The organism is Hydrogenophaga sp. Root209 (assembly GCF_001428625.1).
GTDB lineage: Bacteria > Pseudomonadota > Gammaproteobacteria > Burkholderiales > Burkholderiaceae_C > Hydrogenophaga.
The window spans coordinates 331266-552083 of sequence record NZ_LMIE01000001.1; the positions used below are offsets into that span (position 1 = coordinate 331266).

Consider the following 220818-nt stretch of genomic DNA (forward strand, 5'->3'; position numbering starts at 1 on the left):
GGTCGGCCTGGCGCTGCATGTCCATCTTGAAGTCGATCGCGCTCATGATGCCGTCGCCGAACTCTTCGTGGATGAGTTCCTTGAAGGTGGTGCCGTACACGCTCACGAGTTCGTAGAAGCGGTAGATCAGCGGATCGGTCGGCACCGAGGTGGGCAGCGAACCCTTGTACGGCACGACCATCAGCCACTTCTGCTCGTCGCTGGAGAGGCCGAAGATCTTGCCCAGCACCTTGGCCTGGGCGGGCGTGGCGGTCATCTGGCCCAGGCACAGCGCGGTGGTCCATTCCTTGGACTGGCCCACCTTCTTGGCCACGTCGGCCCAGCTCAGGCCCTTGGTGACTTTGGTGGTGATGATTTTTTCGGTGACGTCGAGTCGACTCATGGTGTTGCCTCGTTGCTGATGTTGAAGAAAAGGAAGGGGGAAACCGTCAGTGCGCTTTTGCGCGCGAAACCAGGAAGTCCACGATGTGGTTTCTGAGGTCGTAGTAACCATCGAGGTGGTGCAGCTGCGCGCGTGTGCGGCTGCGCGGCAGCGGGTTGACCACCACCTCGGCCATGCCGCCGGGCTTGTAGCCGTCGGGCGTCTCGGTTCCGTTGCTCATGAGCAGGATGCGGTCGGCCAGCAGGATGGCTTCGTCGACGTCGTGCGTGATCATGAAAACGGTCTGCTGCGTCTCGCGCACGATGCCCATCAGCTCGTCCTGGATGGTGCCGCGCGTGAGCGCATCGAGCGCGCCAAAGGGCTCGTCGAGCAGCAGCATCTTGGGCTGGATGGCGAAGGCCCGCGCAATGCCCACGCGCTGCTTCATGCCGCCCGAGAGCTGGCTGGGCTTCTTGTCGATGGCCGGGCTCAGACCCACCAGCGCCACGAATTTTTCGACGTGCGCATTGATCTGCGCACGGCTCCAGTCGGGCCAGCGCGACTTGACGGCAAACGCGATGTTCTGCCGCACGGTGAGCCAGGGCATGAGCGCGTGGCTCTGGAACACCACGCCGCGCTCCAGGCTCGGGCCGGCGATCTCGCGGCCGTCCATGAAGCAATGGCCCGAGGTGGCGGTGTCGAGCCCGGCGAGCACGTTGAGGATGGTGGTCTTGCCGCAGCCGCTGTGGCCGATGATGCAGACGAACTCGCCCTTGTCGATGGCGAAGGACACGTCGGCGAACACCGGCTTGTCGGCCTGGTAGGCCTTGGCGAGGTTTTCAACCTGGAGGAAACCGGTCATCTTGGGCGCTTTCGTTGGGGCCGGTACAGAGGCTTGGGACAGGGTGGCGGTTTCGCGCACGCTGGTGTCACTCCACATAGGTCACCGCCTTCTGCAGCTGGGCGAACATGAGGTCGAGCAGCATGCCGACCACGCCGATGAGCAGCACGGCAAAGATCACGTTGGTCAGCGAGAGGTTGTTCCACTCGTTCCACACGAAGTAGCCCACGCCGGTGCCGCCCACCAGCATCTCGGCGGCCACGATCACCAGCCAGGCGATGCCCATGCTGATGCGCATGCCCGTGAGGATGGTCGGCGCGGCGGCGGGCAGGATCACCTGGAAGGCCTTGCGGATAGTGTTCACCTCCAGCGTGCTGGCCACGTTGAGCCACTCGCGCTTGACGGCGGACACGCCGAACGCGGTGTTGATCAGCATCGGCCAGACCGAGCAGATGAAGATGACGAAGATGCCGCTCACGTCCGAGTCTTTCAGCGTGTAGAGCGCCAGCGGCATCCAGGCCAGCGGGCTGATGGGCTTCAAGACCTGCACGAAAGGATCAAACGCCTTGTGCATCAGCGGCGACATGCCGATGAGAAAACCCAGCGGAATGGCCACCGCCATGGCCAGCAGAAAGCCCAGGCCCACGCGGCCCAATGAGTGCGCAAGCTGGATGCCGATGCCCTTGTCGTTCGGCCCCTTGTCGTAGAACGGATCGGACAGATGCCCCCAGCTGGCCTTGGCCACTTCCATCGGCGGCGGGAAGCCGGTGCTCTTTTCGGCACCGGGGTCCTTGCCCATCATCTTGGCGTACTCGATCTCCTCGGCCGTCATGCCGCTCGACGAGCCGCCGATCGACGGCCCCGAGGTGGACAGCTGCCAGGCCCCGATGAAGAGGCAGAAGATGATCAGCGAGACCAGGGCTGCGCGCAGGTTGAGGGAGGCCGTCTTCATCTTCAGGCCGCCTTGCTGATGGCGAAGCTCTTCAGGTATTCAGCCGGCTTGGCCGCGTCGAACACCTTGCCCATGATGGTGTGCTTGGTGTAGCCACCGCCCGCGGCGAACGGTTGACCCAGGTCCTTCATGTGCTTGCGCGCGTCGGTGATGAGGAACACCTTCTCGGCCACGGCCTTGTAGTCCACGTCACCCTTGACGTAGCCCCAGCGCTGCATCTGCGTGAGCATCCACACGGCCATGCTCTGCCATGGCATCGGATCGAAGTCGGCGCGCTCGGGCACGTTCTGGATCTTGCCCAGGCCGTCGGCAAAGCGGCCGGTGAGCACCTGCGTGAGCACGGCCTCGGGCTGGTTGAGGTACTGGCTGGGCGCGATCACCTTGGCAATCAGCTCGCGGTTCTTCGGGTCGCGCGCCATGGCGGCCGAGGTGAGCACCGCGCGGTAGAGCGCTGCGAAAGTGTTGGGGTTCTTCTGGATGAACTCGGTGCTGGTGCCGAAGGCGCAGCAGGGGTGGCCGTTCCAGAGGTCGCGGGTGAGCACGTGGATGAAGCCGACCTCATCGAACACCGCGCGCTGGTTGAACGGATCGGGGCCGAGGAAGCCGTCGATGTTGCCGGCGCGCAGGTTAGCCACCATCTCGGCCGGCGGGATCACGCGCAGCTGCACGTCGGTGTCGGGGTTCAGGCCGTTCTCGGCCAGGTAGTAGCGCAACAGGAAGTTGTGCATCGAGTAGTCGAACGGAATGCCGAACTTGAAGCCCTTCCAGTTCTTCGGGTCGCGGTTGTTCTTGTGCTTGAGCGCCAGCGTGATGGCCTGGCCGTTGATGTTCTGGATGGTCGCCACGTTCATCGGCACGGCGTTGCTGCCCAGGCCCAGGCTGATGGCCAGCGGCATGGGCGAGAGAAAGTGGGTGGCGTCGTATTCCTTGTTGATCATCTTGTCGCGCACCAGCGCCCAGCCCGCCGTCTTGGTGACTTCGACGTTGAGGCCTTGCTTCTGGTAGAAGCCCAGCGGCGCGGCCATGATCAGCGGCGTGGCGCAGGTGATCGGGATGAAGCCGATCTTCAGGTTGGTCTTCTCCAGCGACCCCTGTTTCTCTTGCGCCATGGCCTGCAGGCTGGCCACAGGCAACACGCTCGCAATGGCGGCCATGGCCGTGCCCTTGCCGACCGCGCGCAGGAAGCGGCGGCGCACCTCGTCGTGCGGGAACAGCGCCTTGACCAGCGTGGCCTCGATGAACTCGTTGCTGTAGGCCTCGAACTCGGCGGTCTCGCTGCGCCGGCGCAACTCAATGGCCGCACCATCGGCGGCCACCTCGGCGTGGTGGTCGGCTACTGAGTGGTCGCGCCCGCAGCTGCACTTGAGCATGAGCGGGCGGTCGGCGTTGTAGGGATCGAAGAATTCGGACATGGCGCGCACCTCGTGTGTTGATGAACGAGGTGGTCATTGCAAGCACCGGGCCAGATGCCGTGCCGGCGGCGTCTGTGGCCGCAGGGCTGCGCAAGTCGCGGGGCGCTGACCGACGCTGTGTAGGGCCAGCCCTACACAGCGTCGGCCTTCAGGTGGGCATTCAGGCGGATTTGGGCGCGCGCGCGTGGCGTTCGGCGTAGAGCGCGAGCTCCACGTCGTTCTTCGCGCCGGTCTTGTCCAGCACGCGTGCACGGTAAGTGCTCACCGTGTTGGCCGCCAGGCCGAGTTGCGCACCAATTTCGCTCACGGTGCGGCCCTGGGTGAGCAGGCGGTAGACCTGGTACTCGCGGTGCGAGAGCGCCTCGGGTCCGGTCTGCGCACCCGCGCTGCCCACCGCGGCGGCGAGCGCTTCGGCCGTGGCCTGGCTCACGAACACCGCGCCGCCCGCGGCCTTGCGCACCGCCGCAATCATGTCGTCGGGGTCGGCGCTCTTGTTGAGGTAGCCACACGCACCCAGGCGGATGCAGCGCACCGCGTACTGTTTTTCGGGGTAGGTGCTGAGCATGAGCACCGGCAGGCGCGGGTGCTCGCGCTTGATGGCCTGCAGCACGTCCAGCCCGTCGAGCCCGGGCATGGCGATGTCGAGCAGCACGAGATCGAGTCCCTCGCTGCCGTGGAAGGCCCTCACCACGTCGAGCACCTCGGGACCGGTCTGCGCCTCGGCCACCACCTGAACGTCGGGCGCGTCTGCCAGGATCTGCTTGAGCCCCTCGCGCACGATGCGGTGGTCGTCACCGATCAGCACGCGGATGGTTTCGGTCATCAGGTCGAATTGCGTGTTCAAACCAGGTCTCCAGGGGGCAGTGTCACCGTCAGGCCCATGCGCGTGCCCTGTCCTGGTGCGCTGTCGATGTGAATGTCGCCGCCAAAATGCCGCGCCCGCTCGCGCATGCCCATCACGCCATAGGCATCGGCCGCCTCAAACGCCTGGGCCGGCGCGCCCACGCCATTGTCTTGCACGGTGAGTCGCAGCGAAGTCCCCTTCACGACGATGTGCACGCCCAGGCGGTCGGCGCGCGAGTGGCGCCCCACGTTGCTCAGCATCTCCTGGAAGATGCGGAACACACCCATGGCCAGCGGCTCGGGCGGGTCCGGCACGTCGTCCACCTCCATGCACCAGTTCAGGGACATCTCGGCCGACTGCACGAATTCCTGCGCCTGCCATTCGAGCGCGGCCCACAGGCCCTGGTGGTCCAGGATGCTGGGGCGCAGGTCGGTGATGATGCGACCCACGTTGTCCACCGCGTTCTCGATCAGGCGGCTCATGTTCTGGCACTTGCAGCGCATGCGCTCGCGCATGTCGCCGGCGGCCTCCAGCGTGCGCTGCTCCTGCTCGGAGAGGCGCTTGTCCAGCCAGTTCACGTCCATCTTGAGCGCCACCAGCAGGCTGCCGAGCTCGTCGTGCACCTCGCGCGCAATGCGCGTGCGCTCTTCCTCGCGCACGGCTTCCGAGCGTGCAGCCAGTTCACGCACCTGCTTGAGCGCTGTGGCCAGCGCAAGCGTGCGCTCACCTACGCGCTCCTCCAACTCGTCTTTGGCGCGCTGCAGGGCGTCGGCCGCGCGCTTGCGGTCGGTGATGTCGACGAAGGTGACCACCGCGCCGCGCACGGCGCCGCCGTCGACGATGGGGTGGCTGGAGTACTCGACCGGGAAGCCTGAGCCGTCGCGGCGCCAGAACACCTCGGTGTCGATGCGGCAGGGCAGGCCTTCCAGAAACGCCTTGAAGATCGGGCAGTCTTCCACCGGGTAGTGCGCGCCGTCGGCGTGCGAGTGGTGGGTAAGGTCGTGCATGTTGCGGCCCAGCAATTCGTCGGGCTCAAAGCCGATCATGCGGGCGCCGGCGTGGTTGATGAACACGCACAAGCCGTCCAGATCAATGCCGAACACGCCTTCGCCGGTGGAGGCCAGCAACAGCGCCAGCGGATCGCCCCAGGCACGGGTGGGCGGGGTGGGGGCGTCGATCTGCATGTGGCGGTGGCACGCAATGAATGTGCCAAAGCGGTGCGTGGTGCGGTGGGCGCCCGGGGTGACAATGCGCAGCACAACCCCCCGCAGCACACCGGTATCTCCCATGGCCCTGTTCGACAAACTCTTCGGCGAGCGCTACACCGCCGCCCGGGCGCGCCAGCGCCGCCACAGCCGCGTGACTGTCTCCACCACCGCCCACCGGGCCGCCGAGTTGCTGCGTTCGACCAACGCACTGATCCAGCTCAGCGCGGCCGAGGCGCTGACGGTGGTGGGCTACATGGCGTTGCGGCGCTGCGCCGAGGGCGAAGCCATCATCCGCCAGGGCCACAGTGGCGGGGAAGACGGCTTCATGGCGCTGGTGATCGAGGGTGAGGTCACGGTGGAGGCGGTGACGGTGAGCCGCACCGAGCCCCACACGGTGAACGTGCTCGGGCCGGGCCACCTCATGGGCGAGATGTCGCTGATGGACGGCGAAGCCCGCTCGGCCACCTGCACCGCCAGCACCGAGGTGCGCTGCGCCGTGCTCACCCGGGCCGCCCTGCAGACCCTGATCGACGAAGAGCCCACCACCGCCGCCAAGCTGCTCAGCGCCGTGGCCCAGCGCCTGAGCCAGCGGCTGCGCGAGAACGACACCAAGCTGCAGTTGTACGGTCAGCTCGTGCTGTCGATGCAGCAGGAGATTGACCGCTTGATTCCCGAACAGTCTTAGGTGTTCGGGGCAGTCTTCGCGCTCCAGATCATGGTGATGGCCAGGATCGACAGGACGACGCCCAGCGACACCGCCACCGGAATCTTGAACACATCGATCAACAGCATCTTGCTGCCGATGAAGACCAGGATCACGGCCAGGCCGTAGTTCAGCAGGTGGAAGCGGCTGGCCGCGGCTTGCAGCAGGAAAAACATGGCGCGCAGACCCAGGATGGCGAACACGTTGCTGGTGAGCACGATGAACGGGTCCTTGGTGATGGCAAAGATGGCGGGGATGGAGTCGACCGCGAAGATCACGTCGGTCAACCCCACCAGGCAGATCACCATGAGCAACGGCGTGGCGATGCGTTTGCCGTTCTCCACCGTCCAGAATTTCTCGCCGTCGAACGATTTGCTCACGGGCAGCAGCTTGCGCAGCAGCTTGAGCGCGGGGTTGTCGTCCAGGCTGGGCTCCTGGCCCGCGGCCCACCACATCTTCACGCCGGTGAGCAGCAGGAAGGCGCCGAACACATAGAGGATCCAGTGGAACTGCGCCAGCAGCCAGCCGCCCACCAGGATCATCACGGTGCGCAGCACGATGGCGCCCACGATGCCGATCATGAGCACGCGCTTCTGGTAGGCCGCGGGCACGGCGAAGTAGGTGAAGATGAGCAGGAAGACGAAGATGTTGTCGACCGCCAGGCTCTTCTCGATCAGGTAGCCCGTGAGGAATTCGAGCGACTTCTCGTTGGCGATCGCACTCGAACCGGTGCTGTCCTTCACGGCCCACCAGAACAGGGCGTTGAAGACAAAACTCAAGCCCACCCAGAGCAGCGACCAGTTGACCGCCTGCCTGACGCCCACCTCGTGCGCGCCCTGCTTCTTGAGCACGACAAAATCGACAAACAGGGCCGCCACGACGAACACGACGAAGACGACCCACAGCCACAACGGGGCAATGCTTTCCATGAAAAACCTCAGCTTGGTGTTGAAAGAACACCCCAAGGTCTTGCCACGGCCGCGCATGGTGCGGTTGGGAGTTTCCGGCGGCCGACAGGTCGCGTATTGACGAAAACCCCACCCACCGAGCCCGGCTTGGCGCCGGGTGGCAGGTTGACTACTCCCCTTGAAGGGAAGCGCGATTGTCAGCGGGAAACGCGGGCCCCGCAAACTGAAAGACCTTCAGGTTTTTCCTGAAGGTCTTGTCATGATCAGGCCGCTTCCCTGTAAAAGACATCGCGCTTGAGGCTGCGCGGCGCCAGCGGCTCCACGCTCTGGTGGATGGCCGCGATGTGCTCGGGCGTGGTGCCGCAGCAGCCGCCCACGATGTTGACCAGGCCCTCGGCCGCGAACTCGCGCAGCAGGCGGCTGGTGTCCTCGGGGGTTTCATCAAAACCGGTATCGCTCATGGGGTTGGGCAGGCCCGCGTTGGGGTAGCAGCTGATGAAGGTATCGCCCGCGACCTTGGCCAGCTCCTGGATATAGGGGCGCATGAGCGCAGCACCCAGCGCGCAGTTCAGGCCCACGGCCAGCGGCTGCAGATGGCGCACGCTGGCCCAGAAGGCGCTCACCGTCTGGCCGCTGAGGATGCGGCCGGAGGCGTCGGTGACGGTGCCGCTGATGATCACGGGCAGGCGCTCGCCACTCTTCTCAAAAAACTCGTCGATCGCGAACAGCGCGGCCTTGGCGTTGAGCGTGTCGAAGATGGTCTCCACCAGCAACACGTCGGCACCGCCCTCGACCAGCGCCTCGATCTGCTCCAGGTAGGCCGCGCGCAGCTGCTCGAAAGTCACGTTGCGCGCGCCGGCGTCGTTCACCTCGGGGCTGATGCTCGCGGTCTTGGGCGTGGGGCCGAGAGCCCCGGCCACGAAGCGCGGCTTGTCGGGCGTGCTGAACTTGTCGCAGGCCGCACGGGCGATGCGCGCCGAGGCCAGGTTCATCTCGCGCGCGAGGTGCCCCATGTCGTAGTCGTCCTGCGCGATGGTGGTCGCGCCAAAGGTGTTGGTCTCGATCAGGTCGGCACCGGCCGCCAGATACCCCTCGTGGATGTCCTGGATCACGTCGGGGCGCGTGAGGCTGAGCAGCTCATTGTTGCCCTTCACGTCCTTGTGGAAGTCCTTGAAGCGCTCGCCGCGGTACTGCGCCTCGCCCAGCTTGAAGCGCTGGATCATGGTGCCCATCGCGCCATCGAGGATGGCGATGCGGTGTTTCAGGATCTCGGGCAGCGCCTGGGCGCGGGTGTAAGCGGGGGAAGTCATGCCGGGATTGTAAGAAGCGACACGGGTCCGGGCCCGCCGGCAGACGGGTGGCCTCAGGCTTTCCCCGACAATAGGCGCCATGAAACACCTCACGCCCCAGCAGGCCTGGGCCTGGCTGCAGGCCGAACGCGAGCGCCGCGAAGCCATTGGCGAAGTCGCTCCGCTGTTTGTGGACGTGCGCATGGAAATCGAATCGCTCTACGTGGGCCGCCCGCCCGGCGTGGAGAACATCCCCTGGTACGAATACCCCGACCTCACGCCCGACCCGGCGCGTTTCGCGAAAGCCGTCGAGCAGGAAGCGGGCGACAAGCAGCGCCCGGTGCTGCTGATCTGCCGCAGCGGCAAACGCACACTGGACGCCGGCCAGGCGCTGGAGGCCGCCGGCTTCACCGAGGTGGCGCACGTGGTACACGGCTTCGAGGGCGAACTCAACGAAGATTTCAAACGCTCCAGTCTGAACGGCTGGCGGCATGACGGTCTGCCATGGGAGCAGATGTGATCGACATCGCGCCCGAGAGCGAGATCCTGGAAGCCAGCGTCGGCGTTCTGCAGGAGGTCTTCGGCTTCGACGCTTTTCGTGGCCCACAGGCCGAGATCGTGGCGCACGTGGGTGGCGGTGGCGACGCGCTGGTGCTCATGCCCACGGGTGGCGGCAAGTCGCTGTGTTATCAGGTGCCGGCCATCGTGCGCGAGCGCAGCGGCCAGGGCCTCACCGTGGTGGTCTCGCCGCTGATCGCGCTGATGCACGATCAGGTGGGCGCCTTGCTCGAAGCGGGCGTGGCCGCGGCCTTCCTCAACTCCAGCCTCTCCAGCGAAGACGCGCAGCGGGTGGAAAAAGAGATGCTGCGCGGCGACCTCACCCTGCTGTACGCAGCGCCCGAGCGCCTGACCACGCCACGTTTCCTGGCCTTGCTCGACTCGCTCCGTGAGCGCGGCAAGCTCGCCCTGTTTGCGATTGACGAGGCGCACTGCGTGAGCCAGTGGGGCCACGATTTCCGCCCCGAGTACCGTGGTCTGGCCGTGCTGCACGAGCGCTTTGCCGGCGTGCCGCGCGTGGCCCTCACCGCCACCGCCGACGACCTCACGCGCGCCGACATCGTCGAGCGCCTGCAACTGCAGGAAGCCCGCACCTTCATCAGCAGCTTCGACCGACCCAACATCCGCTACCAGCTGGTGGAAAAGAAGGACGCCACCACCCAGCTGTTGCGCTTCATCCGCGACGAACACACCAGCGGCGACGAGCACGACGCGGGCATCGTGTACTGCCAGTCGCGCCGTCGGGTGGAAGAGGTGGCCGCCATGCTGTGCGAAGCCGGCCTGCATGCCCTGCCGTACCACGCCGGCCTGGACGCCGCCGTGCGCCAGCGCCACCAGGACCGCTTCCTGCGCGAGGAAGGCCTGATCATGGTCGCCACCATCGCCTTCGGCATGGGCATCGACAAGCCCGATGTGCGCTTCGTCGCGCACCTGGACATGCCCAAGAACATCGAGGGCTACTACCAGGAGACCGGGCGCGCCGGGCGCGACGGCGAGCCCGCCAACGCCTGGATGGCCTACGGCCTGCAGGACGTGGTGAACCAGCGCCGCATGATCGACGAAAGCCCGGCGGCCGACGAGTTCAAACAGGTGCTGCGCGGCAAGCTCGACGCATTGTTGACGCTGGCAGAAGCGAGTGATTGCCGGCGCGTGCGGCTGCTGTCCTACTTTGGTGAACACAGCGAACCCTGCGGCAACTGCGACAACTGCCTGCACCCGCCGCAGCTCTTTGACGCCACCGAGTCGGCGCGCAAACTGCTCTCGTGCATCTACCGCGTGCAGCAGTCCAGCGGCATGGCGTTTGGCGCCGGCCACATCATGGACATCCTGCGCGGCAAGGTCACCGAGAAGGTGACGCAACACGGGCACGACAAGCTGTCCACCTTCGGCATCGGCGCCGACCTGTCCGAGACGCAGTGGCGTGCGCTCTTGCGCCAGCTCATCGCCCGCGAAGCGGTGCAGGTGGACGCGGCGCACTACAACACCCTGCACCTGCAGGATGCAGCACGCGAGATCCTCAAGGGGCAGAGCCCCGTGTGGCTCAAGTCGCTGGCCGAGAAGGCCGCCGGCTCCGGGCGCACCAGCCGCCAGCGCAGTGCCCGCGCCACCGTGGCCGACGACGGCCAGCCGCTGACCCTGGCGGCACGCGACAGCCTGGATGCGCTCAAGGCCTGGCGCGCCGGCGTGGCCAAGGAACACAACCTGCCGGCATTCGTGATCTTTCACGATGCCACCCTGCGCGCGATTGCCGCGCGCCAACCCCGCACGCTGGCCGATCTGGACGGCATCGCCGGCCTGGGCGTGAAAAAACGCGAGGCTTACGGCGAAGAGGTGCTGCGGGTGGTGAGTGCTTTCGGGTGATCGCCTGACCGGACTTGACGCCCCGACCACCACCATCGGCTGACACGCCCGACCGCTCATCGCAACAGGGCTTTCAGGCCCCTGTCGTTGCTCAAGAATGCCGCCCATCTGACGATGCTTGAGGTGTACCCGGGGACTTCCCCCAACACCCCGAACATCTCGAACGGAGCACTGCATGTTTTCCTGGCTGCCCTGGATTGGCAAAAGCAAAAGGGTTCAGTACCACGACACGCAGGTGCTCGAGCTGGACTTTCTGGTGGACGAGTTTCACGCCGCGATGGCCGACATCCAGGACCCGATCCGCGTGCGCATCCACGCCGCGCTCCTGTCCTGCCAAAGCCCCAAGGATCTCTGGTTCCTGCGCAGCAAGCTGTTCGGCCTGATCTCCAAACACCACTGCGAGAGCGTGGCCAACACCCGCATCGGCCGACTCGACCAGAAGCTGCGCTTCTTCGTGAACAACCACCCGGACTATTCGGCCGACGAACTGCCCAGCAAACCCATGCTGCTCGTGCATTAGAAGGCACCCCCGCGCCGCCTGCGGCGTCACCCCCTCAAGGGGGCGGTGCCAGCGGCCCGGCAAAGCCGGTTCCGCGGCACCTCTGGAAATGCAAAGGCCACCTCGCGGTGGCCTTTTGCATGGAGAGCGCGTGGGCTCAGTGCACGAAGCCCATGCCGCGTGCCTCGCGCACCTCGGGTTTGATGCGGTGCTCGGCCTCCAGCTGGGCGATGAATTCATCGGGCTCCAGCGCTTCGGCGAGGATCTCGACCTGCCGCTTCACCGCGGCAAAGTCGCCCGGGCAGAGCTGGTCGAGCTTGGTCAGCCGAGCGGCGTGCGCCGCGCTCAGCCGCGTGGCGTCGCCACCCAACGCCTCCACCACGAACATGGTCTCGCGCTGCGCGGCCGTGAGCGGCTTGAAGCGGATCTTGAAGGTGAAGCGACGCAGCGCCGCCTGGTCGATGCTGTCCATCAGGTTGGTGGTGCAGATGAAGATGCCGGAAAACCGCTCCATGCCCTGCAGCATCTCGTTGACCTCGGTCACTTCGTAGGTGCGTTGCGCGCCGCGCCGGTCCTGCAGAAAGCTGTCGGCCTCATCCAGCAGGAGCACGGCCTTCTCGGCTTCGGCCTCGCGGAACATCGCCGCCATCTGCTGCTCGGTCTCACCCACGAACTTGCTCACCAGGTCGCTGGCACGGCGGATCATGAGCGGGCGCTCCAGCTGCTGCGCCAGGTGTTCGGCCAGCGCGGTCTTGCCGGTGCCGGGCGCGCCATGGAAACACAGGCAGCCGTGGCCGCGCGCCTTCAGCGCGGCAATCACGCGCGGCAGTTCGTAGCGCGACTCGACGTTGAGCATGTCCAGGCTGTACTGCGTGACGCTGGGGCGCTGCACCAGGTCGGGCTTGCGACCCAGGGCCAGGTCGGCGTTCTTCAGTTGTCGTTCGATCAGGTCGTCGAGCACCGGTGCCGCTGCGCCGCGCGCCTTGGCGCTGCGCCGCGCTGCGGGCTTGGCCGGGCTGGCCGCGAGTTGGGCGAAACGCAAGGCCGTGCGGATCTGCGCCGGCGTGAGGCCCTTGCGCTCGGTCAGGCGCGCCACCAGCGCGTCGGACACCGGCGCGTCCTCCAGCGTCTTGCGCACCAGCTGCTCGCGCGCGCCGGGCGGCGGGCTCTTGAGCTCAAGGTGGTAGGCGAAACGGCGGCGGAACGCCGGGTCGATCTGCTCGATGCGGTTGGTCACCCACAGCGTGGGCACGGCGTTGGTCTCCAGGATCTGGTTGACCCAGGCCTTGCCGCTGACGCTGCCGGTGTGCGAGGCCGCCACGTGTTCGGCGCGCGCCATGATCTGCGCGGCCTCGCTGGAGATCGGCGGGAACACGTCTTCCACCTCGTCGAACAGCAAGGCCGAGTGCGCCGTGCCTTTCAGGAACACCTGGGCGATCTGCAGCGAGCGGTAGCGGTCGCGGCCCGAGAGCGCGTTGCCGTCGCGGTCGGCGTATTCCACCTCGAACAGCTCCAGGCCGGCGGCCTGCGCGACCACGCGCGCCAACTCGGTCTTGCCGGTGCCGGGCGGGCCGTACATGAGTACGTTCACGCCAGGCTCCTTGCGCGCCACGGCTTCGCGCAGCAGGCCGCAGAGCAGGCGCACGTCTTCGCCCACGTAGTCGAAGTCTTTCGGGCTCAGCATGGAACGGGCCGCCGGGCGGGTGAACACCGCCATCAGCTCGCTTTGCGTGCGGTACTCGCGCATCAGCACCGGCGGCAGTTTTTCGCTGACCTTCATGAGGTCGGCCAGGTCGGTGATGTTGTGCTCGGAGATGAGGTTTTCCACCATGCCGATGCGCTCCAGCCGCGAGCCGGCGCGCAGCGCCTCGCCGACCTCGCTGGCTTTCACGCCGGCCACGTCGGCGATCGCCGCGTAGGCCTCGGGCGCGTTGTTCACCTTGAACTCGACCAGGATGGAGCGCAGGTCGCGCTGGTAGCGCGCGAGCGTTCCGTAAAGCAACAGGGCGCGTTCGGCGCGGTTGAGCTGCAGCAGACCGGCGAGCGCATCGATGTTCTTCTCGACCAGCGTGGACTGCTTCTTCAGCGAGTGGCTCAGCCATTCACCCGTGACGGCCAGCACCGAGAGCAGGTCCTTGGGCGATTCCTTGGCGTATTCGTCCAGGTAGAAGAACAGCGTACCTTCTTCGTACGGACCGCGCCAGACACCGTAGCGCTCCATGAAGGCGTTGGTGGTGAGACCGTCGTGGCCGCTCCAGAGTTCGTTGTCCTTGCAGCGGCGCTGCAGGAATTCGCGCAGGCGCAACAACACGGTGTGCGGCCACACGAGGTGGCGACCGGCCAGCGAGAGCAGGGTGTTGAGGTCGCGCCGCACGTTGAAGCGCGGGCCCTGGCGCGCGGCCAGGGTGAGCACGAAGTGAGAGCACATGAGGTCGAGCACCGGCGCCTGGCGAAGGCCGTGCGGCACGAACACGCGCCCTTCGCCCAAGAAGGCGGTGCGGCCCTCTCGCGGGTCGGTCGGGGTGCGGACCGCAGGGATTGCGGACTGCACGGAACGCTTGCTCATCCAGACACCTCCAGAACGTGCTTCCAGTGACGCCGTACCGGGACATCCGGCATTCAAATGGACCATAACCCAGCTTGATGAATCATGGAAGAGAGTGATGAACCGTGTTTGTGGGATTTGTCCGGCTTTAAGGTGGCGCGCGGTCCGGCCCGCCAGTTCACAATCGCGCGATGCTGGAACTCAAAGACATTCAAGCCGCCGCCGCCCGCCTGGCCGGGCAGGTGCTGGACACCCCCTTCGTCGAATCGCGCACCATCTCGCAGCTCACCGGCTGCCAGGTGTTCCTGAAATTCGAGAACCTGCAGTACACCGCCTCGTTCAAGGAGCGCGGTGCCTGCAACAAGCTCGCGCAGCTGAGCGCCGACGAACGGGCGAGCGGCGTGATCGCCATGAGCGCGGGCAACCACGCGCAGGGCGTGGCCTACCACGCGCACCGCCTGGGGATTCGCGCCGTGATCGTCATGCCGCGCTTCACGCCCGGGGTGAAGGTGGAGCGCACGCGCGGCTTCGGTGCCGAGGTTGTGCTGCACGGCGACACGCTGGACGAGTCGCGCACCCACGCCCGCGAGTTGGCAAAGCAGCAAGGGCTGGTGTTCGTGCACCCGTACGACGACGAAGCCATCGTGGCCGGACAGGGCACAGTGGCGCTGGAGATGCTGCGCGAGCAGCCGGACCTGGACACGCTGGTGGTGGCCATCGGTGGCGGTGGCCTGATCGCCGGCATGGCCACCGCGGCCAAGGCGATCCGCCCGGACATCGAGATCATCGGCGTGCAGACCGAGCGCTTCCCCGCCATGGTCAACGCCATCAAGGGCACCCACCTGCCGCAGGGCACGAGCACCATCGCCGAGGGCATCGCCGTGGGCACGCCGGGCGTGATCACCGAGGCCATCGTGCGCCAGAAGGTGGACGACCTGCTGCTGGTCGACGAGGGCGACATCGAGCAGGCCATCGTGATGCTGCTGGAGATTGAAAAGACGCTGGTGGAGGGCGCGGGCGCGGCCGGTCTGGCCGCGCTGATCAAACACCCGGAGCGCTTTGCCGGCAAACGCGTGGGCCTGGTGCTGTGCGGCGGCAACATCGACCCGATGCTGCTGGCTTCCATCATCGAACGTGGCATGGTGCGCGCCGGTCGGCTGGCGCGCATCCAGGTCAACGCGCGCGACGTGCCGGGCAACCTGGCCCGCATCACCGCCACCGTGGCCGACGCCGGCGCCAACATCGACGAGGTGCACCACCAGCGCGCCTTCACGCTGCTGGCCGCGCAGAACGTGGCGATCGAACTCGTGCTGCAGACGCGCGGGCGCGAGCACATCGCGCAGGTGATCGAACGCTTGCAGCAAGCGGGCTTCGACACGGCACTGTTGTGAACTCCGGTGCCAGCCGCGGTTGACGCTGGCCGAGGCGCTCTGCATCATGGCCCCGTCCTGAAACACCAACCAGAGGAACGCCATGAACACCAATGCCCTGTGGGATTCGCTGCAAAACAACCTGGGCACCCACATTCCGCAGTTGCTCGGCGCGTTGGCCATCTTCATCCTGGGCTGGCTGATCGCGGTGGTCGTGCGGGCGGCCACACGCAAGAGCCTGGGCTTCATCGGCGTCAACCACCGCTTCGGCAAGCTCACCGGCACGGGCGTGGACATCGAGGGCGCCGTGGCACTCGGCCTGTTCTGGGTGGTGATCCTGCTCACGCTCATGGCGGTGTTCAACTCGCTGGACCTGGCCATCGTCTCCGGTCCGTTCTCGGCTTTCGCCACGCAACTGTTTGAATACGCACCGCGCCTGCTCGGCGGCCTGGTGCTGGCGCTGGTGGGCTGGCTGGTGGCCAGCGTGGTGCGAGCCCTCACGCAGAAACTGCTGGACAAGACCACGCTGGACGACAAGCTCTCGCAACACGCCGACATGGCGCCCATGAGCGAAGGCCTGGCAGGCGCGTTGTTCTGGCTGGTGATCCTGCTGTTCGTGCCGGCCATTCTGGGCGCGCTGCAGCTCGAAGGCCTGCTGGATCCCCTGCGCAACATGGTGACCAAGACCTTGGACATGCTGCCCAACGTCGTGGCGGCCTTCGTGATCGGCAGCGTGGGCTGGATCGTGGCCACCGTGCTGCGCAAGCTCAGCACGCACCTCAGCCGAACGGCGGGCATCGACAAGCTGGGCGCCCGCGCAGGCCTGGTCGAGACCGTTCGCGTGTCCAGCGCGATCGGCATGCTGGTCTTCATCGCGGTGTTCCTGCCCTCGCTCATCGCCGCGCTGGACGCCCTGAAAATCGAAGCCATTTCGCGCCCAGCGACCGACATGCTGGGCACCCTGATGCAGGCCGTGCCCAACATCATCGGCGCAGGCCTGATCCTGGTGATCACCTGGCTGGTCGCCAGCTTTGCCAGCCAGTTGCTGGCCAGCCTGCTGGCCACGCTGGGCTTTGACACCTTGCCTGCACGCGTTGGGCTGGCCCACGCGTTCGAGAAGACCAGCGCCTCCCGGGTGGTCGGGCGCGTGGTGCTGTTTTTTGCCATGCTGTTCGCCACGGTGGAGGCGGCCGCGCAACTGGGCTTCGCCCAGGTCAGCGACCTCGTGACCAGCTTCATCCGCTTCGGCGGTGACATCCTGCTGGGTTCGGCCATCCTGGTGATCGGCTTCTGGCTGGCCAACCTGGCCCATGACGCCATCGACCGCGCCAGCGGCGCGCGCACCCAGGGGCTCGCACGCATCGGCCGCTACGCCATCCTGGCGTTGGTGATCGCGATGGGCCTGCGCGCCATGGGGATCGCCGACGACATCGTCCACCTCGCCTTCGGTCTCACGCTGGGCGCGGTGGCGGTGGCGGTGGCGCTGTCGTTCGGTCTGGGCGGACGCGAGGCAGCTGGCAAACTGATGGACCACTGGCTCGCCCGTTTCCGCAAAGAGGACTGAATGACCCATGCTCCGTCGCCCCCCATCTCCGTTGAATCGCTGCAAGGCCTGCTGTCCGCGTGGTTTGCGCCCTGGATCCAGGCGCTGGGCTTGGAGGTCGAGTCGTTTGCCGACGGCGAAGTGACGCTGCGTCTTCCGCAGAACGATCAACTCTCGCGCGTGGGCGGCATGCTGTGCGGCCAGGCCATGATGTCGGCCGCGGACACCGCCATGGTGCTGGCCATCGTGACCCAGCTGGGGGATCAGCGCCCCATGACCACGGTGCAGCTCAACACCAGCTTTCTCAAACCGCTCTCCGGCCAGGACGCCCGCATCACCGCGCGTGTGATCCGGGCCGGCAAGAGCCTGGTGTTCGGTGAAATCGACATCGCTGGCGCCACCGACGGGCGCAGCGTGTGCCGCGCCAGCACCACCTACGCTTTGCTCTGAAGCGTCTGCCTTAAAATCGCTGGAGTTTTGAACCACCTTGCGGAGAGCCCATGTCCCAGCACAACCACGACACCCCCAGCGACCAGCCCCAAGACGTGGTGGAGTCCATCGTTCCCCTGATGCCCATCGTGCTGCCCATCGCCGGCGCCGTGCTGATGTTCCTGCTGGCCTTCATCGCCGTTTTCATGGCCTGAGCCAGCGTGCTCCGGTTGCACGGCCGAACGCCCGCAGGGGCGTTCGGCCGTTTTGTTTGGCGGCGCGGGTCCTCTCCGCTGACTGTTTAATGCATCACGTTATGCAGGTTTTGCATGTAACCGATTCGTAACCCGCCGCCCACTTTCATAAAATCGGGGCAAGGACGACACACGGACCGAGCCGCGGGCACACCAACCCGCCCCTTGTCCCTCTTGCTGCCGGGCGCCAACCGCTCCACAGCCACCAGCGCCGACCGCCCCTTTCAAGCACAGGGGACCCTGACAGCCGCCCAGCTGCACCTTCTGCAGCCCGCGGCTGTCGGCGTCTCTGGTGCGCACCGGTTATCAACTTCTGGAGCCTTTTCCATGAACTCTCCCGTGATGCAGGGCCTGACCCTCAACACCCCGTCCTACGTAAAGAATGCCCGGCTGATCGCCTGGGTGGCCGACATGGCCGCCTTGTGCAAGCCCGACACCGTGGTCTGGTGCGATGGCAGCAACGAGGAATACGCGCGCCTGTGCGAGCAGTTGGTGAGCGCCGGCACGATGAAGCGGCTCAACCCGATCAAACGCCCCAACAGCTTCTTGGCCTGCTCCGACCCGTCGGACGTGGCCCGCGTGGAAGACCGCACCTTCATCTGCAGCGAACTGCAGGAAGACGCCGGCCCGACCAACAACTGGATGGCACCGGCCGAGATGCGCGCCACCCTGCAACCGCTGTTTGATGGCTGTATGCGCGGGCGCACCATGTACGTGGTGCCGTTCAGCATGGGCCCGCTGGGCAGCCCGATCGCCCACATCGGCATCGAGCTCACCGACAGCGCCTATGTGGCCGTCAACATGAAGCTCATGACCCGCATGGGCAAGCCCGTGTTCGACGTGCTCGGCACCGACGGCGAATTCGTGCCCTGCGTGCACACCGTGGGCGCGCCACTGGAAGCGGGCAAAACCGACCAGACCGGCTGGCCGTGCAACCCGACCACCAAGTACATCGTCCACTACCCCGAGACGCGCGAGATCTGGAGCTACGGCTCGGGTTACGGCGGCAACGCGCTGCTGGGCAAGAAGTGCTTTGCGCTGCGCATCGCCTCCACCATGGGCAAGCAGCAGGGCTGGCTGGCCGAGCACATGCTCATCCTGGGCGTGACCAACCCCCAAGGGAAGAAGTACCACGTGGCCGCCGCCTTCCCCAGTGCCTGCGGCAAGACCAACTTCGCCATGCTGATCCCGCCCAAGGGCTTCGAGGGCTGGACCGTCACCACCATCGGTGACGACATCGCCTGGATCAAGCCGCACGCCGATGGCCGCCTCTACGCGATCAACCCGGAAGCAGGCTATTTCGGTGTGGCCCCGGGCACCAACACCATGACCAACCCCAATTGCATGGCCAGCCTGGACCGCGACGTGATCTTCACCAACGTGGCCCTGACCGATGATGGCGACGTGTGGTGGGAGGGCATGAGCGACGCCCCCGCCCACGCCATCGACTGGCAAGGCAAGGACTGGACGCCTCAGATGGCCAAGGAAACCGGCGCCAAGGCCGCCCATCCCAACGCCCGATTCACTGTGGCCGCCACCAACAACCCGGCGCTCGACCCGGCCTGGGACGATCCGGCCGGCGTGCCGATCGACGCCTTCATCTTTGGTGGCCGCCGCTCCACCACGGTTCCGCTGGTGACCGAGGCCCGCAACTGGACCGAAGGCGTGTACATGGCCGCCACCATGGGGTCGGAAACCACCGCCGCCGCCTTTGGCGCGCAGGGTGTTGTGCGCCGCGATCCGTTCGCGATGCTGCCGTTCACCGGCTACAACATGAGCGACTATTTCCAGCACTGGCTGGACATGGGCAACCAGCTCACCAACCAGGGCGCCAAGCTGCCCGGCATCTTCTGCGTGAACTGGTTCCGCAAGGACGAGGCTGGCAAGTTTGTCTGGCCCGGTTTTGGCGAAAACATGCGCGTGCTCAATTGGATGATCGATCGCCTGGAAGGCCGCGGCCAGGGCACCGAGCACGCCTTCGGCGTGAGCCCGCGCTATGAAGACATCCACTGGGATGGCCTGAATTTCTCGGCCGACCAGTACAAGACCGTCACCCGCATCGACAGCGCCGCCTGGATGAAGGAACTCGAACTGCACAGCGAGCTGTTCACCCAACTGGCGCACCACCTGCCACGGGAACTCGAGGAGACAAAAGCGAAGATCGAGAAGCGCCTGGCCGCATGAGGCCACAGCCCCGACTGGGTGCGCTGCACGATCTGCGGCGCACCTGAAGCCTCCCGGGTCAAGAAGCCCGGGCGAAAAAAAAGCCACCGGACCCGGTGGCTTTTTTGTGGGCGCGAGCCCGGGGCGCGTTGGCGCTCAGAGGTAGCGATTGTGCAGGTGGCGTGCAGCGCGTGCTTGGCCCAGACGTTCCCAGTACGACCCCGCGGGCGCTGCGGCTTCAGCCCGCACGGGCAGACCCAGCGGTGCCAGTGCAGCATCGAACGTTTCGACAGGCTCATCCAGCTCGGCGCGGTTGCGGGCCAGGGTCAGCTCGCTCATCAGGCGGGGGTCGAGGCGGGCCATTTCCCACAGGCGGGTTTCCGCACGGGCTTCGGCCATCGACTGCGACCAGCTGTCGAGCAGCACGATGCCGCGGCGAGCAAGGCGGCGGGCCGAGTCGGCAAACAACGCCATGCCGGCAAACACGACCACCCACAGGAACACCCAGGCGAGCAAGAGATGGCCATCGGCCCAGGTGCTGACCACGCGATCGGCCAGGATGACCATGGCGGCGACCACGGCGGCCAGCAACAGGGCAGCCAGGCTGCGCGAGCTGTCGGTGTGGCGAGGGGCCTGCCTGGCCGACGGTGCGCGGCCGAGGCCCAGTGAAACGGAAGAAGGGGTGGATGCGAGGGTGCTCATGGCGAACTCCTAAGGAGGGGTAAATGTCTTTTGGACAACGCAATACTAGGGTTAACCCGCAGTTATTGCCAATTTATCTTTGTGATGCTTTACATTCATCATGGTGATGAATAGCCTGAACTTCCGCACCCTCGATCTGAACCTGCTTCGGGTGTTCGACGAGGTGATGACCGAGCGCAACCTCACCCGCGCAGCGCACAACCTGGCCATGACGCAGCCCGCAGTGAGCAACGCGTTGCGGCGGTTGCGCGAGGTGGTGGGCGACGATCTGGTGCGCCGCTCCGGCTACGGCGTGGAACCCACGCCGCTGGCGCTGAGCCTGTGGCCGTCGGTGCGAGACGCCCTGCACTTGCTGCGCGAATCCCTGGCGCCGGGCACCTTCGACCCTGTGAGTGCGCACAACGCATTCGTGCTGGCCATGGCCGATGCCACGGCGGCCAAGCTGGTGCCCGGCCTCATGGACATCTTCGAGACCGAAGCCCCCGGGGTGAACCTGCGGGTCGTGCCGTTGACCACCCGCGACCCACGCGATCTGCTGGAAAACGGCTCGGCCGATCTGGCTATCGGGCATTTTCCGGGCGCGCTGGCTGAGCTCGGAGCCCTGCATCTGCAGGAGAACAACCCGCAGTTCCTGCACCAGCGCCTGTACGACGGCGAGTACGTGGTGGTGATGCGCAAGGGCCACCCCCTGGCCGGACAGCCGTTGAGCCTGGACGCCTACTGCAACGCGCGCCACCTGCTGGTGAGTTTCTCGGGGCGCCCTTTCGGCTTCGTGGATGAATCCCTGGCCGCGCTCTCCCGCCAGCGGCGCGTGGTGCTCACGGTCAACCAGTTCTTCACGGCCGGGCGCGTGGTGGCCACCACCGATTTGCTCACGGTGCTGCCGCGGCACTTTGTCGGCGCCACCGGCATCGAGCACGAGCTCGCCCTGGTCGACCTGCCCTTGCAGGTGCCGGCCGTGCATGTGGACGCGCTGTGGCACCGACAGGCCACCCACAACAGCGCGCATCGCTGGCTGCGGCAAGCGGTTGAGCGGGCGTCTGCGGTCGGCTTCCGCAATGTCAAGGCAGTGCCGGAGCACACGGGGACGCGCAAGGTCAAAAATGGGGGTTGACGGTCTCTGGCCGACAATGACCGCATGAACATCCAGTTGCTCAGCGACCTGCACCTCGAAGCCAACCCCGCCTTTGAGCCGGTGCCCGCGGGAGACGCCGATCTGCTCGTGCTGGCCGGCGACATCGGCTCATACCAGGTGCGGCGCGATGGCAGCGTGATGGGCGAGCCGGACTGGGGTCTGCAGCGCTTTTCTCCCCTGCCCCAATACGCGGGCTGGCCCGCGCCGGTGGTGTACGTGCCCGGCAACCACGAGTACGACGCGCTGGACCTGGACAAGGCGCATGCCGAACTGCGCAAGGTCTGTGACCGGCTAGGCATCCAGTGGCTGGAGCGTGAAACCCTGCAGATGCAGGGCGTGCGCCTGATCGGCACCACGCTCTGGAGCGACTACGACGCACTGGGTGACCATGCCCCGACTCCGACGCCCGCTCGACACGGCCGGGCCGCTGCGGTGCCACCGAAGCGGGCGCCCGATCCGCTGACCCACCGTCTCCAGCAGCGCGAAAAGGCCTTCCGTGCCGCCAACCACTACCTGGTGAAGATGGGGGGCCAACGTCATGGCCGCCTGTTCGACGCCGAGGCGATGCGTGCGCTGGGGCTGGACTGTCAGGCCTGGCTGCGCGATGCGCTGGCCCAGCCGTTCGACGGCCCGACAGTGGTCATCACCCACTTCGCACCCACGCTGCACAGCATGGACCCGCGCTACGGCAGAAGCCCCGGCACGGCGGGCTTCTGCAACGGCCTGGACGAACTGCTGCCGCTGGCCGACTTGTGGCTGCACGGCCACCTGCATTGCCCGACCGATGTGCAGGTGGGGCGTTGTCGCATCGTGGCCAACCCGCTGGGCTACCAAGACAAGAACGAACAGGCCGGCTTCATCCCCGCGTTCTGCATCCGCGTGAGCGCGAGCGCAGCGCCGCACAGCCAGGTGCAGGCTGTTTGAGGCAGCGCAAATCGCAGCCCTGCGAAAACCCTACACTCGCTCATTCACACCCTGACCCAACAAGGAGAACCTCATGAAGATCCTGCTCGCAGTCGACGGCAGCGCGTACACCAAAAAGATGCTGGCCTACCTGGCGACCCACGACGAGATGTTCGGCAGCAGCAACGCGGTGACCCTCATCACGGTGCAAGCCCCGCTGCCTCCACGGGCGCGCGCTGCGGTCGGCGCCGAAGTGGCCAACGGTTACTACGCCGATGAAGCCGCCAAGATCACCGCACCGGTGGTGAAATTCCTCAAGCGCCATGGCATGGACGCCACCGTCGTGGCGAAGGTGGGGTCCCCTGGCGAAGTCATCGCCAAGACCGCTGACAGCGGCAAGTTCGACCTGCTGGTGATGGGCTCACACGGCCACAGCGCACTGGGCAATCTGGTGATGGGCTCGGTGGCCACCAATGTGCTGGCCCATTGCGGCGTGCCGGTGCTGTTGGTTCGCTGACCTCACCTGTGCTCCATGAAAAAGGCCGCAGATGCGGCCTTTTTTTTGTTGGCGAATGGATCGAAATCAGCGCGACTTCAGTCCGTCGAAGCAGGTGCTGAGCACCATCTCGATGATCTCTTCATTGCTGTGTTGCCCCGAACCCTTGAGAAAGCCCAGCACCGGATCGCAAGCCCGTGCGTACAGCGTGTAGAGCACCGCGATGGCGGGCAAGTTGCTGTTCAGGCTGCCGTCGGCCTGGGCCTGGGTGATCCAGCCACCCAGGCGCTCGCTCACGTCCATGAGGCCGTCCACATAGGCCTTGTTGTTTGTCAGGGAGGCACGCAGGCTGGAGTTGGCGCTGGGCAATGAAGGCATTTCACCAGCGAGCTGCACCTCCATCGTCCAGCGGGCCACGGCCCGGAGCTGTTCGATCGGCTGGCTGCCGGGGCGGCCCTCAAGGCTGTCGAGGAATGCTCGCGCACGGTCCATGACCCGCACCATGGCAGCAGCGGCCAGATCTTCCTTGCTGGGAAAGTGCTTGTAGAGACTGGCCTTGGCGATGCCGACTTCGGCTGCCACCTCGTCCACCGTCATGGCATCAAACCCCTTTTCAGCCAGCAGGCGGTTCACCGCCGAGACGATGGCGTCTTCCCGGACCAGATGCATCTGCTGGCGAAAGCTGCGTTTTTGAGGGGCTTCGGGAGGTGATTTGTGAACTGCGCTGGTCATGGAAAACCTTTGGATGGCCCTGGAATTTTGCTTCACTTTGACGAATCCGTCGATATCACTACCGAAAAGTAGTGTTTAAGACCCGTCAGTCACTGCTTGGGCAGTTTGGCGTCGGTGCCAGTGCGCAGGTTGAGCGCTGCCGCGGTGCGCAAGGCCATGCTCAGGGCGTCCAGCACGTCGGAGCTCAGGTTCCAGCAATGCCAGTACAGCGCCACCCCCAGGTGGTGGCGTGGCGCCAGATTGATCAGTTCGCCCGATGCGATCAGGTCGCGCACACGCAGCGCGGGCAGCACGCTCACCCCCCAGCCAGCCTGCACGGCGCGAACCTGGCCCTCGCTGGAGGGCACGAAGAGCTGCTTGAGCATCACCCGTGGCAGGCCGAAAGCCTTCATCACGAAGCCATGTTGCAGGTTGTCCTTGCGGTTGAAAGCCACGAACGGGACCTTGTGGAAGTTGTGCGCGTTCAGGCCCTTGGGCAGGTGCTGCGCAGCGAAATCGGCCCGCGCCACGGCCACGTAGTCCATGGTGCCGAGCGCCTCCATCTTGCAACCCCGCAGCGCTTGCCCGAGCGAGGTGACGCAGCCCAGTACCTGACCTTCACGCAACCACTCGTGGGTGAACTCCTGGTCGTCGGTGATGATTTCGATCGGCAGGCCGTTTTGCGCCAACGCATCCAGCGCGGGCAGCGCCCAGGTGGCGATGCTGTCGGCGTTGATGGCCACCGAGATGCGCTCCTCTTCGCGACCGCTGCCGGTGGAGCTGGGCGCGAGTTCCTTGAGGTCCTTTTCCAGATCGGCACGCAGCAGCCGCATCATCTTGGCGTGCTTGAGCATGAGCTGGCCGGCCGGCGTCGGCTTGAGCGGCCGGCTGCGCACGATCAGCACGGTGCCGACCTGCGCCTCCAAGGCCCGCAACCGCTGCGACACGGCCGACTGCGTGATGGACAGGCGCTGAGCGGCGCGCTCGAAGCCGCCCTCCTCAATGATGGCGGCCAGGCATTCAAGGGCGTCTGGATCGAAAGTGCTCATGAGGTATATAAGCTGATCTGATGCCCAAAATTTTAGTTTAATTTCGCTTCACTTCGAAGCGCCTTCTTTCGATACTGCCTACCAGTTTCATCGTTTGAAGGAGTGAGTCATGCAAGTCACCGTTCTGGGCGCGGGCATCATCGGCGTGAGCACGGCTTGGCACCTGCTGCAGCGCGGGCACGAGGTCACCCTGGTCGACCGGCAAACCGACGCGGCGCTGGAGACCAGCTTCGCCAACGCGGCACAGATCTCGGTGAGCTACTGCGAGCCTTGGGCCAACAAGGACGCGCCGCTCAAAACGTTGAAGTGGATGTTCTCCGACGAATCGCCGCTGCTGTTCCGTCCGCAGCTCGACTGGGCGCAATGGCGTTGGGGACTGCAGTTTCTGGCGCAATGCAACGACGCGGCCTTCGAGCGCAACGTGGCACAACTCGTCGCGCTCGGCTCATACAGCCACGCCGCGCTGAAGGCGGTGGTGGCCGACACCGGCATCGAATACCACCGGTTGGAGCGCGGCATCGCCCACTACTACACCGATCAGAAATCCTTTGACGGCGCCGCCGAAGCCGCCGCCGTGATGCAGCGCTTTGGCGTCAAGCGCCGGGTGGTGTCGCGCAGCGAGCTGCTCACCATCGAGCCCGCACTGCGGGCCTTTGCCGATCGCATTGTGGGCGGCACCTACACCCAGAGCGACGAGTCGGGCGACGCGCGCACGTTCACGCAGAAGCTGGCCTCCTTGTGCGGCCAGCGCGGCGCGCGGCTGATGTTCGGTCACGACATCGAGCGTCTGGACAGCGATGGCCGCGAAATCCGCGAGGTGCGCGTGCGTGACCGCCACAGCGGCCAGGCGCGCGCGCTCAAGGCGGACGCCTTCGTGGTCGCCTGCGGCTCGTACAGCACACCGCTCTTGAAGTCGGTCGGCGTGGACGTGCCGATCTACCCGGGCAAAGGCTACAGCGCGACGCTGCCCTTGCTCAAGCCCGAGCAGGCGCCCAGCGTGAGCATGATCGACGACCAGCTCAAGATCGCGGTTTCGCGCCTGGGCAACCAGCTGCGCGTGGCGGGCACCATCGAACTCGGCGGCTTTGACCTTTCGCTGGACACGCCACTGGCGAAGAAGCGCTGCGAGATGCTGGTGCGCCGCATCGAACAGGTGTTCCCCGGCGTGGCCGACACCCGCACACCCGAGCAAGGCGGCGACCCGCAGTTCTGGTGCGGCCTGCGCCCGGCCACGCCGACCAACATTCCCCTGATCGGTCGCACGAAGCTGCGCAAGCTGTGGATCAACGCCGGCCACGGCACGCTGGGCTGGACCCACGGCGCGGGCTCCGGCAAGGCCCTGGCCGAGTTGATTCACGGCGAGCAGCCGGCCATGGACTTCGGCTTTTACGGCATGCCGTCCGCCGCGCAGACTGCGCCGGTCTCGACGCGATTGCGGGTTGCCCAGCCGCCCGGCCAGGCCTGAGCAGGCTTCAAGGACGCAAGCGCTCCACCATCCAGCGCTGCAGATCCATCCACATCTGCCGCATTTCGCTCTCCAGCGGCGCTCGAAAGGCGTTGGGCAATTCGATCGTGACCACCGGCATGCCGCGGTGCACGCCGCCGTAATTGCCCAGGCTGCCCGGAAAGATGCCCACCTGGTCCAGGTAGAGGCGTCCGAGCTTGGGCGGTGGCGCGCCCGGGCCGTCGAAATCGAGCACACCGTAGGGCGCGTGGATGCTCACGATCAGGTGCGGCTGGAAGCGCGCCATCTCGTCGTGCAGAAAGCGCGACTCGGGCTCCGACAGCGGGCTCGGACCGGGCCAGCGGCGCGGGTCCTTGCGGGTGCGCTGCTCCCAGTACACCGGTGCGTCGCGCTCCCAGTTGGGCGTGGGGAAGTTGCGATTGAGGTCCACACCGCGCGCGTTCACGCGGCTGGCGGGCCGCGCGAGCAGGCCATCGGGGTTGAGCACCGGAATGAAACGCCAATGGGTGTCGGCAGTCTCTTTCAGCGCGTGCTGGATCCAGTGCAGCGCCACCGAAGCGGACGACATCTCGTCGCCGTGCATGGCGCCCACCACCAGCACGCGCAAGCGCACCTGCGGCGCGACCACGTCGCGCGCGTACAGCGTGCGGCCCTGCGTTGAACGGCCCTCGGTGGGAACAAGACCGGCGGCATCGCACAGCGCGCGCCCCATGTGCGGCAGGCGGGCCGACAGTTGCACACAGGGTGCGGCGGCGGCTGGCACGGTGGTGCGGTGGTGCGGTGGTCCGCGCAGCGGCGAAATGGCCTGCACGCTCGTGGTCAACACCAGCCCGACGACCAGCGCGAGCACCCGCGACAACGGTGGACGAGGCTTCGCGCGAAACAATGGGCGGCGTGACATCACGGCATTCTAGGGACGGCACCGTGCAAAGACAGCGATCGCCGAGAATCAAGCCTTCATCGCCGCACGCTCTGGATCCACGTTCACCATGTCTTCTGCCCGCCCTCCTGTCCTGCAGGCCCGCGCGCCCGATTTTTCGGCGCGAGAGTTCCGCGCCTCGCTGGGCATGTTCGCCACCGGCGTGACCATCGTCACCGCGCGCACCGACAGCGGTGAACTGGTCGGGTTGACGGCCAACTCATTCAACTCGGTGTCGCTGAATCCACCGCTGGTGCTCTGGAGCCTGGGCAAGGCGGCGGGCTCCATGGCCGCGTTCTCCAACGGCCGGCACTACGCCATCAACGTGCTGGCCGCCGACCAGCAGGCACTGGCCGAACAGTTCGCCGCCAAGGACACCGACCGCTGGGCCGGGGTGGCGTTTCGCGAAGGCGGCAACGGTGCGCCATTGCTCAACGGCGCGGCCGCCTCCTTCGAATGCTTCAACCGCAGCCAGTACGCCGAAGGCGACCACGTGATCTTCGTGGGCGAAGTGGAGCGCTGCAGCCACCGCGCCGAGGCCTCACCGCTGCTGTTCCACGGTGGGCGGTTCTACACCGAACATCCGCTGTGAGATGAGCCCCACCACCGTCCGAAAAACCCACCTCGACTCGCTCGCCATCACCCTGCTCGTGGTGTGCTGTGCCTTCTGGGGTTTCCAGCAGATCCTGATCAAGGACACGGTGGCCGAAGTGCCGCCGCTGTGGCAGGCGTCGCTGCGCTTCTGGGGTGCGGCCGTGCTGATCTGGCTGTGGTGCGCGGCGCGGGGCGTGCGCCTCTTCGAACGCGACGGCACACTCAAGGCCGGCCTGCTCGCGGGCTCGCTGTTCGCGGGTGAGTTCGCCTTCATCTACCTCGGCTTGCTGCACACGACCGCGTCACGGCTCACGGTGTTCCTCTACACGAGTCCGTTCGTGGTGGCGCTGCTGCTGCCGCGGGTGGTGCCGGGTGAAAAACTGCGGCGCATCCAGTGGATCGGTTTGACGATCGCATTCGCCGCGGTCGCGGTGGCGTTCGGCGAAGGCTTCATGCAAGGCTCACCGGTGGCGGGCCAGTGGCTGGGCGACGCCATGGCGCTGGCCGCGGGCACGCTCTGGGGCCTGACCACGTTGACCATCCGCGCCACCAAGCTGTCCACCGCCAGCGCGGAAAAAACGCTGTTCTATCAAGTGGCGGTGACGGCGGCGGTGGCGCCTTTCATCTCGCTCGCGCTGGGCGAGGCGTGGTCGCTCGACTACTCGGCGCGCGCCTGGGGTTCGCTGGGCATCCAGACCGTGGTGGGCGCCTTCGCCAGCTACCTCACCTGGATGTGGATGCTGCGCGTGTACCCCGCCACCCACATGTCGACCTTCACCTTCCTCACGCCGGTGTTCGCGCTGGTGTTCGGCGTGGTGCTGCTGAGCGAGCCGCTCACGCTGCAGCTGGTGCTGGCTTTGATGGGTGTGGCGGTGGGGATCGTATTGGTGAGCAAACGCTAGAGTTGCCCGCGAGCCCTTCGACAGGCTCAGGCGAACGGAGGGCAGGCACACCCACAACTCCGTCGGGCTGAGCTTGTCGAAGCCTTCAGCGCTTCAGTTCTTCTTGCTCAATCCCAGGCGCTCGATCGTGTTCTTCTCCGCCGCAAACGTGCGCGCCGCGTAGGCCGTGTAATCGGCGGTGTTCATGTAGATCGTAGGCTGGTAGAACTTGTCGAAGGTGGCCTTGACCTCGGGGTCGTCCAGCGTGGTCTTGAACGCGTCGTGCAGCACCTTCACCACGGCCGGGTCCATGCCCTTGGGGCCGCCGATGCCAAAGGGCGACTCGGTGATGGTGTCCCAGCCGCTTTCTTTCACCGTGGGCACGTCGGGAAACGCCTTGTTGCGCTCCCGGCCGAGCGTGGCCAGCAGCCGCAGCTTGCCGCTCTGAACATGCGGCGCGAACTCCGTGGTGCCGCTCATCATGCGGATGTGGCCCCCCAGGATGGCGGTCATGATTTCCGCCGAGCCTTTGAAAGGAATCGGGTTGAGCTGGATGCCCGCTTTCTCGCTGAATTCCTCGATGGCCAGGTGCGGTGTGGTGCCGGTGCCGGTGTGGCCGTACTCCAGCTTGCCCGGATTGGCCTTGGCGTAGGCCACCATCTCCTTGAGCGTCTTGAACGGCGCATCCGCCGTGCAGGCGATGCCGAAGGTGTAGCCGGTGAGGCAGACGATGTGGGTGATGTCGGTCACCGGGTTGAAGGGCATGGCCTGCATGTGCGGCAGACGGTAGATGCCCAGCGGCAACTGCGTGAGGGTGTAACCGTCGGGCCTGGCCTGCACCATGGCGCTGGCGCCCAGCGTGCCACCCACACCCGGCTTGTTCTCGATCACCACCGGCACGCCCAGCGCCTTGCTCGCACTCTGGGCGAGCGCGCGCATCACGCCGTCGCTGCTGCCGCCAGCGGGCCAGGGCGCGATCAGCGTGATGGGGCGCGAGGGAAACCTGTCCTGGGCCCGCAGGCCCACGGGCAGCAGCGCGGGGGCTGCAACGGCGGCGGCAGCGCTCAGCACCTGGCGGCGGCTCAAGGAACGGTCGGTGAGGCGCATGCGGGTCTCCTGTGGGTGGACGGTCCCGCAACGTAAACAATGCGCGCGCCAGTGAACAGCGGGCAGTCCCGGGGTGGATGGGCTGTTCAGTCGCGCACGCGACTGCCACCGGGATGGGTGGCAAAGTGCGCCTGCAGCGCCGCCAGCGTGTGGCGCACCTTGGCCGGCAGTTCGTCGCGCGTTGGCGTGACGGCAAACACCGGCACCGGCCCCAGGGTCCAGCCCGGCAGCACGGGAACCAGCGTACCGTGCGCCATGGCTTGGCGCGCATCTTCGGCCACCGCCACCTGGATCCCCCAGCCTGCCTCGGCCATGGCCTGCAGGGCCAGCACCTGGCTGGCCAGCACGCGGGCCTGCAGTCGCACCGTCTCGCGCTCGCCCTGCGGCCCCGCCAGCTCCAGCACCTCAACGCTGCCCTGGCGCGGCGGCAGGCCCAGCCAGTCGTGTTGAGCGAGGTCGCGCGGGTGCTGCGGCCAGCCCCGCTCGGCCAGGTAACGCGGGGCGGCGCACAGCTGGCGGGGCAGGCTGCCGAGCGAGCGGGCCACCAGGGACGAGTCGGGCATCTGGCCGGCGCGCAGCGCCAGGTCCACCCGCTCGGCAATCAGGTCGATCGGGGTGTCGTCGAGCAGCAGGTGCAGCCGCAACCTGGGGTGGCGGCGCAGCGGCTCCAGCGCGGTGGCCAGCAGCTCGCCGAAGCCGATGGGCGCGGCCAGGCGCAGTTCGCCCTCGGGCTCGTCGCGCAGGCGCTCGAGCGCGCTGTCGGCGCTGCGGGCCTGGGCCACCATGGCGGCGCAGGCCGGGTAGTAGCGCTCGCCAGCCTCGGTGAGGGTGATGCGGCGGGTGGAACGGTGCAGCAGCACCAGCCCGAGCGATTGCTCGAGCAGCCGCAGCTGCTGGCTCAGGGCCGAAGGCGTGCTGCCGACGCGGCGCGCGGCGGCGCTGATCGAGCCGCTGTCGACGATCTCGGCGAACAAGGCCATGCGCTTGAGCTTGTCGCTCCAGCTGGCGGCGTCACTCATTCATTAGATTTTCTACAAGAAGAATGCCGAAATGGCCATCTATTGCGCATTTTATGCAGCAGAGACACTAAATGCCATCTGCAACCCCCCTTGAAAGGACCTCGTCATGAAGATCGCCCTCATCGGTGGCACCGGCTTTGTCGGCAGCGCCGTGCTCACCGAACTGCTCTCGCGCGGCCACGCCGTGACCGCGCTGGCGCGCCACCCTGAAAAACTGGTCGCACAAGCCGGGCTGGAGGTGGTGAAGGCCGATGTGGCCGACGCGGCCCAGGTGGCGCGCGCTGTCGCCGGCCACGACGCCGTGGTCAGCGCCTACAACCCCGGCTGGGGCGAGGCCGAGATCCACCGACTGTTCGGCCTGGGTTACGACGGCATCCTCGCCGGCACGAAACAGGCCGGCGTGAAACGCGTGCTGGCGGTGGGCGGCGCGGGCAGCCTGGAGGTGGCGCCCGGCCTGCAGCTGGTGGACACGCCCGAATTCCCGGCCGAATGGAAACAGGGCGCGCTGGCCGCGCGCGACCTGCTCACGCGCCTGCGCGGCGAGACCGCGCTGGACTGGACCTTCGTGTCGCCCCCGATCACGCTGGCGCCCGGCGAGCGCACCGGCCGCTACCGCGTGGGTGGCGACCAGTTGCTGCCCGGCACGGGTGAGGCGCCTGCCGGCATTTCGGTGGCCGATCTGGCGGTGGCGATCGTGGACGAAATCGAAAAACCTGCACACATCCGCAAGCGCTTCACCGTCGCGCACTGAAGTTCAAGCGGCGGCGCGAGTCGCCGCGAACTTCACATACCAGTCCAGGCAGCCGGGGTTGGCCATCGCTTCCTTGTTGATCACCTTCTCCAGCGGCTGGCCGAGCAGCAGCTTCTTGATCGGCAGTTCCTGCTTCTTGCCCGAGAGCGTGCGCGGGATTTCGGGCACCTGGAACACCTCGTTGGGCACGAAGCGCGGCGAGAGTGCGGTGCGGATGCTCTCGTTGATGCGCGCGCGCACCGCCTCGTCCAGCGCCACGCCTTCGCGCAGCACCACGAACAGCGGCATGTAGCTCTCGCGCCCCAGGTACTCGAGGTCGACCACCATCGAATCCATCACCTCGGGCAGCGCCTCGACCGCGCTGTAGAGCTCGCTGGTGCCCATGCGCAGGCCGTGGCGGTTGATGGTGGCGTCCGAGCGGCCGTAGATCACGCAGGAGCCGTCGGGGTGGATGCGCAGCCAGTCGCCGTGGCGCCAGACGGCGCCGGCGCTGGCATCCAGATCACCACCATCCGGTTTGCGGCCGTGGCCAGGTGGGTACATGTCGAAGTAGCTGCCGAGCAGGCGCTTGTTGTCGGTGTCGCCCACGAAGTACAACGGCATCGACGGAATGGGCTGTGTGCACACCAGTTCACCCACCTCGTCGGCCACCGGCAGGCCCTGCTCGTTCCAGGCCTCCACCGCGCAGCCCATCAGACGGCACTGCATGCGCCCGGGCGTCTGCGGCAAGTCGCGATTGCCGCCAATGAAGGCGCCGGCGAAGTCGGTGCCACCGGAAATGTTGCACCACCAGATGCCTTGTTCCTGCTCCGGCTGAGCCACCCCCCGTTCGGGCTGAGCCTGTCGAAGCCCCGCGTGGGTGAGCCCTTCGACAGGCTCAGGGCGAACGGATTTGGCTTGGCACTCTCGCAATATCCGAAACTGCTCCGTCCCCCAGTTCTGCGCGTCTTCCGACAACGGGGAGCCCGTGGTCCCCAACGCCCGCACCGCCGACAGGTCCCCGCAGGTAGAGAGGTCCACACCGGCCTTGAGGCAGTTCGCAAAAAACGCCGCGCCCGCGCCGAAGAAGGTCACGCCCTGTTCGGCCGCGAAGCGCCACAGCGTGGTCCAGTCGGGCTTGTCGCGGGAGCCGCCGGGATTGCCATCAAAGATCACACAGGTGGTGCCGCCCAGCAGGCCACCGGTCTGCGCGTTCCACATCACCCAGCCGGTGGAGCTGTACCAGTGGTAGCGCTCGCCCCAGCTGTTGGGCTCGTAGCTGCAGCCAATGTCGTTGTGCAGGATCTTGAGCGCCAGCGCCACGATGGTGGCGCCGCCGTGGCCATGCACGATGGGCTTGGGCAGGCCGGTGGTGCCGCTTGAATACACGATCCACAGCGGGTGGTCGAAGGGCAGCCAGAGCGGTTCGAACTGCGCCACGGCGGCGTCCATGCGCGCCGTGGCCTCGGCAAACGAGGTGCAGGGTGCAGCGGCCTGCAGCGCGCGGTCTGCGGCAGCGGCGGCATCTTCGGCGTCGGCGGCCAGGTTGGTGTGCAGCACCACGTGGCGCACCGTGGGCAAGGCCGCGCGCAGCTCGGCCACCACGGCCAGGCGGTCAAAGTCGCGCGCGCCGTAGGTCACGCCATCGCACGCAATCAGCGCCACCGGTTCGATCTGGCGCAAGCGGTCGAGCACGGCGCTGGTGCCCATGTCGGGCGCGCAGATGCTCCACACGCCGCCGATGCTCACCGTGGCCAGGAAGGCCACCATCGCCTCGGGAATGTTGGGCAGGTAAGCGGCCACACGGTCGCCGGGCTGCACGCCCTGGGCCTGCAGGTGCAGCGCGAGCGAGGCCACCTGGCGGCGCAACTCGGGCCAGCTCATCTCGACATGGCGACCCTTCTCGTTGCGGCTCACGATGGCCATGAAACCGGCCTCGTGCGCGGGCTGCACGTGGCGAAACACCTGCTGCGCGTAGTTCACCTGCGCGCCCGGGAACCACTTGGCGCCGGGCATCACGTTGCGCTCCAGCACGGCGGTGTGCGGCGTGGGCGAGCGCATGTCGAAGTAGTCCCAGATGCTTTGCCAGAACGCTTCGAGCTCGGTGGTGGACCAGCGCCAGAGTGCGTCGTAGCTGTCGAAATGCAGGCCCCGCTGCTCGGCCAGCCATTGCTGGTAGAGCCGGATCTGCGGGGTGAAGGGGGGTGGGTTTGTCTCGTTCACGTTGTTGTCCTTTTTGGCCACAGATTAACAGCGCAGGCCAACTCCAACGACCGGTTTTGCACAGGGTTTGTACGCATGTTCAATTTTCTTGTACAACCGTTCAATACCGCCATGCCCCGCAGCTCAAGCCCGCCCACAGACGCCCCCAGCGCGCGCAAGCGCGCAGCGACGCCCCGCGGTGCCCAGCGCCCCGACCGCCAGCACGCCATCCTGCTGGCGGCCGAGAAGCTGTTTGCACAACGCGGCTACCACGCGGTCACTCTCCGCGAAATTGCCGAAGAAGCTTCGGTGCCACTGGCCTTGGTCGGCTACTACTTCGGTCCCAAGCACGAGCTGTTTCACGCCATCTTCGTGCACTGGCAAGCCACCGCCGAGCAGCGGCTGGCGCTGTTGCACGAGGCCACGCAATCACCGAGCAAGCGCGACCGCCTGCGCCAGGTGGTTGAAGCCTTTGTGCTGCCGGTGCTGGAGCAGCGCGCCAGCGCCGAAGGCGAGTACTACGCGCAACTGGTGGCCCGCGAACTGGCGCACCAGACGCCGGAGACCCAGCGTGTGCTCAGCGAGTTCTTCGACCCCTTGGCGCACCGCTTCATCGACGCGCTGCACGCAGCAAGGCCTGGCAATGACCGGGCGATGGCCGCCTGGGCCTACCAGTTCGCCCTGGGCGCGCTGCTGCACCACATCAGCGATCACCGCATGCCCGAGCTTTCGCTCGGGTGCAACCAGGACAACGACCCGGCCGCAGGCGCCCTGCTGATCAACTTCATCGCAGCCGGCGTGTCCGCGCTGCTGCCCGTTTCCCGCACCCCGCGCCGCAGAGCGCCCACTTCTTCCACCCCCAGGAGACAACCATGAACCGTCGAATCTTTCAGACCACGCTGCTCGCTGCCGCCCTCACGCTGGGCGGCCTGAGCGGCGCGCAGGCGCAGCAGGTGATCAAGCTCACGGCCGCAGGCGGCCACCCACCGGTGTTCCTGTGGGTCAAGCTGCTCGACGAGTTCTACATCCCCGAAGTGGACCGCCGCCTGGCCGCGGCCGGCAACGCGCACAAGGTGGAGTGGACCAAAGCCTGGGGCGGCACGCTGATCAAGATCGGCAGCGAGTCCAAGGGCATTGCCGATGGCGTGGCCGACTTCGGCTTCGTCGGCACGCTGTTCGAGGCGGCCCGGTTTCCGATGCAGAACGTGAGCTACGTGACGCCCTTCGGCACCGAGAACCTGGGTGCCGTGGGCGCCATCGTGGGCGACATGCAGAAATCCATCCCGGCCATGGGCGACACCTGGACGAAGAACGGGCTGGTGTACCTGGGGGGCACGGCGCTGGACACCTACCACCTCTGGACCAACTTCCCGGTGAAGTCGATCGACGACCTCAAGGGCAAGAAGATCAGCGCGCCCGGCCCGTCGGCCAACTGGATCCGCAACACTGGCGCGGTGGCCGTGGCCGGCTCGCTGCCCACCTATTACGAGGACATCAAGTCCGGCGTGTCCAACGGCGCCATCACCTTCAGCACGGGGGCCTGGGGCGCCAAGCTGCACGAGGTTGCCCCGTACATCACCAAGGTGAATTTCGGCTCCATGTTCGCTGGCGCCGTGGTGATGAACAAGCGCCGCTTCGACGGCTTGCCGCCCGCGGTGCAGCAGGTGTTCCGCGAGGTGGGTGTTGAGTACGACAAGCGCTTTGCCGAGGCGCAGAACGCCACCGCCAACGCGCTGCTGCAGAAGATGGGCGAGGCCGGCGCCACCATCAGCGAGCTGCCCGCTACCGAGCGCAAGCGCTGGGCCGACACCATTCCCAACGTCGCGCAGACCTGGGCCGCCGACCTGCAAGGCAAGGGCGCGCCCGGCCCGGAAGTGCTCAAGGCCTACATGGACGGGCTGAAGAAGAGCGGCGCCAACCTGCCGCGCGACTGGTCGACCAAGTAAAGCCGGAGCCTGCATGACCGTGCCCACGCCGATCCCCGGCGAGGCCGCGTCCACCCCGGACGCCACCTCGCAGGACGCCTACAACCACCCGTTGCCCTTCGGGCTGCACCGCCTGACCCAGGCGCTCAATGCCCTGGGCACGCTGATCATCATCGGGCTGATGCTGCTCATCAACGCCGACATCGTGGGACGCACCGGATTCGACGCGCCAGTGCGCGGCGTGACCGAGCTGGTGTCGCTGTCCATCGTGGGCATCGTGTTCCTGCAACTCGCCGACACGCTGCGCAGCGGACGTTTCACCCGCGCCGACATGCTGCTGGACCGGCTCAAACGCACCCGTGCGCCGCTGGCCGCGGCCTTGCAGGCGGTCTACCACCTGCTGGGCGCTGCCCTGATGCTGATCATCCTCTGGGCCGCCTGGCCTTCGCTGGTGGAGTCCATCCGCCTGCGCGAATACGTGGGCGCGCTCGGTGACTTCACCGCGCCGGTCTGGCCGGTGCGACTGATGATGCTGGTGGGCCTGTGCGTGACCGCGCTGACCTTCGTGCTGCTGGCGGCCATGGACCTGAAGCGCGCCCGGCACCTTGCCGCCCAGGCCGGGGGGGTGCCTTCATGAGCGCAACCACCGTGGCCGTGCTGTCGCTGGCGCTCATGCTGCTGCTGATCTGGGGCGGCCTGCATGTGGCGGTGGTGCTGGGCCTGGTCTCCTTCGTCGGCATCTGGATCATCCGTGATGACGTGGGCGTGGCGGCGAACCTGCTGGCCCAGGCCTCCAGCGACGCCATCGCCAGCCACATCTTCGGCGTGGTGCCGCTGTTCGTGCTGACCGGTTTTCTGGTCGCCAAGGCCGACATCGGCAAGGACGCGTTCGAGGTGGCCAACCAGTTGCTGCGCCGCCTGCGCGGCGGGCTGGGCGTGGCCACCGTGGCGTCCAACGCGGTGTTCGCCGCCATCACCGGCATCTCCATTGCCTCGGCCGCGGTGTTCACCCGCGTGGCCGTGCCGCAGATGATGCGTTTCGGCTACCAGCCCCGCTTTGCGGTGGGTGTGGTGGCCGGCTCTTCGGTGCTGGGCATGCTGATCCCACCCAGTCTGCTGATGATCCTCTACGGCTTCCTGGCCAACCAGTCGGTGGGTGACCTGTTCACCGCCGGCATCGTGCCCGGTCTGTTGCTGGCAGTTGCGTTCGCAACCGGCATCGTGCTCGCGGCGTACTTCAAACCGTCCATGGTGTACGCCGGCGGAGAAATGCCGGTGCCCGACGGCGTCGACATGGGACCCGGCACCCTGCTGCTCAAACTGGTGCCCATCGTGGTGATGATCGGCGGCGTGCTCGGTGGCCTTTACGGTGGGCTGTTCACGGCCACCGAGGCCGGGGCCGTGGGCGCTGCGCTCGCCTTGTTGATAGCCGTGCTGCGGCGCAAGCTCACCGCGCGCAGCTTCTGGGAAGTGCTGACCGAGACCGGCCACGTCACCGTGGCAGTGAGTTTCCTCATCATCTGCGCCAGCATCTACACCCGCATGCTCGCCATGTCGGGCATGCCGCAGTTCCTCATGGAGATGATCGGCCAGGCCGGCTTCGGGCCGTTCGCCTTCCTGCTGGTCTACGTGGCCGTCATCATCCTGCTGGGCACCGTGATCGACTCCTCGTCCATCCTGCTGATCGTGCTGCCGCTCATGTTGCCGATCGCCGAGCAGTTCGGCATGAACCTCATCTGGTTCGGCGTGGTCACGGTGGTGGCGGTGGAGATCGGCCTGCTCACGCCGCCGTTCGGCCTCTCGGCCTACGTGGTCAAGAGTTCGCTCAACGATCCGCGCATCACCCTGGGCGACATCTTCCGTGGCACCGCGCCGTTCACCTTGATCATGGTCGGCGTGTTGCTGCTGCTGATGGTTTTCCCGCAACTCAGCCTTGTGTTGCTGAAATGACCGCGCCCAATCCCCTGGACGGTTTCACGGTGGACTGCTCGGCCATCCGCTATGTGGGCCAGGACCTGCAGCGCCCCGAGTGCATCCTGGCCGAGCGCGACGGAACGCTGTGGGCGGCCGATGCGCGCGGCGGTGTCATGCGCATCGCGCCCGACGGCGCGCAGCAGTTCGTGGGCCAGCGCGTCGACGACCACTTTGCCACCGCAGCCGCGACAACCACGGACGCGTTCGAGGCCAAGTTCACCCAGGGCACGCTGCCCAACGGCCTGGCCTTCGACGCCCAGGGCGACATCCTGATCGCCAACTTCGGCACCGACTGTCTGGAGCTCATGGCGCGCGACGGCCGCACCCGCACACTGCACGACCGCATCGACGGTCTGCCGATCGGCAAGGTCAACTTCGTGCTGCGCGACCGCAAGAACCGCATCTGGCTCACCGTCTCGACCCGCGTGAACCCCTGGACCACCGCCGCCGCGCGGCGCGTGAAGGACGGCTACATCGCGGTGGTCGACGATCACGGCCTGCGCGTGGTCGCCGACGGCTTTCACTTCACCAACGAGGTGCGGCTGGACGCGCGCGAGGAATGGCTCTACATCGTGGAGACCACCGGCCCGCACATCACGCGCATGCGGCTCGACGAATCGGGCCCGGCCGGCGTTCGACTGGTCGATCGCGAGTTGTTCGGCCCCGCCCACCTGGGCGGCCCACCCGACGGCATCGCCTTCGACAGCTTCGGCAACCTCTGGTGCACGCTGGTGATGGTCGACCGGCTGATCGCGCTCACACCACAAGGCGACCAGCGCCTGCTGCTCGACGACAGCAACGGTGAGCCGGCGCGCACGCTGATGCAACGCATGGACGACGGCAGCGCCACCGCCGAGGACATGCAGCGCGCGCACGGCGGCATCGCACCCTGGATGGCCAGCGTCACCTTCGGCGGGCCCGACCTGCGCACGGTCTACCTCGGCAGCCTGCTGGGCAAGCGCATTCCGTACTTCCAGTCCCCGGTGGCGGGGCTGCCCATGGTGCACTGGTAGCACCCTCCCTTGATCATCCCGCTTCAGAAAGACGCCCCCATGCCACGCACCTTCGTCGACCTGTCCATCTACCTTGAAAACGACGTGCTGAGCGATCCGCCCGCGTTCGCGCCCAAGATCCAGTACTTCACGCACGAGCACACCTTCGAGCAGATCGAGCCCTTCTTCCCCGGCCTCAAAAAGGAAGACCTGCCCGACGGCGAAGGCTGGGCGGTGGAGCTGGTGCAGCTCTCCACCCACAACGGCACGCACCTGGATGCGCCCTACCACTTCCACTCCACCATGGACAAGGCGCTGGGCGAGAAGAAGCCCGCGATCGCGATCCACGACGTGCCGCTGGAGTGGTGCTTCCAGCCCGGCGTGAAGCTGGACTTCCGCCACTTCGCCGACGGCTACGTGGTGACCGCGGCCGATGTGGAGGCCGAGTTGACGCGCATCGAGCACACCATCAAGCCGCTGGAGATCGTGGTGGTGAACACGCGCGCCGGCTCGCGCTACGGCCACAACGACTACGTGTCGGCCGGCTGCGGCATGGGCTACGAGGCCACCATGTATTTGCTGGAGCGCGGCGTGCGCCTGACCGGCACCGACGCCTGGAGCTGGGACGCGCCCTTCGTGCACACCGCGCAGAAGTACGGCGAGACCAAAGACGCCTCGCTGATCTGGGAAGGCCACAAGGCCGGGCGCGACATCGGCTACTGCCACATCGAGAAGATGCACAACCTCGAAGCCCTGCCGGCCGACGGCTTCTTCATCAGTTGCTTCCCGCACAAGATCCGCGGCGCCTCGGCGGGTTGGACCCGTGCCGTGGCCATCTTCGACGACGCCCTTCAAGCAACGGCCTGAACACCATGGAACTGAACCACACCCACGACCCCGAAGCGCGCAGCTGGCTCGAATCGGCCAACGCGCCGGGCACCGATTTCCCGATCCAGAACCTCCCCTTCGGTGTCTTCCGCCGCAAGGGCTCCAGCGAGGCCTTCCGCGGTGGCGTGGCCATCGGCGACCAGGTGATCGACCTCGCCGCCATCGCCCGCGACAACGCGGTGTCGGGCCCCGCCGCACAGGCCCTGAATGCCTGCACCGGCGACGCGCTCAACGACTTCCTGGCCATGGGGCCCACGGCCTGGCGCGCGCTGCGCCATGCGCTGTTCGACCTACTCAAGACAGGGGCCAGCGGCCCCGGCATGAACGCGCTGCGCGCCAGCCTGGTGCCGCAGGCCGAGGTGGAACACCGCGTGCCCACGCGCATCGGCGACTACACCGACTTCTACACCTCCATCCACCACGCGCGCAACGTGGGCCGCGTGATCCGGCCCGACGACCCGCTCACGCCCAACTTCCAGTGGCTGCCGATCGCGTACCACGGCCGTGCCTCCAGCGTGGTGGTCAGCGGCACCGCGTTCAAGCGCCCCATGGGCCAGGCCATGCCGCCGGGCGCCGCCGCACCGGTCTACGGCCCCTGCCGTCGGCTCGACTACGAGCTGGAGATGGGCTTCTACATCGGCCCGGGCAACGCCATGGGCGAGACGATTCCGATCACGGAGGCTGAAGCGCACATCTTCGGCATGTGCCTGCTCAACGACTGGTCGGCGCGCGACCACCAGTTCTGGGAAATGGCGCCGCTCGGCCCCTTCCTGGGCAAGAACTTCTGCACCACCGTGTCACCCTGGATCGTGACGATGGAAGCGCTCGCGCCCTACCGCGCGCCCTTCGCGCACCCGGCCGACGAACCGCAACCGCTGGCCTACCTGGACAGCCCCGCCAACACCGCCAGCGGCGCGGTGGACGTGCAGCTCGAAGTGCGGCTGGAAGCGCGCGAGCACCGCGAACGCGGCATCGCCCCCGACCGCCTCTCGGCCACCAGCTTCCGCCACCAGTACTGGACCATCGCGCAGATGCTGGCGCAGCACACCGTGGGCGGCTGCAACCTGCAACCGGGCGACTTGCTGGGCACGGGCACCATCTCGGGCCCCACGGCGGCCGAGGCAGGCGCCATCGTGGAACTCAGCGTGGGCGGCACGAAGGACGTGCCGTTGCCGGGCATCGGCGCGCAGCGCCGCTTCCTGGAAGACGGCGACACCGTGATCCTGCGCGGCTGGTGCGAAAAGCCGGGTACGGCGAGGATCGGATTTGGGGAGAGCCGGGGGGAGGTGCTGCCGGCAAACGGGTGAAGTGGGCTGGCCAACCAGGTAGGGCGATGATCGCGCGTTGGCCAAGCGGCCCCGGATACACCGATGGTCAGAGGTCGTCGTTGTCCGTTCCGGGCGCTTTGGCGCGGGATTTGTCCCAGGCCTCTGCCGAGCGAGACAGCAGTTGCCACCATTCGGAACCATCGTCTCTGATGTAGCGCACCGCGCCGGCACGAACGAGAATCCGTCGAAGCTCGTCATCGTCGAAACCACCCAGGCGCTTTCTCAGAAGATCAAAGGAACGGTCGGTGTAGCCCTTGTGGCTCAGGTAGTACTGAACCGTCTTTTCCGCCATGTGTTCGGTCTTGATGGACTCCAACGCAATCTGCAGATCGGTGGATGCACGATCCTTCTGCAGCCACCAGGAAAGCAGGCCGCCGACAAGGACGCCCAACAAGCCAAAAAGTCCAGCCGTTATCTCAGGGCTCATCGATGTCTCCAATGATCTCTAACGCTTGACATGAGCGGCGGGTGGAAACGTGTGAAGCAGCTGGAAGCCGTCCGCTCGATGGATGGGTTATTCCTCAACAGCGCAAGCACTACGAGTTTGACCATGAAGAAACAACCTGCTTGTACGTGCTGTCGAGAACACCCGTGCGGTCGTTGGCACTCAGGTAGCAGATTGCCAAAGCGTTGTACTGATTTGGATATTCGGCGACCTTGCGCATGAGGCGCACAGCCTTGGACTGACTCAGAGCTCTCCCAGAGATGTGTGCCCGTATAGCAGGCTCGGCGACGCGGTAAAGCGGGTGGCGGAACCTGCGCCGAACATGCCGAACGATGGCCTGTGCCTCGACCGAAGCAAGGACCGTATCGCGCGGCGGGCGGCAAGCCTCGTGGATGACCATGAACGCCGCGTTTGGAGAAAGACGAGCTGCACATGCAGATAGACGGTGCCACTCTAACGGCTTGCCGTACGGAAACCGACAGTCGATCAGCTCAACGAACTCGGACTCGCTCATGACGCCTAACTTTGGTTTAAACGACAAAACGCAGGATACCCACAATCTCAGTCGTTGAACAAAGTCGCGGCATCGATGCGCGCGGTCGGCGGTCCGCGGTGCCGGTAGCGCCCGGCCCGCGCGCAACGGTTTTGCCGGCACAATGCCTGCCAGCCGGTGCGGCCGGCCTCGACAACCACCAAGGAGACCACCCGATGGGCCTGTTCAACTGGACAGAGAAGACATCCACCACGCTCGACAACGGCGGCGTGATCGCCCCCGACGAGCGCCTGCCCTGGCCGCAGACCACCATGATGGGTGTGCAACACGTCATCGCCATGTTTGGTGCGACGGTGCTGGCGCCGCTGCTCATGGGCTTCAACCCCAACGTGGCCATCCTCATGAGCGGCATCGGCACGCTCATCTTCTTCTTCATCACCGGCGGCAAGGTGCCGAGTTACCTCGGCTCCAGCTTCGCCTTCATCGGCGTGGTGATCGCCGCCAGCGGCTACGCCGGGCCCGGCCTCAACGCCAACCTGGGCGTGGCACTGGGCGGCATCATCATCTGCGGCCTGGTCTACACCGTCATCGGCGTCATCGTGCACGCCACCAACGTGAAGCACCACAAGACCACGCCCATGGCCGGCATGGAGGTGGACGAAGTGGACGAAGGCGCGGCGGTGCACTGGATCGAGCGCCTGATGCCCCCAGTGGTCACCGGCACCGTGGTGGCCGTGATCGGCCTGAACCTCGCGGCCATCCCGATCAAGAACATGGCGCCCACCGGGTTCGACGCCTGGATGCAGGCCATCACCTTCATCAGCGTGGCGCTGGTGGCCGTGTACGCGCGCGGCATGACGCAGCGTCTGCTGATCCTGGTCGGCCTCATCGTGGCCAGCGTGATCTACGCCGTGCTCACCAACGGCCTGGGCCTGGGCAAACCCATCGACGTCTCGGGCATCGCCAACGCCGCGTGGTTCGGCCTGCCGACGTTTGCCGCGCCGGTGTTTGAGGCGCAGGCCATCTTGCTGATCGCGCCGGTGGCGCTGATCCTGGTGGCCGAGAACCTGGGCCACATCAAGGCCGTGAGCGCCATGACCGGGCGTGACTTGAATCCCTACCTGGGCAAGGCCTTCATTGGCGACGGCGTGGCCACCATGGTCAGCGGCGCGGCGGGTGGCACGGGCGTGACCACCTACGCCGAGAACATCGGCGTGATGGCCGCCACCAAGATCTACTCCACCGCCATGTTTGTGGTGGCAGCAATCATCGCCATCGTGCTGGGCTTCAGCCCGAAGTTCGGCGCGCTGATCCAGGCGATTCCGCTGGCCGTGATGGGCGGTGTGTCCATCGTGGTGTTCGGCCTCATCGCGATCGCCGGCGCCAAGATCTGGGTCGACAACAAGGTCGACTTCTCGGACAACAAGAACCTGCTGGTGGCCGCCATCCCGATCATTCTGGGCACCGGCGAATACACGCTGAAGTTCGGCCAGTTCGGCCTGGGTGGCATCGGCACCGCCACCTTCGGCGCGATCTTTCTCTATTGGTTGCTCAACCGCGGCGCGGCGCCGCAAACCCGCCCCGCAGCCTGACGGACACAGCGCCCGCGTTCACCGCCGGGGCGGCCGGACCGGCGCGGGCTTGTCGGGTGGCTCCGGCGGCGCGTTGAGCATGCCGCCGATCTTGGCGCCCAGCACCGTGCCGATGCCCGGCAACACCGCGGTGCCGACGGCGGCGCCCGCCAGGGTGCCCCAGGCCATTTCAAACTCGGGCTTGCGGGTCGGCCCATGCAGCGAGAACGGCACCTCGAGCACCCCGCCGCCCAATTCAAGCGTGCCCTGGGCGTTGATCTGCCGGCGGTACACCGTGGCCCGGCCGGTGCCGGCGTAAGGGCCCGCCACGGCTTTGACGCCGGTGAACTCGGCCTTCAGGCCATGCTCGGTGTTCTGCGTCTCCACGACGCCGGAGAGGCTGTCCAGCGGGGTCTCTCCCTCGCGCTCCTTGCCGACGGACTTGATCGCCTTCTCCAAATCGAAGCGCAGGATCTTCGCGCGCTCCACCTGGAACACGCTGTGCGTGCGCAGGGAGCGGAACAGCTCGCTCACGGTGTCGCCTTGCGCGCGCAGCTCGGTCTGGCCGGACGCAAGTCCGCTCACGGGCGAGCGGCGATGGAAGGTCTCCAGCAGCGCACTCACCTCCACGTTGCGCGGCGCGAGTTCGCCCGTGAACACCATGCGGCCCCCGGCCGACGAGGCCAGGCGCGCCTGCCCGTTCGCCGATCCGCCGGCACCCTGCAGGCGCATCTGGTAAAGGTCTGCGCCGCTCCCGGTCTTGCCGTCGCGCGTGGCGTCCAGCGAGGCGGGCGGTTTCACGCCTGGGCGGCGCAGCTGCACCCGTTGCGGCAGGCGGTCCTCGTCAAACCGGACCTCGCCCTCATAGACCACAGGTACGCCGCTGTAATTGATGTAGGTCGTGTCCGTGAACGCCAAGGCGCGCAGGACCAGCGAGCCCAACCCGTCCTGCACTTTGTCTCGGTAGGCCGCCAGGGCACTGCGCGGCACCACGGCGCCATCGATCTGCAGGCGGGTGATGACGAAACGCTTGCGCAGCAAGGGCAGCAGTTCGGGGTAGATCGTGACGCGGCGAACGCGAATGGCTTCGGGCTGCTGCGTGCGCGCGTCCCGCACCTCGACCATGGGCAGGCCGAGCACCCGCCAGTGCACGGCGCCGACCACGAGTTTCTGGCCCAGTCGCGCCTCGAACTCCGCCTCCACGCGCCGCGCGAGCTCATCGTCGCTGGGCACGAGCGCCCACACCACCAGCCATGCGGCGGCCAGCAGCCCCACCATGGCGGCTGATGCAACGGCCCAGCGGCGTGTGCGTGTCATGGTTGGGTGTGCTCCACAGCACATCTTGGGGGCAAGCGGCGCTCCCGTCTGTCAGCATTTGCCGCATCTGCATGACGGCACCTGGCGCGCGTTCCGCGCGGGTCTCGGGCGTCTCCGTATAGTGGCGCCTACAACGACAGGAGTCCGACCTTGCCCATCTGGAAAAAACCCATCTCCATCGAAGAACTCACCACCATCCACAAGGACACCGCCGTGCAGCACCTCGGCGTGGAGTTCCTGGAGGTCGGCGACGATTTCATCCGCGCCCGCGTGCCGGTGGACACACGCACCAAACAACCCTACGGCCTGCTGCACGGCGGCGTGAGCGTGGTGCTGGCCGAAACCCTGGGCTCGTGCGGCGCGGCCTACAGCTGCCCCGAGGGCCACCGCGCCGTGGGCCTGGACATCAATGCCAACCACCTGAAGGGCGCCACCAGCGGCTGGGTGACCGGCATCACCCGCCCGGTGCACATTGGACGCACCACGCAGGTGTGGCAGATCGACATGACCAACGACGCGGGCGAGCTGACCTGCGTGTCACGGATCACGATGGCGGTGTTGGCGCCGAGGTGAGGGGCTTGAGCAAGCCCGGGGTCACACGCGAAGCAGCGCGCGAAAGCCCCGCGCCGCGTAATACGACTGGGCCCCGTTGTGGTACGTGAACACCCGGCCATAGCGTCGATCGCTGAAGAGTGCCCCGCCGAGTGAGCGGACGTCCTCGGGCGTTGCTATCCAGCTGGAGGTCTTGGTGTCGAACTCGCCCAGCTGCTGCAGCATTCGGTACTGTTCTTCCGACAGCAGTTCGACGCCCATGTCCGCGGCCATCTGGACCGCGCTGCCGGGCGGCTTGTTCTCTTTTCGCGCGTTCAACGCCTCGCCGTCGTAACAAAGACTGCGGCGCCCCAGAGGGCTCTCGGCGGCGCAATCACAGAAGATGATCTGCCCCGTGGCCTTGTCCTGACCGATCACGTCGGGCTCACCGCCCGAGGCCTCCATCCGGGCCAGCGCCTTCAACGCCGCGGCGGACGCGTCGATCCTGGCAAGCACGTTCGCCCAGGTGACCCCCTTGTGGCGATCCGCGTTCTGCTCGAAGCGACGCATGAGCAGCGCCAGCAGGTGGTCCCGTTCCTGTGCTTTCATCTTGCGCCTCCCATGAGGTTCACGAGGTCCGCTCGCACCGCCCCTGCGCCGTGGCCTGCCCCCGGAAGTCACTGCTCCAGGTCTGCGCCGCCGTGTCGATCTGGATGCGTTCGTTGTCCACCGCCGTGAGGATCAGCGTCTCCTGGATCGCGAAGGTGTAGACCGGCACGCCGTCGATCTTCACCGAGCGCACGCGCTTCTTGTCGTAGCCGATGCTCACCGTGCGGGTCCAGGTGGTGCGCGCGGGCATGTAGACCGCTTCGCAGACCAGCGTCACTTCGGTGGTCTTGGCGGCGGGTTTGACTGGCGGTTTGGTTTGCGCCGAGGCGGTGGACGACAGCGCGGCAGCCATGCAGGCCACCGTGATCAGCGCTGCTTTCATTCGGCTGCGCCCTGGGCCATGCGCTCGCTTTTCCAGTACACGTCGTCGCCGCCGTTCATGCGGTTGAGCACGCGCGCCAGCACAAACATCAAATCGCTCAGGCGGTTGAGGTACTGACGCGGTGTGTCCTTCAAGGCTTCTTCGTTGCCCAGGGCCACCACCGCGCGCTCGGCGCGGCGCGCCACGGTGCGGCACACGTGGGCCTGGCTGGCCGCGCGGGTGCCGGCGGGCAAGATGAACTCCTGCAGACGCGGCAGGGTTTCGTTGTAGGTGGCCAGGGCTTCGTCCAGCGCGAGCACGGCCTCGGGTTTGAGCAACTCAAAGCCGGGGATGGACAGCTCGCCGCCCAGGTTGAAGAGCTGGTGCTGGATCTCCACCAGCAGGGTGCGCACGTCGGGCGCCATCTCTTCGCAGAGCAGCACGCCGATGTGGGAGTTGAGTTCGTCCACGTCGCCCATGGCGTGCACGCGCAGGTGATCCTTGGAGACGCGGGTGTTGTCGCCCAGCCCGGTGGTGCCGGCGTCGCCGGTGCGGGTGGCGATCTGGGTGAGGCGGTTGCCCATGGGGGGTCCTTGAATTTGAATGGGTGTTGCTGGATTGTGCAACTTTGACCTGGCGTAACGACGTGAAGGGAAATGTGTCTGAGGCAAGCGAGTTGTCCAGCAGGCAACCGCAAGCAAAAGCGCTGGCGCCAAGCGCGGAGACGGGCGGTAATGAACCCCTGTTCCACCTCTCAGGAGACACCGATGACGCAACGCCGACAACGACTCGCCGACTTCGAAGCCCGCAGCGTGCAATTGATCGCCGCCTGCACCCTGGGGCTGGCCGGCATGGCGAGCGCGCCGCCGGCCCACGCAGCCCGCATCACCGGGCAAACCAGCAGCCAGACGGGCGCCTCGGGCAACACCACCTCCGACGGCGCCACGCGGGTCCATCGCACCCCACCGGCCCTGCTGCAGGCCGGGAAAGCCCGCAGCTGAGCACGTCCGCAAGACACCACGCCCGGGGGCTGCGGGCTTAAACTGGCCGGCTGCACAAAAACAGCCTGGAGACCGCCCATGAACGCCCCCACCGCCCACAGCCACCTGGCCCCGCAAGTCCTCCAGCGCGTGGTGCCACCCGAACTGCTCGCGGCCCTGCAGGCGCGCTTTGGCTCGCAGTATTCCACCGCCCTGGTGGTGCGCGAGCAGCACGGCCGCGACGAGTCGGTGTACGAGGTGCCGCCGCCGGCCGCGGTGGTGTTTGCCCAGAACACACAAGACGTGGCCGACGCGGTGAAGCTGGCCGCGGCGCACCGCGTACCGGTGATTCCGTTCGGCGTGGGTTCGTCGCTCGAAGGCCACCTGCTCGCGGTGCAGGGCGGCATCAGCATCGACGTGAGCCGCATGAACGAGGTGCTCGCCATCAACGCCGAAGACCTGACCGTGACGGTGCAGCCGGGCGTGACGCGCAAGGCGGTCAACGAAGCGGTGAAGAGTGAAGGCCTGTTCTTTCCGATCGACCCCGGTGCCGACGCGTCCATCGGCGGCATGGCCGCCACGCGCGCCAGCGGCACGAACGCGGTGCGCTACGGCACCATGCGCGAGAACGTGCTGGCGCTCGAGGTGGTCACCGCCAGCGGGGAAGTGATCCGCACCGGCACGCGCGCCAAGAAGAGCAGCGCGGGCTACGACCTCACGCGCCTGATGGTGGGCAGCGAAGGCACGCTGGGCGTGATCACCGAGGTCACGCTCAAGCTCTACCCGCTGCCCGAGGCGATCTCGGCCGCGACCTGCTCGTTCCCCACCATCGAGGCCGCCGTGCGCACCGTGATCCAGGTGATCCAGCTCGGCGTGCCGATTGCGCGCTGCGAGCTGATCGACCACAACACCGTGCGCATGGTCAACGCGCACAGCAAGCTCGGCCTGCGTGAAGAAAACATGCTGCTCATGGAGTTCCACGGCTCTCCCGCGAGCGTGAAGGAGCAGGCCGAGACGGTGCAGGAGATCGCGGCCGACTTCGGTGGCCAGGCCTTCGAATGGGCCGTCACCCCCGAAGAACGCACCCGCCTGTGGACCGCGCGGCACAACGCGTATTTCGCCGCCATCCAGAGCAAGCCCGGCTGCCGCGCGATCAGCACCGACACCTGTGTGCCCATCAGCCGCCTGGCCGACTGCCTGCTGGACTCGGTGACCGAGGCCGACGCGGCCGGCCTGCCCTACTTCCTGGTCGGCCACGTGGGCGACGGCAATTTTCACTTCGGCTACCTGATCGACCCGACCAAGCCGGAAGAACACACGCTGGCCGAAGAGCTCAACCACAAGCTGGTGGCGCGCGCGCTGAGCCTGGAGGGCACCTGCACCGGCGAGCACGGTGTGGGCCTGCACAAGATGGCGTTTCTGCTCACCGAAGCCGGCAGCGGCGCGGTGGACATGATGCGCACCATCAAGCGCGCCCTCGACCCGGACAACATCATGAATCCGGGGAAGATCTTCTCGATGTGAACGGGCACCGCCTGCGGTGCCGCGCCTGCGGCATCAAAGGCCGCACAGCCGCCCTGGCCTGGGTACGATGGCCCTCTCTTTTCACCACGGTACGGAGGTCACATGGCGGGTTGGTACGAAATGAAAAAGAACGACAAGGGTCAGTATTCGTTTGTCCTGAAGGCGGCGAACGGCGAGGTCGTTTTGCGCAGCGAGCTCTACGAGTCGCGCGCGGCCGCGGACAACGGGATCGCGTCGGTCCAGAAGAACAGCCCGGTTGATTCAGCCTACACGCACAGCGACGCGTCGGATGGCCGGTTCTATTTCAACCTCAAGGCCGCCAACCACCAGATCATCGGCACCAGCCAGATGTACAAAACAGCGGCCGCCCGACGCGCCGGCATGGAGTCGGTGCGCACGAATGGGCCGACCACGGCGGTCAAGAACGAGGCATGAGGGGCCGATCGGACGATTGCCCGATCGCTCAATGTCCGCCGCGCAGCTTGTCGATCAGCCCGTTGAGGGCGTCCAGCGATCCGAACTGGATGGCGATCTCGCCCATCTCTTCGATGCGGCCGTGCCGCTTGACGCGCTTTTTCACACGCACCTCCACCTCGGCCATCAGCAGGTCGGCCAGCTCTTCTTCCACGCGGCGGATGTCGCGCGACTTGTCTTTCTTGAGCTTTTGCGGCGACAGCGCGAATTCGGCGCCCAGCTTCTTCACCAGGCTCTCGGCCTCGCGCACCGACATCTTTTTCGCCGCGATCTGGTTGCCGGCGGTGATCTGGGTGGCTTTGTCCAGCGCCAGCAAGGCGCGCGCGTGGCCCATGTCCAGGTCGCCGGCCATCAGCATGGTCTGCACCGGATCGGCGAGTTGCAGCAGGCGCAACAGGTTGCTGGCGGCGCTGCGCGAGCGGCCCACAGCCTGGGCGGCTTGTTCGTGAGTGAGCCCAAACTCCTTCACCAGGCGTTGCAGGCCGTGGGCTTCCTCCAGCGGGTTCAGGTCTTCGCGCTGGATGTTCTCGATCAGGGCCATGGCCGCGGCCGACTCGTCGGGTACGTCTCGCACCAGCACCGGCACGCTGTCCAGCCCCGCCAGCTTCGACGCGCGGAAGCGGCGCTCGCCGGCAATGATCTCAAATTTGCCGGCGTTCGGGCCGGCGGCCAGCTGGCGCACCAGGATTGGCTGCATCACACCCTGGACCTTGATGCTCTCGGCCAGTTCGTACAGCGCGCCCTCGTCCATGCGGGTGCGCGGCTGGTACTGGCCCGCCACCAGCTCGGTGAGAAGCAGGCTTGACGGCAAGCTGCCGGTGTCCGCCGGCGCGCTGTCCACCACCTTGGGGCCCAGCAGGGCTTCGAGTCCACGGCCGAGGCCCTTGGGTTTTTTGGTGACCATGGGTCGTCTTTCGAAAGTCAGAGGTTCATGAGTTCGGCGAGCACCGCGTGCCCGGCAGGCCAGTCGCCCAGGCCGGACTCGGCGTTGATGTGGCCGGCCTCGCCCAGGTCCACAAAGCGCGAACCCCAAGCCATGGCCAAGGCCTGCGCACGCTCGAAACTGCAGTACGGGTCGTTGCGGCTGCCCACCAGCACGCTGGGGAACGGCAAGCGCTGCATGGGAATGGGCGACCAACTGGGCAGCACGGGGCGCATTTCCTCCCGCTCGGCGTCCCCTGGCGCGACCAGCAGCGCCGCTTTCACGCGCGCCGTGTTCTGTGAATGCGCGGCCCACGCCGCGGCGTGCAGGCAGCCCAGGCTGTGCGCCACGAGCACGGCGGGTTCGTCGCAGGTGAACAGCACTTCTTCCAGCTGGGCGATCCAGTCACCACGGCGCGGTTGCATCCAGTCGTGCTGGTCCACCCGTCGGTAACCATGGCTGTTTTCCCAAAGGCTTTGCCAGTGGTCGGGGCCGCTGTTCTGCCAGCCGGGAAGGGTAAGGACGTTCTGAGGTTTCACGTGAAACAACCTGGAGTTCAGAGCTTGCCGATGCGCGCCACCATCTCGGACGCGAAGGCCACAAAGGCCTGGCTGCCCCGGGCGGCTGGATCAAAGATGACGCCGGGGAGGCCATAGCTCGGCGCTTCGGCCAGGCGCACGTTGCGCGGGATCACGGTGTCGAACACCTTGTCTCCGAAGTGGGCCTTGAGCTGGTCGCTCACCTGTTGCTGCAGGGTGATGCGCGGGTCGAACATGACGCGCAGCAGGCCGATGATGGCCAGGTCCTTGTTCAGGTTGGCGTGCACCTGCTTGATGGTGTTGACCAGATCGGTCAGGCCCTCGAGCGCGAAGTACTCGCACTGCATGGGCACGATCACCCCGTGGGCGGCGCACAGGCCGTTGAGCGTGAGCATGCTCAAGGATGGCGGGCAATCGATCAGCACGAAGTCGTAGCTGTCCAGCACCTCGGCCAACGCGGTCTTCAGGCGCTTCTCGCGCCGCTCGACCTCCACCAGCTCGACCTCGGCGCCCGCCAGCTCGCGGTTGGCGCCGAGCACGTGGTAGCCGCACTTCTCCGAGAACACCGCCGCCTCGGCCACCGAGGCCGACTCCAGCAGCACGTCGTACACCGACAGCGCCATTTGCCGCTTGTCCACGCCCGAGCCCATGGTGGCGTTGCCCTGCGGGTCGAGGTCGACCATCAACACACGCTGGCCCACTTTGGCCAGGCCGGCGGCCAGATTCACCGTGGTGGTGGTCTTGCCGACGCCGCCCTTCTGATTCGCCACACAAAAGATCTTGGCCATGCGTGCTTACTTTGAAATGGCCAGCTTGATGCCGAAGCCGATGAGGAAGACGCCCGCGACCTTCTCCAGCACCCGGCCGATGATCGGGTTGGCGCGCATGCGCTCGGCCAGAAAGTGGGTGAGCAGGGTCACCGCCAGGCCGTAGGCGAAGGTGAGCACTGCGATGGTGGCGGCCATAGCGCCGAAGGTGACCAGACCCTGGTGGCGGGCCGGGTCCACGAACAGCGGGAAGAAGGCCATGTAGAACACGATGGCCTTGGGGTTGAGCAGGGTGATGACGAGGGCTTGCTGGAAATACTGGCGCGGGCGGATGTTGAGGATGGGTGCGCCGCCGGGCTTGGCGGTGAGCATCCTGAATCCCAACCAGGCCAGGTAGGCGGCGCCCAGCCACTGCACGGCGCTGAAGGCCGCCGGGTAGGCCGCCAGCAAGGCCGCCACACCGGCCACGGCCAGCCACATCAGCACCTGATCACCGGCGATCACGCCCAGGGTGGCAGCCAGCCCGCCTGAAATGCCGCCCTTGCCCGTGGAGGTGACCAGCGCCAGATTGCCCGGTCCGGGAATGAGCAGGAACACGACGATGGCGGCGACGAAAGCGCCGTAGTCTGCAATGCCGAACATGGAGAACCCCCGGGAAGTGGAGGGTCGAGTTTACGTGAAGGGTTTTGGAGTCACGGCGGCGATCGGCGCGCCGTGTTGCTCAGGCCACAGCCATGGGCCCTGGGCGCATCCAGACGATGCAACGCTCGGCGTCCAGCCCGGGCACCTGGAGCTGTTCCACGTGAAACACATCCACCCTCCCGGCTTCGGACGCCAGTGTGGCGAGCTCGTCGCCAGGGTGTTTTCCCTTCATGGCCATCCAGATGCCACCGGGCATGAGCGCGCCTTGTGACCAGTTGGTGAAGTCGACCAGCGAGGCGAAGGCCCGCGAGCACACGACGTCAAAGCCCTGCCCCGACAGGGCGTTGAGACTCTCCACCCGGGCGTGCAGCCCGCGCAGGTTGGGCAACTTCAGGGTGGCGGCCGCCTGCTGGATGAAGGCTGCCTTTTTGGCCACCGTGTCCACGCAGGTCACGTCCATCTGTGGGCAGGCAATGGCGATCACCACGCCGGGCAAGCCGCCGCCGGAGCCCACGTCGAGCAGCCTGACCGACCGATCGCCCACCTGTTGAAGCAAAGGCTTGATGGCCGCCAGGCTGTCCAGCAGGTGGTGGGTCATCATCTCTTCGGGCAAGCGCACGGCCGTGAGGTTGTAGACCTTGTTCCATTTCTGGAGCAGGCCCAGGTAGTCAAGCAACAGGTCGACCTGGCGCGCGTCGAGCGCGAGCTGGAGCGACTGCAGGCCGGCCTGCAGGGTGGTCCTCAAATCGCTCATGCTTCCAGATCCGCCGCCACGGGCAAGGTGGCAAAACCCTTGAAGCCACCCTTCTTCAAATGGATCAGCAGCAGAGAGATGCTCGCGGGGGTGATGCCCGAAATCCGCGAAGCCTGACCCAGCGTCTCGGGCCGGTGTTTGGCCAGCTTCTGCCGCGCCTCGAACGACAAGGCCGTCACCTGCAGATAGTCCAGATCGCTCGGCAGCTTCAAGCCCTCGAAGTGCGAGGCCCGCTCCACTTCGTTCTTCTGGCGGTCGATGTAGCCCGAGTACTTGGCCGCAATTTCCACCTGCTCCACCACCGGCTCCAGCAGATCGCCCAGTGTTTCACGTGAAACATCGGGGCCCGCGTACTTGCCGGCATCGAGCCCCACCAGCTCGGCGTAGGCCACACCGGGGCGGCGCAGCAGGTCGAACAGGTTGTGTTCGTGTTCGATGGCCTTGCCCAGCACCCGCTCCGATTCGGCCGCGGGCAAGCTGCGCGGGTTCACCCAGGTGGCTTTGAGGCGTTCTGTTTCACGTGAAACAGCATCGCGCTTGCGACAGAAGGCGTCCCACTGTGAGTCGCCCACCAGGCCCATGCGACGACCCGCTTCGGTCAGGCGCATGTCGGCGTTGTCCTCGCGCAGCTGCAGGCGGAACTCGGCCCGGCTGGTGAACATGCGGTAAGGCTCGGTCACGCCCTGGGTGATGAGGTCGTCCACCAGCACGCCGAGATAGGCCTCGTCGCGGCGCGGCAGCCAGGCGTCCTCACCCCGGCACTGCAGCGCGGCATTGATGCCGGCGAACATGCCCTGCGCCGCCGCCTCTTCGTAGCCCGTGGTGCCGTTGATCTGGCCCGCGAAGAACAGGCCCTGGATCTGTTTGGTCTCGAAGCTGCTCTTGAGCGAGCGCGGGTCGAAGTAGTCGTATTCGATGGCGTAGCCCGGACGCAGGATGTGCGCGTTCTCCAGGCCCTTCATGCTGCGCACCAGTTGGTACTGGATATCGAACGGCAGGCTGGTGGAGATGCCGTTGGGGTAGACCTCGTGGGTGGTCAGGCCTTCGGGCTCCAGAAAGATCTGGTGGCTGTCCTTGTCGGCAAAACGGTTGATCTTGTCTTCCACGCTCGGGCAATAGCGCGGGCCCACGCCCTCGATCTTGCCGGTGAACATGGGGCTGCGGTCGAAGCCGGAGCGGATGATGTCGTGCGTGCGCTCGTTGGTGTGCGTGATCCAGCACGGCACCTGCCGCGGGTGCATGGCCGTGTTGCCCATGAAGCTGAACACCGGCACGGGTTTGTCGGCATTCATGCCGCCGGGCACGCCGTCGCCGGGCTGTTCGGTGCACTGGCTGTAATCGATGCTGCGGCCGTCCAGGCGCGGCGGCGTGCCGGTTTTCAGGCGCCCCTGCGGCAGCTTGAGCTCTTTCAGGCGCGCCGAGAGCGAGACCGCGGGTGGGTCACCCGCGCGGCCGGCCGCGTAGTTGTTCAAGCCCACATGGATCTTGCCGTCGAGGAAGGTGCCGGCGGTCAGCACCACGGTGCGGCTGCGAAAGCGGATACCCACTTGCGTCACGGCGCCCACCACGCGGTCACCTTCGACCATCAGGTCGTCCACCGCCTGCTGGAACAGCCAGAGGTTGGGCTGGTTCTCCAGCATGCGGCGGATCGCGGCCTTGTAGAGCACGCGGTCGGCCTGGGCGCGGGTGGCGCGCACGGCCGGGCCCTTGGAGCTGTTCAAGATGCGGAATTGGATGCCGCCTTCGTCGGTGGCCAGCGCCATGGCGCCGCCCATGGCGTCCACCTCTTTCACCAGGTGGCCCTTGCCGATGCCGCCGATGCTGGGGTTGCAGCTCATCTGGCCCAGGGTCTCGATGTTGTGGGTCAGCAGCAGCGTCTTGCTGCCCATCCGCGCAGCCGCGAGCGCGGCTTCGGTGCCGGCGTGGCCGCCGCCAACGACGATGACGTCAAATTCCTGGGGGTACAACATGGTGGTGATCGCTTCCGGGGGTGCAGCCAGCCCGGCGCCCCGGGCAACCCGGGATTGTCCCACCGTTGCGCCTTTTCTGCCCTGCCCCGCCATCCGGTCAACGCAGGAGGTGCGTCGGCACCAGCGCGACGCCCGGATGGCGGTGACGCCAGCGAATTCCTAACCTGAACGCCAGCCCATTCCCCGGGCAGACCACAGGAAGGATTCGCATGAAAACACACTGGCTCGCGGCCTCCGCTGCGCTCGCCTGCTTCAACGCTCAAGCCGGCGCCGGCTTCATGTTCGGCATCAGCCACAACTTTGGCGGCGACACCAGCGTCACCTTCAAGATTCTGTCTTCGGACCGCCGCAACAAGCCGGTGCTGGCCGCGGGCGTGAGCTTCTTCCCCGGCGACGGCCGCCGGATCGGCCTGGACGTGGGTGTGGGCTACAGCTTGCGGCGCACCACCGTCACCTTCAGCCGCGACCTGGTCATGGAGCGTTTCCAGGTCGCTTGGGGACTGTCAAGCACCCGCTGCCCGCCCGCACCCGCCCCTTCGCCGGCCCCGGCACTGGCAGCATCCCCGTCTCCACCACCCCCTGAGCCCGAGGACGACGGATTCTTCAACAGCGTCTTCTGATCGAAGGCCACGACAATGGGCGGATGAGCACACCCCTACCTCTCCTCGTTTTCGCAGGCAGCACCCGCAGCCAATCCTTCAACCGAAAGCTGGCCACCGTCGCCGCCGACCGTGCCCAGGCCGAAGGCGCCCAGGTCACCCACATCGAACTGGCCGACTTCGATCTGCCGATCTACAACGCCGACCTGGAAGCGCGCGGCACGCCCGCGGCCGCCGTCAAGCTCAAGGAGCTCTTCCACGCCCACCCGGCCTGGATCATCGCTTCGCCCGAGTACAACGGCAGCTACACCGCGCTGCTGAAAAACACCATCGACTGGGTCTCCAGCCCCATCAAGGGCGACCCGCTCTGGTCCAGCGGCACCAAGCCGTTTACCGGCAAGGTGGTGGGCCTGCTGAGCGCCTCGCCCGGCGCCCTGGGTGGCCTGCGAAGCTTGTCGCACCTCACTCCCTTGCTCCTGAATCTGGAGTGCTGGGTGGCGCCGAAGCAGTTTGCGCTTTCTCGGGCAGGTGAAGCCTTCGACCCCGACGGCCAACTGGCCACCGAAGCTGCGCGCAACGCCGTGCACGGCGTGGTGGACCAGGTTCTGTGGGCCGGTCAGCGCCTGCGGCCCTGAGGACGCAGGCTCAAGGCGATCTGGTTCGCTGCAGGATCTGCTCGGTGAGCTTCTGGTAGATGCCGTCAAAGTGGTGGCCCCCAGCCATGGGCACCGTGGTCACGAATGCGGTGGGCACCCGCGGGCAGAGCGTTTCGCGGTCGTCGGTGCCGTAGATGCACAGCGTTCTGTCGGCCGCCATCCTCTGCAGCTCGGGCATCAGCGGCAGGCCTGCGGTGTTCGGGGTCATCCAGTTGGCCAGGCGGAACTCGAATGAGGCTTTTTCGCCCGGCCCGATGAGCACGGTGTGAGCCAGAAGCCCGCTGGCCGTGGCTGGCAGCCGGTTGACCGCAAACGGCAACACGTCGGCGCCCTGCGAATAGCCGATGAGCACGACGCGGGACTTCTTCCACTGCGCTGCAAAGCTGCGCATCACGCGGTCCAGGTCCTGCGCCAAGCCGTCGGGCGTGCGGGCCGACCAGAAATAGCGCAGCGAATCCAACCCAACCACCGGCACCCCGGCCGCCGCGAGCTTGGCAGCAAGCTGCTTGTCGATACCGGCCCAGCCCCCGTCACCCGACAGCAGCACGGCCAAGGTGTCCGACGGCACGGTGCTGGGCACGAGCACCAGCGGCAGGTCGGCCACACCGCTGTCGGGCGCCACCGGTGCCACCACCAAGTCCTTGGTGAGCTTCTGGTGCGCGGCCAGCAGTGGGGTCAGCGCGGCGGGACCCGGGGCACCGACGTGTTCCACGCCCGGCACCAGCACCAGCTCGGCACCACCCACCTGCGCCACGAACTTCTGCGCCGCCGCCGGGCTGCACACCTTGTCTTCGCTGTCCTGCAGCGCCATCCAGGGCGCGCGCAGTTTGGGCGCGGGCAGCAGCGTCAGTCCCGCACTGCCTGCGCGCTGGGTGAAGTGCACACCCTCGCCCTTGCACAGCGGCTTCTTCAGGGCCAGCTCTGGGCAGAAGCCCATGGAGATGGCGCCGGCAAAGGTGTCTTCAGGCGCCTGCGCGAGCATCGCGTAGGCCAGCGTGCCGCCCAGACCCGGGCCCACCAGCAGCGGCGGGAAATACGCCGGCAGGCGCGCATAGCCCTGCAGGAAATGCGAGAGGTTTTCCAGGTCGCCATCGGGCAGCAGGCAGTCGCCGCTTTCCTTGCCGATGCGCGCCAGCATGTTCGGCGTGTGGATGCCCGCCACCGCAGCGCCGTGCTCGGCCAGGGCCTGCGCCTGGGCGCCCAGTGCGGGCGTCCAGCCCGCGTCGCCCGAGAGGAACAGCACGAACGACGTCGCCTCGCCCTTGGGCCGGTACAGCGACACATCGGCGAAGCGGCCGTGCGAAATCTTCTCCTGCGCGAGGGCCGGCGCGGCGGCGCCGAGCGCCAGCGCTGCAATCACGAGGGTGGTGGCGATGAGGTTCATTTGGTGATCACGCGACGCAAGCCGCCGGCGATGAGCGCGGCCACATCAGCCAGGATGAAAAAGGGCGCAAAGCCGCCCGGGCAAGCCAGGTAGCGGGGCTCCCAGGTGGGGTCGAATTTTTCCTTGAAACCCCGCAGACCCTGGAAGTTGTAGAAGTTTTCGCCGTGGTTGAACAGCAGGCGGCCCAGCCGGTGCCAGTTGGGCGCCAGCGGGTGCTGCGCCATGCCCGAGAGCGGCACCATGCCCAGGTTGAAACGCTGGTAGCCCTCGGCCTTGAAGTGCAGCAGCGTCTGCGCAAACAGAAAGTCCATCGCGCTGCGCGGTGCGTCGGGCAGCTGGCGCATCAGGTCCACACAGGCCTCCTGCTTCTGGTCGGTGCACAACAGCGTGGCAAAGGCCACCAGCCGCTCGCCCTGGCGCACCACGGCGATCGGCTGGCGCAGCACGTAGTCACGGCGGAAGGCGCCCAGGGAGAACGATTTTTCGGCCGTGTTGTGGTCGCTCAGCCAGGCGCTTGAGATGGCCTGCAGATCGGCAAAGAGGCTCTCGGCCTGGCCCGGGGCCAGCATCTCGAAGCTGAGGTTTTCGCGCTGCGCGCGCGCCACGCCATGGCGCAGGTTGGCGCGGCGCTTGCCCTCCAGACTGAAGCCGGGCAGGTCCACCAGCGCACATTCGCCGAGCTTGTAGACGCGAAGGCCCGCGTCCAGGTACACCGGCAAGCCATCGGGGCGCACCTGGTAGAAGGCGGCGCGCCCGCCGGCTTCACGCGCCTGCTCCACGAAGCGCCACACCAGCTCGCTCCACTCGGCCGCCGGGCCCACCGGGTCGTACAGCGCCACCCACGAGCGCCCGCGACGTCCGAACATGATGAAGGCGCGCTGCGAGTCCGACACCATCAAGCTCTTGTCGCCCATCATCACCAGCCCGGCACCGGCCGAGCCCTGCGCGCGCACGATGCGCTCGGCCTGGTCAAGCGCGCCCGGGTCGGGCCTGACGAGCGCCGTGCGCGGGCGGCGCAGCAGCTGGCTCAAGGCCAGCATCAGCGTGATGAGCGCCACCGCCACCATGGCGCGCAGCGAGCGCGGTGCAAAGCCGTCGAACTCGAACTGCCACCACACCTGGTTCACGTACTCCACGTCGCGGTAGACAAAGAACAGCAGCGCCGTGAGCGCAACCAGCACCGCCGCCACCGCCGCCAGCCAGCCCCAGGTGAAGGCCTGGGAGAACAGCGCGGCCTTGCGGTTGAAGTGGCGGCGCGACAGCACCAGCGAAGTGCCGAGCACGATCAGCAGCACCGCTTCGGACACCGCGATGCCCTTGGGCAGGCACAACACCAGGCTCAACAGCACCAGCACCAGACCGGCCCACCACGAAGCGTCCAGCCGCAGGAACATGCCGCGCGCCACGAACAGCAGGGCCAGGCCCACGATGCTGCCCAGAAAATGCGCCGCCTCCACCACCGGCAGCGGCATGTACCGCACCAGCAGGTCGGTCGCGTCCTGCGTGGCCGGCGTCACGCCCGACACCAGCAGCGCCACACCCACCACCCAGGTGAAGGCCGAGAGCAACAACGGCGACAGGCTGGTGGCCGCCTTCACCACCGGTGTCGCCACGCCCCGGCGCAGCTCGGTGGCCGCCAGCCAGGTCATCGCCAGCGCCAGTGGCAACAGGTGGTAAACCACGCGGTACAGCACCAGCGCGCCCGCCAGTTGCTCGGCCGGCACCCGCTGGCCCAGCGCCAGCAGCATCACCGCTTCAAACACACCCAGACCGCCCGGCACATGGCTGATCACGCCCAGCGCGATGGCCAGCGCGAAAAACCCCACAAAAGCGGGAAACACCACCGCATCCGACGGCAACAGCACCCACAGCGCCGCGGCCGCGGCCACCACATCCACCGCGGACACCAGCAGTTGCTGCGCGGCAATGGACGCGCTGGGCAGGCGCAGCAACAGGCCGGGAAACACTTTCTGCTCACCGCCGCGCATGCAGATGCCCAGGAAAACGCCCGCGGCCACCATCACAGCCACGCCCGCGAACTTCAGCAAGTCGGCGGGCAGTCCCAACATGGCTTGCACCGTGGCCGAGCCCCACACCAGTGCGGCCGCGCCCACCACGGCAATACCCAGCGTGAAGCCCACCGCATTGAAGACGATGGCGCGCGAAATCAGGCCCGCCTCCAGCCCGGCTGCCCCATACAGCCGCAAGCGCACAGCGCCGCCCGTGAGCACACCCAGCCCGATGGTGTTGGACAAGGCGTAAGCGATGAACGCGGTCTTGGCAACCACCGGGTAGGGCAGGCGCGCGCCAGCGTAGGCCAGCGCAGAGCGGTCGTAAAAAGTGAGGGCCAGGTAGCTCAGCGCTGTGGCCAGCACCGAGAGCAGCAGCACCGACAGCGGCGTGGCCCGCACCGCCGCCACGATCTGGTCGTAGCTGAGCTCGGCCATGACCTTGTGCGCCGCCTCCACCACCAGCGCACCCATCAACAGCGTCAGCGCGGCATACACCCACAGACGCCACTGACTGAGCCGGGAAATCAGGGTTTCGGGAGCGGGAACATTCACTAGCGACATGGCTGGAGCGGGAGTCTGCAACCCGGCTGCGCACATGCGCAGGTCCCGGCCGCACAAAGCGGGTGCGGCAGTTTAGCGCTGGCCACTGCGCAGGCCCGACAATCGCCGGCATGCCCCAGGCCCTGCGCTCCCTTCCGCCCTTCGCATGCCGCACCGGTTGTGCGGCCTGCTGCACCGCGCCCTCCATCAGCAGCCCCTTGCCCGGCCTGCCGATGGGCAAACCCGCCGGCATGGCCTGCCCGCAGCTTGACGCCGAACTGCGTTGCCGGCTGTTCGGTCAGCCCGAGCGCCCGGCGGTGTGCAGCTCACTCGCCCCCGGGCCCGAGATGTGCGGCAACAACCGCGAACACGCCATGGCCTGGCTGAGCCGGCTGGAACGCGACACCCAACCCCACCACCCATGAACACCACCGACTGGCACAGCCTCAGCCACCTCTACCCGGCGCTCGGGTCAGCCGTGTCGGCCGCCGACGCCGAGGCCCTGGGGGTGATGGACGTGCCCGCCGGCACCACCCTGTTTCGTGAACAGGAGCGCTGCGGCGGCTTTCCGCTGCTGCTCAGCGGCGAGGTGCGGGTCTCACGCTCGGCCAGCAGCGGGCGCGAGCTGGAGCTCTACCGCGTGGTGCCGGGCGAGATGTGCCTGGTGTCCTCGTCGTGCCTGTTCGTGGACCAGCCGCTCAGCGCACACGGGGTCACGGTCAAGCCCACCCGGCTGGCGCTGCTGGCGCCCGCAGCGTTCCGCGCCGCGCTGGCCCACACCGACTTTCGGGACTTCGTGCTCGGCCTGTTCGCCGCGCGCCTGGCCGATCTCACCGGCCTGATCGAGGCCATTGCCTTCCAGCGGCTCGACAGCCGCCTGGCCGCCGCCCTGCTCGGCCACGGCACCCAGGTGCACGCCACCCACCAGGCGCTGGCCGACGAACTGGGCACGGTGCGCGAAATCGTCACCCGCCTGCTGCACCGCTTCGAGCGCGACGGCTGGGTGGAGCTCTCGCGCGAGCGCATCACCGTGCGCGACAGCGCCGCCCTGCGCGCACTCGCGGCCCTGCAACCCCGCTGACAGCCGCCCTATGTGACCCAGGTCACATACCCGGCCTGCGCCCGCGAGCCCAATGGCTGCACACCACCCCGCTGCGGGGCGGCCCAGTCAACGGAGAATCACCATGACCAAAAACGTCGGCGGCATCGACCGCGCCCTTCGCATCGCCATCGGTCTGGCCCTCATCGCCGCGGCCGCCACCGGCACCGTCGGCCTGTGGGGCTACATCGGCGTGCTGCTCCTGCTCACCGGCCTGGTGGGCTGGTGCCCGCCCTACGCCATGCTGGGCTTCAACACCTGCGCCATGAAGAAGTGAACTGTCGGGCGCTTCTGTCCTTGCTGGGACACGACAGACGCGCCCAAGCGGCATAAAGTGCAGGGCTCGCGCCCGGTCGAGGCGCGCCAGGAGACACCCCATGCACATCCCGTCCCTCAGAGAAGTCGTCAGTGCCGAAGAATGGGCGCTGCGTTGTGACCTCGCCGCCTGCTACCGGCTCGTCGCCGCCTACGGCTGGAGCGATCTGGTCTTCACCCACATCAGCGCCAAGCTGCCCGATTCGGTCACCGGCGGCGAACACCACTTCCTCATCAACCCCTATGGCCTCATGTTTGACGAGATCACGGCCAGCAGCCTGGTCAAGGTCGACATGGCGTGCAACAAGCTGCTCGACTCGCCCTTCCCGGTGAACCCGGCCGGCTTCGTGATCCACAGCGCCGTGCACGAAGCGCGGCCCGAAGCCGGCTGCGTGATGCACACCCACTCGCGCGCCGGCGTGGCCGTGAGCGCGCAGAAGGCCGGCATCCTGCCCATCAGCCAGCAAAGCACCTTCGTGCTCGCCTCGCTGGCGTATCACACGTACGAGGGCGTGGCCCTGCGAGCGGAAGAAAAGGTGCGCCTGCAGGCCGACCTGGGCAAAGCCAACCACCTCGTGCTGCGCAACCACGGCCTGCTCACCGTGGGCAAGACCATCCCCGACGCCTTCCTGGCCATGTACACGCTGGAGAACACCTGCCGCATCCAGATCGACGCCCTGGCCGGCGGGACCGAACTCACCCAGGTCGACCCCGCCATCCTGGCAGGCATGGCCGACGTGATGCGCGTGGCCACGGCCGGGTTGGGTTCGCAGCTGGCTTGGCCGGCGTTGTTGCGCAAGGTCGAGAAGCTGGATCCGGGGTACAGGACTTGAGCGTCTCTGAACGGCCAGGAGCAGCCGGTGGGGTACTTCCGAAGCGGACGTTCAACGCTTGACATGAGAGGCGGCCGAGTGCGTTAGCTCTCGGACGTCCCTCTCGATGGGAGGGTCAGGCGTTACTTTGCTTGCGCCGCAAGATTGGCTGCCTCATGAAGGACCAATCCCTTTTTGGAACCGCCTGATTCCAGATAGCGCCGTATGCCAGAGAGAGTGGCCAGGTCATTTAGCCAAGCTACTCCATCTATGAGAATCGCTTCGATGAGTGCTTGAGTTGGAACTTCGTTTGCATTTGCAGCGACAACGCATTGCTCACGCTCTGATTGCGTTACTCGTTCCAGCCGGACTTGGACGTGACACCGGTTTTCGGGTGGATTTTGTTCTTCACCAAGCGACCTGACGTAGACGCCAAGGTTCACATACATGTTGTCTCCGTATGGGCTCTTCTGCAGATTCAGAACTTGTATGACGTCAGGACAGTGGCGCCTCCAAGTCTTTGCCTTCTTCTTGAAGCCGCTGACTTTAAGAAAAGGTGCGATGGCTGTTTCTAGAGGGAGCATTAGTGACGCCTAGCGTTTGAGCTGAGCGGGTCCGCTCGAGCGAAGGGGTAGGCCGTGCCGCGCGCGTTGGGTAATTGTTTCCGGGCTACAGGGTATGTTCGAGTAGCTCATGTCGCAGCCAGTGCTGAACGGGCCAAGAGGGATTGCATGCGGATGTTCATTTCGAGCATCGTCTTCGAGAACTGTTGTACCGCGGCAAGTTTCAGAACTGGCTGTCCGGGCTCGTGAGTGAGGACAATGCCCGCATCTTCATCGTGCAACTGCTCGCCGAGCGCGAGGCTAACCGAAAGCGGGTTGTGCAAGATCTTGTTTCTCATTGGTGCGGTGGCGCGGGCTTCTTCGAGAAACACCGTCCACTCATCTGCGAGTTCGACTTCTCCTCGCGCCTTCAGGTGCTCGCAGACGAGTTCTCTGGCTTTCTCAACTCGATCCTGATAGGGGAGTTTCGCCATTTTTGCTCTGTCTTGAGGGCTCCCCAGCATTTCGACGAGCGCGTAACTCAGACCTTCTAGTTGCGCGAAGTAGCAGGCGATCCAGCCATACGCGTCAAGCCAAAAGCCACTGAGATCGTCTGTTGACACTTTGATATAGCGCTCAATCGACGGAATGGGGACTTGTGGGGTGCTCATTGCGTGGCCTAACTTAATGTACCCCGCAGAGCCTGTGGGATAAGCTGGGTGGTGCGGGATATTCTGGTCACGGGGTCTTCCAGAAAATGGCTTGAAGCCTGATTCAAGGCGATGCACCGCCTGAAAATCCAAGTATAAAAATCCTTGAAACCAGGCACGCGTGCCCTGACGCAAATATAGCTTCCGAACAGACGCAGTTCGTGACCGTCAACTGCCCATCCCTTGGACAGCAGAGCAAGCTGTACCAATGACCGGTTTGGGACGGGATGCCCACCGTCGCCTCAGGGCCCAACTCAGACTTCCGTTGCCACCAGTCCTATCGGGGGCCGCCGTCGTAAAGACGTTTCAAGCAGCCCGCCCCACGAACGCGGTCATACCCTCCAGCACTGTCCGCAACCGCATGAGCTCGCGCGAGCCGTCCAGCCGGGGTGACAACGATGCCAGCTTCGACACCCAGCCCAGGCGCGGCAGCAGGTGCGCGATGAAGCCGCGCAGGGTGGGGCCGCCGGTACCCGCGTCGGCGTAAGCCTGCAGCACCGCGCGCACCGCGTCCGGCCCCTGCGGCTGCAGGTAGCGCGCCAGTGACAACAACAGCTGCAGCGCGTCGTACACCTGCACCGTGGCCAGCGCCATGCCGGGTTGCAGGCGCTCTTCAAAGTCGAGGCGGGCGAAGTGTTCGCCGTTCCAGGTGAGGTTGCGGGTCTGGGCGCCGCCGTGCCAGTGGCCGCGGGTGTGGAAGCTGGCCAGGTCGGCGCTGGCGGCGCACATCAGCGCCAGGTGTTCACCGTCGGGCAGGCGGTGCAGCACATGGTCCAGCGTGTCGCCAATGTCGCTGGTGGTCAGTGAAAACCCGTCGAAGGCCAGCACGGTGGGCACGTGTTCGCCGGCGGCCGCCAGAGCCAGCAAGCGCTGGTGCTCAAAGGCCAGCAGCTCGGCGCCATCGGTCTGGCGCACCGCGTGCCACGGCACCGGCACACCGACGAAATGCGCGAACACCCAGATGCTGACGGACTTGCGCCAGCTGCGCAACGGCCGGTCGGCGGTCTTGGTCCAGGTCTTGGCGGACGGGGTGGGGGCGGCAGGGGCGGTGGGGGTGTTCAAGCAGCCGGATTATCCAGAAACCCGGGCACCCGCGGAACTGGCTCTGCCAGGCCGCAGGGTGCGCCCCCTTGAGGGGGTGACGCCGCAGGCGGCGCGGGGGTGCCTTCGATCAGGCTGCGTTGCCGTAACGATCCAGCTCCCAGTCGCTCACCTGCTGGCTGTAGCTGGCCCATTCAGCGTGCTTGAGCGCAAGGAATTCGGCACAGAACGCATCGCCCACGGCAGCACGCAACGGTGCGTCCTGCTCCAGCGCCTGCAGCGCGGCGAACAGGTCGCGCGGCAGGCGTTCGGGCATGGCCTCACCGCGCGCATGCACCTCGTACAGGTCGTCGGCGCAGGGCGTGGCGGCGGGCAAGGCCTGCTCGATGCCCGAGAGGCCGGCGGCCAGCGTGCCGGCGATGGCGGCGTACACGTTGCACGACGGGTCGGGCAGGCGCCACTCGATGCGCCCGGCCACGGTGCGCACGAGGCAGGTGCGGTTGTTGTCGCCCATGGCCTTCCACACCGGCGACCAGGTGGTGCCGGATGCGCTGCGGCTGGCCGCCAGGCGCTTGTAGCTGTTGACGGTGGGCGCGCACAGGGCGGCCAATGCGTCGGCGTGGTGCAGCAGGCCGGCGGCGAACTGGTGGCCGGCGGTGCTCAGGCCCAGCGCGCCGGCCGGGTCGGCCATCACCGCGTTTCCCTTGCTGTCGGTCAGGCTCAGGTGGAAATGCAGCCCGCTGCCCGGCGCGTGCGCCAGCGGCTTGGGCATGGTGGAAAACACCGCGCCGTGCTGCGCCGCCACCGCCTGCGCGGCGAGCTTGAAGAGCTGGTAACGGTCGGCGGCGGCCAGCGCGTCGTCGTGCTGGTAATTGATCTCGTATTGGCCACACGCGTCTTCGTGGTCGATCTGCTGCAACCCGAAGCCCAGCGCGGTGAGCGTCTGGCGCATCGCATCGAGAAACGCGTAGTTGCGCCCGATGGCCTGCAAGTCGTACGAGGGTTTGGCGAGGCCGTCCAACGCATCGGCCACCTGCCAGCGGCCCTGGGCGTCGCGCTTGAGCAGGAAGAACTCGGGCTCGATGCCGACCCACAGCGTCCAGCCGCGCGCGTTCAGGCGCTCGACCTGGCGCTTGAGCACCTGGCGCGAGCAGGTGTCCAGCGGCTCGCCGCCGGCAAAACCGTCGCACACCGCGTGCGCCACGCCGGGCATGAAGGGCAGCGGGCGCAGGCTCTCGGGCACCACACGGCCCATGTACTCGCTGCGCGCGCCCATGCGCGGCAGGCCGGTGCCGCTGATGCTCGGGCCAGAGAAGCCGGCACCGCTGCTCACCGCACCAGGCAGGCCTTCGAGCGGCACCAGCTTGCCCTTGGGACCGCCAGGCAGGTCGGTGAAGGTGGTGAGCACCGAGTGGATGCCCTGCGCGCGCAGGGCGTTGATACGTTCGTCTAATGACAAGCTCAAGCGAGCACCTCGGCCAGCGCGGCATCAAACGCGGCCAGGCCTTCGGCGAACACGCTGTCTTCGATGGTCAACGGAAAGAGGAAACGGATCACGTTGCCGTAGACGCCGCAGGTCAGCAGCAGCAGGCCACGCTGGAGCGCGGCGGCTTGCACCTGTTTCGTGGTGTCGGCATCGGGCGCGCCGGCGGGGTCGATGAACTCGCAGGCCACCATGGCGCCCAGGCCGCGCACGTCGCCCATGCGCTTGGGGTACATGGCGCTCTGGGCCGTCAGGTGGCCGATGAGCTGGTCACCCAGCTTCTGCGCGCGCTCGGGCAGCTTTTCTTCTGCCATCACGTCAAGCACCGCATGCGACGCCGCGATGGCCAGCGGGTTGCCGGCGTAGGTGCCGCCCAGGCCGCCCGGGGCCGGGCCGTCCATGATGGCGGCCTTGCCCGACACGGCTGACAGCGTGGTGCCGCCGGCCATGCTCTTGGCCATGGTCATGAGGTCGACCGACACGCCGAAATGCTCCATGGCAAACATCTTGCCGGTGCGCGCAAAACCGGTCTGCACCTCGTCGGCCACCAGCAGGATGCCGTGCTGGTCGCAGAGCTCGCGCAGCCACTTCACCGCTGCGGGCTGGATCACGTTGAAACCGCCCTCGCCCTGCACCGGCTCGAACACGATGGCCGCCACGCGGCTGGGTTCGATGTCGCACTTGAAGAGCTGCTCCATCGCGCGCTTCGTGTCGTCCAGCGAACTGCAATGGCAGGGAAACGGCACGTGGAAGATCTCGGACGGGAACGGGCCGAAGCCGGCCTTGTAGGGCTGCACCTTGCCGGTGAGCGCCACCGCGAACATGCTGCGGCCGTGGAACGCGCCACCGAAGGCGATGACGCCAGTGCGCCCGGTGCTGTAGCGCGCGATCTTCATCGCGTTCTCGATCGCCTCCGCGCCGGTGGAGAAAAACGCGGTCTTCACGGGGCCGTCGATCGGCACGATGGCGTTGATGCGCTCGGCCAGCGCCACGTACTCGGTGTAGGGCACGACCTGGTAGCAGCTGTGCGTGAAGCGCTGCAGCTGCGCGGCGATGGCGGCCTGCACCTTGGGGTGCACGTGCCCGGTGTTAAGCACCGCGATGCCGCCGGCGAAGTCGATGAAGCGGCGGCCCTCGATGTCCCAGAACTCGGCGTTCAACGCCCGGTCGATGAAGAAGTCGCCATACACACCCACGCCGCGCGGCGTGGCAGCCTGGCGGCGCGCGTGCCAGGCGGCGTTGGTGTTGTCGGTCTTGATGTCGTTCATGGCGTTCATGGGTGTCTCCTTATACGGGGCTGTCGATGCGAATCCACGTCGTCTTCGTCTCGGTGTACTTGTCGAACGCATGCAGCGACTTGTCGCGCCCCACGCCGCTCTGCTTGAAGCCACCAAAGGGCACGGTGATGTCGTCCTCGTCGTACGAGTTCACGTGCACCGTGCCCGCGCGCAACGCGCGCGCCACACCGTGCGCCTTGTTGATGTCGCGGGTCCACACGGCTGCCTGCAGGCCATAAATGCTGTTGTTGGCCTCGCGAACCACCTCGGCCGCGTCGGTGAAGCTCAGCACCGAGAGCACCGGGCCAAAGATCTCCTCGCGCGCGATCGTCATCTGCGGTGTCACGCCGTCGAAGATGGTGGGCAGCACGTAGTTGCCGCCAGCCACCGGCATGGCCGCCTCGCCGCCGGCCAGCAGCGTCGCGCCCTCGGACTTGCCCGACTCGATGTAACGCAGCACCGTGTCCATCTGAACCTTGTCGACGATGGCACCCATGGTGGTGGCCTTGTCCAGCGGGTTGCCGGGTTGGTAGTCGGGCACCAGCTTCAGGGCTTTTTCCAGGAAGGCGTCCTTGATCGACGCCTCGACGAACAGGCGCGAAGGCGCGTTGCAACTCTCGCCCTGGTTGAAGAAGATGCTGCTCACCGCCGCGTCCACCGCCTTGTCCAGGTTCGGGCAGTCGGCGAACACGATGTTGGGCGACTTGCCGCCCAGCTCCGTCCAGGCGCGCTTCAAATTGCTCTGTCCAGCCATCACGTGGATCTGCTTGCCCACGCGGGTGCTGCCGGTGAAGGCGATGCAGTCCACGTCCATGTGCAGGGCCAGCGGGCTGCCGGCCTCGGGGCCGTAGCCCGGCACCACGTTGAACACGCCGGGCGGGATGCCGGCGGCCAGCGCCAGCTCGGCCAGGCGCAGCGCTGTCAGCGGGCTCTTTTCGCTGGGCTTCAAGACCACCGAATTGCCGGCGGCCAGCGCGGGCGCGATCTTCCACGCCGCCATGATCAGGGGGTAATTCCAGGGCACGATCACGCCCACCACACCCACCGGCTCGCGCGTGATCAGCGCCAGCGCAGTGCGCCCCGTGGGCGCGATCTCGTCGTACACCTTGTCCACCGCCTCGCCGTACCAGCGGATGCAGTTGGCCGCGCTGTTCACGTCCACGCTCTTGGCGTACCTGATCGGCTTGCCCATGTCCAATGTCTCGGTCAGCGCCAGTTCGTCCGCGTGCGCGGCAAGCTGCTCGGCGAACTTGATCATGATGCGTTTGCGCTGCGCCGGCGCCAGGCCGCTCCAGCGGCGGTCTTCAAAGGCGGCGCGGCCGGCGGCCACGGCGGCGTCGATGTCGGCCTCGCCGCAACGCGCCACGGCGGTGAGCAAGCGGCCGTCCACGGGAGAGATGCAGTCAAAGGTCTGGCCATCGCGCGCGGCGACGCGTTCGCCGTTGATGAATGCGCGGCCGTCGAAGCTCGGTTCGGTCATGGGATGTCTCGGGAGGTTGCAAGGCGGGAATTGGCCCCATGCTACGCCCGAAACTACAACCGCTGCAAAGCCACTTTCCCCGGTGGCCAGCGATCCAGTGGGTTCAACTTTTTGCGGCCGCCGCGATCTCCCGCTCGCGTTTTTTGGTCGAATGCGCCACCCACACCGCATAGCTCACGATCACCACCGTCACCGTCACGATCAGCAGCGTGGCCGCGGCGTAGACGGTGGGGTTGATGCCCCGGCGCGCGTAACCGAAGATCACCTGCGGCAGCGTGTTCACGCCCGGGCCCGAGAGGAATTCAGCGATCACCACGTCGTCGAACGACAGCGTGAACGCCAGCAGAAAGGCCGCCAGGATGGCCTGGAAGATGTTGGGCAGCGTGATCAGGAAAAACACCTGGTGTGGCCGAGCACCCAGGTCCATGGCCGCCTCTTCGATCGAGCGGTCCATCTCCAGCAGGCGCGACTGGATCACCACCATGCCGTAGGCCATGCCCAGCAGCGTGTGGCCCAGGATGATGGTGAGCTGGCCGCGCTGCGGCCAGCCAAAGAAGTTCTGCGCGCCCACGGCCAAGAGCAGCAGCGACAGGCCGATGATCACCTCGGGCATCACCAGCGGCGCATTGACCATGCCGGAGAAGATGGTGCGGCCGATGAAGCGGCGGTAGCGCACCAGCACGAAGGCGGCGAACGTGGCCAGCACCGCCGAGAGCACCCCGGTGACCGCCGCCACCTTGAGCGAGAGCCAGAAGGCCTCGACGATCTTGGTGTCGCGGGTGAGGGCTTCGTACCAGCGCAACGAAAAGCCGGTGAAGCGCGCGTCCTGGCGTGTGCTGTTGAACGAGAACACGATCATGAACAGCAGCGGCAGGTAGAGGAAGGCGAACACCAGCGCCAGCCAGGCCTTGCCGAAGTGTTTTTCAAACAGTGGTTTCATGGTCTGGCCTTGTTCACTTGCGAGGTTCGGCGGCGTCGGCGGTATGGTGGTAGTAGAGCGCCAGCGGAATCACGATCAGCGCGATCATGATCACCGCCAGCGCGGTGGCGCGCGGCCAGTCGTTGGCGGTGAACATCTCGTCCCAAACCACGCGCCCGATCATCAGGTTCTCCGGTCCGCCCAGCAGCGAGGGAATCACGAACTCGCCCACGCAGGGGATGAACACCAGCATGAAGCCGGCCACGATGCCGGCCTTGGACAGCGGCACGGTGATCAGCCAGAAGGCCTTGAACGGTGTGGTGCCCAGGTCGTAAGCGGCCTCCAGCAGGCGGAAGTCCATCTTCACCAGGTTGGCGTAGAGCGGCAGCACCATGAAGGGCAGGTACACGTAGGTCATGCCGATGAGCATCGACACGTTGGTGTAGAGCATCTGGATGGGCTCGTCGATGATGCCGATCGACATCATGAGCCGGTTGAGCACGCCCTGGTCGGTGAGGATGCCCTTCCACGCGTAGACGCGCAGCAAGAACGAGGTCCAGAACGGCAGCATCACCATCAGCAGCAAGGCGGGCCGCACACTGGCTGGCGAGCGCGCGATGAAGTAGGCAAACGGATAGCCGATCACCAGGCAGAAGAAGGCCGTGCTCAGCGCGTACCCGATGGAGCGCAGGTAGGCGTCCACATAGAGGGTCTTGAACAGCGGCGCGCCTTCTTCCGTGCGGAAGATCGCGAGGTAGTTCTCGTATTTCAGGCGCAGAACACCGGCCACGGGGTCCCAGATCGGCTTGAACGGACTGATGTCGCCGCCCATGTCCACAAAGCTGATGTAGAGCAGGATCAGGAACGGCAGGAAGAAGAAGACGATCAGCCAGACAAAAGGCACGCCGATCACGAAGCGTTTGCCGGGGACGGGAATTGAAGATGCCATCGTTGTGCTCCAGACTGCAGTCGGCAAAAGGGCTGGTCAGTCGCGGAGGACGATGCCAGCAACGTCGCTCCACCAGAAATACACCGTGTCCTCCCAGGTGATGTCCGACAGATCCTGCCGCGAGGTGTTGGCCTCGGTGATCTTGAGCTTGCTGCCGTCGCTGGCCTGCACGATGTAGGTGTTGTAGGAGCCGAAGTACGCGATCTCCTTGACCTTGCCGGTGAACAGGTTGGTGGACACCCCGTCGGGGCGCTGCTTGCTGATCTCGATCTTTTCGGGCCGCACGGCCAGCGCCACCGGCATGTTGAGGTGGCCCGGCACGCCGTGACCCACCTGGATCTCGCCAATGCCGGTGCTCACCGCGCAGCGGTCGGGCTCGTCCACGCTGAGCTTGCCCTCGAACAGGTTCACGTTGCCGATGAAGTCGGCCACGAACCGGTTGGCCGGGTGCTCGTAGATCTCTTCGGGCGTGCCCACCTGCAGCACACGTCCCTTGCTCATGACGGCAATGCGGCTGGCCATGGTCATGGCCTCTTCCTGGTCGTGCGTGACCATCACCACCGTCACGCCCACCTTCTCGATGATGTTGACCAGCTCGAACTGGGTCTGCTCGCGCAGCTTCTTGTCGAGCGCGCCCAGCGGCTCGTCGAGCAGCAGCATCTTGGGGCGCTTGGCCAGGCTGCGCGCCAGCGCCACGCGCTGCTGCTGCCCGCCCGAGAGCTGGTGTGGCTTGCGCTGGGCGTAGGGCGTGAGCTGCACCAGGGCCAGCATTTCATCGGTGCGCTGCTTCACCTCCGCCTTGGGCAGGCCTTCGCGCTTGAGGCCAAAGGCCACGTTCTCCCAGATGGTGAGGTGGGGAAACAGCGCGTACGACTGGAACATCATGTTGACCGGCCGCTCGTAGGGCGGCATGGCCGCCACGTCCTGGCCACCCAGCAGGATGCGTCCGGAGGTCGGCTTCTCGAAGCCGGCGAGCATGCGCAGCAGGGTGGACTTGCCACAGCCCGAGCTGCCCAGCAGGGCGAAGATCTCACCCTTGCCGATCGAGAGCGACACCTCGTCCACCGCCGTGGCGTCGTCGAAGCGCTTGACCAGTTTCTCGGTCACCAGGAAACCCGTTGTGTCTGCCATCTTGAAGTCCGTTTCTTCGCTGAAACCAACAAAAAGGGCTGTTCAACCCAGGAGGATGAACAGCCCTTGGCCCGTGCAGCGGCGCTTTACTTGCCGCGTTTGAAGGCGTTGTAGGTGTCGTTGAGCGTGCTGGCAATCTCGTTGGAGTAGCCACCGGTGGCGATCAGGCGCGCCGTGTCGGCATCGCTCAGGAAGATGGTCTTGTTGTTCTTGACCTCGTCCTTGATGTCGGCCAGGGCTGCCTTGTTGCCGGTGGGGTAGTTCAGCTCGTTGGCCATGGCAGCGCCGTTGGCGGCGCGCAGGTAGAAGTCGATGAAGGCGTGCGCGTTGTTCACGTGCTTGGCGTCCTTGGGGATGGCCATGGTGTCGATGAAGACCAGACCGCCGCCGGTGGGCAGCAGCGGGATGATCTCGTCCTTGCCACCGGTTTCCTTCACACGGTCACCCGCGATGTTGATGTCGCCCGACCAGCCGATGAAGGCGCAAGCCTTGCCGCCGGCGATGTCGTCGATCATGGTGCTGGAGAACAGGCGCACGTCCTTGCGCACCTTCTTGAGCATCTCGCCGGCAAGCTTGAAGTCTTCCGGGTTCTCGCTGTAGGCGGGCTTGCCCACGTAGTTCAGCGCCACCGGCAGGATCTCGCTGGGCGAATCCAGGTAGGCGATGCCGCACGACTTGAGTTTGCTGGAGTACTCGGGTTTGAACACCAGGTCCCAGGCGTTCTCGGGCATGGGCATGCTGCCCAGCGCCTTCTCGACCTTCTGCTTGTTGATGCCCACGGTGGTGAAGCCCCAGGCCCACGGCACCAGGTGCTTGTTCTCGGGGTCCACGCCGGCGATCTTGGCCATGAACTCGGTGTCGAGGTTGGCGTAGTTGGGGATCTTGCTCTTGTCAATCGGCTGGTAGAGGCCGCCCTCGACCTGCTTCTTGGCGAAGCCGGCGGTGGGGATCACGATGTCGTAGCCGGAATTGCCCGCGACCAGCTTGGCGTGCAGGGCTTCGTTGTTCTCGAAGGTGTCGTAGTTGACCTTGATGCCGTACTCCTTCTCGAAGTCGGCCACCAGGGTTTCGGTGATGTAGTCGGGCCAGTTGTAGACGTTGAGGACCTTCTCGTCGTCCAGCACCGGGCCGGCCGGCACCGCAGGAGCGGCAGGGGCAGCAGCCACCGGAGCCGGCTCGGCCGGAGCGGCCACGGGCTCTTCCTTCTTGCCGCACGACGCCAGCAGGATCGCCGACATTGCAATAACCAAAACGTGTTTCTTCATGGTGGTGCTCGCTCCTGAGAGGGGTTGATCAATGACAACTCGAACCGAAAGGCATGGAAAAGACTGGACAACAATCTAGCAAGTTCCAGACCCGCCGCCGCCAAAAACTCACCCCATTGGCGCGTTCCGGCGTACTGCAGAGGGCATTCTATTCACGCGTGCTGGCCAGCGGCCTGCAGCTGGGCCAGGGTGGCATCCAGGCAGGTACGGATCAGCACCATCATCTCGTCGATCTGGGCGCGTGTCATCACCAGCGGCGGCGCGATGATCATGCGGTCGCCCACGGCGCGCATGATCAGGCCGTTCTTGAAGCAGTGGGCGCGGCACATCATGCCCACACCCAGGTCCGGGTCGAAGGTGGCGCGCGTGGCCTTGTCCTTCACCAGCACCAGCCCGGCCACGAAGCCGCAGGTCTCGGCCACTCCCACCAGCGGATGGTCATTGAGTTCGGCAAAACGCTCGGCGAGATACAGGCCGGTGTCGTCGCGCACCCGGCCCACCAGGTTCTCTCGCTCCATCAGTTCGATGTTGGCCAGCGCCACCGCGCAGGCCACCGGGTGGCCGCTGTAGGTGTAGCCGTGGTTGAACTCGCCGCCCTGCTCGATCAGCACCTTGGCCACGCGGTCACCCACCATCACACCGCCCAGCGGGATGTAACCGCTGGTCACGCCCTTGGCAAAGGTGATGAGGTCGGGCCGGATGCCGAACTTTTCGTAGGCGAACCAGTGCCCCAGGCGGCCGAAGGCGCAGATCACCTCGTCGCTGATGAGCAGGATGCCGTGCTTGTCCACGATGCGCTGGATCTCGGGCCAGTAGGTGGCCGGCGGGATGATCACGCCGCCAGCGCCCTGCACCGGCTCGGCGATGAAGGCGGCCACCTTGTCGGCGCCGAGTTCGAGGATCTTCTCCTCCAGCCAACCGGCCGCGCGGATGCCGAACGCGTCCTGGCTCTCACCCGGCAGCGCGTTCTCGAAGAAATAGGGCTGGCCGATGTGCGTGATGTTGGGAATCGGCAGGTCGCCCTGCGCATGCATGCCGCTCATGCCGCCCAGCGAAGCGCCGGCCATGGTGCTGCCGTGGTAAGCGTTCATGCGGCTGATGATGACCTTGCGCTGGGGCTGGCCGAGCAAGTCCCAGTAGCGGCGCACCATGCGCACGTTGGTGTCGTTGCTCTCACTGCCGCTGGAGCTGAAGAACACGTGCTCGAAACGGCGGCCGCCGACCTGGGGGGCGAGTGCCGCCAGCTTGGTCGCCAGCTGCACCGCCGGCACGTTGGTGGTGTTGAAAAAGCTGTTGTAGAACGGCAGCGTCATCATCTGCTGGTAGGCGGCGTCGGCCAGTTCCTTGCGGCCATAGCCGGCGTTCACGCACCACAGACCACTCATGGCATCGAGGATCTTGTGGCCCTCGGAATCCCACACGTAGATGTTGTCGGCCCGCGTGATCACGCGTGAGCCGCGCGTGGCGAGATCACCGTGGTCGGTGAACGGGTGGATGAAGTGCGCGCTGTCCAGCGCCTGGATGGCCTGGGTGTCGTGCTGCTCGGCGCGGCGGACCAGGGCGGGCGGGGCGATGAGGGTCGAGGTGTTCATGCGGACGTCTCTTTCAATCAAACATGCAGCAGCAGGTGTTCACGTTCCCAGGGCGATATGACTTTCATGAACTCGTCGAACTCCAGCTCCTTGATCTCGGTGTAGATGGTGATGAATTCCTTGCCCAGGACGTCGTGCAGGTCGGTCTCGCGGCGCAGCCAGTCCAGCGCTTCGCCCAGGCTGCGGGGCAGCGCGTAGGGCGAGAGGTAGGCGTCACCCTTCATCTCGGGCTTGGGCTTGATCTTGTTCTTCAGGCCCAGGTAGCCGCATGCCAGCGTCATGGCCATCGCCACATACGGATTGGCGTCGGCACCGATCACGCGGTTCTCCACGCGGCGCGCCTCGGGGCTGGAGATCGGCGAGCGGATGCCCACCGTGCGGTTGTCGTGGCCCCATTCGATGTTGATGGGTGCCGCGGTGTGGCGCGAAAGGCGGCGGTAGCTGTTCACGTACGGCGCCACCAGCACCATGGCAGCCGGGATGTAGCGTTGCAGGCCACCGATGTAGTGGTAGAAGGATTCGGACGGCGTGCCATCGTCGTTGCTGAAGATGTTCTTGCCGGTCTTCTTGTTCAGGATGCTCTGGTGCACGTGCATGGCCGAGCCGGGCTCGCCGGCGATCGGCTTGGCCATGAAGGTGGCGTACATGTCGTGGCGCAGCGCCGATTCGCGCACCGTGCGCTTGAAGAAGAACACCTCGTCGGCCAGGCCCAGCGGGTGGGCGTGGAAGAAATTGATCTCCATCTGCCCCGCGCCAGCCTCGTGGATCAGCGTGTCCACGTTGAGCTTCATCTTGTCGCAGTAGTCGTAGATCTCCTCGAACAGCGGGTCGAACTCGTTGACCGCGTCGATGCTGTACGACTGGCGCGAGGTCTCGGCACGGCCGCTGCGCCCGATCGGTGGTTTCAGCAGCGTGTTCGGGTCGGTGTTGCGCGCGGTCAGGTAGAACTCCAGCTCGGGCGCGACCACCGGGTCCAGGCCCTCGGCGTCGAACAGCTCACACACGTGGCGCAGCACGCTGCGCGGCGCGAAGGGCACCAGCTTGCCGTCGTGGTCGAAGCAGTCGTGGATCACCTGCGCGGTGGGGTCGGTGGCCCAGGGCACGATGCGCGCGGTGGTCGGGTCCGGGCGCAGCTGCATGTCGCGGTCGGTCGGCTCGATCACGTCGTAGTACGGCCCGCTGGCCGGAAACTCCCCCGTCACCCCCATCGCCACGATCGCCTGCGGCAGGCGCATGCCGCGGTCCTCGGTGAACTTCTCACGCGGCAGGATCTTGCCGCGCGCCACACCGGTCAAGTCGGGCACCAGGCACTCGACCTCGGTCACGCGGTTCTGGTTGAGCCAGTTCTCCAGATCGTTGAAGGTCATTTTTTTGTCAGTGGCTGTCATGTGCCATCTCCTGCTGTGTGTTGTGTGAAATCGATCTGGGGAAACAATCAGGCGCCCGGATGGGCGGCGCTGCGTGCGAGGTCGGCCGCCTGCAGGCGCAGGCTGTGGCGCGAGCGGCAGGCGCGCCCGAAGGCCTCGAAGATGGCGGCGTAGAACGGCGTTTCCCAGCAGCGCCATTCGGGGTGGAACTGCACCGCGTAGGCAAAGGTGCGCGCGCCGCGCACGCCAAAAGCCTCCACCACGCCGTCGGGCGCATGGGCCAGCGCCTCCAGGCTGTCGGCCAGGCGGTTGATGCCCTGGCCGTGCAACGAATTCACCTCGGTCTCGGGGCCGCCGGCCCATTCTTCGAACACGCTGCCCGGTGCGAAGCGCACGCTGTGGCGCGGCGCGTACTGCTCGTCGGGCGGCGCACCTTTGGGCTCGCGGTGGTCCCTCAGGCCGGGCACCTCCTGCACCCTCTGGTGCAGCGTGCCGCCCAGGGCCACGTTGATCTCTTGAAAGCCGCGGCAGATGCCCAGCAGCGGCACACCCTCGTGCACGCAGGCCTTTACCAGCGCCAGCGTGAGCAGGTCGCGGTCGGCGTCCAGCGGCAGGCTGGGGTCGGCCACGTCCTCGGCGAAATGGGAGGGGTGCACGTTGGAGGGCGAGCCGGTCAGCATCACGCCGTCCACCAGCGAGAGCAGGTCGCTGATCTGGTCGGTGTCGGCCAGTGGAAACATCACTGGCTGGGCCTGTGCCCCAACCTTCACCGCCCGGGCGTATTTGTCACCCAGCAGCAAAAAGGGCATCTGATGACCGTGGTCACCCATCAAGCGGTGGTCGGCGGGCAGCCAGACCATGCACGGCGGCTTGTTCATGTTCTCTCCAGGCAATGGATGGCATTGTGGCCATTGAAGTGGATCACAATCAGAGCCAGTTGAGCCCACACCGTGGTGCCAATTGAAAGCCCCCCCTGCGCCGCTTCGCGGCTTCCCCCCGCTGGGGGGACCACACCTGCGGCCTGGCAGAGCCAGTTCCGCGGTGTGTCTGGAAGGGGCACGTCGCTCCGGCTTCTGAATTGGAATCCTCTAGATGCTGTCCGAATTCCTGCTCGCCGAAATGAACCGACTGGGCACGCAAGACGCGCTGCCCTTGCACCGCCAGCTCTACGAGGCGCTGCGCCGCGCCATGCTCGACGGCAAGCTCGGCGCTGGTGAACGCCTGCCCTCCAGCCGCGACCTGGCCGAAGACCTCTCGCTCTCGCGCAACACCGTGGTGGCCGCGATCAACCAGCTCAGTGTCGAGGGCTACCTGGCCAGTCGCGTGGGCAGTGGCACCTATGTGAACGACAACGTGCCACGCGCCGCGCCCAGCCGGGGCACACGCAACAGCGGCCAGCCCGCCACCCTGCAGGCTGGGCGCCTGTCCACGCGCGGCATCGCGCTCTCGAGCACCTTTTGCGCCACCGAGCTCGAGGTGCAGCCCTTCACCCCCGGCATGGTCGACTTCAGTGCCTTTCCCGTCGCGCTGTGGCAGCGGCTGCAAAACAAGCATTGGCGCATGACCTACCCGGACATGCTCGACTACAACACCTCGGGCGGCTACGCGCCGCTGCGCCGCGCCGTGGCCGACTACCTGCGCGTGTTCCGCAGCGTTCAGCTGGAGGCCGACCAGGTCGTGATCACCAGCGGCACGCAGCAGTCGCTCGAACTCTGCGCACGCCTGCTGGCCGACCATGGCGACACCGTGTGGGTGGAAGACCCGGCCTACTGGGGGGCGGTCAAGGCCTTCATGGCCACGGGTCTGGCCATCCACCCGGTGCCGGTGGACGAGCAGGGCATCAGCCCGAGCGCGGGCGACAGCACCCACCCACCGCGGCTGATCTACGTGACGCCCTCGCACCAATACCCCACCGGCGCGGTGATGACGCTGCCGCGGCGCCACCAGCTGCTGGCCACGGCGCGCGCGCACGACGCCTGGGTGTTGGAGGACGACTACGACAGCGAATACCGCTTCAGCGGCCCTCCCATCTCCAGCCTGGAAGGCCTGGACACCGACGGCCGCGTGCTCTACATGGGCACCTTCTCCAAAGTGCTCTACCCCGGCCTGAAGCTGGGTTACCTGGTGGTGCCCAAGCCGCTGGTGGCGGCCTTCAAGCAGGCCCACTACGACCTCAACCGCCCCGGCCAGATGCCGGTGCAGGCCGCGTTGGCCGAGTTCATTGAAATGGGCCATTTCGCCAGCGCCCTGCGCCGCGCGCGGCAGAACTACGCCGAGCGTCGCCAGTGCCTGCTCGAAGCCCTCAAGCCGGTGCTCACCGCCGGAGGCCCCTACATCAGCGGCGCAGAACAAGGCCTGCACCTGTGCCTGCGCCTGCCCGGCGACATCGACGACAGGGCCCTGGCCCAGCGCGTGGCCCAGCAAGGCATGACGGTGCGTCCGCTCTCGGCCTATTGCCTGCAACGCCAGGACCTCAAGGGCCTGGTGATCGGCTACGGCTACGCGCCGCTGGCCGACATTGCGCGCTGTGGGCCGGTGCTGGCCGGCATGGTTGAACAGGCGCTGCAGGCCTGACCGAAGCGGTCGGAAATCACGCTTCCTGTATCTGTCGGGTAAAGGCCTCTCAAACCCGAGGTTTTGCAACACACGGCGGTGCGCCAACGCACAGACCGCCCCCTGGCCAGACCTCAATCTCGACGTCACCCCCCACAGGAGACGTTGACATGAAACACTTTTTCGGCCTTTTGCTCACCACCACCACCCTGGCATTCAGCACGCAAGTCGCTGCCCAGGCCACCCTCTACGCCAACGACAACTTTGGTGGACAGTCGCTGCGCATGACCAGCCAGATCCCCAGCCTGCAGCGCCACAAATTCAACGACCGCGCCTCGTCGGTCGTGGTCGTCGGCAACCGCTGGGAGCTGTGTGAGGACGACAACTTCCGCGGCCGCTGCACCGTGCTGCGCCCGGGCCGCTACACCGCGCTCTACGACATCGGCCTGGAAGACGGCATTTCTTCGGCGCGCATGATCGCCGCCAACGAGCGGGTGGCCGACCACCGCTATGCACCGCTGCCGGGCGCTACACCGGCCGCTGTGAACATCACCTTTTTCGACGACGAGCGTTTCCAGGGCCGCTCCTACACCGCCACGGGTCAGGTTCCCAACCTGCGCCGCACCGGCTTCAACGAACGCGCCTCCTCGGCCGTGGTCTCGGGTGAGCGCTGGGAGGTCTGTGAAAACAACCGCTACCGGGGCCAGTGCATGGTGCTGCGTCCGGGCCAATACCCCTCGCTGGCCGCGATGGGCCTGAACGACGAGATCACCTCGGTGCGCGTGCTGCCCCGCAACACCCGCGTGTCCGACAACCGCTACGCGCCCGCCCCCATGCCGGTCTACGACGGCCGCCGCCGCAATGGCGAACGCCTGTATGAAGCCGACATCACCTCCTCGCGCGCCGTGCTGGCCACCTCGGGCCAGCGCTGCTGGGTCGAGAGCACGCAGGTGCCGGCCGAGCGCAGCGGTGCCAACATCCCGGGCGCCGTGGTCGGCGCCTTGCTCGGCGGCATCCTGGGTCACCAGGTGGGCAACGGCTCGGGTCAGGACATCGCCACCGTCGGTGGCGTGGTGGCGGGCGGCGCCATCGGCGCGCAGTTCGGTCGCGACGGCAAGCCCACGACGCAGGACGTGCAGCGCTGTGAAAACGTGCCCGGCGGCGCACAACCCGCTTACTGGGACGTGACCTACAACTTCCGCGGCACCGACCACCGCATCCAGACGGCATCGGCGCCCGGCAACCGCATCACGGTCAACGAACGCGGCGAACCGCGCGAGCAAGACCAGCAGCGCTGAACCCGGCTCAGAGCGCGTCGCGCAAGCGGTGCCAGAGCATGCCCAGCGCCAGGCTGGGCGTGCGCAGCAGCGGCCCGCCGGGAAACCGGTGGTGCTCCAGCCGCGCAAACACATCGAAGCGGCCGGCCTGCCCGGCCACCGCCTCGGCCACCAGCTGCCCCGCCAGCCCGGTGAGCGCCACGCCGTGGCCGCTGAAGCCCTGCAGGTAGTAGACGTTGTCACCCAGCCGCCCGAAGTCGGGCGCGCGGTTCATGCTGATGTCGACAAACCCGCCCCACACGAATTCGATCGGCACCTGCGCCAGCGCCGGGAACACCTCGGCCATGCGCCGCGCCATCAAGGCCGACAGGTTCGTCGGCGTGCGCGTGGTGTAGCTCACGCGTCCGCCGAACAGCATCCGGTGATCGGCGCTGAAGCGGAAGTAGTCGAGCACGAAGTTGTTGTCGCACACCGCCGCGTTGCGCGGGATCAGGCGCGCGCAGAGCTCGGGGTCCAGCGGCGCAGTGCCCACGATGTAGGTGCCCACCGGCATGATGCGCGACGCGATCTCGGGCGCCACCGCCGGGCCGTGCTCGGCCAGCATGCAGTTGCCCGCCAGCACGCCGAAGCGCGCCCTCACCTGGCCCTGTGCGGTGCTCGCCAACAGCGTGGCACCGCGCTGCAGACTGGTCACGGGGGAGTGTTCGAAGATGCGCACACCGGCGGCCTGCGCGGCGCGCGCCAGGCCCAGTGCGTACTTCAGCGGGTGCAGGTGGCCCGAGCGCTGCTCACGCGCGGCGGCCACATAGCGCGGGCTGTTGATCAGGCGGGGCAGGTCGGCGCCTTCGGCCCAGTCCACCTCGATGCCGCGCCGCTGCAGGCCTTCCATCTCATCGAGCAAGGCCCGTTGCTTGCGCGCGGAGTCGGCCACGTACACATAGCCATTCACCCGGTCGCAGGCCATGCCGTGCTGCTGGATGCGCGCATCGATGAGATCAATCGCTTCCAGCGACATGTCCCACGCGCGCTGCGCATCGGCCGCACCGAGCTGGTCTTCAAACGGGCCCTGACCGCTGGCAAAACCGACGATGGCCTGGCCGCCATTGCGTCCGCTGGCGCCACTGCCGATGCGGTCAGCCTCCAGCACCACCACCGAGAGGCCACGCTGCGCGAGTTCGAGCGCGGCGCTCAGGCCGCTGAAGCCCGCGCCCACAACCACCACGTCCACGTTCAGCGATTCGGCCAGCGCGGGACACACCGCCGGGCGCTGCACGCTGGCTTCGTAGTAGCTCTTCTGGTTGAGCTGGGTGTCGGAGCGCACAAGCGAGGCCATGCTCAAACCCTCTTCTGTTTCGCGACTTGCCCACTCAGGTAGGTCCACACGAAGGTCGCGGCTGCGTTGCTGGTGAGTTCGGCGTGGTCGTAGGCCGGCGCCACTTCCACACAGTCCATGCCCGCCCAGTTCAGCTCGGCCAGTTCTTCCAGCAGGGTCAACACCTGCGAGCTCGTCAAACCACCGGGCTCGGGCGTGCCGGTGCCCGGGGCGAAGGCAGGGTCCAGGCAGTCGATGTCCAGCGTGAGGTAGACCGGGCGCTGGCCGATGCGCGTGCGTATCGCGTCAATGGCGGGCAGCAGGCCTGCACCATCGAGCCCACGCAAGGCGCGTGCGGTGAAGATCTGCCCGCCCTGGTCGGCCACGTACTCGCGCGCCGCCCGCTCACCGCTGGAGCGGATGCCGATCTGCACCGTGTGCGCCGCGCTCACCAGGTCTTCCTGCAAGGCTTCATACGTCCAGGTGCCGTGGCCCGAGGGCTCGCCGAAGTGGTCGGCCCAGGTGTCGCAGTGCGCATCGAAATGCACCAGCGCCAACGGCTCGCCCCCGTGCCGGGCTTTCGCCGCGCGCAACAGCGAGAGCGTCACCGAGTGGTCTCCGCCCAGAAACACACAATGGTGCCGCGCCATCAACGCAGCGGCCTGCGCCTCGATGTGGCGGCGCACCTCCGGCAACGGAGAAGCGTTGGGCAGGCGCATGTCGAGCGCGTCGCCCAGGTGGGCCAGCGGCGAGACGTTGAACACCGGGTGGATGCCGTCGCACAGCATCAGACTGGCCGAGCGGATCGCCTGCGGGCCGAAACGCGCGCCGGGCCGGTTGGTCACCACGCCATCGAATGGCACACCGGCCACCGCGAACGGCTGGTCGGCCAGCGGCGCGCAGCCCAGAAAACGGTTGCTGTTGTTGGCGTAAGCGAACTGACCCATGGCCATGGCAGGTCCTCGGTGGGGTGGGGCGAAGTGGAGCCAGAAGATACCCCCGAGGGGCCGGGCGCGTGAGTCCAATTCAGGCCAGCGACCGGCGTCCACCGAGCGCCTGACTCACTTGCCGAACAGGTCTTTCAGGCCTTGGCCCAGACGGTCACCCAGGTTGGCCCCCGCGCCCGTGCCCACACCCGGCATGAGCGCGGTGCCGATGGCCGCGCCCAGCAGGGCCGAGCGGCTCAGGCTCACCGAGGGGTCGTCCAGCGTGCCGCCCACAACCAGCGGCACACCCACCACGTCCCCGCCCGCGCCGCGCGTCACGTCCACGCGCACCCGGCCCGACAGGGCTTTGGACGGCGCCACCGTCACCTCGCCGGTGGTGGCCAGCACACCCGAGCTGGCCACCAGGTTCGTGAGTTCGATCAGCTGCCCACGCGTGCGCACCTGACCGGCCAGCGTGTCCAGCGCGGTGCTGCCGCCGCGCGACAGGCCCACCGTGGCCACCGCCCTGGCCAGGTCCACGCCGTGGAGCACCGCGTTGTTCACCGTGAAGCGGGTCTGACTGCGCAGTGCGTCGGACACGCTGGCGGTGCCGCCACGCGGGTTGATGCGGGCTGACAAGGTGGTGCTCGCGTCGAGTCGACCGGTGAGCGTGCGGCTGGGCGCGGTGAGGGCCGAGACCTCCACGCCGCGCGTTTCCAGCGAGGCGTCAAACACCAGGTCGCGCACCGGGGCCGAGGCCGCGGGGAGCTTCACCGTCAGCGGCCCCTGCAGCGTGCCGCCACCCACGTGCACCTTCAACGACCACGCGGTCTGGTTGTCCGCCCCGCGTTGGAGCACCGCCTTCGCGCCCTCCAGCGCGCCGCGGATCACCGCCACCGTGGCGTTGGCAGGCCAGCCGTCCTCGTCCAGGGTGAGCTCGGCTTGCACCGTGCTGCTGCGGCCCTGCCCGCCGATCCAGGTCACGTCGTCCAGCACCACGCGGCGCGGCAGCCAGCTCAGGTCGGCGGCCTCGTCGGTGGCGTCGGGCTCGGCGAGTTGCGTGGCCGGGTCCTGCACACGCGCGCCCAGCAGCACGATGGTGGCCTGCGGCAGCACCGCCTGGCGAACGATGAGGGTGGAGACCGCCAGCCGGCCCCGCAGCAGCGCTGACCACACCGGGCGCGCTTCCACACGCTCCAGCGTGAGGGCTGGTCGGGCCTGGATGTGCAGTCCCTCCAGCGCCACCGCCGGCAACGGATACACATCCACCGTCACGCGCGACAGGCTCACCGGTACACCGAGCGCCGCCGAGGCATCGCGCTCCAGGCGCTGGCGAAAGCCCTCGCTGCCGGTCCACTGGTGCAGGGCGACCACCACGGCCGCGCCCAGCAGCAGGAGCAAGGCGGCCAGGATGCCCAAGGGTCGAAGAAGGCGTCGCATGGCGGCATTGTGCCGACGCAGTCGATGCGCAAGGCCTGATCTGACCTTCAGAGCGCGCGCTGGCGCCATGCCAGCGCCGCGCCCACCCAGAGCGCGACGGCCGAGAACACCAGGCCGCGCGCCAGGCCCCCGGGGCCGTCGGCGATGAAGCCCACCACCGTGGGGCCGACGATCTGGCCGGCCGCGAACACGATGGTGAAGGCGCTGATCCCCGCGGCCCACTGCGCGGGCGGCAGGTTGTGCCGCACCAGCGCGGTGGTCGAGGCCACCACCGACAGGAACACGCCACCAAACAGCAGGCCCGAGGCCAGCACCAGCGGCCAGCTCGCGGTGAGCGCGGGCACGATGGCCGCCACCCCGAGCAGCGCGGTGAGCCGCGCCAGCGCCTGGCCGTCGCGGTGCCGGTCCAGCAGACCGGCCCAGATGCGCGAGGACGCGATCACCGCCAGACCCAGCAGCGCATAGAAGCCGGTGATCGCCGCCGGCGAACCGCCCTGCTCGCGCAGCAGCGCGATCACGAAGGTCATGTAGCCGATGTAGCCCACACCGAAACCGGCGTAGCCCGCCAGCGCAAAGCCGAAGTCGCGCAGCCGGAACACGCGCTCACTCCCCGCCGCCGTGCGGGTCGCCGGCGCCGGCAGCGTCGCCAGCAGCCGCGCCGGCCAGACCATGAGCGCGGTGGCCAGCAGGCACACCCCCGCCAACGCCCACCAGGCCCAGGCCCAGCCGTGCGGTTGCGCCGCCGCCGCCAGCACCGGTGGCACACCCAGCGCCGAGATCACGATGCCCAGCCCGGTGCCGCCGTAGTAGATGCCGAGCAGGAAGCCGCTGCGCTCGGGCTGGCGCGCGCCCAACCGCGCCGCCAGCAGACCGCCCGCGATGAACACCAGCGCACTGGCCACACCGGCCAGCAGGCGCTGCGCCAGCAGCGGCGCGGCGGCTGTGAAGAAGCCGCTCAGGCCCATGAACAGCGAAGCCCCCAGCGAGCCGGCGATCAACAGGCCGGTGGGCGAGAAACGGCGCATGAGCCAGGGCGTGGCCAGCGCGCCGAGCAGGTAGCCCAAGGCGTTGAACGTGTTCATGGCGCCGGCCAGCGTGTAGCTCCAGCCCAGGTCCTCGCGCATGGGCGGCAGCAGCAGGCCGTAGGCAAAACGCGTGATGCCCAGCGAGACCGCCGCGCCCAGCGACAAGGCCAGCGCGAGACGGATGTAGGGCGTGCGGTCGATCGTGGGGGCGGGTCGGTTCATGGCCGACCCATTGTCGGTGCCAATTCGGCGGGCGACGACCCAGCCACCGCACCGAGTGCGCTTCGCTGCCCGGCCGGCGGCTTAAGCTGGTGGCCATGAACGACATCGCCCCGGATCAGATCCGCGCCCTGCAGCACACCGAGCGCGAGCGCTTCATCACCAGCCATCCGAAGTCGATGGCCCTGGCGCGTGCCGCGCAACACCACTACCTCTTTGGCGTGCCGCTGCACTGGATGCGCGACTGGCCCAGCCCCGCCACGCTGTTCGTGGCGCAGGCAGAGGGCGCCACGCTCACCTGCGCCGACGGTGTTCGGTACAAAGACTTCTGCCTGGGCGACACCGGCGCCATGTTCGGCCACAGCCCGGCACCGCTGGCGCGCGCCATTTCCGAGCAGGCGGCACATGGCCTCACCTGCATGCTGCCGGCCACCAACGCGGTGGCCGTGGGCGAGGCCCTTTCAACCACCTTCGGCCTGCCGATGTGGCAGATGGCTCTGTCGGCCAGCGACGCCAACCGCTTCGTGCTGCGTTGGGCCCGTGCCATCACCGCCCGGGCGCAACTGCTGGTGTTCGACGGCTGTTACCACGGCGCGGTGGACGACACGCTGGTCGACCTCGACCTGGCCAGCGGCACCACCTTGCCGCGCGCGTCGGTGCTGGGCCAGGTGCACAACCACGCCGCGTTCACGCGCGTGGTGCCGTTCAACGACCTGCCCGCCCTGCGAGCGGCACTGGCAAGCGACGATGTGGCCTGCCTGCTGGCCGAGCCCGCCCTCACCAACTTCGGCCTGGTGCCGCCCGCGCCCGGCTTCTGGGACCAGGCGCGAGCACTGTGCCGCGAGCACGGCACGCTCTTCGTGTGCGACGAGACCCACACCATCTCCACCGCGCTGGGGGGCTACGCACGAGCCCATGGGCTCGACCCGGACTTCATGGTGGTCGGCAAGGCGGTGGCCGGTGGCCTGCCGTGCGCTGTGTATGGCTTCACGCGGGCCGTGGCCGAGCGCATGGTGCAGGCCAAGAACGCCGCCGCCGAGGGCCACAGCGGCATCGGCACCACGCTGGCCGGCAATGCGCTCACGCTGACCGCGCTGCAGGCGTCGCTGCAACACCTGCACACCGCCGCCAACTACACGCACATGCTGGGCGTGGCTGCGACCCTGGAGCGCGGTTTGCGCGAGCGCATCGAAGCCGCGGGCCGACCCTGGACCGTCACCCGTCTGGGCGCGCGCATGGAACTGCAGTTCATGCCGCACACGCCTCGCAACGCGCAGGATGTGCGCGACCACGCACAAGGTGATCTGGAAGCGCTCACCCACCTCTTCATGTTCAACCGCGGCGTGCTGCTCACGCCCTTTCACAGCATGATGCTGATCTCTCCGGCTACCACGCGGAATGACGTGGCGCACCTGCTGGAAGTGTTCGACGAACTGCTCGCTGCGCTCAAGGCTCCCCCAGCCCAACAGGCGCAGGCGCCCGCATCACGATCCGCGTGAACAGCCGATCGAACTGGGGGTCGCGCGCGCCCTTCTCGTTGAGCGGATCGCGGTGGGTCGCAAACGCCACGTTGAGCGCATGCCAGTCGGCTTCAGTGAGGCTCTTCTCGGCCTCGGGCAACAACACCGTTTCCTCCAGCCGCATGTGATCCAGATAAAACTGCACGTATCGCGTGGCCTCCGCTTCGAACGTCGCGCGCCGTGTCTCGCCCAGGTATTCCCAGGCCATCAAGAGATGCGTGAGTTCACGCACCCGCACCTCGCCGGTCATGTGATCGCTCTCCAGCCGCTCGATGGTCGCCATCACGTGCGGTGCCGCGCGTGCCAGGCGCGGAAACAGCAGGTCCGATTCCTTGGGGTGGTGCAGCTTCTCGGGGAACTCGTCGATGTAGAACAGCATGGCGCGCAACACGTCGAAGTACTGCTCGGGCGCGTGTTTTCCGTCGGCCTCCGGCCCGCGTTTGATCATCTGCAGCATCGACTGCAACATGGCGGCCAGGCTGGCGTGTTCGTCGCGGATCACGCGCAGAGCTGAATGGTGCATGGGGTGTCTCCTCGGGCCTCGTTCGGGTCACTCAAGCTTCGCTCAAGACCATGACAGGGGCATTGACCTGCATCAACAAGTGGCAGGGCGCGTTCAGCGCTGCGGGGGTTTCCAGCGCTTGAGCAGCAAGGCGTTGCTCACCACGCTGACCGAGCTCAGCGCCATGGCCGCGCCCGCCACCACGGGGCTCAGGAAGCCGAGGGCCGCCAGCGGAATGCCCGCCACGTTGTAGGCAAAGGCCCAGAACAGGTTCTGCCGGATCTTGCTGACCGTGCGGCGCGAGATGTCGAGCGCGGCCGCCACCATCAATGGATCACCCCGCATCAGCGTGATGCCGGCCGCATGCATGGCCACATCCGAGCTGCTGCCCTGGCTGTGGCTCATGGCCATGCCGACATCGGCCGCTGCAAGCGCAGGCGCATCGTTCACGCCATCCCCGACCATGGCGACCACGTGGCCACCTTCCTTCAAACGCCGCACCACCGCGGCCTTGTCGCCCGGCAACACCTCGGCAATCACTTCGCCCTCGTTTGCACGCAAACCCAGGCGCGCCGCCATGGCCATCGCGGCTCCCCGGTTGTCGCCCGACACCATGAACAGCCGCATGCCGGCCGCGCGCAATTCGGCGATGGCAGCGGCGGCTCCGGCCTTGGGCTCATCACCAAAGGCCAGCAAAGCCAACGGTGACCAACCCGGCGCGCCAGCGGCCTGGCTGACGAGCGCCGAGACGGTCGATCCTTGTTGTTGCAAGGCCTGCGCACGTTCGGACAGCGGTCCCAGATCCACACCGAGTTCGTCCATCCAGCGCAGGCTTCCCAGCGACAACAAAGCCCCTTGCACCGTGCCCTGGCTGCCCCGGCCCGACACCGCCTGCACATCACTGGCCGCGTCGGGCAGCACCACCAGCGAACGCGCCGTGGCAGCCTCGACCACCGCACGCGCCAGCGGGTGCGCGCTCTGCGCCTGCAGGGCCGCAGCAGCCTGCAGCACCGCCAGTTCGTCCACACCAGCGGCGGCTTCGATCACCAGCAGCCGCGGGTGGCCTTCGGTCAGCGTGCCGGTCTTGTCGAACGCCACCGTGTCCACCTTGTGCGCGATCTCCAGCGCCTGCGCGTCCTTGATCAGGACGCCGTGCTGCGCGGCCACGCCCGTGCCCGCCATGATGGCCGCTGGCGTGGCCAGGCCCAGCGCGCACGGGCAGGCAATCACCAGCACCGCCACCGCGTGGATCAGGGCCACTTCCATGGCCGCGCCGGTCCACAGCCAGCCCAGCATCGTGACGAACGCGATCACCAACACCACCGGCACGAACACGGCCGCCACCTGATCAACCATGCGCTGCACCGGCGCCTTGCCGGCTTGCGCGTCCTGCACCAGCGCAATGATCTGCGCCAGCACGCTCTGCGCACCGATCGCGCGCACCTTCACTTCGACCGCACCTTCGCCGTTGAGCGACCCGCCGGTCACGCCGTCACCCACCTCCTTGGGCACCGGCATGGCCTCACCCGTGAGCATGGATTCATCGGCCTGTGTGCTGCCTTGCACCACCGTGCCGTCGGCCGCAAACCGTTCCCCCGGCAACACACGAACCACATCACCCGGCAAAAGCTCGTCCACCGCCACCTCGGTGATCTCGGTGCGGCGGATGCCGTCGGGCAGCAGGTGGGCGCGCTCGGGCCGCAAGGCATGCAGCGCGCGGATGGCGGTGGTGGTCTGGCGCTTGGCGCGCGCTTCCAGCCACTTGCCCAGCAGCACCAGCGTGATCACCACCGCCGAGGCTTCGAAGTACAGGTGCAGCATCTCGCCCGGCTCCGAGCGCCACCACAGCCAGGTGGACAACGCCCAGGCCGCCGTGGTGCCGATGGACACGAGCAGCTCCATGTTGCCGGTGAACGCCTTGAGCGCATGCCAGCCCGCGCGATAAAAGCGCGCACCCAGCACAAACTGCACCGGCGTGGCCAGCACGAACTGCATCCAGGCCGACAGCATCCAGTGCTGGCCGAACAGATCGCCCACCATGGGCAACACCAGCGGTGCCGACAACACCATGCCGATGAGCACCGGCAGGAAGTCAACCGGCACACCCATCCAGCGCGCGTCGGCGACATCGTCCATGGCTTCCATCGTGCGGGGCTCATAACCCGCATCGCGCACCGCTCGCTTGATACGCGCCAGCGCCTCGGGCGTGTCGCCCCCGGCGATCAGCACCCGCGCCGATTCGGTCGCCAGGTTCACCGTGGCTTCAGACACACCGGCTTGTTTTTTCAAGGCCTTCTCGACCCGCGACACGCAGGAAGCACAGGTCATGCCGCCAATGCCCAGGTCGATCTGGGTGGGCGGAAGGGAAGCAGTGGCAGTGGTGATCGTGTTCATGGGCACAGCATAGGCTTTACCACCATGGGAAGGTCAAGCGCAAAACATCCTTGACCTTCACACCGTGTCAAGGATGACAATGGATTCTTTTCATCCATCCCACAAGGAGTTTCCATGAACGAAGTCTTCACCGTGCAGGGCATGACCTGCGGTCATTGCGAAAAATCCGTGACCACCGCCATCAAGCTGGTCGACCCGCAGGCCCAGGTCACCATCGACCGGGTTCAGAACCGTGTTGAGGTGAACAGCACACAGCCACGCGCCACATTGGCCGCGGCCATTCGCGAAGAGGGTTACCAGGTCGCTGCCTGACAGCATGGCCCAGAACACCACCAGCGACACGGACATCGACCGGCTCACCGCCTGGCCGGTGAACATAGGCAAAGCCGCCGAACTCAGCGGCATCTCGCCCAAGATGCTGCGCCACTACGAAACACTCGGGCTGCTGGGCGACGTGGTGCGCACCGACAGCAACTACCGCCAGTACAGCCTGGCCGACGTGCATTCGCTGCGCTTCATCCGCCGCGCACGCGACATGGGCTTTGGCCTGGACGCCATCGCCGAACTGGTGAGCCTGTGGCACAACCGCAAGCGCAGCAGCGCCACCGTCAAGCGCATCACCCAGAAGCACCTGGACGAACTTGCTCAGCGCATCGAGGCCTTGCAAGCCATGCAACGCACGCTGGGCGAACTGATGCACCTGTGCCCGGGCGATGGCCGGCCGGACTGCCCGATCCTGGACGACCTCGCCCACCCTGCAGCCGTGGCGAAAACCGGCACAAAACTTTACAAGCCAGCCACATCGGCCCCACCGCGCAGAAACACCCCCCGACCACACTGAAGCCATTCCACAGCCCACCGACCCAAGCTGTGGTGAATCTTCCTCAACGGTCACAAGGAGTGAACATGACATCGATTCCCAAACGCGCCCTGATGGCCGCCGCCCTGGCAGCCGCCTTCGCCGGCCTCTCGGCCACCGCCATCGCCCAAGGCACCACGGCAGCCCCCACGGCACCAACCACCACCCAGCAGGCCCAGGAAGGCGCCAAGGAAGGTCAACGCGACGCCAAACGCGCCGAGCGCATGGCCAGCATGCAAAAGCGCATGGCAGAGCGCCAGGCGGCCCTGAAAGCCGAACTGAAGATCACCGCCGAGCAAGAACCCGCCTGGAATGCCTTCGTGGCACGCACCCAGCCAGACGCTCGCCCTGCCCGCCAGGGCCCCCGCGAAGACTGGTCCAAGCTGACCACGCCCCAGCGCCTGGACAAGATGGCGGCCATGAAAGCCGAACGCGACGCCCGCATGGGCCAGCGCCATGACGCCATCAAGAGCTTCTATGCGGTTCTCAACGCCGAACAGCAGAAGGTGTTCGACGCGAAACAGATGCAGGGATTTCAGCGCGCCGGCATGAAAGGCCACGGCAAAAACCATCACCACGGGGGTGGCCACCACCGCATGGGCGGCACGATCTGATCGGCTCCCAAGCCGATGGACTTCTCTGCGTCTTGTTCTTATAGATTCTTTTAATACAAGATAGCAGTAGTAGTAGAGGGCGCTGTCCGCTGTGGACAAGCGCCCTTTCTCTTGTCCGATCAAGGACTTGCACCCGCTCAAACGCTGTGTGAAGCACCCGGGGCCCGATCGGCTGAAAAAAGGATAACTGCCCAAAATCCGCTGAGCCTGTGGATAAGTGAGGGTTTGTTCAAAAGATATACACAGAGTTGTCACGTCGGGCACGGAAACATGCTCTGACAGCTGGGCACAACCGCTTGCCGGTCGTGATGTTCCCGGCTGTTAAACTGCGCCGCTTCATGACCGACCCCGATGCCGTGCATCGCCTGCGTCGGCAGCTTTTTTTGTGAGCCTGTTTCGCCCATGTCTGTTGCCCTCGCGGGAAGCGCGCCCACCACCTTCGAAATCAAGAGCGCGCACCTGCCCCTGGTGGCGCTCATGCTCAAGTCGTCCGATCTGGACCGCCTGGCCCAGGAGCTGACCCAGCGGTTCGGCGACATGCCCGATTTCTTCGACAACGACCCGCTGGTCATCGACCTGCACCCGCTCAATGTGGCCGAGGCCAACGCCCTGCCCGATTTCGGCGCCTTGCAAACCCTCTTGCGCCAGTACCGGTTGGTGCCCCTGGCCGTGCGAGGCGGCACCATCGAACAGACCCGCCTGGCCCTGGCCGCGGGCCTCACGAATGCGCCTGACGCATCGGTGCAGCGTGCCGCTCCTGCCGTTGTGCCCACCGAGATCACCACCACCCCGGAACCCGTGGCGCCATCGGCACCCGCTCCCGCACCTGGTGCCCTCGTCATCGACAAGCCCTTGCGCTCCGGTCAGCAGGTCTATGCGCGGGGGCGTGATCTGGTCGTCATGGCCATGGTCAACCCGGGCGCCGAGGTCATTGCCGACGGTCACATCCATGTGTACGCACCGCTGCGCGGCAAGGCCATTGCCGGTGCCCGCGGCAACGCCGATGCGCGCATCTTCGCGCTCAGCATGGCGCCCGAACTGATCTCGATCGCCGGCATTTACCGCACCAGCGAAGTCGCCCTGCCCGAATCGATCCTGGGCAAGCCGGCGCAGGTGCGCCTGGTGCCCGGCCCCGACGGCGACAAGCTGGTGATCGACGCCATCGGCGCCTGATCCGCCACCATTTTCAGAACAGAAGGACCTTCACCATGACCAAAATCGTTGTCGTCACCTCCGGCAAGGGCGGTGTGGGCAAGACCACCACCAGCGCCAGCTTTGCATCGGGGCTCGCCTTGCGGGGCCACAAGACCGCCGTCATCGATTTCGACGTCGGCCTGCGCAACCTCGACCTCATCATGGGCTGCGAACGCCGCGTGGTGTACGACCTGATCAACGTGATCCAGGGCGAAGCCAACCTGAACCAGGCGCTGATCAAGGACAAGCAGTGCGACAACCTGTTCGTGCTGGCCGCCAGCCAGACGCGCGACAAGGACGCGCTGAGCCAGGAAGGCGTGCACAAGGTGCTGACCGACCTCGCCGCCATGGGCTTCGAGTACATCGTGTGCGACTCGCCCGCCGGCATCGAGACCGGTGCGCTCATGGCCATGCACTACGCCGACGAAGCGCTGATCGTGACCAACCCCGAAGTCTCCAGCGTGCGCGATTCCGACCGCATCCTGGGCATGCTGGGCAGCAAGACCCAGCGCGCCATCGACGGCAAGGACCCCATCAAGGAACACCTGCTGATCACGCGCTACAACCCCACCCGCGTGGCCGACGGCCAGATGCTGTCGCTCGAAGACATCCAGGACATCCTGCGCATCAAGCTCATCGGCGTGATTCCGGAGAGCGAAAACGTGCTGACCGCCTCCAACCAGGGCACACCGGCCATCCACCTCAAGGGCACCGACGTGGCCGAGGCCTACAGCGACGTGATCGACCGTTTCCTGGGCGCCGACAAGCCGCTGCGCTTCATCGAGGCCAAAAACGCTGGCTTCTTCAAACGCCTGTTTGGGGGGAAATGACGCATGTCGATCTTTTCCTTTCTGCTCGGCGAGAAGAAAAAAACCGCCAGCGTTGCCAAGGAGCGGCTGCAGATCATCCTGGCGCACGAGCGCAATGGCCGCAGCGCCTCCGAGCCCGATTATTTGCCTGCGCTGCAGCGTGAGCTGGTCGCCGTGATCAGCAAATACATCAAGATCAACCCGGACGACATCAAGGTCCAGCTCGACCGCCAGGACAACCTGGACGTGCTCGAAGTCAAGATCGAACTGCCCGACCGCAAGTAAGGCCCCCACGCTCCCCCGCTGCGCGTGGTCCGCTGCCCCCCAGGGGGGCTGATCCGGCTTGGGGCGGCCTTGCGCCGGATCGATTTTGCCGCCTCACTTGAGGTGGTGTTTATGATCATTGATGCTGATCGAAACGCTGGGCGCGGCCCGCGACATGGGCCGACTCAACACCATCCTGGGCGTTCTCATCCGCCATGGGTTCGGCGACAGTGTTCGCCGCCTTGGCTTGGCCGACTCGCTCGAGCGTGCCGGACACGCGCTGAAGTGGGACCACGCGGCCGATCTCGCCCGTCTGGCACCTCCGGTGCAGGTTCGTCTGGCGCTCGAAGAGCTTGGCCCTGCGTTCGTGAAACTGGGCCAGATCTTCGCGGGCCGGGCCGACCTGTTCGGTCCCGAGTGGATCGCCGAGTTCGAGAAGTTGCACAGCCGCGTGCCCGCTGTGCCGCTGGAGCTCCTGCGCCCCCAGTTGCGTGAAGACCTGGGCGGCGATCCCGAGGCGGTGTTTGCCCGCTTCGACACCGAACCGTTGGCCGCCGCTTCCATCGCGCAAGTGCACCGCGCGCAATTGCACGACGGCACGGAAGTTGTCGTCAAGATCCGCCGACCCGGCATCACCGAAACCATCGACGCCGACCTGCGCCTGCTGGCCCGCCTGGCCGCCCTGGCCGAAGTACAACTGCCCGCGCTCAAGCCCTACCGGCCGCAGCAACTGGTGCGGGAGCTCGCGCGCTCGCTCAAGCGCGAGCTCGACCTGGTCACCGAGTGCCGCAGCGCCGAGCGCATCGGCGCCAACATGGCGGCCCTGCCCTGGATCGTGGTGCCGCGCATGCACTGGGCTCACACCAGCGCCCGCGTCAACGTGCAGGATTTTGTGGCCGGCGTGCCGGGCGACGCGCTGGAACAACTGGATGAGCAAGGCCTTGACCGCCAGCTGCTGGCGCGCCGAGGTGCCCAGGCCGTGCTCAAGATGATCGTGCAGGACGGCGTCTTCCATGCCGACCCGCACCCGGGCAATGTGTTCTACCTGAGCGGCAACCGCATCGCCTTCATCGACTTCGGCATGGTCGGGCGGCTCTCGCAGCGCCGCCGCGAGGAACTGCTCCAATTGCTGCTGGGCCTCGTGGGGCACGACCCCCGGGGCGTGTCGGACGTTCTGATCGACTGGACCGGCGACGAACACGGCATCGACCTTGCCGTGCTCGAGACCGAGATCGAGGCCTTTGTGGACCAATACCAAGGCGTGCCCCTGGCGCAGCTCAGCCTGGGCCAGATGCTGGCGGACGTGACGGCGATCTTGCGCGAACACCATCTGGCGCTGCCGCCCGATCTCGCCCTGTTGATCAAGGCCTTCATCACGCTGGAGGGCATGGGCCGTGGCCTGGACCCGGACTTTCACATGGCCACCGAGGCCTTGCCCCTGCTGCGTGAGGTGGTGCGCGCGCGCTACCGGCCCAAGGCCATGGGCACCCGGGCCTGGCAGACGCTGCGCCGCACACTGAGTCTGATCGAACAGCTGCCCCACGACCTCTCGCGCCTGCTGCGCAGCGCCCGGCGCGGCCGGGTGCACGTGGGCATCGAGCTGGCCCACCTCAAGCGCGTGGGCGACCAGATCGACCGCGCCGCCAACCGCCTGGCCATGGCCCTGGTGATCTCGGCGCTCATCATCGGGGCATCCATTGTCATGACAGTCCAGGGCGGACCCACCCTGTTCGGCCTGCCCGCCTTTGGTTTCCTGGGTTTTCTGGGTGCCGTACTCGGCGGGCTCTGGCTGGTGCGCGCGATCTGGCGCAGCAGCCGGGGGCGTGATGCCGGGGATGGGCTCTAGCAACAGTGTGTTGCCCCTGAACCGCGGATTTCAGGCCCAGCAGCATTTCTCGCTCCGTGTTATCATGCGCAGTCGCCTTGAGCGACCAGCCGCGCCCGGGCCCACAGCCCAAGCGCACCGCCCCCGGCAGAGGGGCTGCTGGTCCAGCCCCTCCAAGGTGCGCCACCCCGCTTTCTCACAGCACCGTGGCCTTTCCCTCCCTGCTTTGCCTGAACCCCTGCCGTGGTTCGTGCGCCGGTCTTGGTCGTTTGCTGTGCGCAACAACCAATGGCCGGATCAAGCGGTGAGACACCCCGGCGCTGGGGCTGCCAATGGTTTTTGATTTTTGATTCGGGTCTTTCCGACGCTGCGGCGAACGCCGCGCGCCCCGGCCCACCGATGTTTTTGATGATTCACACGACTTCCACGATTCCAACCACGAATCCTTCTCCCCTCACCTTGGGCAAATACCGCATTGCGGCAACGCCTCGCCCGTTGCCGGGCGGCCAGTTCGCTGCGCAGGTGTCCATCGCCAGTGGATTTGGCAGCGCTTCCACCGCCCGCGTGATGCGTTTTGACAGTGCCTTCCCCACACACGCCGCCGCGGCCGACTACGGCCTGGCGCAGGGCATCGACTGGGTGCACGACACCACCCGTCTGGCGGCCCGCCCGAACTGACCGATACACTTCAAGCAAAGGAAACACCATGGCCAAAGAAGAACTGATCGACATGATGGGCATCGTCAACGAGGTGCTGCCCGACACGCGCTTTCGTGTGACGCTGGACAACGGTCACCAGCTGATCGCCTATTCCGCCGGCAAGATGAAGAAGAACCACATCCGCATCCTCGCGGGTGACCGTGTCTCGCTCGAGCTCTCGCCCTACGACCTGACCAAGGGCCGCATCAACTTCCGCCACATCGAAGGCCGCGGCCCGATGGTGCCGCGCAAGCCGCGCTGAGCCTTCAATAGAACAAGGCTTCGAGGTCGACGCTGCTGCGTTGGCCCACGTCGGCGTGGTGCGCCGACAGCCACGCGCTGCCGTGCTCACGGCCCAGCGCGAACAGCATCTCGAAGAAGCGCATGTTCGCCGCGGCCTTGCTCTCGGCGCTGAGCGCACCCAGCACTTCGCTGGCTTCAATCACGTGGAAATGCGTGCCGGCCAGGCGCCGGTCGAGCTCGCCGCGCTGCCACCACGAGCTGCGCGCCGCGCGCTCGCGCAGGTGGGCAAACATGCGCATCTCACGCAGGAACGTGGCGTTGAACGCCAGCTCCATCATCCGGCTCTTGATGTCCACAGCCGATTGCGGTGTGGCGGTGTGCTTCAGTGGCGCCAGCATCACCAGCATGATGTCGCGCGCGCTGCACTCGTGAAACAGCGGAAACACCGCCGGATTCGCTGCATAGCCCCCATCCCAATAAGTTTCCCCATCGATGACCACGCCGCGGTGCATGGTGGGCAGACAGGCCGAAGCCAGCACCGCGTCGGGCGTGAGTTCGGCCGCGCGAAACAGCCTGAGCTTGCCGGTGTTGACGTTGGTGGCCGCCACGAACAGTTTCACCGGGCTGTGCGTGCGAAGGCGCTCGAAATCAACCTGGCTTGAGAGGATCTTGCGCAGCGGGTTGAGGTCGAACGGGTTGAGCTGCTCGGGTGAAAAGTAGTGCGTCCATTGCAGCATCAGCTGCATCGCCGGTGCCAGCCGCATGTCCTTGCCGTCGGCCGTGGGCCGCGCCACTTCGAACGGCATGCTGGCCGCCACGGCACTCCAGAACTCGCGCAAGGCGGTGCGCGCACCCTCCCGTCCTCCCGCCATCAGGCCTTGCGCCAGCATCACGGCATTCATGGCGCCCGCGCTGGTGCCGCTCACGCCATCGAAGCGCAGGCGCCCGTCTTCCAGCAGGGCATCGAGCACGCCCCAGGTGAAGGCACCGTGCGCGCCACCGCCTTGCAGTGCGAGGTTGATGGCCGGCGGGCCGCGCCAGGGCAGGTTCATGGCGCCGGGCTGCGCAAACGCCGCGCGCGCACCGCGGCCGCCAGGCTTTGCAGCACGGGAACCGTCTGCTCGAAGGAGATGCAGGCATCGGTCACGCTCACGCCGGTGGTGAGCGGTTGGCCGGGCACGATGTCCTGCCGGCCCTCGTGCAGGTGACTCTCGATCATCACGCCGATGATGCGGCTGTCGCCCGCTGCCACCTGCGCGGCCACGTCGGCCGCCACCTCGATCTGTCTTCGGTGTTGTTTGCTGCTGTTGGCGTGTGACACGTCCACCATGACCTGCTCGCGCAGGCCTGCCTTTTTCAGCAGCGCACAGGCCGCGCTGACGTCGCCCGCGCTGTAGTTGGGCTGCGCGCCGCCGCGCAGGATCACGTGGCAGTCGTCGTTGCCGCGCGTCTCGAAGATCGCGGCCTGTCCCATCTTGGTCATCCCCATGAAGGCGTGTGAGGCGTGCGCCGCCTGGATCGCGTCGGACGCGACCTTCACCCCGCCGTCGGTACCGTTCTTGAAGCCCACCGGACACGAGAGGCCACTGGCCAGCTGGCGGTGGCTCTGGCTCTCGGTGGTGCGCGCACCGATCGCGCCCCAGCTCACCAGGTCGCTGATGAACTGCGGGCTCAGCAGATCGAGAAACTCGGTGCCCACCGGCAGGCCGAGCGCCAACACGTCGAGCAACAGCGCGCGCGCCATCTCCAGTCCTTCGTTGATCGCGAAGCTGCCGTCCAGGTGCGGGTCGTTGATATAGCCCTTCCAGCCTACGGTGGTGCGCGGCTTCTCAAAGTACACGCGCATCACCACCATCAGGTCCTCCTGCAGTGCGTCGGCCTGTTCCTTGAGCAGGCGGGCGTAGTCGATGGCCTGTGCGTGGTCGTGGATGGAGCACGGCCCGACCACGACCACCAGGCGGTCGTCCTGTCCGTGCAGCACGCGGGAGATGGTTTCACGGCTGTGCTGCACCAGGGCCTGGGCGGCATCCACGGCGGGCTGCCATTCCTGCAGCAGGGCAGGCGTGATCAGCGGGCGAACCGCACCGATGCGCAGGTCGTCGATGCGGGTGGTGTCCAGCGTGGTGGGTGGCGTGGCGTGGGTTTTCATGGGGACAGGAGGGCGGAAAAAGAGGAAGAGCGGCAAAGGCCGCAATTGCGTGGCATTGGGCCGCCATTTTGCGGCTTGCCGGATTCAAGAAGCACCCGGCGAGCACCGAAATACCAAACACGCGCTGTTGTCAGCGCAATGACGGAAAGATCGCCATGACCAAAACGCCCATCGCCTGCGCCCTCTGGGCCGTGCTCGGCTTCGCCGCACCCGCGGCCTTTGCCGAATCGACGGCCACCACACTGGATCTGGAGCCTGTGTCCAGTTCACAACTCTGGCTCAACGTGGGCGGCTTCTCGCGGCATTTCAAGCGGCAAAACGGCTACAACGAAAACAACCTCGGCTTGGGGCTCGAATACCGCACCAGCCCCGAGATCTCGTTCATGGCCGGCAGCTATTACAACAGCGTGCGCAAGAACACAACGTACGCCGCGGTCAACTGGCAACCCTGGTCCATGGGAGGATTCAAGCTCGGTGCGGCGGTGGGCTTGATGAACGGCTACCCGGCGATGAATCGAGGCGGCAATTTTTTCGCCGCTTTGCCCATGGTCACCTACGAGGGGCGGCGCTTCGGCATCAACGTCGGCCTGATCCCGTCGATCAAGAACGTGGACGGTGCCGTGATCGTGCAGTTCAAAGTGCGCATCAACTGACCGCCACAGGCGATCGCTGTGCGCTGAAGAAGCGCGGCAACTGGTTGCGCGCGCAGCGCTGCAACCCCATCAGGAAACCGTGATCCGGCCAACCCACGCCGTGCTGTGTGCGCAGGTCGTGCTGGATGCGCGCCAGCAGCTCGGCAGCCATTTCGGCATCGGCCATGGCGCGGTGGGCCTGACCCGTTCGCGGCAAGCGGAAGAAGTCCACCAGCGAGCCCAGCTTGTGGTTGGGCGCGTGCGGGTAGAGCCGGCGCGAGAGCAGCACGGTGCAGGCAAAGGCGTGCGATGCGGGCTCACCGACCAGCGCCAGCTCGGCCTGCCAGTAACGGCGATCAAACGACGCGTTGTGGGCGACCATGGGCACCTGACCCACGAACCGCGCCGCGTCGCGCATCACGTTGGCGGCCGGTGGAGCGCTGGCCACCATGTCGTTGGTGATGCCGGTGAGTTGCGTGATGAACGACGGGATGCGAACGCCCGCATTCATGAGGCTCTGAAATCGGTCCACCACCCGGCCTTGTTCGGTGATGACGATGGCCACCTCGGTGGCCCGGTCGCCCATGGCGGGCGAGATGCCGGTGGTTTCGAAATCGATGACGGCGATCGGGGAGGGCATGGACGGCGGGCTGGTCAGGTGCATCAAGGGATGCAACGAGCTTAGCTCAGCGCCGGCACCTCCGGCTCGCACGAATCCCCCTCAGTTTGCGCCCTGCAAGGCAGCTCCGCGACGATGTGCGTGCCCTGCCCGGGGCTGCTGGTGATGGTGAGGTGGCCGTTGTGCGACTCCACGCGCACCCGCATGCCGATCAGGCCATGGTGGCTGGCAGGCACGCTGTGGGTCTGAAAGCCGCAGCCGTCGTCCTTCACGCTCACCCGCACCCAGTCGCCCTTGGCCTCCATCTGCACCGTCACCTGCCGGGCTCGCGCATATTTGCTGATGTTGGTGAGCGACTCCTGCACCAGGCGGAAGACGGTGAGCTCGCACTCCTTGTCCAGGCTCACGGTCTCCAGCTGGGCGCTGACGGGAATGCCCAGGCTGCTGGCCGCTTCCTGGCACAGCACTTCCAGGGCCGAGGCCAGGCCCAGCTGGTCGAGTGATGAAGGCCGCAGGTTTTCGATGATGCGGCGCTTCACGGCAATGCCTTCGTTCAGGCGCTGCTCGATGCCGCTCATGCGCTCCAGCGCGGAGGTGGGCATGTCGGTCACGCGTCGCAGACGGGCGAGCTCGAGCTTCATGGCGGTGAACAGTCCACCGAGTTCGTCGTGCAGTTCGCGCGCCAGTCGGCCGCGTTCGTCTTCGCGGGTGTTGACCAGGTGGCCGGCCAGTTCGCGCAGCTCGGCGGTGCGCAGGGCCACCTGCGACGCAAGGTATTGGCTCTCGCGCGCCTTCTGCTCGTCGCTGTAGCGCAGCTGCCGAGTGAAGAGCACCAGGCCCAGGACCGACATCAGCACCAGCAGATGCAGCGCCACCCGGTTGATCATGATGGCGTCGGAAAGGGATCCACGCGCGCGGTCCTGCAGCGCGGCCGCGCGCCCCAGCACCAGATCGAACTCCCTGCGCAGCTCGGCGTAGCTGACGCGGCCGCGGTCGCTGCTGGCCATCAGGCGGGCCTGGGTGCGCCGGCCTTGCTCGGCCCTGTCCATCCATTCCTCCATGGCGCTCACGCGCGCCTGGATGCGCATGCGCACGGCCTCCACCGAGACGGTGCGCTGGGGGTCCACGTCGGCGATCAGCTGGAAAGCGCCGCGTTGCGCTTCGGCCAGGGCGGTGATGGATTCGCGATACGCGTCGCGGTCGGCCGTCTGACCGTTGATGAGGAAGGCGCGGGCCGCCAGTTCAGCATCGGTGAGGTTTTGCAGGACGCGCCCGGCCTGAAGACGCGCATCGGTCAGCGCAACGCCCTGCGCCAACGTGGAGCGCGAATGCTGGAAGGCGCCTTCGATGACCACGACGGCGACCACCGCCAGGGCCAGCACCACCGGCATCACGTACCGCGTGCGCGCCACGCGCTCGATCGACGACTTGATCATCCAGGCTCCCGGTGGCTGCGCGTGGCGCAGGCCATGTTGTTGTCAGTTGCTACCGCAGCTCGCCCGGCCGCGTGGCCGAGCCGTCCGACACCCGGGCGCAGTAGGCAATCAGGTCGTCGAGTTCACACGACTTGTCGAACACCCGGTCGGCCCCCAGCACGGCGCAGCGCTTGCGGATGTCGGCGGTGGCGTAGTTGGTGAGCACCACGGTCCTGGAGGGCAGGTGCGCATCTTGCGCCGCTTTGAGCACGCCCAGACCCGAGCCGGACATCAGGAATATATCGACGATCAGCAGATCAAGCGAAGCGCCCTCGCTGCGCAACCAACGCACGGCACTGTGCTCGTCGACGGCATGCCCGACCACCTCGACGGCGGTGAGCTCCTGCAGCGTGGACACCAGGTTCTCGAAGATGACTTTGTTGTCTTCGACGATGAAGGTCTTCAGCGCTGCCATGGTGTGTGTGGTGTGAAAACGAAGCCGGGGCGCCGATGCATTGCTGCGTCGTGCGCCCCGTCGAGCGTCGTTGAATATGCCCCTGGCGTCTGTAGGCGGCGTCCTACACCGCTCGAGGCGGGGGTGCTGTTCAGCGCACCACGATGTCGTTGCGCACCGCCTGCACACCCGGGGTGGACCGGGCCAGCCGCTCGGCAGCCGAGCGTTCTTCGGCAGACTTCGCGAAGCCCGAGAGCTGCACCGTGCCCTTGAGCGTTTCCACATTGATGGACATGGCGCTGACCGTCTTGTCCTCGGCCATGCGGGCCTTCACTCGGGTGGTGATGGCGGCATCATCGATGTAGGAGCCTACGGTCTGCTGATCGCGGGCGACCGCGCAGCCGGTGAGTTGAACGAGGGTGAGGGCGGCGGCTGCGGCCAACACGGCGTGTGCGAGTTTCATGATGTCCTCCAGCGTTTGAATGGTTTGGGGGTCAGCGTTTAGCTGTTCTTCTTCTCGATGGTCAGGCGGTTGTCCACCGTGACCACGCCATCGACGGCTGCGGCCAGGGTGGTGGCGCGCTGGCGTGAGGCTTCGTCGGGAGCGGTGCCGATCAACGCAACGTTGCCGGCTTCGGTGTCGACGTCGATCTTCAGCGAGCTGAGTTTGTCGTCGGCGGCCAGGGCAGCATTCACCTTGGTGGTGATCGCCATGTCGGTGGCGTTCTCGGCCACCGTGTCGGCGGCTTTCGAACCCGCGGCCTGCGCGTCGGCGGCGGCCACCTGGGCGTCGTTCTTCAGTTCGGCGCCGGCGGACTGGACCGTGGCTGCGGAGTTGTCGATTTTCTGACCAACGGTGGCATCGTCAACCTTCTCGCCGCAGGCGGCGATGAGCACGGTGGCTGCGGCGGCGGCGAACAGGGCGGAGTAGCGATGTGTGGTTTTCATGTCGATTCCTTTGAGAGGGGGCCGGACGCATCCGGCGAATGTCGGGGACTGAGCTGGTTGGCTCAGACCTTGTCGGTCGGTCGCTTCTTGGGGCTGTCGAACCAGTCGTCGCCGGCGTGGCGCTCCCAGGCGGCCACCTGGCGTTCGGCTTCGTCCTTGGCCACGCCATAGCGTTCCTGGATCTTGCCGGCGAGCTGTTCGCGGCGGCCGTCCACAACGTCGAAGTCGTCGTCAGTGAGCTTGCCCCACTGCTCGGTCACGCGGCCTTTGAGTTGCTTCCAGTTGCCTTCGATTCGGTCCCAATTCATGTGTTTCTCCTGTTGAGGTTGCTGCGGTCTGGGTCGGTGTCGTACCGTCCCCGGCTCGGTGCTGAGGTCAGCGTCAAGCCGTGTCTTCACTGTAGGTGGGGGGATGCGCCCGGGGTGTCGGGCAGCGTGCCGTCGCCGTGTAGGACAAGGCCCCACATCCAGACGGCCGTGTGTAGGCGTTGTCTGACGTTGCCCTGGGCGGGGGCCTGTTAGATTTCCGCATCTGCCCACGGGCTCAACCCACCGAAATTCCCATGATCAGAATCGGCATCGTCGACGACCACGCCATCGTGCGCACCGGCCTGCGGCAGTTTCTTGCCGAACATGTGGACCTGCGCGTCACGGGCGAAGCCAACAACGGGCGCGAAGCGCTGGAACTGGCGCGCGGCGGTGAGGTGGACGTGCTGCTGATGGACATCTCCATGCCCGAGCAGGGCGGCGTCGATGCGCTGCAGGCAATCAAGGCGCGCTTCCCCGACCTGGCGGTGCTCATCCTCAGCGGCTTCCCCGAAGCGCAGTACGCCACCACCCTGTTGCGCTATGGCGCCAGTGGTTACCTCAACAAGGATTGCGCGCCTGAAGACATCGTCAATGCCATCCGCACCGTGGCGCGCGGCCGACGCTATGTGAGCCCGGCGGTGGCCGAGTTGCTGGCCGACGGCGCGGCCGGCGCGACCGAACAGGCGCCGCACGAACTGCTGTCGGAGCGCGAGCTGCAGGTCTTCCTGCGACTGGCCCAGGGCGAGACCATCGGTCACATGGCCGAACAGATGTTCCTGAGTGTGAAGACCGTGAGCACCTACCGCTCGCGTGTGCTGGAGAAGCTCAAGCTCACCAGCAACAGCGACCTCACCTACTACGCGCTCAAGAACGGCCTGATCCAGTGACCTGGGCCTGAGCGCCTCAGAGGAAGCGCTCCATCAGCCGGCCCAGCGTTTCCATCGCGCGGTCGCTCAGGCCGCGCCGACGCCAGGCCTCCAGCGTGATGGCCCTGGAGGCTGCACGGTCGCGTTCGAACAGCGCGTTCATCTCGCCACCAAAGTCGTCGCCCAGCACGATCACGTTGAGCTCGCTGTTGGCCACGAAACTCAGCCAGTCCAGGTTGCTCGAACCCACGGTGGAGAACACGCCATCGATCACCGCCGTCTTGGCGTGCATCAGGGCGTGCTCCATTTCGTAGATGCGCACACCGGACGCCAGCAGCTGGTCGTAGTACGACCGCCCGGCGTGAAACGCCAGCGACGAGTCGCTGCGCCCGGGCAGCACCAGTTCCACCGCCACACCGCGTGTGGCGGCGTTGCGCAGGGCGTTGACGAAATCGGCGCCGGGCGCGAAATACGCCATCGTGAAACGCACGTCGACCTGGGCGGCGTCGACTGCGGCGAGCAGGGCGCTGTAGATGCGGTTTTCCTTGTCGCGAGGATCGCTGGCCATCACCTTCACCACACGCTGACCGGGCTCGTCCGCGGCCTTGTTCGCGACCTTCTGGCCGAGCGAACCCTTGCATCCCTGTTCCTGCCAGGTGGCCTCGAACACCCGGGCCAGCGCCGGCACCACCGGGCCGCGCAACTCGATCTGCGTGTCGCGCCAACCGTCGTCGAGCGCGGCGCCGGCCCGGGGCTTGCCGCTGCGGCCGAACGAGCTGGAACCATAGACGCGGCTGATGTTGATGCCACCGGTGAAGGCGACCTCCTCGTCCACCACCAGCAGCTTGCGGTGGTCGCGGTGCGTCAGGCCCCAGTAACCCGGGCGCTTGGTCGGGTTGATCGGGTTGAAGGCACAGACCGAGACGCCACCGTCGACCAGGCGCTTGAAGAAGGCATCGGGGGTGGTGATCGAGCCCACCGCGTCGTAAATCATGGCCACCGTCACGCCCTGCGCCGCGCGCGCAATGAGCAGATCGGCCACCTCGGCGGCCACACCCTGGTCTTCGACGATGTAGCTCTGCAGCAGCACGCGGCCCCTTGCCTGCGCGATGGCCGCCTTCATGGCGCCGAAGGTGGCCGGTCCGTCGATCAGCAGGCGCGTGCGGTTGCCGCGGTACAGGTCCGCGTCGCCGCTGGCGGTGAGCGTTTTCAGGTGGTGGATCAGCAGATCCTTCTTGCCCTCGTTGGCCAGACCCTGCAGCGCCTTGCGCTCGGCGACGGCCGACACTGGCCCGGCGGCGCCGCTGACGTTGACCGTGCCCGCTTGCGCGGCCGGCATGTCCTCTGTTTTCGGCGGCAGGCTGGAGCATCCCGCCGCCACCAGCAGCAACCCCGAGAGCGCAAGACCGCACAGCCGGCGCAGCCCGGTGGTCTTCGAGGAATGTGGCGAGTTCATGGCTTCAACCGGTGATGGGGAGACCCCGATGCGTGGGTATACAGGCGAGTGTGCTCGAAGCGGTCGCCCAGGTGTGTCGGCGGGGGCTCTGTGCGACTGTCGGAGACCTCTGACAGCACGCGCCATCCCGGGCGCGTTCATGGAGCGGCGGTGATGCGCTGCGCCAGGCGCCAGATGGCCAGGCGGTGGGCTGCGGCCAGCGCGTCAACCGAGCGGTCGGGCAGTTCGATCCGGATGTCCGCCATCTCCATGGTGGGGGGTGCGGTGGGGGTGGCGCTGGCGAACCACCAACGTGCCCGCAGGCGCAGGGTCTGGCGCGCCTCGTCGGCCACCAGCGTGTCGATCTCCACCCGCAGGCGGCGCGCCACGCTCACGCCCGGGGGCGCGGGCGACAACCACACCAGCCCTTCGCCGCGCAGCAGCGCGAGATCGGCCGCGAGCCGCACGGGAATGCTGTCGCGAAGCGGTTCGACCCAGCGATGACCCTCCAGTGGCAGCACACCCGCCGCACCGCTGGCGACCACCAGCGTGTCGCGCTCCAGCGGGCCGGGCAGTCGCATGCGCCCCGACAGTTCCCAGACCGCCCCGTCGCCAGCACGGGCTGCGGGCGGGGCTTCGGGCGGCGCGCTCTTGAGTTCGTACCAATGCATGGGCACCGGCGTCGACGCGCAACCCGCCAGCAGCACGGGCACCACGCCCACGAGGATCAGCGTGTCGCGGCGCTTCATGGTGTCCCCTTGCGCCCGCGCAGCACGGCGTCGGGTTGCTGCTCCAGCGTCTCGGCCAGATCGCGCATGGCGCGTGCGGCGCGCGAAAGGTCTTCCAGTGCGCGGTCGGCGCCCAGCCGCAGGCTGGAGTCGTTCGCGGTGGCCTCACGCAGCGAAGCGGCGCTGCGGGCCACCTCGTCGGCCGCCCGCTGCAGGTTCTGCACCAGCGGCGCGTCCGGTGCCAGCACGGACGACACACGATCGGAGGTGTCGTTGACCGAACCCGCCGCGCGGCTCAGGTCGTTCATTGCGGTGCGCGTTGAAGAGAGCGAGCGCTGCAGTTCGTTGGCCAGTGGGTCGATGCGTTTGTCCAGCCGCGTGGAGACGCGATTGATGGTGGCCGTGATCTCGGCCAGATCGGCCAGCGCCTGCTTGAGCTCCGGGCCCGAGACCAGGGCGCGGGCAGATGCCGCGATGGCCGAGACGTCTTCGGCGATCTTGCGGAAATCCATGCCCTCGAGCTGGTTCTTCAGGGCCTGGATGGCCGTGGCGGTGGTGGGTATTTCAGGGACGTCCCGGTAGGTGCCGCGCAGCTTGCCCGGGCGCTCGGGGCGCAGGTCCAGGTCCACGTACAGCTGGCCGGTCAGCAGGCTCTGCATGGAGAGCTGGGCACTGAGCCCGCGCTCCACCAGGGCGGGCAGCGCCAGCTCCACGCCCTCGGTCCTGCGGCCATCGAGTCCGCTGACCGCATCGCTATCGAGCGCCACCAGCACCGGGATGGAGAAGTCGTCGGACCTGCGGTCATAGAAGACCGAGATCGACTCCACGCTGCCCACGCGCACGCCGCGAAACACCACCGGCGCACCCACCTGCAGTCCATAGACCGAGCCACTGAAAAACATGACAGCTTTCTCCTTGCGGGTGAACAGGCTGTTGCCCGCCAGCGCGATGATGGTGGCTGCAATCAGCGACAGACCGACCACCACGAAGGCGCCGATCAAGGTGGGGCTGAGCTGGCGCTTCATGCCGGCTGCGTCTCAGGTTGAACCGCGCCACGGCGCAAGAAGGCCTGCACGCCGGGCGGACCGTGGTGCAACAGTTCGTCAGGTGGGCCGAGCGCGGTCATGGTCTTGGCCTGCGCGTCGAGAAACAGCACGCGGTCGGCCAGCGCGAAGATGCTGCCCAGTTCGTGGCTGACCATCACCACGGCGGTGCCCAGGTCGTCGCGGAGGTGGCGGATGAGTTCATCAAGGTGGGCGGAGGTGAGGGGGTCGAGGCCAGCCGATGGCTCGTCCAGAAACAGCAGCGGTGGGTCCAGCGCCAGCGCGCGGGCGATGGCGGCGCGCTTGCGCATGCCGCCGCTCAGGCGCGCGGGCTCGGCTTCGAAGCTCTCGCTCAGCCCCACCAGCGCGAGCTTGAAGCGCGCGGCCTGTTCGCAGGCCTCTGGGCTCAGGGCGGTGAACAGTTGCAGCGGCAGCATCACGTTCTCGCCCACCGTCATGCTGCTCCACAGCGCACCGGCCTGAAACGCCACGCCAAAGCCCTGCCGCAGCGCGCCCAGGGTGCTGGCGTCGGCGGTGTAGAGGTCTTGCGTGCCGTGCAGCACCTGGCCGGCGGCGGGCTTGTGCAGGCCGATGAGGTGGCGCAGCAAGGTGCTCTTGCCGCAGCCGCTGCCGCCCGCGATCGCCAGCACTTCACCGGGCAGGATGTCGAACGTGAGGTCGCGCTGCACGATCACCTCGCCGAAGGCCATGGTCAGGTCCTGCACGCGGATCAAAGGGGCGTTCATCGCGTCACCATTCCAGCCGTTGAAAGACCACGGTGAGCACCGACGCCGCCACCACGATCCACACGATGGCCTGCACCACGGCGGCGGTGGTGGCGTCGCCCACGGCCTGCGCGCTGCGCCCCGCCGACATGCCTTGCAGGCAACCCGACAGGGCCACCAGCACGGCGTACACCGTGCCCTTGAGCAAACCCACCAGCACGTGCGGCAGGGTCAGCGACTGGGCGCTGGCGTACACATATTCCAGCGAGGTGACGCCGTAAATGCCCACGGCCACCAGCCAGCCCACCGCCATGCCCACCAGCGCGGCGAACGCGGTGAGCAGCGGCCCCACAAACAGCAGCGCCAGCACGCGCGGCAGCACCAGGAAATCGATCGGATTCACCCCCATCGTGGCCAGCGCGTCGACTTCTTCGTTGGCCCGCATGCTGCCGATCTGCGCCGCGAAGGCCGCGCCCACGCGGCCCGCGAGCACGATGCCCACCAGCAGCGCCGCCACTTCGCGCACCACGCCCACCGTCACCAGGTCGGCAATGTAATTCTGGGCGCCGAAACGCTGCAATTGGGCTGCGCCCATGTAGGCCACGATCAGACCCACCAGAAAACTCACCAGCGCCACGATGGGCAGGCTGCGCGGGCCGGTCTGCTCGATCTGCCACGCCAGGTCGCCCCAGCGCATGCCGCTCTTGCCACGCAGCAGGCGACCCACCGACAACAGCACTTCGCCCATGAAGGTGAGCGAGCGACGCCCCTCGGACCACCAGGCCTGCGTGGACGCACCGAGTGCCGCAATGCGGCCCACGCGGGGTTGGGGCACATCGGTCGTCGGTGCGTCGGACAGCGCCAGCGAGACGATCTCGCGCAGGCCCGCGGGCAGGCCGCTCAGGTCCAGCTGCACCGGTGGGCGGGCCAGCGCGTTCAAGCGTTGCCACAAGGTGGATGCGAGCGCTGCGTCCCATGAACGCAGTGCGGCGGTGTCGAAGCGAACCTCGCCCTGACGGAGCGCGGCGGGCACGTCGGGCAGGGCGCCCCGGTATCCCCGCCACTCGCCGCCGATGCCCAGTACCCAGGCGTTGTCCTGCTGCAGCCACTGCGCGCTGGCGACTTGCGTGGACTCAGGCCGCACCATGGCATTCGATGCGATGGGAGGGGCAGCGTCGGGATGCCGGGCATGCGGGCAGCAACTCGTTCATCGCCATATCCTAGTCGCATGCACGCGATCAGGTCCGTTCGTTGTCACACACTTCGCAGGAAATATGACCTTGCAAAAAGGGGAACGCCGCGGTCGTGACAGGTTCCAATGGGGGATGAACGCAAACCCAGTCACGCCCCCTGCTTCAACCCGCTTGACGCGCCGTGCGCGCGTCGCGTTGGCGTTCGGCGGCGTGGTGGGCCTCGTGTTGCTGGGCGTGGTGTGGGGCGAGGTGAGTGGCTGGCCCGTGTTGCGCCAACCGATGGAGCGCGCCATGACGCGCAGCGCGGCCGTGCCGGTGCAGCTGGAGGGCGACGTGAAGCTGCACCTGCTGTGGCGTCCGCGACTGGAAGTCGATCATTTGCGCATCGCCTCCGACGATCGCTTCAAGGTGCCGCACCTGCTGGATGCCCGGCGCGTCTCGCTGGCGTGGACCTGGGGCGATGTCTGGCGCTGGCGCCAGGGTGAACAGTTGCGGGTGCAGGCCCTGCGCGCCGGCGAGCTCGACGCGCACCTGGTGCGCCTGGAGGATGGCGTTGCCAACTGGCAACTGGGCGCGCCCGCTGCACCGAAAGACCCGGATGCGCCGCTCGGTCTGCCGCGCTTTGGCTCGCTGGTCACGGACCAGGGACGCATCACCTGGAACGACGCGGTGCAGGACGTGGACCTGAAGGTGGCGGTGCAAGGGCGCGAAGGCGAAGCCCTGCAGGGCGCGGCGTCGGGTTATGTGGCCACTTTCAACGGTCGCTACCACGCCCTGCCGATGAAGCTGCAGGTTGAAGCCGGCAGCACCTTGCCTTTGCTGCAGGACGCCGACGCCACCGCCACGGCGCCCTGGGTGCCCATGCGCGTGCAAGGCAGCGTGGGTTCGTCGCGTCTGCTGTTCGACGGTCAGGCCGCCGCCCTGCTGGGCACGCCGCGCCTGGAAGGCAAGCTGCAGTTCAAGGGGCGTTCGCTGGCCGATGTCGGTGATCCGCTGGGCGTCACCTTGCCGCGCACGCCACCCTTCGATCTGCGCGGCACGCTGGCGCACGAGGGCGGAGCCTGGCGGCTGCAAGCCACCAGCGCTGCCATCGGCAGCAGCCGGCTCGCGGGTGACCTGCTGTTTGACCGGCGCGTGACACCGGCCAAGCTCAGCGGCCGGCTCACCGGCTCCAAGCTGGCGTTTGCCGATCTGGGTCCGGCGATCGGCACCCAGGGGTCGGCAGCCGCGGAACCGGCGACCACCCCGCCGGGACGCGTGTTGCCACAGCGCCGCTTTGACCTGCCCTCGCTCAAGGCCATGGACGCCGACGTGCAGGTGAACATCGACGAAGTGGACTTCGGCACGCCCGCGATGGCGCCCATGAAGGCCCTGCAGACCCGTCTGCAACTGGACGACGGCGTGCTGCGCCTGGGCGCGTTGCAGGCCGCGGTGTCGGGCGGGTCCATCAAAGGCTCCACCCAGCTCGACGCCAACGCCAGCCCGGCGGCCTGGGCCGCCGAGCTCGACTTCAACGGCATCGACATGGCCGGCTGGCTGCCCGGCATGCGCACCGGCGATGCGCCCGCCACCCCGCCCGCGACCAAGGGCGCGGCCACGCTCAAGCGCGAGCGCAACCAGGCCCGCCAGGGCGGCGACCAGGCGGTGCAGTCCTACCTCACAGGGCAGCTGTTCGGCCGCGTCAACGTGCGCGGCGCGGGTCGATCCACCGGCGAAATCCTGGCCAGCCTGAACGGCCCGGTGCAACTGACCCTGCGCGACGGCACGCTGTCGCACCTGGCCACCGAGGCCATGGGCCTGGACGTGGCCGAATCGCTGGGCGTGCTCATCCGGGGCGACCAGCCCCTGCCCCTGCGCTGCGCGCGCTTCGACTTGACGGCACGCGACGGCGTGCTCACACCCACGCTGGCCGTGGTCGACAGCGCCGACAGCACCATCCGCATCACGGGCCAGGTCAGCCTGCGCGACGAGTCGCTCGCGCTGCGTTTTGTCACCCGCTCCCACGACTGGTCCCCGCTGTCCTTGCGCACGCCGGTCACCGTCGCGGGCACGTTGGGTGATCCGCAAGTGGGCATCGAGGCAAAGGGCCTTGTGGGTCGAGTGCTCGGCGCCGTCGCCCTGGGCGCCGCGGTGGGCCCGGCGGCGGCTTTGCTGCCCCTGATCGAACGGGGATCGACCAGCGCGGTCGATCCCTGCACCGTGGCAGCGGCACCCGCAAAAGCCGCCACCCAGCCGGCCGCTCCGGTCGCCCCGCAGAAGCCCTGAGCGTCGGCGTTTTCCTACAATCCGTCAGGGCTTCGGCTTGCAGAAACCCCGGGTTGGCCTGCCTACATTGGAGCCATCGCAACGGCCGTCGTTGCGACCCAACCCGCCCAGGCGCCCAGCGTCCAGGCACAGCCAGGAGCCCGTCATGCTGCATTACGCCGTGGTCTTTTTCGTCATCGCCCTGATCGCCGCCGTGCTGGGCTTCGGGGGCCTGGCAGCCGGTGCGGCAGGCATCGGCAAGGTGCTCTTCGCCATCTTCATCGTCATGGCCATCGTGACCATCGTGGTCGACTTCGTGCGTCGCCGCTGAGGCCACAGCGGCGGGCCTTCGCGATCAGGCAGAGCCGCGAGGGGTCTGAGACAACAAGGCCTTGGCCGCCTCGATGCGCAGCGCCAGCGGTGCTGACGCGTCGTTCATCACCGACATCAGGAACTGCCTGGGCTCCATCGGCGCATCGCCGGTGGGCGCGGGCGGTGTCGTTTGTGTCGGCGCGCGCGTGGGCGGGGCGCCTGGAACCTTGGCCGGTATCAGGCGCTCAAGGGCATGGGTCCATTCATCGGGTTGGATGCATTTCAGCCGCGACAGCAATTCGGCTTGAGCGTCCTGGCCAGGCGCCATGTCCAGCCACGGGTCTTCTCCAAACACCGCGGGCAGGTCCGGGCTGACAAAGGCCGACCAGTTGCCCGTGGCCTCCTGCAGCGCCGGCACTGCGGGAGCGCGGTGCACGGACCCCGCCACAGCCACGTCGGATGGTGGCCACATCAGGATGCGCGAGCGCGCGACATCGGGCAGGTAACGCTGGCGCAGCTGCTCCAGGAAGCGCTGCGCCTGTTCCAGCGCCACCGGTTGCGCCAGCGAGAACCACAGCTGGTAGCTGTCGGTGCCGGAGACCGCGATGGCCGGGGCGGGCAGTTCCAGGTCGGCCTGCACGCCTTGCCAGACCGCGCGCAGCAAGGTCCAGTCGGCGGGCCGGGCCAGGCCCAGCACCAAGGCCCGCGTGTGCCCGTCGGCGGCGTCGGGATAGAGGCGCTGCTGCTCGGTGTCGAGCCGGGTCACAGGAAGCGCTCCAGGTAGCGGCGCGACACCCGGTCCAGCTGGTTGCGATCGGGGATGTCGAACACCACGCCGTGTGCGCTGGTGATCAGCAGGCGGCGCTGGCCCGGCAGGCGGCGGATGTCTTCCTCCACCTTGAGCACGAGCTCGGTGGGGCCACGGTCGGTGTCGACCTGCCAGGTGCTGGGGGTGCTGAAGGTGCTCACCTCGCGGATGCGCAGCACCACCGGCGAGAACTCACGCTCCGACATCGCCTGCGTCACCGCGGCCCGACGCGGCTCGTCGAGCGCGTCCAGCCGTGCCACGAACACCAACTCATGTCCGTCGGGGTCGACGATGGAAATGGCCTCGTCGGGCGCGCTCAGCGGGAAGGAGCGCACCAACTGCACACCCACCCGGGGCTCACCACCGGCCAGGCGGCAGACCCAGCGGCCCTGGCTGTCGCGGTGAAGATCGAAGTCGTCCATGGAGCGGGTCGTAGTGTTCATGGCGGGAGGGCACCGGTGTGCGCCGAGGGCTGCGGCAGGTGGTGGGCCAGGGCGTTGTCGATGTGGTCCGGGTCTTCGGCCGCGGCCTGGCGGGCCTGGGCCTCGTGCAGGCGCCAGTAGTGGCCCTGGCGCGCCATCAGCTCGTCGTGCGGCCCCACCTCCACCACCTCGCCGCGGTCCATCACCACCAGCCGGTCGGCCTTGCGCAGCGTGGACAGGCGGTGCGCGATCGCAATCGTCGTGCGGCCCTGCACCAGGTTGTCCAGCGCCTTCTGGATTTCCTTTTCGGTCTCGGTGTCCACGGCCGATGTGGCTTCGTCCAGGATCAGGATGCGCGGGTCGATCAGCAGCGCGCGCGCGATGCTGATGCGCTGGCGTTCCCCGCCCGAGAGGCCCTGACCGCGTTCACCCACCAGCGAGTCGTAGCCGTGCGCCAGGCGCAGGATGAAGTCGTGCGCGTGGGCCGCGCGCGCGGCGGCCACGATCTCCTCGCGCGTGGCGCCGGGCTTGCCGTAGGCGATGTTGTCGGCCACGGTGCCGAAGAACAGAAAAGGCTCCTGCAGCACCAGGCCGATGTGGCGGCGGTAGTCGGCCACGCGGAAACGCCGGATGTCGGTGCCGTCGAGTTCGATGCGGCCTTCGCTCACGTCGTAGAAGCGGCAGATCAGGTTGACCAGTGTGCTCTTGCCCGAGCCGCTGTGGCCGACCAGCCCGATCATCTCGCCGGGGCGGATGTCCAGGTTCAGGTCGCGGATCACGGAGCGGTTGCCGTAGCGGAATGCAATGCCGTGGATGCTCAGGCCGCCGCGCACCGGCACGTCCTGCACCGGCTCGGCGGGTTCGGGCACGTTGGACACGTGGTCCAGGATGTCGAAGATGCGCTTGGCCCCGGCAGCGGCCTTCTGCGTCACCGAAACGATGCGGCTCATGGAGTCGAGCCGGCCGTAAAAGCGGCCGATGTAGGCGATGAAGGCGGTGAGCACACCGACCGTGATGTCGCCCTTGGCGATCTGCCAGATGCCGAACGCCCAGACCACCAGCAGGCCCACGTCGGTGAGCAAGGTGACGGTGGGTGTGAACAGGCTCCAGGTCTTGTTGATGCGGTCGTTGACCACCAGGTTCTGGTTGTTGGCCTCGTGAAAACGGCCCGACTCGCGCCGCTCCTGCGCGAAGGCCTTGACCACGCGGATGCCGGGAATGGTGTCGGCCAGCACATTGGTCACATCGCCCCACACGCGGTCGATTTTTTCGAAGCCGGTGCGCAGGCGGTCGCGCACGCGGTGGATCATCCAGGCAATGAAAGGCAGCGGCAGCAGCGTGACCAGCGCCAGCCAGGGGTTGATGGAGAACAGGATGGCCGAGGTCATGAGCAGCATCAGCACGTCGGTGGCGAAATCGAGCGCGTGCAGCGAGAGGAAGACCGAGAGCCGGTCGGTCTCGGAGCCGATGCGGGCGATCAGGTCGCCGGTGCGCTTGGCGCCGAAGTAGTCGAGCGAGAGGCCCAGCAGGTGGTCGAAGGCGCTGGTGCGCAAATCGGCGGCGATGCGCTCGGACACCAGCGCCAGCAACCAGGTGCGCGCCCAGCCCAGCCCCCAGGCCACAAGACCCGCGCCCAGCAGGCCCGAGAGCAGCAAGGCCACATAGCCGGTGTCGATCTGCTTGCCGTTCTGGAACGGGATCAGCACGTCGTCCATGAGCGGGATCGTCAGGTAGGGCGGCACCAGCGTGGCGGCGGTGGAGGCCAGCGTGAGCAGGAAGCCCGCCAGCAGCTGCCAGCGGTAAGGCCTCGCGAAACGCCACAGGCGCAGCAGCACCCAGGTGGAGGGGATGTCGGCCAGCTGCCGCGCGCAAACTTCGCACTCCTCGCTGTCGGGGTTCAGCAGCGACTGGCACGACGGGCAGCGCAGGCCCGCTTCGGGGGCGGGTGCCGCCCCGCCCTGCAGGCGACCCATGGCCAGGTCGAACTGGCGCACCAGCCGCAGCGCGGCGGGGTTCTGAGCGAGGGTGAAGCGCCAGCGCGTGCGCAGGCCACTGTCGTCCAGCAGGTCCAGCGTGGCCACGCCGGCCAGGTCGGTGTGCTGCAGGCGCAGCGCGCGCTCCAAGGGCCAGGCCTGCCGGCTGCCGTGCGCGGGCAGCTGCACCAGTTCGGTCGGGGTGAGCAGCAACTCGCCGCTGGTGAAGTGGCCCTGCTCGTCCAGATCGAGGGTCATGCGGGCCAGCACGTCCGGTGGGGGGGTGTCGGCCGAAGACGGGCCGAGGGGGGTGGGACGGGGTGTGGCAGCGGTGGTTTGCATGAACCGGAAATTGTGCGCCAAGTCGCCAGCGTTGCTGGCGTGACATAGAGCCACAATTTGTCGTGCCCGGCTCAGTCGCACCGCCTCGGGACGGCGCAGAATGCGGGGTGCGGGTGCATCAAGCACCCGCACCGGGCGGCGCTTGAGGGCGTGCGCCCACCGTTGACAGCCGGGCCCACTGCCCGGCTTTTGTGCGTTCAATCCCGGGTTTTATGGATTCAAACCGTTTTGCGCTGACTGTGCTTCGCCACCGTTTCCTGGGTGGGCCCAACATCTGGACCTACCGTTCCGCGATGGAGGTCTGGCTGGATCTGGGGGCGCTGGAGCAGCGCCCCTCCCACACCATCGAAGGCCTGACCGAGCGGTTGCTGGTGCTGTTGCCGGGCCTGGCGGCGCACCATTGCGGCGTGGGCGAGCCCGGTGGTTTCCTGCAACGGCTGCGTGAAGGCACCTGGGCCGGCCACGTGCTGGAGCACTGCGTGATCGAGTTGCTCAACCTGTCGGGCATGCCCACCGGCTTCGGCCAGACCCGCAGCACCAGCCAGCCCGGCGTCTACCGCATGGTGTTTCGCGCCCGCAACCGCGCCACCGCCGAGGCGGCCCTAAGCCACGGGCATGCACTGTTGCAGGCGGCGATGAACAACGAAGCCTTTGACGTGGCAGCGGCGGTGAAGGCCTTGCACGATGTGGTCGACTCGACCTGGTTGGGCCCGTCCACCGCGGCCATCGTGAACGCGGCCACCGAGCGCGGCATCCCGCACCTGCGCCTGACCGATGGCAACCTCGTGCAACTCGGCCAGGGCGCGCGCCAGCGCCGCATCTGGACCGCAGAGACCGAGCTCACCAGCGCGATCGCCGAGAACATCGCCGGTGACAAGGACCTCACCAAATCGCTGCTGCTGAGCTGCGGCGTGCCGGTGCCCGAGGGCCACATCGTGGCCAACGCGCAAGAGGCCTGGGACGTGGCTCAGGACATCGGGCTGCCGGTGGTGGTCAAACCCAGCGACGCCAACCACGGGCGCGGCGTGTCGCTCGAGCTGAGCGAGCATGCCGACATCGAGCGCGCCTTCGCCATTGCCGATGCCGAAGGCAGCGACGTCATCGTCGAGCGCTACATCCTGGGCAACGAGCACCGCGTGCTGGTGGTGGGCGGGCGCGTGGTGGCGGCCAACCGGGGCGAGAGCCTGTGGGTCACCGGCGACGGCGTGGCCGACGTGAAGACCCTCATCGACCTGCAGCTCAACAGCGACCCGCGCCGCGGCGAGGCCGAAGAGTTTCCGCTCGAGACGATCCGGCTGGAGCGTGAACCGGCCATGGCCCTGCTGCTGGAGCGCCAGGGCCTGGGGCCCGACGCCGTGCCCGCCGTGGACCAGCGCGTGCTGGTGCAGCGCAACGGCAACATGGCCTACGACTGCACCGACGAGGTCCACCCCGAGGTGGCCTACATGGCCAGCCTGGCGGCACGCGCCGTGGGCCTGGACATCGCCGGCATCGACATGGTCACGCAGGACATCGGCCGTCCGCTGCACGAGGTGGGCGGCGCCATTGTGGAAGTGAACGCCGGCCCCGGGCTGCTCATGCACCTGCGCCCGGCCATCGGCCAGCCGCGCCCGGTGGGTGAAGCCATCGTGGCCCAGCTGTTCGACCCGGCCACACCCATGGCCGGGCGCGTGCCCCTCATCGGCGTGAGCGGCACCCGGGGCACCGCCCTGCTGGCCCGCGCCGCGGCCTTCCTGCTCGACCTGGCCGGTGCCCCGGCCGGCCTCGCATCGAGCGAAGGCATCCACATCGGGCGCCGCCGCATCGAGCGCGCCGGTGCCGACTACTGGGAGCAGTGCCAGCGCCTGCTCATGAACCGCGAGATCCAGGGCCTGGCGGTCGAGACCGCGCCCTCGCTCATCCTCGACCACGGCCTGCCCTACGACCGCTGCCTGGTGGGCGTGGTCACCGACCTCGGTGGCTGGGAAGGCCTGACGCACCACGACATCTTTGACGCCTCGGGCATGCCACGGGTGCTGCGCACCCAGGTCGACGTGGTGCTTGAGCAAGGTGCCTGCGTGCTCAACCTGGACGAGCCCGGTGTGGCCGATCTCGCGCGGCATTGCGACGGAAGCAGCCTGGGGTACGGCGCCGGCCCGGTGCCGGCCGATGTGACGATGCCGCGCACCGTGCGCTGGCAAGGCGAGGCGGTGTGCCTCATCGACAGCGGCGAGGTGATCGCCCGCGCGCCACTGACCGGCATTGCCGACGCAGCAACGGCCCACATCCTGTGCGGTGCCGCGGCAGCAGCCTGGGCCGCCGGCATGAGCCCGGTGCTGGTGGCCGCCGGCCTGCAGCGCTTTGACACCCTGCCGCGAGCCTGAAGCACCCCACCCCCGTTTCCCGACCGAACTCCAACCGAATTCCGCCCTCCGCCATGGACATTTCCCGCATCCGAGCCTTGCGTGGTCCCAACCTCTGGACCCGCCAGACCGCCATCGAAGCCATCGTCCACTGCCCGCCCGACGAGCGCTCCCTGAGCGCCCTGCCCGGCTTCGAGGTCGCGCTGCGCGAGCGCTTCCCGCAGCTTGGTCGCTGGCCGCGTCCGGCCAGCGACCTCTCGCTGGCCAATGTGCTCAAGCTGGTGGCGCTGGCCCTGCAGGCCCAGGCCGGCTGCCCGGTGAGTTTTTCACGCTGCACCGAAACCGTGGTGCAGGGCACCTACCAGGTGGTGGTGGAGTACACCGAGGAGGCCGTGGGGCGCGAGGCCCTCAAGGCGGCCGAGCAGCTCATCGCGGTGGTCCGTGGTCAGTGCGATGAGGCGTTTGATGTGCAGGCCGTCATTGCCCGCCTGCGCGAGATCGACGAAGACGTGCGCCTGGGCCCGTCCACCGGCTCCATCGTCAACGCGGCCGTGGCGCGCGGCATTCCGTTTCGCCGCCTCACGCAGGGCTCGCTGGTGCAGTTGGGCTGGGGCGCGCACCAGCGCCGCATCTGGGCCGCCGAGGTCGACACCACAAGCGCGGTGTCGGAGAGCATCGCGCAGGACAAGGACCTCACCAAGAACCTGCTGCGCGCCGCTGGCGTGCCGGTGCCCCTGGGTCGCCCGGTGGACAGCGCCGAAGAGGCCTGGGCGGTGGCGCAGTACGTCGGCCTGCCGGTGGTGGTGAAGCCGCGCGACGGCAACCAGGGCAAGGGCGTGACGGTGAACATCGTCTCGCGCGAACACCTCGAACTGGCCTACCGCGCCGCTGTTGAATACGGCCAGCCGATGGTGGAGAAGTACCTGCCCGGCAACGACTACCGACTGCTCGTGGTGGGCGATCGGCTGGTGGCCGCGGCGCGGCGCGATCCGCCGCAGGTCACGGGCGACGGCGTGCATACCGTGGCCGAGCTGGTGGAAGCGGTCAACGCCGATCCCCAGCGCGGCGACGGCCACGCCACTTCGCTCACGCGCATGCGCATCGACGAGATCGCCTTGGCCCGCCTGCAGATCCAGGGGCACACACCGGATACCGTGCCGGGCAAAGGTCAGCGCGTGGTGCTGCGCAACAACGCCAACCTGTCCACTGGCGGCACCGCCACCGACGTGACCGACGACGTGCACCCCGAGGTCGCGGCGCGCGCCGTGGCCGCAGCGCGCATGGTGGGGCTGGACGTGTGCGGCGTGGACGTGGTGTGCGAGACCGTGCTGACGCCGCTGGAAGACCAGAGCGGCGGCATCGTGGAGGTCAACGCCGCCCCCGGTCTGCGCATGCACCTGAGCCCCTCGTACGGCAAGGGCCGCGCCGTGGGCGAGGCCATCATCGACCACCTGTTTGCGCCCAGCCAGAACGGCCGCATTCCCGTGGTGGCCGTGACCGGCACCAACGGCAAGACCACCACCGCGCGCCTGATCGCGCACCTGCTGCACACCCAGGGCCTGCGCGTGGGCATGACCAACACCGACGGCGTGTACGTGAACGGTCGCCAGACCGACAGTGGCGATTGCGCCGGCCCGCGCAGCGCGCGCAACGTGCTCATGCACCCCGAGGTGGATGCCGCGGTGTTCGAGACCGCGCGCGGCGGTGTGCTGCGCGAAGGTCTGGGCTTCGACCGCTGCCAGGTGGCGGTGGTCACCAACATCGGCTCGGGCGACCACCTGGGTCTGAACTACATCACCACGGTGGAAGACATCGCGGTGCTCAAGCGCGTGGTCATCCAGAACGTGGCGCCCACCGGCTACGGCGTGCTCAATGCGGCCGATCCGCACTGCGTGCGCATGGCCGAGGTGTGCACCGGCAAGGTGATCTTCTTCTGCAGCGACGCCCACAACCCGGTGCTGGCCACGCACCGGGCGCAAGGCCGCCGTGCGGTCTGGGTGGAGGGAGAACACATCGTCGCCACCCAGGGCGAACGCCGCCACGAGGTGGCGCTGGCCGACATCCCCATGACCATGAACGGGCGCGTCGGCTTCCAGGTGGACAACGCCATGGCCGCCCTGGCCGCGGCCTGGGGCCTGGGCATCCCGTGGGCCCGCATCCGCCAGGGCCTGGCCACGTTCCAGAGCGACGCCGCCAGCGTGCCCGGCCGCTTCAACCTGATGAGCCTGCGCGGCGCCACCGTGATCGCCGACTACGGCCACAACCCGGATGCCATGCGCGCCCTGGTCGCGGCCGCCGATGCCATGCCCGCGCAGCGCCGCCTGGTGGTGATCAGCGGCGCGGGCGACCGGCGCGACGAGGACATCCGCGAGCAGACGCGCATCCTGGGCGCGGCCTTTGACGAGGTGATCCTGTACGAGGACGCCTGCCAGCGTGGCCGCACCGAAGGCGAGGTCACGGGGCTGCTGCGCCAGGGGCTCGAAGGCGCCACGCGCACCCGCCGCATCGACACCATCCAGGGCGAGTTCGTGGCCATCGACGCCGCGCTGGATCGTCTGCAGCCCGGCGACCTGTGCCTGGTGCTGATCGACCAGGTGGAGGCCGCGCTGCGCTACCTGCGCGAGCGCTGCAAGCCTGCCCCCACCACCACGGCCTGAGTCAAGTGGGCGCGGCGATCGGTCGCGCCCGGCCCAGCCGGCCCAGCTGCAACTCCACCCCGTGGTGGAAGGCCGCGCCGGCCAGGTTGCACGCCAGCCAGGCCACGCACACCCCGAGCGTCTGCACCCAGGCGTCGGGGCTGGCGTAACGCGTGAACCAGGCGTTCACCACCAGCGCCACCGGAAAGTTCAACAAGAACACCCCGTATGAGATGCGGCCCAGGTAGCCCAGCACGCGGCTGCGTGGCCAGGTGAACAGCCACCCGCTGCGGTGGGCCCAGGCCAGCGTCAGCGCCACGCCCAGCGCCAGCGCGATGCGGGTGCGCCAGTCCAGGGCGAGCGCGAGGGCGGTGAACAACACCATGCCCGCCAGCCACGCCGGCGCGCTGCGTCCCGCTTCTGCGCGGCTCGCCCAGAAGGCCAGCGCCCCCAGACCGTAGGCGCCGAAAAAGTAGATCGCCCAGTTGTCCCAGTGGCTGTCGCGGTTGAAGTGAAAGAGCGAAGCCAGCACCACGGCCACCACCAGCAGCGGCGCCAACGCGCCTGACCGCCGAGTCGCCCGTTGTTCCAGCCACAGCAGGCCGAGCAGCAGCGCGTACAGCTGCACGTCGATGGCCACATACCAGACCCCCGCCGACAGCGAATCCACCCCGAGCAGGCTGTGGATCAGCAGCGCGTGCGCCACAAACTGCCACAGCGTGGGTGGCGCGGGCAGCGAGTCGTGCGTCATCCAGTACCGGGCGATCTCGGTGCACACCATGGCCAGCAGCAGCGCCGCCATCAGCGGCAGGCTCACGCGCAAGAAGCGTTGCCACAGCAAGGCCAGCGGGCGCTCGGTGCGCAAGCGCCCGCCAGGCGCCAGGCTGCGCGCGGCCAGAAAGCCCGCCACCACCAGAAAGATCTGCACCGCCATGCGCGCGTGCTGGCTGAACCAGCCCACCAGGCCCGGGGCGAGCTGGTGCGTCCAGTCCGACATGGGGCCGTAGAACGCCAGGTGGTGCAGCACGATGAGCTGTGAACCGACGGCCTTGAGCGCGTCGATGAAGGGCATGCGCTCGCCGGTGGGCGCAGGACGGGTGGAGGTCGGCATGGTGCGGGTTCAAGAGGAGATCAGGTCGGCATCATCGCCGCTGCGCGCTCAGCTGCGTTCCGCGTTGCACGCCGCGCAGCAACGAAGGACCCGAGAAGGCCGTGGATGACACGGCAGTTCGTGTCTTGCGCGCGTTTTCAGAAGCACACACTTTGCAGCTCCTCACCCCCGAGCGCAAACTCCATGATCACCTTCGAAAAACGCAGCAGGCGCCTCAGGCCAGTGGAGCGGTTGGCGGCATCCGCCACGCCCCGTCTGAGCATCGTCGCGGCTGCGGTGATGCTGTGTGGTTCGGGACTGGCGCAGGCCCAGCAGACCATCTCTTCCAGCACCACCTCGACCGTCACCGCCACCGGCGGTGACATCGTGGTCAACGCCGGCGTCACCGTTGGCAGTGGCTCGGGCGTACCGACGCCCATCGTTGTTGACGGTGTCGATGTCGGCAACCTGACCAACCACGGCAACCTGCTCAGCAGCACGAGCGGCGGAACGGGGCTGTATTTCAACAGCACCGCCAGCCTGGCGAACATCGTCAACAACGGACAGATGACCAGCAAGGGCGGCATCCAGTTGCGTTCGGCCGCATCGATCGTCAACAACGGGTCGATTCTGGGCACCGACCGCGGCATCACGGTCCACGCCACCGCCACCGGTTCGAGCATCACCAACAACGCCTACCTCAATGCCTTCACGCAGAGCTTCTCGGCGATTGCGAATCAGGCGGGCAGCACGCTGGTCTCGGTCACCAATGGCGCCAGCGGTCTCATCAGCGGGCTGTACGCGGTGGAGAACCACGGTGTCATCACCACATTGACCAACCACGGCTCCATGTGGTCCCGGCACTGGGTGCCGCTCGCCGCCATCGGTGGTGGCGGCAGCATCACCACATTGATCAACCTCGGCAGCATGTCCGGCGCCGGCTCGGCGGCTGCCATCGACCAGACCGTGGTCAACCTGGTGAACGCGCAAGGGGGTGGCGCACCCCTGAGCATCACCATCCAGCCCACCAACTATTCCATCGTCATCCAGTCACCGACGGCCTACGGCAAGTTGTCGGTGCGCAGCGCCAACGGCGCGATGAATTTCGGCATCCACACGGGCTCGTCGGTCACCTCGGGCTACTACTACGGCGCCGTTCTCAGCGGTGTCACGGGCAGCTACCTGGCCAGCACCTCGGGCACCTACGGCAGCACCGCCTGGAACCTGAGCCTGGCCTCGGGCAGTGACAACATCTGGAACCTCTGTTTCGGCGGCGGGGCCTGCTCTTACACGCTGTCGAGCGACATCCTGGCGGGGCAGACCTTCGCGTCCTCCGGTCTGGGAACGTCGGTGAACAACAGCTTCGACGGCGGCACGCTGGAGATGTCCAGCGCCTCCACCGTCGCGGGTGATTTCACCATCAGCGCGAACGACGGCACCATCGACCAGCAGGCCCTGGACTCGACCTTCTCGGGGAATTTCTCCGACGCGACCGCAGGCGTGGCCGGCAAGCTGATCATCAGCAACAGCGGCACCGCGCGCCAGGGCTCGATCACCCTGTCCGGCGTCAACACCCACACCGGCGGCATCGAGGTGCAGGCCGGCGCGATGCTGGTGATCTCTGCGCCCTCGGCGCTGGGCACCGGCACGCTGGCCCTGGTCGGCTCGGCCACGGTGCCCGCTTCCCTGGGCACCACCCAGACCATGACCATCACCAACGCCATCACCGTGGCCGGTGACCCGGTCTTCAACGTGGCCCCTGGCACGACGCTGACCGTGAGCAGCGCCATTGCCGACGGTGCCACGCCGGGCGACATCGAGATCGAGGGCGGCGGCACGCTGCTGCTGACCGCGGCCAACACCTACACCGGCCCGACCCTCATCGACTTCGGCTCGACGCTGGCGCTCGCGGGCGCCGGATCGATCACCCCCACATCAGCCGTGAGCAACAACGGAACCTTCGACGTTTCCGCCGCCAGCCAGACGGTCAGCCTGGGTGGCAGCCTGGCCCAGTCCGCGACCGGCAACCTGGTCGTGCGGGCCGAGCCCACCAGCTTCCAGCGGATCGACGTGGCCAGCACGGCCGCGCTCGCCGGAACCCTGACACTCAACGCCGCCGCCGGCACCTACCGCATGGGCCGCTACACCCTGCTCACCGCCAACGGCGTGGGCGGCCGTTTCTCCACGCTGTCGACCAACCTGGGCTCGGTCACGCCACTGGGCTATTACCTGAGCTACGGCGCCAACGACGTGTACCTGACCCTGGCGCCCTCCGCGGCCCACACCTTGCAGGATATCGAGGCCAACGCCCGGCAGATGGCCACGCTCTACAGCCTGCAGGGCGCGGCGCTGCAGGCCGGCTTGTCGTACGACTGCAGCAGCTACGACCGACGCGGCATGTGCGTGGGCCTCGGGGGCCGCCGCAGCCAGACCACCGGCAGCCAGGCGCGCCACGGTCAGGCGGCCCAGGTCGTCGTCGCCTACCGCGCGGCCCCCGGGCTGCAGGTCGGCGCTTTCGCCGACTGGTCCACCAGCACGAACCTGTCCGACCAGATCCGCCTGCGCGGCACCAACCCCATGGTGGGCATGTTTGGTCAGTGGAACCACAGCGCCGACAGCAGCGGCTGGGCGGTGCGGGCCTCGGTCGCCTTCTCCGACAACGCGCTGGCCATTGAGCGCAGCGGCGGCGACTACAGCGAAGCCGGAGAAGGCCGCACGCGCGTCAATGCGCAGGCCTACCAGCTGATGGCGAGTTACACGCACGCACTCGCAGGCCTTGTGATGGCCTCGCCCTACCTCGGCGTGCGCCATTCCCGCATCCGCACCCGCGGCTACACCGAAGCCGTGAGCAGCGACGTCGCCAGTCCGCTGAGCTTCGACGCACAGAGCCAGCGCGCCGTCGTCGCCCTGGTGGGCGTGGGAGTGCGGGCACAGCTCGCCGAACAACTCGCCCTCAGCGTCGCGGCAGGTGTTCAACACGATCTGAGCCGATCGATGGGCAACTACGCCGGCAGCAGCGAGATCCCCGGCCTGAGCAATTTCAGCGTTGCGATGCCGCACGCGCAACGAACCCGGCTCACGGCCTCGGCCGGCCTGGCCTACCTGTTCAAGAAGAACGAGCGTCTGGGCCTGAACCTGGTCTGGCAGGAGCAACCCATCGGCCAGAGCGTGCTCACGGTCTTCACGGGCTACACCCTGGGCTTCTGAGTTCGACGCAGCCGCTCACCCGTCGAGGCTGCTGGTGATCTGCAGGCAGAGTCCTCGCAATGGAACCTACGCCTTCACCAGCCGCTGCATCCAGTCCAGCAACACGGTCGGCAGCGCGCCCGGCGTCGACAGCAAGGCGTGGTGATGGGCACCGAACACCGTGGGCAGGTAGCTGGCAGCCTGCCGGTCCACCGCCAGGCAAAACGGCGAGATGCCCTGCAGCCTGGCTTCGGTCACGGCCTGGCGGGTGTCTTCGATGCCGTAGCGGCCTTCATAGACGTCGCAATCGTTGGGTTTGCCGTCGGACAACAGCAGCAGCAGCCTGTGGGTGGCGTCTTCGCGCATGAGCGTGGCACTGGCATGGCGCAAGGCGGCGCCCGTGCGCGTGTACTGATCGGGCTCCAGCGCCGCGATGCGCAGCGCCACGGCGGGGCTGCAGGGCTCATCGAAGCGCTTGATGTCCCACAGGCTCACCGCCGCGGGCCCATTGCCGGAGAAGGCCTGCACCGCGAAGGGTTCGCCCATCGCGCCCAGGGCAATGCACACCAGCAGCAAGGCTTCGCGTTCGACGTCGATGACCCGGCGGCTGTTCGAGATCCAGCCATCGGTGGAGCCACTCACGTCGATGAGGATCAGGATGGCCATGTCGCGCCGGGATCGCTGTTGCGAGCAATACAGGTCCTGGGCCATGGGCCAACCGGCGCGCAGATTCGCAAAGCCTTCGACGCAGGCCTCCAGGTCGATGTCGTCGCCATCCGTCTGGCGGCGCCGCAGCGTGCGCTGGGGGCGCAGTGCCGCGAAGCGCTGGCGTATGACGCCGAGCAACGAGCGGTGCTCGACCAGGGTGTCGTCCACCCACTGCTGCGCACCCGTCGGTGCCGCCCGCAGCCGCACCGTGGCGCCGGGGTGGCGGTAGGCCTGGATCCGGCAATCCCACTCGGGGTAGCAGAACGCTTGCGGTGCGTCTGACGCGGCGGCGTTCGTGTGTCTGGGCCGCACGGCAGGCGGGTCGTCGGACAGCAGCACCTCCGGGGCCTGGCCCGGGGTCCAGACCAGCCGCGCCTGCGCGAGCTCGGAGACCAGGTCGGCGAACTCGTCGGCCGCCGCAGACTGGTCGCGATCGGTGGGCCGCTGCATGCCGAACGGATCCTCGGCCTGTTCGTGGGGCACGTCGGGCGGGATCATCCACGCGCCCGGCGTCTTCTCGTCTTCCTGCTCGGCGCCTTCGCGCACCTCGGGGCGGCGCGGCAGGCGTGCACTGCGCGGCGCGCGGGGGGCGGGGTCGTCGACCACGTCACTGCCTGCAAGACCCGCGCCCATGGCCGCGCCAGGCTTGCGCAAGTCACCGGTCCAGCTGTCCCGGAACAGGGGAGACGGGCCCAGGCGCCCCGCGCCGGGCAGGTCGCGCACCATGTCAGCCGCCAGACGGTGAGCGACCTGGGCCGAACTGTCTGGCGAGGCACCGTGGGGTGCGTGCGGATGCGGCTTGTCGACCGGCTGCGCCATCAGGGCGCGCACCAGAACCTCCAGCGGGCGGCGCGACGCGGCGAAGTGCGTCAAGGGCGGGCGCGCCGCGAGCGCTGCGCTGCGCAAGCTGTTCAGGGAGTGGGTCATGCCCGGCAACAGGTGCGCCAGCGCCGCATCAGCCGAGACGGCTTCCATCAAGAGGTAGATGTCGAGCACCAGCGGCGAGGCACAGCGGTCCAGGCCGGCGGCGCTGCCCCGGCTCGCTCGCAGGGCCTGCACCAGGGCCATGGTGCGAAAGCGGTCCATGGACCGCTGGGCATCGGCGAGGCCGGTATCCGATGGCAACCAGATGCACTGGCCATCGGTGGCTGGCAGCGCGACCGTCGCCCGCGGGAACGCATGGCGCTGGAACGTGTGGGCGAGCAAGGTGGGGCGTGCCGGCGCTTGCGCCGTGCGCAAGCGGTAGGAGGTGCCGAACACCGCCTCGATCAGCAGGTCCAGACGCGGCGCCACATCCGACAGCAGGGTCACCGGCCGGGCGGGCGCCTTGGCCCGATGCCGCTGCCACAGGGTTTGTGTGAACACGGTGGCGTGGCGGGCCACGTCGGTGATCACGTCCTCGGCTTCGGCCATCGGGCGGTGCCTCGGTCAAACAAAGGTGGCGTCGACCAGATCGCGCATCGCGTCCACCAGCGCTTCGTCATCCGACAGTGGCGACACCACCGCGCTCAGGCAAGCCTGCCGCATCGGAATGCCACTGACCACCAGCGCGGCCGCGGCGATCAACAAGCGGGTGCTCGGTACCTCGGCCAGTCCGCGGTCGCGCAGGGCGCGCAAGCGTTGCCCGAGCGACACCAGCGCCATGGCCGTGCCATGGTCGGCCCCGGATTCGCTCTCGATGATCGCCGCCTCACGCACGGCCGGTGGAAAGTCGAAGTCGAGCGCCACGAAGCGCTGTCGCGTGCTGGGCTTGAGGTCCTTGAGCATGCGCTGGTAGCCCGGGTTGTAGGAGATGACCAGCTGAAAACCGGGTGCGGCCACCAGCGTCTCGCCCGTCTTGTCGATCGGCAGGATGCGGCGGTGGTCGGTCAATGAATGCAACACCACCATGGTGTCTTGCCGGGCTTCGACGACTTCGTCCAGGTAGCAGATGGCGCCTTCGCGCACGGCGCGGGTGAGCGGCCCGTCCTGCCAGGCGGTGCCGTCGTGCCGGATCAGGAAACGGCCGATCAGGTCGCTGGCGCTCAGGTCGTCGTGGCAGGAGATCGTGATCAGCGGGCGCCGCAGCTTCCAGGCCATGTGCTCGACGAAACGCGTCTTGCCGCAACCGGTGGGGCCTTTGAGCATCACGGCCAGTCGCAGGGCGTGGCAGTGCTCGAAGACGGCCACCTCCGCACCCGAGGGCAGGTAATACGGCTCGCTGGCGGTCGACCGCTCCGAGCCGTCCAGCGGGCCAACGGTGTGGAGCAGCGCAGCAGCCAAGGGGGTGCTCACGAGGTGGACAAGACAGGCTCGGTGGGAGAGCGTGCCGCAGGGGTGTCCGCCTCGACATCGAAGCGAGGCGCATGGCGGAAGAAGTCGTAGATGAACAGCCCCACGCCGATCGCGAACAGCGATCCGGTGGCGATCAGCATCACGAAGTGCACCTGAATCTTCAACTGCGCATCGAGATAGCCCATGCCCATGATGCGTTCCAGGTAGACCTGCGCGATGCCGGCGGTGGCAAACGACAGCGTCATGCCGAACATGCCGCCCAGCTGCATCCAGAACGCCCAGTAGCCCAGGCTGCTGCCTTTCTCGCTGCGCCCCGGTGCCATTGCCGGCAGCGCATAGGTGATCATCGCCAGCACGATCATGGCGTAGGCCCCGTAGAAGGCCGCGTGTCCGTGCATCGCGGTGATCAGCGTGCCGTGGGTCCACTTGTTGACGTCCGGAAACGTGTGCGCCAGACCCAGCAGGCCGGCCCCGAACAGGGTGAACAGCGCGCTGCCGATGGTCCAGTGCAGGGCCAGGGTGTTGGGGTGCGAGAAGCCTGCGCGGCGCATGGCCGAATACGCGAACATCGCCATGCCCACCAGCGCCGCGGGTTCCAGCGCGCTGAAGATGCCGCCGATGGGCAACCAGTACGACGGAACGCCCACCCAGTAGTAGTGGTGCGCCGTGCCCAGGATGCCGGCGATGAAGACCAGACCCACGATCACGTACAGCCACTTCTCCATCACTTCCCGGTCGGCGCCGGACAGGCGGATCAGCAGGTAGGCCAGGAAGCCGCCCTGGATCATCACCCACACGCCCTCGACCCAGAGGTGGATCGTCCACCAGCGGTAGTAGATGGACACGGTGTAGTTCTCGTACTCCAGCAGCGCGGGCAGGTACAGCAGCGCGGCCAGGCCGAGGCCGAGCACGAGCACGCCCTCGGTGGTGGTGAAGCGTTTGGAGCGCCAGATCGTCATGCCGATGTTGTAGAGAAAGATCAACATGCAGATCACGATCACGATCTTGTGGGGCAGGGGTTGCTCCAGCAGCTTGTTGCCGGTGCCGTAGCGAAACAGATAGCCCACCACGGCGGTCACGCCCATCAAGGTCCACAGAACCAGCTGAACATAGGCGAGCTTGACGCTGTAGAGCTCGGTGCGCGATTCGTCGGGCACCATCCAGTAGGTGGCGCCCATGAAGCCGGTCAGCACCCACACGATCAGCAGGTTGGTGTGGATCACCTTGGTCACGTCGAACGGCAGGATGTTCAGCAGCGGATCGGGGCCGAGGTACTTGGTTGCCGACAGCAGCCCGAACACCAGCTGCAGCCCGAACAACACCATGGCCACGGCGAAATACCAGTAGGCAACCGATTGAGACCTGTAGCGCATGTCGAAACTCCTTCAGGGGTGGCGGCGGGGGCCCGCTGCCTGTGTGGGCTGGACGGCTTCGAAGCCCGTTACTTGAAGGTCGCCAGGTAGGCCGCGAGGTGGGCGATCTGCTCGGGCGTCAGGTCCTTTTCGTAGGTGTTCGGCATGAACGAGACCCCGTTGGCCGAGTACATGGCACCAGCGATCAGGTGAGCGCTGGGCTGGGTGATGGACTCGCGGATGTACGCCTCCAGATCTTTGGCGGAGCCCTTGTAGCCCGGAGACGCCAGGGTCTGCTGCGTGCGCGTGGCGATGCCGGCCAGCGAAGGGCCCGCCATGTCGGCGCCCGCCGTGAGCGAATGGCAGGCGGTGCAGGCGGGTGCGGCGGTCCGGAACACGCGCTCTCCCAAGGCCACCGGGTCCTTGTCGGACGCGGCTGCGGTCGATCCGGCTGCGGGAGTGGATGCTCCCGCCACAGCGGCCCCGGGAAGTGTGGCGTTACCACCCGTTGCGCCCAGGCCGGTGACCATGATGGGCCGCGGTGGCCAGCCGTGGTTGTCCACCTTGCTCACCCAGTCCAGAAACGCGATCAGGCCGTCAATGTCGGCATCGCTCAGGTTCTGCTGGGGCATCAGCCTGCGATGGCGCTGCTCGTCGTAGAACTTCGAGGGGTCCTTCAGGAAGGCCCGCAGGTAGGGCGCACCGCGCTGTTGCGCGATCTTGGTGAGATCGGGTGCGTAGTACGCACCCTCTCCGAACAGGGTGTGGCAGTTGATGCAGTTGTTCTTGTGCCAGACATTCTTGCCCAGGGTGACCGCGGGCGTGATGTTCTGTGCGTTCGTCAGTTTTGGAAACTGGCGATGGCTGTCGACGGTGAGACCCAGAAAGACCAGCGTGGCGAGCAGGGTCGAACCGATCGCGAAGTAACGTGCCTGGCGCTTGTTCATAGGTGTGCACCGGCGTCAGACGCTGATGCCCGTCCAGTAAATGACGCTGATGGCGCCTGCATAGGCGATGCCGGTGAGCATCAAACCGAGCACCACGTGGCTGAACACCTTGAGACTTCGGTACGCGGTCATGGGCAGCACCTCGACGGTTGTGTCGGCGTTTTCTCAAGAGCAAGAAAAGCAGGCAGACGGCGCATATTGATGCGTCCGCCGGTCTCGGTCCGTGCGCAAACGTACGCAGGGTGGGTGTGTCTCATCGCTTCAGCTCGCCGAGCTTCGATTCGATGTGGCTCCATTCTTCGGCGTCCGGCAGTGGCAGCTTGGTGCGGACGATGGGTTTCCATTCGCGCGCCAGCTCGGCATTCAGGGCCGTGAAATGCAGCTGATGGCCCGGCACATCCTCTTCGGCATAGATGGCATTGACGGGGCACTCCGGAACGCACACGGCGCAGTCGATGCAGTCGTCGGGATCGATGACGAGGAAGTTCGGCCCTTCGCGAAAGGCGTCGACCGGGCACACGTCGACGCAGTCGGTGTATTTGCAGCGTATGCACGCTTCAGTGACGACAAAGGTCATGGTGGCTCAGCCGTCCTTCCCGTCGAGGCGGGTGGCGACCAGCCAGGGCGCAAAGACCAGCAGGTACAGCGCGAATGCCAGGCCCCAGGCCAGGGCAGCGGCCACCAGCCAGATGGCGAGGTGCTGTGGCGCCAGCAGCGGCAGCAGGACCCGGGCGACGGCCGCGCCGGCCACCAGCAGGTAGGCGCTCACCTCAAGACGCGACACCTGCAGCGCCCGCCCGGTGTGACCGCGCGCGGTGCGGGTGATCATGCCGATGATGAGCCCGCCGGTGGCGCCCACCGCCAGGGCGTGGATGCCCGACGAAATGCCCACCACGCCGAGCTGCGACAGCGCGAGCAGCACAAGGCCGACGGGCAACCAGGCATAGGCGAGGTGCAACACCCACAGGATAGGGCGTGATCGCGTGCGAAGCGGTTTCCAACACCACAGGCGAAGCACATGCAGCAAAGCCGCAGCACCGAGCGCCGTGGCGCTGAAGATGTTGGCCGGAGCCAGCACCCACAAAGCCAGCGCGATGGCCGTCGTGCCGAGTGTGGCCTGCTCCAGCCAAGGAGGCACCTTCAACCTCACGCCTGGCAACGCCGACTGGGTGAACGCCGGGATCACCCGCCCGGCGATCACGCACTCGATCATCACGATCAGCGCCAGCCCCGCGTGCAGGGCACGGACCGGTTCGATGTTGAGGACCCCGCTCACCGCTCCGTGAAACGCAGCATTGGCCAGGGCGAGCAGCAACAGGATGGCGCCCAATGGCAAGTTTCGCCCGCCGCCCGCCCGCAAGAGCACCGCGATGAAGATGCCGGCCACCAGTGGCAACAGCAGCAGGTCCAGCAACGCGTAGACCACATACGGCGCGAACACGGCCGCGAGCCGGGCGGCCAGCCACAGCCCGGCGAGAGCGGCCAGCACGGCGCCGCGCGGTGTGTCCAGGCCGGTCCATGCCTTGCCCGCCGTCAGCAGAAAACCCACGATCACGGCCACCGTGAAGCCGAACAACATTTCATGGGCGTGCCAGAGCACGGGCGAGACCGTCAGGTTCAAGGAAACCTGCCCCAGCAGGAGCGCGATCCACAGTGGAATGGCCAGCATGCCGTAAGCGGCGGCGCCCAGGTAAAACGGACGGAAGCCGAGCCGCAGCAGTGGCCACCCCTGGGGCGATGGCACGGGGGTGGCCGCACGGGCTGCGAGCATGGCGGGTGGCGTTGTCATGGGAGGCACAGGGCTCATGAGCGATGCATATCCCAGGAGCGGGATAAACATTCATTCTGAATGCATCTTAAAGACATCCGCTCATGAAAGCAAGCTGTCGCGTGCACCTTCAGGGGGAATGCCCGCCGGCCCGGGTGAGCCGCGTGACGATCGTCAAGCTCGATCGGCCTGAAGCGGGTTGCCCGCCGTTTGATCGGCGGGTGGATCGATCGTGATCTCTGCCCGCTGGCGCGGGAGAAAGTGGACGTATTCGCGTTGCATGAAATCGAGAAGGCCTTCGCGCACCTCGCAGCGCAGATCCCAGCCCGCTGGAGCCGACGCCGATGTCACCAGGCAACGCAACTGCATCGCATGCGGGCCGGCTTCCGTCACCTGGATCATGGCCAGGCGCTTGTCCCAATGCACCGACGCCTCGCAAAGCCGTTGCAATTCGGCGCGCAAAGGCGCCAGCGGCATGCGGTAGTCCACCCAGAGAAACACCGTGCCGATGAGCTCCGAAGTGCTTCGGGTCCAGTTCTGGAACGGCTTCTCGATCCAGTACTGCAGGGGCACGATGAGGCGGCGCTGGTCCCAGATCCGCACCACCACATAGGTGCCCGTGATCTCTTCGATCACCCCCCACTCGTTTTCGACAATGACCACGTCGTCCAGGCGAATGGGCTGGCTCAGTCCGATCTGCAGCCCGGCGATCAGATTGCCCAGCACAGGGCGTGCCGCAAAGCCCGCCACGATACCGACCACCCCGGCCGACGCCAGCAGACTCGCACCGATCTGACGCGCCGCGGGAAAGGCCATCAACATCATGGCCAGCCCGATCAACACCACCAGGCCTTGAAGCGAGCGCGCAAGCACGCGCGTCTGCGTCTGGATCCGGCGCGCCTCCAGGTTGTTCGCCACACCCGTCGGATTGGCGGCAATCACGCCTTGTGCCAGGCCCCGGATGGCGTTGGACACCATCCATGTCAGGCTTGCGATCAGCAGCAACGCCATCAGACGCTGAACACCCGCCAGCCCCAGAGCGTCTTCGGGCGCACCCTGCAACACAAGGTTGACGAACAGCATCGGCAACAGCCACTTCGCGGGTGCGCGGATGCTGGATGCCACGCTGGCGGCAATGGGCGCCTCTCGTGTGGCACGGCGCACGACGCGCTCTCCCAACCGGAAAACGAGACTGGCGGCGAGCACGCCAACCAACATGCTGCCCAGCATGGGCAGCCAGGTCACGAGCGCGGGTGGAAACCAGTGGGGGTAGTCCATGCGGCAGCGTAACGCATGCACAGACAGGCGTGAGCGGGCGCGCCGCGCGCCTCAACCAACGTCGGGCGCGAGTTCGTGGACGGCCTGGTAGTGGGTGAGAAACACCCGACCGCTCAGGCCGTGCAGGAATTCCGTGTTCTTCAAGCGGTCCATCACCGGCCCCTTGACCTCGGACAGGTGCAGACGCAGGCCGGCGCCGCGCAAACGCAGGTCGATGGCTTCCAGGCTTTCCAGCGCGCTGGCATCGATGTCGTTGATGGCCGAACACTGCAGCACCACATGTTCGAGGCCGGGGCGATGGGCCACGGCGTTGTTGATGCGGTCTTCCAGCGCGCGTGAGTTGGCGAAGTACAGGCTTTCGTCGACCCGCAGGCTCAGTACCCGCGGACTCACCAGCACGGCGTGGCGCTGCACGTTGCGGAAATGCTCGGTGCCTGCGACCAGGCCCACCTCGGCCATGTGCGGGCGGCTCGTGCGGTAGAGGTACAGCGCCAGCGACACGCCCACACCCACGACCAGCCCCGTCTCCACCCCGACCGTGAGCGTGGCCACCAGCGTGGCCGCCACCGCCAGGAAGTCCGATTTCGCGTAGTTCCAGGTTTTGCGCAGGATGCTGAAGTCCACCAGCGACAGCACCGCCACCACGATGGTGGCGGCCAGCGTGGCCTGGGGCAGGTAGAACAGCGCAGGCGTGAGGAACAGCGAGGCCAGCGTGATGCCGGCGGCGGTGAACACGCCGGCCGCCGGCGTCTGGGCACCGGCGTCGAAATTGACCACCGAGCGCGCAAAACCACCGGTGACCGGGAAGCCGCCGCTGAAAGCCGCGCCCAGGTTGCTTGCGCCCAGCGCCACGAGCTCCTGGTCGGGCTCGATGCGCTGGCGCCGCTTGGCGGCCAGGGTCTGCCCGACCGACACCGACTCGACGAATCCGACCACGCTGATGAGCAGCGCCGGCACCAGCAGTTGCTGCCACAGGCCCAGGTCCCACAAGGGCAGCGTGAACGGTGGCAGGCCCTGAGGCACGGCACCCACGATCTTCACGCCCTGCGCCTGCCAGTCCAGGCCCCAGGTGAGCAGTGTGGTCACCGCGATCGCCGCCACCGGGCCGGTCTTGGCCACCATGTCGGCCGCTCGCGGCTTCATGCCGACCCGCTGCAACAGCGGCTTGAGGCCGCTGCGCACCCAGAACAGAAAGGCGACCGTGGCCGCGCCGATGGCCAGGGTGAGTGTGTGGACCTGACCGAGCTGCGAGAGCAGCGACAGGCTCAGATCGACGAAGTTGTGCCCTTCGGCTTTCACACCCATCAAGGTCTTGAGCTGGCTGGCCGCGATCAGCAGACCCGAGGCCGAGATGAAACCCGAGATCACCGGGTGGCTCAGGAAGTTGGCGAGGAAACCCAGGCGCAGCAACCCCATGGCCAGCAGCAGCAGGCCCGACAGAAAGGCCAGCGTGATGGCCACCGCCCAGTACTCGGGCGTGCCCGCCACGGCGTGCTGGCCAATGGCCGCGGCCGTCATGAGAGAAACCACCGCCACCGGCCCCACGGCCAGCACGCGGCTGGTGCCAAACACCGCATAGAGCAGCAGCGGCGCCACGCTGGCGTAAAGGCCCACCTCGGGGGGCAGACCCGCGAGCATGGCGTAGGCCAGGCTCTGGGGGATCAACATGATGGTGACGATCAGCGCCGCCACGCCGTCGCTGACCAGCGTGTCGCGGTTGTACGCGCGACCCCACTGCAACACGGGCAGGGAAGGCAACAGCTGACGCCAGTTGGACGATGGATGCATGCTGGGGGTGTTCAGGTTGCGGGCGTCACAGGGACGAAATCGGCGGGGGCGGGGCCACGCCGCTCAGGTTGAAACCGGCCTGGGCCGCGCGTTGCGCGAGCTCGGGCCAGGGTTGCGAACCCGCTTGCGACAGCGCCCACAACGTCGCCGAACGCATGCCGCTGCGGCAGTACGCCAGCGCGGGCGTGGGCAGCTGGTTCAGCAAAGCAGCGAACGCCTGACCGTCTGCCGGGGTGACCCGACCCGAGACCACCGGCAGGTAGGCCAGCGCCAAGCCGGCCTGGCTGGCCGCGGCCGCCAGATCGAGGTGGTTGAACTGGCCCGGGCTCTCGCCGTCCGGCCGGTTGCAGATGACGGACTTGAAGCCGGCGCGCGCAAGCCCGGAGAGGTCGGCGGGAGAAATCTGCCCCGCGACCGACAGCTCGTCCGACAGGGGGATCACGGTCAATGGCCGCATGTCAGGCCCCCACGCGCCGGCGCAGACCGGTGCGCTCGGCGACCTCGAAGATCACCATGCCGACGACCATGGCCGCCACGAACACCGCGGCCTTCACCTCGCCGGAGGCCATGGAAACGATGCCCGGACCCGGGCAGAAACCCGCCAGACCCCAGCCCGCGCCGAAGGTCAGGCCGCCGATCACCAGGCGCTTGTCGATCTGGCTCGACTTGGGCAGGTGCAGCGCTCCCCCCAGGAAGTTGGTGGTGCGCTTCCTGGCCAGTGCGAAGGCAAAGAAGCCCACGGCGATGGCGCCGCCCATGACGAAAGCGAGCGACGGGTCCCAGGTGCCGAACAGGTCCAGGAAACCGAGCACCTTGCCCGGGTCGGTCATGCCGGAGAGCAGCAGGCCCAGGCCAAACAGCAGGCCCACGAAGAATTCGGTGATGCGGTGCATGTGTGTGCTCCTTACAGAACGTGGCGAACCACGAAGACCATGACGAAGCCCGCGCCCATGAAGGCGAGCGTGGCAACGAGTGAGCGGGGCGACAGGCGCGAGAGCCCGCACACACCGTGCCCGCTGGTGCAGCCCGAGCCGTAGCGCGTGCCCAGGCCCACCAGCAAGCCGGCAACCACGATGGTGGCGAAGCCCGCGTCAATGCGCGGCGCCTGTGCGAAACCTTCGGGCGCCAGCAGGCCATACGCCAATGGCGCGGCCAGCATGCCCAGCAGGAACGCGATGCGCCAGCCCGCGTCGCCCGTCTTCGGGGGCAAGAGGCCACCCAGAATGCCGCTGATGCCCAGCACGCGGCCGTTCACCAGAATGAAAAATGCCGAGGCCACGCCCAGCAAGATGCCGCCGGACAACGAAGCCCACGGCGTGAAATTGACCCAATCAACCGTCATGACTCACTCCTTTTCACAGACACAAAATTGTTCGTAGAGCACCTGCATCACGGCCAGCGCCTTCGGGCTGGTCAGCGCGTAGTGGATGTTCTTGCCCTCGCGGCGCGTGCTCACCAGGTCCTCGTCGCGCAGCACGGTGAGCTGCTGAGACAAGGTGGGTTGCACGATGCCGAGCAGCTCTTCAAGCTCCCCCACGCGGCGCTCACCCTGAGAGAGCTGACACAGGATCAACAGCCGATCCGGGTTGGCCAGCACCTTCATCAGGCGGCAGGCTCGGCCTGCGGCCGACTGCATTTCTTCCAGGTCCATCAGGACGCTTTTCATCGATGTTTCCTTCCAGTTCGTTGAGGCTGCTCAGCGCTGCCTCGAAGCATGGTGAGAATATATTGACAAACATTCTATTTGTCAATATATTGTTATCAGCTTATTTAAAGGAGTCCTCCATGACATCTCTTTCGACCACCCCCGTCCAACCCCAGGTCCATGGCATGTTCGACCCCGCCACCTGGACCGTGACCTATGTGGTCCACAACGGCCCGGGCAGCGACTGCGCGATCATCGATTCGGTGCTCGACTACGACCCCAAATCGGGCCGCACGCAGCACGCGTCGGCCGACAAGGTGATCGAGTACGTGCGCGCCAATGACCTGCACGTGAAGTGGATCCTGGAGACCCACGCCCATGCCGACCACCTCTCGGCCGCGCCATACCTGCGGGCCCAACTGGGCGGAAAGATCGGCATTGGCGGCAACATCACCCGCGTGCAGAAGGTGTTCAAGGGCGTGTTCAACCTGGAGCCCGAGTTCAAGCTCGACGGCTCGCAGTTCGACCACCTGTTCCAGGAAGGTGAAGCCATCCCGTTGGGCGCCCTCGCTGGTGAAGTGATGTACGTGCCCGGCCACACGCCGGCCTGCGCGGCCTACCGCTTTGGCGACGCGGTGTTCGTGGGCGACACACTCTTCATGCCCGACGTGGGCACCGCACGCTGCGACTTCCCCGGCGGTGACGCACGCGCGCTCTACGCCTCCACCCGCAAGCTGCTGAGCCTGCCGCCTGAAACGCGGCTGTTCATGTGCCACGACTACCCACCCACCGACCGGGAAGTGGCTTTCGAGACCACCGTGGCCGAACAGCGTGCGAAGAACATCCACGTGCACGACGGCGTGAGCGAAGACGAGTTCGTGGCCATGCGCACGCAGCGCGACGCCACCCTGGAGATGCCAACACTGATCCTGCCCTCGGTCCAGGTCAACATCCGCGCGGGCGAACTGCCACCCAAGGAAGACAACGGCGTGGCCTACCTGAAGATCCCGCTCAACGCGCTCTGATCCACCAACCACCCTCGCCCAAGGCAGCACCATGACCACCGTTTCCGTATCGCTCCAGCAGCAAACCGACTACCGCTTCGAGATCAACTTCGGCGAGAACATTCCGACGCTGATCGCCGACGAGCCCGCACCGCTGGGCAAGGGCGAAGGCCCCGCCCCTGCACAGTTGCTGTGTGCTTCGGTGGGCAACTGCCTGAGCGACTCGCTGCTGTTCGCTCTGCGCAAGTTCAAGCAGGCGCCGGAACCCCTGCGCTGCGGGGTGACGGCCGAGCTGGGCCGCAACCCGCAAGGTCGGCTGCGGATCCTGGGCATCCACGCCACCATCACCCTCGGGGTGGTGGCGAGTTCGCTCGAGCACCTGGACCGGGCACTGGCGCAGTTCGAAGAGTTCTGCACGGTCACACAAAGTGTGCGCCAGGCCGTGCCCGTGCGGGTCACCGTGGTCGACGCCGATGGCCTGACGCTGCGGGATCAGACCTGAGTCGGTCCATCCCGGCAAGCGGGGCGCTGCGCGGGCCAGGTCGGACGCGCGATGACGCACGACGGGCTACACCGCCTCGCGAACCGCTGCTTCGATCAACGCGATATCGATCTTCCTCTGCTTCATCATCGCTGCCATTGCCGAGGCCGACACCTTCTTGTCGGCACTCGTCGTCAATTCCGTCAGCCGCCGAGGGAAGATTTGCCAGGACACCCCGTAGCGATCCTTCAGCCAGCCGCAGACGCTCTCCTCGCCGCCATCCGCCGTCAACGCCGCCCATAGCCGATCGGTCTCGGCCTGGTCATCCGTCGCGACCGATATCGACACCGCCTCGGTCAGCGTGAAGACCGGCCCGGCATCGAGAATCTGGTAGGGCACCCCGCCCAGCGAGAAGTCGATCACCGAGAAGGTGCCGTGCCCGGCATCGCCAGAAAAGCTCGTCTCGACCCGGCTTCCCGGGATCAGAGAACAGTAGAAATCAGCGGCCTCGCGGCCCCGCCCGTCGCGGAACCAGAGGCAGGTACGGATGGAACTGGTCATTTTGTAGCTCCTTGTTGAGTTGATTGGATGGGTTTACCGGTTTCGCCGGGAAGGCAGGTGCCTCGGAATTCGCTTGTTCGGCACCAGCTCCCGTCATCACGACGATCGGCAACGGCCGGAATCGACAGACGCAAGCGCACCGGAGTACTCCATCTCAAGCACCACCCACTCGCGACGCGACGATCCGAAGCGCTCCGCAATCTGGCACAACGTGGCGTCGAGTTGCTGCAAGGGCTTTATCGTGGCCGTGAGGGGCAGGCGTGGCAGCTCGTGGCTGGCGCGTTCCGCGACGAGCTTCATCCCGCTGCGCAGCGCGACGGAGCCCGGCGACGCTGATTCCGCGAGCACGCTCACCCGGCCGGTGCGCGACCAGGCGTCCGCGGTCAGCGCCAGGGTGATGCCGTCCATGCCCTCTTGCACATCCACGCCCCAATCCTCATGCGACCAGACGCCCACCCATCGCCTCCACGAGAGCCAGGGCAACCGGGATCGATGCCGTGATACCGGTCGTGGTCGCCACGTCCCGATCCACCAGGTAGCGCTGGTGCGGCACATGCGTCGAGCCCGGATGGCGCTGCCGACCACCAAGGTGCCGTTGCACACACCGACGATGCGCGCGCCGCATTCGGCCGGCGGGATCGGCATCATTGATCAACGCCGGCATGATCACATAGTCAGCCCCCGAGGGGTGAACACGGTCGAAACCATCGAAGTCTTGCGGCACGTCCACTTGAAGCGCAGGGAACTGCTAACGAGCTGGCACTGGCCTTGGTGGAAGACGACGTCGGGCGCGACGTGGCGATGGGCATCGCGCGCACGCTGGCATTGCCACTGCTTCGCGCTGGCCGAGCGGGCGCACCTATCGCGAACGCGCTTGAAACTTCGTTCGGGCGAGCGCCACGAGACTTGTCGAAGAACGAGCTCTGCGGTGTACTGCGGCAACGTGCGGTCGCAGCTTGCCCCTGGACATACGGATCTCACCTGTTCAGATCCGAGGGACTGCTGGCAATGGCGCCATCGCACCAGAATTCGATCAACGAAGCAGGCCGCAGCTGTTGCGGCGGGTAAGGACCTCATGCAAGTGAAACCAAAGCCATATGCGATCCAGATGCTGCCTATTGGGTGCGTGGTGGGCGGTCGACGAGAGGCCACGAAAAAAGACGGCTGGGGGAACAACCGCTGCACACTCGTACTTGACCCTACCCGCTTCGGCCCCGACGCGTTGAGTGGGCTGGCAGCACTCTCTCATCTTCAAGTGCTGTTCTATTTTCACGTGGAGGCGGAAGAACCAGAGGAGGTCGGTGCGCGCCATCCCCGCGGGCGCACCGATTGGCCTTGTGTGGGCATCTTCGCGCAACGCGGCCGCATGCGACCCAACCGCATCGGAACGTCTTATTGCCGCATTCTTGCCGTGCGTGGTACAGAAATCGATGTGGTCGGTCTCGATGCGGTTGATGGGTCTCCGCTGCTCGACCTGAAGCCAGTTTGGGAAGAGTACTTGCCTGGCGGTGAGCTGCGGCAACCGGATTGGTCGCACGAGCTGATGGCGCTCTATTGGTAGCACAGTGTGTTGACTGGCTGTTTGGGAGATAAATTTCGAACTGCACCATGCCGTGGAGATCGATGTCTGCCAAGGCTTTATCCAACCGACCCAGATCCAGGAAGCGTTTCACATGTCGATGCTCACAATTCCATCATCTGCGCCACTTCCACCACCCGTCAGGCGCGCCGACGGAAAGAACGGGCCGCCCACAAGACAGAGGGCAACGACCATGAGAGCACCCATTTTGATGGCTGTCGCAACGCTGCTGCTGGCCGCCGGCTGCGCCACAGAGACGGCTCCTGCGTCAATGCCCGCTCCCAAGAGCGGTGCCATCAGCGACATCACGGTGCGCGTGGAGCCGACCAGGCTCGCGCCGCAGGCGCAGGGACTGCCGCGGGTGGCGAAGGTGGAGGTCTCCGACATCCGCCAGAGGGTGCACAGCGAGCGCACCACGATCGGCGGTGTCTCCATGGGACGCATCGTCATCGAGCCCGATGAGCTGGAGATCGTGCGCGCGCTGGTGCAGGCGAAGGCGGATGCGGCGCTGGCACGGCTCAGGCCCCGGTCCGTGCCGACCATCTATGTCGGCGTCCGCGAGTTCGGTGTGCTGACCCCGGCCACCGTGCTTTACTGGGACGTCACGGCGAAGGTGGACCTGGTGCTGCGCGTGGGAGGGCAGGACCGTGTGGCCGCCGGAGCGAAGACCGAGCGCACCTACTGGTGGCCGAGCGAGGAGCTGGTGCAGGGCGTGACCGACGAGGCGCTGCGGCAGGTGGCGGCGCAAGCCGAGAAGGCGCTCGCCGAGCTGCTCTCCGGGGGATGAGCGTCAGCGCGGTGGCGTGCCTGGCTGCGGCGCGGGCTCGCCGAGCACGTCGCGGGCAACCTGAGCGCCGAGTTCCTGGCAAGCGGCGGTGTGGGTGTCGGCGATCAGCGGAATCGGCAACAAGAACGCCGGCACGATGGTGGTGCCCTCGGAGCGGGACTGCTCGTGGGCGACGCTCTCGCGCCGCTCCAGGTTCCACAGCGCTGCAGCGAGCGTGGTGGTCTTGTCCTGCCAGGCGAAGCCCAGGCAGCCTCCGCCCCCGTAACCCGCGCCGCACAGGATGCCGCCCTGGAACGGAGCAACGTCGGTGCCGCCGGTGAACGCCACCAGGTGCGTGAGGCCGAGGCCGCGCAGCCGCTCCTGCACGGCGGGGCGGGCGAGCAGCTCGGCGAAGGCTTGTTCGTTGGGCGGCTGGGTGGCAGGCTCCAGGCGCGGGTAGAGCGCGTCGCGGATCACGCCTTGGTGGACGACGCGCACGCCTGGCGCCCGCTCGCGAAGCGTGGTGGCAAGGCACTCCTCGGTTTCGCGGGCGAACCTGTGGCGGGGATCGGCCGGATCCGCTGGCCACCACACCAGGCCGACGACGGGCGGCTGTTCGGCAGCCGGCGCGAGCGGTGCCATCAGCACGATGAGAAGCGCGGCGAGCAGGCGCTTCATCGCGCCTCCTGCTTGCGCGCAGCCCAGCGCTTGACCTCGGGGTCGGCCTCGAACTCGAGCAGGAAGCGCGCGACCGCCTCGCGCATCACGTGGTCGGCCTGCTGGCCGATGCAGGCGCCGATGTCGGGCAGGCACTCGCCGATCTTGCGCTGGTCGGTGGATTCGGCTTCTGCGGTCCAGCATTTGACCGGCGTGGCGTCGGGCTCGTAGAGGCAGATGCGATAGCGCGCGCGGATACGGTCGGGTCGGGTGGCGTCGTTGCCGAGCGCGACGTCCATGTCGGCTTCGGCGAGCTCAATCACGCCCTCGACCGCGGGTGGCTGCGAGCGCCATGGCGGCCAGTCGGGCAGGTCGACCACCCTGGCGAACAGCGCGTCCCACGCTTGGCGCAAGCGCGCTGCGCTGGACTCGCCGACGTGGATGCGCACGATCGGTGTAGGCAGCACATAGCCGCGCGCCTTGCCGGGGAAGGATGCGCCGACGGTCACGTCGAGCTTATCCACCAGCGCCGGCTGCTCCATCCTGCCGGGCAGCTCGACAGCGCCGCCCATGCAGCCGACGAGCAGGGCGAGCAGGGCGAGCAAGGCAAGAGGGCGGATGGTGCGAGACATGGTAGGGCGGTGGGGTGGGCGCGGGGCACGGAGCCGGCCGGCAGCCGCCTCATGAGAGCCTGGTGAAAACGCCGCTTCGTGAGATCGCGTCAAGCGCTGGTCCGTGCATGGGACTGTATATCGCCATCAGCATCAATGCCCGCGGTCGGAAGGTCCAGCGACTGCTTGGTTTCAGCCAGTTTGAGTGCGCTCCCCGCTGACCAACGACAGCACTCGCTGCCAAGCGGCTCTCTGGTGGACAGCTACCAACCAGTCGGTGTGATTGAAGCGCCGTGAACTTCGAGAAACCGACATTGCGATTGGGCGCAGCGACGCTTGTCACGGCGCCTGGTTCGCACACGCACCAGTGCCCTCAACCTCTGCGCTTCCAACCCCGCAGCAGCAGCGCATTGCTCACCACGCTCACACTGCTCAATGCCATCGCAGCACCCGCCACCACCGGGTTCAGCAAACCAGCCACCGCCAGCGGGATCCCGATCACGTTGTAGGCAAAGGCCCAGAACAGGTTTTGCCGGATCTTGCGGTAGGTGCGGCGCGAGATGTCGATCGCATCGGCCACCAGCGCGGGGTCGCCCCGCATCAGGGTGATGCCCGCGGCGTGCATGGCGACGTCGGTGCCGGTGGACATGGCGATGCCCACGTCGGCCAGGGCCAACGCCGGTGCGTCGTTGATGCCGTCCCCCACCATGGCCACCGCTCGGCCACCTTCCTTGAGCCGGTTCACGATGGCTGCTTTGTCTGCGGGCAACACCTCGGCTTCGATGTGGTCAATGCCCAGAGCACTCCCGACGGCCATCGCGCTTCCCAGGTTGTCGCCAGTGACCATCACGGTGTAAATACCCAAAGCCTGCAGGCTCCGAATGGCTGTCATGGCGCTGGTCTTGGGAGCATCGCCAAAGGCCAGCATGCCCACCAGAGCAGGTGCTTGCGTCACGTCGGCGAGCCATGACACCGTGCGTCCTTCGTCTTCAAGCCGGCGCGCTGGCTCGGCCATGACCGATGTGTCCACGCCCAGCTCCTGCATGTAACGCGGGCTTCCGAGCCGCAAGGCACGACCCTGCACCTCGGCCGACATGCCGCGCCCAGGCACGGCACTCACCTTGGCGGCCGATAGCAAAACAAGACCAGCCTCTTCGGCGGCGTTCATCACGGCACGTGCCAGCGGGTGTTCGCTGCCCGCCTGAATGGCGGCGCTCCAGGACAGCAACTGGTGATCATGGCCGGGAGCAGCGACCGCCGCGACCAGCGTCGGCTTGCCTTCGGTGAGCGTTCCCGTCTTGTCAAACGCGACGGTGTTGATGCGGTGCGCGATCTCCAGCGCTTCAGCATCCTTGATCAGGATGCCCTGGCGAGCGGCCACCCCGGTGCCGGCCATGATGGCAGTGGGGGTCGCCAGGCCCAGGGCACACGGACAGGCGATGACCAGCACCGCCACCGCGTTCAGAATGGCCTGCTCCCAATGGCCGGTGGCCAGGCCCCAGCCCAGCAGGGTGAGTGCGGCGATGAGCAGGACGACCGGAACAAAGACGGCACTCACGCGGTCCACGATGCGCTGAATCGGGGCCTTCTTCGCCTGAGCCGATTCGACCATGCGCACGATGCGCGAGAGCGTGGACTCGGCGCCCACCGCCGTGGTTTCCACCAACAGCAGGCCCTCGGCATTGACGGCGCCGCCTGTGACCTTGTCGCCCGCGTGTTTGACCACGGGCAGGCTCTCACCCGTGATCAACGATTCGTCCACCTGGCTGGACCCGGTGGTGACCACGCCATCCACCGGAATGCGCTCACCCGGGCGAATCACCACGGTGTCACCCACCTTCACCTGGGCAATGGCGACGTCCACATCGCCATAGGACATGCGCACGCGCGCCACCTCGGGCTTGAGGGCATTGAGGGCTGCAATGGCGGCGGTGGTCTGGCGTTTGGCGCGCGACTCCAGCCATTTGCCCAGCAACACCAGCGTGATGATCACGGCAGAGGCTTCGAAGTACAGGTGCGGCGTGCCGTGTTCGAGGTGCTTGAACAGCAGATACACACTCAGACCGTATCCGGCGCTGGTACCCAGTGCCACCAGCAGGTCCATGTTGCCTGCGCCGGCGCGAGCCGCCTTCCAGCCCGCGCGGTAGAAGCGCGCGCCCAGCCAGAACTGCACCGGTGTGGCCAGTGCCAGCTGCAGCCAACCGTTGATTGTCCAATCGACGCCGAAGACCATGGCAAACATGGGCAGCACGAGAGGGAGCGACAGCAAAGCGGCGAGCGCGACAGGCCACCAGGGCTCGCCTTTGCTTCTTGTGGGCTGTGTGCCTTGTTCCTCACTCGGTTCTTTGCCCACGCTGTAGCCGGCCTTGTGCACCGCGGCCACCAGGCTGGCCGGCAGTGTGGAAGCAGCAGCGTTCACCGTGGCCCGTTCCGTGGCCAGGTTGACGCTGACTTCCTTCACGCCGGCAACAGCCTTCAAGGCCTTCTCGACGCGGCCAACGCACGAGGCGCAGGTCATGCCTTCGATGGGAAACTGATGCTCGATGAGCGACAAGGTGGCGGTGTTCATGAGGCACTCCAAGGGTTGAGGGTGGAGCGAATGGTTGGCCTTGCCACGGTGGCAAGCGCAACGGCAGATGCGACTTGACATTGCCACCGTGGCAATACCCACAGTGCGGGTTCCCTCAACCCTCTTACGGAGTCATCCATGCACGAATTCCACCTCCCCGACATGACCTGCGGCCACTGCGCTTCCAAGGTGAACGTCACCCTGAAACTGGTTGATCCAGCATGCGAGATACAGGTCGATCTTCCGCGACGTCTGATCACTGTGAAAAGCGGTGAAGACCGCGATGCTCTGGTCGAAGCGCTGGCTGACGCTGGCTACCCAACCCTTTGAACCCCGCTCCTCAGGGCTCTCCCGGTGAGGGCCTTGACCTTCCCACCATGACAAGCTACATCCTTCGACCGTTGGAGTCATTCAAACCCCGGAGCGCACCATGACCACTCTGATGAACATCGGCGAAGCGGCTGCCGCCGCAGGCGTTTCCGCGAAGATGATCCGCCACTATGAACAGATCGGCCTGCTGCCCGAGGCAGAACGCAGCGAGGCGGGCTACCGACTCTATGGCGATCGGGAGGTCTCGGTGTTGCGGTTCGTCCGGCAGTCGCGCCACCTGGGGTTCTCGGTGGCACAGATCGCCGAGCTCATGGGCCTGTGGAGCGATTCACAGCGCACGAGCCGCGAGGTGAAGGCCGTGGCACAACGTCACCTGGCGGACCTTGAGGAGAAGCGGCGAGAAATCGAGCAGATGATGGACGGGCTCTCGGTCTTGGTGACAGCCTGCCACGGCAACGAACAGCCGCACTGCGCGATCCTGGACAAGCTCTCGCGCGGCACCTTGACCCAGCACCAACCCCGGCAAAAGCCGCAGCTCAAAAGGTCTCGAGCTCTGACCGAGGTAGCCAGCACCGGCACTTCCGGCCCCATCGATCTCATGGCCTGGATGCGGGGGGTCCACGTTCACCACCATGGCCGCTGACCAAGCTGTTGCGACCGGTGATGATCTGCCGGGTCCATGCGATACCTTTGCACGCCAGAGTGGACGCAGGTGTGCACCAGTCGGTCAGGGCAGTGGCCCAGAGGCCAACGGGCGTGTGTCGTCGCTGCACCACTCGCTCCACGAGCCCGGGTAGAGACGGGCACCCGGGAGGCCGGCAAGTTCCATGGCAAGCAGGTTGTGGCAGGCGGTCACGCCGGAGCCACATTGCGCCACGACCTGCCCGGGCGGCTGGCCACCGGTCACGCGGTCGAAATCGGCCCGCAGCCGGGCGGCCGGATGGAAGCGGCCGCTGGCGTCCAGGTTGTCGGTGAAGGGCCGGTTGTGCGCGCCCGGGATGTGCCCCGCGCGCGGGTCCAGCGTTTCGCCCTCTCCGGCGTAGCGGCCGGCGCCTCGGGCATCGACCACCAGGAATTGCGCCTGCTCCAGGTTGGCCTGGACGTCGGCCGTGTTCACCATGTCCACCAGGGGCTCGCGGCGCTCGAAGCGCGCGGGTGTGCGGTCGACCACGTCGGTCACCAGCACACCACCCCCGGCCTCCCAGGCTGGCAGACCGCCGTCGAGCACCGCGACATCGCCGTGACCGAGCCAGCGCAGCAGCCACCACAGGCGTGCTGCGTAGGCGCCGCCTGAAGCGTCGCAGGCGACGATGACATCGCTGTCGTGCACGCCCTGGGCGCGCAGCCACTCGCAAAGTGCGTCCGGATCGGGCAGCGGATGGCGGCCGTTGCGGCCGTTCGTGGGGCCGGAGAGCACACGGTCCAGGTGGGCGTGCACCGCGCCGGGGATGTGTCCCGCGGCAAACTGCTGCGCCCCGAGTTCGGGGTTGGCCAGGTCGTGGCGGCAGTCAAACACGCGCCATTCGGGGTGGGCGGCCAGGTCGGCCGCAGACACCAGGGGGGATTTCAGTGACATGGTGGGCAGGAGGTTGACAGGGTTCAGACCACGCCGGCGGCCTGCAGGGCCTGCCAGCGGGTGTCGTCCACGCGCAGGTGCTCGCGCAGCACCGCTTCGGTGTCGGCACCCAGCGCCGGCGGCGGGCGGTGCACGACGGGCGTGCGCGAGAAGCGGAACGGGCTGTGGATGACCGGCAGCTTGCCCAGGCGCGGGTCGTCCAGTTCCACGCGCAGGCCGCGGTGGCGTACCTGCGGATGCTCGAAGGCTTGCGCCATGTCGTTCACCGGGCCGCAGGGCACACCCGCTTCGCCCAGCATCTGCGAGAGCGCCTGTTTGTCCCAGGTGCGGGTGATCTCGGCGACCGCGCCATCGACCTCGGCCTTGTGGCGCATGCGCTCGGCGTTGGTCGCGAAATGCGGGTTCTCCAGCCAGTCGGTGCGGCCCAGGCATTTGCTCAGGCGCTGCCACTGGTTGTCGTTGCCGATCTGGATCAGGATGTGCCCTTCCAGGCAGGGGAAGCAGTTGGACGGCGCGAACAGCAGGCTGCCATTGCCCGCGCGCTGCGGCACGCGCCCGGTGGACAGGTAGGTCTGGCCCAGGTGCACGCTGGCGGCCAGCGCCACGTCGAGCAGCGCGATGTCCAGGTGCTGGCCCTCGCCGGTGCGCTCGCGGTGCAGCAGGGCGGCGAGCACGGTCGATGTGGCGACCATGCCGGTCATCACGTCCACCAGCGGCAGCATGGAGCGCATGGGCCCGGCGCCGGGCTCGCCCTCGGGCAGGCCGCAGGTGCTCATGATGCCGGAGATGGCCTGGAACACCGGGTCGTAGCCGGGCAGCGCGGCCATGGGGCCGTCCTGTCCGTAGCCGGTGATCGAGCAGTACACGAGGGACGGGTTGATCGCCCGCAGGCTCTCGTAGTCGAGCCGGTAGCGCTGCAGGTCGCCGGCCTTGAAGTTCTCCACCACCACGTCGCACTGGCGCACCAGTTCGTGCACCAGGGCCTGACCCGCGGGCTGGGTGAAGTCGATGGTGAGGGAACGCTTGCCGCGGTTCACGCACACGTAGGACGTGCTGTCCTTCGTGGGCTGGCCGTCGGCGCCGCGCAGGAAGGGCGGCGAGTGGCGCATCTCGTCGCCGGTGCCCTGGCGCTCGATCTTGAACACTTCGGCGCCCATGTCGGCCAGGGCCTGGGTGCACCAGGGACCGGCCAGCACGCGAGAGAGGTCCAGAACCTTGATGTGGGGAAGGATGGTGGGGGTCAAGGGGTGTTCCGGCGGGGGGGGATCATTCGACGACGATGCGCGCACGCTGCTGGATGGCGTCGTAGCGCTTCACGTCTTCCTTGATCAGGTTGCTGAAGGCCGCACCGGGCAGGTGGGCGGGGACCAGGCCGGCCGTGGCCAGCATCTTGCGGGCCTCCGGGTCGCTGGCCATGCCTTGCAGCACGCCATTGATCTTGTCCACCACCTCGCGTGGCAGGTTGGCCGGGCCGAAAAGGCCGAACCAGCCGGTGATGTCCAACTCGGGTCCGCCGGACTCTTTGATGGTCGGGATGTCGGGGTAGGCGTCGACGCGGCTGGCGTGCGTGGTGGCCAGCACCTTGATGCGCCCGCCATTGCGTTGGTTGAGCACCAGTGGGTCGATCATGAGTTCGATGCGGCCGGCCACCATCTCGTTGAGCGCCGAGGCGCTGCCCCGGCCAGGGATGTGCACGATGTAGGTGCCGGTCTGCTGCTTGAAGTATTCGCCCATGAAATTGCCGAACGAGCCGCTGCCCGCGGAGCTGTAGTTGAGCTTGCCCGGGTTGCGCCTCGTGTAGGCGATGAACTCGCCCACGGTGTCGGCCGGCACGGTGCTGCTGATGGCGATGTAGTTGGGCGCGTCGGCCACCTTGGCCACGGGCGTGAAGGCGGTCGCAGGGTCGTAGGGCGAAGGCTTCTTGACCACCGACTGCACCACCATCGAGCCGTTGTTGCCCGAGAGCAGGGTGTAGCCATCGGGCGCGGCGCGCATCACCCCGCCGGAGCCCACGATACCGGCCGCACCGGGCTTGTTCTCCACCACGAAGGGCTGGCCCAGCGCTTTCTGCAGCCGGTCGGCCACCAGGCGCGCCACCACGTCGTTGGTGCCACCCGGGTTGTAGGGCGAGACGATGGTGACGCTGCGGGTCGGCCATTTGTCGACCTGGGCCTGGGCTGCGGGCAGCAGGCAGATGGCGCAGGCTGCAGTTGCCGCACCGCGCAGCAGCTGGCGCCGCGTGGTGCGCGTCGCGGCGAAAGGTTTGAGCGATTTCATGGTGTCTCCTTCTGTTGTGGTGGCTGACTGGCTTGGCGCGGCCGCCGTTCAGGCGCTGGCCGCGTCGGGCAGGGAAAAAATCTTGCCGGGGTTGAGCAGGTTCAGCGGGTCGAACGCCTGCTTGATGCGCTGCATGAGGTCGATGCCTTCTTCGCCGGCTTCGCGGCGCAGGAAGTCCATCTTGTGCAGGCCGATACCGTGTTCGCCGGTGCAGGTGCCGCCCATGTCGATCGCCAGATCCACGATGGCGGCGTTCAGGTGCTCGGCCTCGGCCATCTCGGCGGGGTTGGTCGGGTCCACGACAAGCAGGGCGTGGAAGTTGCCGTCGCCCACATGGCCGAACAGCATGGTCGGAAAGCTGGCGTCTTTCAGGATGTCGGCAGCCCCTTGGAGCGAGCTGGCCAGTTGCGAGATCGGCACGCAGGTATCGGTGGCAATCACTTCGCTGCCCACGCGTGTGGCGCGGCAGGCGTAGTACGCGTTGTGCCGGGCCTTCCACAGCCGGGTGCGGTCTTCGGGCCGCTCGGCCCACTCGAAGCCCTCGCCGCCGTTGTCGCTGCACAGGGTCTGCATCAGCTCCACCTGTTCTTGCAGGCTGGCAGGCGTGCCGTGGAACTCCAGGAACAGCGTGGGTTGCACGCGCAGACCCATGCCGTGCACGAGGTTGATGGCTTCGATGGAGCGTGTGCACAGGTACTCGCAGCGCGCCAGCGGCACGCCCATCTGCATCGCCTGGATCACCGTGTCCACCGCGCCGCGCGAGTCGGGAAAGGTGACCACCGCGGCACTGATGGCCTCGGGCAGCGGGTACAGGCGCAGCGTCACCTCGGTGATGAGGCCCAGCGTGCCTTCGGAGCCGACGAACAGGCGCGTGAGGTCGTAGCCTGCGGCCGACTTGCGGGCCCGGGTGCCGGTGTGCACCACGCGGGCATCGGCCGTCACGGCGGTGAGCGAGAGCACGTTCTCGCGCATCGAGCCGTAGCGCACCGCGTTCGTGCCGCTGGCGCGGGTGGCCGTCATGCCGCCCAGCGTGGCGTGGGCGCCGGGGTCGATGGGGAAGAACAGGCCGTGCGGCTTGAGCGCGTCGTTGAGCTGCTCGCGCGTCACGCCGGCCTGCACCGTGGCCGTCAGATCCTCGGCGTTGATCGACACGATCGCGTTCAGTCCCGTGAGGTCGATGGACAGCCCGCCTTCGAGCGCCAGCAACTGCCCTTCGAGCGAGGAGCCGGCCCCGTGGGCAATCACCGGCAGCCGGTGTTCGTGGCAGATCCGCATGGCGTCGACCACATCGTCCAGGTGGTGGGCCATCAGCACGGCCTGGGGAGGCGCCGGCGGAAACGGTGACTCGCCGCGGGCGTGGTTGTTCAGCGCGGAGTCCCCGGTGTTCAACTGGGCGTCGAAGCGCTGACGCAAGCGTTCGCGCAGCTCGTCGGTGAAGGGCTGGCGCAGGCTGGGCGCGGCGTGCTGTTGGGAGGTGATGGTCATGGCGGTGGTTCAGTGGCCGGTGAAACGGGGTGCACGCTTTTCGCGGAAGGCGGCCAGACCCTCTTTCGCATCCTGGCTGTGGAGCACGCGCTCGGCGTCTGCCTGGGCCAGGTACATGGCTTCGATCGGGCTGCGCGGCAAGGTCTCGCGCACCATCTTCTTGAGCAGTCCCAGCACCAGCGGCGCGGACTGCGCCAGCACCGCCGCCATGCGCAGGGCCTCGGCCAACTCGGCGCCGGGCTCGGTGACGCGGTTGACCAGACCAACCTCATAGGCGCGCTGAGCGCTCAGCGGCTCGCCCAGCAGCATCAGCTCCAGCGCCACCTTGTGCGGAATGCGCGCCGTGATCGACGAAATCAGGCCGGCCGCCACGCCCACGCGGGCTTCGGGATAGACGAAGCGGCTGTTGCTGGATGCCACGCACAGGTCGCAGAACGCCACGATCGCCACGCCCAGTCCGATGCAGGGGCCGTTGAGCGCCGCGATCACGGGTTTGCCGATGTCCACGCCCACGTCGGGCAGGGCCTTCCAGAACTGCGAAGGCGGGCTCGTCAGGTCGGCGCCCGCGGTGAAGATGTCGCCCGCCGCGGTGAGCACGGCCACCCGGTCACTGCCGTCGCGGAAGTTCTCGAAGGCGGTGCGCAGACCGGCGCACATCGCGGCCGTCATGGCGTTGCGCTTGGTCGGTCGGTTGAGGGTGATGACGGTGATGCCGTCCTGCGATCGTGTGTCGATCGAGCCTTCGCTCATGGTCAGTCTCCTGTGTCGTGGGCCCTTTCTGGAGGGGCGATCTGCACTTTAGGGGCGATCACTGACAAGGAGAAGCAAGACTTATTAACCGATTCATTCGATTTCAGATAACAATGGCCGGCATGCAGATTTCTGTCCGCCAGTTCAAGGCTTTCTCGGCCATTGCCCAGCTCGGCAGCTTTGTCGAAGCGTCCCGCTCGCTCCATGTGACGCCCGCCGCGCTCAGCCTGCTGATCCGCGACATGGAGACCGAACTGGGGTTCCGCCTGTTCGACCGCACCACACGGCGCGTGGTGCTCAGCCATGCGGGCCAGCAGTACTTCCACTATGCCGAGCGCGTGCTGGCCGACATGCGGCGCGCCGAGCAGTTCGCGCACGACCTGCGCCTGCATCGCACGGGTGTGGTTCGCATCGCCATGACGCACGTGATGAACTGGGTACTGCTTCCACCTGTGTTCCGTGCCTTCCAGCAGCAATGGCCACAGGTGCGCATCGAACCGGTGGACGTGCCCACGCACGAGATCGTGCAATCGGTCGAGACCGGGTTGGCCGATCTCGCGGTGTCGTTTCGGGTGCCGGTGGGTGACGCATTGGAGGTCACCCCCCTGTTCACCTCCCGCGCCCACGCGGTGCTGCCCCACGACCACGCCTTTGCCAGGCGCAAGCGCCTGCCTTGGAAGGCACTGCACGATCAGCCCATCATCTTCATCGGGCAGGGGTCTGAACTGCGCATCCGCGCCGAGCTGCCCGAGACCATCGAACTGCATGCGCGCTACGAGGTGAGCAACACCATCACAGCCCTCGGTTTGGTGGCCAGTGGCGCTGGAGTCGCCATCTGCGCCGGCTATGTGTGGCCCATGGCGCGACTGCATGGCCTGCACTGCGTGCCGTTGGAACAGCCGGTGGCCAACCGCCCATTCGTGTTGTACAGAAACCCGCAACGTGCTGACTCTCCAGCGGTCCAAGCCTACCGGGAATTCTTGGTAGCGCACTACGCAGGTTTGGGTGCAGATCCAGTTGAGAAAGCGCTGACTGCCGAGGCGTTTTGACAGCAGCTGCCAGTGAATGCTGGCATGCATGCATCAGCCGGGATATGTTTCTCGCAAAGCCAGCCGCTGCTTCAGTCAGCCCCTTCGCTGCAGCCATGGCACCCGGGATGTGGTCCTTGGCGAACTGCCCCGCATCGCGCACGGCGAGCACGAGCAACTTCTTGTAGTCCTCGGCAGCCAGCCGCCGCAAAGGCAATAGTCAGGGTCAGTCGGCGCGCGTTCATGGTTGTCTCCAGCGTGGTTGAGGAAAATCTGGTCGCGGGATTGAGCCGGGGGTGCTTCAGCGATGGTGGCCGTTCGACATCGCCAGCGTCCACCAAGGTCTCGGGTGGCATGACGCCAGTGGCATTTATGCGGCTTCGTCCAGCGAAGCCTTCGGGTGGTGCAGCCCTGTTGGGTTGCCTCTCGCAGAGCGAGTGAAATGGGCGTATCATGGTAAGTGCTTAATTACTTACCAGTATCACTGCGGCGGATTCAACATGACAACCAGACTACCGACCGAGGAGCGCAAGACGGAAATCGTCGCGGCTGCGTTGAAGCTGGCCCGGGTAACCAGTCCAGGGTCGATCACCACCAGCGACATCGCTGCAGCGATCGGCGTAACCCAGGGGGCAGTGTTCAAGCACTTCGCAACGAAGGACGCCATCGGGCTGGCGATCATGCAATGGGTGAGGGAACAGTTGCTGCAAAAGCTGCAAGAAGAAGCCAGCTCAGCGGCGTCGTCGACGCAAGCCCTGGAGGCTGTTTTTCGCGCCCATGTTGCTTTCGTGATTGCCCATCCCGGGGTGCCTCGAATCATCTTTCACGAGTTGCAGCAACCCACAGACTCCCCCATCAAGCAGGAGGTGCGCGCGTTGCTGCAGGCCTACCGGCAGCTCTTGCGGGGGTTGCTCAAGAGCGGCGTCAACGCGGGTGAGTTTGTGGCCACGCTCGACCAAGAGGCTGCCGCCACACTGTTCGTCGGCATCGTCCAGGGGCTGGTGATGCAGTCCATGCTGACGGGCAAGCCTGCGGGCATGAAGGCCCAGGCAGATGGTGTTTTCCGTCTCTTCATTCGTGGCCTGCAGGAGGCTCCATGAAATTGCCATCGAACCTCCGAAGCCGGCTCGGTCTGGGTCTTCTGGGTGTGATGCTGATCGCCGCACTGGCCTATGTGGTCATGCGTTCCGGTCCACTGGCGCCGACGCGCGCGACGGTGACCCAGGCCACTGTTGGCAGTCTGTCACCATCGTTGTTCGGCATCGGTACCGTGGAGGCACGCCGGGCCTACTTGATCGGGCCGACCGCAGCCGGCCGTGTCAGCCGGGTTTTGGTCGATGTGGGCGATGCGGTGAAGGCAGGTCAGTTGCTGGCCGAGATGAACCCGGTGGATCTCGACGAACGTGCGGCAGCCCTGGAGGCTTCAATCGCGCGTGGCGGCAGTGCCATCGTTGCAGCGCAAGCGCAGCGGCGCGACGCCCAGGCCCGGAGCGAACTGGCGGCCACCACGGCGCAGCGCTACGTCCAGCTGGGCGCGCAGAAATTCATGAGCGTCGGCGCCGTGGAGGCCAAGCAGCAGGAACAACTCTCTGCCCAGGCGGCGGTGGCCGCTGCCGATGCGAACCTGGCAGCCACGCGCCAGGACGTCCGGCGTCTGACGGCCGAACGAGCAGGTCTGAAGCAGCAGCGCGACAACGTGTTGCTGCTGGCTCCAACCGATGGTGTGGTGATCAGCCGCGACGCCGAGGCCGGCTCCACCGTGGTGGCGGGACAAGCCGTCTTGCGACTCATCGAGCCGAGTTCTCTGTGGGTACGCGTGCGGCTCGACCAAGGCCGCTCGGCCGGTTTGATAGAAGGGCTGCCCGCGCGGATCATGCTCCGCTCGAACCCAGACGCGTCATTGGCAGGGAGGGTTGCACGTGTGGAGGCCACGAGCGACAGCATCACCGAAGAACGCGTGGCCCTGGTGTCCATGGACACACTGCCCAGCGGCCTGACCACAGGCGAACTGGCCGAGGTGACGCTGACACTCCCGCCCACGCAGGCCTCGGTGCTGCTGCCCAACCCGGCGCTTCAACGTCAGGCCGATCGTGTGGGTGTGTGGCGCATCGAGGATGGCAAGCCCCGGTTTGCACCGGTGCGCATCGGGTTGAACAGCCTCGACGGGATGGTGCAGGTGCTCGAAGGGCTGGAGGCCGGAGACGAGGTGGTGGTCTACAGCGAAAAAGCGCTCACGGACAACAGCCGCGTGAAGGTGGTTGAAACGCTCACAGGACGTTCGCCATGATCAGCCTGGCCGGGCGCGACATCCTGCATTCCTGGGGAAAGTTTGTCCTCACCGGCATCGGCCTGGGCTTGCTGATCGGCGTGACGCTGACAATGGCCGGCGTCTACCGGGGCATGGTCGACGACGCGCGCGCCTTGCTCGACAACAGCGGCGCCGACCTGTGGGTGGTGCAGCAGGACACGCAGGGGCCCTACGCCGAATCGTCCAGCCTGCGCGATGACGTGGTGCGCAGCGTGCTCGGCTTGCCGGGCGTGGCCCGAGCTGCCAACGTCACCTACCTGACGATGCAGGTGCGTGAGGGCCTCGGGGCAGACGTGGGTGGTGGAGGCCGTGAAGTGCGCGCAATGATTGTCGGCTTTGAGCCGGGGCAGCCCGGTGAACCGGGCTATCTCCTGGCGGGTCGGCACATCACGCGCAGCCACTACGAGGCCGTGGTCGATGTTCGCACCGGCTTTGCGCTGGGGCAGCGCCTTCGCATCCGGCGGCACGACTACACGGTGGTGGGCCTGACCCAGCGCATGGTGTCCTCCGGCGGAGATCCGATGGTCTTCATACCGCTCAAGGACGCTCAGGAAGCGCAGTTCCTGAAGGACAACGACGCGATCCTGAACGATCGCGCCCGCACCGCCGCCAACCCGGCGCTCAACCGGCCGGGTGTGCCCGGGCTGTTGGAGGCGATTCAGGCGTCGCAGGCCGCCAACCACAACGTCAACACGGTGCTGGTGCAGGTGCAGCCCGGTGTGCCGGCAGAGCAGGTGGCCGAGCCGATTCGCCGATGGAAACACCTGGAGGCCTACACCCGCGTGCAGATGGAAGACATTCTGGTGGCCAAGCTGATCGCCACTTCGGCGAAGCAGATCGGCATGTTTCTGGTCATCCTGGCCATCGTGAGCGCAGCTATCGTGGCTTTCATCATCTACACGATGACGCTGGGCAAGATCCGCGAGATCGCCGTGCTCAAGCTGATCGGCACACGCAACCGCACCATCGCCGGCATGATCCTGCAGCAGGCCCTGGGCCTGGGCCTGATCGGCTTCGTCGTCGGCAAGGTGTCTGCGACCGTCTGGGCGCCGATCTTTCCGAAGTACGTGCTGCTCGAGTCGGGCGACGCGGTGCGCGGCCTGATCGCGGTGATGGTGATCTGCGCACTGGCCAGCACCTTGGCAATCCGGGCGGCCCTGGCGGTCGATCCAGCAGCAGCCATCGGAGGCTGAGGGAGCACGACATGAGTGAAACCGGCATCCGCATCGAAGGACTTCGCAAGCGCTACGGCGAAGGCGACACGGCGGTGGATGCGCTGAAAGACGTCAACATGGTCGTCGCACCCGGCGAAGTGGTGGGGTTGATCGGCCCGTCCGGCTCAGGAAAAAGCACCTTGCTCAAATGCCTGGGCGCGGTGATCGAGCCGACGGCCGGGCGCATGATCCTCGGCGGGCAGACCATCTACGACAACGGTTGGACGATCCCTGACTTGCGCGCGCTGCGCCGCGACAGCATTGGCTTCGTGTTCCAGGCACCGTACCTGATTCCGTTTCTGGACGTGACGGACAACGTCGCCCTGCTGCCCATGCTGGCCGGCCGCCCCAACGCCGAGGCCCGAGAGCGCGCGCTTGAACTGCTGGAGGCACTGGACGTGGGTCACCGCGCCAAGGCGCAACCGTCAGAGCTCTCCGGCGGCGAACAGCAGCGCGTGTCGATTGCGCGTGCGTTGGCGAACCGCCCGCCCGTGATCCTGGCCGACGAACCCACCGCTCCGCTGGACAGCGAGCGGGCGCTGGCCGTCGTGCGCATCCTCAACCAGATGGCCACGCAGTACCACACCGCCATCATCGTGGTGACCCACGACGAAAAGATCATCCCGACCTTCAAGCGGATTTATCACATCCGGGATGGTCGGACCGAGGAAGAGGCGGGACAGGGCTTGAGCCTCTGACCTGTTTCATTGAAATTCAACCAGGAGTGGTGTCATGAATGCATCAAGAGACGGCGTTGTGCTGAAGTCATTGGCCGTTACGGCGGTGATTTTCGGGGTGTTGACGGTCCTCTCGGGCGGTCGTGCACTGTTCGGCGGTGAAGAGGCAGCCCGCGCTGCCGGGGCCATCGTGTCCTTTGTGCTCTGGTTCAACTTCGCGGCCGGGTTTGCATACGTCGTCTGCGGTCTGGGGCTGTGGCAGCGCAAACGCTGGGCCGCGCAACTCGCGGTGGCCATCGCAGCGACAACAGCCCTTGTGTTCGCGGCTTTCGGTGTGCATGTCCTCACGGGCGGTGCCTATGAAGCGCGCACCGTCGCAGCCATGACACTGCGCACGCTCGTCTGGGGAGGCGTGGCATGGGCAGCTTGGAGAATGATTCGACACCACAGGTCGGATTCACGACTGAGCCATTCCAGATAGACGTCAACCGAGCAGCAAGCCTGCTTCTTCCAACGAACCCAGGGAGTCTGTCGCTGATCGCAGAAGTGGCCCGAGTCGGCCTGGATCAGGTCACGGGCCGGTTTTCCCCGTCAGCTGATCCGCATCCTCGTAGCGTCGGCCCTGCGCCAGCAGCTGCGGGGTTTCAATGGCCGCGTTCAGGCCATCAAAATCGAGCATCCTTCCTTGCCAGGGCCGCGTGGTCTGGTGCGCCTGCAGGCTGGCGTAGTAGCCCTGCAAGGTGTGCAGCACCGCGCGCGCGGTGCCGCCCGGAAAGATCACGATCCTGAACCCGCGCGCACCCAGCTCGGCAGCACTTTGCACCGGTGTCTGCCCACCCTCGACCATGTTGGCCAGCAGTGGCACGCGCCTGGCGAATTGGGCACAGGTGCGGTCCATCTGCTCATCGGATCGCAGGGCTTCGATGAACAAGGCATCCACCCCGCACTCCAGATAACGCTCGGCCCGCTCCAGGGCCGCGTCCAGCCCTTCGACCGCCACCGCGTCGGTGCGCGCCAGGATCAGCGTGTTCGGGTCGTGCCGCGCATCGAGCGCGGCGCGCAGCTTGCCCTGCATCTCGGCCACCGGCACCACGCTTTTGCCGTCCAGGTGGCCACAGCGCTTGGGAAAGGTCTGGTCTTCGATCTGGATCATCGCGGCGCCGGCGCGTTCGAAGTCGCGCACCGTGCGCTGCGTGTTGAGCGCGTTGCCGAATCCGGTGTCGGCGTCCACGATGACCGGGATGTCCACCCGGTCGGTGATGTGGGCCAGCGTCTGGGCCACCTCGGTGGCGGTGGTCAGGCCGATGTCGGAGCGGCCGAGTCGGGTGTACGCGATGGACGCGCCCGACAGGTACACCGCCTCAAACCCGGCCTGCTGCGCCACCAGCGCGGTCAGGGCGTCGTACACGCCCGGTGCCAGCAAGGCCTTGGGCTGTTGAAGGCGTCGGGGCAGTGTGTGGGGCTGGCTCACGGTGCCGCTCCTGGTTGAAGGGTTTGAACACAGTGGGCGGCGGTGTGGGCAGCGATGTGACCGCCTGCGATGGCACTGAGCAAACCATTGCCCGACAAGTAGCCCCAGACCGCGCCGCCCGACACGCCGCGCGCCGCGCCGCCGGCGGCCAGCAGATTGGGCAGGGGCGTGCCGTCCTGGCGCAGCACCCGGGCCTGCGCGTCGATGTCGAGGCCACCCTGCGTGTGGAACAGGGCGCCGGTGACCTTGACGGCATGAAAAGGCGCCTGCAAGGCGCGCTTGAAGCTGCGCCCGGTGAGCGGGTCGCTCCCGGGCTGTACCGCGTCCAGGGTGGCCTGCAAGGCTTGCGGCGGGCAAGCCATGAGCCGCGCGAGGGCAGCGGCATCGCCGGCGTGCTGCACCGCGCCAGCGCCTTGCGCGGCCACAAAATCGGGAAAGCCCTGCGCGAATTCCAGCAGCGTGTCGTCAAACACGTTCCAGGCCACACCCCCGGGCTGCGCCAGCACGTGCACCGCGGCCTCTGAATAGCCCTGGGTCTCGTCGTGAAAGCGCTGTCCCAGGGCATTGATCTGGACACCGCCTTCCATCATCAGCGCCCACGAAATCAGCGCGCCCTGCGGGACCGCCCAGGACCCGTGACCCTGGTACGCGCCCAGATCGGCCAGGCGGGCGCCCAACTGCTCGCCCCAATGGATGGCGCTGCCATCGTTGCCCGCGTGCCCGGCGTAGGTGGCATCGGCCATTTCGGGCAGCAGGTTCCTGACCATGGCCGGGGCGCCGCCAAAGCCGTTGCAGGCCAGCACCACCACGTCGCAGCGCAGGCGTTCCACCTCGCCGCCGGGGCGCACGAAACCCACGCCGTGGACCCGCTGTTGATCGTCGGCCCACAGCTCGGTCACCTGCGCCTGCGTGAGCAGGACCACACCGGCGGCATCGGCGGCGGCCTGCAGGCGGCTCATCAAACCGGCGCCGGTCTTCTCCGGCACGGCGTGCATGCGGTGGGCGCTGTGGCCGGGGTAGAGAAAGTTGTCGAGCACCTGCCAGGGCACGCCGTGGTGCTCTTCGAGTGCGTCGAGCGCCGGGCCGATGTGGCTGGCGTAGGCCTGCACCAGGTGCGCTGCGGCCTCGCCGTGCGCCTTCGCCTGGATGTCCCTGGCGAACAGGGCCACGCTGTCGTCGATGCCCTGCGCGGCCTGCACGCGCGTGCCGGGCGCGGGAACGAAGCCCGACGACAAGGCGGTGGAACCCGCCGGGAACGCGTCGCGCTCCAGCACCACGCACTCCACCCCCAGGCGGTGCAAGGCCAGCGCGGCCGTGAGGCCGCAAGCGCCCGCGCCGATGATCACGACCGGCGTGTGGTCGTCGGCTTGCAGTTCGTGGGCAGGGCGCAGCTGCGTCAACGGTGTGGTCATGCGCTCAACCCAGTTGCTTCAAGAACGTGGCACTGTCCACCACCTCGGCCACCGAGGCCATGTCGGCCAGGGCCGCCTGGTGCGCCGCTTCGCCGAACGCGGCGCAACCATCGGACAGCACGATGACGCGGTAGTCGCGCACATGCGCATCGCGCACCGTGCTGGCCACGCCGCCGTTGGTGACGATGCCGCACACCACCAGGGTGTCCACGCCCGCTTTCTTGAGCACCCAGTCAAGCTGGGTGTTGAAGAAGGCCGAGTACGCCACCTTGAACACCGACACATCGACCAGCGGCGCCAGCACGTCCACATTGGCCTGGCCGCGGCTGCCGGGCGCAAAGTCGCCCTTGCGCAGGAAGGGGCGGCGCTCCTTGAGGTGGGCCGAGATCATGGGCTCGCCGTGTGCATCGGGCCAGAGCGTGAAGAGGCTGGCGGTGACGAGCCCGCCGCGCGCCTTGATGGCACGCGCCACCGGGGCCATGCGCGCCGGCAGCTGCACGGCCTCGGCGCTCAGCGTGTGGCCGCGCGCGTAGGCGCCGTCGGGCGCCAGAAAATCGTTCTGCAGGTCGACGATGACCATGCCCAGCCGGGCGCCTTGCAGGTTCATCTCCAGGTTCATGCGGCGCGCTCCACCAGCAGGTTGCCGAGCTTGTCGACCCGGCCTTCAAAACCCGGCTCCAGCCACACCGTGGTGTCGGGCTGTTCCAGAATCGCCGGGCCCTGCACCACGGTGCCCACGGGCAGGCTCAGGCGATCAAAGCGCTTTGCCGTCCACCACTTGCCCTGGTGGTACACGGGCTGCTCGCCCACCGGGATCGTGCGGCCCTCGCCCTGGGGTGCCAGCACCGCCAGGTCGAACTTGGGGCGGCGTCCGATGCGTGCGTAGCGCAGGTTCATTACACGGATCACCGGACCTTGCAGGGTGCGGCCAAATGCCTGTTGGTAGGCCACCTCGAACGCCGCGAGCAAACCCGCGGCGTTCAACTGCTCGCGCTTCACGGGTACCTGCAGGGTGTGGGTCTGTCCCATGTAGAGCATGTCGAAGCTGATGACCTCGTCCACGCGCACAAAGTGCACGCCGGCCGAATCCAGGCGCACCTGGCAGGCATCGGCGAGGTCGTCCACGCGCTGCAGCAGCGCCGGCCAGGCCAGGTCGGCCAGGCCCACGTTGAGGGTCTGCACCGCGTCGTGGCGCATGTCGGCCATCACGCAGCCCAGGGCCGATGTGACGCCTGGGTAACGCGGCACGATGCCGGTGGTCACGCCCACCTCGCGCATCATGGCGCAGACATGCAGGCCGCCACCACCACCGAACGGCATGTAGGCGAACTGGCGCGGATCGTGGCCGCGCTCGATCGACACCACCCGGATGGCGCCCGCCATGCGGGCATTGGCCACCGTGAGGATGGCCTCGGCCGCGGCCAGCGCCGTCAGCCCCAGGGGCTCGGCCACGTGCTGCTGGATCGCTTGTTCCGACAGACCGGCATCGAGCGCCTGCAACAGGCCACCACCCAGGGGCCGGTCGGCGGCGATGCGGCCGAGCAGCACGTTGGCGTCGGTCACGGTGGGGCGCGTGTTGCCGCGTCCATAACAGGCAGGACCGGGGATGCTGCCTGCCGACTCGGGACCGACCTGCAGCATGCCGCCCGCATCGACCGAGGCGATCGAGCCGCCGCCCGCGCCGATGGTTTCGATCTGGATCATGGGCGAGCGCACCACCAGGCCGAATTCAATGGAAGTCTGGGCCGCCAGCGCGGCTTCGCCCGCAGCCACCAGGGACACGTCGAACGAGGTGCCGCCGATGTCACCGGTGATGACGTTGGCAAAACCCGAAGCGCGGGCGATCTCGGCGCAGGCCATCACGCCCGCTGCCGGGCCCGAGAGCGCGGTGCGCACCGGCACGTCGCAAGCGGTTTGGCGCGACATCACGCCGCCGTTGCTCTGCACGATCAGCAACTCACCCGCAAAGCCCTGGGCCCGCAGGTCGCCATCCAGCCGTTGCAGGTAGCTGCCCACGACGGGCTGCAAGGCCGCGTTCAGGGTGGCGGTGGAGCAGCGTTCGAACTCGCGAATTTCCGGCAGCACCTCGCTGGCCGCCGTCACACAGTTGTTGGGCCAGATCTCGCGCACGGCGGCGACCGCCGCCTGCTCGTTCGACGGGTTGGCGTAGGCGTTGATGAAGAAGACACACACCGCTTCACAACCCTCGGCCAGCAGGGCGCGCGCCTGTGCACGCACCTGCTCGAGGTCCACGGTGGTGTGCAGCTGACCATCGGCCAGCACGCGTTCGTCCACCTCCAGGCGCCAGGCGCGCGGCACCACCGGCGTGTAGCTGCCGCGCAAACCCCAGGTCTGCGGGCGGTCGCGGCGGCGCATCTCGAGCACGTCCCGGAAGCCCCTCGTGGTGATGATGCCGGTGCGTGCCACCTTGCGCTCCAGCAGGGCGTTGGTGCCCACGGTCGTGCCGTGCACGATGGTGGCGATGTCCTTCGCGCCCCGCGCGCCGGTGGTGCCCGTGACCTGGGCAATGCCGTTCATGAAGCCGCGGGCTTCTTCGCCCCGCGTCGACGGCACTTTGACAATGCGCGCCTGACCGGTTTTTTCATCGAGCACGAACAGGTCGGTGAAGGTGCCGCCGACATCGACGCCGACCACCCAGTGCGGTTGGTTCAGTGTGGAAGCGCTCATGCAGGTTCTTTCGTGTAGCCCAGCGCGGCGTCGCGCTGGCGGTCTTCGATCGATCGGTTTGCCGGCGTTCCCCATCCGCCGCCACCGGGGGTCTGCAGGCGCACACGGTCCCCTTTTTTCAGCTGGATGCCCAGCATCTTGGACACCATGGGCGGGGTCTTCCACTCGCCGTTCTGGCGGTACTCGAACACGTTGGGCATGGCGGGCTGGCCACCGTGGATGCCCTTGGGCGCGGACTTGCCGCGCTCACCGAAGATGAAGGCTTCGGCGCTGTCTTCCAGCAGTTCGATTTCATAGATCGCGCCCAGGCCACCGCGGTGCTGGCCATCGCCACCCGAGCCCGGGCGCAAGGCCCACTGCGTGAAGCGCACCGGGTAGGCCGCCTCCAGAATTTCCAGCGGCGGAATCGTCGCGGTGGAGATGGGCGCGTTGCCGTGGGACAGGCCGTCGCCATCGGAATGGCCGCCGTGCCCGCCGCCGAAGAAGCTGAACATCACCCAGCGCTGACCCTTGCGTTTGTCGTCGGTGCGGTGACCGGCGATCGACAGGGCGTTGATGGTGCCGTAGGCATGGGCCACAGCGCGCTGCGGATCGGCCAGCGCCGTGGCGCTGAAGATCACGTCGATCATGCGCAGGATGGTTTCGGTGTATCCCCCCACCGGACGCGGGCGCGCCGCGCTGATCACCAGACCATCGGGCATCACAAAATCCACCGCGTCGAGCACGCCCGCGTTGGCCGGCACGTCGGGGAAGATGTGCTTCAGGGCCACATAACAAGCCGCCACCGCCGTCGCGCGCGAAATGTTCACCGGCCCCGCGCATTGCGACGAGGTGCGCGAGAAGTCCAGCGTGAGCCGGTCACCGGCCACGGTCATGTCCAGCGCAATGGTCAGCAACTCGTCCTTCACGCCGTCGTTGTCCAGCACGTCTTCGAAGCTGTAGCGCCCATCGGGCAGGCTGGCGATGTGCGAGCGCATCAGGCGCACGGCGCGGCTGCGCAGCTCCACCAGGGCCTGGGCCACTTTGGTTTCGGTGTATTCGTCGAGCAAGCCGTCCAGCCGGCGCGCACCGAGTTCCAGCGCGGCCAGCTGTCCGTTCAGGTCGCCCCACAGGCTGTCGGGCAGGCGGGTGTTGGCCCGCAGGATGGCCAGCACGTCGTCGTCGAGCACGCCCGCGCGCAGGATGCGCACCGGGGGAATTTGGACCGCCTCCTGCCAGCACTCGGTGGCCGCCGGGTTGTAGTTGCCCGGCACCGCGCCGCCCACGTCGTGCCAGTGCGCGGCCGACGCCAGGAAACAGAACAACTGCCCGTCGCGGAAGCAGGGTCGCACCAGCTTGAAATCGTTGGCGTGCGTGCCGCCCTCGTAAGGATCGTTGAACAGCCACACATCACCGGGCTGCATGCCGCCGCGCTCCGCGGCCACGCGCATGGCGGCGCGCACGGCAAAGGCCATGGCACCCACAAACACCGGCAGACCCGACTTGCCCTGGATCAGGGTGTCGCCGGTGGTGGCGTCGTAAAGGCCGTGGCAGGCGTCGTGGGCCTCGGCAATGATGGGGTTGAACGCGCTGCGGTAGAGCGTGGCGTCCATCTCGTCGGCGATCTGCTCCAGCCGGCCGCGCAACACGGCCAGCGTGACCGGGTCCATCGCGGTGGGGGTGGTTGTTTCTGAAACCATCGGGTTCATCCTTGCATGCGTTGTTTGAGCACGGGCAGCAAACCGCCCGCATCGACCATGTCCATCAAAAAATCCGGGATCGCGTGGCACGCGAGGCGCTGGCCGTTGGCGCGCACCACCTCGGGGTTCGCACCGTCGAGCTGCAGTGCAATGCGCTCGCCTTCGTCGATGTCGCCGGCCTGCGGGCAGGTGAGCAACAGCAAGCCCAGGTTGAAGGCGTTGCGGAAGTACAGGCCGCTGTAGGACGGCGCGATCACCGCGGCCAGGCCCAGATGCCGCAACACGCCGGCGGCCTGCTCGCGCGACGAACCGATGCCGAAGTTGGCGCCGGCCACCAGCACATCGCCCGGGCGCATGCCCGCTGCAAAGTCGGGGCGCAAGGCTTCGAGGCAGTGCAGACCGATCACGTCCAGGCCGTGTTTCATGTAGGCGCCCGGTGCCAGGGCATCGGTGTCCACGTCGGCGCCCAGGCGCCAGGCGCGGGCATGCTCGACACTGCGCCGGGTCATGCCAGGATCTCCCGCGCGTCGCTGATGTGGCCGCGCAAGGCCGACGCGGCCACGGTGTAGGGTGAGGCGAGGTACACGTTGACACTGGCCGGGCCCATGCGACCCTTGAAGTTGCGCGCGGTGCTGGAGATGACGGTGGCGCCTTCGGGAAACGTGGCGCCGTACCCGGCGCAGGCACCGCAGCTGTTGGGGAGCAAGGTGGCGCCGGCGTCCAGCAACACCTGCATCACGCCCTCGGATTCGGCCTGCGCTTGCTCGCGCGCACTGGCGGGCGCCACCAGCAGCTGAACGCCCGCGGCCACGCGCCGGCCCCGGAGCACCGAGGCCGCGGCCCGCAGGTCTTCCAGCTTGGCGCCGGTGCAGGCGCCGATGTAGGCAATGCCGGGCTTCACGTCGGCAAACTCGGCCACGTCGCGGGTGTTGGCCGGGCTGTGCGGCGCGGCCACCTGCGGACTGAGCCGCGAGGCATCAAAGCTGTGCTGCTCGAACTCGGCGTCTTCGTCGGTGAACCACTGTTCGGCACCTTCGAGCTGGTCGGCCGGCACGCCCACCGACCTCAGCCAATCCAGGGTCGTTTCGTCGGCCGCGATCAGGCCCGCCTGCGCGCCCAGCTCGGCGCTCATGTTGGACAAGGTCATGCGCTCGGCCATGGACAAGGCCCGCACGGCGCTGCCGGCAAACTCCACCGCCTGGTACTGGCCGCCGTTCATGCCCAGGCGGGCAATCGTGTGCAGCATCATGTCCTTGGCCGACACACCGGGCTGCAAGCGGCCCGCCCAGTGCATGCGCAAGGTGCGCGGCACCTGCACCCAGATCTGACCTGTGACGCACACGCCCAGCATTTCGGTCGCGCCGATGCCGAACATGTAGCTGCCGAACGCGCCACCGGTGGGTGAATGGGAGTCTCCACCCACGCCGAACATGCCGGGGCGCAGGTGGCCGCGCTCGGGCAGCACCACATGGCAGATGCCCTCACTGTCGATCACATGGGGCAGTTTCCACTGCCGGGCGGTGTCGCGCGTGAACTGCACGATCTTCTGCGCGTCGGCATCCTGTGCCGGCACGTAGTGGTCGAGCACCAGCACCACCTTGTTCGTGTCCCAGATGGAGGCGCCCAGCTCGTCGAGCATGGGCTTGAGTCGGCGCGGACCCGACGAGTCGTGGAACATGGCCAGGTCTACCTCGCAGGTGACCACCTCGCCCACGGCGACCTGGCTGCGGCCGGCGGCACGGGCGATGAGTTTTTGCGCCAGGGTCTGAGGCGGCAGGTTGTGCATGCTCATGGCGCCTCACATGCCCAGATAGGCTTTGCGCAGGGTGTCGCTGGCCAGCAGCTCGGCCGGGGTGCCGGTGAAACGGATGTGGCCGTTCTCCATCACATACGCACGGTCGGCGATGTCCAGGGACTGCCCCACGTTCTGCTCGACCAGCAGCACCGCCAGGCCACCGCTGCGCAGTTGCGAGATCAGGCCGAACATCTCTTCGACGAGCAGCGGCGACAGGCCCAGCGAAGGTTCGTCCAGGATCAGCAGGCGCGGCTCGGCCATGAGGCCCCTGCCGATGGCCAGCATCTGCTGCTCGCCACCACTGAGCGTGCCCGCCAGCTGGGCCATCCGTTCTTTCAGGCGCGGGAAGGTGTCGTACACCTTCTCCAGATTCTGGATGCGGCGCTCACGCCCGCGGGTGAAGGCGCCCAGCTCCAGGTTTTCGTGCACGCTGAGGTTGGGGAACACCTTGCGGCCCTCGGGCACCTGGATCAGGCCATGCATGACCACCTTCTGGTAATGCAGACCGGTGATGTCGTTGCCGTCAAACTGCACCCGCCCTGCCCGGGTGTTCACCAGGCCGCTGAGCGTGAGGTTGAGCGTGGTCTTGCCCGCGCCGTTGCTGCCCAGCAGCGCCACGGTCTCGCCGGGCATCACATGCAGGTCGACACCGCGCAGGACTTCGATCGCACCATAGCCCGACTTGAGGCCTTGCACATTCAACAGGGCGGTCATGACTGAACCTCTTTACCGGCTTCGCCGCGAACGGTGTCGCCTGCCACGACTTTTTGCAAACGCTCGGCCGCACCGTGGCCCAGATAGGCCTCCACCACGGCCTTGTCGTTCGTCACATCGGCCGGTGTGCCGTGTGCAATGAGTTGACCCTGTGCCAGCACCCAGACCTCTTGCGCCAGACTCATCACAGCCTGCATGACGTGTTCGATCATGAGGACCGTGACGCCACTGTTGGCAATGCCCTGTACCACCGGAATCATGTCGGCAATTTCCTGCGGGTTCAGCCCTGCGAGCACCTCGTCGAGCAACAGGAGGCGCGGTCGAGTGGCCAGAGCCCGCGCCAGCTCCAGCCGCTTGCGTCCGGCCACGGTGAGGTCGCTGGCCAGCTTGTCGAGTTGGGCCGTGAGCCCCACTTGCTGCGCCACCGATTCGGCCCGGGCCAGTGCCTGCGCCCGGCCGGGCACATGCAGGTGCGCTCCAACTGCAATGTTCTCGCGCACGGTCTGGGCCGCAAACGGCTGCACGATCTGGAAGGTGCGGGTCATGCCCATGCGGGCATTCAGGTGGGGGGCCTGACCGGTGATGTCACGCCCGGCAAAACTCACGCGCCCGGTGTCGGGTTTGATGAAGCCCGACATCAGCGCGAACAAGGTGGTCTTGCCAGCTCCGTTGGGACCGATCAGGGCACTCAGGCGCCCCTCGGTGACCGACAGACTGACGTTCTGCACCGCCCTGAGACCACCGAAGGATTTGCCCACACCTTCGATCTGCAGAATGGCGCTCATGGCTTGTCACCGCTTGACGGTTTGTTGCCGCGCAGCCACTGCAAGGGCGTGATCGCGCCCAGGCCAGCGACGCCACGCGGCAGGAACATCACGATGACGATCAGCACCACGCCGTAGATGACCATGTTGATCCCGGGCAGCTGACCGAACAGGTTGCGCGTGAGGTCGGCCAGGATGTGCAGACCCACCGCCCCGAGCAGTGGCCCCCACAGCGTGCCCAGGCCACCCACGATGGCGCCCACCAGCGCCTCGACCGAGGTGTGCGAACCGAATGCGATGGAGGGGTCGATGTACTGGAACACCTGCACATAGAACGCTCCGCCCGCGCCCATGAGGCCACCCGAGATGATGGTGGCCACCAGCTTGACGCTGAATGGGTTCACGCCAATGGCGCGTGCGGCGTCTTCGTTGTCGCGTACCGCCTGGAGGTAGGCGCCAAACCGGGAGTGGCGCAGCCAGGCGGTGATGCACAGCGCCAGCGTGACCAGACCCAGCATGAGCCAGATGAAACCCGACCGGTCAACGAACTGCATGTTGGAGGCCGACGCATCGAGTGGCAGCATCAGCCCCACACCGGCGCCTGTGAAGGGAACGGACGTGGCCAGGATGCGAAACACTTCGGCAAAGGCCAGCGTGACCAGCGCGAAATACGATCCTTTGAGGCCATATCGAAACGAGGCCGCACCCACGAAGGCGCCCACCGCGGCGGCAAAGGCCATGGCCAGCGGCAGGGCCACCCATGGGCTCATGCCCCACTGCATCTGTGCGATGGCCTGCACATAGGCACCGGTGCCAAAGAACAGCGCGTGGCCAAACGAAAACTGGCCTCCAAAACCACCCAACACGTTCCACGCTTGCGAGAGCAGGCAGGCGTACAGCGCGGTCATGACGAAGTTGAGCAGCACACCAGATTCGGTGAAGAAAGGCACCGCGCCGACCAGCAGGACAAACAGCGCTATGTTGCGAAGGTCTTTCATGCTTTCGCTCCAAAGAATCCTTGAGGCCTGAGCATGAGCACCGCAATGAAGATGACAAAAATGCCGACCTGCCCCAGCGACTCACCGAGCAGCAAGCCACCCAGCGACTCCACCACGCCAATCAGCAAACCACCGAGCAAGGCGCCGGCAAAACTGCCCATGCCGCCGAGCACCACGATCGTGAAGGCCACCAGCACGAAGCCGTTGCCCACCTGCGGGTTGACGTAGTAAGCCGGCATCAGGAAACAGGCCGCCGCGCCCAGGCTCGCCAGCCCGAGGCCGAAGCACATGGCGTACACGTGGTCCACATCGATGCCCATGAGGCGAGCGCCCTGCTTCTCTTTGGACACCGCGCGAATGGCGCGGCCCAGGTCGGTTTTCTGAACGATCAGCAGCAGCACCGCCGACACCACCAGCGCACCACCAAACGCCACCAGCTTGGGCAGCGCGATGAAGGCGGGGCCGATCTCCACCGTGGTCAGCGTGTAGGCGGTCTCGATGGTGCGCGTGTCCGATTTGAAGAACAGCAGCGCAAGGTTCTCCAGCACGATGGACACGCCCAGCGTGACGAGCAGGATGTTTTCGTCCCGCCCGTGGCTGGCGCGGTTGATGACACCGCGTTGCAGCGCATAGCCCAGCACGAACATGGCCGGCACCATGATCGGCAAGGCCAGGTAAGGATCCACCCCGAACTTGTGCTTGAGCATGTACACGCCATACAGCGCCACCATCAAGGCCGCGCCGTGCGCGAAATTGATGATGTGCAGCACGCCGTAGATCAGCGTCAGGCCCAGTGCAATCAGCGCGTACACGGCACCGGTGGTGATGCCGTTGAGCACCGATGGGAACAGGATGTTCAGGTCAAGCATCAGGGGATCCTGGCGATCAGGCCTTGAGCGGGAAGATCGGCTCCACTTCGCGGAATTCGCGCGGCACGATCACCTTGATGTCGCCCTTCTGCACCTGGGTCATCAGAGGCCGCGCGCCGGTGTTTTGTCCATTGACGAACTGCGTCGGGCCGTACGGCATGATGTGATCGGCAAACTTGCTGGCGGTCAGTGCATCGATGATGGCGGCTCGATCGGTCGACTTGGCGCGCTCGATGGCATCGGCCAGCAGCTTCATGGCCGTGTAAGTCATGAACACTTCGTAGCTGAAGAACTGGCCCTGCGCTTCAACGCGCTTGCGCAGGTCGGCCGAGCGCTTGTCTTTCGGGTTGAACCAGTGGTTGCAGTCGATGATGCCGTTGGCCGCGTCCGGGAACTCCTTGACGAACTTGTAACTTGACGCAGCACCACCCAGCACCGAATAGATCGCCTTGGGCGTGATCTTCTGCTGCTGCAGGGTGCGCACCAGCAGCGCGTACTCGTTGTAGTAGTTGGCCGGGATCAGGATGTCGGGATTGACCTGCCGGATGCGCAGCGCGATGTTGTTGAAGTCGCGCGTGGGATTGGCGTGCTTGATGATTTCCTTCACCTCGTACCCGTAGCCCGGCAGCTCGGCGGCCAGCAGGTTGGCGGTACCGGTACCGAACAACGACTCCTCGTGCACGATCATCACGGTGCGGGCAGGCTTGCCCGCTGCTGTGTTCAGCGCGTGCAGGCTGGCCACGGCCGTCTGGGCGCACATCTTGTAGCCCGGGCCGAATCGGAAGGTGTTCTTCAGGCCGCGCTCGACGATCTGATCGGCCACCCCCACATCCACCACATGGGGCAGGTTGTATTTGGCCGCTGCCTGCGTGGTGGCCAGGCAGATGGCCGAGGCAAAAGCCCCCACCACGGCGCTGACACCGGCTTCGTTCATCTTCTCGATTTCGGCGGTGCCCGCCTGCGGGCTCGACTGCGCGTCGCCCAGCATGGCTTCGATTTTGGCGCCTCCGAGCGACTTGATGCCGCCGGCGTTGTTGATGTCCTCAATGGCCAGCATTGCACCCAGGCGACACTGCTGGCCCGAATAGGCCAGGGCGCCCGTGACAGGGTGCAACACACCGATCTTGATGGGCCTGGGCTGTGCCCCGGCGACCAGAGGGAACGCGAGTGCCGAGGCCGCAGCAGCGGACTGGCTCATGAAGTTGCGACGTGTGGTCATCGGTACATCCTTTATGAAAGTCAATGAAAGTTGGCAGACAGCTCTCGGCTTACCCACACTTTGGCGTCAATGTCGCCAACACGGGATAACTGCATCTGGTACTCGTACCGGTCTGGTCGGTACAGTCCGTGCAGCCATTGGACGGGACGTTCGTCCTCGTCGTAAATCAGACGCCGCACCGCCAGCAAGGCCGATCCGACGGAAACATCGAGGTGCTGGGCCATGCTGACGTCGGCCAGGCGCGCCGAGATGGTCTGCTCGGCCCTGCCCACCTTCACGCCCGACTCTTCCAGCAGCACCAGAATGGGCTTTTGTGCCAGCTCGCGCTTGCCGAAGCTTGACGAAATCGCGTCGGGTACCCAGGTGGTGATGTGCGACAAAGGCCCGTCGGAAGTGCTGCGCACGCGCGCGGCTTTCTGCACCAGGTCGCCGCGTTGCAGCCTCAGAGCCTCGGCCACATCCGCCGGAGCCCGCATGCGCTCCACCGACAACACCTTGACCTTGGTGCGCATGCCCATCGCCACCAGGTTTTCCAGCAGCCCCGTCAAACGCACCTGCTTGCCCGAAGCCAGGGTCGAGGCCTGCATGTGGGCCTCCTGCCCGTGGGCCACGACAGGGCGAGTGCCGCGCCCGGGCTCGCGCAAGATCAAACCTTCTTCTGCCAGTTGCAGCAGTGCCCGTCGCACCGTGACACGAGCCACGCTGAACTGTTCCATCAAGGCCAGCTCCCCCGGCAAGCCGGCTTCAAACTGACCATCGCGCAACTGTTGGCGCAACACCAAGTAGATCTGGTGGTACTTGGGCAGTGGCAATTGTGTGTCCATGCCGCTATCGTGAGATAGCCAGAATGTTCCGTCAATAGAACATTCAAGTCTTATTGATGGGACATTTGATTGGGGGTTTCCCGAGGGTGCCCATCGCCGGCTGGAGACGCTGCGCTGGGCCTTCTGCGGCGGGGCCGACGTGCACATTGCTGGTCGCCAGCCTGGCGGTGGTGTGGTGGGTGTTCAAGACCGGATGGCGGATCTGGCGCTGAGTCTGCGGGTTGGAACAGGCGCTAGGGCCTGTTCACACTATTTTCCAAGTGCGAATGGGTTGAAAACAGCGCCAATCGAGGCGCGCGACGACGGCCAGACTGGGTGTCTGGCCTAGGAGTGCAACGACGAGTGGCGCTGTTTTCAACCCATTCCCTTCGGGTTGCNAAAAAGGCCATGCGCCGCGTTGCGAAGCCTCGCCGGGCCACCGGCCCGTCTGCGTTTCGCGCCTTGCGCATGGCCTTTTTGATCCGCAACGCATCTTGGAAAATAGTGTGAACAGACCCTAGTCCTTGTCCGGGCCACCCTTGTGCTTCTTGTAGCTGTGGATGAAACGCCCGAACGCCTTGTCCTTGTTGCGTCGTTCGGCCAGTGACAGGTCGTGGAACTCCGACTCCTTGCGCAGCTTCAGATAGTTCTGCAGGTGCTTTTCACTGGTCTCGTTCCGTTCAACCGCCGCACGCACCGCGCAACCCGGCTCACTGTCGTGGGTGCAGTCGGGAAAGCGGCACTGGCTCGCCAGCGCAGCGATGTCGGCAAACGTTTCTTCGATACCAACGCCTGCGCCCAGCATGCCCAGTTCTCGCATGCCGGGCATGTCGATCAGCAGCGCACCGTTCGCCAGCACGATCAGGTGGCGCCGCGTGGTGGTGTGGCGCCCCTCCCCCGTGTGGCTGACCTCTCGGGTTTCCAGATCCCCGTCGCCCAGCAAGCGGTTGATCAGCGTCGTCTTGCCCACGCCCGATGAGCCCAGGAGGCAGTAGGTCTTGCCCGGCGTCATGAGTGCGCGAACCTGGTCCACGCCCTCACCCGTCACGTTGCTCACGCAGACCACCTGGGCATCTACGCCCACCAGCCGTATCTGCGCGATCTGGCGCTCCAGCGCTTGCGGGCTGACCAGGTCCGTCTTCGTCAGCAGCACCACGGGCTCGATACGGCCATCCCGAGCCATCACCAGGTAGCGCTCGAGCCGGGGAATGTTGAAGTCGAAGTGGCACGACTGCATGATGAAAGCCACGTCGATGTTGGCGGCGATCATCTGGAACTCGACGTCCCGCCCCGCAGCCTTGCGCCGCAGGAAAGAACGCCGCGGCAGCACGCTGTGGATGCTCGCCTGGGTGCCGGCATCGCGGTAGCGCACGCCCACCCAGTCGCCCACACAAGGCAGATCGACTGAAGACTCGGCCAGATGCAGCAGCTTGCCCGTCAGCTCGGCGGGCACCTCGCCCTCCTCGTTGCGCACAAGGTAGCGACTGCGGTCGACAGCGGTGACCCGGGCAGCAGACAGTTCCAGCGCCGCCAGTTCGCTGGCTTGGCCCGCCAGCCAGGGATCCAGACCCAGTTCACTCAGGTTCATGTTCAAAGTGTAGCCAAGGCGTGGTGCCGCAAGCAGCTGGCGATCCCCTCTTGACGGGTGGCTGCTCGCGGGCGTGAAGGCCAGACTTCGGCTATCGGCTGAGAGCAGCCGTCGGTGATGAGCAACTTTTTTTCATCAGACTCGCGGGCGGGTTGAGAAATACAACGGGCTGATGCGGATCGAAGAGGCGCCGGGTGTCACGGCCTTCCATGCAGGCTGCAGAGCGTTTGTGCGCTGACCTGGCATGTGGTCAATGGACCATCCGTGAAACGGGCGTCCCCGACTTCAGCCGTCAACTTGCGGATCGGAAATGGCGACCATCGTTCTCTCTTCCAACGGGTTCACCTGAGCGCTCTTCGCTGCAGTGTTCGCGGCGCTCACGGCGATCTTTGCCATCGGCAAGTGGTCGAGCCCCTTCGAACTGTCGGGCCTGGCCACGGTCGTATCGTGGGCGTGCTATTTCCGGGGGTTCAAAAGGCGGGCGGCTCTTGAGCCGACGTTGGGGGGCGGCAGCCGATGGTCGACAGCAGAATCTCGACCTGACGTGCTGATTTGCCGCAGCACCGCTTCATGAAACTACAATAGTTGCATGAAAAGAGATAGCCGCCTTTCCGGCGTCCTCCACTGCCGGCTCGCCGCTAGCAGCCATTCCCTTTTGGAGCTGTCTCATGCCGCTTGACGTCACCATCATCGGCGCCAGCCTGGCCAGCCGTTCCGCCACGCTCTTTCCTCATCAGTGAGAAACTGAAATGCACGGTAAGCCCTCGCACTTCTCGGACCCGGGCGCTGTCGCGTCCTATGCGACAGACACACCGCGCAAGGTGCCCGGGCTGGCCGATCTCCATCGGATGGCCGCGCTTCTACTGGCCGAAGCGGCGCCAGCTTCGGCAGATGTGCTCGTCGTCGGTGCTGGCGGTGGGCTGGAGCTCGCAGCCATGGCCGCGCTTGAGCAGCGCTGGCGCTTCGTCGGCGTGGACCCCTCACCCGCCATGCTGGACCTCGCGCGGCAGGCCGTCGCACCTTTTGCGCAGCGCGTGCAACTCGTGACGGGGATCGTCGACCAGGCGCCTGCCGGTCCGTTCGATGGTGCGACCTGCCTTCTCACGCTGCACTTTCTGGAGCACGACGAGCGGCTGCGAACGCTGCGCGAGATCCGTCGCCGCCTGAGGCGAGGTGCACGGTTCGTGATGGCGCATCACGCCCCGCCCGAAGGACGCGCCGAGCGATGGATGGGTCGATCGATCGCTTTCGGCGCTGATGGCCATTCCGCTCCGGCGAGCACCCTGGCCGCGGCCCGACGGATGACCGCAGGCCTGCCGCTGCTCGCGCCATGCAAGGAAGAAGCGCTGCTGCACCTCGCTGGCTTTGCAGACGTCGAGCTGTTCTACGCTGCTTTCTCCTTCCGCGGATGGGTCGGGACTGCGGCCTGAAGCAACTCGCGCAGCTGTTCTCGAACTCGCGCTTGCCCGGATCGTAGGCCGTCAGTGTTCACGCTCACGCGGCTGCGCGCGCAATGCATTGACCTGTCTCAAGCGGCCATCAAGTAAGCCACCAGCGCGTTCAAAGAGTCGACGCGGCCGTAGTCAGCCTCCGGAATGTCCACGCCCACGGTCTCCTGCAGAGTGATGAGCACGTTGAGAAAGTCAAACGAGTCCAGGTCGAGTTGTTCTCGCAATGAAGCTGCGGGGTCGATGCTGTCGATGTCGGCCTCCGGCGCGATGCCGCGCAAGGCCGACGCCACCGCCTGATGCAATGCTTCGGCGGTTTTCATGGGCCCGGCTGCGTGTTGGCCAGCTGTGCAGCGAGCGACGCCAGGAAGCGCGAGCCCACCAGGCCGTCGCTCACCCGGTGGTCTCCCGTCAGCGTGGCGCGCAGCGTGCGCGCAGCGACCACCTGACCGTCCACCACCGCCGGGCGCAGCACCACGCGGCCCAGGCCGACCAGAGCGACCTGCGGCGGATAGATCACGCCCATCACGGACTCGGCGCCCATATCACCCAGGTGGCTCACGCTCAATGTGGAGTCGGCCAGGTCGGAGCTGCGCAACTGGCCGCTGCGAGCACGCGCGAGCACAGCGCGCAGCGCTGCCATCAGCTCAGGCAGCGAAAGGCGCTGCGCATCGTGCACCGTGGGCACCACCAGACCGCCGCCTCGCAGCGCGGTCACCACACCCAGATGCACCGCAGCGGCGGGCTGGAAGCGGCCGTCTTCATACCGTCCATTGAGCGTGGGCGTGTCCGCCAGCGCCAGCGCCACGGCGCGCAGCAGCACCGCCGCGAACAGCACCCGCTCGGCGACGGGGCGTTCCCGGTTGAAGGCCTCAAGCGACTGCAAGGCTGCTTCGACCACGATCTCGCACCCCACGTGGTAGTGCGGGATCTCGCGCCAAGAGCGCGCCATGGCCGCGCCGATGGCCGAGCGCATGGCCTCGGCGCGGTCAGGGGCTGCGGTCGTGGAGCCCGCCACAGCGCGTTCCACGTCGGCCAGTGTGATGACACGGTCACCCACTTGTGCCGCCAGCGCGGCCAGGTCGACACCGAGCGCCTGGGCACGCTGACGTGCCGCTGGCGACATGCGTGCGTGCCGGTCCGCGCTGGGCGCGGTGGGTGCGACAGGCGCTGCTGCTGGCGCTGCGGCGAGCGCCTGCCAATCCTCGCCCGCGTCCGCGAGCACGGCGAGCATGTCGCCCACGGGAATCTGCTGTCCGGGCTGCGCGATCAGGCGGGCCATGGTGCCGTCGTGCCACAGTTCCACGTCGATGGCTCCTTTCTGGGTCTCCACCACCGCCACCACGTCGCCGCGCTTGAGCGCCTGGCCCGGCTTCACATGCCACTGCACGAAGCGCGCGGCTTCCATGTCGGCGCCGAAGGAGGGCATCCGCAGTTCGATCAAGGCCGCATCAGCGCACGCGCTGCCTCGACGATGCGTGCGGCGTTGGGCAAGGCCGCGTCTTCCAGGTGCTTGGCATAAGGCATGGGCACTTCTGCACTGCACACGCGCGCAGGGGGTGCATCGAGCTCGAAGAAAACTTGCTCGATCAGCAGCGTGACGATCTCGGCCGCCAGGCCACAGGTCTTCCAGCCTTCGTCGACCACCAGCGCGCGGCGCGTTCGACGCACGCTGCCGGCGATGGCGGCCACGTCCAGTGGCCGCAGGCAGCGAAGGTCCAGTACCTCGGCCTCGATGCCCTCGGCGGCCAGTTGCTCCGCTGCCACCAGGCAGCGGGGCAGCGAGCCACCGTAGGTGATGAGGCTCAGGTCGGTGCCGATGCGGCGCACGGCCGCGCCCTCAAGCGCCACGGCAGGTGGCGGGTCGGGCAGTTCGCCCTCGGTGTTGAGCAGCATCGCATGTTCGAAGATCACCACCGGGTCGGGACAGCGCAGAGCCGCCAGCAGCATGCCGTGCGCGTCTTCCACCGTGGCAGGGGCCAGCACGCGCAGGCCGGGAACGTGCGCATACCAGACTTCCAGGCTGTGCGAGTGCTGGGCCGCGAGTTGCCGACCGGCGCCACTCGTCATGCGCAGCACCACCGGCACGGCCACCTGTCCGCCCGACATGTGGCGCAACGTCGCCGCGTTGTTGACGATCTGGTCCAGCGCCAGCAGGCTGAAGTTCACCGTCATCACTTCCACGACCGGACGCAGGCCGTTGATCGCAGCACCGATGCCGCAGCCCACGAAACCAGACTCCGACAGCGGCGTGTCGCGCACGCGGTGCGGGCCGAACTCGTCGAGCAGACCCTTGCTCACCGCGTATGTGCCCCCGTAGCGTCCCACGTCCTCACCCATGAGGAACACGCGCGGATCTTCTTGAAGGGCCTCGCGCAATCCTCGGCGCAGCGCCTCGCGGTAGCTGGTCAGCATGGTGCCCCCGTGCCCACATCGGTCGGGGCGAGAACGTGCCGGGTGAGCTCTTCCAGCGGCTCCAGCGTGCCGGCTTCGGCGAAGGCCACGGCGTCGTCGATCTCGGCCAGGATGCGGGCCTCCAGGGCCGGGCGGTCCAGCGTCAGGCCCAGCGAGGTCGCGTGGGCCAGCAACGTGTCAATCGGGTCGTGCTGTTTCCAGGCGTCCACCTCGGCCTTGCTGCGGTAGAGCTCGGGATCGAACATGGAGTGGGCGCGAAAGCGGTAGGTGCGCAGTTCCAGGAACACCGGGCCCTTCTTGCCCCTGGCGTGCGCCAGCGCATGGCGCGTGGCCGAACTCACCGCCGAGACGTTCATGCCGTTGACCGTGATCGCCTCCATGTTGTAGCTGCGGGCCTTGGCGCAGAGGTCGGTGCTCGACTCGGAGCGGGCCAGCGCCGTGCCCATGGCGTACAGGTTGTTTTCGCACAGCATCAGCAGGGGCAGGTGCCACAGCGCCGCGAGGTTGGCGGTTTCGTGGAACTCGCCCTCTGCCACTGCACCCTCGCCGAAGAAACACGCAGTGACGCGGTCATTGCCGAGCAACTGGTCGGCCAGCGCAAAACCGGCGGCCAGCGGCAGCGCTCCGGCCACGATGGCGTTGCCTCCGTAGAACCCGCGCGAAACGTCGAAAAGGTGCATCGAACCACCGCGCCCGTGGCTGCAGCCTTCCTGTTTGCCGAACATTTCGGCCATCACAGTGCGCATGGGCACGCCGCGCGCGAGCGCGTGGCCGTGCTCGCGGTAAGTGCACAGCAGGTGGTCGTCGGGCCGCAGCTCGGGTATGGCGGCCGCGGCGATCGCTTCTTCGCCGATGTAGAGGTGAAGGAAACCGCGGATCTTGCCCGCGCCGTACAGTTCGGCGCAGCGCTCCTCGAAGCGGCGGATGCGCAGCATATCCTGCAGCCAGGCGGTGGCATCGGCAGCGCTCAGGCTCACGCGGCCTCCAGCGTGGAGATGTCGCCTTCGGGCAGCCCCAACTCGCGAGCGCGCAGCAGCCGGCGCAAGATCTTTCCGCTGCGCGTCCTGGGGAGCATGTCCACCAGTTCGAGCTCCTTCGGTGCCACCGCAGCGCCCAGTCTCTTGCGCGCGAAGCCCAGCAGATCACGGCGCACGTCCTCGCTGGCCTTGGTGCCGGGGCGCAACACCACGAAGGCCTTGACGAGTTCGCCCACCAAAGGGTCGGGCTTGCCGATCACGCCGGCTTCAAGCACGGCGGGGTGTTCCATCAGCGCCGACTCGACCTCGAATGGACCGATCAGATGGCCGGACGACTTGATCATGTCGTCGATGCGCCCGACAAACCAGTAGTAGCCGTCCGCGTCGCGCCGAGCCCGGTCGCCGGTGAGGTACCAGTCACCCGCGAAGCATTTGCGGTAGCGCTCGTCTTCGCCCATGTAGGCGCGGAACATCGAGGGCCAGCCGCGTCGCAGTGCGAGCTCGCCTTCGGTGTCGGACTGCTGGATCTCGCGCGCGCTGCCGTCCGCGAGCCGCTCCACGATGGCCGCCGTGATGCCCGGCAGGGGCTTGCCCATCGAGCCCGGCTTGATGTCCATGCTGCGGAAGTTGGCGATCATGATGCCGCCGGTCTCGGTCTGCCACCAGTTGTCGTGGATCGGCAGGCCGAAGGCCTCGAGACCCCAGCGCACCGCCTGCGGGTTGAGCGGTTCGCCCACGCTGGCGATGAAGCGCAGGCAGGGGCAATGGTGAGCGCGTGCTGCGCTGGTGCCGCTTCGCATCATCATGCGCACCGCCGTTGGCGCGGTGTACCAGACGCTCACGCGTTGTTCCTCAAGGATGGTGTACCAGCGCTCGGCATCGAAGTCGGCCTCGTCCACGATCATCGTCACGCCCAGCGCCAGCGGCGCCAGGATGCCGTAGCTCGTGCCAGTGACCCACCCCGGGTCGGCGGTGCACCAGTACACGTCGTCGTCCTGCAGGTCCAGCGCCATGCGCGCAGTGGCGACATGGGCCACGATCGCCTCGTGCACGTGCATGACGCCCTTCGGTTGCCCGGTGGTTCCACTGGTGAAGTGCAGCAAGGCGGGTGCCTGTGCATCGGTGGGGGGCACGCTGTACGGTGTGAATGCAGCGTCGAGCAAGGACCGCAGGTCCAGTGTGTCGGGCGGCAGCGGACCATCGTCGTCGGTGATCAGCAGCACGTGTTGCAGCTCGGACAGGCGGGCCCGCATGGCCTGCACCTTGCGCCGGTACAGAGAGGTGGTGGTGACCAGCACCCGCCCGTGGCCCAAGCTGAGGCGAGTGGCGATGGGCTCAGGCCCGAAGGCCGAGAAAAGTGGCGTCACCACGCACTCGCGCTTGAGCGCACCGAGCAGGGACACGTACAGCTCGGGCAGGCGCCCGCACAGCAGGAACACATGTTCGCCCGCGTTCACCCCCAGGTCTTCCAGCACCCGGGCAAAGCGGCTGCTCAGGTGCGCCAGCTCGGCGTAGACCAGATCGCGCCGCGCGCCCGATTTTCCCAGCCAGCGCAGCGCCAGTTTGGCTGCGCGTGGGCCGTGGGCGTGGCGGTCCACCGCCAGCGTGGCCATGTTGAAACCTGCCTTGCCCTCGAGGCTCTCGTCCAGCGCGTGCCGCGCGTGCGCCCAGCTGAACGCCGCGCAGGCCAGCCGGTGGTCCTCCAGGTTGGGCGGGCGGACCGTCTCGGGTTTGTGGATGATTTCGGCGAAAGAGGCCATGGCCGGGTCACCGAGCGGCACGCCCGATGTCGCGCAGACGGGTCTCGAGGGTTCCCACGCCATTGGCAACCAGAATCCACTGCATTTTCATGACGGGCCCCTTTTCGGTTTGAGAGCACTCAATCTATGACGGACGCATGGACCCCCTGTTGAGTTCGATCAATGTCGGGGAAAGACGCTGCACGCCAAGATGGTGGTTGCGCTGAAGAACCCCATGCACGATGTGACGCTTGACTTCCATTTGTGGCTGACGATGGAAGTGGGCGACTGTGCCTGTCTCGAGCGCTGGCTCGTGCTCGAGTCCATCGAGGTGGTCGCGGGCGAGCGCTTTGTGCGCGGTGCGGTGCTGGCCCGCCTCATCCCTTTGTGAACGCCCAACCTGTGCGGTGATTGAGCGCGCTCAAAGTGGAATTCACCACCGCTGTTGCGAACTTGTTCATGGTGACCCCTTTGTCTCCTCTGAGTGGGTCGTATTGGGCCTTCGTGCTGCAGCAGCAATTGGCCACCCAGCTATGAGCGCACGGCTTTCGAGCTATGAGCCGCGCAAGCTTTGAATCAGAAGTTGCGTCATTCCATCGAGGGCCGCGTTCGTGTCCTTGCCGGCCTTCGTGATGCGGAAGTAATCGATGCTGACTGCGGGGTAGATCTCACTGGCGCGCACGCTGTAGCGCCGCCAGGCGGCCTGGGCGAACGACGGAAACACCGCCACTCCGAAGCCCTTCTCCACCATGCCGAGCGCGGTCTCCAGGTGATTGACCACCATCGGCGCGCGGATCTCGGCGCTGTGCTGCCGCGCGATCCTGGTGACCTGTTGCGCAATCGGGCTGCGGTCCGTCAACGAGATGAGTGGATAGTCGAACACCTGCGCCCACGCGATGCGTTCACCGATGGCAGAGAACTGGCCAGAGCACACCAGCATCAATGTGGCCGGCGCGATCTGCAGTTGCGACAGGCCCGAGCGCTTTTGTGAGAAGGCCCCGAACGCGGCATCGAGTTGGTCCGACTCCAGCTTGTCGAGCAGGTCGGCCGGGCCCGCATCCACCACGTCGACCTGCACCATCGGGAACTGCCGCTGAAATTCCTCGAGCAACTCGGGCACGACATTGGAAGCCAGGATCGGCGTGAACCCCAAGCGCAGCCGCGCGACACCGTGCTCCCCCATTTGATTCAGCTCGCTCGCCACTCTCTCCAGCGATTCGATCATCTGCTGCGCCACCGGCAGCAGCTTGCGTCCCGCGCTCGTGAGTTCGACGCTGCGTGTGGTGCGCTCGAAGAGGCGGCAACGCAGCTGGCCCTCGAGCTCGCGGATGCTGGCGGACAGCGCTGCCTGGCTCAGGTGCAGCTTCTGCGCGGTCTTGGTGAAGTTGCTGGTCTCCGCGACGCCGAGGAAGGCCGTGAGCTGCCGAAAGTTGAGGTTGAGGTTCATGGTGTCCGGCAGCGGCCGCCATCAGGGTTCGGGTCCGAGGCTTCGCGCCGGCTCACTCGCCTTTCATGCCGGTGGACTTGATCAGCTTTTCGTAGCGCTTGAGTTCTTCAGCCAAGGTCTGGGTGAACTGCGTGGCGTTCTCGTAGGCCGGCGTCAGCCCGGTTTCGCGGAGCTTTTGCTGCACCTCGGCCTCCGCGAGGACGGCACCCAGTTCGCGCTCCAGGCGCTGCACCACCGCGTCGGGGGTCTTGGCCGGCACCATGATTCCCTGCCAGGCCTTCAACTCGAAGCCCGGCAGCGTCTCGGCGGCCGTCGGCAGATCGGGGAACAGCACGTCGCCACGCTTGTTGTTGGTGGAGGCAATCGCGCGCACACGGCCTGCGGCCACCTGTGGCTTGGCAACACTCACAACGTCGAACAGCACATTGATCTGGCCACCGATCAGATCGTTCATGGCGGGCGCGTTGCCCTTGTAGGGCACCACCGTGATGTCGACCTTGCCCAGGATCTTCAGCAGCTCGCATCCCATGCCGGGCGTGGCGCCGGCCGACCCACAAGTGACACTGCTGGGGCGTTCGGCGGCCAGCTTGAGCAGCTCGGGCAGCGAACGCGGCGCGAACGCATTGCTCGCCAGCAGCACGAAGCTCACTTCGGTCAGCTTGGCCACCGGGCGCAGGTCGGTGCGAGGATCGAACTTCAAGCTGTACAGGAACGGGTTCTGCGCCACCGTGGGCAGCGCGAAGAACAAGGTGTAGCCGTCGGCCGGCGAGCGGATCACCGCCTCCATCGCGATGTTGGTCGCAGCGCCCGGCCGGTTCTCGACGATCACAGGCTGGTTCAGGCGCTGCGAGAGCTTCTGGCCGATGATGCGCGCCGTCATGTCGGCGCCAGCGCCCGCCGAGAATGGCACCACCAGCTTCACCGGCCTTTCGGGCCAGGCATCGGCGGCACGCGCCACGGGCGCCATCGCCAGGCAGGCGACGGCCAGCGACGCAAAGGCGGTGGCCAGCGCGCCACGGCGGCTCGCACCGCTTCGGACAGGGATGTTTCGGATGTCTTGGGTCATGTCATGTCTCCTTGTGTTGAATGAAACGGGTGCGAAAGCCTGGCACTCAGGTCTTGAACAACCAGCGACCGTGCTCGTCGCGGTGAATGCGGCCGGCGCCGTCCTGCGACTCGAGCCAGCGCACCAGCTCGCGGCCGTCACGGCTGCCGACCGCGCGCATCAGCTCGGCGAAAGTCTTGGGGCCGGCGGCCAGGGCGGCCTCGGGGCTTGCCACCTCGGCGCCGGCCTGGGCCGGCACCGGAGGTGTGGGCACCTGGTGCTCCATGCTGCGTTGCTGGCCCGGGGCCAGCAACGGCAGGGTCAGGTCGAAGCCCAGCTTGCTGCCGGTGCGCGCCCCTTCGAGCGAAGGGTCCAGCGGCATGGCGCGCATGCCGGCCATGGTGACCAGGTCGCGGTTGGCCTGGAACCGCGTCGCCAGGGCCCACTCCATCTGGCTGTCCGAGAAGATGTCGATGTCCGGGTCGACCACGAAGACGTGCTTGATGTTGGCCTGGCACGAGAACGCCGCGGCAATCGCGTTGCGGGCCTCGCCCGGCACGCGCTGCTGCATGGAGACACGCAGGTTGAACATGCCGCCGGTTGCAGCGCTTGCATAGACCGCCTTGAGTTCGCGCACCGCCAGCTGGATGGATTGCCACGCAGCCACTTCGGTGCGCAGCGCGCACAGCTGGGCGGTGTCGGTGCGGTCCATCTGGTTGCCGCCGATCGTCAGCGTCTGGAACAAAGCGTCGCGGCGGTGCGTGATCGCGGTGAGGTGGAATATCGGATTGCGCTTGACGCCGCCGTAGTAGCCCAGGAACTCTCCATACGGACCTTCCGGCTCGACATGGCCGCGTTCGTCCAGGTAACCTTCCAGCACATATTCGGCGTCGGCGGGAACCATCAGGTCGTTCGTGATGCATTTCACGAGACCAAGCGGCGCGCCGCGCAATGCCGACAGCAGCGGCATCTCGTCGACCGGCAGGCGCATGGTGGCGGCCACGTAGTCGATCGGGTGGGCGCCGACCACGAAAGAGACCGGCATCGGTTCCTTGCGCTGCACGTGCCCCAGGTAGAGCGCACGCATGTCGGACGGCGCGACCAGGTCGACGCCCGCGGTGCGGCGGCCGCGCAACATCAGGCGGCGCACGCCGATGTTGGCCCATCCGTTGGACGGATCGCGCGTGAAGTCGATCGACGCCGAGATGTAGGGCGCGCCGTCGAGCTCGTGCTGAAGGTGCACCGGCAGCTGCGTGAAGTCGACGTCCTCGCCCTGCAGAACCACCTGCTGTACGGGGGCCTGGCCGCGCTCCACGGTCACCACCGGTTGCGGCGTGCCAAGCCGCTTGAGCACTTCCGGTACCAGCCGGTCCGGGGTGGTGCCGAAGGCTCGGGCCAGGCGCTCGCGGCTGCCCATCACGTTGCCCACGAGCTCGGGGCCTGCGCCGCCGGGATGCGAAAAGAAATGCGCCTGAGCCGCGCCATCGAGCAGGGCCGCGATGTCGCACAGCTGCGTTGAGCCGTCGTGGCGTTGCACTTGTTGGTCGCCCAGCGACTGGATGAAGTTGCGCAGGCGGAAGCGTTCGAGATCGACTGTCATTCGGGTGTGATTCCTGCGATTTTGACCAGCTTGCCCCAGCGTTCGGTGTCGGTGGCGACACGGCGGGCGAGCTCGTCGGGGTTGGAAGATTCGGGTTCGCAGCCGATGCTGCGCAAGGATTCGATGAGCGCGGGGTCGCGCATCGCGCGCTGCACCAGCGTGGCCAGTTTCGCGTTGTGCTCAGGCGGCACGCCGGCCGGTTGAAACACGGCGAACCAGCCCGTGAGGTCGTAGTTGGGCACGCCCGACTCCATCATCGTGGGGACTTGCGGCAGCGCGGTCATGCGGCGCGAACCGGTCACGGCCAGGGCCCTCAGCCTGCCCGCGCGCACCAACGGAATGGCCAGCGTGGCGTCGGCAAACACCAGCTGAACCCGGCCGCCGAGCAGGTCGTTCATGGCAGGCGGCACGCTCTTGTAGGGAACGGCGAGCATCTCGGTGCCGGTCTGCGTCGTGAACATCGCGCCGGCCACCAGACCGGTGGCGTTGCCCGTGCCGTAGGCCCAGCGCCCGGGCTCGCGCTTGATCGCGGCCACCAGTTGCTGCACCGTGGTTGCTTCGACGGCCTTGGGGTCGCACACCAGCACGAAGCCCAGCGTCAGGATGCTGCTGACGGGTGTGAAGTCCTTGACGGGATCGAAGGGCAGCTTCTTGAACAGGTGAATGTTCGCCGCGTGCGTGGAGTTCGGCGTGAACAGCAAGGTGTTCGGGTTGCCCTTTGCCGCGGCGACCGCCTGGGCCGCCAGGTTGCCCAGGGCCCCGGCGCGGTTGTCCACGATGACCGGCTGGCCGGAGACAACTTCGAGTTGCCGCGCAAACTGCCGCGCCGCATTGTCGATTCCGCTGCCTGCGCCGTAGCCAACGAACATGTGCAGCGGCTTGTCCGGCCAATCGCCGGCACGCGCTGCCTGCGCACGGGCACTGATCGGGGGCAGCATGCCCACGCTGGCGGCGGCAGCCAGCCCCAGCAGATGGCGGCGGGGAAATCCCGCGCGGTTGAAGTCGTTCATGGGTGCGTCCTGTGGTGTGGTGGTTTGGGTCGAAGCCGCGTGCGGTGGCGCTCAGTAACGGGCCGACAGCGCGGTGCCGGCCAGGTGACCCGCGAACGCGCTGGCTGCTTGCGGGCTCATCGTCGGGGCATGCGTGAGGTACTGCTTGCACGCCCGCAGCGCGACGGCCGAGCAGCCTGCGAGCGTCGCAATGAGTTCGTCGGCCTGCGTCTCCAGCTGCGCGGCCGGTACCGTCCAGCTCACCAGGCCGCACGCCTGTGCTTCGCGGCCGGTCCACTCTCGACGGCTGAAGACGAGGTAGCCCAAGGCCTTGAGGGGGACGCGGTCGCACAGTGCGGCCATCACCAGCGTCGGCGGGATGTCGCGCTCCATCTCTGGAATCTGGAAACGGCTGTCATCGGCGGCCAGCGTGATGTCGCACACCGCCGCGAGCGCGGTGCCGACGCCGGTCGCGCGGCCCTGCACGATGGCCAGCGTGGGCACCGGTGCGGCCTTGATGGCGTCGTAGAGATCGAGGGCGGGCTGGGCCACGAGCTGCCGCAGCCGTTCCGCCGACGGCGGCGGCGCGCCCTTGGCCGGCGTGGGCGAGATGCGCCCGGCGCAGAAGTCGGCGCCGGCGCCGCGCAGGCAGACGACGCGCACCTCGGGGTCCAGGCCCGCCAGCGCGCCGATCACGGCCGTGCCCATCGCGGCGCTCATCAGGTTGCCGTTGTCCGGCGTGTTGAGCGTGATGTGCAGGACCGGCCCGTCGCGCCGCACGATCACCACGTCTTGCGTGGCGTTGGGTTGGTCATTCATGGATGGCGGGCTCCGGGCGTTGAATCAGCTTCCACAGTGCGAGTGCCGTGGCGGGCATGGGAATCTCTTCTCGCGTGTGCGCCGACAGCGCATCGGCCAGGGCGTTGAAAGTCGTGGCGGTGGCGGGCGTGATGCCGCATTCGCCGCCACCCTTGACGCCCAGCGGGTTGCCGTGCGTCGGGTCGTTGGTGAGCTCCACCGTGAGCGGCGGCAGCAGGCCGGCGCGCGGCAGGCGGTAGTCCATGTAAGAACCGGCCAGGACTTGTCCGCTGCCGTCGATGGCGTAGTGCTCGCCCAGCGCCTGACCCAGCCCCTGCGCCAGGCCGCCGTGGATCTGCCCTTCGATGATCAGCGGATTGATCGCGCGCCCCACGTCGTCCACCGCCGCGTAACGAAGCAACTCGACGTCACCGGTGTCGGCATCGACCTCCAGTTCGCACACGGCGGCGCCGGTGGGGTACGCCGGCATGCGGCCGAAGAACTCGGCCTGCGCTGCGAGCTTCTTTTGCGAGTGGTCGTCCGGCAGGCCATGCCTTGCCACGTGGGCAGCGATCTCGCTCCAGCCCACGACGCGGTCGCGCCACCACTTGCGGTGGAGGATGAACCCGCTCGCGTGCCGCTCCAGTCGATCTGGATTCACCTTCAGCAACTGCGCAGCCGCGGCGCGGGCGCGCTCCAGCAGTTGCGCGGAGGCCTGCACCAGCAGCGTGCCGCCCAGGCGCATCGAGCGATCGGAGTGCGTGCCACCGCCGGCCTTCACGAAGTCGGTGTCACCGGTGCGTAGACGCATGCGCTCGGGCGGCAGCCCCAGGTGCTCGGTCAGCACTTGAAGGAAGGTGGTCTCGTGGCCCTGTCCGGTCGATTGCGTTCCCGCCACGATGTCGAGCTGTCCATCGAGCCTCATCTCCAGTTCGATGCGCTCGCGCGGTGCGCCGACCGGCGACTCGATGTAGTTGGCCAGGCCGATGCCGCGCAGCTTGCCGCGTGTGGCCGATTCGGCCCGGCGCGCCGCGAAGCCATTCCAGTCAGACAGTTGCAGCACGCGCTCCATGTTGGCGACGAAATCGCCCGCGTCGTAGGGCAGGCCCATCGGGCTCAGGCGTGGCAAGGTATCGCGCTGGATCAGGTTGCGCCGCCGGATCTCGATGCGGTCGATGCCGAGTTCATGCGCAGCGATGTCGAGCACGCGCTCGATGGCGTGGATCGTTTCCGGGCGCCCGGCGCCACGGTAGGGACCGGTGGGCACGGTGTTGCTCATGGCCGCCGAAATCTTCAACGCCACCACAGGCACGTCGTACACGCTGGTGGTCACGCGCGACGCGTTCGCCATGGGAACGTAGGAAACGGCGTGCGCGCCGACGTTGCCGATCAGGTGGTTGTCCAGCGCGAGGATGCGGCCGTCCGCGTCGAAGGCCATCGCCGCACGAATGAGCAGGTCGCGGCCCTGGTAGTCGCTGACGAAGGCTTCGCTGCGGTCGCTGGTCCACTTGACCGCACGGCCGACGCGACGCGCCGCCCACAGCACGGCAACCGGTTCCATGTTGAGGGAGCTGCGCGGGCCGAAGCCACCGCCCACATCGGGCGACACCACACGGATGTGCTCGGCCGGCACGCCCAGCGCGTCGGCCAGGCCCAGCTGCTGGCGTGTCACGCCCTGGCTGCCGGAGATCAGCAGCCAGCGGTCCTTCGCCGCGTCGTGGTGGCCGATGGCGGAGCGTGGCTCCATCTGGCAGTTGACGATGCGGCTGCCGCGGAACTCGCGCCGCACCACGCAGGCAGCCTGGGCGAAGGCCGCGTCGGTGGCCACGCGATCGCCCAGCTCGGTTTGGAAGCACAGGTTGTGCGGCAGGTCGTCGTAGAGCTGGGGTGCACCCTGCGCGAGGGCATCGTCGCCGCGCACGACGGCCGGCAGCACCTCGTAATCCACGCTCACGGCTTCGGCCGCATCGCGCGCCTGGAGCGCGGTTTCGGCCACCACCATCACCACCGCTTCGCCGACGTGGCGCACCTTGTCGGTGGGCAGCGGCACTTGGCGGCGCTCGTATATGCGGCCGGTGGTTGATGTGGTGAAGGCCTTGGCCTTGGCATCCACCGCGTCGATCGGGTTGGGCACATGGTCGATGCCGCGCAGGCCGTCGGCAACGTAGTCGTGGCCGGTGAGCACCGCGATCACGCCGGGCATGCCGTGCGCGGCGCTCGAGTCCACCGCGAGGATGCGGGCATGCGCATGGGGCGAGCGCAGGAACGCCGCCCAGGCCTGGCCGGGCAGGTCCATGTCGTCGGTGTACTGGCCGCGGCCGGTGATCAGGCGCTGGTCTTCGTGGCGCGGCAGTGGCTGACCGATCATGATGCAACGCCCTCCCCGGTCGGGCGGCCCATTTGCCGGGCGGCATGCTTCACGGCGTCGATGATGTGGACGTAGCCGGTGCAGCGGCACAGGTTGCCCTCCAGCGCGTGCTCGATGGCCGCATCGTCGACCGCGCAGCCGCTGCGCAGCAGGCCGTCGGCGGCCATGATCATCCCCGGCGTGCAAAAACCGCACTGCAGCGCGTGGCAGTGGTTGAACGCCTGCTGCAGCGGGTGCAGACCGTCGGGCGGCGCCAGCCCCTCGATCGTGACGACCTGGCCGCCGCTGGCCTGCGCCGCCAGCACGGTGCACGATTTCACGGCCAACCCGTCAAGGTTGACCGTGCAGGCGCCGCACTGGGTGGTGTCGCAGCCCACATGCGTGCCTGTCAGGCCGAGGTCCTTGCGCAGGAACTCCACCAGCAGCGTGCGCGCTTCGACCCGCCGCTCGACGGGCCGGCCATTGACCTTGAGTTGCACCAGGGCGAGCTCTTCGTCGGGTGCGCTGCTCGCTGCCTCGGCGCGCACGGGAGCGAAAGCCACCAGGCCACCACCGCTCAGCAGGGCATTGAAGGCCGAGAAGAACTGGTCGGCCATTTTCTTGGCCGCGCCACTCACCAGCCGCGAGCCGATCTGCGCCAGCTTGCCGCCCACCTGCGCTTGGGCGGTGTAGTCCAGCCGGGTGTCACCACCTTCGTCGCTCAGCCGCACCCGGGCCTCGAGCTGTCCAAAGCCGGCGACGCCGCCCTGCCCCTGACCTCGAAGGCGATAGCCCGCGAGCGGCTCGATGTCGTGCAAGCTGACGGTGCCGGTGAAGCGCGCCTTGACCGGGCCGACGGCAGCCATGACGACGGCCAGCCACTGGCCCGGCCCCATGGCCTCGAAACGCTCGCAGCCCTGGATGCATTGCTGGAGCGCGGCCGGGTCGTTGAGCGCTGCCCAGACGGCGGCGCGCTTGGCCGATATGAGTTGGGTTCCCGTGATTTCCATGGTGTTCGGTTCAGGCTTGCGCCGTGGGCGCAGACAGTTGCGCGAGCGCGCGGCGCAGCAGCACGCCCGCCAGGTGCGCGCGGTAATCGGCGGTGGCCGCGAGGTCGTCGTTGAGGGACTCGGCGGGCAGGACCAGTCCACGCGCCAGTTCGGGCGACCAGCGTTCTTCGCCCGTCAGCCGCAGCTCGGCGTCTCGCCAGCGCATGACACAGGGCCCGGCGCCAGTGAGCGCGACCCGCACGCCAAGCGGTGTGTCGGCCACGAAAACGCCAACCACGGCATAGCCGGAGGACGGATGGCGGTGCTTGAAATAGGTCGCGCGCAGTGGCTGCGGAAACTCGATTGCCACGACGATCTCGTCGGCCTCGAGTGCCGTGGTGAACATGCCGGTGAAGAAGTCGTCGGCCGCGATGCGGCGTCGGTCCGTGACCACCGTTGCGCCCAGGCACAGAACCGCGCAGGGGTAGTCGGCCGCCGGATCGTTGTTGGCGATCGAGCCACCAAGGGTGCCGCGCTGGCGCACCTGCTGGTCGCCGATCAGTCCAGCCAGTTCCGCCAGCGCCGGGATCGCCTGACGCACGACACGGGAGGCGGCGACCTGCGCATGCGGCATGGCAGCGCCGACGTGCAACACGCCGGCCCTGAAGTCGATGCCTTGCAGCGCCGCGAGGCGCGACAGGTCGACCAGGTGCGAAGGCCGCGCGAGCCGGTGCTTGAGCGCTGGCACCAGGGTCATGCCACCGGACAAGGGCCGCGCCTGCGGATGCGCCTGCAGCAGGCTCACGGCTTCCTGCACGTCGCGCGGTCGTTCATAGCGAAATGGGTACATCGCGATCAGCCCTGCGGCAAGGGATAGGGCACGGCCGGCAGCACGCGGGCGCTGCACGGTCCGAAGCCGATCGGCACGCGGCCGTCGACGCTGGCGCGCGCATGGAAGCTCACCTCGTCACCGTCGTGCAGCCAGCGGCGCTCTTCGCCGTTCTGCAACCGCAACGGCTCGCGCCCGGCACTGGTGATTTCCGTCATGCAGGCGCGCTCATCGGGCCGTTCGCCCGATACGGTGCCGCTTCCCATCAGGTCGCCCGGGCGCAGGTCACAGCCGTTCGAGCAGTGGTGCGTCAACATCTGGCCGAAGGTCCAGGAGAGATGGGAAAGGTGCGTGGCGCACAGGCGCTGCGGACCGGCGCCGGCCTCTCGCATGGCCGACGTCGAGAGCCAGGCTTCCATCGCGATGTCGAGGCCGCCGTGTGTGCGGTCCCGCGCGGCGTTCAGGTAGGCCAGCAGCGGCGGCGAGTCGGGCCGGCGGGCCGGGGCGCGGGTCGCGAACGGCGCCAGCGCCTGTGCCGTGATGACCCAGGGCGAGATGCTGCTCATGAAGCTCTTGCCGAGGAACGGGCCGAGCATCTGCTCCCACCACTGCACCGACTTGGCGGACCAGTCGTTGAGCAGCACGTAACCGAAGATGTGGTCGGGCGCTTCGTCCAGCGACACCGGCTGGCCCAACGCCGTACCCGCACCGACGATGGCCGCCAGCTCCAGTTCGAAGTCCATCGCTTCGACGGCGCCGAAATGCACGCTGTCGTCCGCCGCCTTCCACTGGCCGTTGGGACGGCGCACCGGCGTGCCGGCGACGCGGATCGAGGACGCGCGGCCGTGGTAGGCCACGGGCAGCGAATGGAACACCGGCGTCACCGGGACGGCGAGGCCTTTGAACTTGCCGTGCCGCTCGGTGTGGGGGTAAGACGTGAGGAAGTCGGTGTAGTCGCCGATCTGGCAGGGCATGTGCATGCGCACCGCCGCCTGCGGATGCAGGAGACCCGCGCCTTCGCGCAGACCGGTGGATCCGCCCTCGCGCAGCAGGTCCGAGAGTTGCTCGCGCAGGGCCGATGCCGGGCGGTGTCCCAGCGCCATCATGGCGTTCAAGCCCGCCTGGCCCGGTGCGACGGCACGCACCGCGCGTGCCGCGTCGCCCTGCAGCAGGCTGGCGGCATCCAGCGCGCGCAGGTCTACCACCTGATCACCGATGGCGACACCGGGGCGCGGCGTCGCGCCGTCCGGTTCCGTCGCCAGCGTGAACATGCCGAACGGCAGGTTCTGGATGGGGAAGTCGCAGCCGGCTTCGTTGGCCGAGGCCACCCAGCTTCTGCGCGCGGCATCGTGCGTGGCGTTGATACCGATCATGCCGGCACCTCCGCACGCGCGCCGTTCCGGCGGAAGGCGGTCCATGCGTCCAGACCCGCGCGGGCGCTCTCGCGGTGGGCACGCGCCTCGTCTTCGGTCTGCGTCGCCACGGCAAATTCAAGCCGCAGACCGTTGGGATCGAAGAAGTAGATCGACTTGCACATCTTGTGGTCCGTGACGCCGAGCACGTTCACGCCGTGGGCGATGAGTTTCTGGCGCATGGCTTCGAGCTCCTCGAGCGTGTCCATGTGCATGGCGATGTGGTTGACCCAGTCTGGCGTGTTGGGAGAAGGCGCGGTGGCCTGGCCGTCGCCGAGATCAAAGAAGGCGATGCACGAGCCGTCGGTCATCTCGAAGAAGATGTGGACATAGGGGCAGTACTCGCCCGTGCTGGGCACGTGGTCCAGGCGGATGAGGTGGACCAGCGGCAGGCCCAGCAGGTCTTCGTAGAAATGGCGGGTTTCTTCGGCATCGCGGCAACGCCAGGCGAAGTGATGCAGGCCGCGGGCGGGGTTGGCAGCGTTCGTCATAGCGGCACCGTGTCGGCCTTGTATTCGAAGAGCCATTCGTAGCGCTCTTTCACGCGCTCCTCGCTCCACTGTTCGTCGACATAGCTCGCGGCACCATCGGCATGGGCGAGCTGCGGGTTGTGGAAGCGCTTGGCGTTGGCGGCGGATCCGTTGACGATGCGGCTGGTGCGGTCGATGCGTGCCCGCTCGAAGTGCTGCAACCCGAGCTCGGGGTCGCTCTTCCACGCTTCGAGGCAGCGCGCCAACACCAGGCCGTCTTCGAGGGCCATCACGGCGCCCTGCGCGAGGAACGGCAACGTGGGGTGGCAGGCGTCTCCCAACAGCGCGACGCGGCCGTAGCTCCAGCGCGGCAATGTTTCCCGGCCCATCAGCGCCCAGCGGTAGGGCGTGTGCAGCGAACGGATCAGGGTCTGCACGTCCTCGTGCCAGCCCTTGAAATCGGACAGACATTCTTCGACGCTGCCCACTTCGGACCAGGACTCCACTTCCCAGCCCTGCTGCTCTACGGCACCGACGAAGTTCACGAGTTCGCCGCGGCGCATCGGGTAGTGGATGACGTGGGCGCCCGGGCCCACCCAGTTGTAGCCGTAGGGCTGGCGCAGGTGGTCGGGCAACCGGCTGGCCTCGATCACGCCGCGCCAGGCGATGATGCCGGAGAAGCTCGGACGGTCCTCGCCGATCAGGCACTGGCGCACCTGCGAGTGCACGCCGTCGGCACCCACCACCACGTCCGCCACGGCGACTGTCGCGTCACCGCTGCGAACGATCACCTCGGCGCCGCATTGTTCTACATGGTCGATTCGCACGCCGGTCTTGATGGCGTCGGGCTTCATGGCCTTGACACCGTCGATCAACGCACGGTGCAGATCGGCCCTGTGCACCGTCAGGTACGGAAAGCCGTAGCGTTCGCGTGAAGTCGCGCCGAGGTCGAACAGGTTCCGGGTCTGGCCGGTGTTCCACAGCCGCACCTTCTTGCCCGCGGGTTCGGCGGCGATGCGCGACAGGGCGGGTGTCAATCCCAGCGCGTCGAGCACACGGTTGCCGTTGGGGCTGATCTGCAGACCCGCGCCGACTTCGCGCAGCTCGCGCGCCTGCTCCAGCACTTGAACGTCGAAGCCTCGGCGCATGAGCGCGAGCGCGGCCGTGAGACCCCCGATTCCTGCACCAACTACAACAACCCGCATGACTGCTCCTGTCTGAAAACGTTCGGCACTTTAAGTGGGTGGCGCATTGAGGGGAAACTCGAAATTTCTTTCAATTCATCGACAGCGGTTGTGAATGTTCCGCCGTGTGAATTCAGGCCACACGCGGTGCGCTGGCCGCGGCGCCGATGCCGGCCCACCGCCGCACCAGCTGCGTGTCGATGTCGAACAGGTCCAGGCAACGGCCCACCGTGTGGTTCACCATCTCATCGAGATCTTTTGGTCGCGCGTAGAGCGCCGGCACCGGCGGCATGATCACCGCGCCGTTTTCACTGGCCTGCAGCATGGCTTTGAGGTGGCCGTTGTGCAGCGGCGTCTCGCGCAGCATGAGCACAAGCCGGCGCCGCTCCTTGAGCACGACGTCGGCTGCACGGGTCAACAGGCCCGTGGTGTTGCCATACGCGATCTCCGACAGCGAGCGGACGGAACATGGCGCGACCACCATACCCATGGTCTTGAAGGAACCCGACGAGATCGTCGCGCCGATGTTCTTCGCGTGGTGCACCTCGGTGGCCAGCGCCTCGACATCCTTGATGCTGAAGTCGGTCTCCGCGGCCAGCGTGAGCTTGGCCGAATCGCTGATGACCAGGTGCGTCTCAACCCCCGAGCTCTTCAGCACCTGCAGGATGCGGATGCCGTAGACCGCGCCCGAGGCGCCGCTGATGCCCACGATCAGCCGGCGCGGAACGGCGCGCGGGTCGATGTGTTGGGACGATGAAGGGTTCATGGCGGTTGTTGGCGATGCGCGTGAAGCAAGTGCTGCACGATGATGGCGCCGCCACGCCGCCGGGCACCGCGGGTTCGCCCCAATGCCCATGAGAAATGCTCACATGGTCAGCTAAGTCGGCATCAGCGTTTTCGCCAGCTGCGACACCAGGTGCTCGGTGTCCCGCCCTTCCTTGATGAGCCAGTCGCAAAAGCGCTCCGCCACCGGGTTGCCGTGCCAGCCCGGAGCGATCAGGGCGAAGTACTGGCGCTTGCGGGACAGGGCTATGTCGAAGGGCACGCACAGCTTGCCGGTGATGATGTCGTCGGCCACCATCGACAGCGGCAGCAACACGACCCCCAGGCCTTCGGTCGCGGCTTGCAGCGCCAGGAACATCTGCTCGAACTGGAGCGCATGCGCGGGCCGCAACATCGGCTTTTGCGCCAGGGCCAGCCACTCCGACCAGGGCATCGGCTCGCTGTCGTAGCTGAGCAGCGTCTGCCGCTCCAGGTCCTGCGGGCGCCGCAGCCGGCCGCCCTCGAGCAGGTCGGGATGGCAGATCGGAAGGATGGTTTCAGTCATGAACGGGATCGCCACCACACCCTCGGGTGGCTGATACGCGCCGCGAATGGCGATGTTGTAGCCACCCGCTTCGAAATTGAGTGGTGCCGCGGAAGCGGTGAACCGGATTTCCACCTCGGGCGCGCGACGCTGGAAGCTCGACAGACGCGGAATGAGCCAGCGGATCATGACCGTGGGCGGCGCGTGCACGATGAGGGTGCGGGTGTCTCTCTGCTCGAGCAGGTGCGTGGCGGCGACTGAAATGCGGTCGAGCGCCGGCGTGACTGCAATCAGCAACGTGCGGCCCGCATCGGTCAGGGTCAGCTGCATGGGCGAGCGCAGGAACACCGGCGTTCCAAGCCAGGCCTCCAGTGCCGCGACCTGTTTGCTGATCGCGCCGTGCGTGACACCCAACTCGCGCGCCGCCTGCGTGAAGCTCACGTGGCGAGCCGCCGCCTCGAAGGCGCGCACCGCGTTGAGGGGTGGCAGCTTCCTCATGGAGCCCTGTGAGTTTCTCTCATATGGCAGCGATTTTAGAGCGTTGCCGGACGCGAGGCGCGGGCCACACTCCAGCAGCGAAGCGCTTTGTCTCACCATCCATGCGCGCGGGCATCACAAGGAACCAAGACATGAACGATCAACCTCGGCTGCAAATGATTCCGGGCCCCGCGGCCCGATTGGCTGTCCATCGCTGGGGCGATGCCGCCGCGCCGGCCGTGCTGATGAGCCATTCCATCCTGGCGTCGAGCCAGATGTGGCAGGCACAGGCGGCGCTGCTGGCCGAGCGCGGCTGGCAGGTGTTGTGCGTGGACACGCGCGGGCACGGCCAATCCAAAGCGCCGCCGCCGCCCTACAGCATGGAAGATCTGGCCGCCGACAACATCAGCGTGCTCGATGCACTGGGCATCGCCAAAGCGCACTATGTCGGCCTGTCGCTGGGTGGCATGACGGGCTTCGGCCTTGGCATCGATCACGCAGAGCGGTTGCTGAGCCTGTGCCTGTGCGATGCCCGCGCCGACAGTCCCACGGCCACACGCGGCATGTGGAATGAACGCATTGCGGCGGCGCGGGCCCATGGCTGCGCGAGCCTGGCGGCCGTGACGCTCGAGCGGTGGTTTGGCCTCCCGTTCATCGCGCAGCACACCGAGCGCGTGGCGCCACTGGAGGCCGCCATCGGCGAGACGGCGATAGAAGGCTTTGTCGGGTGTGCCCAGGCGATCCAGGGCCTCGATGCCCTGCCACGCGTCGGGCAGATCCGGGCACCGACCACCTTCATCGTGGGCGCCAACGACGGGCCGTTCCCGGAAGCCATGCGTGCGTTGCAGGCCCTGGTGCCCGGCGCCAAGCTGGAGGTGATAGCCGATGCCGGCCACCTGCCCAACATCGAACAGCCCGAGGCTTTCAATGCGGCGCTGCTGCGCCACTTCGACAGATAGCCGGCAACCTATGTCCTCATAAACCGTAGGGCGCCAGAGTAGTTGCTCTGGCGCATCCTGGAAATCAAGGACTTACAAGACCTCGTGCCACATGGGGGGCCCTGCCCTGGCCAAAGTTGACGCGATTGGCCTACTTCGCTGACAAAGTTCTTGCGACTTGGCTTGCGGCGCGGAGGCTTGGGTCCACAAAGCAGTTTGGTCCCGTGGCCATCAACCGCGCCTATGGCAACTGGCAGTATTTCGGACGCTACCGAGATGCCTTGCTCCAGAACGCCGTCGAGCTGATCCAACTCTTTCCCCCCCGGAACATCGGCCAAAAACGGCGCCGACATCAAGCTCTGTCTTGACGCAGCAGAAGACATCGGGCGCTTTGGTCACATTGGCACAGTCATCATCATTGGTGGTGACAGCGACTACATGCCTGTTGCGCAGAAGATCAAGGCTGCCGGCCGCACGTTCATCGGCATCGGTAACCGCAAGAACACGAACAAGCACTGGGCCAAGAGTTGCCATGAGTTCCGGTACTACGAAAGCCTCGTCGAGCAGGAGGCATCCGCCGAGACAGGGCCGGACGAAACTCCCGATCCTGTCGCCGAGACCCCGGCCAACCAGGCAGCAGACTTGTTGCGCCGAGCGGTTCACCTGCTCGCTGATTCCAAGGGCGAGCCATGGGTCAACAAAGCGACTGTCTTGCCGATGGTCAAGCGCCTCGACCTCACCTTTGACCCGAAGGACCACGGCCATGCAAGTTTCGCTGAGCTGTTGAAATCCATGGATGCAGTGATCGAACTGAGGAAGGGTGAAACGGATCACAAGATTCGTCTCCGATGTTGGCATCCGACCAGCAGTCGTTCTGGGCGTGCTGGGATGTGGTCGCTGGTTATGAAGCCTCGCCCAACGCCTCCAGCGGTCCGAAGAACTCATAGCGCAGCTGGGCATCCGGAATGCCCAGCGCGCGGCCGCTGGCATACACCGATTGCATGAACGGCTTGGGGCCGAGGAAGTACAGGTCCACATCGCGATCTGGCGGCAGAAGTTCGGCCAGCAACTGCTGGGTCACGAAGCCCACGGCGTGCGGACTGTCCGTGTCGCGCGGCTCGTCGTATACATAGAACGGCTGCACGTTGGTGTGCGCCGCCGCCAGACTTTCGACACGGTCACGGAAGGCGTGGATGCCACCATGTCGAGCCGCATGAATGAAGTGGATCGGTCGACCACCTGCGGCGCTCGCTTCCAGCATGCTCATCGCGGGCGTGATGCCCACGCCGCCTGTGACCAGCACCAGCGGTCGCTGCGTTTTCGTGTCAAGAAGGAAATCGCCGCATGGCGCCTGGGCCTGCACGTCCATGCCCACTTGGAGGTTGTCGTGCAGCCAGTTGGACGCATGGCCGCCGCTTTCGCGCTTGACGCTGATGCGGTACCACGGCTTGCCCGGCGCATCCGACAGCGAGTAGTTGCGCCGCAAGGTTTGCCCATCGATCTCGAGCACGAGCGTCAGGTACTGCCCAGGCGTGAACGTGAGCAGGGGCTGGCCATCGATAGGTTCCAGGTAGAAGGAGGTGATCAGTTCGCTTTCCACCACCTTGCGCGCCAGCCGCAGCGTGCGCGTGCCGCGCCAGCCGCCGGCGCGCGCTGCGTTGGCGGCATACACCTGCTCCTCGGCGTCGATCAGCAGTTGCGCCAGCGTGCCATAGGCTTCGGCCCAGGCCGCAATGATGTCGTCGCTGGCGACTTCGCCCAGCACCTCGCGGATGGCTTTGAGCAGACACGCGCCGACGATGGGGTAGTGCTCGGGAAGCACGCCCAGGGCCGCGTGTTTCTGCACGATGCCCGGCAGGGCCGGCGCAATCGCATCGAGTTGGTCGATGTGCGTAGCGTAGGCCAGCACGGCGCCCGCCAAGGCGCGCGCCTGAGTGCCCTCGGCCTGGTGGGCCTCGTTGAAGAAGGCCTTGACCTCGGGGTGGTCGCGAAACATCAGCGCGTAGAAATGCCGGGTGATGTCTTCGCCCTTCTGTTTGAGCAGCGGCACGGTGGCCTTGATGAGGGCGATGGTCTGAGGCGAGAACTGGGACATGTTTGGGAAACGGTTTGAAGTGGAGAGGCCTCTTCCACTTCAATAAACGTGCCAGTCGGTTTGCACCCGCAAGTGCTTGATTCACATGAGGGTTTTTTCGTATGTGGTTACTATGACCACATTCAGTTGATGTCCGATTGACCACACGTTGTTTCCATGACCACACACGCCACCGCCGAAGACCGGCATTTCAAGTCGCTGCTGGCCGCCGTGCGTGGCCTGGTGGCCTGCGACGCTGCGGTGCTGTTGCGGCTGCAGGAGGACGTCCTGGTGCCCGTCGCGGTCGACGGCCTCACAGACGAAGCCCTGGGCCGGCGCTTCCAGGTCTCGGCGCACCCGCGCCTGGCGCAACTGCTGGGCAGCACGCAGGGCCTGCGGTTCGCGGCGGACTGTGGCTTGCCCGACCCCTACGACGGCCTGGTGGCCGGGCAGCGCGAACTGCTGGCGGTGCACGACTGCATGGGCGCGCCGCTGCGCCATGCCGGTCAGTTGTGGGGGCTGGTGACGCTGGACGCGCTCAACCCGCAATCCTTCGACGCCGTGGCCAGGCCACAGGTGCTGGCCATCGTGTCCCTGCTGGAAGCCGGCATCGAAGCGAGCGAGGCCTTGCACGCACTCCACGAGCGCGCCGCGCACGAACAGGCCCTGGCGCGCGAGCGGCACGCGGGTGTGGCGGCGCCGCGCGAGCTGGTGGGCAAGAGCGCGGCGATGCAGCAGCTCAAGCGCGAGATCGACACCGTGGCCACATCCGACCTCACGGTGCTCATCCTCGGTGAGACCGGCGTCGGCAAGGAACTGGTGGCGCAGCGCCTGCATGTGCGCTCGTCGCGCGCCGACCAGGCGCTGGTGCAGATCAACTGCGCCGCGCTGCCCGAGAGCCTGGCCGATAGCGAACTGTTCGGTCACAAGAAAGGTGCCTTCACCGGCGCTGTGCAGGACCGCGTGGGCAAGTTCGAGCTAGCCGATGGCGGCACGCTGTTCCTGGACGAGGTGGGCGAGCTGCCGCTGTCGGTACAGGCCAAACTGCTGCGCGTGCTGCAGAGCGGCGAATTGCAGCGCCCCGGCAGTGACAGGCAACTGAGCGTGGACGTGCGCGTGCTGGCGGCCACCAACCGCGACCTGCGTGGCGAGGTCGCGGCCGGGCGCTTTCGCGCCGACCTCTACCACCGCCTCTCGGTCTATCCGTTGCAGGTGCCGCCGCTGCGCGAGCGGGGCCGTGATGTGCTGGCCCTGGCCGGTGGATTCCTGGAAGAAAACCAGCACCGGCTGGGCGCGCGCAACCTGCGCCTGACGCCCGAAGCCAGCGCCGCGCTGCTCGCCCACAACTGGCCCGGCAACGTGCGCGAACTGGAACACTTGCTCAGCCGCGCGGCGTTGCGCGCGCTGTCCGAACAAGGCCGCGGTGGGCGCTGGATCGGCATCGGGCCGCGTGACTTGGCGCTGAAGGCGGTCGGCGGGCCATTGGCGATGGCGGACATCGAGAACCCCCTGGGCGACGGCCTCGGCCTGCGAGAAGCCACCGAGGCCTTCCAGCGCCGCTGGGTCGAGGCTGCACTGGCTCGCCATTCCGGCTCCCTGGCACGCGCCGCGCAAGAGGCCAGCATGGATCGCAGCAACTTTCACCGAATGGTGCGCCGCATGGGTCTGGTGCCAGGTCGCGGCTGAGCCATTCGTAGGGCGCCAGAGTAGCTGCTCTGGCGCTCTCGAAAAATCATGGACTTACAAGCTCGTGTGCCACAGGGATGAACCGGGTGTCGCCAGATTTGATGCAACTGGCCTATTTCTCTGCCAGAGTTGTTGCAGCCGGGGATGCGCTGAGTTCGAACAGGCGAATCTGGTGGGGAACACTCAACTCGCGCAGTGCGATCGCGACACGCTGCGAATTTGGTGTCTGCGCCGCATACAGCGTCGTCGTCTGCGGTTCGCTCATGCGTCCTCGAAGCGATCGAAGTTGGCAAACTCGTGCACCTCGCGGCGGGGCATGGACATGCAGTTAACTGGCTCATCGCGATCCGGATACCCCAGCGACATACCGCACACCGTCAGCTCGTGCTCCTTGAAAGACAGGTGCTGTGCGATGACGGGATGGAACCGCGCGAAGGACACCTGGGGACATGTGCCCAGTCCGCGCGCGCATGCGGCAATCATCACGTTCTGGACCAGCAGGCCGAGGTCGAGCCAGCTGTGTGGTGCCAGGCGCCGGTCTATGGTGAAAAACAGGCCGACCGGTGCACCAAAAAACCCAAAGTTCTTTTCGGTCTGCCGCATGCGGTTGGGCATGTCGGCGACGTCCACACCAAGTGCCTTGTAGTAAATCGCGCCGAAATCCCGCTGACGCTGGGCGTACTCGTTGGGCAGCGGGTCGGGGAAGTGGGGCGAGGGCGGCAGCTTGTTCTCGCGATAAGCGGCCAGCAACGCGGCCCCCAGCGTCGCCAACGGCTCGCCGGCGATGGCGTGCACTTGCCAGGGCTGGGTGTTGGAGTTGCTCGGGGCGGTGGCGGCGACATTGAGGATCTCTTCCAGCACCGCACGCGGCACCCGGTCTGGCTTGAAGGCGCGCAGGCTGCGGCGCGACCGCAGTACGCCATCGACCACACGCGTTGTGGTCCCAATGTCGAACTGCGTCATGACCGCTCCTCGACCCGAGATTCGGTTGGCGGCGGGTGGTAGGCGATGCGCCCGGCGGGTAGGTAGAAGAGCGCGATGACTGCACCGCCCCGGGCCTCGGGATAGTGGTGGCTGCCAGGGCCCGGTGCGGTCCAGCCGCCTTCGCACCAGCCGTTGGGACCGGCCAGCGCGGCGCCGGGATTGAGCGGGATCACCATGTTCAGCTCGCCATAGGGGTGCGCGTGGTACTGCCCGCGAAAGGTGTCACCAGGATTGCCCTGGGTATTGCCCGTGCTGTCCATGTACACGGTGGTGATGCTGAACCAGTGCGTGCGTTCCGAAGGCTCCACGAGACGGCTGCGGCGGTAGTGCGGGCCGGTGATCTCGACGTTGGCGGCCCAGCCGTCACGCACACCGGCCTTCACCAGGCGCGCGAGGTTGTCGTACACCTCGCTGCCTGGGCCATGGGTCTGGTTCAGCCAGCGTTCGACGTCCGTGCCCGCCGTCATGTCCTTCACGTCGCCGAGAAAGGCGATGCTGCGCTCAATCAATTCTTCCCGGTCACTGATGCGTTGCTCTTGCATGGTCACTCCTCTGATTTGAAGCCGGACGCCCGAACCACCGGGCTCCATTTGTCTCGTTCCGTCTGGATATAGCGTTCGTAGGCCTTGGGCGTGAGCGTGAACAGTTCGAGCCCGACCTCTTCGAAGCCAGCCACCAGGGCGGGATCCCGGGTGGATGCCAGCACTTCGTCGTGCAGTGTCTTCACCACGCCCTCGGGTGTGCCGGGTGGTGCAAAGATGCCGTAGGACTCGACGCCGGTGATCGCGCCGAAGCCCTGTTCCGGAAAAGTCGGCACGCCGGGGATGAAGCGCGAGCGCTTGTCACCGCTCACGGCCAGGATGCGCAGCTTGCCGCTCTGCAGGTAGGGCAGGAAGTCGGCGACGAAGCCCAGGTAGGCCGGAATTTGGGCACCCAGGAGGTCGTTCATGGCAGGCGCAGAGCCGCGGTAGCCCACGTGCTGCAGCTTGAGCTTGGCCGCCTCGGAGAATTGGAAGCCGAGGAAGTGCGCCATGGACCCGGCGGCCGGCGACGCGTACATGGCGTTGGAGGGCGACTGCTGAACCCACTTCACATAGTCGGCGAGGGTCTTGACCGAAGCCGGCACCGCGCTGCTGACCGCCAGGGCACAGGTCGCAGAGACCACCGGTGTGATGGGCACGAAATCGGCCACCGCGTCGTACATGAGCTTGGTGTAGACGTGTGGGTAGATGCTCAAGGCCGAGGTGTGCGTGCACAGCAGCGTGTTGCCGTCTGCGCGCTCGCGTTTGAGTTGCGAGTTGGCCAGACGGCCTGCGGCGCCCGAGCGGTTGTCCACCATGGTGATGGTGCCTTGCTTGCGCCATGCTTCTGCCACACGCCGCGCTGTCTGGTCCAGGGTGCCGCCGGCGGGGTAGCCCACGATGATGCGTCGGGGCGACCCTGAGGCTTGCGCCCAGGTCGTAATCGGCAATGCCGAGGTGGTCAGAGTGGCGAGACTGAGGGCGCCAAAGCGCCGGCGTGAGAGTGTTTTCATGTGGGGCTCCGCGAGGTTTCAGGGGGGTGGCTTCACAATGATCGTCATCCCTCGTCGTCAACGGAATCGCTCGTTCTGCAAGAGCAAAATGCACACCTTGCAACATGAAAGGGGCGCGCGATGAGCATCGGACGCATCGACCTGAACCTGATCAAGGTGTTCGATGCGGTATATGAAGACCGCAACCTGCTGCGCGCGGGCAAGCGCCTCAACCTGAGCCAGTCGGCGGTCAGCCATGCGCTCACGCGGTTGCGCGAGGTGGTGGGGGACGAGTTGTTCGTGCGCACGGCCAAGGGGATGGTGCCCACGGCCAGAGCGGCCGCCATGGCCGACGGTCTGCGCGATTCGCTGCGCCGGATCGAGGCCACGCTGGGTGTGGAGCCGTTTGATCCGGCCAATTCGATCCGCCGCTTTTCTATAGCTGCCAATGACCATTTGACGGCGGTGATGGTGGCGGAGCTGAGCCGGCTCATGGGGGTGGAGGCACCCGGCATCGACCTCGTGGTCCGCCCATCGACGCGCCTCGATCTCGCCGAGCAGATCGACGTCGGAAAGATCGATATCGCGGTGGGCATCTTCGCGCAGGTGCCGTCTCGCCTGAGCTCGCGCACGCTGATGACGCAGGGTGAGCTGATCGTGATGCGCAAGGGGCACCCGGCTTCACGCCGCAAGCTGGCGCTTCGCGACCTTGCGCGTTACCCCTTGGTGACGGTGTCGGTGGGTGGCCAGGAAGAGGGTGCTGTCGGCGGCTTCATCCTGGAGCGTGGCCTGGCCAGGCAGGCCGAAATGTTTGACCGCCATGCGCTCGAAGAGGCTTTGTCGGCCGAAGGTTTGTCGCCTCGATATCGCACGACTGTTCCCCACTCGCTGGCAATTCCCGCCCTGCTTCACGGCTCTGACATGCTGTCCATCATGCCGTCGTCGCTGGCTCGCAACCTGGCAGCCGCCGGTGATTTGCTGATGCGTGAGCCGCCCTATCCGTCAGCCTTGTCCACTTTTCGCGCGGTCTGGCACAGCCGCAATGACCACGACCCCGCGCATGTGTGGTTACAGGACTGCGTGGCGCGGGTGGCGGAGCGGGTGGCTTAGCCGTTCAGGGCTTTGAGAGGTTATGCACGTGATGGTGACAGCCACCCGCGACATTGCAGCCGGACCGTCGGGTCCACTCTGAAGCCAGGATGATGGTGCACATGTCCACTCTCTGAAAGCTGGGATCCTTGAATGCCAGGACATCGTCATTGAAGGTTCCGAACGTGCTCGTCGGGCGGTGTTTCATGCCCTCATAAAAGGCGTCGATGATCCCGTGTGCGAAGTTCGGCTCTCGAGGGTAGGCGGCGACGACGGCCTCGCGCTGAACTTCGGAGAACTGGTCGTAGCCGCGGCCCGCCACGTCCATGCCGGCGCCTGCCTGCACCAACGCGATCTCCGGGCGCATGAATTGCGGAATGCCGGGCGTGGTGTGCAAGGCAACCGCATTCCAGACGGTTTCAATATCGCTGTCTGATACGCCGTGGCCCCGAAGGAAATCACGCGCGGCATTCGCACCATCCACCTCAAAGCGCAACTGGCTGTCTTGGTAACGTGCGGTGAGACCGATGTCATGAAACATGGAAGCCGCGTAGAGCAGCTCGGGGTCAAACTTCAAACCTGTCCGGCTCCCCGTCAACGCGCCCCAGCAGTACACCCGGATGGAGTGGTGAAAGAGCAGATCGCTCTCGGTGTCGCGGATGAACTGGGTCATCTCCCGTGTGAGTTGGCTGTCGGGTATGACCACCCCGGGTACTTGTGCATGCATCATGGTTTGCTCCTGCATTGAATGAACGACCTGCGCAGCTGATCCGATATGCGCCCGCATCCGAAGATGGGGTTCGCAACGGGAGAGAGGATCACACCGTGACAGCCTGCGGTGTGTTGCGAAAAGCGATGGCCATGCGGTTGTAGGTGTTCATCAGACCCACCGCGAGGGTCAGATCAACCAGCTCGAGTTCGCTGAACACGGCGGACGCGGCATCAAAATCGCTGTTGGGCACGCCGGTCTCCGTCACACGGGTCACCGATTCCGCCCATGCCAGTGCTGCGCGCTCATGTTCATCAAACAAAGCGCCCGCCTCTCTCCAGGCTTGCAGCAACGCGATCTTTTCGATCGACTGCCCCTTTTTTAGCAGGTCACGCGTGTGCATGTCCAGGCAGTAGGCGCAGTTGTTGATCTGTGACACGCGCAGATAAACCAGATCGACAAGAACCGGCGAAAGGCTGCACTGCGAGATGTACCCATAGACACCGCCCAATGCCTTGATGCCGGCTGGCGCTGTCTTGTTGTAGTTGATGCGATGGCTCATGGTCAGAATCCTGATGGTCGGTTCATTGAACGGGAGTGGTGAGTGCGGTGTCGTCGGTGTCCACCACGAACACAGCCAACAGCTTGGCCGGCTGGGTCTTGCTGGCATTCCTGCTGACCGGGTGTCGCGCGCCAGGAGGTTCATAAAAGCTCTGACCCGCACGCAGAATCTGTTTGGGACCTTCATTCACCTGGGACTCGATCGCGCCCGAGATCACGTAGCCGTGGATGAATGCCGACTTCGCGTGCACGTGGGAGGGGGATGCGGCCCCAGGTGCGTAGTCGACGACCACGGCAACCAGCGATTTGCCGGGGATGTTCGATATCTCTTGTCGCATCGAAGGGGTGACCTTCTCTCCCAAGCCATGTGCATTTGCAAGGGGGGTCGCCAGCGAGCCGATGGCGGCGGCGGCGAGTGCGATGGTGGAACGCCAAGACGTTTTCATGAAGTGTTCCTTAAACAAGTGGATAAACGCGGCGTGTCGTGAGCGATTCGTCGGTGGAGCCTGGAGTGCGATCCGATGGCTTGCGCTGCGTCACGCGATGGTTGAATCGACAGAAGTTCAGCCCGGAAAGCCGAGGATCTGTGCGAACTCGGTCAAGCCCGCTCGGGGCATGCGTGCTTGATTCACCGGGGCCTGTGGGTCGCCATATCCCATGGACATACCAAAGGCAGTGATCTCCTCGGATGGCATCTGCAGATAGGGCGCAATCTGATCGTGGTATTGCGCGAACGCGACCTGTGGGCAGGTGTCGACGCCCCGTGCTCTTGCCGCGATCATCACCGTTTGTGCGAAGAGGCCGAGGTCGATCCAGCTGTGTGGATTCAATCGGCGGTCAATGCTGAAGATGAGACCGACCGGGGCGCCGAAGAAAGAAAAGTTGCGTTCGGTCTGTTGCGTGCGCGCGGCGGCGTCGGTTCGTTCAATGCCGAGCGATGCGTAGTACCGAGCGCCGAAGTCCTGCAACCTGGCTCGGAACAGATCGGGCAACGGTTCGGGGAAGTGAACCGGTGCGGGAGCGGTGCCCGCGCGGAACGCAGAGACCACTGCGTCTGTCAGTCCCGCCTTCACCTGGCCGCTCACCACGTACACGCGCCAGGGTTGTATGTTGGCGCCGCTGGGGGCACAGGCGGCATCGGTCAGTATCTGCTCCACGACTTCACGAGGAAGAGGTTCCTGCTTGAATGAGCGAACCGCTCGGCGCGAACGCACGACTGAGGAAACGCAGTTGGCGATGGTCTCCTGGGAACACTCAGGCATTGTCTTGCCCACCAAGTGCTGTTTCTGTGTGGGGTGATGAACACTGCCACCAGAAAGGTGCAACGCTGCAGACTCGTCAAGGAATGACTTGCAATGTTTGATCAGGAAATCTCTGTCATTGGTTGGGGTGAAAGCCATCGTGATCTCTCGTCTGCGAAATGGAGGATGTGATCTTGGTGGAGGTCTCACCGGAATGGAACTGATGAGTTTGCAGTTGCATGTTGCAAGCCATTCAAGTGAGCGCTTTTTCAGGTACTTGTCCGAATGCGCACCCCACTGGCAGATGCTGGCCAGCGACGAAGAGCGTGGCTGTCTCCGATCCGGAGGCTCGGCGCATCCGGTCCCATGACTCCCTCGCTTGTTGTGTATGCGGCGGTACGCAAGCTCCTCGCTGCCAACACCTTTTGTGCTCAGGTGGTGCAGCGCAGTCGGTGGAGCGATTACCCGTGCCAGTGCGAGCAGCGGATCAGGCTGCAAAAGTTGCCGCGATGGAAATGCGGTTCCTTGTCGGCGATGACATCTGCCTTGACGTTGCCGAAGGTCGTGGCGGGCTTGTGCTTGATGCCCTCGTAGAACGCCTGGATGATGTCTTCCTTGAACAGGGGGGTGCGCGGAAATGCGCGCGTCACCGCGTTGCGTTCGGTTTCCGAGTATTCGCCGTAGGTGAGTCCCAGCACGTCCATCTCCACGCCAGCGGTGACCAGCGCGACGACAGGGTGCATGTGCTGTGGCACGCCGGGCGTTGTATGGAGCGCGATGGCGGTCCATACGGTGTAGGCGTCCGCCTCAGGGATGCCATGGCTGCGCAGGAAGTCGCGGGCGGCATGTGCGCCATCGACCTCGAAGCGCTCCTCTTTGCTGCTGTGGCTGGGCATCAGGCCGATGTCGTGAAACATCGCACCCGCGTAGAGCAGTTCGCGATCGAATTTCAAGCCGCGTTTCACTCCGGCCAGCGCGCCGAAGTGGTAAACGCGACTTGAATGGTTGAAGAGCAACTCGGTTTCGTTGTCGCGGATGAATTCCGTGATGGCTTTCGCCAGTGTGGAGTCGGGAATGGCCGCCTCTTGGATCAGTGACATGTGTGTTCCTTTGCTGAGTGGAGGCTGGAAGGATAAGATCGCTGTCTCTGTCTAAAAGCAGCGTGAGACGTCAATTTCAGACATTTCAAGACCGAGAGAGCCTTGGATGAGCAAGCAGTTGAAAACCATCGTCGTGTTGGCATTGCCGGGCGTGCAGCTGCTGGATGTATCTGGTCCGCTGGACGTCTTCGCCGAAGCGAACACGCAGGCCGGACGGGAGGTGTACCGACTGGTCGTTGCAGCCGCAGGGCGTGGGCCCATCCGCAGTTCATCCGGCGTGCGGTTGATGCCGGACTGGACCATCAATCGCGACACCAACGAGCCCATCGACACCCTTCTCGTTGCCGGCTGCCCTGACAAAGTCGACACCCCGGAGTCACCGGGGGTGGTGGCTTGGCTCAGGCACTGTGTTCCGAGCACAAGGCGCTTCGGCTCCGTCTGCAGCGGCGCTTTCGTCCTGGCGGCGGCAGGCCTGCTGAGCGGAAAGCGGATCACCACACACTGGGCGGTTGCCGAGCAACTGGCCCAGCGATTCCCCGACGTGGTGGTCGAAGCAGATGCGATTCATGTGCGCGACGGGCGGCTGCGCACGGCGGCCGGCGTGACCGCAGGTCTGGATTTGGCGCTTTCGTTGGTCGAGGAGGATCTCGGGCACGACATCGCGGTCAAGGTCGCCAGCCAGCTGGTCATGTTCTTCAAACGACCTGGGGGCCAGATGCAGTTCAGCCGGCAAGGGGTCGCAGCGCCAGCTGGCCGTGCTGCGTTACAGGATCTCCAGCGTTGGGTCGCCGCTCACCCAGGGCTCGATCACAGTGTTGCGAGCCTCGCCGAACGCATGAACATGAGCCCACGGCACCTCTCACGGCTTTTTCGAAGCGCGGTGGGAATGACGCCCGGGACGTGGGTAGAAGAAGTGCGCGTGGGCACCGCGCGTCGCCTGCTGGAGGAAGGTCACTTCGCGCCTAAACAGGTCGCCGCTCAGTGCGGTTTTGCCGATGCTGATGTTCTGCGGAGAGCGTTCGTGCGGCAAGTGGGCGTGACACCTGCGGAATACCGCAAGCGCTTCGCCATGGTTCAGAGGTGATCGACCTTGGGAGCATCGCGTCGGGTGAGCCACTTCACCCCAGCCGCTGCACCGTCAACGCCGCCAACCAATTCATGAACACCTGAGCCCGCATGGGCAGATGGCGGCGGTGTGGGTACACCAGAGAAACGGGCATGGACGGCGGCCGCCAGGTGGGCAGCACTTCAACCAGGCGGCCTGCCGCCAGGTGTTCGCGCACACCCACTTCGGGCACCTGGATGATGCCCAGCCCAGCCAGCGCCGCGCCTTCGTAGGCGATGGTGCCGTTGACCGTGAGCGCGCCCGGGATGGCCACCGTGTGCAGAGTGCCCTGCGCATCGGCATGCTCGAACCCGGCGGAGCGCGCGCCCAGGCTCGGCACGTAGTGCACCAACCGGTGGTGGGCCAGGTCGTCCAGTGAGTGGGGTATGCCGTGTGCCACCAGATACGCCGGGCTGGCGCAGTTGACCATGAGGTATTCGCCGAGCGGACGCGCGATCAGACTGGAGTCGGTGAGCTTGCCCACGCGCAGCACACAGTCAAAACCTTCGGCGACCAGATCGACCCGGCGGTCGACGCAGGAGAGTTCGATGTCCAGCAAGGGATGTTCGGCCAGAAAGGCGGGCAGGGCGGGCAGCACCACGTCGCGCGCAATGGGCTGTGGCATGTCTACACGCAGGCGGCCGCGCAACTGCGCCGGATTGGCACGGAACAGCCCGCGCAGGTCGTCCAGGTCGGCCAGCAGATCTTGTGCGCGTTCAAACACCACCTGTCCGTCCTGCGTCATCTGCACGCGGCGGGTGGTCCGGTGCAGCAGGCGCACGCCCAGTTCCGTTTCCAACTGGCGCACTGCTGCCGACACGCTGGCCCTGGGCAAACCCAGCTGGTCGGCGGCCAAGGTGAAGCTGCTCAGCTCGGCCACGCGCACGAACACCTTCATGGCCTCGGGCAAGTTCATGTTCATGGGATTGATTGGTCTGTTTTGCTGGATAGTTTGATCAGATTCTGACGGTTTATTTGACTTGAGCCGATCAATAGACTGCTTCTGTCCTTCAAACCAACCCTCAGGAGCCCCTCATGAACCGCAAGATCGCCCTCATCACCGGCGCCAGCCGTGGCCTTGGCCGCAGCGCCGCCTTGAAACTCGCCGCCCAAGGCACCGACCTCATCGTCACCTGGCACAGCCAGTCCACCGAAGCCGAAGGCGTGGTGCAGGAAGCGCAGGCGCTGGGTGCGCGCGCGGTGGCCTTGCAGCTCAACGTGGACGACAGCGCCAGCTTTGCCGCGTTTGCCACCGCGGTGCGCGAAGCCCTGCGCACCCATTGGCAGCGCGAGCGTTTTGACTACCTGCTCAACAACGCTGGCGTGGGCTTGCACGCGAACTTTGTCGACACCACCGAGGCGCAGTTCGACCAGATGTTTCGCATCCACCTCAAAGGCCCGTTTTTGCTGACGCAGGCGCTGCTGCCGCTGATGCAGGACGGCGGGCGCATCCTCAACGTCTCGTCGGGCCTGGCGCGTTTTTCAATGGCAGGCTACTCGGCTTATGCGGCCATGAAGGGCGGCATTGAAGTGCTCACGCGCTATCTGGCGCTGGAGCTGGGGCACCGCCGCATCGCGGTGAACACCATCGCCCCCGGCGCCATCGCCACGGACTTCGGCGGCGGCACGGTGCGCGACAACGCGCAGGTCAACAGCTTCATCGCCTCACAGACCGCGCTGGGCCGGGTGGGCGAGGCCGACGACATCGGCAATGTGATGTGCGCGCTGCTCTCCGACGACATGGGCTGGGTCAATGGGCAACGCGTGGAGGTGTCCGGTGGTATTCATCTGTGACACGAAGACACAGCGCGGGAGCGGGGTTCAATGTGGGCTGTCGGCGTACCCAGCCTCATCGATCTCGAACGCTCTCCCGCAGTGCGGGCAGATGATCTCGTGCATGTTTCAAGTCCCCTAGACCATGCCGCCTGAGATCCAATACTCGCGATCTCATCTGCTGACGGTGATTCGCATCATGCAAACGAATGCGCTGCGCGGCATTCTTGCCGAGTTTGGAATTGCATTGCCAGTAGGGCACAACCAGCTGCTCAAGTCGATCCATGGCGAGTTGGCCAAGGCACAACAAGATGAGCAACTGCCTACAGACCTGGTTGTCAGCGTGCAGGAGCAACTCAAACGCATTGATGCCTTGGTTGCTGACATTGACCACATTGGCCAACGGCTGCGGGCAATGATCTGCGAAGATCGACAGATGCAGGCGATCCAGCAGATCCCCGGCATCGGAGACTTAACGGCCTCCGCTCTGGTAGCAGCCGTGGGCAACTTCTCGACGTTCAAGTCTGCGCGCCAATTTGCATCGTGGGTTGGCTTGACACCACGGCAGGTGGGCACCGGGGGCAAGACCCAGCAACTGGGCATCTCCAAGCGTGGCGACACCTACTTGCGCACCCTGTTGATCGCGGGGGCCAGAGCCGTGATTGCCAGGGCGGAGAGATCGGGTTGGATCACACGGCTGCTGGAGAGGCGCCACTACAACGTGGCGGTGGTCGCGTTAGCCAACAAGATTGCGCGCACAGCGTGGGCAGTCCTGGTCAAATGGCATCCGCTTGAACAAGCAAGCACCTGATCAACGAACGCTTGAGCATCAAACCGGCAAGCGACTGACCAGAACCGCTTTGAAGGAGAACCTGCAAGAAGCGAAGTGATGGGATGAAGGTCAAACCGGGTTGGAGACATTCCGATGAACCGCCAGTACCTTGAGTACAGCCCGGAGGTAGGAGCTCCAACCGCGAACAGCCATCATGGGCAGCAGCATCGACTGCAAAAACAGCCCGAAAGTAAGGCAGCAAACCTTTCAGACGATCACGACGCGGAAAACTTGTTCTCCTCGGGCGGACCATGTAGGCGGTTCAGAAAAGTCTCGCCCTCTAAGACTCAGGATCTGCAATCGATGGCTTGCTTCGTGAGGCCACCTTCTGAATTTGCTGTCGGACCCAGCGACGCAGCGGGTCTGCGTCAGTACGTTCGTGCCAGATTTGCTTCACCTCAACCCAAGGCAGGTCGATGGGCAACGGATGGATCTGAAGGTCGGGGTCGCGTTGTGCCGCTTCTTCCGCCACGGAGCGTAAGCAGGTCAAGAGAAAGGCCGTGTCCCGGACCAAGCGTGTCGGGGCCAGGAAGCTGGAGAGACCCGCAGCGACGCGCCGACGCAGGCCCCGCGCCTCCAGTGCTCGGTCGACCCGCCCATGGAGATCTCCCGTGAGCGTGGTCAGAAGGTGCTCGCACGCCAGAAACTCGTTCAAGCCCAGCTGGCCATTCAGCCGGGGGTTGTGGCGCGAGGCGAGCACCACAAAGTCCTCGCTGAACAGGCGTTGCTGGCGCAGCGTGTCGGGCAGTTCGTCGAAGAAACCCGCAATGGCGAGATCACAACTGCCTTTTTCCAACTCCTCGCGCGGCAACTGCCCGCGCGTGTTGTGCGTGATCAGGGTCACCCCAGGCGCCTGCGCGCGCAGCCTTGGCAGGAGCCCCGGCAGCAGAGACTGCTCGAGATAGTCGGTGGTGAAAATGTGCAAGCGCTCTTGGCGCGCGAGGAAATCGCTGCCTTCGCTGCGGTGATAGAAGGCCTCAATGTCGCCCACCAACGCCTGCACCTGCGGCGCGAGTTCATGTGCTCGCGGTGTCGGCGTTAGGCCGCGCGGCGCGCGGACGAATAGCGGGTCGCCCATCTCATGGCGCAGCTTGGCCAACTTGTGGCTCAGGGCGGGCTGACTCAGCGCCAGGCGTTCGGCCGCGCGCGACGCGTTGCGCTCTTGATAGACGACATGGAAGACCCGCAGCAAGTTGAGGTCCTTGTTGTCGATATTCATTTATTGAATCTCACGTATCGAATCTTTCGACTTTTCGAATCATAGGAGAGTCCCGATCATCGTGCTCAACCGTTTTCAACCATGGCCTTCGGGCCTCGAAAGGATGAGTGATGAAGAAGATCTTGATGGTGCTGACGTCCCATGACCAGTTGGGCAACACCGGTCACAAAACCGGCTTCTGGCTGGAGGAGTTCGCCGCGCCCTACTACCTGTTCAAAGACGCCGGCGCGCAGGTCATGCTGGTTTCCCCGTTGGGAGGCCAGCCACCGATGGACCCCAAGAGCCATGCACCCGATGCGCAGACCGACGCAACGCGCCGGTTCAACGCAGACGCACAGGCCCAGGCCGCCTTGTCCAACACCCTGCCTCTGGGTCAGGTGAGTGCACAGGACTTCGACGCCGTGTTCTACCCCGGCGGCCATGGGCCGTTGTGGGACTTGGCGGAAGACGCCCGGTCCATCGCACTGATTGAAAGCTTCCTGCGGCAGGACAAGCCGGTGGCGGCCGTGTGCCATGCGCCCGCCGTGTTGCGGCACGTAAAGGCCCCCGACGGACAACCCGCCGTGCGCGGCCGAAAAGTCACCGGCTTCAGCAACAGTGAGGAAGCTGCGGCACAGCTCACCGACGTGGTGCCTTTCTCGCTGGAAGACATGCTGACAGGCCATGGCGGCGACTACAGCCGAACCGCTGATTGGCAGAGCCATGTGGTGGTGGCCGGACGGCTGATCACCGGGCAGAACCCGGCCTCTTCGGAAGCCACGGCCGAAGCCTTGCTCGCGCAGCTGTGAAGCCTGCAGAGACGTCTCGACACCTCAGTTCCATTCCCATGAAACCACTTCACAACCTGATGCCCGCTGCGGCGCTTGCACTGGCTGCGCTGATCGCCTTCCCGACGACCTCCCACGCTGCCGACCCGTTGCCCCTTGAGCGGTGGCGCAGCTACCAGGGCGTGAGCTGGGAGGTGCCTGCTGCCGGGCAAGTCGCTGCGCCGTTTGCGCAGTCGGTCAACGCACCCATCGCGGGCTTGCACTTCGATGCCCAGGGCGGTGCCTACGTCAGCACGCCGCGCCTGCTTTCGCGCGCCGCGCCGGCCACACTCAGCAGGCTCGACACCACGGCAGAGGGCGGGCCGGCGAGGCTCACGGCCTTTCCGTCCCTACAGGGCAACGATGTCTCGGCCCCGCCCCATCAGGCGCTGCGCAATGTGCTCGGCTTCCATGTGGACCGCCGCAACGGCTGGCTCTGGGCGCTGGACATGGGTTTCGTGGCAGGTGAGGCGGAGTCTCCGGCCGGCGCCCAGAAGGTGATGGTGCTCGACCTCGTCTCGGGCAAACTCGTCAAGACCATTGCGATGGACGGCGTGGCCGATCGTGCGGGTAGTTTTCTCAACGACATCGCGGTCGACGAGCGCCGGCGCGTGGCCTATGTGTCCGACAGCGGTTTTCGCAGCGCGCCCCGCAACAAGGTCGGCCTGATCGTGGTGGACTACGCTGCCGGCACGGCCCGGCGCGTGCTGGACGGGCATGCCAGCCTGCAGGTCGAGCCTGGCGTCAAAGTCTTGTCCGGCGGCAGCGAGGTCTGGCCGGGCAACCCTTTGCTGATCGGCGTCAATGGCATCGCCCTTTCACCCGATGGGAAGACCCTGTACTGGACGGTCACCACCGCCACGCAAGCCTGGTCGGTCCCGACCGCCGTGCTGCGTCGGGCGGGCGCGGGCGACGGTGACATTGCACGAGCCGTCAGGAGCCTGGGCGCTGTCGGTGGCAACACCGACGGCATCGTCACCGACACGGCGGGCCAGCTCTACATCACGGATGTCACCCGGGGCGGCATCGTGCGCTACGACCCCAAAACGCAGAGCATGGCCTTGATCGCAACGAACGACTCGGTGCATTGGCCCGACACGCCGGCCTTCCATCCTGGTGGGGACCTGATCTTCACCGCCAGCTCACTCAATCAGCACTTCGCAGGTCAGGTCAAGGCCGGCGAGGAGCGGTATGAGCTGTGGCGGCTTCGAACGGGCGTCCAGAAGTCGGCGCGCCGCTGATCCCGCTGGGGGCTGTCTCCTGCGGTGTACCGCAGGAGACAGCTTTGCGCTTTTCGCATCGGGCAATTTGCCCTTTTCTGCTACATTCCATACAGGATATATGATGTAAAAAGTAAGGTGCGGAGATGGCTGAACTGGGCCGAGTGGAAAAGCAGAACCTTTCCCAGCGTGTGTACGTTGAGATTCGCAATGCATTGATGAACGGGCAGTACGCGCCGGGCTCAAGGCTGCGGATCGCCGAACTCTCCGAAGCGCTGGGCACCAGCATCACCCCGGTGCGGGAAGCCATCTTCCGTCTGGCCAGCGAGCAGGCACTGGATGTGACCGCAGCCACTTCCATCGCGGTCCCCGAATTGGACCTGGAGACCGTGCGCGAGATCCAGCTCATGCGAGGCCTGCTCGAAGGTGCTGCAGCAGCCCAGGCCGCCCGGCAGATCACCCGCAAGGAGATCGAGCACCTGGAAAAAATCCAGGAGCAGTTCATCAAGGCCTCGGCCACCAACCCGAAGGACGCCGCCAGGCGCAACCGGGACTTTCATTTCGAGTTGATGGCCGCAGCCCGGCTGCCCAGCCTGTCGGCCGTTGTCGAAACCATGTGGGTGCGCATGGGTCCACTGCTCAACACCTTTCACGCCAAGGTGCCCAAGCGCAACATCTTCAACAGCAACCACCCGCACTACAAGGTGCTGGAAGGCCTGAAGGCGGGCGATCCGGAGATGGCGTCCAAGGCCATCCAAGAAGACATCCGATGGGGTGAGCGGGTGTTGACCGAGTGGATGAACGGGCGCTCGGTCGAAGAGATCTACGCCTAGTTCGCGACACTCAGCCGGTGTGGCCAGTCGTGAAACCCACCAGCAGTTTGATTTGCGTCGTGACCATGTGCACGCCCTTGTGGATGCGCTGCCCATTCTCGGACGCTCTCTGCAACAAGGGTGTGATGTCGGGCTGCATCACGACCTCGGCCACGACCGTGTCCTGACGCAGTGTCGACGGGTCGAATGGCAGCGGGTCGTCGGGGTGCAGACCCAGTGAGGTGCCGTTGACGGCGATGTCATAGGCCTCCACGCGCTGCGGATTCAGCTCGATGTCCAGACCCGGAAAATGGCGCGAGAGTTGCTCGGCCAGTTCACGCCCTTTGTCCAGAGATCGGTTCTGGATGCCTATGCGGCGCACTTGCGATCCGGCCAGTTCAAAAGCGATGGCGGTGGCCACGCCACCCGCGCCCGCGAGCAGGACGGACGTGCCGGCCAGAGGGATGCCCCGGTCCTGGAGGCCTTGCACAAAGCCCCGGCCGTCGTACATGCGGCCCGCCAGCGTGCCGTCCGCGTTCTTGCGCACCGCGTTGCAGACACACATCACCTCCGCCAGCCCTTCCAGCGTGTCGCAGTGCCGACAAACTTCCTGCTTGTGCGGAATGGTGATGACGAAGCCCGGGATGCTCTCGATCTGCCGGATGGCTTCGATGGCCGCGGGCAGACCGGAGGGCGACACTTTCCAGGGCACCATCACGGCGTTGATGCCGTGCTCGCTGCAGTACTGGTTGAAGAATCCGGGCGTGCGCACGTGCTCGCTCGGGTAGGCCAGCAAGGGCACCACGGCGGTTCGGCCATTGATGGCGGGCGTCGGTGGGAGGTTCAAGATCGGCTCCGATGCGGGGTCAGGCGATGCCGAATCCGCCATCCACGGGCATGACGATGCCGGTGACGTAAGCGGCCTCGGCCGACAGCAGGAAGCCCACCACGCGGGCCACGTCCGCCGGCTGCCCCCAGCGCCCCAACGGAATGCGGCCCAGGATCGCCGCGCTGCGCTCCGGATTGTGAATCGCGCCAGAGGCCAGGCGGGTGTCGATCCAGCCCGGTGCAATGGCGTTGACCCGGATGCCGTCCGCGGCGAAGGCCACAGCATGGGAACGGGTGAGGGAGGTCACGCCGCCTTTGCTGGCCGAGTACGCCGGGTTGCGGGCCGAACCGAACTGGCTCCACATGGACGCAACGTTCACCACTGCACCCCGGGCTGCCCTGAGTCCGGGCAGGGCCGCTAGCGTCATGCGATTGACTGCGTTGAGGTTGATCTCCACCACCTTGCCGAAGCCATCGGGCGTGAGCTCCTTCTGGTCGTGCAGGATGATGCCGGCCCCATTGACCAGCCCGTCAACGTGAGGGAGCTTGTCAAACAGAGCCGCAATCGAGGCGGCGTCGGTCACGTCCAGGCGGGTGAATTCGATGTTGCCGGGCAGGGTGGGCTCGGTGTCCAGACCGGCGCAGACCACGCGCCAGCCCTTGGCTTGCAGCTCCTGGGCGCAGGCCAACCCGATACCCGTGCCCCCGCCTGTCACCACCGCCACCTTTTGCCGTTGAGTCATGAGAGTGTCTCCTTGTTGATAGAGGACGCATGATATATCATGCATCTAAAGCTCAACAACCCATTTTTGGAGACAACCATGAAAAATTTGAAGGATTCAGGACTTTTTGTGCAACGGTGTCTGATCGACGGCATCTGGCAGGATGCGTTGAGTCAGAGGGTGCGGGAGGTTGTGAACCCGGCCACCGCAGAGCGCGTGGGCACGGTGCCCAACATGGGCGAGGCGGAAACGCGCATGGCGATCCAGGCTGCCACCCGGGCCTTCCCGGCTTGGGCCGCACGCAGCGCCAAGGAGCGCGCCGCGTTGTTGCGCCGCTGGTACGAATTGATGATGGAAGCCCAGGACGATCTGGCGCGCATCATGACCATCGAGCAAGGCAAGCCGCTGTCCGAGGCGCGCGGCGAGATCGCGTATGGCGCCAGCTTCATCGAGTGGTTTGCCGAGCAGGGGCGCCGCAACAACGGCGACGTGATCCCGGCGCCGCAGTCCGACAAGCGCATCGTGGTTTTGCGCCAGCCCATTGGCGTGTGCGCGGCGATCACGCCCTGGAACTTCCCCAACGCGATGCTCACGCGCAAGCTCGCCCCCGCGCTGGCCGCCGGCTGCACCATGGTCGTCAAACCTGCTACCCAGACCCCGTTCTCGGCCCTCGCAATCGGCGTGCTCGCCGAGCGCGCGGGCATACCGCGCGGTGTCATCAACGTCGTGACTGGGGATGCGGCTGAGATCGCGAAGGAGCTCACCGGCAACCCGATGGTGCGCAAACTCAGTTTCACGGGTTCGACCGAGATCGGGCGCGTGCTCATGCGCCAATGTGCCGAACACATCAAGAAGGTCTCGCTGGAGCTCGGCGGCAATGCGCCATTCATCGTGTTCGAAGACGCGGATGTGGATGCCGCCGTGAAGGGCGCGATGATCGCCAAGTTCCGCAACAACGGACAAACCTGTGTGTGCGCCAACCGCATCTATGTGCAGCGTGCGGTGTATGACGAGTTCGCCCACAAGCTCGCACACAGCGTGCGAGCGATGAAGATGGGCAATGGTCTGGAGCCTGAAGTTATCGTCGGTCCCATGATCGATGGCAAGGCGCTTCTCAAGATGGAGGAGCACATTGAGGATGCGCTGGCCCAAGGCGCCGAGTTGGTGACGGGTGGGCGTCGCAGCGAGGGCAACTTCTTCGAACCCACGGTCATGGTCGGCGTGACGCAGCAGATGCTGGTCACGCGCGAAGAAACCTTCGGGCCGTTGGCGGCGCTGATTGCCTTCGACAGCGAGGACGAGGTGATACAGATGGCCAACGACACCGAGTACGGGCTGGCGTCCTACGTGTACACGCGTGACCTGTCGCGCAGTTGGCGGGTGTCGGAGAGCCTGGAGTACGGCATGGTCGGCGTCAACACGGGTCTGATCTCCACCGCCGAAGCCCCTTTCGGTGGCGTGAAGCAGTCAGGCCTGGGCCGCGAAGGGTCGCAATATGGCATGGATGACTACACCGAGCTGAAATATGTCTGCGTCGGTCTCGACTGAGCGCGTCGACGCAACCGACGAAGGGTGCTGGCACTGGCGCATGCCGGTGCGCATCCGCTGGTCGGACCTTGATGCCCTTGGGCACGTGCACCACCTTGCCTACTTGCGGTGGTGCGAGGACGCGCGCAACGAACATGCCGTGGCCATCGGCTTGCCGGTGCCCGGCACGGGGTTTCGTTCGCAGGTCGTCGTGGCAATGGCTTGTGATTTCAAGAAGCCGCTGGACCGCGCCACCAACCCCGTGGTCCATCTGCGGGTGATCCGCGTGGGCAAGGCCAGCCTGGAGGCACGGTTCAGCATCGCGTTCGGCGTGGTGGAGCACTTCTGCGCGCGCGTCACCACCGTGATGTGCAGTGACGAGAGCGGTGCGTCTTCGCCATGGACGGTTGAGGAACGGGAGCAGCTCAAGGCGGAGCCGCTCCCTGCCTGACAGCGCTCAGCGCGTGCGTTCGGCTTCTACCGAGCGGATGGCCAATGCGATGCGCTCGGCGCTCAGTGCCGTGGGGAAATTGCGCACGTGTGGCGCTGTCATCGTGAGCCGCGAAATCGTCTCGATCTCCTCATCGGTGGCGGCACGCGCCAGACCAAGTTCACCCAGGTCCTGGGGCAGGCCGATGCGCGAATAGAAGCCCCGCAGTTCGGCCATGAACGTCGGCTCGCGTTCTTCCAGCGTGAGTTGCACCAGCAGGCCATAGGCCACCTGAAGGCCATGCAAGGAAGTCGCGGTGCCCGCGATCGCGGACAAGCCGCGCGTCATGGCATGAGACACCGACAGACCACCGTTCTCGAAGCACAGCCCGCTCAACAGGACGGTGGCCTCCACCAGCGACTCCAGATGGACATCGGGCGTGCCTCGTTGAACGGCTTGAATCGCCGACTCGGCGTGTTCGCGCACGCTGCGGTAGCTCAGATCGGCCAGCGCCAGCGCTGCCTGCGTACCTAGCCCGCCATAGATGTTCAAACCACCTGCCGCGGCGCAACGCTCGACCTCGAACTTCTTGGACAGCGCATCGCCGATCCCCGCGAGCAGCAGCTTGACCGGCGCGGCGGCGATCAGGTCGGTATCAACGACCACAGCAGCAGGGTTGTGAGTCATGTGCTCCACCGACAGCAAGCGGTGCTGTTCGTCATACAGCACAAAGATCTTGCTGGTGGGCGCGTCGTTGGAGGCCACCGTGGGAACAGTGACGACATGGGCGCCCAAGACTTTGGCGACAGCCTTGCCCACATCGATGCCCTTGCCGCCACCGGCCGCGATCACGACACCGGGCTTGTCCTGTGCGAGTTGCCCCGCCAGCCGCTGCACCTCAGCGGGCGTGATGTCTCCGGAGAACTCACAGGTGCTCAGCCGCACGCCCGCAGCTTTGCATGAGGCCGCAACGCGATCACCTACCAGGTCGAGCACAAAACGGTCGGAAATCAGCGCAGCTGAGGGGGCGAGCGAGGCGACTTGAGCACCCAGCTGATGGATGGCGCCAGGGCCCTGCAGGTAGCGAAGTGGGGCGCCGAAAACACGCAATAGAGGTGAGGACTCGGGAGTGTTGGACATGTTGTCTCCTGTGATGAATCTGAGGTCTTGGGCCAGCAATGTGATCGTCTTTATCCGGGAAAACCCGAAGCATGATGCACGGTGCATCATATATCATGCGTCCAATCGGAAGCGGAATCAAGGTGTCATGAGACGGCTTGAACACCGTCATCACCGATGCGCAGCCGGCGCGTTGGACAGCTGGCTTACCCATTCCTCAATTTGGAGACAACACCATGAAAGCAATCCCTACCAGTCGACGCCACGCGTTGCTTCGCGTGGGCGCGGCCTGCCTGCTCGGGCTGAGCACGCCGGCGTTTGCGCAGTCGAATGACATCAAGATCGGTTTCGTGCTGCCCCTGTCGGGTGGCACGGCGACGATCGGCAACCAGACCAAAGTCGGCGCGGAGATTGCGATCGAGCAGATCAATGCCGCGGGCGGAATCAAGTCCATGGGCGGGGCCAAGCTGGTCGCGGTGTTTGCGGACAGCCAGTCCAAGCCTGACGTGGGGGTCGCCGAGACAGAACGCCTGATCACGCGGGAGCAGGTGTCGGTCATGGTGGGGGCGTACAACAGCGCCGTCACGTTCCCGGCCACGGAAGTTGCGGAGCGGTACAAGACGCCATGGCTGGTGACCGGATCGGTAAAGGACGAGATCACAGAGCGGGGATTCCGCTACATCTTCCGCCCGAACAACAAGGCCACATTTGATGCTCGCGAACAGATGGACGCAATCGATCTATTGGCAAAAGAAACCGGCAACAAGCCACAAACGATCGGGCTGTTCTACGAAGGCACGGACTGGGGGCGTTCGCACACCGCCAACATCAAGAAGATGGCATTGGAGCGGGGCTACAAAATTTCGCTCGACGAGTCGTACCCGCCGAACCAGTCCGACTTTTCCGCACAGCTGTTGAAGATTCGCGCGAGCAAACCCGATGCTTTGATCGTCGTGGCCTACACGCCCGACCATATTCTGTTCACGCGCCAGTTCGCTGAAAACCGCCTCAACGTTCCTTACGGAATCCACTCCGTCGGTGGAGGTTCGGAAGACCCATCGTTCTACAAATCGGTCAGCCCCAAGGCGTACGACCTGATGTTCGTGCAGGACGATTTTCAAGTGGACATCATGCAGGCGATCAAGGATCCGAACGCATTGGACGCCGACAAGAAGTTTCTGGCACGGATGGGCTATGGGCTCAATGCCTACGGGGCGCAAGGTGTCTCCAACGCATACATCCTGCGCGACGTGCTGGAGCGTGCCGGATCTGCCGATCGGGAAAAGATCCGCGATGCATTGGCCAAGACAGACATCAAGAGCGGGCCTGCGTTGATAACCGGCTACAGCCGGATCATCTTTGACGAGAAGGGCCAAAACCCGCATGCCCACGGAGTCATCACGCAGAACATTGGCGGAGAGCGTCGCACGGTGTGGCCTGCCGCCAACCGCCTGGCAGGCACCAAGCCAGTCTGGCCCCTGCCTGAGTGGTCCAAGCGCTGATCCTGTCCGCGGCTTCAACCCGGGTGCCCTCCGCCACATGCGGCGGGCACCCTCATCACGGAAACCGGTATGGATCCCCTCATCTTCTTCTACGCGCTCATCAACGGGCTGCTGCAAGGTGCCATCTATGGCGGCATTGCCCTTGGCCTGAGTCTGATCTTCGGTGTCCTGCGCGTCATCAACTTCGCGCACGGCTCCTTCCTCATGTTGGCCATGTACGCGACCTACACGCTGTGGTCTGTCTTCGGATTGCATCCCTACGTCGCAGCGGTGGTAACCATGCCGCTGCTGTTCGGTATTGGCTACTTCACACAGAGCGTCATCATTTCTCCGCTCTTCAAGCGGGAGTCAACCCTCGTGGTCGAGCCACTGGGTGCGCTGTTGCTGACCACTGGCGTCTACCTCGTCATGGACAACCTCGTCCTGATGGGATACGGGCCGGATGTTCGATCGGTGAGCGTGGACTTCGCTGGCGGCACGTTTGAAGTTGCGGGGCTCCCCATCAGTATTCCCCGCTTCGTTGGTTTCGTTGCCGCCATTGCCGTGGCATGGGGCTTGTGGTGGGGACTGAAACACACCGACGTGGGGCGCTCGATCCGCGCAACGGCTCAGAACCGTGATGCCGCAGCCATGAGTGGCGTGAACGTCTATCGGGTCTACAACCAGACATTCGGACTGGGTGCGGCCATCCTCGGTCTCTTCGGCGCGCTGCTGGTGCCCTTCCTCTCGATCACTCCGACTGTGGGTCTGATGTTCGGCGTCAAGTCGTTTCTGGTGGTGGTGCTCGGTGGCATCGGATCGATTCCTGGGTCAATCGTGGGCGGACTGCTGCTGGGCGTCTTCGAATCGCTGATTTCGCAGTTCGTCACAGCCACCTCGGCGGCCATGTTCTCCTTCCTCATCTTCATCGTTGTCCTGCTGGTCCGCCCCAATGGCCTGCTGGGCCGCAAGGCATGAGGGCATCGCTATGTCAAGAATGAATTCGTTCTCAAGCTCTCCTTCCACGGTGATCCTCGGCGTGCCGATGATCGCGATCGCGGCCCTGCTGCCGCTCTTCGTCAGCGACTCGTACACGATGCACTCGCTGACCATGATCCTGTATTTCGCGTACATGGCCACAGCGTGGAACTTTGTATGCGGATACGTAGGCCAGCTATCGCTGGGCCATGCTGTCTTCTCGGGCATGGCGGGCTACGTGACGGTGCTGCTGTTCACGATGTTCGGCATCTCGCCCTGGCTGGGCATGCTTGCGGGCGGGGGCTTCGCAGCGCTCTTGTCGCTGGCCATCGGCTACCCGACGTTCAAGCTCAAAGGCCCGTACTTCACGCTGACCACCATCGCCTTTGCCGAGATCGTGCGGATCTGGTTCGAGAACACCGACGACTTCCTGGGTATCCCGCTCAAGGGTGCGCAAGGGCTCGTGGTGCCACCGAGCGAGCTGGGCGGCCTGGCCTACCAGTTCGAAGGAAAGATGCCGTACTACTACATTGCCCTGGTGATGTTGGTGCTGGTTCTGCTGGCCACGATCGCTCTGGAGCGATCACGCCTGGGCTACTACCTCAAGGCCATCCGGGGTGATCAGAACGGTGCCGAGGCGCTGGGCGTCAATCCCACACGCTGTTCGCTGATCGCTCTCGCGGCAAGTGCGTTCATGACCGGTCTCGGCGGGGCCTTCTATGCGCAGTTCTTCCGCTACATCAATCCCGAACGCAACATGAGTATCGAGTTCTCGCTCGATGTGGCCCTGATGGCGATCGTGGGTGGGCAGGGGACGGTGCTGGGCCCCATGTTGGGCGCCTTGGTACTGCACCCCATCGCTGAGTTCTCCCGCACATACCTTGGGGGGACCTTTCTCGGCCTGCACCTGGTCATCTACGGCGTGATCCTGATCATCGCGGTTCTGTATTTTCCCAAGGGCATCATCGCGCCCATCGATCGGTGGTTTCGCAAACGCCTTGCTCAGGGAGGGGCGAAGAAATGAGCGAATCCAAGAATCCTCTGCTCCGAGTGCAGGGACTGTCAAAGCGCTTCGGCGGCCTCAAGGCTGTCAATGAAGTCTCGTTCGATCTCCAGCAAGGTGAAATCCTCGGGTTGCTCGGGCCCAACGGCGCAGGCAAGACCACTGCCTTCAACTTGATCGCCGGCTTTCATCGCGCCGACCAAGGCCGCATCCTGTTCGAGGGGGCAGACGTGCTCGGCATGGCGCCCAGCGACATTTGCCGTGCAGGCATCGCACGCACCTTTCAACTCTCGCGGCCTTTTGGAGGTTTGTCAGCGGTGGAGAACGTGATGGTCGGGGCGTTCGCGCGGCTGAAATCCACCACCAAGTCGCGAGACCTGGCGATGGAGTTGCTCGACTTCCTGAACATGAGCGACCGCTGCACCGCGGACGCGAACGACCTCACAGCGTTCGACAAGCGAAAGATCGAACTGGGTCGAGCACTGGCGACACAGCCAAGGCTGTTGCTCATGGACGAGGTGGTGGCGGGGGCCACGCCCAGTGAGGCGGCCGAGATGGTGGCGCTGGTGCGCAGGGTGCGCGACCGC

At 66.5% G+C, this 220818-nt stretch carries 218 protein-coding genes and 2 pseudogenes (2 of these 220 running past the window's edge); 83 read left to right on the forward strand and 137 right to left on the reverse strand.

Going from position 1 to position 220818, the window contains the following annotated elements; genetic code table 11:
• The 6 genes from cynS to ASE11_RS01670 all read right to left on the reverse strand — a co-directional run.
• On the reverse strand, window positions 1-382 hold the 5' portion of the coding sequence (gene cynS, locus ASE11_RS01645) for a cyanase (protein WP_056264874.1). It extends 62 nt beyond the left edge of the window; 382 of the gene's 444 nt are visible here — the first part of the coding sequence; its start codon is at window positions 380-382; the stop codon falls past the left edge of the window.
• A 46-nt stretch (window positions 383-428) separates the two neighbouring features.
• A complete protein-coding gene (locus ASE11_RS01650) occupies window positions 429-1223 on the reverse strand; it encodes an ABC transporter ATP-binding protein (protein WP_414842419.1) in 795 nt (264 codons plus the stop codon).
• Window positions 1224-1290: 67 nt separating this feature from the next.
• Entirely contained in the window at window positions 1291-2154 is an 864-nt protein-coding gene (gene ntrB, locus ASE11_RS01655) for a nitrate ABC transporter permease (RefSeq protein WP_056264881.1), read from the reverse strand.
• Between the two features lie 2 nt (window positions 2155-2156).
• Window positions 2157-3566, reverse strand: a complete 1410-nt coding sequence (locus tag ASE11_RS01660) for a CmpA/NrtA family ABC transporter substrate-binding protein (protein ID WP_056265611.1) — start codon at window positions 3564-3566, stop codon at window positions 2157-2159.
• Between the two features lie 160 nt (window positions 3567-3726).
• Window positions 3727-4389, reverse strand: a complete 663-nt coding sequence (locus ASE11_RS01665; protein WP_056265616.1) for a response regulator transcription factor — start codon at window positions 4387-4389, stop codon at window positions 3727-3729.
• Window positions 4390-4406: 17 nt separating this feature from the next.
• Entirely contained in the window at window positions 4407-5594 is a 1188-nt protein-coding gene (locus ASE11_RS01670; protein ID WP_056265618.1) for a PAS domain-containing sensor histidine kinase, read from the reverse strand.
• Window positions 5595-5697: 103 nt separating this feature from the next.
• Between ASE11_RS01670 and ASE11_RS01675 the strand changes: the two genes are divergently transcribed.
• Entirely contained in the window at window positions 5698-6303 is a 606-nt protein-coding gene (locus ASE11_RS01675) for a Crp/Fnr family transcriptional regulator (protein ID WP_056264884.1), read from the forward strand.
• Here ASE11_RS01675 and ASE11_RS01680 read toward each other — a convergent pair.
• Together ASE11_RS01680 and ASE11_RS01685 are read right to left on the reverse strand one after the other, a co-directional pair.
• Window positions 6300-7250 (reverse strand): TerC family protein, encoded by a 951-nt coding sequence (locus ASE11_RS01680; protein ID WP_056265621.1) that lies wholly within the window; start codon window positions 7248-7250, stop codon window positions 6300-6302. The two genes, ASE11_RS01675 and ASE11_RS01680, sit on opposite strands and share 4 nt — an antisense overlap.
• Before the next feature lie 242 nt (window positions 7251-7492).
• A complete protein-coding gene (locus ASE11_RS01685; RefSeq protein ID WP_056264888.1) occupies window positions 7493-8539 on the reverse strand; it encodes a homocysteine S-methyltransferase family protein in 1047 nt (348 codons plus the stop codon).
• Window positions 8540-8618: 79 nt separating this feature from the next.
• Between ASE11_RS01685 and ASE11_RS01690 the strand changes: the two genes are divergently transcribed.
• The 3 genes from ASE11_RS01690 to ASE11_RS01700 all read left to right on the forward strand — a co-directional run bounded on the left by ASE11_RS01690 (window position 8619) and on the right by ASE11_RS01700 (window position 11456).
• Window positions 8619-9038 carry a rhodanese-like domain-containing protein gene (locus tag ASE11_RS01690; protein ID WP_056264890.1) on the forward strand — a complete coding sequence of 140 codons (420 nt, stop codon included), beginning with the start codon at window positions 8619-8621 and terminating at the stop codon, window positions 9036-9038.
• Complete coding sequence (gene recQ / locus ASE11_RS01695; RefSeq protein ID WP_056264894.1) at window positions 9023-10936, forward strand: DNA helicase RecQ; 1914 nt, start codon at window positions 9023-9025, stop codon at window positions 10934-10936. Before ASE11_RS01690 ends, recQ begins: the two co-directional genes overlap by 16 nt.
• Before the next feature lie 175 nt (window positions 10937-11111).
• Complete coding sequence (locus ASE11_RS01700; RefSeq protein ID WP_056264899.1) at window positions 11112-11456, forward strand: hypothetical protein; 345 nt, start codon at window positions 11112-11114, stop codon at window positions 11454-11456.
• A 136-nt stretch (window positions 11457-11592) separates the two neighbouring features.
• Here the strand turns inward: ASE11_RS01700 and ASE11_RS01705 are convergent, their stop codons facing one another.
• Window positions 11593-13863, reverse strand: coding sequence for an ATP-binding protein (locus ASE11_RS01705; protein ID WP_414842422.1), 2271 nt, complete (start codon window positions 13861-13863; stop codon window positions 11593-11595).
• A gap of 308 nt (window positions 13864-14171) precedes the next feature.
• On the opposite strand from ASE11_RS01705, the gene ASE11_RS01710 reads away from it, so the two are divergent.
• The 5 genes from ASE11_RS01710 to ASE11_RS01725 all read left to right on the forward strand — a co-directional run bounded on the left by ASE11_RS01710 (window position 14172) and on the right by ASE11_RS01725 (window position 19760).
• A complete protein-coding gene (locus tag ASE11_RS01710) occupies window positions 14172-15371 on the forward strand; it encodes a threonine ammonia-lyase (RefSeq protein WP_056264901.1) in 1200 nt (399 codons plus the stop codon).
• An 82-nt stretch (window positions 15372-15453) separates the two neighbouring features.
• Window positions 15454-16914 carry a mechanosensitive ion channel gene (locus tag ASE11_RS01715; protein ID WP_056264904.1) on the forward strand — a complete coding sequence of 487 codons (1461 nt, stop codon included), beginning with the start codon at window positions 15454-15456 and terminating at the stop codon, window positions 16912-16914.
• Entirely contained in the window at window positions 16915-17343 is a 429-nt protein-coding gene (locus tag ASE11_RS01720; protein ID WP_082585441.1) for a PaaI family thioesterase, read from the forward strand. It abuts the gene before it with no gap.
• Window positions 17344-17393: 50 nt separating this feature from the next.
• Window positions 17394-17537, forward strand: coding sequence for a hypothetical protein (locus ASE11_RS26200; RefSeq protein ID WP_164474135.1), 144 nt, complete (start codon window positions 17394-17396; stop codon window positions 17535-17537).
• A 366-nt stretch (window positions 17538-17903) separates the two neighbouring features.
• Window positions 17904-19760 carry a phosphoenolpyruvate carboxykinase (GTP) gene (locus ASE11_RS01725; RefSeq protein ID WP_056264907.1) on the forward strand — a complete coding sequence of 619 codons (1857 nt, stop codon included), beginning with the start codon at window positions 17904-17906 and terminating at the stop codon, window positions 19758-19760.
• Between the two features lie 135 nt (window positions 19761-19895).
• Here ASE11_RS01725 and ASE11_RS01730 read toward each other — a convergent pair whose 3' ends face one another.
• Window positions 19896-20441, reverse strand: a complete 546-nt coding sequence (locus ASE11_RS01730) for a hypothetical protein (RefSeq protein ID WP_056264910.1) — start codon at window positions 20439-20441, stop codon at window positions 19896-19898.
• A gap of 106 nt (window positions 20442-20547) precedes the next feature.
• Between ASE11_RS01730 and ASE11_RS01735 the strand changes: the two genes are divergently transcribed.
• The 3 genes from ASE11_RS01735 (at window position 20548) to ASE11_RS01745 (ending at window position 22996) form a co-directional block, all read left to right on the forward strand.
• Window positions 20548-21555, forward strand: a complete 1008-nt coding sequence (locus ASE11_RS01735) for a LysR family transcriptional regulator (protein WP_056265630.1) — start codon at window positions 20548-20550, stop codon at window positions 21553-21555.
• A 24-nt stretch (window positions 21556-21579) separates the two neighbouring features.
• Window positions 21580-22500: a metallophosphoesterase gene (locus tag ASE11_RS01740; protein WP_056264914.1), complete on the forward strand. Its 921-nt coding sequence runs from the start codon at window positions 21580-21582 to the stop codon at window positions 22498-22500.
• Window positions 22501-22573: 73 nt separating this feature from the next.
• Window positions 22574-22996, forward strand: a complete 423-nt coding sequence (locus ASE11_RS01745) for a universal stress protein (RefSeq protein WP_056264917.1) — start codon at window positions 22574-22576, stop codon at window positions 22994-22996.
• A gap of 66 nt (window positions 22997-23062) precedes the next feature.
• On the opposite strand, the gene ASE11_RS01750 is transcribed toward ASE11_RS01745, so the two are convergent.
• Window positions 23063-23707, reverse strand: a complete 645-nt coding sequence (locus ASE11_RS01750) for a TetR/AcrR family transcriptional regulator (protein WP_056264922.1) — start codon at window positions 23705-23707, stop codon at window positions 23063-23065.
• A gap of 89 nt (window positions 23708-23796) precedes the next feature.
• Window positions 23797-24735, reverse strand: a complete 939-nt coding sequence (locus ASE11_RS01755; protein ID WP_056264925.1) for a LysR family transcriptional regulator ArgP — start codon at window positions 24733-24735, stop codon at window positions 23797-23799.
• A gap of 109 nt (window positions 24736-24844) precedes the next feature.
• On the opposite strand from ASE11_RS01755, the gene ASE11_RS01760 reads away from it, so the two are divergent.
• A complete protein-coding gene (locus ASE11_RS01760) occupies window positions 24845-26200 on the forward strand; it encodes a D-amino acid dehydrogenase (protein ID WP_056264928.1) in 1356 nt (451 codons plus the stop codon).
• A gap of 7 nt (window positions 26201-26207) precedes the next feature.
• Here the strand turns inward: ASE11_RS01760 and ASE11_RS01765 are convergent, their stop codons facing one another.
• Window positions 26208-27101 (reverse strand): M14 family murein peptide amidase A, encoded by an 894-nt coding sequence (locus tag ASE11_RS01765; RefSeq protein ID WP_056264930.1) that lies wholly within the window; start codon window positions 27099-27101, stop codon window positions 26208-26210.
• Between the two features lie 88 nt (window positions 27102-27189).
• On the opposite strand from ASE11_RS01765, the gene ASE11_RS01770 reads away from it, so the two are divergent.
• Window positions 27190-27711, forward strand: a complete 522-nt coding sequence (locus ASE11_RS01770) for a flavin reductase family protein (RefSeq protein ID WP_056264933.1) — start codon at window positions 27190-27192, stop codon at window positions 27709-27711.
• 1 nt (window position 27712) lies between these two features.
• Window positions 27713-28615: a DMT family transporter gene (locus tag ASE11_RS01775; protein ID WP_056264936.1), complete on the forward strand. Its 903-nt coding sequence runs from the start codon at window positions 27713-27715 to the stop codon at window positions 28613-28615.
• A gap of 93 nt (window positions 28616-28708) precedes the next feature.
• Here the strand turns inward: ASE11_RS01775 and ASE11_RS01780 are convergent, their stop codons facing one another.
• Window positions 28709-29701 (reverse strand): tripartite tricarboxylate transporter substrate binding protein, encoded by a 993-nt coding sequence (locus ASE11_RS01780; RefSeq protein ID WP_082585442.1) that lies wholly within the window; start codon window positions 29699-29701, stop codon window positions 28709-28711.
• Between the two features lie 86 nt (window positions 29702-29787).
• Complete coding sequence (locus tag ASE11_RS01785) at window positions 29788-30720, reverse strand: LysR substrate-binding domain-containing protein (protein ID WP_056264938.1); 933 nt, start codon at window positions 30718-30720, stop codon at window positions 29788-29790.
• A 106-nt stretch (window positions 30721-30826) separates the two neighbouring features.
• Between ASE11_RS01785 and ASE11_RS01790 the strand changes: the two genes are divergently transcribed.
• Entirely contained in the window at window positions 30827-31471 is a 645-nt protein-coding gene (locus ASE11_RS01790; protein ID WP_056264941.1) for an NAD(P)-dependent oxidoreductase, read from the forward strand.
• Between the two features lie 3 nt (window positions 31472-31474).
• Here the strand turns inward: ASE11_RS01790 and ASE11_RS01795 are convergent, their stop codons facing one another.
• A complete protein-coding gene (locus ASE11_RS01795; protein WP_056265637.1) occupies window positions 31475-33673 on the reverse strand; it encodes an acetoacetate--CoA ligase in 2199 nt (732 codons plus the stop codon).
• Between the two features lie 111 nt (window positions 33674-33784).
• Between ASE11_RS01795 and ASE11_RS01800 the strand changes: the two genes are divergently transcribed.
• From ASE11_RS01800 to fahA (ASE11_RS01830), 7 genes are read left to right on the forward strand one after another with little or no spacing between them, the layout of a single operon-like run.
• Window positions 33785-34528 carry a TetR/AcrR family transcriptional regulator gene (locus tag ASE11_RS01800; RefSeq protein ID WP_056264944.1) on the forward strand — a complete coding sequence of 248 codons (744 nt, stop codon included), beginning with the start codon at window positions 33785-33787 and terminating at the stop codon, window positions 34526-34528.
• A complete protein-coding gene (locus tag ASE11_RS01805; RefSeq protein WP_056264946.1) occupies window positions 34525-35598 on the forward strand; it encodes a C4-dicarboxylate TRAP transporter substrate-binding protein in 1074 nt (357 codons plus the stop codon). Before ASE11_RS01800 ends, ASE11_RS01805 begins: the two co-directional genes overlap by 4 nt.
• Before the next feature lie 13 nt (window positions 35599-35611).
• Window positions 35612-36214 (forward strand): TRAP transporter small permease subunit, encoded by a 603-nt coding sequence (locus tag ASE11_RS01810; RefSeq protein WP_056264949.1) that lies wholly within the window; start codon window positions 35612-35614, stop codon window positions 36212-36214.
• Window positions 36211-37527 (forward strand): TRAP transporter large permease, encoded by a 1317-nt coding sequence (locus ASE11_RS01815; RefSeq protein ID WP_056264952.1) that lies wholly within the window; start codon window positions 36211-36213, stop codon window positions 37525-37527. Before ASE11_RS01810 ends, ASE11_RS01815 begins: the two co-directional genes overlap by 4 nt.
• Window positions 37524-38564, forward strand: a complete 1041-nt coding sequence (locus ASE11_RS01820) for an SMP-30/gluconolactonase/LRE family protein (protein ID WP_056264955.1) — start codon at window positions 37524-37526, stop codon at window positions 38562-38564. The genes ASE11_RS01815 and ASE11_RS01820 overlap by 4 nt, the downstream gene beginning before the upstream one ends.
• Before the next feature lie 39 nt (window positions 38565-38603).
• Window positions 38604-39410 (forward strand): cyclase family protein, encoded by an 807-nt coding sequence (locus ASE11_RS01825; RefSeq protein ID WP_056264958.1) that lies wholly within the window; start codon window positions 38604-38606, stop codon window positions 39408-39410.
• A 5-nt stretch (window positions 39411-39415) separates the two neighbouring features.
• Window positions 39416-40738: a fumarylacetoacetase gene (gene fahA / locus ASE11_RS01830; protein ID WP_056264961.1), complete on the forward strand. Its 1323-nt coding sequence runs from the start codon at window positions 39416-39418 to the stop codon at window positions 40736-40738.
• 67 nt (window positions 40739-40805) lie between these two features.
• Here the strand turns inward: fahA (ASE11_RS01830) and ASE11_RS01835 are convergent, their stop codons facing one another.
• Together ASE11_RS01835 and ASE11_RS25665 are read right to left on the reverse strand one after the other, a co-directional pair.
• Entirely contained in the window at window positions 40806-41186 is a 381-nt protein-coding gene (locus tag ASE11_RS01835; RefSeq protein WP_056264964.1) for a hypothetical protein, read from the reverse strand.
• Window positions 41187-41295: 109 nt separating this feature from the next.
• Window positions 41296-41718, reverse strand: a complete 423-nt coding sequence (locus ASE11_RS25665; RefSeq protein WP_156406194.1) for a hypothetical protein — start codon at window positions 41716-41718, stop codon at window positions 41296-41298.
• A gap of 194 nt (window positions 41719-41912) precedes the next feature.
• On the opposite strand from ASE11_RS25665, the gene ASE11_RS01840 reads away from it, so the two are divergent.
• On the forward strand, window positions 41913-43289 hold the full coding sequence (locus tag ASE11_RS01840; protein WP_056264967.1) for a solute carrier family 23 protein: 1377 nt from the start codon (window positions 41913-41915) through the stop codon (window positions 43287-43289).
• 18 nt (window positions 43290-43307) lie between these two features.
• On the opposite strand, the gene ASE11_RS01845 is transcribed toward ASE11_RS01840, so the two are convergent.
• On the reverse strand, window positions 43308-44585 hold the full coding sequence (locus ASE11_RS01845; protein ID WP_056264970.1) for an AsmA-like C-terminal region-containing protein: 1278 nt from the start codon (window positions 44583-44585) through the stop codon (window positions 43308-43310).
• Between the two features lie 150 nt (window positions 44586-44735).
• Here ASE11_RS01845 and ASE11_RS01850 point away from each other — a divergent pair, with 150 nt between their 5' ends.
• Window positions 44736-45158, forward strand: a complete 423-nt coding sequence (locus tag ASE11_RS01850) for a hotdog fold thioesterase (RefSeq protein ID WP_056264973.1) — start codon at window positions 44736-44738, stop codon at window positions 45156-45158.
• A 21-nt stretch (window positions 45159-45179) separates the two neighbouring features.
• Here the strand turns inward: ASE11_RS01850 and ASE11_RS01855 are convergent, their stop codons facing one another.
• From ASE11_RS01855 to ASE11_RS01865, 3 genes are read right to left on the reverse strand one after another with little or no spacing between them, the layout of a single operon-like run.
• Entirely contained in the window at window positions 45180-45725 is a 546-nt protein-coding gene (locus ASE11_RS01855; RefSeq protein ID WP_056264981.1) for a DUF4256 domain-containing protein, read from the reverse strand.
• A gap of 19 nt (window positions 45726-45744) precedes the next feature.
• A complete protein-coding gene (locus ASE11_RS01860; protein WP_056264986.1) occupies window positions 45745-46107 on the reverse strand; it encodes a hypothetical protein in 363 nt (120 codons plus the stop codon).
• Window positions 46104-46670, reverse strand: a complete 567-nt coding sequence (locus ASE11_RS01865) for a cob(I)yrinic acid a,c-diamide adenosyltransferase (RefSeq protein WP_056264988.1) — start codon at window positions 46668-46670, stop codon at window positions 46104-46106. Before ASE11_RS01865 ends, ASE11_RS01860 begins: the two co-directional genes overlap by 4 nt.
• A gap of 183 nt (window positions 46671-46853) precedes the next feature.
• Between ASE11_RS01865 and ASE11_RS01870 the strand changes: the two genes are divergently transcribed.
• The 3 genes from ASE11_RS01870 (at window position 46854) to ASE11_RS01880 (ending at window position 49025) form a co-directional block, all read left to right on the forward strand.
• On the forward strand, window positions 46854-47087 hold the full coding sequence (locus ASE11_RS01870) for a hypothetical protein (RefSeq protein ID WP_056264991.1): 234 nt from the start codon (window positions 46854-46856) through the stop codon (window positions 47085-47087).
• 78 nt (window positions 47088-47165) lie between these two features.
• Window positions 47166-48590, forward strand: coding sequence for an FAD-binding oxidoreductase (locus tag ASE11_RS01875; RefSeq protein ID WP_056264994.1), 1425 nt, complete (start codon window positions 47166-47168; stop codon window positions 48588-48590).
• A 102-nt stretch (window positions 48591-48692) separates the two neighbouring features.
• A complete protein-coding gene (locus ASE11_RS01880; RefSeq protein ID WP_056264997.1) occupies window positions 48693-49025 on the forward strand; it encodes a YegP family protein in 333 nt (110 codons plus the stop codon).
• A 28-nt stretch (window positions 49026-49053) separates the two neighbouring features.
• Here ASE11_RS01880 and ASE11_RS01885 read toward each other — a convergent pair whose 3' ends face one another.
• From ASE11_RS01885 to mnmG, 6 genes are all read right to left on the reverse strand, one after another.
• Window positions 49054-49968, reverse strand: coding sequence for a ParB/RepB/Spo0J family partition protein (locus tag ASE11_RS01885; protein ID WP_056265002.1), 915 nt, complete (start codon window positions 49966-49968; stop codon window positions 49054-49056).
• Between the two features lie 17 nt (window positions 49969-49985).
• Window positions 49986-50525 (reverse strand): RBBP9/YdeN family alpha/beta hydrolase, encoded by a 540-nt coding sequence (locus ASE11_RS01890; protein ID WP_056265640.1) that lies wholly within the window; start codon window positions 50523-50525, stop codon window positions 49986-49988.
• Between the two features lie 17 nt (window positions 50526-50542).
• Entirely contained in the window at window positions 50543-51313 is a 771-nt protein-coding gene (locus ASE11_RS01895; protein ID WP_056265005.1) for a ParA family protein, read from the reverse strand.
• A 6-nt stretch (window positions 51314-51319) separates the two neighbouring features.
• A complete protein-coding gene (locus ASE11_RS01900) occupies window positions 51320-51934 on the reverse strand; it encodes a LysE family transporter (protein ID WP_056265010.1) in 615 nt (204 codons plus the stop codon).
• Window positions 51935-52013: 79 nt separating this feature from the next.
• Window positions 52014-52688, reverse strand: a complete 675-nt coding sequence (rsmG, locus tag ASE11_RS01905) for a 16S rRNA (guanine(527)-N(7))-methyltransferase RsmG (RefSeq protein WP_056265013.1) — start codon at window positions 52686-52688, stop codon at window positions 52014-52016.
• The gene (gene mnmG / locus ASE11_RS01910) at window positions 52685-54658 is read right to left on the reverse strand and encodes a tRNA uridine-5-carboxymethylaminomethyl(34) synthesis enzyme MnmG (protein WP_056265017.1); all 1974 of its coding nucleotides are present in this window, start codon (window positions 54656-54658) and stop codon (window positions 52685-52687) included. The genes rsmG and mnmG overlap by 4 nt, the downstream gene beginning before the upstream one ends.
• A gap of 209 nt (window positions 54659-54867) precedes the next feature.
• Between mnmG and ASE11_RS01915 the strand changes: the two genes are divergently transcribed.
• Together ASE11_RS01915 and ASE11_RS01920 are read left to right on the forward strand one after the other, a co-directional pair.
• Entirely contained in the window at window positions 54868-55278 is a 411-nt protein-coding gene (locus ASE11_RS01915) for a hypothetical protein (RefSeq protein WP_056265022.1), read from the forward strand.
• 23 nt (window positions 55279-55301) lie between these two features.
• The gene (locus ASE11_RS01920; RefSeq protein ID WP_056265025.1) at window positions 55302-55892 is read left to right on the forward strand and encodes an NADPH-dependent FMN reductase; all 591 of its coding nucleotides are present in this window, start codon (window positions 55302-55304) and stop codon (window positions 55890-55892) included.
• Between the two features lie 10 nt (window positions 55893-55902).
• Here the strand turns inward: ASE11_RS01920 and ASE11_RS01925 are convergent, their stop codons facing one another.
• The gene (locus tag ASE11_RS01925; protein ID WP_056265028.1) at window positions 55903-57297 is read right to left on the reverse strand and encodes an AcvB/VirJ family lysyl-phosphatidylglycerol hydrolase; all 1395 of its coding nucleotides are present in this window, start codon (window positions 57295-57297) and stop codon (window positions 55903-55905) included.
• Window positions 57294-59870 carry a bifunctional lysylphosphatidylglycerol flippase/synthetase MprF gene (mprF, locus tag ASE11_RS01930; protein WP_156406195.1) on the reverse strand — a complete coding sequence of 859 codons (2577 nt, stop codon included), beginning with the start codon at window positions 59868-59870 and terminating at the stop codon, window positions 57294-57296. The genes ASE11_RS01925 and mprF overlap by 4 nt, the downstream gene beginning before the upstream one ends.
• Before the next feature lie 110 nt (window positions 59871-59980).
• Here mprF and ASE11_RS01935 point away from each other — a divergent pair, with 110 nt between their 5' ends.
• The 4 genes from ASE11_RS01935 (at window position 59981) to ASE11_RS01950 (ending at window position 62096) form a co-directional block, all read left to right on the forward strand.
• The gene (locus tag ASE11_RS01935) at window positions 59981-60274 is read left to right on the forward strand and encodes a YkgJ family cysteine cluster protein (protein ID WP_056265030.1); all 294 of its coding nucleotides are present in this window, start codon (window positions 59981-59983) and stop codon (window positions 60272-60274) included.
• Window positions 60271-60930, forward strand: a complete 660-nt coding sequence (locus tag ASE11_RS01940; RefSeq protein WP_056265034.1) for a Crp/Fnr family transcriptional regulator — start codon at window positions 60271-60273, stop codon at window positions 60928-60930. The genes ASE11_RS01935 and ASE11_RS01940 overlap by 4 nt, the downstream gene beginning before the upstream one ends.
• A gap of 103 nt (window positions 60931-61033) precedes the next feature.
• Window positions 61034-61225 carry a DUF2892 domain-containing protein gene (locus tag ASE11_RS01945; RefSeq protein ID WP_056265036.1) on the forward strand — a complete coding sequence of 64 codons (192 nt, stop codon included), beginning with the start codon at window positions 61034-61036 and terminating at the stop codon, window positions 61223-61225.
• A gap of 100 nt (window positions 61226-61325) precedes the next feature.
• Window positions 61326-62096, forward strand: coding sequence for a class II aldolase/adducin family protein (locus ASE11_RS01950; protein ID WP_056265039.1), 771 nt, complete (start codon window positions 61326-61328; stop codon window positions 62094-62096).
• A gap of 122 nt (window positions 62097-62218) precedes the next feature.
• Here ASE11_RS01950 and ASE11_RS25125 read toward each other — a convergent pair whose 3' ends face one another.
• From ASE11_RS25125 to ASE11_RS02010, 13 genes are all read right to left on the reverse strand, one after another.
• Window positions 62219-62659: a DUF4304 domain-containing protein gene (locus ASE11_RS25125; RefSeq protein ID WP_082585445.1), complete on the reverse strand. Its 441-nt coding sequence runs from the start codon at window positions 62657-62659 to the stop codon at window positions 62219-62221.
• A gap of 107 nt (window positions 62660-62766) precedes the next feature.
• Window positions 62767-63288, reverse strand: coding sequence for a hypothetical protein (locus ASE11_RS01955; RefSeq protein ID WP_056265042.1), 522 nt, complete (start codon window positions 63286-63288; stop codon window positions 62767-62769).
• A 345-nt stretch (window positions 63289-63633) separates the two neighbouring features.
• Entirely contained in the window at window positions 63634-64389 is a 756-nt protein-coding gene (locus ASE11_RS01960) for a hypothetical protein (RefSeq protein WP_056265045.1), read from the reverse strand.
• Between the two features lie 109 nt (window positions 64390-64498).
• On the reverse strand, window positions 64499-65833 hold the full coding sequence (locus tag ASE11_RS01965) for a glutamine synthetase (RefSeq protein ID WP_056265047.1): 1335 nt from the start codon (window positions 65831-65833) through the stop codon (window positions 64499-64501).
• Window positions 65830-67119 carry a 4-aminobutyrate--2-oxoglutarate transaminase gene (gene gabT, locus ASE11_RS01970; RefSeq protein ID WP_056265647.1) on the reverse strand — a complete coding sequence of 430 codons (1290 nt, stop codon included), beginning with the start codon at window positions 67117-67119 and terminating at the stop codon, window positions 65830-65832. The genes ASE11_RS01965 and gabT overlap by 4 nt, the downstream gene beginning before the upstream one ends.
• Window positions 67120-67138: 19 nt before the next feature.
• On the reverse strand, window positions 67139-68608 hold the full coding sequence (locus ASE11_RS01975; RefSeq protein WP_056265052.1) for an aldehyde dehydrogenase: 1470 nt from the start codon (window positions 68606-68608) through the stop codon (window positions 67139-67141).
• 103 nt (window positions 68609-68711) lie between these two features.
• On the reverse strand, window positions 68712-69548 hold the full coding sequence (locus tag ASE11_RS01980; protein WP_056265056.1) for an ABC transporter permease: 837 nt from the start codon (window positions 69546-69548) through the stop codon (window positions 68712-68714).
• Between the two features lie 13 nt (window positions 69549-69561).
• Window positions 69562-70476, reverse strand: coding sequence for an ABC transporter permease (locus ASE11_RS01985; RefSeq protein ID WP_056265061.1), 915 nt, complete (start codon window positions 70474-70476; stop codon window positions 69562-69564).
• A 36-nt stretch (window positions 70477-70512) separates the two neighbouring features.
• Window positions 70513-71607 carry an ABC transporter ATP-binding protein gene (locus ASE11_RS01990; protein WP_056265065.1) on the reverse strand — a complete coding sequence of 365 codons (1095 nt, stop codon included), beginning with the start codon at window positions 71605-71607 and terminating at the stop codon, window positions 70513-70515.
• Window positions 71608-71693: 86 nt separating this feature from the next.
• Window positions 71694-72872: an extracellular solute-binding protein gene (locus ASE11_RS01995; protein WP_056265068.1), complete on the reverse strand. Its 1179-nt coding sequence runs from the start codon at window positions 72870-72872 to the stop codon at window positions 71694-71696.
• 152 nt (window positions 72873-73024) lie between these two features.
• Window positions 73025-74464 (reverse strand): aspartate aminotransferase family protein, encoded by a 1440-nt coding sequence (locus tag ASE11_RS02000; RefSeq protein WP_056265071.1) that lies wholly within the window; start codon window positions 74462-74464, stop codon window positions 73025-73027.
• Between the two features lie 17 nt (window positions 74465-74481).
• Complete coding sequence (locus ASE11_RS02005; protein WP_056265074.1) at window positions 74482-75852, reverse strand: glutamine synthetase family protein; 1371 nt, start codon at window positions 75850-75852, stop codon at window positions 74482-74484.
• Between the two features lie 47 nt (window positions 75853-75899).
• Window positions 75900-76709, reverse strand: a complete 810-nt coding sequence (locus ASE11_RS02010; RefSeq protein WP_082585447.1) for a gamma-glutamyl-gamma-aminobutyrate hydrolase family protein — start codon at window positions 76707-76709, stop codon at window positions 75900-75902.
• Window positions 76710-76923: 214 nt separating this feature from the next.
• Here ASE11_RS02010 and ASE11_RS02015 point away from each other — a divergent pair, with 214 nt between their 5' ends.
• Window positions 76924-78405, forward strand: coding sequence for a PLP-dependent aminotransferase family protein (locus ASE11_RS02015; protein ID WP_056265078.1), 1482 nt, complete (start codon window positions 76924-76926; stop codon window positions 78403-78405).
• Window positions 78406-78554: 149 nt separating this feature from the next.
• Window positions 78555-79682, forward strand: a complete 1128-nt coding sequence (locus tag ASE11_RS02020) for a beta/gamma crystallin-related protein (protein ID WP_082585448.1) — start codon at window positions 78555-78557, stop codon at window positions 79680-79682.
• 7 nt (window positions 79683-79689) lie between these two features.
• Here ASE11_RS02020 and ASE11_RS02025 read toward each other — a convergent pair whose 3' ends face one another.
• The 4 genes from ASE11_RS02025 to ASE11_RS02040 form a co-directional block, all read right to left on the reverse strand.
• The gene (locus tag ASE11_RS02025) at window positions 79690-80994 is read right to left on the reverse strand and encodes an NAD(P)/FAD-dependent oxidoreductase (RefSeq protein ID WP_056265081.1); all 1305 of its coding nucleotides are present in this window, start codon (window positions 80992-80994) and stop codon (window positions 79690-79692) included.
• 2 nt (window positions 80995-80996) lie between these two features.
• Window positions 80997-81926, reverse strand: a complete 930-nt coding sequence (gene speB, locus ASE11_RS02030) for an agmatinase (RefSeq protein ID WP_056265085.1) — start codon at window positions 81924-81926, stop codon at window positions 80997-80999.
• A gap of 108 nt (window positions 81927-82034) precedes the next feature.
• Window positions 82035-83339, reverse strand: coding sequence for a hypothetical protein (locus tag ASE11_RS02035; protein ID WP_056265089.1), 1305 nt, complete (start codon window positions 83337-83339; stop codon window positions 82035-82037).
• Window positions 83340-83386: 47 nt separating this feature from the next.
• Window positions 83387-84586: a YbfB/YjiJ family MFS transporter gene (locus ASE11_RS02040; RefSeq protein ID WP_056265092.1), complete on the reverse strand. Its 1200-nt coding sequence runs from the start codon at window positions 84584-84586 to the stop codon at window positions 83387-83389.
• 95 nt (window positions 84587-84681) lie between these two features.
• Here ASE11_RS02040 and ASE11_RS02045 point away from each other — a divergent pair, with 95 nt between their 5' ends.
• Complete coding sequence (locus ASE11_RS02045) at window positions 84682-86082, forward strand: aspartate aminotransferase family protein (RefSeq protein ID WP_056265095.1); 1401 nt, start codon at window positions 84682-84684, stop codon at window positions 86080-86082.
• Here ASE11_RS02045 and ASE11_RS02050 read toward each other — a convergent pair.
• On the reverse strand, window positions 86030-86626 hold the full coding sequence (locus ASE11_RS02050) for a hemerythrin domain-containing protein (RefSeq protein ID WP_056265099.1): 597 nt from the start codon (window positions 86624-86626) through the stop codon (window positions 86030-86032). The genes ASE11_RS02045 and ASE11_RS02050 overlap by 53 nt on opposite strands.
• A 93-nt stretch (window positions 86627-86719) precedes the next feature.
• A complete protein-coding gene (locus tag ASE11_RS02055) occupies window positions 86720-88999 on the reverse strand; it encodes a heavy metal translocating P-type ATPase (protein ID WP_056265103.1) in 2280 nt (759 codons plus the stop codon).
• Window positions 89000-89113: 114 nt separating this feature from the next.
• Between ASE11_RS02055 and ASE11_RS02060 the strand changes: the two genes are divergently transcribed.
• The 9 genes from ASE11_RS02060 (at window position 89114) to infA (ending at window position 95525) form a co-directional block, all read left to right on the forward strand.
• Window positions 89114-89311, forward strand: a complete 198-nt coding sequence (locus ASE11_RS02060) for a heavy-metal-associated domain-containing protein (RefSeq protein WP_056265107.1) — start codon at window positions 89114-89116, stop codon at window positions 89309-89311.
• A 4-nt stretch (window positions 89312-89315) separates the two neighbouring features.
• Window positions 89316-89840, forward strand: a complete 525-nt coding sequence (gene cueR / locus ASE11_RS02065; protein WP_082585449.1) for a Cu(I)-responsive transcriptional regulator — start codon at window positions 89316-89318, stop codon at window positions 89838-89840.
• A 65-nt stretch (window positions 89841-89905) separates the two neighbouring features.
• A complete protein-coding gene (locus ASE11_RS02070) occupies window positions 89906-90472 on the forward strand; it encodes a Spy/CpxP family protein refolding chaperone (protein WP_056265113.1) in 567 nt (188 codons plus the stop codon).
• 402 nt (window positions 90473-90874) lie between these two features.
• Entirely contained in the window at window positions 90875-91645 is a 771-nt protein-coding gene (minC, locus tag ASE11_RS02075) for a septum site-determining protein MinC (protein WP_056265660.1), read from the forward strand.
• 35 nt (window positions 91646-91680) lie between these two features.
• The gene (gene minD / locus ASE11_RS02080) at window positions 91681-92496 is read left to right on the forward strand and encodes a septum site-determining protein MinD (protein WP_056265118.1); all 816 of its coding nucleotides are present in this window, start codon (window positions 91681-91683) and stop codon (window positions 92494-92496) included.
• A gap of 3 nt (window positions 92497-92499) precedes the next feature.
• The gene (minE, locus tag ASE11_RS02085; protein WP_056265121.1) at window positions 92500-92760 is read left to right on the forward strand and encodes a cell division topological specificity factor MinE; all 261 of its coding nucleotides are present in this window, start codon (window positions 92500-92502) and stop codon (window positions 92758-92760) included.
• A 121-nt stretch (window positions 92761-92881) separates the two neighbouring features.
• The gene (locus ASE11_RS02090; protein ID WP_056265126.1) at window positions 92882-94585 is read left to right on the forward strand and encodes an ABC1 kinase family protein; all 1704 of its coding nucleotides are present in this window, start codon (window positions 92882-92884) and stop codon (window positions 94583-94585) included.
• 387 nt (window positions 94586-94972) lie between these two features.
• Window positions 94973-95242 carry a hypothetical protein gene (locus ASE11_RS02095; protein ID WP_235501160.1) on the forward strand — a complete coding sequence of 90 codons (270 nt, stop codon included), beginning with the start codon at window positions 94973-94975 and terminating at the stop codon, window positions 95240-95242.
• A 28-nt stretch (window positions 95243-95270) separates the two neighbouring features.
• The gene (gene infA / locus ASE11_RS02100) at window positions 95271-95525 is read left to right on the forward strand and encodes a translation initiation factor IF-1 (protein WP_056265133.1); all 255 of its coding nucleotides are present in this window, start codon (window positions 95271-95273) and stop codon (window positions 95523-95525) included.
• A 4-nt stretch (window positions 95526-95529) separates the two neighbouring features.
• Here the strand turns inward: infA and ASE11_RS02105 are convergent, their stop codons facing one another.
• Entirely contained in the window at window positions 95530-96558 is a 1029-nt protein-coding gene (locus ASE11_RS02105) for a patatin-like phospholipase family protein (RefSeq protein ID WP_056265135.1), read from the reverse strand.
• A complete protein-coding gene (locus tag ASE11_RS02110) occupies window positions 96555-97655 on the reverse strand; it encodes a 3-deoxy-7-phosphoheptulonate synthase (protein WP_056265139.1) in 1101 nt (366 codons plus the stop codon). Before ASE11_RS02110 ends, ASE11_RS02105 begins: the two co-directional genes overlap by 4 nt.
• A 155-nt stretch (window positions 97656-97810) precedes the next feature.
• Here ASE11_RS02110 and ASE11_RS02115 point away from each other — a divergent pair, with 155 nt between their 5' ends.
• A complete protein-coding gene (locus ASE11_RS02115; RefSeq protein WP_056265144.1) occupies window positions 97811-98308 on the forward strand; it encodes a hypothetical protein in 498 nt (165 codons plus the stop codon).
• On the opposite strand, the gene ASE11_RS02120 is transcribed toward ASE11_RS02115, so the two are convergent.
• The 6 genes from ASE11_RS02120 to ASE11_RS02145 form a co-directional block, all read right to left on the reverse strand.
• Complete coding sequence (locus ASE11_RS02120) at window positions 98301-98927, reverse strand: PolC-type DNA polymerase III (RefSeq protein WP_056265664.1); 627 nt, start codon at window positions 98925-98927, stop codon at window positions 98301-98303. The genes ASE11_RS02115 and ASE11_RS02120 overlap by 8 nt on opposite strands.
• Before the next feature lie 41 nt (window positions 98928-98968).
• Window positions 98969-100342, reverse strand: coding sequence for an ATP-binding protein (locus ASE11_RS02125; protein WP_056265147.1), 1374 nt, complete (start codon window positions 100340-100342; stop codon window positions 98969-98971).
• Between the two features lie 49 nt (window positions 100343-100391).
• Window positions 100392-100796: a response regulator transcription factor gene (locus tag ASE11_RS02130; RefSeq protein ID WP_056265152.1), complete on the reverse strand. Its 405-nt coding sequence runs from the start codon at window positions 100794-100796 to the stop codon at window positions 100392-100394.
• A gap of 130 nt (window positions 100797-100926) precedes the next feature.
• Window positions 100927-101238 (reverse strand): BON domain-containing protein, encoded by a 312-nt coding sequence (locus tag ASE11_RS02135; protein WP_056265156.1) that lies wholly within the window; start codon window positions 101236-101238, stop codon window positions 100927-100929.
• 38 nt (window positions 101239-101276) lie between these two features.
• Window positions 101277-101723, reverse strand: a complete 447-nt coding sequence (locus ASE11_RS02140; protein WP_056265159.1) for a BON domain-containing protein — start codon at window positions 101721-101723, stop codon at window positions 101277-101279.
• A 62-nt stretch (window positions 101724-101785) separates the two neighbouring features.
• Window positions 101786-102031 carry a CsbD family protein gene (locus ASE11_RS02145; RefSeq protein WP_056265163.1) on the reverse strand — a complete coding sequence of 82 codons (246 nt, stop codon included), beginning with the start codon at window positions 102029-102031 and terminating at the stop codon, window positions 101786-101788.
• A 254-nt stretch (window positions 102032-102285) separates the two neighbouring features.
• Here ASE11_RS02145 and ASE11_RS02150 point away from each other — a divergent pair, with 254 nt between their 5' ends.
• Window positions 102286-102918: a response regulator transcription factor gene (locus ASE11_RS02150; RefSeq protein WP_056265168.1), complete on the forward strand. Its 633-nt coding sequence runs from the start codon at window positions 102286-102288 to the stop codon at window positions 102916-102918.
• Between the two features lie 16 nt (window positions 102919-102934).
• Here ASE11_RS02150 and ASE11_RS02155 read toward each other — a convergent pair whose 3' ends face one another.
• The 5 genes from ASE11_RS02155 to ASE11_RS02175 all read right to left on the reverse strand — a co-directional run bounded on the left by ASE11_RS02155 (window position 102935) and on the right by ASE11_RS02175 (window position 107975).
• On the reverse strand, window positions 102935-104353 hold the full coding sequence (locus ASE11_RS02155) for a phospholipase D-like domain-containing protein (RefSeq protein ID WP_056265169.1): 1419 nt from the start codon (window positions 104351-104353) through the stop codon (window positions 102935-102937).
• A 137-nt stretch (window positions 104354-104490) separates the two neighbouring features.
• Window positions 104491-105081, reverse strand: a complete 591-nt coding sequence (locus ASE11_RS02160; RefSeq protein ID WP_056265171.1) for a membrane integrity-associated transporter subunit PqiC — start codon at window positions 105079-105081, stop codon at window positions 104491-104493.
• Complete coding sequence (locus ASE11_RS02165; RefSeq protein ID WP_056265178.1) at window positions 105078-106085, reverse strand: MlaD family protein; 1008 nt, start codon at window positions 106083-106085, stop codon at window positions 105078-105080. The genes ASE11_RS02160 and ASE11_RS02165 overlap by 4 nt, the downstream gene beginning before the upstream one ends.
• On the reverse strand, window positions 106082-106849 hold the full coding sequence (locus ASE11_RS02170; RefSeq protein WP_056265181.1) for an ABC transporter ATP-binding protein: 768 nt from the start codon (window positions 106847-106849) through the stop codon (window positions 106082-106084). The genes ASE11_RS02165 and ASE11_RS02170 overlap by 4 nt, the downstream gene beginning before the upstream one ends.
• Window positions 106850-106853: 4 nt before the next feature.
• Window positions 106854-107975: an MlaE family ABC transporter permease gene (locus tag ASE11_RS02175; protein WP_056265185.1), complete on the reverse strand. Its 1122-nt coding sequence runs from the start codon at window positions 107973-107975 to the stop codon at window positions 106854-106856.
• A gap of 178 nt (window positions 107976-108153) precedes the next feature.
• Here ASE11_RS02175 and ASE11_RS02180 point away from each other — a divergent pair, with 178 nt between their 5' ends.
• A complete protein-coding gene (locus ASE11_RS02180; RefSeq protein WP_162258014.1) occupies window positions 108154-110286 on the forward strand; it encodes an AsmA family protein in 2133 nt (710 codons plus the stop codon).
• A gap of 145 nt (window positions 110287-110431) precedes the next feature.
• Entirely contained in the window at window positions 110432-110596 is a 165-nt protein-coding gene (locus tag ASE11_RS25130; protein WP_082585451.1) for a DUF1328 domain-containing protein, read from the forward strand.
• Window positions 110597-110620: 24 nt separating this feature from the next.
• On the opposite strand, the gene ASE11_RS02185 is transcribed toward ASE11_RS25130, so the two are convergent.
• The 3 genes from ASE11_RS02185 to ASE11_RS02195 are packed head-to-tail and all read right to left on the reverse strand — an operon-like array spanning window position 110621 to window position 114122.
• Entirely contained in the window at window positions 110621-111343 is a 723-nt protein-coding gene (locus ASE11_RS02185) for a hypothetical protein (protein WP_056265191.1), read from the reverse strand.
• Entirely contained in the window at window positions 111340-111828 is a 489-nt protein-coding gene (locus ASE11_RS02190) for a DUF1854 domain-containing protein (protein ID WP_056265196.1), read from the reverse strand. The genes ASE11_RS02185 and ASE11_RS02190 overlap by 4 nt, the downstream gene beginning before the upstream one ends.
• Window positions 111825-114122: an ABC transporter ATP-binding protein gene (locus tag ASE11_RS02195; protein WP_082585452.1), complete on the reverse strand. Its 2298-nt coding sequence runs from the start codon at window positions 114120-114122 to the stop codon at window positions 111825-111827. The genes ASE11_RS02190 and ASE11_RS02195 overlap by 4 nt, the downstream gene beginning before the upstream one ends.
• A 212-nt stretch (window positions 114123-114334) precedes the next feature.
• Between ASE11_RS02195 and ASE11_RS02200 the strand changes: the two genes are divergently transcribed.
• A complete protein-coding gene (locus tag ASE11_RS02200) occupies window positions 114335-116485 on the forward strand; it encodes a cyanophycin synthetase family protein (RefSeq protein ID WP_056265201.1) in 2151 nt (716 codons plus the stop codon).
• A 53-nt stretch (window positions 116486-116538) separates the two neighbouring features.
• Window positions 116539-119121, forward strand: coding sequence for a cyanophycin synthetase (gene cphA / locus ASE11_RS02205; RefSeq protein WP_056265204.1), 2583 nt, complete (start codon window positions 116539-116541; stop codon window positions 119119-119121).
• Window position 119122: 1 nt separating this feature from the next.
• Here cphA and ASE11_RS02210 read toward each other — a convergent pair whose 3' ends face one another.
• Complete coding sequence (locus ASE11_RS02210) at window positions 119123-120211, reverse strand: acyltransferase family protein (RefSeq protein WP_056265207.1); 1089 nt, start codon at window positions 120209-120211, stop codon at window positions 119123-119125.
• A gap of 183 nt (window positions 120212-120394) precedes the next feature.
• Between ASE11_RS02210 and ASE11_RS02215 the strand changes: the two genes are divergently transcribed.
• On the forward strand, window positions 120395-123397 hold the full coding sequence (locus ASE11_RS02215) for an autotransporter domain-containing protein (protein ID WP_056265210.1): 3003 nt from the start codon (window positions 120395-120397) through the stop codon (window positions 123395-123397).
• A 66-nt stretch (window positions 123398-123463) separates the two neighbouring features.
• On the opposite strand, the gene ASE11_RS02220 is transcribed toward ASE11_RS02215, so the two are convergent.
• The 12 genes from ASE11_RS02220 to ASE11_RS02275 all read right to left on the reverse strand — a co-directional run bounded on the left by ASE11_RS02220 (window position 123464) and on the right by ASE11_RS02275 (window position 135157).
• Complete coding sequence (locus tag ASE11_RS02220; protein ID WP_056265213.1) at window positions 123464-125497, reverse strand: nitric oxide reductase activation protein NorD; 2034 nt, start codon at window positions 125495-125497, stop codon at window positions 123464-123466.
• 15 nt (window positions 125498-125512) lie between these two features.
• Window positions 125513-126313, reverse strand: coding sequence for a CbbQ/NirQ/NorQ/GpvN family protein (locus ASE11_RS02225; RefSeq protein WP_056265670.1), 801 nt, complete (start codon window positions 126311-126313; stop codon window positions 125513-125515).
• Between the two features lie 41 nt (window positions 126314-126354).
• A complete protein-coding gene (locus tag ASE11_RS02230) occupies window positions 126355-127731 on the reverse strand; it encodes a cbb3-type cytochrome c oxidase subunit I (RefSeq protein ID WP_056265216.1) in 1377 nt (458 codons plus the stop codon).
• Between the two features lie 68 nt (window positions 127732-127799).
• Complete coding sequence (locus ASE11_RS02235) at window positions 127800-128657, reverse strand: c-type cytochrome (protein ID WP_056265220.1); 858 nt, start codon at window positions 128655-128657, stop codon at window positions 127800-127802.
• 253 nt (window positions 128658-128910) lie between these two features.
• Window positions 128911-129234 (reverse strand): ferredoxin FdxA, encoded by a 324-nt coding sequence (gene fdxA, locus ASE11_RS02240; RefSeq protein WP_056265223.1) that lies wholly within the window; start codon window positions 129232-129234, stop codon window positions 128911-128913.
• Between the two features lie 6 nt (window positions 129235-129240).
• Complete coding sequence (locus ASE11_RS02245; protein WP_056265225.1) at window positions 129241-130446, reverse strand: NnrS family protein; 1206 nt, start codon at window positions 130444-130446, stop codon at window positions 129241-129243.
• Between the two features lie 153 nt (window positions 130447-130599).
• Window positions 130600-131703, reverse strand: coding sequence for a mechanosensitive ion channel family protein (locus ASE11_RS02250; protein ID WP_056265229.1), 1104 nt, complete (start codon window positions 131701-131703; stop codon window positions 130600-130602).
• Window positions 131704-131754: 51 nt separating this feature from the next.
• A complete protein-coding gene (locus tag ASE11_RS02255) occupies window positions 131755-133491 on the reverse strand; it encodes a SulP family inorganic anion transporter (RefSeq protein WP_056265232.1) in 1737 nt (578 codons plus the stop codon).
• Between the two features lie 25 nt (window positions 133492-133516).
• Entirely contained in the window at window positions 133517-133948 is a 432-nt protein-coding gene (locus ASE11_RS02260) for a TIGR01244 family sulfur transferase (protein WP_056265234.1), read from the reverse strand.
• Window position 133949: 1 nt separating this feature from the next.
• Window positions 133950-134384, reverse strand: coding sequence for a DUF6691 family protein (locus ASE11_RS02265; protein ID WP_056265236.1), 435 nt, complete (start codon window positions 134382-134384; stop codon window positions 133950-133952).
• Window positions 134385-134395: 11 nt separating this feature from the next.
• A complete protein-coding gene (locus ASE11_RS02270; RefSeq protein WP_056265238.1) occupies window positions 134396-134833 on the reverse strand; it encodes a YeeE/YedE family protein in 438 nt (145 codons plus the stop codon).
• A gap of 3 nt (window positions 134834-134836) precedes the next feature.
• The gene (locus ASE11_RS02275) at window positions 134837-135157 is read right to left on the reverse strand and encodes an ArsR/SmtB family transcription factor (RefSeq protein ID WP_056265242.1); all 321 of its coding nucleotides are present in this window, start codon (window positions 135155-135157) and stop codon (window positions 134837-134839) included.
• Window positions 135158-135276: 119 nt separating this feature from the next.
• Here ASE11_RS02275 and ASE11_RS02280 point away from each other — a divergent pair, with 119 nt between their 5' ends.
• Entirely contained in the window at window positions 135277-136161 is an 885-nt protein-coding gene (locus ASE11_RS02280; RefSeq protein ID WP_056265246.1) for an MBL fold metallo-hydrolase, read from the forward strand.
• A 31-nt stretch (window positions 136162-136192) separates the two neighbouring features.
• The gene (locus ASE11_RS02285) at window positions 136193-136642 is read left to right on the forward strand and encodes an OsmC family protein (protein ID WP_056265249.1); all 450 of its coding nucleotides are present in this window, start codon (window positions 136193-136195) and stop codon (window positions 136640-136642) included.
• A gap of 66 nt (window positions 136643-136708) precedes the next feature.
• On the opposite strand, the gene ASE11_RS02290 is transcribed toward ASE11_RS02285, so the two are convergent.
• The 3 genes from ASE11_RS02290 to ASE11_RS26380 form a co-directional block, all read right to left on the reverse strand.
• Window positions 136709-137182 carry a VOC family protein gene (locus tag ASE11_RS02290; protein ID WP_056265253.1) on the reverse strand — a complete coding sequence of 158 codons (474 nt, stop codon included), beginning with the start codon at window positions 137180-137182 and terminating at the stop codon, window positions 136709-136711.
• A 96-nt stretch (window positions 137183-137278) separates the two neighbouring features.
• Entirely contained in the window at window positions 137279-137590 is a 312-nt protein-coding gene (locus ASE11_RS02295; RefSeq protein WP_156406198.1) for a hypothetical protein, read from the reverse strand.
• A 28-nt stretch (window positions 137591-137618) separates the two neighbouring features.
• Entirely contained in the window at window positions 137619-137912 is a 294-nt protein-coding gene (locus tag ASE11_RS26380) for a hypothetical protein (protein WP_235501161.1), read from the reverse strand.
• Between the two features lie 345 nt (window positions 137913-138257).
• Here ASE11_RS26380 and ASE11_RS02305 point away from each other — a divergent pair, with 345 nt between their 5' ends.
• Together ASE11_RS02305 and ASE11_RS02310 are read left to right on the forward strand one after the other, a co-directional pair.
• Window positions 138258-138743: a TrmO family methyltransferase domain-containing protein gene (locus ASE11_RS02305; RefSeq protein ID WP_082585453.1), complete on the forward strand. Its 486-nt coding sequence runs from the start codon at window positions 138258-138260 to the stop codon at window positions 138741-138743.
• A gap of 211 nt (window positions 138744-138954) precedes the next feature.
• Entirely contained in the window at window positions 138955-139548 is a 594-nt protein-coding gene (locus ASE11_RS02310) for a hypothetical protein (protein WP_156406199.1), read from the forward strand.
• A 3-nt stretch (window positions 139549-139551) separates the two neighbouring features.
• On the opposite strand, the gene ASE11_RS02315 is transcribed toward ASE11_RS02310, so the two are convergent.
• From ASE11_RS02315 to ASE11_RS02325, 3 genes are all read right to left on the reverse strand, one after another.
• Window positions 139552-140205, reverse strand: a complete 654-nt coding sequence (locus tag ASE11_RS02315) for a hypothetical protein (protein WP_056265269.1) — start codon at window positions 140203-140205, stop codon at window positions 139552-139554.
• A complete protein-coding gene (locus ASE11_RS02320; protein ID WP_156406200.1) occupies window positions 140202-140816 on the reverse strand; it encodes a hypothetical protein in 615 nt (204 codons plus the stop codon). Before ASE11_RS02320 ends, ASE11_RS02315 begins: the two co-directional genes overlap by 4 nt.
• A gap of 352 nt (window positions 140817-141168) precedes the next feature.
• Complete coding sequence (locus ASE11_RS02325; protein ID WP_321166255.1) at window positions 141169-143364, reverse strand: heavy metal translocating P-type ATPase; 2196 nt, start codon at window positions 143362-143364, stop codon at window positions 141169-141171.
• A 138-nt stretch (window positions 143365-143502) separates the two neighbouring features.
• Between ASE11_RS02325 and ASE11_RS02330 the strand changes: the two genes are divergently transcribed.
• Entirely contained in the window at window positions 143503-143694 is a 192-nt protein-coding gene (locus tag ASE11_RS02330) for a heavy-metal-associated domain-containing protein (protein WP_056265276.1), read from the forward strand.
• 112 nt (window positions 143695-143806) lie between these two features.
• On the forward strand, window positions 143807-144337 hold the full coding sequence (gene cueR / locus ASE11_RS02335) for a Cu(I)-responsive transcriptional regulator (RefSeq protein WP_082585471.1): 531 nt from the start codon (window positions 143807-143809) through the stop codon (window positions 144335-144337).
• An 84-nt stretch (window positions 144338-144421) separates the two neighbouring features.
• On the opposite strand, the gene ASE11_RS02340 is transcribed toward cueR (ASE11_RS02335), so the two are convergent.
• Genes ASE11_RS02340 through ASE11_RS02360 form a run of 5 tightly spaced genes read right to left on the reverse strand, consistent with a single transcriptional unit; the run spans window position 144422 to window position 149782 of the window.
• The gene (locus ASE11_RS02340; RefSeq protein ID WP_056265279.1) at window positions 144422-145270 is read right to left on the reverse strand and encodes a sulfurtransferase; all 849 of its coding nucleotides are present in this window, start codon (window positions 145268-145270) and stop codon (window positions 144422-144424) included.
• 23 nt (window positions 145271-145293) lie between these two features.
• Window positions 145294-146514: a CaiB/BaiF CoA transferase family protein gene (locus ASE11_RS02345; RefSeq protein ID WP_056265282.1), complete on the reverse strand. Its 1221-nt coding sequence runs from the start codon at window positions 146512-146514 to the stop codon at window positions 145294-145296.
• 22 nt (window positions 146515-146536) lie between these two features.
• Window positions 146537-147547: a Bug family tripartite tricarboxylate transporter substrate binding protein gene (locus tag ASE11_RS02350; protein WP_056265285.1), complete on the reverse strand. Its 1011-nt coding sequence runs from the start codon at window positions 147545-147547 to the stop codon at window positions 146537-146539.
• 48 nt (window positions 147548-147595) lie between these two features.
• The gene (locus ASE11_RS02355; RefSeq protein ID WP_056265288.1) at window positions 147596-149032 is read right to left on the reverse strand and encodes an FAD-binding oxidoreductase; all 1437 of its coding nucleotides are present in this window, start codon (window positions 149030-149032) and stop codon (window positions 147596-147598) included.
• 9 nt (window positions 149033-149041) lie between these two features.
• Window positions 149042-149782, reverse strand: coding sequence for an enoyl-CoA hydratase/isomerase family protein (locus ASE11_RS02360; RefSeq protein ID WP_056265291.1), 741 nt, complete (start codon window positions 149780-149782; stop codon window positions 149042-149044).
• A gap of 122 nt (window positions 149783-149904) precedes the next feature.
• Here ASE11_RS02360 and ASE11_RS02365 point away from each other — a divergent pair, with 122 nt between their 5' ends.
• The 6 genes from ASE11_RS02365 to ASE11_RS02390 all read left to right on the forward strand — a co-directional run bounded on the left by ASE11_RS02365 (window position 149905) and on the right by ASE11_RS02390 (window position 155490).
• Window positions 149905-150831, forward strand: coding sequence for a LysR family transcriptional regulator (locus tag ASE11_RS02365; RefSeq protein ID WP_162258015.1), 927 nt, complete (start codon window positions 149905-149907; stop codon window positions 150829-150831).
• Window positions 150832-151310: 479 nt separating this feature from the next.
• Window positions 151311-151910 (forward strand): TetR/AcrR family transcriptional regulator, encoded by a 600-nt coding sequence (locus ASE11_RS02370; RefSeq protein ID WP_056265673.1) that lies wholly within the window; start codon window positions 151311-151313, stop codon window positions 151908-151910.
• Window positions 151907-153097 carry an efflux RND transporter periplasmic adaptor subunit gene (locus ASE11_RS02375; RefSeq protein ID WP_056265298.1) on the forward strand — a complete coding sequence of 397 codons (1191 nt, stop codon included), beginning with the start codon at window positions 151907-151909 and terminating at the stop codon, window positions 153095-153097. Before ASE11_RS02370 ends, ASE11_RS02375 begins: the two co-directional genes overlap by 4 nt.
• Window positions 153094-154311, forward strand: a complete 1218-nt coding sequence (locus ASE11_RS02380; RefSeq protein WP_056265301.1) for an ABC transporter permease — start codon at window positions 153094-153096, stop codon at window positions 154309-154311. The genes ASE11_RS02375 and ASE11_RS02380 overlap by 4 nt, the downstream gene beginning before the upstream one ends.
• Window positions 154312-154322: 11 nt before the next feature.
• Complete coding sequence (locus ASE11_RS02385; protein WP_056265303.1) at window positions 154323-155030, forward strand: ABC transporter ATP-binding protein; 708 nt, start codon at window positions 154323-154325, stop codon at window positions 155028-155030.
• Between the two features lie 34 nt (window positions 155031-155064).
• Window positions 155065-155490, forward strand: a complete 426-nt coding sequence (locus ASE11_RS02390) for a hypothetical protein (protein WP_056265306.1) — start codon at window positions 155065-155067, stop codon at window positions 155488-155490.
• A 90-nt stretch (window positions 155491-155580) separates the two neighbouring features.
• On the opposite strand, the gene ASE11_RS02395 is transcribed toward ASE11_RS02390, so the two are convergent.
• The 14 genes from ASE11_RS02395 to rsgA all read right to left on the reverse strand — a co-directional run bounded on the left by ASE11_RS02395 (window position 155581) and on the right by rsgA (window position 171009).
• Window positions 155581-156480, reverse strand: a complete 900-nt coding sequence (locus ASE11_RS02395; protein ID WP_200959301.1) for an isocitrate lyase/PEP mutase family protein — start codon at window positions 156478-156480, stop codon at window positions 155581-155583.
• Window positions 156477-157892, reverse strand: coding sequence for an FAD-dependent oxidoreductase (locus ASE11_RS02400; protein ID WP_056265309.1), 1416 nt, complete (start codon window positions 157890-157892; stop codon window positions 156477-156479). The genes ASE11_RS02395 and ASE11_RS02400 overlap by 4 nt, the downstream gene beginning before the upstream one ends.
• A 4-nt stretch (window positions 157893-157896) precedes the next feature.
• Entirely contained in the window at window positions 157897-158511 is a 615-nt protein-coding gene (locus tag ASE11_RS02405; RefSeq protein ID WP_056265311.1) for a cysteine hydrolase family protein, read from the reverse strand.
• Window positions 158508-160580 (reverse strand): hydantoinase/oxoprolinase family protein, encoded by a 2073-nt coding sequence (locus ASE11_RS02410; protein WP_056265313.1) that lies wholly within the window; start codon window positions 160578-160580, stop codon window positions 158508-158510. The genes ASE11_RS02405 and ASE11_RS02410 overlap by 4 nt, the downstream gene beginning before the upstream one ends.
• Entirely contained in the window at window positions 160577-162259 is a 1683-nt protein-coding gene (locus ASE11_RS02415) for a hydantoinase B/oxoprolinase family protein (protein WP_235501162.1), read from the reverse strand. Before ASE11_RS02415 ends, ASE11_RS02410 begins: the two co-directional genes overlap by 4 nt.
• A 5-nt stretch (window positions 162260-162264) precedes the next feature.
• Window positions 162265-162768: a 3-isopropylmalate dehydratase gene (locus tag ASE11_RS02420; protein WP_056265318.1), complete on the reverse strand. Its 504-nt coding sequence runs from the start codon at window positions 162766-162768 to the stop codon at window positions 162265-162267.
• Window positions 162765-164051 (reverse strand): 3-isopropylmalate dehydratase large subunit, encoded by a 1287-nt coding sequence (locus tag ASE11_RS02425; RefSeq protein ID WP_056265320.1) that lies wholly within the window; start codon window positions 164049-164051, stop codon window positions 162765-162767. The genes ASE11_RS02420 and ASE11_RS02425 overlap by 4 nt, the downstream gene beginning before the upstream one ends.
• A gap of 6 nt (window positions 164052-164057) precedes the next feature.
• Complete coding sequence (locus tag ASE11_RS02430; RefSeq protein ID WP_056265323.1) at window positions 164058-164768, reverse strand: ABC transporter ATP-binding protein; 711 nt, start codon at window positions 164766-164768, stop codon at window positions 164058-164060.
• A complete protein-coding gene (locus tag ASE11_RS02435; RefSeq protein WP_056265326.1) occupies window positions 164765-165553 on the reverse strand; it encodes an ABC transporter ATP-binding protein in 789 nt (262 codons plus the stop codon). Before ASE11_RS02435 ends, ASE11_RS02430 begins: the two co-directional genes overlap by 4 nt.
• Window positions 165550-166530: a branched-chain amino acid ABC transporter permease gene (locus ASE11_RS02440; RefSeq protein ID WP_056265329.1), complete on the reverse strand. Its 981-nt coding sequence runs from the start codon at window positions 166528-166530 to the stop codon at window positions 165550-165552. The genes ASE11_RS02435 and ASE11_RS02440 overlap by 4 nt, the downstream gene beginning before the upstream one ends.
• Window positions 166527-167399 carry a branched-chain amino acid ABC transporter permease gene (locus ASE11_RS02445; protein ID WP_056265332.1) on the reverse strand — a complete coding sequence of 291 codons (873 nt, stop codon included), beginning with the start codon at window positions 167397-167399 and terminating at the stop codon, window positions 166527-166529. Before ASE11_RS02445 ends, ASE11_RS02440 begins: the two co-directional genes overlap by 4 nt.
• A gap of 16 nt (window positions 167400-167415) precedes the next feature.
• The gene (locus ASE11_RS02450; protein WP_056265335.1) at window positions 167416-168618 is read right to left on the reverse strand and encodes an ABC transporter substrate-binding protein; all 1203 of its coding nucleotides are present in this window, start codon (window positions 168616-168618) and stop codon (window positions 167416-167418) included.
• A gap of 20 nt (window positions 168619-168638) precedes the next feature.
• A complete protein-coding gene (locus tag ASE11_RS02455; RefSeq protein WP_056265338.1) occupies window positions 168639-169442 on the reverse strand; it encodes a GntR family transcriptional regulator in 804 nt (267 codons plus the stop codon).
• Between the two features lie 496 nt (window positions 169443-169938).
• Window positions 169939-171009 (reverse strand): ribosome small subunit-dependent GTPase A, encoded by a 1071-nt coding sequence (gene rsgA, locus ASE11_RS02460; protein ID WP_056265341.1) that lies wholly within the window; start codon window positions 171007-171009, stop codon window positions 169939-169941.
• Between the two features lie 749 nt (window positions 171010-171758).
• On the opposite strand from rsgA, the gene ASE11_RS02465 reads away from it, so the two are divergent.
• Window positions 171759-172439, forward strand: a complete 681-nt coding sequence (locus ASE11_RS02465) for a class I SAM-dependent methyltransferase (RefSeq protein WP_056265345.1) — start codon at window positions 171759-171761, stop codon at window positions 172437-172439.
• 98 nt (window positions 172440-172537) lie between these two features.
• Here ASE11_RS02465 and ASE11_RS02470 read toward each other — a convergent pair whose 3' ends face one another.
• The 5 genes from ASE11_RS02470 to acsA are packed head-to-tail and all read right to left on the reverse strand — an operon-like array spanning window position 172538 to window position 177609.
• Window positions 172538-172780, reverse strand: coding sequence for an acyl carrier protein (locus tag ASE11_RS02470; protein ID WP_056265347.1), 243 nt, complete (start codon window positions 172778-172780; stop codon window positions 172538-172540).
• Window positions 172777-173886, reverse strand: a complete 1110-nt coding sequence (locus tag ASE11_RS02475; RefSeq protein ID WP_056265349.1) for a dihydrolipoamide acetyltransferase family protein — start codon at window positions 173884-173886, stop codon at window positions 172777-172779. The genes ASE11_RS02470 and ASE11_RS02475 overlap by 4 nt, the downstream gene beginning before the upstream one ends.
• Window positions 173887-173897: 11 nt before the next feature.
• Complete coding sequence (locus ASE11_RS02480) at window positions 173898-174872, reverse strand: alpha-ketoacid dehydrogenase subunit beta (RefSeq protein WP_056265352.1); 975 nt, start codon at window positions 174870-174872, stop codon at window positions 173898-173900.
• On the reverse strand, window positions 174866-175849 hold the full coding sequence (gene pdhA, locus ASE11_RS02485; protein WP_082585456.1) for a pyruvate dehydrogenase (acetyl-transferring) E1 component subunit alpha: 984 nt from the start codon (window positions 175847-175849) through the stop codon (window positions 174866-174868). Before pdhA ends, ASE11_RS02480 begins: the two co-directional genes overlap by 7 nt.
• Window positions 175846-177609: an acetate--CoA ligase gene (gene acsA / locus ASE11_RS02490; protein WP_056265685.1), complete on the reverse strand. Its 1764-nt coding sequence runs from the start codon at window positions 177607-177609 to the stop codon at window positions 175846-175848. Before acsA ends, pdhA begins: the two co-directional genes overlap by 4 nt.
• A gap of 214 nt (window positions 177610-177823) precedes the next feature.
• Here acsA and ASE11_RS02495 point away from each other — a divergent pair, with 214 nt between their 5' ends.
• Window positions 177824-177979 carry a hypothetical protein gene (locus ASE11_RS02495; RefSeq protein WP_156406202.1) on the forward strand — a complete coding sequence of 52 codons (156 nt, stop codon included), beginning with the start codon at window positions 177824-177826 and terminating at the stop codon, window positions 177977-177979.
• A gap of 162 nt (window positions 177980-178141) precedes the next feature.
• Here ASE11_RS02495 and ASE11_RS02500 read toward each other — a convergent pair whose 3' ends face one another.
• From ASE11_RS02500 to ASE11_RS02560, 14 genes and pseudogenes are all read right to left on the reverse strand, one after another.
• Window positions 178142-179035, reverse strand: a complete 894-nt coding sequence (locus tag ASE11_RS02500; RefSeq protein WP_056265356.1) for a LysR family transcriptional regulator — start codon at window positions 179033-179035, stop codon at window positions 178142-178144.
• 52 nt (window positions 179036-179087) lie between these two features.
• Entirely contained in the window at window positions 179088-180101 is a 1014-nt protein-coding gene (locus ASE11_RS02505) for a Bug family tripartite tricarboxylate transporter substrate binding protein (RefSeq protein WP_056265358.1), read from the reverse strand.
• Window positions 180102-180147: 46 nt separating this feature from the next.
• Entirely contained in the window at window positions 180148-181680 is a 1533-nt protein-coding gene (locus ASE11_RS02510) for a UbiD family decarboxylase (protein ID WP_056265361.1), read from the reverse strand.
• Window positions 181677-182690, reverse strand: a complete 1014-nt coding sequence (locus ASE11_RS02515; RefSeq protein ID WP_056265364.1) for a Bug family tripartite tricarboxylate transporter substrate binding protein — start codon at window positions 182688-182690, stop codon at window positions 181677-181679. The genes ASE11_RS02510 and ASE11_RS02515 overlap by 4 nt, the downstream gene beginning before the upstream one ends.
• 51 nt (window positions 182691-182741) lie before the next feature.
• Window positions 182742-183488 (reverse strand): enoyl-CoA hydratase/isomerase family protein, encoded by a 747-nt coding sequence (locus tag ASE11_RS02520; protein WP_056265366.1) that lies wholly within the window; start codon window positions 183486-183488, stop codon window positions 182742-182744.
• Complete coding sequence (locus tag ASE11_RS02525) at window positions 183481-185835, reverse strand: xanthine dehydrogenase family protein molybdopterin-binding subunit (protein WP_056265369.1); 2355 nt, start codon at window positions 185833-185835, stop codon at window positions 183481-183483. The genes ASE11_RS02520 and ASE11_RS02525 overlap by 8 nt, the downstream gene beginning before the upstream one ends.
• Window positions 185832-186317, reverse strand: a complete 486-nt coding sequence (locus ASE11_RS26385; protein WP_056265687.1) for a (2Fe-2S)-binding protein — start codon at window positions 186315-186317, stop codon at window positions 185832-185834. Before ASE11_RS26385 ends, ASE11_RS02525 begins: the two co-directional genes overlap by 4 nt.
• A 93-nt stretch (window positions 186318-186410) precedes the next feature.
• Window positions 186411-186824 (reverse strand): annotated as a pseudogene (locus ASE11_RS26390) (SRPBCC family protein); the annotation flags it as partial.
• 10 nt (window positions 186825-186834) lie between these two features.
• Window positions 186835-187653, reverse strand: coding sequence for an FAD binding domain-containing protein (locus ASE11_RS02535; RefSeq protein ID WP_056265372.1), 819 nt, complete (start codon window positions 187651-187653; stop codon window positions 186835-186837).
• Between the two features lie 5 nt (window positions 187654-187658).
• Window positions 187659-189005, reverse strand: a complete 1347-nt coding sequence (gene fahA, locus ASE11_RS02540) for a fumarylacetoacetase (protein ID WP_056265375.1) — start codon at window positions 189003-189005, stop codon at window positions 187659-187661.
• Window positions 189002-189535, reverse strand: coding sequence for a VOC family protein (locus ASE11_RS02545; protein WP_056265378.1), 534 nt, complete (start codon window positions 189533-189535; stop codon window positions 189002-189004). Before ASE11_RS02545 ends, fahA (ASE11_RS02540) begins: the two co-directional genes overlap by 4 nt.
• Window positions 189532-190719: an FAD-dependent monooxygenase gene (locus ASE11_RS02550; protein WP_056265379.1), complete on the reverse strand. Its 1188-nt coding sequence runs from the start codon at window positions 190717-190719 to the stop codon at window positions 189532-189534. Before ASE11_RS02550 ends, ASE11_RS02545 begins: the two co-directional genes overlap by 4 nt.
• A 112-nt stretch (window positions 190720-190831) precedes the next feature.
• Window positions 190832-191464: a UbiX family flavin prenyltransferase gene (locus tag ASE11_RS02555; RefSeq protein ID WP_056265382.1), complete on the reverse strand. Its 633-nt coding sequence runs from the start codon at window positions 191462-191464 to the stop codon at window positions 190832-190834.
• 111 nt (window positions 191465-191575) lie between these two features.
• Window positions 191576-192502 (reverse strand): LysR substrate-binding domain-containing protein, encoded by a 927-nt coding sequence (locus ASE11_RS02560; RefSeq protein WP_056265384.1) that lies wholly within the window; start codon window positions 192500-192502, stop codon window positions 191576-191578.
• Window positions 192503-192633: 131 nt separating this feature from the next.
• Between ASE11_RS02560 and ASE11_RS02565 the strand changes: the two genes are divergently transcribed.
• Window positions 192634-193440 carry an alpha/beta fold hydrolase gene (locus ASE11_RS02565; RefSeq protein ID WP_056265388.1) on the forward strand — a complete coding sequence of 269 codons (807 nt, stop codon included), beginning with the start codon at window positions 192634-192636 and terminating at the stop codon, window positions 193438-193440.
• Window positions 193441-193800: 360 nt separating this feature from the next.
• The gene (locus ASE11_RS25135; protein WP_235501172.1) at window positions 193801-194424 is read left to right on the forward strand and encodes an NYN domain-containing protein; all 624 of its coding nucleotides are present in this window, start codon (window positions 193801-193803) and stop codon (window positions 194422-194424) included.
• On the opposite strand, the gene hmpA is transcribed toward ASE11_RS25135, so the two are convergent.
• Window positions 194321-195514: an NO-inducible flavohemoprotein gene (gene hmpA / locus ASE11_RS02570; protein WP_056265390.1), complete on the reverse strand. Its 1194-nt coding sequence runs from the start codon at window positions 195512-195514 to the stop codon at window positions 194321-194323. The genes ASE11_RS25135 and hmpA overlap by 104 nt on opposite strands.
• Before the next feature lie 156 nt (window positions 195515-195670).
• Between hmpA and norR the strand changes: the two genes are divergently transcribed.
• A complete protein-coding gene (gene norR / locus ASE11_RS02575; RefSeq protein ID WP_056265393.1) occupies window positions 195671-197179 on the forward strand; it encodes a nitric oxide reductase transcriptional regulator NorR in 1509 nt (502 codons plus the stop codon).
• A 112-nt stretch (window positions 197180-197291) separates the two neighbouring features.
• Here norR and ASE11_RS25675 read toward each other — a convergent pair whose 3' ends face one another.
• The 4 genes from ASE11_RS25675 to ASE11_RS02590 are packed head-to-tail and all read right to left on the reverse strand — an operon-like array spanning window position 197292 to window position 199697.
• A complete protein-coding gene (locus ASE11_RS25675) occupies window positions 197292-197444 on the reverse strand; it encodes a hypothetical protein (protein ID WP_156406203.1) in 153 nt (50 codons plus the stop codon).
• Window positions 197441-198142: a nitroreductase gene (locus ASE11_RS02580; protein ID WP_056265396.1), complete on the reverse strand. Its 702-nt coding sequence runs from the start codon at window positions 198140-198142 to the stop codon at window positions 197441-197443. The genes ASE11_RS25675 and ASE11_RS02580 overlap by 4 nt, the downstream gene beginning before the upstream one ends.
• The gene (locus ASE11_RS02585) at window positions 198139-198705 is read right to left on the reverse strand and encodes a DUF4863 family protein (RefSeq protein ID WP_056265399.1); all 567 of its coding nucleotides are present in this window, start codon (window positions 198703-198705) and stop codon (window positions 198139-198141) included. The genes ASE11_RS02580 and ASE11_RS02585 overlap by 4 nt, the downstream gene beginning before the upstream one ends.
• Window positions 198706-198707: 2 nt before the next feature.
• Window positions 198708-199697 carry a tripartite tricarboxylate transporter substrate-binding protein gene (locus tag ASE11_RS02590; protein ID WP_056265402.1) on the reverse strand — a complete coding sequence of 330 codons (990 nt, stop codon included), beginning with the start codon at window positions 199695-199697 and terminating at the stop codon, window positions 198708-198710.
• Between the two features lie 120 nt (window positions 199698-199817).
• On the opposite strand from ASE11_RS02590, the gene ASE11_RS02595 reads away from it, so the two are divergent.
• Complete coding sequence (locus tag ASE11_RS02595; RefSeq protein WP_056265405.1) at window positions 199818-200786, forward strand: LysR substrate-binding domain-containing protein; 969 nt, start codon at window positions 199818-199820, stop codon at window positions 200784-200786.
• Between the two features lie 4 nt (window positions 200787-200790).
• Here the strand turns inward: ASE11_RS02595 and ASE11_RS02600 are convergent, their stop codons facing one another.
• From ASE11_RS02600 to ASE11_RS02620, 5 genes are all read right to left on the reverse strand, one after another.
• Window positions 200791-201492, reverse strand: coding sequence for an HD domain-containing protein (locus ASE11_RS02600; protein ID WP_056265690.1), 702 nt, complete (start codon window positions 201490-201492; stop codon window positions 200791-200793).
• Window positions 201493-201583: 91 nt separating this feature from the next.
• Window positions 201584-202036, reverse strand: coding sequence for a carboxymuconolactone decarboxylase family protein (locus tag ASE11_RS02605; protein WP_056265408.1), 453 nt, complete (start codon window positions 202034-202036; stop codon window positions 201584-201586).
• 22 nt (window positions 202037-202058) lie between these two features.
• Window positions 202059-202481, reverse strand: coding sequence for a cupin domain-containing protein (locus ASE11_RS02610; protein ID WP_056265411.1), 423 nt, complete (start codon window positions 202479-202481; stop codon window positions 202059-202061).
• Window positions 202482-202598: 117 nt separating this feature from the next.
• Window positions 202599-203435 (reverse strand): nitroreductase, encoded by an 837-nt coding sequence (locus ASE11_RS02615; protein ID WP_235501163.1) that lies wholly within the window; start codon window positions 203433-203435, stop codon window positions 202599-202601.
• A gap of 302 nt (window positions 203436-203737) precedes the next feature.
• Window positions 203738-204376 (reverse strand): HD domain-containing protein, encoded by a 639-nt coding sequence (locus tag ASE11_RS02620; protein WP_056265417.1) that lies wholly within the window; start codon window positions 204374-204376, stop codon window positions 203738-203740.
• Between the two features lie 106 nt (window positions 204377-204482).
• Here ASE11_RS02620 and ASE11_RS02625 point away from each other — a divergent pair, with 106 nt between their 5' ends.
• Entirely contained in the window at window positions 204483-205460 is a 978-nt protein-coding gene (locus tag ASE11_RS02625) for a GlxA family transcriptional regulator (protein WP_056265420.1), read from the forward strand.
• A gap of 34 nt (window positions 205461-205494) precedes the next feature.
• On the opposite strand, the gene ASE11_RS02630 is transcribed toward ASE11_RS02625, so the two are convergent.
• Entirely contained in the window at window positions 205495-206403 is a 909-nt protein-coding gene (locus tag ASE11_RS02630; RefSeq protein ID WP_414842420.1) for a LysR family transcriptional regulator, read from the reverse strand.
• 113 nt (window positions 206404-206516) lie between these two features.
• Between ASE11_RS02630 and ASE11_RS02635 the strand changes: the two genes are divergently transcribed.
• Both ASE11_RS02635 and ASE11_RS02640 read left to right on the forward strand, forming a co-directional pair.
• A complete protein-coding gene (locus tag ASE11_RS02635) occupies window positions 206517-207275 on the forward strand; it encodes an SDR family NAD(P)-dependent oxidoreductase (protein WP_056265423.1) in 759 nt (252 codons plus the stop codon).
• A 160-nt stretch (window positions 207276-207435) separates the two neighbouring features.
• Window positions 207436-208065, forward strand: a pseudogene (locus tag ASE11_RS02640) (IS110 family transposase); the annotation flags it as partial.
• A 301-nt stretch (window positions 208066-208366) separates the two neighbouring features.
• On the opposite strand, the gene ASE11_RS02645 reads toward ASE11_RS02640, so the two are convergent.
• Entirely contained in the window at window positions 208367-209305 is a 939-nt protein-coding gene (locus ASE11_RS02645) for a LysR family transcriptional regulator (protein WP_056265425.1), read from the reverse strand.
• 110 nt (window positions 209306-209415) lie between these two features.
• On the opposite strand from ASE11_RS02645, the gene ASE11_RS02650 reads away from it, so the two are divergent.
• From ASE11_RS02650 to ASE11_RS02660, 3 genes are all read left to right on the forward strand, one after another.
• The gene (locus tag ASE11_RS02650; protein WP_056265428.1) at window positions 209416-210093 is read left to right on the forward strand and encodes a type 1 glutamine amidotransferase domain-containing protein; all 678 of its coding nucleotides are present in this window, start codon (window positions 209416-209418) and stop codon (window positions 210091-210093) included.
• Between the two features lie 38 nt (window positions 210094-210131).
• Window positions 210132-211352 (forward strand): L-dopachrome tautomerase-related protein, encoded by a 1221-nt coding sequence (locus tag ASE11_RS02655; RefSeq protein ID WP_056265430.1) that lies wholly within the window; start codon window positions 210132-210134, stop codon window positions 211350-211352.
• A 125-nt stretch (window positions 211353-211477) separates the two neighbouring features.
• Window positions 211478-212164, forward strand: a complete 687-nt coding sequence (locus ASE11_RS02660) for a GntR family transcriptional regulator (protein ID WP_056265433.1) — start codon at window positions 211478-211480, stop codon at window positions 212162-212164.
• Window positions 212165-212174: 10 nt separating this feature from the next.
• On the opposite strand, the gene ASE11_RS02665 is transcribed toward ASE11_RS02660, so the two are convergent.
• Both ASE11_RS02665 and ASE11_RS02670 read right to left on the reverse strand, forming a co-directional pair.
• Window positions 212175-212990, reverse strand: coding sequence for a shikimate dehydrogenase family protein (locus ASE11_RS02665; RefSeq protein ID WP_235501165.1), 816 nt, complete (start codon window positions 212988-212990; stop codon window positions 212175-212177).
• 19 nt (window positions 212991-213009) lie between these two features.
• A complete protein-coding gene (locus ASE11_RS02670; RefSeq protein WP_056265436.1) occupies window positions 213010-213714 on the reverse strand; it encodes an SDR family NAD(P)-dependent oxidoreductase in 705 nt (234 codons plus the stop codon).
• Window positions 213715-213792: 78 nt separating this feature from the next.
• On the opposite strand from ASE11_RS02670, the gene ASE11_RS02675 reads away from it, so the two are divergent.
• Both ASE11_RS02675 and ASE11_RS02680 read left to right on the forward strand, forming a co-directional pair.
• Entirely contained in the window at window positions 213793-215241 is a 1449-nt protein-coding gene (locus ASE11_RS02675) for an NAD-dependent succinate-semialdehyde dehydrogenase (RefSeq protein WP_056265440.1), read from the forward strand.
• 40 nt (window positions 215242-215281) lie between these two features.
• Window positions 215282-215671 carry an acyl-CoA thioesterase gene (locus ASE11_RS02680; RefSeq protein ID WP_056265444.1) on the forward strand — a complete coding sequence of 130 codons (390 nt, stop codon included), beginning with the start codon at window positions 215282-215284 and terminating at the stop codon, window positions 215669-215671.
• 6 nt (window positions 215672-215677) lie between these two features.
• Here ASE11_RS02680 and ASE11_RS02685 read toward each other — a convergent pair whose 3' ends face one another.
• Window positions 215678-216790 carry a glycerol dehydrogenase gene (locus ASE11_RS02685; RefSeq protein WP_056265447.1) on the reverse strand — a complete coding sequence of 371 codons (1113 nt, stop codon included), beginning with the start codon at window positions 216788-216790 and terminating at the stop codon, window positions 215678-215680.
• Between the two features lie 137 nt (window positions 216791-216927).
• Here ASE11_RS02685 and ASE11_RS02690 point away from each other — a divergent pair, with 137 nt between their 5' ends.
• The 4 genes from ASE11_RS02690 to ASE11_RS02705 form a co-directional block, all read left to right on the forward strand.
• Window positions 216928-218271 carry an ABC transporter substrate-binding protein gene (locus ASE11_RS02690; RefSeq protein WP_235501166.1) on the forward strand — a complete coding sequence of 448 codons (1344 nt, stop codon included), beginning with the start codon at window positions 216928-216930 and terminating at the stop codon, window positions 218269-218271.
• Between the two features lie 69 nt (window positions 218272-218340).
• Window positions 218341-219228, forward strand: a complete 888-nt coding sequence (locus ASE11_RS02695) for a branched-chain amino acid ABC transporter permease (protein WP_056265452.1) — start codon at window positions 218341-218343, stop codon at window positions 219226-219228.
• Between the two features lie 19 nt (window positions 219229-219247).
• Entirely contained in the window at window positions 219248-220252 is a 1005-nt protein-coding gene (locus ASE11_RS02700; RefSeq protein ID WP_056265455.1) for a branched-chain amino acid ABC transporter permease, read from the forward strand.
• A protein-coding gene (locus ASE11_RS02705) for an ABC transporter ATP-binding protein (RefSeq protein WP_056265458.1) crosses the window boundary here: on the forward strand, window positions 220249-220818 show its 5' portion. The gene runs 177 nt beyond the window's last position; 570 of the gene's 747 nt are visible here — the first part of the coding sequence; its start codon is at window positions 220249-220251; its stop codon lies beyond the right edge, outside the window. Before ASE11_RS02700 ends, ASE11_RS02705 begins: the two co-directional genes overlap by 4 nt.

What these genes read in the sequence shown, in the direction of transcription:
- ASE11_RS01650 (WP_414842419.1), bottom strand. Translation starts at nt 1,223, where the DNA reads ATGACCGGTTTCCTCCAGGTTGAAAACCTCGCCAAGGCCTACCAGGCC.
- ntrB (WP_056264881.1), bottom strand. Translation starts at nt 2,154, where the DNA reads ATGAAGACGGCCTCCCTCAACCTGCGCGCAGCCCTGGTCTCGCTGATC.
- ASE11_RS01660 (WP_056265611.1), bottom strand. Translation starts at nt 3,566, where the DNA reads ATGTCCGAATTCTTCGATCCCTACAACGCCGACCGCCCGCTCATGCTC.
- ASE11_RS01665 (WP_056265616.1), bottom strand. Translation starts at nt 4,389, where the DNA reads ATGACCGAAACCATCCGCGTGCTGATCGGTGACGACCACCGCATCGTG.
- ASE11_RS01670 (WP_056265618.1), bottom strand. Translation starts at nt 5,594, where the DNA reads ATGCAGATCGACGCCCCCACCCCGCCCACCCGTGCCTGGGGCGATCCG.
- ASE11_RS01675 (WP_056264884.1), top strand. Translation starts at nt 5,698, where the DNA reads ATGGCCCTGTTCGACAAACTCTTCGGCGAGCGCTACACCGCCGCCCGG.
- ASE11_RS01680 (WP_056265621.1), bottom strand. Translation starts at nt 7,250, where the DNA reads ATGGAAAGCATTGCCCCGTTGTGGCTGTGGGTCGTCTTCGTCGTGTTC.
- ASE11_RS01685 (WP_056264888.1), bottom strand. Translation starts at nt 8,539, where the DNA reads ATGACTTCCCCCGCTTACACCCGCGCCCAGGCGCTGCCCGAGATCCTG.
- ASE11_RS01690 (WP_056264890.1), top strand. Translation starts at nt 8,619, where the DNA reads ATGAAACACCTCACGCCCCAGCAGGCCTGGGCCTGGCTGCAGGCCGAA.
- recQ (WP_056264894.1), top strand. Translation starts at nt 9,023, where the DNA reads ATGGGAGCAGATGTGATCGACATCGCGCCCGAGAGCGAGATCCTGGAA.
- ASE11_RS01700 (WP_056264899.1), top strand. Translation starts at nt 11,112, where the DNA reads ATGTTTTCCTGGCTGCCCTGGATTGGCAAAAGCAAAAGGGTTCAGTAC.
- ASE11_RS01705 (WP_414842422.1), bottom strand. Translation starts at nt 13,863, where the DNA reads ATGTGCTCTCACTTCGTGCTCACCCTGGCCGCGCGCCAGGGCCCGCGC.
- ASE11_RS01710 (WP_056264901.1), top strand. Translation starts at nt 14,172, where the DNA reads ATGCTGGAACTCAAAGACATTCAAGCCGCCGCCGCCCGCCTGGCCGGG.
- ASE11_RS01715 (WP_056264904.1), top strand. Translation starts at nt 15,454, where the DNA reads ATGAACACCAATGCCCTGTGGGATTCGCTGCAAAACAACCTGGGCACC.
- ASE11_RS01720 (WP_082585441.1), top strand. Translation starts at nt 16,915, where the DNA reads ATGACCCATGCTCCGTCGCCCCCCATCTCCGTTGAATCGCTGCAAGGC.
- ASE11_RS26200 (WP_164474135.1), top strand. Translation starts at nt 17,394, where the DNA reads ATGTCCCAGCACAACCACGACACCCCCAGCGACCAGCCCCAAGACGTG.
- ASE11_RS01725 (WP_056264907.1), top strand. Translation starts at nt 17,904, where the DNA reads ATGAACTCTCCCGTGATGCAGGGCCTGACCCTCAACACCCCGTCCTAC.
- ASE11_RS01730 (WP_056264910.1), bottom strand. Translation starts at nt 20,441, where the DNA reads ATGAGCACCCTCGCATCCACCCCTTCTTCCGTTTCACTGGGCCTCGGC.
- ASE11_RS01735 (WP_056265630.1), top strand. Translation starts at nt 20,548, where the DNA reads ATGAATAGCCTGAACTTCCGCACCCTCGATCTGAACCTGCTTCGGGTG.
- ASE11_RS01740 (WP_056264914.1), top strand. Translation starts at nt 21,580, where the DNA reads ATGAACATCCAGTTGCTCAGCGACCTGCACCTCGAAGCCAACCCCGCC.
- ASE11_RS01745 (WP_056264917.1), top strand. Translation starts at nt 22,574, where the DNA reads ATGAAGATCCTGCTCGCAGTCGACGGCAGCGCGTACACCAAAAAGATG.
- ASE11_RS01750 (WP_056264922.1), bottom strand. Translation starts at nt 23,707, where the DNA reads ATGACCAGCGCAGTTCACAAATCACCTCCCGAAGCCCCTCAAAAACGC.
- ASE11_RS01755 (WP_056264925.1), bottom strand. Translation starts at nt 24,735, where the DNA reads ATGAGCACTTTCGATCCAGACGCCCTTGAATGCCTGGCCGCCATCATT.
- ASE11_RS01760 (WP_056264928.1), top strand. Translation starts at nt 24,845, where the DNA reads ATGCAAGTCACCGTTCTGGGCGCGGGCATCATCGGCGTGAGCACGGCT.
- ASE11_RS01765 (WP_056264930.1), bottom strand. Translation starts at nt 27,101, where the DNA reads ATGTCACGCCGCCCATTGTTTCGCGCGAAGCCTCGTCCACCGTTGTCG.
- ASE11_RS01770 (WP_056264933.1), top strand. Translation starts at nt 27,190, where the DNA reads ATGTCTTCTGCCCGCCCTCCTGTCCTGCAGGCCCGCGCGCCCGATTTT.
- ASE11_RS01775 (WP_056264936.1), top strand. Translation starts at nt 27,713, where the DNA reads ATGAGCCCCACCACCGTCCGAAAAACCCACCTCGACTCGCTCGCCATC.
- ASE11_RS01780 (WP_082585442.1), bottom strand. Translation starts at nt 29,701, where the DNA reads ATGCGCCTCACCGACCGTTCCTTGAGCCGCCGCCAGGTGCTGAGCGCT.
- ASE11_RS01785 (WP_056264938.1), bottom strand. Translation starts at nt 30,720, where the DNA reads ATGAGTGACGCCGCCAGCTGGAGCGACAAGCTCAAGCGCATGGCCTTG.
- ASE11_RS01790 (WP_056264941.1), top strand. Translation starts at nt 30,827, where the DNA reads ATGAAGATCGCCCTCATCGGTGGCACCGGCTTTGTCGGCAGCGCCGTG.
- ASE11_RS01800 (WP_056264944.1), top strand. Translation starts at nt 33,785, where the DNA reads ATGCCCCGCAGCTCAAGCCCGCCCACAGACGCCCCCAGCGCGCGCAAG.
- ASE11_RS01805 (WP_056264946.1), top strand. Translation starts at nt 34,525, where the DNA reads ATGAACCGTCGAATCTTTCAGACCACGCTGCTCGCTGCCGCCCTCACG.
- ASE11_RS01810 (WP_056264949.1), top strand. Translation starts at nt 35,612, where the DNA reads ATGACCGTGCCCACGCCGATCCCCGGCGAGGCCGCGTCCACCCCGGAC.
- ASE11_RS01815 (WP_056264952.1), top strand. Translation starts at nt 36,211, where the DNA reads ATGAGCGCAACCACCGTGGCCGTGCTGTCGCTGGCGCTCATGCTGCTG.
- ASE11_RS01820 (WP_056264955.1), top strand. Translation starts at nt 37,524, where the DNA reads ATGACCGCGCCCAATCCCCTGGACGGTTTCACGGTGGACTGCTCGGCC.
- ASE11_RS01825 (WP_056264958.1), top strand. Translation starts at nt 38,604, where the DNA reads ATGCCACGCACCTTCGTCGACCTGTCCATCTACCTTGAAAACGACGTG.
- fahA (WP_056264961.1), top strand. Translation starts at nt 39,416, where the DNA reads ATGGAACTGAACCACACCCACGACCCCGAAGCGCGCAGCTGGCTCGAA.
- ASE11_RS01835 (WP_056264964.1), bottom strand. Translation starts at nt 41,186, where the DNA reads ATGAGCCCTGAGATAACGGCTGGACTTTTTGGCTTGTTGGGCGTCCTT.
- ASE11_RS25665 (WP_156406194.1), bottom strand. Translation starts at nt 41,718, where the DNA reads ATGAGCGAGTCCGAGTTCGTTGAGCTGATCGACTGTCGGTTTCCGTAC.
- ASE11_RS01840 (WP_056264967.1), top strand. Translation starts at nt 41,913, where the DNA reads ATGGGCCTGTTCAACTGGACAGAGAAGACATCCACCACGCTCGACAAC.
- ASE11_RS01845 (WP_056264970.1), bottom strand. Translation starts at nt 44,585, where the DNA reads ATGACACGCACACGCCGCTGGGCCGTTGCATCAGCCGCCATGGTGGGG.
- ASE11_RS01855 (WP_056264981.1), bottom strand. Translation starts at nt 45,725, where the DNA reads ATGAAAGCACAGGAACGGGACCACCTGCTGGCGCTGCTCATGCGTCGC.
- ASE11_RS01860 (WP_056264986.1), bottom strand. Translation starts at nt 46,107, where the DNA reads ATGAAAGCAGCGCTGATCACGGTGGCCTGCATGGCTGCCGCGCTGTCG.
- ASE11_RS01865 (WP_056264988.1), bottom strand. Translation starts at nt 46,670, where the DNA reads ATGGGCAACCGCCTCACCCAGATCGCCACCCGCACCGGCGACGCCGGC.
- ASE11_RS01870 (WP_056264991.1), top strand. Translation starts at nt 46,854, where the DNA reads ATGACGCAACGCCGACAACGACTCGCCGACTTCGAAGCCCGCAGCGTG.
- ASE11_RS01875 (WP_056264994.1), top strand. Translation starts at nt 47,166, where the DNA reads ATGAACGCCCCCACCGCCCACAGCCACCTGGCCCCGCAAGTCCTCCAG.
- ASE11_RS01880 (WP_056264997.1), top strand. Translation starts at nt 48,693, where the DNA reads ATGGCGGGTTGGTACGAAATGAAAAAGAACGACAAGGGTCAGTATTCG.
- ASE11_RS01885 (WP_056265002.1), bottom strand. Translation starts at nt 49,968, where the DNA reads ATGGTCACCAAAAAACCCAAGGGCCTCGGCCGTGGACTCGAAGCCCTG.
- ASE11_RS01895 (WP_056265005.1), bottom strand. Translation starts at nt 51,313, where the DNA reads ATGGCCAAGATCTTTTGTGTGGCGAATCAGAAGGGCGGCGTCGGCAAG.
- ASE11_RS01900 (WP_056265010.1), bottom strand. Translation starts at nt 51,934, where the DNA reads ATGTTCGGCATTGCAGACTACGGCGCTTTCGTCGCCGCCATCGTCGTG.
- rsmG (WP_056265013.1), bottom strand. Translation starts at nt 52,688, where the DNA reads ATGAGCGATTTGAGGACCACCCTGCAGGCCGGCCTGCAGTCGCTCCAG.
- mnmG (WP_056265017.1), bottom strand. Translation starts at nt 54,658, where the DNA reads ATGTTGTACCCCCAGGAATTTGACGTCATCGTCGTTGGCGGCGGCCAC.
- ASE11_RS01915 (WP_056265022.1), top strand. Translation starts at nt 54,868, where the DNA reads ATGAAAACACACTGGCTCGCGGCCTCCGCTGCGCTCGCCTGCTTCAAC.
- ASE11_RS01920 (WP_056265025.1), top strand. Translation starts at nt 55,302, where the DNA reads ATGAGCACACCCCTACCTCTCCTCGTTTTCGCAGGCAGCACCCGCAGC.
- ASE11_RS01925 (WP_056265028.1), bottom strand. Translation starts at nt 57,297, where the DNA reads ATGAACCTCATCGCCACCACCCTCGTGATTGCAGCGCTGGCGCTCGGC.
- mprF (WP_156406195.1), bottom strand. Translation starts at nt 59,870, where the DNA reads ATGTCGCTAGTGAATGTTCCCGCTCCCGAAACCCTGATTTCCCGGCTC.
- ASE11_RS01935 (WP_056265030.1), top strand. Translation starts at nt 59,981, where the DNA reads ATGCCCCAGGCCCTGCGCTCCCTTCCGCCCTTCGCATGCCGCACCGGT.
- ASE11_RS01940 (WP_056265034.1), top strand. Translation starts at nt 60,271, where the DNA reads ATGAACACCACCGACTGGCACAGCCTCAGCCACCTCTACCCGGCGCTC.
- ASE11_RS01945 (WP_056265036.1), top strand. Translation starts at nt 61,034, where the DNA reads ATGACCAAAAACGTCGGCGGCATCGACCGCGCCCTTCGCATCGCCATC.
- ASE11_RS01950 (WP_056265039.1), top strand. Translation starts at nt 61,326, where the DNA reads ATGCACATCCCGTCCCTCAGAGAAGTCGTCAGTGCCGAAGAATGGGCG.
- ASE11_RS25125 (WP_082585445.1), bottom strand. Translation starts at nt 62,659, where the DNA reads ATGCTCCCTCTAGAAACAGCCATCGCACCTTTTCTTAAAGTCAGCGGC.
- ASE11_RS01955 (WP_056265042.1), bottom strand. Translation starts at nt 63,288, where the DNA reads ATGAGCACCCCACAAGTCCCCATTCCGTCGATTGAGCGCTATATCAAA.
- gabT (WP_056265647.1), bottom strand. Translation starts at nt 67,119, where the DNA reads ATGAACGACATCAAGACCGACAACACCAACGCCGCCTGGCACGCGCGC.
- ASE11_RS01975 (WP_056265052.1), bottom strand. Translation starts at nt 68,608, where the DNA reads ATGACCGAACCGAGCTTCGACGGCCGCGCATTCATCAACGGCGAACGC.
- ASE11_RS01980 (WP_056265056.1), bottom strand. Translation starts at nt 69,548, where the DNA reads ATGAAACCACTGTTTGAAAAACACTTCGGCAAGGCCTGGCTGGCGCTG.
- ASE11_RS01985 (WP_056265061.1), bottom strand. Translation starts at nt 70,476, where the DNA reads ATGGCATCTTCAATTCCCGTCCCCGGCAAACGCTTCGTGATCGGCGTG.
- ASE11_RS01990 (WP_056265065.1), bottom strand. Translation starts at nt 71,607, where the DNA reads ATGGCAGACACAACGGGTTTCCTGGTGACCGAGAAACTGGTCAAGCGC.
- ASE11_RS01995 (WP_056265068.1), bottom strand. Translation starts at nt 72,872, where the DNA reads ATGAAGAAACACGTTTTGGTTATTGCAATGTCGGCGATCCTGCTGGCG.
- ASE11_RS02000 (WP_056265071.1), bottom strand. Translation starts at nt 74,464, where the DNA reads ATGAACACCTCGACCCTCATCGCCCCGCCCGCCCTGGTCCGCCGCGCC.
- ASE11_RS02005 (WP_056265074.1), bottom strand. Translation starts at nt 75,852, where the DNA reads ATGACAGCCACTGACAAAAAAATGACCTTCAACGATCTGGAGAACTGG.
- ASE11_RS02010 (WP_082585447.1), bottom strand. Translation starts at nt 76,709, where the DNA reads ATGAACAAGCCGCCGTGCATGGTCTGGCTGCCCGCCGACCACCGCTTG.
- ASE11_RS02015 (WP_056265078.1), top strand. Translation starts at nt 76,924, where the DNA reads ATGCTGTCCGAATTCCTGCTCGCCGAAATGAACCGACTGGGCACGCAA.
- ASE11_RS02020 (WP_082585448.1), top strand. Translation starts at nt 78,555, where the DNA reads ATGAAACACTTTTTCGGCCTTTTGCTCACCACCACCACCCTGGCATTC.
- ASE11_RS02025 (WP_056265081.1), bottom strand. Translation starts at nt 80,994, where the DNA reads ATGGCCTCGCTTGTGCGCTCCGACACCCAGCTCAACCAGAAGAGCTAC.
- speB (WP_056265085.1), bottom strand. Translation starts at nt 81,926, where the DNA reads ATGGCCATGGGTCAGTTCGCTTACGCCAACAACAGCAACCGTTTTCTG.
- ASE11_RS02035 (WP_056265089.1), bottom strand. Translation starts at nt 83,339, where the DNA reads ATGCGACGCCTTCTTCGACCCTTGGGCATCCTGGCCGCCTTGCTCCTG.
- ASE11_RS02040 (WP_056265092.1), bottom strand. Translation starts at nt 84,586, where the DNA reads ATGAACCGACCCGCCCCCACGATCGACCGCACGCCCTACATCCGTCTC.
- ASE11_RS02045 (WP_056265095.1), top strand. Translation starts at nt 84,682, where the DNA reads ATGAACGACATCGCCCCGGATCAGATCCGCGCCCTGCAGCACACCGAG.
- ASE11_RS02050 (WP_056265099.1), bottom strand. Translation starts at nt 86,626, where the DNA reads ATGCACCATTCAGCTCTGCGCGTGATCCGCGACGAACACGCCAGCCTG.
- ASE11_RS02055 (WP_056265103.1), bottom strand. Translation starts at nt 88,999, where the DNA reads ATGAACACGATCACCACTGCCACTGCTTCCCTTCCGCCCACCCAGATC.
- ASE11_RS02060 (WP_056265107.1), top strand. Translation starts at nt 89,114, where the DNA reads ATGAACGAAGTCTTCACCGTGCAGGGCATGACCTGCGGTCATTGCGAA.
- cueR (WP_082585449.1), top strand. Translation starts at nt 89,316, where the DNA reads ATGGCCCAGAACACCACCAGCGACACGGACATCGACCGGCTCACCGCC.
- ASE11_RS02070 (WP_056265113.1), top strand. Translation starts at nt 89,906, where the DNA reads ATGACATCGATTCCCAAACGCGCCCTGATGGCCGCCGCCCTGGCAGCC.
- minC (WP_056265660.1), top strand. Translation starts at nt 90,875, where the DNA reads ATGTCTGTTGCCCTCGCGGGAAGCGCGCCCACCACCTTCGAAATCAAG.
- minD (WP_056265118.1), top strand. Translation starts at nt 91,681, where the DNA reads ATGACCAAAATCGTTGTCGTCACCTCCGGCAAGGGCGGTGTGGGCAAG.
- minE (WP_056265121.1), top strand. Translation starts at nt 92,500, where the DNA reads ATGTCGATCTTTTCCTTTCTGCTCGGCGAGAAGAAAAAAACCGCCAGC.
- ASE11_RS02090 (WP_056265126.1), top strand. Translation starts at nt 92,882, where the DNA reads ATGCTGATCGAAACGCTGGGCGCGGCCCGCGACATGGGCCGACTCAAC.
- ASE11_RS02095 (WP_235501160.1), top strand. Translation starts at nt 94,973, where the DNA reads ATGATTCACACGACTTCCACGATTCCAACCACGAATCCTTCTCCCCTC.
- infA (WP_056265133.1), top strand. Translation starts at nt 95,271, where the DNA reads ATGGCCAAAGAAGAACTGATCGACATGATGGGCATCGTCAACGAGGTG.
- ASE11_RS02105 (WP_056265135.1), bottom strand. Translation starts at nt 96,558, where the DNA reads ATGAACCTGCCCTGGCGCGGCCCGCCGGCCATCAACCTCGCACTGCAA.
- ASE11_RS02110 (WP_056265139.1), bottom strand. Translation starts at nt 97,655, where the DNA reads ATGAAAACCCACGCCACGCCACCCACCACGCTGGACACCACCCGCATC.
- ASE11_RS02115 (WP_056265144.1), top strand. Translation starts at nt 97,811, where the DNA reads ATGACCAAAACGCCCATCGCCTGCGCCCTCTGGGCCGTGCTCGGCTTC.
- ASE11_RS02120 (WP_056265664.1), bottom strand. Translation starts at nt 98,927, where the DNA reads ATGCCCTCCCCGATCGCCGTCATCGATTTCGAAACCACCGGCATCTCG.
- ASE11_RS02125 (WP_056265147.1), bottom strand. Translation starts at nt 100,342, where the DNA reads ATGATCAAGTCGTCGATCGAGCGCGTGGCGCGCACGCGGTACGTGATG.
- ASE11_RS02130 (WP_056265152.1), bottom strand. Translation starts at nt 100,796, where the DNA reads ATGGCAGCGCTGAAGACCTTCATCGTCGAAGACAACAAAGTCATCTTC.
- ASE11_RS02135 (WP_056265156.1), bottom strand. Translation starts at nt 101,238, where the DNA reads ATGAAACTCGCACACGCCGTGTTGGCCGCAGCCGCCGCCCTCACCCTC.
- ASE11_RS02140 (WP_056265159.1), bottom strand. Translation starts at nt 101,723, where the DNA reads ATGAAAACCACACATCGCTACTCCGCCCTGTTCGCCGCCGCCGCAGCC.
- ASE11_RS02145 (WP_056265163.1), bottom strand. Translation starts at nt 102,031, where the DNA reads ATGAATTGGGACCGAATCGAAGGCAACTGGAAGCAACTCAAAGGCCGC.
- ASE11_RS02150 (WP_056265168.1), top strand. Translation starts at nt 102,286, where the DNA reads ATGATCAGAATCGGCATCGTCGACGACCACGCCATCGTGCGCACCGGC.
- ASE11_RS02155 (WP_056265169.1), bottom strand. Translation starts at nt 104,353, where the DNA reads ATGAACTCGCCACATTCCTCGAAGACCACCGGGCTGCGCCGGCTGTGC.
- ASE11_RS02160 (WP_056265171.1), bottom strand. Translation starts at nt 105,081, where the DNA reads ATGAAGCGCCGCGACACGCTGATCCTCGTGGGCGTGGTGCCCGTGCTG.
- ASE11_RS02165 (WP_056265178.1), bottom strand. Translation starts at nt 106,085, where the DNA reads ATGAAGCGCCAGCTCAGCCCCACCTTGATCGGCGCCTTCGTGGTGGTC.
- ASE11_RS02170 (WP_056265181.1), bottom strand. Translation starts at nt 106,849, where the DNA reads ATGAACGCCCCTTTGATCCGCGTGCAGGACCTGACCATGGCCTTCGGC.
- ASE11_RS02175 (WP_056265185.1), bottom strand. Translation starts at nt 107,975, where the DNA reads ATGGTGCGGCCTGAGTCCACGCAAGTCGCCAGCGCGCAGTGGCTGCAG.
- ASE11_RS02180 (WP_162258014.1), top strand. Translation starts at nt 108,154, where the DNA reads ATGAACGCAAACCCAGTCACGCCCCCTGCTTCAACCCGCTTGACGCGC.
- ASE11_RS25130 (WP_082585451.1), top strand. Translation starts at nt 110,432, where the DNA reads ATGCTGCATTACGCCGTGGTCTTTTTCGTCATCGCCCTGATCGCCGCC.
- ASE11_RS02190 (WP_056265196.1), bottom strand. Translation starts at nt 111,828, where the DNA reads ATGAACACTACGACCCGCTCCATGGACGACTTCGATCTTCACCGCGAC.
- ASE11_RS02195 (WP_082585452.1), bottom strand. Translation starts at nt 114,122, where the DNA reads ATGCAAACCACCGCTGCCACACCCCGTCCCACCCCCCTCGGCCCGTCT.
- ASE11_RS02200 (WP_056265201.1), top strand. Translation starts at nt 114,335, where the DNA reads ATGGATTCAAACCGTTTTGCGCTGACTGTGCTTCGCCACCGTTTCCTG.
- cphA (WP_056265204.1), top strand. Translation starts at nt 116,539, where the DNA reads ATGGACATTTCCCGCATCCGAGCCTTGCGTGGTCCCAACCTCTGGACC.
- ASE11_RS02210 (WP_056265207.1), bottom strand. Translation starts at nt 120,211, where the DNA reads ATGCCGACCTCCACCCGTCCTGCGCCCACCGGCGAGCGCATGCCCTTC.
- ASE11_RS02215 (WP_056265210.1), top strand. Translation starts at nt 120,395, where the DNA reads ATGATCACCTTCGAAAAACGCAGCAGGCGCCTCAGGCCAGTGGAGCGG.
- ASE11_RS02220 (WP_056265213.1), bottom strand. Translation starts at nt 125,497, where the DNA reads ATGGCCGAAGCCGAGGACGTGATCACCGACGTGGCCCGCCACGCCACC.
- ASE11_RS02230 (WP_056265216.1), bottom strand. Translation starts at nt 127,731, where the DNA reads ATGCGCTACAGGTCTCAATCGGTTGCCTACTGGTATTTCGCCGTGGCC.
- ASE11_RS02235 (WP_056265220.1), bottom strand. Translation starts at nt 128,657, where the DNA reads ATGAACAAGCGCCAGGCACGTTACTTCGCGATCGGTTCGACCCTGCTC.
- fdxA (WP_056265223.1), bottom strand. Translation starts at nt 129,234, where the DNA reads ATGACCTTTGTCGTCACTGAAGCGTGCATACGCTGCAAATACACCGAC.
- ASE11_RS02245 (WP_056265225.1), bottom strand. Translation starts at nt 130,446, where the DNA reads ATGACAACGCCACCCGCCATGCTCGCAGCCCGTGCGGCCACCCCCGTG.
- ASE11_RS02250 (WP_056265229.1), bottom strand. Translation starts at nt 131,703, where the DNA reads ATGGACTACCCCCACTGGTTTCCACCCGCGCTCGTGACCTGGCTGCCC.
- ASE11_RS02255 (WP_056265232.1), bottom strand. Translation starts at nt 133,491, where the DNA reads ATGCATCCATCGTCCAACTGGCGTCAGCTGTTGCCTTCCCTGCCCGTG.
- ASE11_RS02260 (WP_056265234.1), bottom strand. Translation starts at nt 133,948, where the DNA reads ATGCGGCCATTGACCGTGATCCCCCTGTCGGACGAGCTGTCGGTCGCG.
- ASE11_RS02265 (WP_056265236.1), bottom strand. Translation starts at nt 134,384, where the DNA reads ATGCACCGCATCACCGAATTCTTCGTGGGCCTGCTGTTTGGCCTGGGC.
- ASE11_RS02270 (WP_056265238.1), bottom strand. Translation starts at nt 134,833, where the DNA reads ATGACGGTTGATTGGGTCAATTTCACGCCGTGGGCTTCGTTGTCCGGC.
- ASE11_RS02275 (WP_056265242.1), bottom strand. Translation starts at nt 135,157, where the DNA reads ATGAAAAGCGTCCTGATGGACCTGGAAGAAATGCAGTCGGCCGCAGGC.
- ASE11_RS02280 (WP_056265246.1), top strand. Translation starts at nt 135,277, where the DNA reads ATGACATCTCTTTCGACCACCCCCGTCCAACCCCAGGTCCATGGCATG.
- ASE11_RS02285 (WP_056265249.1), top strand. Translation starts at nt 136,193, where the DNA reads ATGACCACCGTTTCCGTATCGCTCCAGCAGCAAACCGACTACCGCTTC.
- ASE11_RS02290 (WP_056265253.1), bottom strand. Translation starts at nt 137,182, where the DNA reads ATGACCAGTTCCATCCGTACCTGCCTCTGGTTCCGCGACGGGCGGGGC.
- ASE11_RS02295 (WP_156406198.1), bottom strand. Translation starts at nt 137,590, where the DNA reads ATGGACGGCATCACCCTGGCGCTGACCGCGGACGCCTGGTCGCGCACC.
- ASE11_RS02305 (WP_082585453.1), top strand. Translation starts at nt 138,258, where the DNA reads ATGCAAGTGAAACCAAAGCCATATGCGATCCAGATGCTGCCTATTGGG.
- ASE11_RS02310 (WP_156406199.1), top strand. Translation starts at nt 138,955, where the DNA reads ATGAGAGCACCCATTTTGATGGCTGTCGCAACGCTGCTGCTGGCCGCC.
- ASE11_RS02315 (WP_056265269.1), bottom strand. Translation starts at nt 140,205, where the DNA reads ATGAAGCGCCTGCTCGCCGCGCTTCTCATCGTGCTGATGGCACCGCTC.
- ASE11_RS02320 (WP_156406200.1), bottom strand. Translation starts at nt 140,816, where the DNA reads ATGTCTCGCACCATCCGCCCTCTTGCCTTGCTCGCCCTGCTCGCCCTG.
- ASE11_RS02325 (WP_321166255.1), bottom strand. Translation starts at nt 143,364, where the DNA reads ATGAACACCGCCACCTTGTCGCTCATCGAGCATCAGTTTCCCATCGAA.
- ASE11_RS02330 (WP_056265276.1), top strand. Translation starts at nt 143,503, where the DNA reads ATGCACGAATTCCACCTCCCCGACATGACCTGCGGCCACTGCGCTTCC.
- cueR (WP_082585471.1), top strand. Translation starts at nt 143,807, where the DNA reads ATGAACATCGGCGAAGCGGCTGCCGCCGCAGGCGTTTCCGCGAAGATG.
- ASE11_RS02340 (WP_056265279.1), bottom strand. Translation starts at nt 145,270, where the DNA reads ATGTCACTGAAATCCCCCCTGGTGTCTGCGGCCGACCTGGCCGCCCAC.
- ASE11_RS02350 (WP_056265285.1), bottom strand. Translation starts at nt 147,547, where the DNA reads ATGAAATCGCTCAAACCTTTCGCCGCGACGCGCACCACGCGGCGCCAG.
- ASE11_RS02355 (WP_056265288.1), bottom strand. Translation starts at nt 149,032, where the DNA reads ATGACCATCACCTCCCAACAGCACGCCGCGCCCAGCCTGCGCCAGCCC.
- ASE11_RS02360 (WP_056265291.1), bottom strand. Translation starts at nt 149,782, where the DNA reads ATGAGCGAAGGCTCGATCGACACACGATCGCAGGACGGCATCACCGTC.
- ASE11_RS02365 (WP_162258015.1), top strand. Translation starts at nt 149,905, where the DNA reads ATGCAGATTTCTGTCCGCCAGTTCAAGGCTTTCTCGGCCATTGCCCAG.
- ASE11_RS02370 (WP_056265673.1), top strand. Translation starts at nt 151,311, where the DNA reads ATGACAACCAGACTACCGACCGAGGAGCGCAAGACGGAAATCGTCGCG.
- ASE11_RS02375 (WP_056265298.1), top strand. Translation starts at nt 151,907, where the DNA reads ATGAAATTGCCATCGAACCTCCGAAGCCGGCTCGGTCTGGGTCTTCTG.
- ASE11_RS02380 (WP_056265301.1), top strand. Translation starts at nt 153,094, where the DNA reads ATGATCAGCCTGGCCGGGCGCGACATCCTGCATTCCTGGGGAAAGTTT.
- ASE11_RS02385 (WP_056265303.1), top strand. Translation starts at nt 154,323, where the DNA reads ATGAGTGAAACCGGCATCCGCATCGAAGGACTTCGCAAGCGCTACGGC.
- ASE11_RS02390 (WP_056265306.1), top strand. Translation starts at nt 155,065, where the DNA reads ATGAATGCATCAAGAGACGGCGTTGTGCTGAAGTCATTGGCCGTTACG.
- ASE11_RS02400 (WP_056265309.1), bottom strand. Translation starts at nt 157,892, where the DNA reads ATGACCACACCGTTGACGCAGCTGCGCCCTGCCCACGAACTGCAAGCC.
- ASE11_RS02405 (WP_056265311.1), bottom strand. Translation starts at nt 158,511, where the DNA reads ATGAACCTGGAGATGAACCTGCAAGGCGCCCGGCTGGGCATGGTCATC.
- ASE11_RS02410 (WP_056265313.1), bottom strand. Translation starts at nt 160,580, where the DNA reads ATGAGCGCTTCCACACTGAACCAACCGCACTGGGTGGTCGGCGTCGAT.
- ASE11_RS02415 (WP_235501162.1), bottom strand. Translation starts at nt 162,259, where the DNA reads ATGGTTTCAGAAACAACCACCCCCACCGCGATGGACCCGGTCACGCTG.
- ASE11_RS02420 (WP_056265318.1), bottom strand. Translation starts at nt 162,768, where the DNA reads ATGACCCGGCGCAGTGTCGAGCATGCCCGCGCCTGGCGCCTGGGCGCC.
- ASE11_RS02425 (WP_056265320.1), bottom strand. Translation starts at nt 164,051, where the DNA reads ATGAGCATGCACAACCTGCCGCCTCAGACCCTGGCGCAAAAACTCATC.
- ASE11_RS02430 (WP_056265323.1), bottom strand. Translation starts at nt 164,768, where the DNA reads ATGACCGCCCTGTTGAATGTGCAAGGCCTCAAGTCGGGCTATGGTGCG.
- ASE11_RS02435 (WP_056265326.1), bottom strand. Translation starts at nt 165,553, where the DNA reads ATGAGCGCCATTCTGCAGATCGAAGGTGTGGGCAAATCCTTCGGTGGT.
- ASE11_RS02440 (WP_056265329.1), bottom strand. Translation starts at nt 166,530, where the DNA reads ATGAAAGACCTTCGCAACATAGCGCTGTTTGTCCTGCTGGTCGGCGCG.
- ASE11_RS02445 (WP_056265332.1), bottom strand. Translation starts at nt 167,399, where the DNA reads ATGCTTGACCTGAACATCCTGTTCCCATCGGTGCTCAACGGCATCACC.
- ASE11_RS02450 (WP_056265335.1), bottom strand. Translation starts at nt 168,618, where the DNA reads ATGACCACACGTCGCAACTTCATGAGCCAGTCCGCTGCTGCGGCCTCG.
- ASE11_RS02455 (WP_056265338.1), bottom strand. Translation starts at nt 169,442, where the DNA reads ATGGACACACAATTGCCACTGCCCAAGTACCACCAGATCTACTTGGTG.
- rsgA (WP_056265341.1), bottom strand. Translation starts at nt 171,009, where the DNA reads ATGAACCTGAGTGAACTGGGTCTGGATCCCTGGCTGGCGGGCCAAGCC.
- ASE11_RS02465 (WP_056265345.1), top strand. Translation starts at nt 171,759, where the DNA reads ATGCACGGTAAGCCCTCGCACTTCTCGGACCCGGGCGCTGTCGCGTCC.
- ASE11_RS02470 (WP_056265347.1), bottom strand. Translation starts at nt 172,780, where the DNA reads ATGAAAACCGCCGAAGCATTGCATCAGGCGGTGGCGTCGGCCTTGCGC.
- ASE11_RS02475 (WP_056265349.1), bottom strand. Translation starts at nt 173,886, where the DNA reads ATGCCCTCCTTCGGCGCCGACATGGAAGCCGCGCGCTTCGTGCAGTGG.
- ASE11_RS02480 (WP_056265352.1), bottom strand. Translation starts at nt 174,872, where the DNA reads ATGCTGACCAGCTACCGCGAGGCGCTGCGCCGAGGATTGCGCGAGGCC.
- acsA (WP_056265685.1), bottom strand. Translation starts at nt 177,609, where the DNA reads ATGGCCTCTTTCGCCGAAATCATCCACAAACCCGAGACGGTCCGCCCG.
- ASE11_RS02495 (WP_156406202.1), top strand. Translation starts at nt 177,824, where the DNA reads ATGCACGATGTGACGCTTGACTTCCATTTGTGGCTGACGATGGAAGTG.
- ASE11_RS02500 (WP_056265356.1), bottom strand. Translation starts at nt 179,035, where the DNA reads ATGAACCTCAACCTCAACTTTCGGCAGCTCACGGCCTTCCTCGGCGTC.
- ASE11_RS02505 (WP_056265358.1), bottom strand. Translation starts at nt 180,101, where the DNA reads ATGACCCAAGACATCCGAAACATCCCTGTCCGAAGCGGTGCGAGCCGC.
- ASE11_RS02510 (WP_056265361.1), bottom strand. Translation starts at nt 181,680, where the DNA reads ATGACAGTCGATCTCGAACGCTTCCGCCTGCGCAACTTCATCCAGTCG.
- ASE11_RS02515 (WP_056265364.1), bottom strand. Translation starts at nt 182,690, where the DNA reads ATGAACGACTTCAACCGCGCGGGATTTCCCCGCCGCCATCTGCTGGGG.
- ASE11_RS02520 (WP_056265366.1), bottom strand. Translation starts at nt 183,488, where the DNA reads ATGAATGACCAACCCAACGCCACGCAAGACGTGGTGATCGTGCGGCGC.
- ASE11_RS02525 (WP_056265369.1), bottom strand. Translation starts at nt 185,835, where the DNA reads ATGATCGGTCAGCCACTGCCGCGCCACGAAGACCAGCGCCTGATCACC.
- ASE11_RS02535 (WP_056265372.1), bottom strand. Translation starts at nt 187,653, where the DNA reads ATGTACCCATTTCGCTATGAACGACCGCGCGACGTGCAGGAAGCCGTG.
- fahA (WP_056265375.1), bottom strand. Translation starts at nt 189,005, where the DNA reads ATGATCGGTATCAACGCCACGCACGATGCCGCGCGCAGAAGCTGGGTG.
- ASE11_RS02545 (WP_056265378.1), bottom strand. Translation starts at nt 189,535, where the DNA reads ATGACGAACGCTGCCAACCCCGCCCGCGGCCTGCATCACTTCGCCTGG.
- ASE11_RS02550 (WP_056265379.1), bottom strand. Translation starts at nt 190,719, where the DNA reads ATGCGGGTTGTTGTAGTTGGTGCAGGAATCGGGGGTCTCACGGCCGCG.
- ASE11_RS02555 (WP_056265382.1), bottom strand. Translation starts at nt 191,464, where the DNA reads ATGAACCCTTCATCGTCCCAACACATCGACCCGCGCGCCGTTCCGCGC.
- ASE11_RS02560 (WP_056265384.1), bottom strand. Translation starts at nt 192,502, where the DNA reads ATGAGGAAGCTGCCACCCCTCAACGCGGTGCGCGCCTTCGAGGCGGCG.
- ASE11_RS02565 (WP_056265388.1), top strand. Translation starts at nt 192,634, where the DNA reads ATGAACGATCAACCTCGGCTGCAAATGATTCCGGGCCCCGCGGCCCGA.
- hmpA (WP_056265390.1), bottom strand. Translation starts at nt 195,514, where the DNA reads ATGTCCCAGTTCTCGCCTCAGACCATCGCCCTCATCAAGGCCACCGTG.
- norR (WP_056265393.1), top strand. Translation starts at nt 195,671, where the DNA reads ATGACCACACACGCCACCGCCGAAGACCGGCATTTCAAGTCGCTGCTG.
- ASE11_RS25675 (WP_156406203.1), bottom strand. Translation starts at nt 197,444, where the DNA reads ATGAGCGAACCGCAGACGACGACGCTGTATGCGGCGCAGACACCAAAT.
- ASE11_RS02580 (WP_056265396.1), bottom strand. Translation starts at nt 198,142, where the DNA reads ATGACGCAGTTCGACATTGGGACCACAACGCGTGTGGTCGATGGCGTA.
- ASE11_RS02585 (WP_056265399.1), bottom strand. Translation starts at nt 198,705, where the DNA reads ATGCAAGAGCAACGCATCAGTGACCGGGAAGAATTGATTGAGCGCAGC.
- ASE11_RS02590 (WP_056265402.1), bottom strand. Translation starts at nt 199,697, where the DNA reads ATGAAAACACTCTCACGCCGGCGCTTTGGCGCCCTCAGTCTCGCCACT.
- ASE11_RS02595 (WP_056265405.1), top strand. Translation starts at nt 199,818, where the DNA reads ATGAGCATCGGACGCATCGACCTGAACCTGATCAAGGTGTTCGATGCG.
- ASE11_RS02600 (WP_056265690.1), bottom strand. Translation starts at nt 201,492, where the DNA reads ATGCATGCACAAGTACCCGGGGTGGTCATACCCGACAGCCAACTCACA.
- ASE11_RS02605 (WP_056265408.1), bottom strand. Translation starts at nt 202,036, where the DNA reads ATGAGCCATCGCATCAACTACAACAAGACAGCGCCAGCCGGCATCAAG.
- ASE11_RS02610 (WP_056265411.1), bottom strand. Translation starts at nt 202,481, where the DNA reads ATGAAAACGTCTTGGCGTTCCACCATCGCACTCGCCGCCGCCGCCATC.
- ASE11_RS02615 (WP_235501163.1), bottom strand. Translation starts at nt 203,435, where the DNA reads ATGGCTTTCACCCCAACCAATGACAGAGATTTCCTGATCAAACATTGC.
- ASE11_RS02620 (WP_056265417.1), bottom strand. Translation starts at nt 204,376, where the DNA reads ATGTCACTGATCCAAGAGGCGGCCATTCCCGACTCCACACTGGCGAAA.
- ASE11_RS02625 (WP_056265420.1), top strand. Translation starts at nt 204,483, where the DNA reads ATGAGCAAGCAGTTGAAAACCATCGTCGTGTTGGCATTGCCGGGCGTG.
- ASE11_RS02630 (WP_414842420.1), bottom strand. Translation starts at nt 206,403, where the DNA reads ATGAACATGAACTTGCCCGAGGCCATGAAGGTGTTCGTGCGCGTGGCC.
- ASE11_RS02635 (WP_056265423.1), top strand. Translation starts at nt 206,517, where the DNA reads ATGAACCGCAAGATCGCCCTCATCACCGGCGCCAGCCGTGGCCTTGGC.
- ASE11_RS02645 (WP_056265425.1), bottom strand. Translation starts at nt 209,305, where the DNA reads ATGAATATCGACAACAAGGACCTCAACTTGCTGCGGGTCTTCCATGTC.
- ASE11_RS02650 (WP_056265428.1), top strand. Translation starts at nt 209,416, where the DNA reads ATGAAGAAGATCTTGATGGTGCTGACGTCCCATGACCAGTTGGGCAAC.
- ASE11_RS02655 (WP_056265430.1), top strand. Translation starts at nt 210,132, where the DNA reads ATGAAACCACTTCACAACCTGATGCCCGCTGCGGCGCTTGCACTGGCT.
- ASE11_RS02660 (WP_056265433.1), top strand. Translation starts at nt 211,478, where the DNA reads ATGGCTGAACTGGGCCGAGTGGAAAAGCAGAACCTTTCCCAGCGTGTG.
- ASE11_RS02670 (WP_056265436.1), bottom strand. Translation starts at nt 213,714, where the DNA reads ATGACTCAACGGCAAAAGGTGGCGGTGGTGACAGGCGGGGGCACGGGT.
- ASE11_RS02675 (WP_056265440.1), top strand. Translation starts at nt 213,793, where the DNA reads ATGAAAAATTTGAAGGATTCAGGACTTTTTGTGCAACGGTGTCTGATC.
- ASE11_RS02680 (WP_056265444.1), top strand. Translation starts at nt 215,282, where the DNA reads ATGCCGGTGCGCATCCGCTGGTCGGACCTTGATGCCCTTGGGCACGTG.
- ASE11_RS02685 (WP_056265447.1), bottom strand. Translation starts at nt 216,790, where the DNA reads ATGTCCAACACTCCCGAGTCCTCACCTCTATTGCGTGTTTTCGGCGCC.
- ASE11_RS02695 (WP_056265452.1), top strand. Translation starts at nt 218,341, where the DNA reads ATGGATCCCCTCATCTTCTTCTACGCGCTCATCAACGGGCTGCTGCAA.
- ASE11_RS02700 (WP_056265455.1), top strand. Translation starts at nt 219,248, where the DNA reads ATGAATTCGTTCTCAAGCTCTCCTTCCACGGTGATCCTCGGCGTGCCG.